This window comes from Prevotella sp. RM4, from assembly GCF_000701965.1.
GTDB lineage: Bacteria > Bacteroidota > Bacteroidia > Bacteroidales > Bacteroidaceae > Prevotella > Prevotella ruminicola.
This window is the reverse complement of the sequence record NZ_JNKG01000007.1, coordinates 288358-519043: the sequence shown is the minus strand read 5'-3', so window position 1 is coordinate 519043 and position 230686 is coordinate 288358. Positions and strand designations below refer to the sequence as shown.

Sequence of the window (230686 nt, the reverse complement as noted above, 5' to 3'; positions counted from 1 at the left end):
TATTTCACCCGGTCTCTAACCATTGCAACTAACGCATGCAACATCTTGTTTTTGATATTGTTGTGTATCAACAGAGGATGTTTGCCACGTTCTTTTAAACGCTGATAGTAGTTGTATACATTCACGTCAAACTTGATTGCGACTAATGCTGCTTGTGAGAGCATAGACTTCTGAAAGTTGTCCGTATAGACCATCAGGCATGTCGCATTCTGTATGCCAATGTCTGGCATGGAGGTGATGATGTCGAAGATCTCCTTGAGCTCGTCATCAGCAGCAATGATATCCTTTATCTTTTGGTCGCGTTTAGCAATGGCCTTGTTCACCTCCGTGATGACATGTCGTAAGCAGAGGCATAAAGGTAATTGCTTAGACCAATACTATAGCCTCCAGTATTCTCACCACAGAAGAGCCAGGAGTCAATGGGAGCAGACTCAGACTGAGCCTTTACCCAGGTTACCAAACGACGGAAGCCCGATGTCTTGTTGTTAAACACTTCGTGCACACTGGGGGCACATTCCTTCAGTGCCGCTGGCATTCTATCTGGACTTTGCAACTAAAACAGGAAGGACTAAGACGGGTCATAGACTCTAGGGCTGTTGTCCCTTGGCAGGGGTGGCACATTTATTCCGATATTATCACGTTACGTTTTTATGAGGGATTGCCTGTCGTAGGTGCTCTGCTGCTCTTTTGCGTTTAACTTCCCCGAAATACAACTTTGGCAGCGTTGCTACAATCCAAAAACAACGTTTCAGTTGCTTCTTGGGATCCTGGCAGATGCGATATACAAACTCTAGGTGGTGCTTCTGTATCCATTGGGGGCAGCGCTTTTCGTCTGTTCCACTATAGAATTTAAATGCAGCTCCTACAGCAATCATCACGCCACTTTTTAGATAAGGCAACAGTTTGTTCATAAACTTTTCCTGCTTGGGGGCTCCCAGTGCTACCCAGATTATCTTTGCGCCATCCTCTTCTATCATCTTAGCAATAGCAGGATAGTCAAAGTCCTCAACATCACGGAAAGGCAGTTCTACAAACTTCATATCCTTCACATCAGGATTCATAGCCATTATTTCTTTCTGAAGTCCATCAAGCGTTTTCTGGCTCGTACCCATAAATATCATACGATACTTACGCGACGATACAATATCCTTAAATATATCGGCACCGCAATACTGCTCATATTTGATACCATAGATAGATTTCAAATACAATGGCACCCAGCTACTATCGCAAATAGCAAACAGTCCGCCATTCACAACCTTCAGATATTCCTCATCACGATTGGCATTATTCAGAACCACACCATCAGCCACACAGATATATCCTTTCTGTGCAGCCTCTATCTGCCGATGTACTTCAGCCTTGTCAAACTCGTAGTTAATATTAAAATATGTATTCATTCAGTTACGCATTCTTATATATCCCAATCATGGCTGCAATCTTACTGTCCCACGACATTTCCTCGCTAGCTTTCAAGCAATTATCAGATAACTGTTTTAGCTTATTCCTGTCATTATACAAAGTCCGAATAGCATCAGCCATTTCTACTATCGATGTTTCTGGTTTAGATAAAGCGACCTTTACACCACATTTCTCAGTCACGCAATCTCCTTGTCCACAAGTATCCAAACATATTACTGGCAGATGATTGGCAATAGCCTCCTGAACCACATGGGGAGTACCCTCCATGATACTGGTAAACAAGAACAGATCAGATGTTCTCATCAATCGCTGCACCTCATCATGCGAAACCATCCCATGGTAATTCAGTTTAGCAGAAACACCTATGGTATCAGCCAAAGCTTTCATCTGCTGTACCTGCTCCTCTGTACCTCCGCCACATACATGCAGCACAATATCAAGGTCCTTCAGCTTCCCAAGAACACCTATCGCTAATGATATCTGCTTTCTGAAGTCCAATTTACCCACCCAAAGCAGATTCATTTCATCGGACTCATTAACCATGAATCGGGAATCATGAACAAAGTCATTTACCTCGCAGCCAGTTTCATTAATCAAATACACCTGCTTATGATAGTAATTCTGCAGTTTCTTCTGGCATCCACTCGTTGCTGCGATAATGGTATCAGCCCTTTTCACAGCGTAGCGCACATTGGGCTGATAGCGATACTGTAACGAATTGATAATGTTCTTTACAACATTAAAAGCAACCGTCTTAAAACCCGTTCCTTTCAAATAGGCAATTGGCATAGTTTCCATTCCTCCCACTGGCCCCCAAACAAACTTGGGCCCTTTTATCTTCCATAGCAGGCCTGGCTCTCGATAACCAATCATATTCAACTGATGTAGTATATCTATCTTTTGCTCAGCACAAATCTTTCGGGCAATCTCAAGTGTTCTCCATTGCCATTGCCTGTAATACTTATAAAAACGCCAGTCGCCTTGATTCCAGCACATCTGTCGCACTTCGGGTGTCACAGGGTTATAATAAAAATGCATATTCTTCCCCTGAGGAAGTGTTGGAATCATAGTCTCAATCTTATCACGGAATTCTTCTTCTGTGATAATAAATAGCTCGCAGTGCTTAGCCAGATTCACACACCAGTTCCACGCCATACCAGGCTCACTTCCCATATTGGGAGAACAAGCATAGGCGTTAACAAGTACTTTTTGCATAAATCTCTCCTTAAATATATTGCAAAAATAAGCTCTGAATCTGCACTGCAAGCCTCTTTAAAAGATATGCAGTAACTAACGAAACAGAGAATAATAAGATTAGAGATACTAAATAATTATTTGAAATCAAAACAGAAAATGCACCGTGACAAAAGCCATGGTGAACTAGATAAAGTTCAAAACTAATTCCTGATAACCAACCAACTACTTTATAGTGATGATTGAAATTCAATCTTAATAGTAATGCCATAATTGACAACCCCTCAACATTATACAGCAAGTAAGCAAGTGGTCTACTTATTTGGTAAATTTCAAATAATTGAAATACGATTACTATGAAAGTGGAAATAATTATGAATTGTATCACAACAAAACTCATACTCATGTTTGTTACCTTCTCCATGATTTCTTTGGCATTGATAAACGAAAAGGCCGTAATCAAAAGCATTGGAAATGCATGTCCTGGTAAATTGAAGTGTTCCACAAAGATTACACAAACCACAACTATTGTAAGCAGTGCAATCCATATCCAAAGTCTATTCCATTTTTCAAATCCGCATCTTGAAATAATGAAAAAAAGAAGGTAACATATAGCTAATACTGTTAGAAACCATAGATGCCCATTTCCAGGCAACTTTGCAATCCATCCCAGGAAAAGAAAGTTAAAAACAGCATCGACAAATCTGAATTGCACACCGAATAGGACAAAAGCACCTAATAGAATTATCAGGAAAGGATAAAGCGATGATACGATTTTAACGCCTCTTTTTCTTATCCACTATTTTTCAAACGGCCCTTTACCATCCTTGTCCCATTTTAGTCCAAAGAGCAATGCTGATAGTGTAAAGAACATCATATTACCCCCCCCAACAGACGTCCCACAGATGGGGTTAGCCCAGAAAACATCAGATAATGACTAAAAATTATCAAGATGATAGCCATTGCTCGAATGACTTCAAATCTATACACTTTCATACAATAAAAACCATATATTCCTCTAAACTCATTAGTATTTTACTTTCTTAGGAAAAACAGACCATCTCGCCTTGTTGTATGGGTATATATATTTTTTACCTTGTACATTGAAAAATACTATGATTTAAACAAATTCATATAAACAACTTCCAGACTCTTTGCGACATTTATCTCGTTAAATGCTCCATAAGTCCATTTGTCACTTTCTTCAACAATACGCTTCCTTAAGTCAGAATCGGATATTAACATCGTCAGTTTCTGAGCAAGTGACTCAACATCACCAACAGGAAAAATCAAGCCATTCTTACCATTTTCCACAATATCAGGGATTCCTCCAACAGGTGTCATTACACACGGGATACCATAAGCCCAAGCATCCAAAACCCCCATAGGAAATCCTTCACCTTCGCTGGCCAAACAATAAATAGCACTTTCTTGAAACACCTTCTCTTTTTCTGATCCAGAAATCCACCCCAGCCATTTTACCTGATTCATGATATCGTATTCTTCAGCTATTCTCATTCCTTCTGCAATCTCATCAATTCCATCTTGAAAATAGGCATTCCCAGCGAAGGCTAAAGTCCAATCAGGATATTTATGTGCAATCTTAGCAAATGCCTTCAATAGTACATCATAACCTTTACGTTTACATATTGTTCCTGCAAATAGAATCTGTTTTTTCTTATTAGAAGTATCACGTGTTACTAACGGGCATGGGTTCCAAAGAATTTCAACTGGATAATTGCGGTCAGGATAAGATTCATTAATAAGTCGCTCCCAGTATGGAGAGAGTACAATTACTTTATTTGCTAAATCAAACAGAGTCCTTACAATTTCATGAGATACAGGATCATATATATCCTGGGGGCCTGGTGGATGAAAATGAACAATTATAAGTTTACCTAATTTGCTAGCGACTTTTGCAAACGCAATTTTGCGTTTACCAGACGTTTTACCTGCACAATGAATATGCACAATGTCGTAAAAAGGTATCCTAATCAGAAAATCAACCCAAGCAGTAAAAAGATATAAAAGTTTTCGCCAGTTAGGCCCATCCCTATGTGTCTGAACCCAATGACAGTGGAATTTTTTCCACTGTTCCCCCTGTTCATGCGCTTTAATAACAGACGTGATACCTCCTCTTGTCTTGCGTGAAGTTGCTATAACCAATACTTTTGTCATAGTATGTATTTTTGAATTTTTATATTCACTTTATTCATTACCCATCCCATCAGAATGCTCATTACCAATGTGCAAATAAAAAATAATTCCCGTGAAGAAATCAAAGCATCACAAGCTATCATACATGCATTCTGAACTAGATATATCTCGTAGGACGCAGATATAAGACTTTTGATGTGTTTGTGTGTGGGGGGGGGGGGGGGGTATTTTCACAACTTAATGAATGCCCTATCAAATAGGCAATCGTCAAAACGAACAATATATTTACAAAGTAAAGAGAAGCATATTCATAAAGATAACGCGTCATAACACCCATATATGATGTGACATCCGACCAATGGAAAAAAAATACGAATAATACAATAACTAAGATTGCCACACCCTTACCGAACCAGCCATGTAGAAATCTTATTAACTTTGCCTCATAACGCTGATACCATAGACCTAAAATAAAACACGGCAAACCATTGATATACCATACAGGTTGTCTTGACATAAACAATCCCGTCGTCAATATTAATACAGCACCACTTAACAACACTATTAACAAGTCACCTCTCTTATGGCAATATACATCAACTTTAGCACAAATATAGAACAGCAGGTACAACACCACTATTTCAGTCACATACCACGAAAACCGCAAATAGGGGCCACCCCAATATAATGTGTCCCAAACTCCGCTCCAGTCTATCGGGCCCATGAAAAAAGCATAAATAGGTAACGATACCGCATAGGTGGTCATGAGAGGAAATAATACCCGCCCTACTCTGTGTAAGATAAAACCATGTAGATAATCATCCCCTTTTGTGCCATAAGCATTAATCAGGCCATAGGCAGACAGGAACAGGAAAACGCTCACGCACTCCGTCCCCAACATGAACTGGCCTTGCCACCATGATTCCGGCATATAGAACAGCCAGATATGACCATTGACTACCAGAATAGCCAAAACAAACCTAAGGACATCGGTTAAGGAACGAGAATTTGATATCGTCACTCCTGACTTAGAAAAGGCCATAATGAACAGCAACAGTACTATAGAAATTAGCATATCATCTCCTTCCGCATGGCCTCCCAGCAATTAGCCATCGTAAACTCATTATCAGCCGATTGCTTTAAATATTTTATCGCATCAATCCAATCATCCACAGTTTCAACTACTTATAATAATGAAGCACATCTTTGGGGTGTGTCGGGATACCAAACTCACAATGATTGAAACACGCTTTTAGTTTATGGAATTTGTTACAGAAATCTTGGTACCTCAATTTATAACTCTGGGCATAAAACGTTTTATTGGGCTGAAATAGTTTATAATTAGCCTCATTCATTAAATCTATATATGGCAGAAATGCATTAGGCGCCATAATAAACATGTCCGCAGGATTAGTGTTCACTTCCATTTTTCGTTTCTGAAAATGGACGTACATAGTTTCTTCCTTTACAAGATTATCTTGTTTTAGGTATATTCTAAACAACTTCCCATTTTCGTATGAGAATAATAGATTATCTCCCTGTCTTCTGTGTGAACGAAATGCCAAGTTCATACAATCCACATCATCATAATGGCTGACTTGGTAGAACAAATCATTCATATTTATGTCCCAATACCGACTAGTTCCATAGTACTCATCAAAAGCACAGCCATAGTCAAATGTAAATACCTGTTTGTATGACGGTTGGACTACATACCGATATATCGCGTTAATATCAGGTAAATTCCTGTAAAAACTAAGATGACCTTGACCAAAAATCCTATTATATTTACTCAGTATTTCATCTGTCAGGAATTTGCGCAAATCACCCCAAATAACATCCACATCACCATATCCCCAAAAATCATATCCTTTCAGATATTGCTTAAATACTTCACCATATGATGGTCTAAAGTCGCACAATTTATAAGGCTTTGACAATCTAATTTTGAAATCGAAATTTCTTTGGAACTGAGAAACAATTTCCTCAAAGGTCATCAAATAGACTTTTACATTGGGGCAATCACAGGGAAAATTATTATCTGTAAAGAACAAAACATCTATTGACGGGTTATTTTTTACGGATTGCAAGAAAAAAGGAAAGTCATCTTTCAATCTCCCAAAATACGGTATTATAACAGCAATTTTTTTCATTTACTTAATAGTTTCTTAATAGGAATAATGACTCTTACATAAACAAGCAATAGGAATGGGTGATTATGAACACACAGCCAATGAAATATATTTGCATAAAAAGGGTAATAAGACGGCTTAAACTCAGCTAATTCTATCCATACAGGGCTCTGTAAACTTTCTCTAACACATGTCAACTTATCATCATAACTAGACCCAATAAGACTTGATATATGTGCTCGATACTCTGATGAGATAAATCTATTGATTCTCAATCTATAAGTCTCGTCTTCACCAATCATTCTTAACAAACAGCTCCTCAGCACTACAAGTCTATCCCAATTCTCATATTTAAATGTATGGGTTAAAGAAGAGCAATTAACATAATAATAATAGAAACAGAATGGTGTGCACACCATTATTTCAGACATGAGCAAAAGTTCCGTCTTAAATAAAGTATCCTCTGAAGAAACCTCGCGTTCTGAACGGAATCGGATATTTTTATCTTCTAATAATCGGCGCCTTATAAACAAAAGGCAAGATGATACTGGGTATAATCTTTCTTGCTTTGCATAAGGAGCACAGCCCAACATATCCTTGATGTATTCTCTGATTGCTTCTTTATCCAACGCTTGTACATCTTGAAAAGGGCTATCTTTTACCCATGTTCCACACTCTGTTTCCTTGACAAAATTACCAGTAGCAATATCTGCCATGTACTGAATAGACAAATGATAGAAGTATTCACAAGAGTTAAGTTCTATCCTATCGTCACTGTCTACGAACATAACATATTCACCGGTTGCGACATCAAGTCCGGTATTACGAGCCTTTCCCAAACCTTCATTAATAGATTTGTGAACAACCTTTATACGATCATGTTGTGATGCATAATGATCACACATAGCGGGACAGCCATCAGGTGATTTATCATCTACAAGAATAATTTCAACATCTTTCAATGTCTGCCCCAATAGTGATTTCACACAGCGATCCAGATACCGCTCTACATTATAAACAGGAACTATTATACTAACTTTTGGATTCATATATTTTAAAATAATGCTACAATCTTCTTTATATCGTATGGTTCGTCTTTACAGGTCTGCGATAAAGTCCTAGCTAGACATCTAGTCACATAAGCAGAAATAACAATAACAAGAAATATCATTAGCAAATTCAATGGAAAAATCATGTTAAATAAATCTGTCAGAAAATAACCTTGAATCAGATAAATTTCAAGGCACAAACCTCCTATAAACCTTATTAAAAAATATATTTGGGGATGATTTAATAATTTATTCATCTTAGGGTTATTTCCCCAATGATATAGGTAATACACTGCTACTAAAAGAGGGATAAAACTGAACACTTCCAAGAACCTTAGAGATTCATTTTGGGGAAGAAAAATAAAAAACATATAGAAAATAATAATACCACCAAAAGCAAAAGCGAAATCCTTCACAAAATTGCGTTCTCGTTCTTTCATATTTTTTTCTTCTGAACCCATATAGGCACCTAAAAGCATGAAATTAAGGAATACTAACCAACGGAAATAACCCCATCCATATACACCGCCTGAGACATCTCCACCCATTAAGAAATACCAAATAAAACAGGCAAGAGATGTTAGTGAAATTATCCACAAAACTTTTTGCTTGAGATAATACCCTATGAAATACAATAAAATATAATATACCATAATACACTGAACGAACCATCCCCCACCTTCAACGATAATAGATATTATATCGAAATGATGGTCCCATATCAAACAACTTATGATGGCTACAGCAAACACAGTTGGATATATTCTGTTAATACGCCTTTTGTACCAGTTTAAAAAACCACCAGCACTGCTCATCGGTTTCATTAGCAGTGTGAATCCACTACAGAAAAAAAACAATGCATCACCAATAGCACCTCCTGTAGCTAATTTACTGTATTCACCATACAGAGGTTCCATATGCGAATTGGTTATCAACAATACGGCTAAAAACTTCAAGATGTCGATACCGGCATTTCTTCCATTAGCTATTATTTTCATTTCAATAATTGTCCCTTTGTTATAAATGTTTTATAAGTAGTCGATTCATAACTATTATTCATTCCCTTCATTATACCCCACACAATTGTTATCCATAACACTATAACTAGCAAGGGTAGGTTCCTAGAACTTTGGGGTTCTTTTTTATGAATATAAAAATCATAAATTAGCAATGATATGATAATCATTTGAAACAACTCAAAGTGCATAAGAGGGCGTAAAAACATATATTCAACATTACAGAAAAGGAAATATAAGCATCCATAAGCAAAACCTAATATATACCAAAGATTGAAATACTTAATTTTGCTACCATATTCCTTAAACAGCCTTGGCCCGAACCATATTAATGATAGAGCTGTTAGAAAAAAAGATAGCTGTATTGGGCCGAAGCTGCGTTCTTCATTCTCCGTTTGACCAGTAGCAAGATCTATGAAATGCTCCTCATACTCTTTATATCCAAATTGTTGGATAAAACCACTTATAAACGATACCATTCCACTAAATTGGGGTGTATTACCTAGGACGAAACAAACTATGAATATGGATAAACATAATGTTCTTTTTTCAGCTAGCCCCTTTGTTATAAATGGCACATAGCGTAGCATATATAATGGTATCAGCATCAAGGCCGAATGATGTATAAATGAAGCAAAATACAATAAAACCACATATGGAACAGGACGTTTATCTACTATCCACCGACTGGCATACAAGAACATACACGCCACTATCATCTGGCGTACAGCATTTTGCATCTCAAGATAATAATTTCCGCCAAAAAGTACAATGGGGATAGTAATCAATAAATAACGATAGTCCTTTACTGCTTTAATAATAAAAAAGATTTGAAGAAAAGCTGCAATGCCTAATCCTACAGATGAATGCAGGCCCAATCTATAAACAAATGAAACTAATAATGACCATATGTATTCATTGGATCTATTTTCACTGATTATTCCTTTCTCAAAAATATGGATATAAGAATTACAATCCGTACCCACATTCCACCTTATTGCACAAATCAATACATAAAAAATAATCCATAACCATGCCCCGCGATCTAACTTCTCCAACGAACCACCTTGTAATACATAACGGTTAGAACTAACGCCAAAGCGATTCATGACATAAGCAAAGAAAACGTATATAAAAACCTCTAATATAAACATAATTAATACTTCAATTTACAACCTGCCGCCTTAAGAAACTCGTCAAGGCTCCCGTATTTTGCTTTATGAGTGGTGACATACTCACGATATCTAGGGCCACACTGAAAACGGATGGGGATTTCTGGATACTCATCTACTTCATCTCCACCAACAAAGAAAGGGAATTCCTCACGAAAGTCTGCAGCGACAGGTTCGCGATGAAAACGTTCTACTATGCTACGGGCATAATCCATTGCTTCAGCTTCGCAGGCGGCCAATCTCTTCTGATAGAATTCTTCAAGGGAACTTACAACCCTACAAGGAGCTCCAACTGCTATTGAGTTTGCGGGTATATCCTTCGTCACAATACTACCCGCTCCTATAAAGCAGTTATCACCAATTGTAACACCTTTAAGCACCATCACATGACGACCAAAAGCCACATTATTTCCAATGGTAATACGGCCGCTACTGTTCACAAACTCCCTATCGGAACGTAGGAACACATGTGTTACCCAATCATGTGAATGGAGTTCAACATGATCATTGAAAAAGCAATCTTTACCTATGGTAATAAGCGATGGTCTTGTAACATCAATCTCTGTCGTCATTGGGTTCTGTATGTATGTGCCTTCTCCTATTACTACTCCTTTACTCTTGAGGTGGGCTATATAGCTCGCTGAGGACCTGCGCACATAATAGTACCCAAGTTTGTACATTATTCTTTTGATCATTATCATTTCTGTAATATTCTAAATGATTGTCCAACAACTACTGAATTGTCAGGTACATCCTTAACGACAACAGCACCTGCTCCAATTGTAACATTATTCCCAATATGAACGCCACCTACGATAATTGCGCCACAACATACGGTTACATTGTCACCTATCGTGCATTGTTTATCTTGATTCCATACAATATTAACACATTGGTTTACATGAAAATTCTTCCCTATACTCTTAGCAACAACAACGGTACTATAGCCATGTTGTACAATGAGCCCTGGTCCGATATCATGACACGCTAATGTGAGGTTTGTTTGACCTTTCCACAGCCAAGATACTAAAGCGTTAATAGGGCCAATTCTATTATAAACTATACTTCTGAATTCTTTCAGTTGTGCAAATAAGAAGCAGAATCCAAAAAACGAAAATGGTCTGTTCTGCCATTTCGACCATCTCTCATAGTCTTTCTTTAATGTACTCCTGGATTTAACTGACACAAATGGTATAAGAGGAGCTATGAAGAATAAAACTATTATTGTTTTAAAAAATACAGGAATGTCCTTCATCGCCTAAAACGTATGTTTATAACCATATAATCTCCACTTTATTATAGTAGACAACATCTGGTAGCGGGACTGGAGTTTCTTGTTTAAAGTATCCTTTCCCCAACCTCCAGCAAAATCATGGATCGCAAAAGTATCGCTATCATCGTATCGACCTTTTAACCAATCATTCGCGCAGAGATATGATTGAGGGAAAAGTGTAAAACCGTCGATTGTCTGCTCTGTGTTATCCATATAGAATCCGGCCTTTATCATGATAGACGTCAAATGGCTTACATTTGTAGTAATATCATATCGAGTACCATGAAAAAATGTTCTGTTTCGATACCCCTCTAAAAACATGTCAATGATTGAATGATGGGGTTTTGACGCAATAACTCCAGTCTGCACATATTTATCATGCTCAAAGCTTCCAAAGCCATCCAATTCAAACCAGGACTCAGGAAATGTTTTTTTTACTAATATATCTGTATCAAAATAGAGGCCACCTTCAATCGAAAGTGCTTTTAAGCGAGCCACATCGCTTACAAACGCATATTTTTTTGCATAATAGGCTTGTCTGGTGTATAACAATTCATTCACATCAAAATTAGTTTCGTCCCATTGCTTGATTTCAAACTCGGGAAGAAACTTCTTCCATGAATCAATATATAACTGAACTTCAGATGGTATGGGCTTTCTACCAAACCAACAATAATGGATAATCTTTGGTATCATATTGTTAATTGTCTTTCTATATTCTTCTTCCAATTAATATACTCAATAGTCTCGGGCTATAGCGCTTCATCAGATAATAAACTGCCACACTCTCTGCAATCCTAATAGTAAATTGGAATAAGTAGCATAAGGTTGGTCCTATGTACGGTATAGAGTCCAACAGATATGAGGGCTCCTTATTTATTGCCCAAATAAACAGCGTATTTGCAAAGGTATATATGAAAAAACTCGTTTCACCCCATTTTCTAATTTTTAAGATGGTTTTATCGTGTTTGTCTGCCAAATCATACGCCACCACAAAGACAAAAACGATACCTCCTATTAAGCAAATCAGGTTAAACCAATTACCTATTTTAATATCAAAAGACTTCAATAACATCTGCGTCACATATAATATTGGCCAAACTAGATATGCGCATTTTTGCCACACTTTCTTCAACCATGCGAAAACATCAATATCATGAATACTGAAGAACGCCCCCATATAGAAAAAAGAGACGGCAGCAAGGCTGAATCCTGGGAATGGTATACCTATTTTAAAAGCATTGAGGATGAATAGAACCAAGAATAGCCACCACTTCAACAACTTAACAACTCGATATGCTACAATGCTGCATACCATCATCACCATAAGATCGCGCATAAACCATAGCACGCCCGCAGCAGGGCTGACCAAGGCGGGATACTGGTATCCCAAATAAGACGTAGTTACTATTCCGTCACCATTGGCCCAGAAAATACGATGTAGTTCCCATGGCATCACGTCACCCATAGAGCGCGTTGTGTAGTACGATAAAGCAACAGATGAAAGGTAGGCCACAATGTTCCATATAAGGTATGGCATCAGTAAGCTTTTGGCCTTCTTCCTCATTGCAGTCTTGTATTCTGCTAATCCAAATTGATTCTTCCCTATAAAAAACAAATAGCCCGAGATAAAGAAGAATGAGGGGACAGCCAGTTGAACTATGGGGGCACAAATAATGTTAGGGAAATACCATATAAAGTTTTCCGGGCCACAGTTTACGCCCGTATGCAATAAGACTATTAGGCACGCTAGAGGAAACCGCATTAAGCCAATAGCACGACTCTCCCTGGTACTACGTAATAATAACATAAAAAATTATCTTTCAGTTTTGATGTATCTGTTTCCTTTATTGCTTACTTTTGTTGCAGGATAACCGGCAATTGAAATATGTTCCTCGTTGAAAGACGTTGAAACAACCGCATTTGCACCTATGGCACATCCATCTGCAATAGTAATCCTTCCAAATATCTTAGCTCCAGGGCCAATCCATACATTATCCCCTATTGTTGGTACGTCCCATTGATCATCTCCATGCTGCCCAATATTAACGCCTTGATGTATATCACAAAAGGCCCCAATGCGAGCGTTTGGGTTAACTACGATAAGTCCAAAATGATTAATCTTGAGTCCTGGACCAAAGGTATTGACGGGTATGTCCCAACCCATCTTAACACCATAATGCCGATGTACAATGTTCCAGACTTTATCCATAAACAAATGATATTTACCATGCTGGTTGTGATGGTACTCATGTTTTCGCAATGCAAATAAAAAACACCATGTTTCGTCATGGAAGAATCGTGGAAGTCTACGAGTTCTACCATAGACCTGCATGTCTAACTTTATGTAATGATTATAATCTGCTTTATTTAAAATCATACTCCAATTATTCGGTTTTTATCAAAAATGATTTTTCCATATTTTTCAAATTGCTCATCCAATTGATAGAATCCATTCATCCAATACTCTTTAGTATCTATCCATATGTTTTTTTTGAAACACATGAAATGCAGATATGGTAGAACTCGACCTTGGGGGTCAATTATTTTACCTGATTTGTTCTCATATGTCCAAATAGGAGATGTCCCTTCTGGAAGAGTGGGATTAGGCGTGGTGTAATACTCCTTCATGTATTTCTTTCTTAGAAGAAATCTATTAGAAACATCATAAAAATGATACAGAGAAACTGATAAGTGCTGAAATATATATCTATAAATCCTTCCTAGATTCCTTCCAAATGGATTGATTAAATCAGACCAATCCATTTCATCAAAGCCATGATGTTGATCTTCCACCAAGCCTTCCTTCCAATTCTTGATCTTGAAACATAGATTACGATAGCTTTCATTATTCCTTACTATGGTAAAATGACCTGCGACACGATAAGAGTGTGATGTTATCAAGTCGTATTTGCTCAATTTTTTATTATTTATCATCATGCATAAATCACCATATACCAAGTCCAAATCACCAAACCCCCAGAAATCATAGGACTTAAGTTCATACTTATGAACTGCCCCCAAAAATGGTTTCAAGTCTGTTAACTTATATGCTTTTTTTATTGAATAATCAATACCCAACCTTTCACCTACCAATTTTTTATATTCCTCAAAAGTGCATTGATGGAAAATTGTATTTTTATATTGATGTTTAGGCAATGGACAATCGGTGTAGAATATGAAATCTACCATTGGGTTTCTACCACATGAAAAGAAATATAATTCTATCCATTCTGGCCACTTACCGAAATATGGGACTATCTGGGCTACTTTATATTTCATTTGAAGATATCATATTTTCTATTTCTAAGTATTGGAATACATAAACCTGAGAGTATGCATACTATCATCGAGCATAGTGCATATAAATAAATCGACTCAACTAGTAACACCTTATTTACACACCATATTAGAGAGAACTGAACAAGCATAGGAACTATTGTATTCTGTCCATAATATGATAGGATATTTAATCGTATCAGTTTTGACAGTTCTATTACAGCAATACTGCCAGCAAATGCCTCAACATAAAATGCTAAATAGTTTTGTGTAACAAAGTTGATACTAACATTTTGGGAAGAATAAAACAGTAAGAAACACATTAGCCATGCTGTAGCGGATAATGCCCAAACCCTTGTGTTGATAGTGGTCTGCTTAAAGTATTCTTTAATTTCAGTAGCCTTGTCACATATTTCTTCCTATCAAATGTTGAAGACTCAAAGATTCCGGAAAGCAAGAAAAATAACGGCACATAGAACGAATTTAGGGCGTTATTCCAAGTCTGATAAATAAGACCATCCTGTACCGCTTGTGATGGAATAACATGGGATGCAATTATCAGCATCATTCCTATCGCCTTTGCATTATCTATATGATGCAGTCGATTTGCCATGTTACTTTGATTTTATTATCTCAGTAAGTTTCTTTTCCAATAAATTATAATACTCCCAAATCACATCCTCCGCACCTTCAACAAGGCGCTTCTGGCAAGCAAATTCCATGTAACGCTTCGCATCGGAATTGAGTTCCTGTACAAGTTTAATTGTATCAGGATTCTCCTTATTCATATCAAAAAAGATGATAGCATCCTGATTGAAGATCTCTGGATCAGGATGGTTATCGCCACCCCAATAGATAGGTATGCAGCCACTACTGATGGTATCCAACAGTTTCTCTGTTACATAACCAGGAGCATTGGAGTTCTCGGGAGTAAGGTTAAATCGGTAGTGCTTATTCCACTCTATCTTATCATCATTATACTTTGATTTCAGGCTGTCATCATTATGCATCCAACGGCCAGCACTATCTACCTTGTCTATCGTTGAGAGCTCATTCAAAATTCTCTCTCTACCTGCATCGCCATGACTGCACAAGAACGAGCAGAACTTGCGGTCTGCATAAGACTTTGAATCCGCAGAGTTCCACTGTTGCACCTTTGCCTTGATAGAGTCATAAGTCTCCATAGGATCGAGCGTCCACATTATCCAGAAAGGGATATGGATATACTTTGGATTATCATTGATATCGTCAAAACCAATAGATAGGTCTATACATGGTTCATTGAGCATGAAGTCATGCCACTTATGACGATGAGCCAGGTTCTCTCGAGCAAAGAAGATCTTTAGTTCACAAGGCTGCCTGCGTATTGCCCATTCCGGTCCACAGATTGTAAAAACACCTGCACGCATTTTATCCTTTTCTCTTAAAAGAGCTCTGCCTTCAACAAACTTTGATAACCAAAGATCCTGTGGGAAAAAAGGTGGAAACCAATTGTAAAGCTTCAGTTGATAGTCTTTTGAAAACTCTAATCCCTTTCGGTGTTTTTTATATAGATTCCAATAAAATTGGATTGTACTTAAACCTGCCATGCGATTAAAATTTTATGAACTTACGAGCAAGACCATATAGGTGACAACGCAAAAATATAAAACCTATCTTATAACGTAATCCTGGTTGCTCCCATACATAAGGCAACAATTGAATACAATACTGATCAATTTCTTTTTGGGACATTATATCCGCTTGTGGGTAGCATTGTACAAATTGCGATAATGCTACTTGATTCCTGATTCTTGAATAGGTTTCTTCCGGCAAAAGTTCGTAAATTATGTTTTTGAATGTTGTGAGTGCGTCAAACGTCTTTCGCGTTACATTGTGTGTGATTGACTCGTTATTCATCCAATAATGATAATAGGCATTATCAAAGAATGAAAGTTTCAGATTCTGATACTTCATTATCTGAATACAAATGAGAACATCCTCACAATAGTTCACTCCTGGAAAAAATCTGATATTGTAGTTTTCGTAGATAGAATGCCTAATTAACTTCATTGGTAATCCGGAAAAAATACCACCAAAGAATATATCATCTATCTGATCTGGAGTATTTAATCGAGTCGGATGTTGTTGCATTAAAATCTCACGGCCATCCGAATAGTTATGATAATAATTACAGATTACCATATCGGCATCTTCTACTTTTGCTTTGTCATACAGATCTACAAGCATAGATGGGTCCGCCCAATCATCGGAATCAAAATGAATGGAATACTCTCCGTTAGCCATATCAACACCTGTCTGACGAGCCATGGATACCCCTCCGTTCTCCTTATGGATAACATGAATACGTGAGTCTGACTTGGCATATTCATCAAGGATAGATGGAGAGTCGTCAGTTGAACCATCATCAACACAGATGAGTTCCCACTCCCTCATAGTCTGTGCAAGAATGCTATCCACAGCACGATGCAGATATTTCTCTGCATTGTACACCGGCATTATGATTGATACTTTCGGCACCATATGTTATCGGAAACTTTTAATAAATCGTCCAAGGACTTTCTGCCTAACCATCATACGAGTATCCTTATTCAAGCCTAATAGGTACATAAACATAACAGAACTCAGAACAGACACCGAACTAACAATAAAGAAGCGTATCCAGCCATCCCCCATTTGACATTGAACAAAATACGGAATTATACAGGCAGCTGCCAATATCGCCATATTCTTAGCAAATATATTGACGAAATAATATTCGGATGGGAAATCTGCATATTTTTTTAATATAGATAAATCAATAACAAATCGACTTAGACCAGGAATCATACTGACCCAATATACGGCAGTAGGAGGACATCCCAACCTAAGAACTACCCAAACAAGAGGCAAATGCAATATTCCGATAGGAGCCATAAACAAACTAATCTGTTTAACCCTACCAATAGCAACATTACCCTTGAGAATCATTGAATTAGAATATTGTATAAAACTACATAAAATCGTGATCTTTATAAACTCAGGCGTGTATTGAGGTACTGTTCCAAGCCACAGTGTCAAAACAAAATCTATTTCAAGAAAAATAGGTACAGCAATTATGGCAAGCATGAATAATGTTACCTGAGATATGTTGAATATCAACTTTTCAAATGCTTTTTTGTCCCCTTGAGCATGATATTTTACCAATTGAGGTTCTGCCGCAGCAATGAATCCAAACACAAACTGTGAAACAGTAGCTGTTACACTGTTTGCGATACCTCGAGCAGCATTGAGAGCAACATTAAAAAACATATTTAACAAAATGGAAATACCTTGGCCATTTAATATTGACGTAACATTACCGAAAGAATCCCATCCTGAAAATTTCAGCATCTCCTTCATTAAATCCTTATCTATGGCTACAGATATCCTACACTCTCGAAATCTCTGTCTACAATAAATCTGATAGAAAATGGTTCCTGTTACTGTAACAATCATCATTAATGCAGCATATACTATAAGCTTGTCACCAGGGATATATACCAGTAAAAAAAGTAACACGATTTTGGCAACTGCATCATAAATACTCATTATTGCGTAGATGTTGAAATGCTCATGTGCTGTAACAGCTGCAGAAAATGGGGTCTGCATGATAGAAACAAACACGCTTATCACTGAGAATTGGAAAACCCAGTTGGCTGCATTCAGTCTTTCTAATGGTATATTGAGTTTGTAATTAAGGAACCACAAGCCCAATGACTCCAATAAAAAAACAACAATTACACCTATGACTATGTGTAATACTATGGATGTAGAAAACGTATATTTAATTTTTTTATCGATTCTCTCTCCTATAGCCAATGCCATAAAGCGTCTGGTTGCGCTTTGTAAAACATTGTTGAGTATAGTAAATAATGCTACAAAACCTCCAACAACATTATAGATACCATAGTCATCAACACCAAGTTTATTCAACACGATACGAGTGGAGATAAACGCCAATGCCATGATGACAAACTGTCGTATGTACAGGTATATGGTATTTTTAAGTATTCGTTTATTATTGTCTTCCATTATTTCCAATATGCAATATAACTATGACTACCTTTTTGTTTGTCAATAGGAGGAAGCTGCATGTAGCTTCCGTAATGTTTTGTAAGGTAAGCATCATATGCAGCAATGCCCCGATAGGTTCGGTCTTCGAATGGCAAGTCTATATAATTGATAAAAGTTTCTTTTATCATGTGCTCTTTCTCTGCATAGGCTCCACAAATTGCACCTGCATAGGCAGAAGATTCAAAATCATACGAAAGATGAAGATTGTGAAGAATCGTCAGACTATTTTCACGGGAGTGATAGAACAGGTGGCGTATCCATGCTTTTAAACCAACAAACCATTTTGGCTTATTAGGCTCATATAGATAATATGCACCTGTCAGATAGTCGTGAAGATTATATAAGTTCTTGGTCTCTCTATCTTGAGTTTTAAGATACGAAGTAAGACCTTTTTCGTCAGGAAGTCCGTCTATTGGAAATAAATCAACAAATATTCCATTTTTGGCATAGAACTCCTCCAGTACTGTTCTATCATCATAAACCTTGGCAAATGTAAGGTATGTATTCTGATCATTACCTGGATGCTGTATTTTAATATAAGGATGCGTGAACTCCTTCAAGAACACTTCATAATCCGGTCTGGGCATCATGAGATCAACATCGTCATCCCAGGGGATAAACCCCTTATGTCTAATTGCACCCAATAATGTTCCACCACCAAGAGAATATCTTAGTCCTTTTTTTCTGCAGAATATATCTATTGCATCCAATACTCCGAGTTGAACTGCTCGAATTTCTTCAAAAGTTATATCCTTCATTTCAGTTTTTTCAATTATCAGACAATACTTTTTTGATTTCAGAAGCTAACATTTTTGTATATTCAGGAGCGACCACAGCATCTATGTGATCAGGATCGAAGAAATTTCTCTCATCATGGAGATAACGTTCATCAAAATGATGATTAAAATAGATAATGTTATTATCAGACAACATCTGCTCCAACTTTCTACCCTGTATCGTTTTCTCCAAATTTGTATCTTCAAACTGTGGGGAGGATATTACAATGAGATGAATACCTTTCTCCTTTATCCTATTGATAGTGTTCTGGAATGATTCTACTCTTGACAAATCTAAGTCATTTTCAAAATGTATTACACGCTTTTCCAATACTTTATCGTGTTTTGATTTCAAAGGAGCATAACCTTTATTTGCATCCTCAGTATTACGCGTACGTAGAATGTCGACAAATGCACTAGCTTTACCATTCCAACGATAGATTGAAGACAATAATTTTACGCATTCATATTGGGATCTCCTATTAACAAGATCCCTTGCATTAGAATCAGAGCCATAGAATGGAACTAAATCAGTCATACGGTCCATCTCGTCATCATACATATAATTTGACAGGCTTATTGCATCCCATTCCCATATTATCAACTTGGGAGAATAGCGATCCAACATCTTGTTGACAAGATAGTTCTGAACGAGAAATCCTGCGCCATCTTTTGATGCGTTAATACAAGACATGCGCAATGAATCTTCTATTATAGAGGGTATTATTCCATGAGTTGCCTTTGAATCTCCGAAGATTACAATATCTTCATCTATAGTATATGCTATCTTACCATATCCATTAAAAAAACCCATGGGATAATCTAATGTTTTGATAAAGATCTTATCCATCAAAAGGCCATAGGATTTATCTATGCCAACAAGCAAGATGCAAAATATGACAAACTTAATTGCTAACTGTTTCATTAGAATTGGAAATAAATAAACTGTCCACCATCAAATACTGCAAATAGAAGCAGACAAATGATTATAAATATGTAGGACGCAAAACGTACTACAATTTTGCTATTCTCAAAGCAACGGAAATGGTTTGGAAAAAACTCGTCGCGGAGATCTTTAAAAAATAGTATAGAGAGCATCAAACCACCTGTCAGGAAAGTACTACTATCAACAAACAAGCTACCAGGCTGTGTAAAGATCTTTACTACAATCTTGTTGGCTTCAGTAAAATTGCTGCTCATACCATATATCTCAGAGAACGCAAAGATCAAATAAACAAAAATGATGCAAGTGAGAGTATACCACCACTTACTTGTTAACCTGTATTGTGATTCAAACCTTGTTCTTCTTTGAAGCATCACTGATTCAATACTAAGGAGAACACCTTGCATAATTCCCCAAACAATACAAGTCATGGACGCACCATGCCAAATACCAGAAGCAAGGAAGGTCACCATAAGAGCACCTACAACACCCCATGTCTTATAGGAGCGAAGCGTGTATGCCATTGGAGTGTAAATATAATCCGTAAGCCACTGGATCAATGACATGTGCCACCTGCGCCAAAAAGCAGACACGGATGTAGCAAAGAATGGACGACGGAAGTTAGGAATGATATGGAAACCAATACAACGAGCAGAACCGATAGCAATCAAAGAATAGCCTGCTAAATCAGCATATTCCTGTAAAGGAAAGAGTAGTGACGCTAATGCAAGAGATGTACCATTGTGCATATCACTATTCCCAAATACCGTATTTACATATAACCCTAACCTATCGGCAACGCACAACTTCATAAAGTAACCCCAGAGCATCATTTTGGCACCAGAAGTCAAATCCAATGGAGTACTTCTGTTCATCTTTGAAATCTGAGGGAACATATTACCTGCTCTCTCGATAGGACCAGAGAATACGATGGGGAAGAATGACAGGAAGAGAGCCACAGAGAATGGATTCTTCTCAACCTCAACTTCCTCATTGTACAAATCAACCAAATACCCGATTGACATGAAGGTGTAGTAGGAGATTCCGAGAGGAAGCATCCAACGGATAGTCGGTAATGTAACATTAATGCCTACCGAGCTGAGCAATGACATAATGCTCTCATCGACAAAGTTGAAATACTTGAAGAGGAATAAAGACGCAAGTATGAGTACAATACCTCCTTGCATAATGCGATGCTTCTTGTCGTCATCCACTGTCTTATCCATCCACATGCCGAAGCCGTATGTCACCAGTGATGTAGCAATAAGCAACAGCAAGTAGGAAGGTTGCAGAAGGCCATATATCACATAGCTGGCTGCCAATATATAGAACAACCTTATCTTCTTTGGAACCAAGTTGTACAAGAGTACAATCAAGGGGAAGAAGATTAAAAATTCAAACGAAGTAAAAGTCATATTAAAAACATAAAAATGATAGTGTATCATATAGCCCGAATTAGGCTATACGATACATGCTATCTGATAATTAAGCCTTTGACTGGATACAAGCAATCAACTCTCCAACTTTATTCAGCTTCTTGAGTTCCTTAAGCTTGAATGAAATGCCAAATGCGTTCTCAACCTCTGCCATCATAGTCATGTGGGTAAGAGATCCCCAGTTATCCACATCATTAGCAGACAGTTCGTCTGTAAGTACGAGTTCAGGTGCAGAGAAAACTTTACGGAAGATAGGAGTGAGTTGCTCAATAATTTCGTTACGATCCATAATCTTTAAATTTTAATTAATGTTTTTAATATGTTCTTGTCAATTTTGCCATTATTGTTAAGAGCAAATTCCTTCTGGAAGATAATCTGAGAAGGAATCATATAGTTAGGCATCTTTGTGCGCATGTATTCTATAAGTTTCTCAGTATTGAATTCTTCTGACTCAATAAACATGGCAATTTCTGTAATGCTCTGCTTGTTATCAAATGCTATACACACGACATTTATGCTGTTTAAATATTCTTTGGCGTGAAACTCTATTTCGCCAAGTTCGACACGAAATCCCTGAATCTTAGCTTGATGATCTATTCGACCGGAATACATAATATCGCCATCTTTATCCTTGTAGCACAAATCTCCCGAGCGATACCATCTAATTCCATCTTTTTCAAAAAAAGCCTCTGAATTTTTCTCAGGATTATTATGGTAACCAGGTGTCAATTGTGATCCTGAGAGACAAAGTTCTCCCATCTCCTCATTCTGACAAACACACATATTCTCATCAAATATTTCCATTCCACAATTAAGCATCGGTTTTCCTATTGAGAGAACTCCATTATAAGCTTTATTTTCGCCATTACGCTTATAGCGATAGGTAGAACACCATATTGTATCTTCTGTTGGGCCATAGACATTATCTATTACTGCATTAGGTACACATTTTGCCCATTCATTGGTGATGTCTAAATGCAATGCCTCTCCACAAAATAATGAATAACGAATAGAAGTGCAGTCAATCTCATCAAAATATGGTTTCAATAATCTTATAGTTGATGGTGCCATAAGGGTGAAGGTAAGCTTTTCATCCTCGATCAAGCTACCCACTGTTACGTACTTAGCACCATTCGACGATACCGTGTATACACATGCTCCCTTTATTAATGGGATTAGATAGGATATTATCGATAAGTCAAAAGTCAGCTCAAAACACTGAAGACAGCGGTCGTTTTCATCTAAATTGTAAATCTCGAAGAAAGCCTCCACAAAGGAAGCAAGATTCTTTCTGGATAGTTGTACGCCTTTTGGTTTTCCAGTACTGCCAGAAGTGAATAGGATATAAGCTAAATTTTCGTCGGAGGTATTGGCAGGTTCGAATATGTGACCAACAGACTCGTCGGTTAAAGAATCTGTCTTTATCAATTGAATATCTTGATACCTTGTATTGGGTGAGGAATCAAGAATTAGGTCTAAATTTACTTGACTAATAATTTCCAAACAACGCTCAATAGGCCAACTTGGATGTAGTGGTACATAATTATACCCTTCTAGCCATAATGCGATTATAGATGCGTATGTCTCGATATCATTATTAGTAACAAGCCCGACACTCTTGTTGTTAAATGATTCGGTTTTTAACGCGTGACGTATCTTTGATATCGTCTGTCCAAAACACCTGTAGCTGTAAAACACTTCGTTAATGCAAAACGCATTGCGATCAGGAAAGTTCTGTATAGAAGACAGAACGTGATTAATGACGTTTTCGTAAAACATAATATTTAGTCTTTTTCTTTAAAATACTCAAATAAATTTTCAAAAATTCTGTATAAGGAATATCTCGGTTTCCACCCTAGACTCAATAATTTCTGGGTTGATAATCTCTGTTTTGTAACAGGAGCATACCCCAGACCATTTTTTATATCTAAAATAACTTCGATAGAAGAACTGAAATTATCACGCAAATATTCAGCCATAGAGCGAGCTGAGATATAGGTATCTTCATTAGCAACATTATAAGCTTCTCCATCAGAGCCTCGTAACAATATATACAAAACCGCTGAAACGCTATCCATAGTATAGCAATATGGTCTAGAGGATTCTCCTGTTGTGTGCAATACTATATTTTCTCCTTTAGCGGCCAGTCTGGCAAACTGTGCAATAACTCGATTGTCATCTTTTGCTATACCAGCTCCCGTAGTCTGTGTTAGTCTGGCAATCTTGACCGGAATATTATACTCCTTAGCGTAAAGATGACATAGATTCTCGGCTGCTCTCTTGGCCATGGGATATGAACTACGGACACTAATAGGATCAAGATAACCTTGTATATCTTCCGTTATCGAGATTGAATCATCGTTGATTTCTCCATAAACTTCCAATGACGACAAATAAACGATAGATTTGATTGAATGCTTAATTGCATAATTAAGGAACACTCTTGTACCTTCAATAATCGTTTCAAAAGTTTCAACTGGTTTTTCAATGAAAAATCTGCTTGAAGTTGGTGCAGCACAATGTATGATATAGTCAACACCCTCTATCTGATTATAATCATAAGATAATACATCACACTCTATCAATTTGATAAGATTTGCGTCCTGCTCAAATATTGACATAGCCTTTGACATACTTCGTACAGGTGCTATGATTCGGATGTGTTGGTCTAAGGCCAGCAAACATTTTATTAAGGTTGAACCTATAAGCCCTGTTGCGCCGGTAATCAAAAAACAAGAATCAGATAACGATTCACCTAATTCAAAATTCTCTACAAACTCGAGAATATCTTTTGTTTGTACTCTATCCATATCAATATCCAAATATCTGTTGATTCTCATGTACTTCAACCATAGCCCTAAAAATAAAGAAATCAGATGGTGTAGTAATCTTTATGTTCTCCATAGGACCAATAACCGTATGCAACTTACAGCCATAATGACTCATCAAAGTACACGAGTCTATAAAGTCATGCCTACCTTCTGCACGCGCACACTCGTGCTTATCAAGAATATCAGACAATTGAAAACTTTGAGGTGCACGAGCTATTAGCGAGTCCTTTCGTGAAGGTATCTGTAGTGATGAGTCTGGCTGTACGACAACAAAAGTCTCAGTGGCTGGAATACATGTGATACAGTTACCCTTTGAATGGACAATCTCTATATTATCAGAAATGGTCTGTTCGGTGATAAGTGGACGAACACCATCGTGAATGAGTACATAAGCATCGCTATCATTTTGGGTATCAGCATATCGTTTTGCAGCTATAAGTCCATTATAGATACTATCCTGTCCTGTATTACCACCAGGCACAATATCAACCACTTTGTTAATCTCAAATTTGCGAAGCTGCTTCTTGAGAAACGGGATCCATGGTTCAATGCACACAACACAAATTGCATCAATACCAGGATGATTGTCAAATAGTTCAAGAGTATATATAATGACCGGCTTTCCATGCAGTTCCAAAAACTGCTTTGGACGACTTGTCGTTTTCATTCTTGTACCGGATCCACCAGCAAATATTACAGCAATATTTTTCATTGTTTTTAAAATTTTCCCAATAGGAAAGGAAATTTTACATTAATCATTTTATTTAAACCTATACATAATATCATTATGATGGTTGAAATAACAAACGAGACAAAGTAATTTAGATTATATCCCAAAACAGTATCAGAAATATATACGAAGAAAATTTGAGTACAAAGGATTACTAGTAGAGAATTACCAGCAAGCAATGTGTATCTGTTATTTTTTCTAAACATACTTGATAAATAAAGAATCATAAAACTGCCTATAGTTCCTGTGATATAAAATAAAGGCATGCTTACATACCAAGAGTATGCGCCCCAGCGTATAGTCCACATGGAAACAGGCCCATTTATCTTCATTAAAACTACAGTAAAAAGAAAGCAGAATATAAATCCGACAATTGGATTTACTTTCTTTACAATAATATTAATCTTATCTTTTAGATAATAGCCACAAAGAAAGAATGGTATAGCCATAAGGCCATTGGCAAGCCAAAAATACCTGTTATATCGGATACAACATAGATAAAAAAGGATTGCGACAACTATATAAGCCCATTTGTACTTGTCTCCAATTACAATATCTGTTAATACCTTACAGTAAAACAATGCTATCAAGAACCAACAGGGGCCGTTGACCATTCCTTCCCCAAAGGCAAAATTTACAAATGTCACTTTCAGATAAGAAATCACCAAGGAACAGTAACTAGCATGATTAAGCATGGAGGACCAGCTAGATTTAAAATTGTCCCAACCGAGATAATAGGTGATACTTGAAAATATGAAGAACAATGCACAAAATGATAACACAGGCACAAGTAATAACCTTGTATATTTCTTTATCGATGGCATAGGTTCAGATTGTTTATGAAGCATACCGCTGACAAGAAAGAAAAAAGGAAGATGAAACTCATATATGAAAATTCTCACATCATTGTCATCAGAGTATGTATATAAATGACCAAATATGACTAGAAACGCAACAATTATTCGTGAGACATCAAGATACGCTATTCTTTCGGTTTTACCCATTGGTTTAGAGATTTGGAAGAATATATTTTTGTATATTCGAGTTAATACTGTTTCTGACTGTAGCTCTAAACTCTTCGCGTTGTTTTTGGTCATAACCTCTGCTTATCGATTCATTAAGCCTTTCAACAACAAGATTAGGGTCAAAGTCTTTGGGAGAAATAAAATTACCAGACTCATTGATATTCTTTCCAAACAATGACAACTTTTCATTCCAAACCAATCCAATGGCAGGTATGTTAAGTGAATAACTGATTATACAACTATGCAAACGTCCGGCAATAACTCCCTTGAATTGGGCAATTGTTTCAATCAATTCTGCAGCCGTTAAAGGTATATCCAACTGAACTTTTATCTGGTGTATCTTGTTCAGTTCTTCCTGTATTTCATGTGCAAATTCATTATCAGCCTTCGTGCCGTTCGAAAAAATATGAACTTCCTGACCTTTAGATAACAATTGCATGACAATATTGACGTATAATTGTTTCAATTGGCATGATGAGAATTTCAAACCATAGTTCTCAAATATGTCTTTTCTAACAATGCCTATTCCTACAACTTTACTATCTGTACATTTTGACACACCAAAAATCTCTGCGGCCCAAACTGCAGGATCTGCAACTTTTTCACAGATTATTGTTGGCTTTGAATTAAAATATTTATAGAATAAAGTATTGTAATCATCGCGTGTTGACACATATTTGACAGATGGCTGGTGTAACATTCTCTTTAATTTCATACAGCCTTTGTGGTTGTCATCATATCCCTCAACACCTACACTATTGATGATTACAGGAAAACCGTATTTGTTACCAGCAACAGTTATTGCATACATACCATCAGTAAAGCGATTGCCAGTAAACTCAATCAGCCCTCCACCTACAATCACAACAAGATCAACATCCTTTAACTGTTCATCCATAAAGCGAATGTAGTCGGTAGAGAATATCCAATCCGTCATCTTCTGACTTTTGATGCGAAGAAGGTTAGAAATACGTATCCACCATAGCATACGTGAAGAAAGCTGATTCTTCATATAGTGATTTAGAGATACATGTCTAATTTCAATATTATCTGATGGTAACGTTGACGTAAACATTGACTCTGTACATCGTGCAATTACTGGATCGCCAAGATTATCATCTTGATATAGACCAGCAAAAGCTATCCTAAATTTCCTCATTGTTTTTATTTAATTACATTGAACATTATATACAATTTAAAAAGGGATAGCCTATTATATACGCTTTGTATACATAGAGTCTTTCAGAATATTCATTTCGTTGAGGATATTTTTTATGAATTTATTAACACGTTGCCTTTTTGTTAATTTCTCCCAAAACGGAAATTGAGATTCTTTCCAAGCTGTTATTTTAAGATATTTCTTATATTTACCTCTGTATGGATGTGTACAATCACGGAACCAAGGCTTGATAGGACAAGCAAAGTGTATAATGCCGGGATTTTTTTTTGCATCTGCGAGATCTGGAAGATATTTGTCGAATATCTTTGGAACACGCATGAAATAGAATGTAGTCATATTCCATCGGATGGGAAGTAGTGTAAGAAATCCCTTAAAATACATTGCTATTACATCCTGTTCATTCATTATGATATTCGAAACCTGCTTCACATAATTGAAAATTGGAGTTTCGGATTCCTTCTTTCTCCATGATTTAAGGTCACATACCATAACACCAGAATTTATGTATAAATCCGATTGCAGCATGCCTAAACGGGGCTTGTGGGTCTCGTCGCAATCAGGAATGTCTTCTGCAGCTGCAATGATATTTCCTTGGAGATTCCAATTGTAAAGCGACTGAATATCATCGTTTATAACCATATCGACATCAAGGAATAGACAGCGCTCGCACTCTTTTGGAAGCATCACAGGTATAAAGAGTTTGTAGTACATCATAGTATTCCACTGACCTACAGGAAGTTCCTTTAGGTTGACACCAAGTGACATTCCAAGTTCTTTTTCAGGAAAGACTAAATTGAGTTTAGAATTGCACTTTCTACATAGATTACTAAGCCTGTCGTATGATGTACTTGTAATGCTATCGGTGAATAGATAAATGTGAAACTGCTTATTCTTGTTTGTTTCAAAAAGGGAACACAACATGACTGCTGCATGTTGCATGTAGTCCTCATTTGCAACTATCACTATGTTGTATATCATTGTTTTTTGTAAGCGCCACCTGAAGCGTCTAGAAGATATATATTGTAAAAAAATTAAAAAAGGGAGCACCGCTGGATATTGAACCTTTTCTATTTTTATGAGAGACCAGCGGGGTATTCACCCTTATTAAAAAACAATATGAATCTATAACTATTCTGTCACTTTTATAATACCAAGTCTATTCTACTTAACAATACCCTTTTCTAGGTACTCTGCAAGATTTGTTCTTACCTTCATTGCAGCATCCTCGGATGCTACTTTAGCCATGTCACTCTCGACCATCAACTTGACAAGTTCTTCAAAGCTTGTCTTGTTGGGATTCCATTTGAGCTTGGCCTTGGCCTTGGTAGGATCCCCCCAGAGGTTAACAACATCAGTAGGACGGTAGAAATCCTCGCTGACAGCGACAACAACTTTACCCTTCAACTTCTCAGGGCCTTTCACTACGATTCCTTTCTCATTGATTCCCTCACCCTCAAACTTCAGTTCTATTCCTGCATGTTTGAAAGCCAGTTCAGTGAACTCACGCACACTGTGTTGGACACCTGTGGCAATCACAAAGTCCTCGGGCTTGTCCTGCTGCAGAATGAGCCACATGCACTCAACATAGTCCTTAGCATATCCCCAGTCACGCAGAGAATCCATATTACCCAAATATAGGCAGTCCTGCAAGCCCTGGCTTATGCGTGCAGCTGCAAGGGTAATCTTCCTCGTTACGAAGGTCTCGCCTCGACGTTCAGACTCATGGTTAAAGAGAATACCAGAGCAGCAATACATATTATATGCCTCACGGTATTCTTTCACAATCCAAAAACCATACTGTTTGGCTACAGCGTATGGCGAATAAGGATGGAACGGCGTATTCTCGTTCTGAGGGACCTCTTCTACTTTACCATACAGCTCGCTGGTAGAGGCCTGATAAATACGACATGTCTCCGTCATGCCCAACTGGCGAACTGCCTCCAAAATGCGCAGCACGCCCACGGCATCGACATCGGCCGTGAACTCCGGTGAGTCGAAGCTTACCTGCACATGGCTCTGAGCTGCAAGATTATATATCTCATCAGGGCGTACCTTACCAATCACGCCCAGCACACTCATAGAGTCGCCCAAGTCTGCATAGTGCAAATGGAAATGGGGCGTGCCCTCCAAGTGGGCTATACGCTCACGGAAGTCTACAGAACTTCTACGAATCGTACCATGTACGTCGTACCCTTTTTCTAACAAGAGTTCGGCCAAGTAACTTCCATCCTGACCAGTAATACCAGTAATAAGTGCTGTTTTCATACAAAACTATGTTTAATTGTTCTGACTGGCAGTATCGAACTGCATCACCCTTGCGACCACCTGTGCAATCAGAAGATGTTTGATGTTTTATGGATGATGTTAATGAAACTTCATTATGTCAGACCAACTGACTTTCCTCTCTACGGAGGGAACTTGAGTTCGACCTTGATATCGAGGGCTTTGCAGAGTTTGGTTAGGAGTTCATTCTCCCATCGTTTGCGTTCCTGCGGCTGGGATTGGTAATGCTGGCAGATGTCGCGATGGATGGCGATCAACTGCGCCAGGTTAAGAACATCACTTGCCGCAAGATTGTGGTCTTAGGCTCGCTTAAAGATACCATTACGAAACTGGTACCTACTCTCCATTGAGCGGCGGCTGTGAGCAAAGACGTTATCGGCCTTTGCCAACACCAACTCTGATAAAAGCTTTTCAGCTGTCAGAGTTTCTAAGACTTTTTTCTTCATCTTTTAAGAAAAGTTTTGAAATTTAAAATTATTATAATTATGTCCCCGTGGGGACAGATATTTGCACAGCAACTAATTTTGTTGTACCTTTACAGCGTTATAATTAACAACCAATTAACGTTATATTTAAACTTAAAAAAGTAATGACAAATCAAGACCCCATTGAAAAGGAGATTGCGCTTTCGAGTGCAACTCCTTCGGTAGCACCCGCAGTGCTGAAGCTCGACAAGTGTAGAATCATGGCTGACACAGAAGTTAAGTCGGAAGACTTCCTACTGCGATGGTATGGTAAACCATGCTTTCCGCGACTCGACCTTTCGGCCATTACTGGTACCGAGAAGTGTGGTAAAACTTTCTTTACATCGATGCTGATGGCCTGCTGTGCTGCCAAGAACGTTTTAGAACTGGAACGTATCCGCGAAGAACCGCTGAAGGTGATGTGGTTTGACACGGAGCAAAGTCGCCAATCAACCAAAAGTATTCTTACCGATCGTGTCTATCAATTAGGCGATGCCGATGAAGCCAACTTCTTTGTGTTCAACGTGAGAGCTTGCAGCTGTCAGGAACGTATCGACTATCTGGTGGCAGGTATCGAAACCTATAAGCCTGATATGGTGATAATCGACAACGTGAGCGACCTGCTATCCAGCATTAACGATCCAGAGGCATCGGCCCAGCTTATCGACCTGCTGATGCAGCTATCTACCGAGAACGATTGTAACATCACGATTGTGATCCACCTGAATCGTACTGGTGAGAAGCGTGGATTGCGTGGCTGGTTGGGAACCGAGATCCTGCATAAGGCCTTCGATGTGTATTACTGCGAGCAGATTGAGAAAACGGATGTATTCTCAGTTGAACAGACATTTACCCGCAAGTACCGTATCAACGAACAGATGTATTACAAGATTGATGATAACGGACTTCCAGTGATTACTACTAAGCCTAACTATCAACCCCGCAACCAGAATGGACAGTATATGAGCAACAAGCCCGAAGCCTACCAGATTAGGAGCGATAAGGCCACGACCTTTAACCAGAAGTATATCATCCACAATGATGGCAATGCCCAGCGCCCTTGGGAATGGAACCTGCGCCCACTGTTCAGCGACGCCTTCGGTAGTATACCATCCTTACCATTAGAGAACCTGCAGAACCAGGTGATGAAACTGAGCGAGATTAAACAACCAAAGTACTACGAGAAGGTGTTCGACCTGGCGGTGGGCCAGCGGGTGATTAGTACTACCATGGACAAACACGGCCGCGTAGTGGCTGTTCTTATCCCCTCTTAACCCCCTCTTACTATAGCCCACCCTCTCTCATAGAGAGGTGGGGCTATAGTAAGAGGGGTGTAGAGGGATATATCACGCCATAAACGATTTTCGAAATTAAATGAAACTTAAAGATCTATTTAAAGACTCTCTGAAAAATCTCGGTCTGTATATGCCAGCGCCGCCATTATGGGCTCGGCCTTTATCGGCCAATAGCAGTTTTTGCCGGGCGGTGGTTGCCAACGGGATGCTTACCAAGCGGCAGATGGTGCATGCGGCACTGCGATACCGGTTAGGCCGATCGAAGGATGATGCCGTGATCTACTGGCAGATTGACCAGATGGGCCGTGTGCATGATGGCAAACTGATGTGGTATGGTGCCGACTGTCATCGGCTGAAGGACCGCCATGCGACGTGGGTGACGTATCTGTTGAAGAAGCACTTTGAACTGCCACAGGGCAGTTTTCAGAGCAATCACGTTTTCTTCGGTTTGCATCTGGTTCGTGAACCTTGCACGGTTTGTATCGTAGAGGCCGAGAAATCGGCGGTTATCTTATCGGAGCTGTATCCGCAGTATGTGTGGCTGGCGGCAGGCGGACTGTTTGAGTTGCAACCGCAGAAGTTCTGGGCCTTGCAGCACTGCCGAATTATCTTGCTGCCTGATACCGATGAGGAGCTGAAAGCTTACACACAGTGGTACGGAGTGGCGCAGCAGGTGATGCAATCGTTTTTATGGCCTAAACAGAACCGTATCTACGTATCCGACTTCTTAGAGCGCCATGCCTCGGCCGACCAGAAACGGCGGAAAATCGACCTTGTGGATTATATCCAGAAATCAACTTAGTTTTGCTCCGTAATCAATTTACTTTTTTTCTAAAATCAAGTTACTTTTCAACCACAATCAATATGGTAAATTACTACAATAAGCATCTATTTATCAGTAAGACCAAACTGGCCGAACTGGCTGGTGTATCAGACCGTACCTTTTCTCGTTATCTCAGTAGTCGCCAGCATATCCTCGAAGCAATGGGAGTAAGCCGTAAAGCTCAATTGCTACCACCACAGGCAGTAAAATATGTTTGTGAGGATTACTGCATCGATTTGCCTCCTGAGCTGCAAGATCAGCGTGTGCTGCAGAGTCATCAGCTTTATCAGAAGGTGGTGCGTGAGTTGCAACTGACTACCTTTTTTGACGGTAAGTGGACCAAAATCACTGAAATTCCACCTGATTTCTAATTATTTTTCTCGAAGTCCGCCAAAGTCCGCCAACGCACTTTCGCAATGTCGTACCTTTGCCATCGCAAACAAGTTGCGCTGGCGAGTGAAGGCTGCGGTTCAACATAGCTCGAGCAAGCTCAGCTCTGCACTCACCTTGCACTTCACTTGCACTGCTATTCCGGATGGCACAATGTTTAATCTTTAATGTTTAATCTAAATTATGGTACGTTACATTTTAAAGCAAATCAAAATCACTGGTAACAAGTGTTTCGGTAAGTGGTTCGCCAAGAACGTGGTTGAAGAGACTATCGACCTGGATGCTCTGGCTGAGCACATGAGTACTCACAACTCGCCCTACTCCAAGGGCGTTATCAAAGGCCTGCTCACCGACATGATCGGTTGTATCAAGGAACTCCTGCTGGAGGGTAAGAACGTGAAGATCGACGACCTGGCTATCTTCTCGCTTGGTATCAAGAACAAGGAGATGGCGGAGAAGGAAGAGGACTTCACTGTATCTAAGAATATCAGCGGTGTGAAGCTGAAGGCCCGTGCCACTGGCGACCTGATGAGTAAGAGTCTGAACCTGGAGGCTACCCTGAAGAAGGCTGCCTTCGTGAATGGCAAGTTGACTACTGAGCCAAGTAATGGCGGTGGTGGTAATACCAGCAGCGGTGGCTCAACCAGCGGTAGTGGTTCGGATACGCCAAGCGGCGGTGGAAACACCGGTGGAGGCGGTAACCATGAGCCTATCGGAGACTAAATTTTAGGCACGGGCTACACGGATTAATTTCCTATAGTCCTGTAGTCCGTTGCCAAAAACCAACTCTTAACCCTTAAAATTGTATTCTATATGGTGAAAGTAAATTGGACCAAAGTTGCTAAGGTCCTTAAATTTGTCGCAACAGTTATTACCTCAGTTCTCGGATCCATAGCCGTACAGTCATGCGCTCAGTAAACTTGATTGTTATTCACTGCAGCGCTACCCGCTGCAACAGGCGTTTCACTGTCGACATGCTCAAGGCTTGTCATAATGCCCGGTTCGGTAACAAGGGTATTGGTTACCACTATTACATTGAGCGTGACGGGCATTTGTATCAAACGCGTGATGAGAGCCTTGTGGGCATGCATGCCAGGCATTACAATACGCACTCTATTGGCATCTGCTATGAAGGGGGCCTTAATGAGCAGGGCCAGGCTGCTGATACTCGTACGCCGGAACAGCGTGCAGCGCTGATTGCCTTGCTACGAAGCCTTAAAGAGGATTATCCTCAGGCCGAGATCCTCGGGCATCGAGAACTCGAAGGGGTTCACAAAGAGTGCCCGTCTTTTGATTGTCAGGAGTACCGAGATTACTTCTCGGGCTCCAATGTCAGAGGGACAGTCTCTTGACATCTTCAGGGATTTGTTTCTGACACAGGGACAGGTCCCTGACACCTATTTAATATATATAGAAGGTTTTCAACACCTTCAAGTTTCCCTGATTGTCCTTTTCTCTGGCGCAGAGAAAAGAACTAAAAGAGACATTCACCCTTCCAAGGCCTCCCCTCAAGGGGAGGATGCAAAGTCGGGATTTGGGAAAACCGCAAATCCCTCCTACCCTTTTTGCAGGCCGGGACTTCGGCCTATATTGTTTATAGCTGCTCTATGAGCAGCGGCCCAAAGGGCCTACCCTAATACCATGCTAAAACACCGAGGGGTTTTGCCGCGCGGCTGGGGGCGAGAAGCCACCAAAGAGCACTTCTAACCGAGGGTGTAGACGAAGACTACTGCGAGGGCCATGAGGAGGGCTAGAATTATTAAGGTAATCTTTAGTACCTTCTCGAGGGTTTTCTTAAACTGGATCTGGGACAAGCTGCGCTGTTTGAACAGGCTGGCATCGTCCGGTTCGTGATGATGATGTTTATTCATGGTGTTCGGACATAAAAAATGTAAAGATGCAAAAATGCAAATTTATCTAAAGATATTGATAAGGAGCGAGGTTAAAGAAATCAGTACACTCGTACCTGTTACCCACAGGGAGGTGTTCTGACCGAACTTTGAGTTCTGAGCCTTTACCTTGTTGGGCTCTACATACACAATATCATTCTGCTGCAGATAATAATAAGGTGAATTGATGATGTTGGCATCATTCAGATTCAACGTTACAATCTGCTTTTTACCAGTGGCATCCTCACGAATGAGCTTTACCTTGTTGCGCACACCATAGATAGTGAGGTCACCTGCCTGGGCCAACGCCTCGAAGATAGAAATCTTTTCGCGCGACACCAGGAAACTACCTGGCTGATTCACCTCGCCTAATACCGATACTGAATAGCTCGACATGCGAACGGTGACAATGGGATTCTCGGTCTCGGCCATATAGGGGCGGATCTTCTCGGAAATGAGCTGCTCGCACTCCGACTTGGTGAGGCCGCTGACATGCAGCTTACCGATAATAGGATAATTGATGTAGCCATCGTTATCCACCAGACAAGGCATCAACGAACCACCGCCAGCCGAACCGGATGCACCGCCTTGCTGCACCAGATTGAAGGGTGCCGAAGCCTCGGGGGTTGTGGTGTTTACCGATATGGTGAGCTGATCCTTGGGCATAATGCGAGCATCGTACAAGAATCGTGACTTGTCGAAATTAATACTGTCGCTGTTCTGCAAATAAGCAACGTTTTTCACTGAGCCACAGCTTGCGAGCAGCAGTGCCAATGTAAGAATTAAAAAATTAAAAAATGTAAGTTTTTTCATATTCTACTTTTTTTAGGGTTAAAACTGCCACCAGTGCTTTTTCTTGGGGGGAAGGGAGTGGTGGATGGACGACTGGGCGGCCATATCATCAACCACATCGTGCCAGGATTGGTGGTGCTTAATCATACGATAGATGGTGCCCCAATCGGGCAGACCTCCTAGGTTGCGATCATCGATAAACAGATCTACCTTGAGCTTGCGCGAAAAATGGGGATTGCTCTCGGTGGTTTCCTCGGGGTAGTCGCGATTCACGGCATAGAACTCCAAGCCGCGCTGGCGACAATATTCGACAGCCTCCTTAAGCAAACGGCCCTCGCGCACCGACCACAGAATGAGTCGGTGGCCATCCTGGCGGAGCATCTTCAGGGTATCGATGGCGAAAGGTATCTCCTCGCCTATCTCAGGGTACTTATGGGTTACAATCGTACCGTCAAAATCTACTGCGATTAACATACATTCTTTTAGTCGCTAAAGCTTTGTAAAAGCGAGCAAGCTCGAGCGAAAGATTAAACATGAAACATTAATGCTTGATGGAGTCATCATTCTTGTTGGAATAATGACTCTCGGCGTAGTTGCCGTAAGAGCCGTAGTTGCCATAGTTGCCGTAAGAGGCATGGCCATAGCGGCCGTACTTGCCATACTTGCCGTAGCCATAGTAGTAGCCGTTCTTTTTCTTCGACATATCCACGCCGTTCAGGATGATACAGGTGTTGCTGAGCTTCTGCTCGGCTACCAGCGTGTTCACAATACCGATATTGCTCTTCGGGGTGTAGTCGTCGCGGCATACATAGCAGTTAACGTTACTATAACGAGCAATCTGCAGGGTATCGGTGACCAAACCTACTGGTGCGGTATCCATAATCACATAGTCGTACTCCTGCTTGAGCAGTTCAACCACATCGCGCATATTCTGGCGGGCTAGCAGCTCCGCTGGGTTTGGCGGTGTAGGACCGGCCAACAGCAGATGCAGATTCTCGTTCACGCCCGATGGGCAGATAGTATTCCGCAGATCGGCCATAGTAACCGCATCCTTTACCAACAGCTGACTGACACCAAGGGTACGGTCCTTCACACCGAACAAACGGCCTAAGGCTGGCTTGCGGATATCGAGACCGCAGAGCACAACCTTTTTACCCAGCAGGGCGAACGATACCGCCAAGTTGGCAGCGAGGAAGGTTTTACCCTCACCCGAAGTGCTGGAGGTGAAGAGAATCACTTTATCGTTCTCCTTCATCATAAACTGGATATTGGTACGCATAGAGCGGAATATCTCGTCAATCTGATCGTTCTTATTGGCTTTTACCACAATGCCGGCGGCAGTCTTGACCGAATCGCTGGCCACAGGCACATCGGCCACGATGGGCAGTTTCGTCAAGCGCTGCAGGTCGGTGTGGCCTTCCAGGCGGTAGCTGAGCAGCTGGATGAGCAGGATGATACCGAAAGGTATGCCTAAGCCCAACGCAACAGCTGCCAACATGATAACCGATTTTTTAGGGCTTACCTGGCCCAGGGCCATGGGCTCATCGATGAGTTTACCTTTATCGGCTGTGGCAGCCAATGAGATAGAGTTCTCCTCGCGCTTCTGCAACAGCAACAGATACAAACCGCTCTTTACCTCCTGCTGGCGACCAATCTGGGTGAGCACTCGCTCCTGCTCGGGGGTGCTACCAATACGACCGGCATACTTGGTCAATTGGCGCTGCAGGCCCTGGCGCTGGATATCAACCGAGCGGCGAGCCTGTAACAGGGCAGTACGGATAGAGGGCTGCAGATCGTCGAGGGTAGCCGTAAGCGTTTGTACCTGCGGGGCCTGCTCGCTCACGGTTTTGAGCAAGCGGTTGCGCTCCTGCACAGCCTGGTTATACGAGGCGATGAGCGCGGTAGAGGCGTTGTCCTGCATACCTACGTTCGAAGGGATAATCTTATACTGATTAGCGGGATTATCGACATACTCGCGCAGATAGTCCATCAGGTGCAACTGCGTATTCACCTCGGCCAGCTGCGACTCATACTGCGCACTCTGGGTGAGGGTCTGGGTGGCATCCATCTCGAGCTGAGTAACTGCATTACGTTTCTTATAGTTCTCGAGGGCACTCTCGGTGCTGCCCAGTTCGTCGTTAATCTTCTCCAAACGGGCATTGATAAACTCCTCGGTCTTCATGGCAATCTCGTTCTTATCGGCATTGGCCTGGCGGTTATAGCAGATAACCAGCTGGCGCAGGTAATCGAGACCGCGACGGGTATTCAGGTCGGTGAGTGTGAGTTCGACAATCGAGGTCTGCTTAGAGGTATTGGCCACAGCGAGTGAACTGGCATAACCCGTAGCCACCACCATCGGGGGCTGGATGGTGATATGATAACGCTCGCCTTCCTCCATGGATCTGGCACCGTTCTGGGTAAAGGCCAGCACACCATAGTCGGTACGGATGGTGGCAGGCAGTTTTTTGAGCTCCTGCGAGAAGCTGCCCGTACTCTGGCCATTATAGAGGGTTTCGCCCTTTACCTGATACTGGCCGTCGTTGCGCTCGAGGGTGAGCTGGATGGACTTCATGCCATCGAGCAGCTGCTTATCCCACTGGCTGAGCGACAGCGAATCGATATCCACGCTCACGGGTTGGGTGTTATACACGGGCTGCTTGGCCATGCGACCAGCCGTGACATACTGGGTGTAGAGCTTGAGGTCGATCACCGCATCGCGCGCTAAGATACGCGACTGCAGAATCTCCTTTTCGTTCTCGACACCAGCTGAATTACTCATAAAACCAAAATCCTGCATATTGGCCAGCATCTGTTCGCTTGAACCACGGCGATTATTCTTATCGTCCTTAATCAGCATTTTGGCCGACACCTGATAGGTGCGGGTGGCATAGCGCAGATAGATAAGCGCGCCACACAGGCAGATGAACAACGACAGCAGGAACCACTGCCAATTGAGCACCAGCATAGCATACAGGTTCTGGAAATTAAACACAGACTGTTCATCCTGAAGATCGGTCGAGCCTAAACCTTCATCATTCAATTTTGATTCGTCAATCATATACGGGATGTTTTAAATTATATTATGCAATTAAAAAGTGATATTCTCGTCGGGCAGCCAGTCGGTATTGAGCAGGAACGAGAAGTTGGAGGTTCCTGGTGTGAACACCGCACCGGTGGCCTTGGTGATTTGATTACGTTTGAAATGTACCTTAGGTAATGTTTTGCTGATAAGTACCGACTTGTCTGCATCGAGTGCCTCGATGGTTACCGGCATGATTTCTTCGTTATTAGCGAGGAACACGATGCTAAACACGGCGATGGTACCATCATCCTCATCGGGAACCACTGAATTGGTGACCGAAAAGCCATTATCGTCGGTGGCCAAACCTGTAGTTGGATTAAAGCTCTTGCTGCCTGCGCCGTAGGTGGTGCGAAGGGTGGTGGCAGCTGATGGTGCCTGATCGGTAGAAAGCAACTGGAACTGTGCCATCACACGATTCATCACCGGACTGATATCCACAGGTGCCTTGCCTGTTACGGTGATGCTCTGTGTGCAACAGAATGTTTCGCGTGCACGTTCGCTGGTATAGGCAGCCTGCGTAGGACTGGTAATGATGAACTTGTCGCCATCACTCCTATTTCGTGCCACGGCTACCATGGTATAGGTGCCTATGGGCAGACTGCACTCAAACTCGCCAAAGGTGGTGTAGGTGGTAGCATCGTCCTTTATCTGAGTGGCGGCATACACCTGCTTGTTGCTGGCGGCAAAGATGGCGATATCGATAGCCTTAACCGCCGTATAGTTGTTGGGATCGTCGCCAGCACGCGTTTGGGCATCAGGAAAATTCTCGTTGGAGAATGAAAAATCACTTATATGTACACGCACTGGGGTTTTCACCTCGTCTTGGTTGTTCTCTTCTGCAGCCTTCTGGCTACAACTTTGAGCCAACAGGAGTATTCCTGCCAGCATGATTGATTTAATTCTCATTTTTTAAGTTATAGGTTTATTTATAACGTTATTGAAATTCTATGGTCTGCTCACCTTCCCACTCGGCATTGATACCGATGATGAAGGTGATGGTTGAGCCATCGGAGCCCGAGAAGTACGGACCTGTGAGTTTGGTAATCATGCGCTGCTTGAGCGGCACTTCAAACTCGCGATCTTTCACGATGGTCTCGTTGTCGTTGTAGGCTGTAACCTGCAGATGCAGCGTACCCTCGGTGTCGTGAAGAAAGGTGTACAGATCAAAACTGCATGACTGTTCACCCGGCTCAACCGCGAAAAACTCGGTCTGCGTGCTGTTTACCGACCCCAGTCCAGTGGCTGCATCGAAAGCACCCGAGCCACCTTTATACTGGAACCGCATCTGCGTGACTCCCTCGGGGATGGCATCGGTAAACACTACCCTACAGAGCGACACGATACGGTGCAAATCGGCATCGATGGTGGTTTCGGCATCGTCGGTTACCTGGATAATGGCATTATGCAGAAAGGTGTCGGAATAGCCATCTTTGTTGTCGAACCGAATCTTCTGCGGATTGGTCATGGTGGGATTGCCACTACTGCTGTGTCCCACTACCACTAACTGATAGGTACCTGGATCAATCCGGAAGGCTACCGTGCCGTAACTGGCATCACCTACTTTCTGGTTGACTTGCTTAATGAGCTTGCCCGCCGTATCGTAGACAGCGAAATTGAGTCGCTGACAGTAATCGGTGATAGATGTGCGTGTGAATGGGACTGCAAACGACTGTTGCTCGATCTGGAATACTGAAACAACCAGATTGCCATCGGCGTCGCCACCTATAACGTCTTGTTCAGGGATGAGCGGATGCTCGCAAGATGTGAGGATTAATAAGATAAGGTAGAATGGAAGAATTAACCGTCTCATCTTAGCAATTTGCGTACTTTCCTCCTTCCGTGCTGACCAGCATAATATGTTTAAAGTCAGTACGTTATGATGTTTTTAAGTTTTGTTAAACCATTGGCATTCGGGATAGAATTGAAATCGATTTCCCTTTTCCGCGGACAAAGGTAAGCTTTTTATTTTAATTAACCAAATTTTTTAGAAGCAAATGTTGTTTTCCTCGACTTTTCTTGGCGTATTTGGATTTTTTATACCTTTATAGTTTGTTTTTCTGCTATTTTATTTGTACTTTTGTCCCCCGAAAAAGGAAAACGATGGCAGAAATACAAGAAGATATAGAGAAATGGTATGTGCTGGGATGCTTGAGTGTACACCACGAAGAGAAAGTGAGGGATGCACTGAGAAAGGCAGGATTCCGCAGTCACGTACCTATGAAATATGAGGTAAAAACCGTGCGCCGCCAGGAGCAGCGTACGATGGTGCCTGCCATCACGGGACTGATTTTTGTGCGTGCTACCGAGGAGGCGCTGAAGGAGTATATCCGACATAAGTCGCGCGAGAGCATCTACATGCGCAAATCTACCTTCTCGAACAAGCAGGACTATCTGACGGTACCTGATTATGCCATGGAGCGATTCATCGAATTCACCAATATCCGACAGGAAAAGATTACCTATTTTAAGCCTGAGGAGCTGAACCTGAAAGAGGGCGAGAAGATTCGTATCAAGGGTGGTATCTATGATGGCTACGAGGGAACCATCCTGCGCTTTAAAGGTAAGCGCAACAAGCATCTGGTGGTGCAGATACCAGGGGTGATTATCGCCGCCGTAGAGCTGGAGCCTGAACTGGTGGAGCCCCTGAACAACCCGATAGAACGAGAGATTAGGGAGCGCCCATCGAAAGATGTGGATGGGGATAAGAAATACCTATTGGAACTGGCCGAGTGGCTGTTGGAGAACCAGGCAGACAAGGATGTGCCCAAGGTGGAGTTCAACCTGAAGTTGTATGAGCTGAAGCGTACCCGCGCCCGCCTGCTGAAGTTTAAAGGTTTCACCCCCACCACCGAAGCAGAGCTGGCCCTGCCGATGTACTTAGCAGCGATCCTCTTAGATGAGGACGTAGAAGCGTATCGACAGCGATTGGTTAAGGCGACAGGAAAATTGAAGGATACAAGTAAATTGAAGGCGAAGTGCCAGAAGGCGATGGAGATTAAACATTCTTGCGACCCTTCGGTAGCAAGCGAGCATAGCTCGAGCGAAAGATTAAACATTAAAGATTAAACATTATAATATATAATTTTAACTGATTATGGAAATGATTAAGCTTGACATTACGAAGGCTGCATGCTTTTTGAAGGAGGGTGCAGTGGAGAGTTTTGAACCAAAGGTAGCTGAGGCACAGAAGGCTCTTGAGGCTGGTACTTGTCCTGGCAACGACTTCCTGGGGTGGTTGCACCTGCCCAGCAGCATCACACCAGCATTCCTGGACGAGCTGCAGGCTTGCGCCGACACCCTGCGCGCTAACTGCGACGCTATCGTAGTAGCTGGCATCGGTGGTTCGTACCTGGGTGCACGTGCCGTGATCGAGGCCCTGAGCAACGCATTCAGCTGGTTGGTTAACGATCCTAAGAACCCCACCATCCTGTTCGCAGGTAACAACATCGGTGAGGACTATCTGTTCGAACTCACAGAGTACCTGAAGGGTAAGAAGTTTGGTGTGATCAACATCTCGAAGAGTGGTACTACCACCGAGACTGCCCTCACCTTCCGTCTGCTGAAGAAGCAGTGCGAGGCCCAGCGTGGTAAGGAAGAGGCTAAGAAGGTGATCGTAGCCGTTACCGACGCCAAGAAGGGTGCTGCCCGTACCTGCGCCGACAAGGAGGGTTACAAGAGCTTTATCATCCCCGATAACGTGGGTGGTCGTTTCTCAGTACTCACTCCAGTAGGATTGCTGCCTATCGCCTGCGCTGGTTTCAGCATCAAGGATCTGGTGGCTGGTGCTCAGGATATGGAGAAGGCTTGTGCCCCATCAGTACCATTCGCCGAGAACCCCGCTGCACAGTATGCTGCCGTACGTAACGGACTGTACCAGAGCGGTAAGAAGATTGAGATTATGGTGAACTTCCAGCCTAAGCTGCACTTCTTCTCTGAGTGGTGGAAGCAGCTCTACGGCGAGAGCGAGGGTAAGGACGGTAAGGGTATCTTCCCTGCCAGCGTTGACTTCACTACCGACCTGCACTCAATGGGTCAGTGGATTCAGGAGGGTGAGCGCACTATCTTCGAGACTGTTATCTCTGTAGAGGAGCCCGAGAAGAAGCTGCTGTTCCCCAACGACGAGGAGAACCTGGACGGCCTGAACTTCCTGGCTGGCAAGCGTGTTGACGAGGTGAACAAGATGGCTGAGCTGGGTACACAGCTGGCTCACGTGGATGGTGGTGTGCCCAACATGCGCATCAGCGTTCCTAAGTTGAACGAGTACTACATCGGACAGCTCATCTACTTCTTCGAGATTGCCTGTGGTATCAGTGGTAATGTACTGGGTGTTAACCCATTCAACCAGCCTGGTGTAGAGGCTTACAAGAAGAATATGTTTGCGCTGCTGGATAAGCCTGGCTACGAGGCAGAGAGCGCCGCAATCAAAGCAAGACTGGGTTAAACATTAAAGATTAAACATTAAACATTGATTAAGGCAGTATTATTTGATATGGACGGGGTGCTGTATGATTCCATGGGGAATCATGCAGTGGCCTGGGTCCAGTCGATGAAGAAGTTCGGAATCAATATGACAGCCGATGATGCCTACGCCACTGAGGGAGCTCGTGGCGTAGACACCATTCGCTATATGGTAAAGCAACAGCAAGGTCGCGAGATTACCGAGGCAGAATCGCAGCTGATGTATGATGAGAAGACACGTATCTTTCACTCAATGCCAGAGGCGCCGATCATGCCGGGTATTTTATCGCTCATGGAGCAGATACATGCAGCTGGGATTACCATTGGCATCGTAACAGGCTCTGGACAGCGCCCCTTGATTAATCGCATCCTGCGCGATTTTGGCAAATACGTTACCATCGATAACATCACCACAGCCTACGATGTAAAACGAGGCAAACCCAATCCAGATCCCTATCTCATGGGATTGCAAAAGGCAGGCAATCTGCAACCGAGCGAAGCGATGGTAGTAGAAAACGCCCCCTTAGGTGTCCGCGCTGGTGTAGCTGCAAACATCTATACTATCGCTGTGAACACTGGTCCTCTTGAAGACCAGATTCTTCTCAATTCAGGAGCTAATATTCTTTTTCATACCATGAAAGAGTTGAGTGATTCTTGGAAAGAGGTTCTTTCCAAATTCTAAGTTTTTGCCCTTTAGGCAAATGGGGGATACCCCCATACCCCAGTGCAGAGTTCACTCTGCACTCGTCCCAACCACCTTAGTCCTCCTTATCTTAAGGAGGATCTCAAACCACTCCCCCAACCCCTCGCCATCTTGGCAAGGGGCTTCAAATTGATTCCGAGGGAAAACCCTCTCCTTCAAATTTTTGGTATGGCTCTCCAGCCTTTGCCCTAAATAAGGGTTGGCTTTGCCCACCCATATTTAGGGTTCGCCATTCTTTGCTTAATTATAGGGGCTGCTCGCCCCTATAACCCTCGGTGTTTTAGCATGGTATAGATTATCTGGGGTAACGGCCTTGCCGTTGCCTTTCTTTGGGGTGAGGAATATAGGGAGATAAAAAACATTCCGCACGAAGAGGTCGTTAGAGGAATGTAAATTCTTTGAATCATATTGAGTTTCGGATTGCGGTACGCAATCTGAACAACGAAATACGAAAAGCTGTTTGAGCGTAGCGAGTTCTTTGAGTGATTTGAAGAATTTATGTTCCGGCCTCTGAGCTCAGGACGTTTTTGTTCTCCCTATGTTCCTCAGCCCAGCAGGGAGACCCTGCTTTTACTCAAAGGTAAGGGTGATGGTTTTGTAGCCCAATTGGGTGAAGAGGTTGCGGAGTTGGGACTCGGCGTTGGATTGGGCGGTGGTGAGATTTTCGGGGGTGAGGCAATGGGTTAGCATCTGGCGGTGGGCCTTTTGATAGAGGGCCTGGTGGGCTTGTGGGGTCCATTTGCCACTCTCGTAGAACGACTTGGTTTTGGCTTCGTCGATGAAGTCTTTGTCCAGGAGGGTGACCTTGGGTAAGGTTACCTGGAGGGTGTCGCTTTGGACGCGTATCGCGTCCTCGCTTAGGTTTTGCATGTTGATGCCCAGGCGGAGGGTGCCGTAATAGATGCGGACCAACTCATCGTCGGAGAAGAACCCCTTTCGGACGGTGTCGACCATCTCTTCGGCAGAGATAGAGAGGAACTCCCACTCACCAATGTCCCTGATGCTCTGGATCTGCGTGGGGGTGGGCTCAATCTTGTCGTTAGAACCAATCTCGATATAGTTGCTCTTCAGGATACTCTTAACCCAGAAGAAAATCGCGATAACAGCGATGACTATAACTGCACCTATGATGATATTAATCTTCTTCATAACTCTAATCTTCAAAGCGTATTAAGCCTTGATACTTGTGACGGAAATCCAAGTCCTTACGGAAGGCGATGGTGATATTCTGCTCCTCGTAACCCAACTGGGTGAGCATGGGAACGAGGACCTTAGCGGCGTTGGCACGGGCGGTTTCTTCGATGCCCATGTCGGGGATGCTCTGCAGGATGGCCTCCCTACCCTGCTGCTGATAGTTGGCCAACTCCTCGTCGCTGAAGTGCGCACGCGTGAGACCAACATATTGCTTGACGTTCTGCTGATCAATCTTAGAGCTGGTCATCACCACCTGTGGATCGGGTAGGATGATGGTAATCTGATTACCGCTGCGCTCGATGTTCTGTTCGGAGAATTCCGAGAAATCGATATAGGCCTTGATCTTGGCATCCATCGGGATGGCAATCTTTCTGTCGGCCAGGGGCACCTTGAGGTTGAACTGCTTGCTCATCAACTGGCCCTTTAGGCGCAAGGCATCATCGTGGGTGACAATCTTATGTACGCGATACTCGGCGGTGTAGAGCTTGGAACATTTCTGGACTTGGAGAATGAGCATGGGGATGGTATCGTTTCTGCCAGGGGACAGGTTCCTGGCATCTGAATCAGCTGCCAGGAACCTGTCCCCTGGCAGAAGCTGGCAGCGTGTCAGCAAACCGAACAATACCAACACCAGCAGCGCGGCAGTTGCAATGAGAATGTTACGACGCTGTTTCATTACTCTAGATCCTGATCGCGGGAGATGCCTACCTCGCCGAAGTTGCTGACGGTGACGATTAATGGAATGTATTCATCGGTCTGGGGATGACAGACGCTGGCAGCGAAATACAGCTGGTTGCCCTCGGCCTTGTCGAACACAAAACCTTCGAGGATACCGGTCTTACGATAGTCGTCGTCGAGACAGCCCTCGAAAGCGGCCTTGGTAAAGGTCTTGGTGCAGAACACACTGCCATCGGTACGGATGACCTTGAGGGTGATGCGGTTATCGACGAACTTCTGTCCGTTCTCGTCCTTCACCATACGCAAAGAATCGTCGGCTGTTCGCGACACCTCAACCTGGTACTGCTTACCCAACCACTGCACATCCTTTACATCTTTATAATCCTGCATACGGATGGGAGCCTGAGGTTTGGGCGCCTCGGTATGCTGTACGATGATATCATCGTGCTGCTTTTTCTGACCGCAACTTGCTAACAAGCAAGGCACTGCTATAAGGGCTAAAATCAAATTCTTATTCATCTTGCTTTCTTTAATTCGCCTGCAAAGATAAGCATTTTTAGGCACGGATTACACGGATTACACGGATTTTTTTATTTTAACGGAAAAAAAATGCCATTTTATTTGGTAATTATAGAAAAGTTTGTACTTTTGCAGAAAAGAATACCGACTAACCTAAGATTTATGAATATAGGACGAATCCTTTTGGCTGCAGCGCTATTACTTGGAACGAGTGCCAGCCACGCAAATATAGATTATAAGAAAGACGCGAAATACATAGAGCTTCGCGACTCGATGAGTCATGCGTTTAACGATGGCGACAGTGCCCGATTCTATACGCATCTGACGAACCTGCAGAACTATCTGCTGGAAAATAATGACCTGCACGGCTACTACACGCAGCGGTGCAATGACATTATCTTTGAGATGAACCGCCAGAAGATTTTCGAGGCCTACACCAAAGCCCAGGAGCTGTCGAAGGAGTTGCGCGAAAAGAAGTTGACCAAGGAGATGTATATGGCCGTGAACATGATGGGCCATATCAACAAGTACTGTGGTAACAAGGAGGCTGCCAAGAAATGTTGGTACGAGGTGGTACAGATGATGGAGAAGAACGGCTACTACGAGAGTATCCCGCCCATCTACATGAATATCATCAATGTGGCCATAGACGATGACGCTCAGGAGGCATTAGACCTGATGGACAAGGCCAAGGAGATAGCCAAGAAATACTCGCCCGAACGTGTGTTCGACATCGAGACCCGAAAGACACTGACCTACTATAACGAAGGTAAGATAGACCAGTTCCTAAAGGGTTACAAGGTGTATAAGGAGGGCGAGCGGAAAGGTCTGTCGTCGGTTCACGGACGCAGCATGGAGGCCTACTACCTGGCTGCAACAGGTAAGGTTGACGAGGCCATCGAATATGCCAAACGCGAGTTGGGTGACGAGGGTGCCGATGCCATCCCGCTGATTTACGAGCGTGCCGGCAGATGGGAGGAGGCCTACAAATCGTTTAAGAAAGAATCGCTGGCCAGCGACTCGATAGATAATGTGGTGCTGACCAATAGTATGCAGGGTATCCAGGAACAGGTAGAGCTGTACGAAGCCGAGAAGAAAGCGGCTACCGTACGTACCACCGCCCTGATGGGTGCTATCCTGCTACTGACACTGCTGATTATCGCCCTGGTATATATCGTGCAGATACGCAAAAAGCACCTGAAGGAACTGCGCAAGGCGTATAAAAAGGCCATGGAGTCGGAGAAGATGAAGACGGCGTTTATCCAGAACGTGAGTCATGAGGTGCGCACACCACTGAACATCATCACGGGTTTTGCCCAGGTGATAGCCGATCCTGATTTGGCTGCTGATCCCGAAGAGCGCAAGCATATATCGACCATGATGCAGAAGAGTACCCGTCAGGTGACCATCCTCATCGACGAGATTATCGGTCTCTCGCTGATTGAGAGTACCGAAAAGATGAGCAAGGACGATGTGACGAACATCAACAACCTGTTGCGTGGATTACAGACAGAGTACAAGGAATACGTGACCGACGAGACCGACATCAAACTGGAGACAGAGTTGGCCGACGACCTTACGCTGAAGACCAACGAGAACATGCTGCGCCGTATATTTGCCTGCTTATTGGACAATGCCGTGAAATATACCGAGAAGGGCTGCATTACCATCCATGCCAAACAGGAGGGTGACCAGCTGCAGATGATGGTAACCGATACCGGCTATGGCATACCCGCTGAAGAGGCGGAGCATATCTTTGACCGCTTTGTGAAGTTGGATAACTTTAAGGAAGGTATCGGACTGGGACTGCCACTGAGCAGAAAACTGGCCGAACAGTTGGGTGGAAAAGTAGAACTGGACACCACCTATACAGATGGCGCCCAGTTTATTGTTACACTGCCAATAAGCGAATAAACCTATTAGCCGAGGTATTTCATCAAGATGCGTGCATAACCACTGTCGTGCAGTTTGGTGATGCTCTTTTCGCGAATCTGACGTACACGCTCACGCGTGAGTCCCATCTCGGCGCCAATCTCCTCGAGACCACGCTCCTGACAGCCAATACCGAAGCACTCCTTGACAATCTTGAGTTCACGATCCTTCAGTACGTTACGCAGTACATTGTCCAGATCGGATGTGAGCGACTCGTAATCCACCAGCTTGTCGGTACGGGTATCCTCGCCACTGCTCAGCATGTCGGCCATTGAGTTGTCGTCGTCCTCACCGAAAGGTGCGTCGATACTCATGTGATGACTATCGGCCTTGGCAGTCTGCTCAATCTTCGACTCCTCAATCTGTGTAAGCTCAGCCAGCTCGGTAACAGATGGGCGGCGCTGGTGCTGCTGCTCGAACTTATTGATTTCCTGATTAATCTTGCTCAGAGCGCCACTCTGGTTCAGGGGCAAGCGCACAATACGACTCTGCTCGGCAATGGCCTGCAGAATGCTCTGACGAATCCACCAAACGGCATAAGAAATAAACTTAAATCCGCGTGTCTCATCAAACTTCTCGGCTGCCTTTACCAGTCCTATATTTCCCTCGTCGATCAGGTCGGTGAGCGTCAAACCCTGATGCTGGTACTGTTTTGCCACAGACACCACAAAGCGCAGATTGGCTGTTACCAGGCGTTCCTTCGCCTTCTCGCCCTCAGGACCGCCACGACGGATGGCCTGAGCCAGCTCAATCTCTTCATCAATAGTGACAAGGGGTTGACGACCGATTTCTACAAGATACTTGTCGAGTGCCTCACTTGATCGGTTGGTAATACTTTTTTGAATCTTTAATTGCCTCATATTTATATCGTTACTCTGAAAAAGTCTGCAAAAGTACAAAAAAAAGCGATACGTTGCAACCAACATATCGCTTTTTTAGACTATTTTAACAAGATAACTTGCGTATTGCTATCTCACAGATTACAACTTGACGGTGATAGCCTTTCCGTTGTAAGAAACGAGCTTACCCGATGGGTTGTCGAGGTTGAGCGGCTGGGGATGCTCTTTTGATATCAGTACAATATTGAACTGACGATTCTTGAGCATGCCAGCGAACTGACCCTTGCGCGCACCAAACGAAACGGTACGGGTGGCATCGTCGTAGGTGATATCGATGGTGGCGTACTTACCCTTCTCGTAGTTGTAGTTGGTACCCTCGTCTTCGTAGAGTTGGAACGAGCCATCCTGACCGGCATAGACGTAGAGATGGATGAGCTCGGCGGGCTTCTCGTCGCTCCACTCCATCTCAGGACCGAAGGGGATGATGGCGCCAGCGCGCACGAACACCGGAATCCTCTCATATGGTGCGTCAACGATCAATCGTTGACCGCCATTGATCATCTCGCCGGTGTATAAGTCATACCAACTGCACTGGGCGGGGAAGTAGACACTGCGGTTGCGGGCTTTGTAGTAGCCTACGGGGCAGGCCATGAGGGCGGGACCGAACATCCACTGGTTGCCGATGTTCTCTACCTCGCGATCGCCATTAAAGTCCATCACCAAGGGGCGCATCAGGGTGTAATCCTTGAAGTGGGCCCAACCAGCCAGTGAATAGAGGTATGGCATGAGGCGGTAACGCAGTTTATCGTAGTAAACAAACGACTTGTAGGCGGGGTGCTCCTCAGGGGCAATGTTCCAGATTTCGCGCAATGGCCACTGACCATGCGAACGGAACAATGGAATAAAGGTGCCGAACTGGTTCCAGCGGGTCTGCAGCTCGCGCCACTCCTTCAGGTCCTCGTTCTCCACCTTGGTGCGATCGTACAACTGCTGGGCAGCCACATAACGGTTCTCGACACAGAAGCCACCCTGATCCATACCCCAGAAAGGAATACCAGAGATAGAATAGTTCAAACCAGCCGTCATCTGGGCACGCATATCCTCCCAACGGGTACCGATATCTCCACTCCATGTAGCGGTAGAATAACGCTGCTCGCCAGCAAATCCGCTACGTGTCAACAGGAATACTCTTGGCTCGTTAAGCTTACCCTTCCAAACAGAACGCTGACCATTGTAGATGGCATCGGCATTCACGGTTGAGTAGGCATTGAAATATTCGGTTGAGGTGCCTAATGCTGTGGGGCCACTCAGGGCTTTGCGGTACCACATGGGAGTGCAGTCGCGTACATTGGGCTCTGAGGCGTCCATCCACCAAGCGTCGACCATTGAACATTCTTGCGTCCCTTTTGGTAGCAAGCGCCCCTTCGGGTCGAGCGGACCATTCTTGCCTTGCAAGCCAGCAGAGCTGGAGCGGACCATTGAACTTTTGCTCAAGCCTGTGTACAGATTCTCGTCCATCTGGCGCCAGAACATTTTTCTTGCGCCGGGGTCGTAGGCGTCGTAGAAGCCATTGGTGTAGCCGGGGCCTACCCAGTCGTGGATATCGTCGGTGGGGCTCTGGGTGTACATCCACCCCTTGGCATCGAGCTCCTTGTAGTTGTCGGTATTGCAATAGAACTTAGGCCATACCGAAATCATAAAGCGACCATGCATCTGGTGTACGTTGTCGAGCATCTGCTGGGGATTGGGATAGCGCGATGCCTCGAACTGGTGACTTCCCCACTGGTCCTCGGGCCAATAGTTCCAGTCCTGTACGATATTATCGATGGGGATATGACGCTTACGGAACTCAGCGAGAGTTCCCTCAATCTCATCCTGTGTTTTGTAACGCTCACGACTCTGCCAGAAGCCTAACACCCACTTGGGATAGAGCGACGCCTTACCAGTGAGGGTGCGATAACCGCTGACCACCTGATCGAGGTTGTCGCCAGCAATGAAGTAATAGTCCATATCCTTGGCCATCTCGCTCCAGATGCTGAGCTGCTCACGCTCCTGCTTACTACGGGGCTCAGCCACACGCAGTCCACAGTAAGCCTCGCCACCATCGGGGCGCCACTCGATACGCAACTGCACACGCTTGCCCTGCTGCAATTCGGTTGAGAACTTATAGGCATTGGGGTTCCAAGCGGTACGCCAGCGCTCTGGGACAACCTCGTTGCCGTCGATGTAGACACGGACGTAACCGGAATAATACAGAATGAACTGGTACAATGGACTATTTGACAATTTACCATTTGACAATTGGGGTTCGATGAAGCCTTCGTAAGTGACGGTGGCACCCATGAGATTGATATCTTTGGGGAAGTTTTTGATGCCGCCATTATCGGTTTGCTGGGCAATGAGCGATTTCTCGGGCGTACCATATTCATAATAGATAGAGTCCTCGTCGCGGACCAGCTTTTTACCACGGGCATCGATATAGGTGCCTGTGAGATGACCCTCCTTACCACTCTTATCGTAGAGTTTGAAAGCACGATTGAGTTGCAGGTAATCGTTGGGATTACCAAAACGACAGTAGCTGTAAGAATCCCACAGCAGACCATAGTTCTTATTAGAGAGTACGAAAGGAATGCTGACCTTGGTGTTATACTGGAACAGATCCTCGTTCTTTCCCTTCATGTTAAACTCCTCGCTCTGGTGCTGACCCAGGCCATAGAAAGCCTCATCGTCGGGACTGTCGAACTTCATCTGCCACGACAGACCATGCTTCTGCTCCTCGGGAACGGTATAGCCCGTCTTCATACCCAACTCGCGCTCAGGTACGGTAAAGTCCCAGAACTTCTTGCCTTCCTGGGCCTCCTTGAGCAGCTGTTTGCCAGAGGCATCGAAGAAGGTAATCTGACCGGTGGCCTTCTGCACCACAGCCTTTACCTTCTGTGTTCTGACCACCACGTTGTCGCCCTCGTCGGTAATGGTGTAAGAGCCTTTGGCAGGTGCTGCCACAGGTACCCTGATGAGCGAGGTAGGCTTAACAGGCAACGCATCCTTACTGGTGGCACGCACACGGATAATCTGGTTGTTAATCACCTCAAGGTAAACTACCTTGGCCTGACCACCATCAGGCGTAATAGTCACATTGTTTCCATTGGTCTGCACCACAGCTGCCATCATGGTTGAGGATAGCAGCAAGCCAGACACTAAAATCTTAATTCGTTTCATTACTTAGTTATTGTTTGCTTAATAATGTTGATACTTCGTATCGAGCCCTCTCACGCTCGGCAAAGCTCAAGCAAGCTTGGCTGTGCACTCGCTTAATCGAGGCCTTTAATGTTTAATGTTTAATGTTTAATCATCATCCATCATGACCGCTTCTTCGGGCAGTTGCTCTACGGGCAGGGTGATGGTGAAGATAGAACCGCCACTGGGGTTGTTCTCGGCAGTGATGGTACCACCATGCATCTCGACAATGGCCTTGACGAAGAACAGACTGATGCCCGAGTCGTCGTCGCTCACCATTGGATCGAAGATGGTCTCCTCGCCACCCTCGGGGATACCCACGCCATTATCCGAGATACGGATAGAGCCGGAGGTAGAGGTTTTATCGACAAACACCTTGATGCGGCAGTCGGTTGGTGAGAACAGGGCACAGCTGTTGAGCAGCATCTGTACGGCCTGTGCCATCTGCTCGCGGTCGAAATCGACGGTGAGGTCGTTGGCCAACGGGAAGAACGAGAACTTGACATGCTTGCCAAGCGGTGCCTTGAACTGGGCGCACTGCTCTTTCATGAAGTGCTGCAGGTCGTGTGGTTTCTTCACCGTTTCCTCGATGCTCCATGCCTCGTTGTAGAGTTCCTCGGCCTGAGCCTTCTGATCGTTCTCCTGCTGCTGTTGCAGCTCGGCACGCATCTCGGCCATCCACTGTTTCTTCATCACCTCCATGCGCAGATAGTCGCGCTCGGTCTTCTCGGCCTGACGCTTGAGGAAGAACCTACGCCAGATGAACACACCTAAGAGTACCAGCCCCAGGAAGATGACCATAATCCAACGGTTACGCAACAGCGGCGGGGTGATGGTAATCTTGAGGGTGGCCTCGTTCTCGCCCATGGTGCCATCGGCATTGAGCATGCGCACATGCAGGATATAGTCGCCATGGTGCAACGACATATAGGTAATGTTAGGATCGTTCTCCTCGGTCTTAATCCACTTATCGCTGAAGCCTTCGAGCTGATAGACGAAGCGCGACTCGTTGTGCATCTCGCCCTTGTCGGTGGCCAACTGGATGGTGAACTGATTCTCGTAGTGGCGCAGGATGAGTTCCTTGCTCACGTTAAGATCCTCCTCGAGGATGACGCGACCATCGTAAGCCTCGCCAATACCCAACTGCTGTCCGAAGAGTTTCAGACCGCTGAAGATAGGTGTTTCGTTGTTGTCGATATTAGTAACCAGCTTGGGGTTGATGACATCCACGCCATTCACACCACCTACCAGCACCAGACCATCCTGGGTGATGCAGATAGAACGCTGGTTGTAAGGGCCCTGCTGCAGACCATCCTTGGTGCCGAAGCTGCGCACATTGAAGGTCCATTGGCCCTGGTCGTCCTTCTTAGCTACCACGTTGGATACGCCATACTCGGTAACCACCCACATGGTGTGCTGCTTATCCTCGGCAATACCCACCACGCTTGAGCCAATCAGTCCGCTGTTCATATCCAGCAAGGTCTGCGTATTGTTCTTCCAATCCACAATGCAGCAGCCTGAGGTAGAGCCCTGCCATACCAGGCCACGACTATCCTCGAAGACACAGGTAGAAGAAGGCATGGCAGCCTGCTGACCTTCGACGGTAGGAATCTTCATGTTGGCAACCTTACCACTCACGGGGTTGATGAGCGAGTAGTATTGCGAGTGACCCACCATGAGCCAGCCTTTGGCATTCCAGGTGGCTGTGGTCATAAAGTCCTCGGGCATGGTAGAGTTATGTGAGTTGATGGTGCGGAACTGTCCGGTTTTGGTAGAGAGGCGCTGCACACCACTACCCAGGGTACCCATCCAGATGTCGCCCCACTTATCCTCGGTAACCGACCAGATGTTGTTATTGATCAATTTTCCGCTGGTATTCGCCATGGTGTAGTTCCTGGCCTGTCCGTTGGAAAGGTGAATGAGTCCACCATTATAGGTTCCGAACCATACCGAGCCATCCTTGGCGCCATAGCTTGACACCATCACATCGCTGGCAAAGCCGCAGCGCGCCTTATCGTACACCTCGATTTCGCCAGTGGCTGGCAGGTATTTGATGATACCACGGTTGTCGGTACCAAACCACCAGTTGCCGGCAGCATCCACACAGGTGGTGTTCACGTCGCCCACCTCTAAGGTATTGAAGCCCAGGAGTTTCTCGATATACTGGTTCAAGCCGTTGCGATAGCAGCCAATCCACATGTTGCCCGAGCGGTCGAGCATCAACTTTTTCGCAGTGTTCTCGCTGATAGAGGTGGCGTCGTACTTGTTATGGACGAAGTTCTTGACCTCACCACGCTTCATGTCGATGACAAAGATACCCATGTGGTCGGTAGCCAGCCACATCCAACCGCGCTGGTCCATGCACACATCCCACACCTCGAGACCTGCTGGCAGAGGGGGTACGCCATACTGTGCCAGATAATCGTTGAGATGGGCGTACCATTTCTTATCCTTCTGGTCGTACACAAACACATGGCCCACGTTCAGCACCCAGTAGTTGCTATGCTTATCCACATAGCAGTTATAGGCCTGACTCGACTGTCCGCCATTCAGCTTCATAAAGTCGTCGCGCTGGATAATCTCGCCCTTCTCGCCATCGATAATCATCAGGTCGCCATCGGTTGAGGTGACCAGCAGCTTATCGTTCCACTCGGCAAAGTTAGAGAAGTTGTACTCCTTGGGTATCTCGTTCTGCTCGTAGCCATATTTGATGAGCTTATAGCTCTTTTTACGCGGGTTATAGCAATACAAACCCTCGTCGTAGGTCTTAACCCAGAAACGCTTTTGCGAATCGACAAAGAAACGGTCGATATTACCTTTGATACCCCATTGCGACAACACTGATTTAGGGTTGCGATTTACCTGCTCGGTAAAGGGGTTGAACAGACTGTAGTTCATGCCCTGCTTGAGCCACAGCATACCGTCGGCATCCTCCCATATCTGATCCACCAGGTCGTTACGCAGCGAGGTGGTATCGGTGGCATTGGAGTAATAAATGCGGAAACGGTAGCCATCGTAGCGGTTCAGACCGTACGAGGTGCCAATCCAGATAAAGCCACGCGAATCCTGGAACAGGTAGTTGATCTGTGAGTTTGACAGACCGTCGCGGGCATCCATACGACGGAACTTCATGTCGGGGATGACGGCTGTTGCCGCACTTGCAGTGAGGCAGAACAGACAGAGGATATAGGTAAGTAGACGTTTCATATATATACTATCAAAAGGAGTTTTTATTTCTTAGCCGATGTTTCGCGGATGACCAGTTTCTGCGGCACAATCTTCTTGTAGATATGGCTGTCGCCATTGATATTCTTCAACAGCAGTTTGCAGGTCTCGGTACCCATCTCGTAGCTCTGATCGACAATGGCCGAGAGGCGTGGGGTGACATAGCCCGCATGCACATCGTCGGTAAAGCCAATGAGTGCCACATCGTCGGGGATACGCAGGCCCAGCTGCTTGATCGCTGTAAAAGCTGCAAACGTGATGATATCGTTGAAGGCCAGGATGGCATCAGGACGGTTGGGCATCTGCAACAGACGGGTAGCCGCCTCCAGGGCCCAGTCGAAATCAATCTTTTCGCATACCACCAGGTCGCGCTCGATGGGGATACGGTTCTCGCGCAGAGCCTCTAAATAGCCATGCTTACGGCGCACCACCATATCCAGGTGGTTAGGACCGCCGATAAAGGCGATGCGCTTGCTACCGGTATCGATGAGGTGCTGGGTGGCCTGCTGGGCAGCGATGTCGCCATTGGCGGTGACACACGAGAATTTATCCGACAAACAGGTGCGCCCAAAGAACACCATGGGTATCTGCATGTTGTAGATCTCCTCGAAGTGACTGTAGTCGCGCGTATCCTGCGCCAGACAGGCAATGATGCCCTCGACATGCAGGTTGATGAAGTTATCGATGGCTTTTACCTCGAGCTCGCTATCCTCGTGGGTGTTGGCGCTGATGACCGAGTAACCAGCCTTGCGGGCCTCGTCCTCGATACCATCGAGCACAGCCGAATAGTAGTGCGTAACCAGGTTAGGCACTACCACACCGATGACTCTTGGCGCCTCTTTACGTAAACTCTGCGCAAAGGGGTTGGGACGGTAATTCATCTTACGTGCCAACTCCTTCACCTTCTCCTGCATGGCCGCACCAATCTCGGGCGAGCTACGCAAGGCACGACTGACAGTAGCTATACTTACGCCCAATTCCTGAGCGATATCCTTGAGTGAGGTTCTACGTTTATTTGTTACCATTTCTACATTCGTATCATGTGACGTTGCAAAGGTACACATTTTTTTGAAAATCGCAAACGTTTACGTGTGTTTTTTGCCTTAATGTATTGATTTCGAGCATTTTTCTTCGTACCTTTGCACCAGCAAAATCAGAAATGAGTAATGAATAGTTGATAATAAGTTAGTTAGAAAATGGAAAAGCAAGACTGTCGGGATGACACTCTTGCTTTTTATTTTTATACGTGTTTTAAACCGTTTTTAGAACGTGGCTCGCACCATGAAACGCACGCCATGCTTGTGGGCGGTGGGCAGTTCGTTGTAGTTCAAACGGCGGATATACTCCACATGAATTATCTTGAAGATATTGTGCAATCCTAAGCTCAGCTCCATATAGGGGCGCTTGGGGTCGATGACGTAGCTACCCTCGGGGAAGTACATCAGGATAGGATTGCCGATGTTGTGATCCTTGTAGGGATTGTTCTTATCACTAAGTTCGCCCCACAGTACACGGAAGCCAATCCACTCACGCCACTTGAGCTTACGCAACAGCGGGATGCGGTTGAGAATCTTACCGTTCATATCCCAGTTGACCTGTCCCGACAGGAAGCGGTCGGTGGGGAACTCCATGTTGTTGATGGCCTCGAAGGTGTAGTCCTGCACGATGTACGAGAGGTTGGTTTCGGGCATAATGAGCAAGGGAAATGGCACCTTTTCCCACTGGATACCACCTTTGATATTGAAGTCCATCTTTCCCCACGACTTGAGCCAGAAGCGCTTGTAGATAGAGCCCTCGGTGTAGTTATAACTGTACTGACCGCCCAGCACATCCTTCAAGCCCAGGGTATGACTGACGATAAACACAGGGGCATCGAGGTTGATAGGCAGGCGGCGCTGCTTGGTGTTGATAAAAGTCTCGCCGGGGGCAAAACGCAACTCGGCACGCAACTCGGTGGTGCGGATCTTCTGCGACTGCACTGGCAGTACTCCTGTGCTGAATCCCTCTACCGGGGGCAAGTTAGGATGGCTCCAGTTGGTCCACAGACTGCGATCAGACGACATCGACATAGGGATGAAATACAGGCTACCAGCAGCCTCGTTCTCCTCGAGTTTCATGGAGAGCGTGGTACGGAAGCCCCAGTCCTCCTCGCGCTCGAAGGTAACCGACTGGCGGTTGTAGAACATCATCTTATCTACCTTGCTCCACTTAAAGGCGGTAAACACATTATCCTTATCGGTGTGCATGAACTTATCGGATGGCGACATGACATCGTAGGTAGATGAGAAGGTGAGCGTGCGCTGCGGGAATTCGCGAGGCAGGTACTCCTTCTTATTGAACGACCAGATGACATCGCCCTTGTAATACCACTTCTTAGAGTCCCAACCACGGGCCACGTAGCCACGGAAGAACAGGTTGGAATCGAGGTTAGCGGTACTCTGGGCAGAGATACGCGTACGAATACCATCGATGATATTCTTGGTAATCATGGTGTTGATAGGACCGATATCCACCTTGCTGGGGTGCTTCTTGGTACCTGTCTCCACAAAGTTCTCGACCAGAGCCTTCAAACCGAACAGTACCCACTTAAAGCCCTTGACATTCTGCATGCCATTGACAAACTGGTCCATCTGACTCTCGGCCTTGGTGAGCTCTACCTGGCGATACTGGTTCCAGAACTCGTCGCTACGCATCATGGCGTTCACATCCTTCACCTCTTTCTTCGTACCCTTAAACAGCTGTTTGGGCAGTTCGTCGAAGGCATAATCGTTGATACGGGTGTTACGGATGACGGCAAACTTCTGCAGGAAGTTGGCCAGCTTGAGTTCGGTAAACATATCATCCACGCTCAGCACCCAGTCGCCATCGGGCAACTGCGTGAACTCCTGCACCACCTGCATATTCTCCACGAAATTTACATCGCTCTTCTTAGGGATGGTCATCTCGCAGCGCTTGACCTGCCAACTGCTGTCGGCCAGGATATACAGGTCGCCACGGAAACCAAAGTCCTGCTGGTTGTTGGGCAGGAAGTGCAGATGGTAGCACAGGTCCTTGTCAACCATGAGCGTGTCCTCGATATAATAGCGGTAGAAGCCGATGGCATCCTTGCCGATAGGCGAGGTGAAGGGGTACTGCAACAGACGGATCTGGTCGTCGTAGATGTTCACATCGGTAAACACATCCTTCATGATGGTGTTCAGGATATCACCCGTCTGGAACAGGTCGTTGATACCCTGGGTGTTGATACCCTTGATAATCGTCTTCTCGTCGTGTGGCTTCTTGCGATAGATTTTTTGCGAAACCGTCTCATCCACGCTGATGGGCAGGATGAGTTTGTTGTTATATGGGCATGCCTCAATCTGGTCGATAAGCCACTGTTTCTTCTTATACTTGGGCGAATCGAGCACCTCGGGCTTGAAATCGTTGAGTGCCAGCGTAATCTTCTGGTACTTGTTGTACTGATAATAATCGCGGTTGTCGAGATCGGTCTGCTTCTTGGCAGCTATCACCTTACGCATCATCTCAACAGCCGGGTTGTTCTTACGACTGTAGCGGCCACGCTTGGTTTTGATGGTGACCTCTTTCAGCATCTTATTATCGGTCTTGAGCGCTATCTTGATGACGTTCTTGATACCCGAGTTAATCTGTACCGTGTGGGATACGTAGCCTACCGACGTAAAGGTAAGCTGCCAGCCATTATGACGGACAATCGAAAAGTTGCCATCGATATCAGAGGCCACTCCTACCCCATGACCCAGATACTGGGCACTGGCAAAGGGGATGGGCTCGCCGGTCTTGGCATCCACAATCTGTCCGCTGATGGTGTGCTGCGCCAGCGCACCCAGCGTTAACAGCAGCATACAAACCAAAAGGTTTAATCGTTTGTTCATTTACTTTAAAATCTGTGTTAAGTCTGTTATTACTTTCCCGGCGGGGGACTCATCAACGGGATCGTTGGTCCAACCTTCGCCTTTGAACCATACAGTGTGGCATCCCGCCTTTCCGGCAGGGATGATGTCTTTATCCATACTATCGCCTACGACCACTACCTCATCGGGCTGCATGCCCAGGGCCTCAACGCCCAAAGTAAAAATCTGTGGGTCGGGCTTGCGAACGCCTACCACGGCGCTCTCGATAATCTTATCGAAAATACCATCCAACTTGAACTCCTGGAGCACAGTGGCGATGTTGCCATAGAAATTGCTGACCAGCACCATGGGGTACTGCTGTTTGAGTTGCAGCAACACCTCGCGACTTTTGGCAGTCTCTTTCACAGTTGCCTCGTACAAGCTGTCTGTGAGAGGTTTTAGATAAGAAGAGACAGAAGAAACATAGTTCTGTTCCTTTAAGAACTCCAGCTGGATGCGGATTTTGGTTTCTATCGTTTTGTAGAACGTAAAATCGGGCTGGATGATGGGATTTCTACCCAATGTGCGCTCGGCATGCACATAGGCTTCGCGAAAAGCCTCCTCGCTCACAGGCACCTGCTGGCGCTCGTAAGCATGCCAAATCACCTTTCCCCAGTGCTGTCCACCGGTATCCAAGGTCCCACCGTAATCAAATATATAACCCTTAATCATTTTAAAATGCAAAAATGTAAAAATTAAAAAATGTAAGAATTAAAAATACAATTGGGCACAGAGGGCCTCGTGCTTGTGGTGCATGTACATATACATGGCCTGGAAGACGGTAATCTCTACCAGGGGATATACCCAAGGGCAATTGAGCAGACAGGTGACATAGATGGTGATGGCACGCGCATTGAAGGTGAGCAGGTTGGTGTACTTCATCAAAGGACGACTACCTGCTAACAGGCGCTGACGAATATCCTCAGAGGGCTGCTGCTTCCAAGCGGCAAAGAACTTCTGGAAGTTAGGGGTGCGCTGCTCCTGACTCTTACAGTAGTTGGCATAATTATAATAGAACACGCGCGAGAGCACATCGCTCTTAGGCAACGACTCGTAGTACGCACGCTGCTGCTTGTAGTTATCCAACTCGCTACCATCCTTACCCAACAGGAAGAAGAGGTGGATCTGACGGTAGTAGTCGGCCAGAGAGCTCTGTTTGGCATGCAGACCGATGCCAGCAGCGGCACACAGCAGGAAGCCCCAGAAGCGCCACTCGATATCGGTGCCAGGGATGGTCTGATACCACAAGCGGGCCACAATACCCAAGTAGATAGAGGTGAACCACAAATCGCCCGAGAAACCATCGAGCATACGACCAATCAGGGTTTTCTTACCAGTGATACGTGCCATCTGACCGTCGGTAGAGTCGCAGAAGTTAGCGAACATCAGCAACAGTACGCCATAGACATTGTGCAGCAGGTCGGTGTAATGAAACATCCAACCAGCGCCCACGCCTAAGAAGATCGATACAATGGTAATGACATTGGGATGGATATCCAGTTTGTTCCACAACAATGCAAATACCAGTCCTATAGGACGTGTGAAATGCACATCCAACCACTCTTCAGTATCCTCCGATTTAAATGATAATTTCAGTAATTCCTTAAATGTTGCCATTATATTATTTGACTATTTTACTATTATACTATTTTGCAATTTTCAATTAGTGCGGCAATCGCAATTGCCGCATCTTGGCGGCAGCGCGAAAAGCTGGGCCAGTCGTTGAAATCGATGACACAGTAGCTGCCATCCTCGCGGATGATGCAGTCGCCACCATATACGCTGATGCCTACAGCCTGTGCCAGCTTCTCGGCATCGGCCTGCAGCGCCTCTACCACAAAGGGATAATGACGGGCGATACCATTACGCAGTTCGTCGTTGAACTTGGTGTCGCCATCATCTGTGGGATAGTAATAGCGGAAGAAGCCCGTACCAGCCACACCATAGAACTTAACCAGATCGCCAGGCACGTGGGCACTGACGGTATAGGCCGTGATGCCACGCTGCTGGAAGGCAGCTATCTTCTCGTTCAGCTCGGTCTGATTAGCCGCAAACTGCACATCACTCTTATCCTGTGCAGCGGTATCGCCACGCTTCAGCCAGTAGCCATAAGCCCCCTGGCGTGGTGGCATGGGCGTGCCAATCTGTTGCATGAGCGCCTCTAACTGGCAGCGCGCGCAGTTGGCAATACCTGTAGAGGAATTGATGGCAGGGAAATCGCGCAGTTTGTCGAGTGTCAGTGGCAGGCGTCCCATCGTAAAAATACGGTGGTAACCGGCAGGATTAAACGGCTGCTCCTCGCTCACCATCTCTACCTCGTAACCAGCCGCACAAAGCTTAGCGCCTACTGCCTCGAGTATCGCCTTATCTTTCTCAACCGAATTAGGTGAGAACACCTCCGCCCGCTGTACTAAAAGAATTTTCAATTCTTAATTTATAATTTACAATTCACAATTGTCAATTCTCAATTCTCAATTCTCAATTACAAAAAGTCTTCAGCTTTTTGTATGTCGCTCGCATGGTCGATATCCAGCACCTTTGAGAAGGGGTAAGCCTTGAGCAACAAACCATCGGCCACCAGGGCACGCTGGAAGTTGCGCATACGACTCTCGCCACGCTCGATACAACGCTGCAATACAGGAATGGCTTTAGGTGTTAAGCCATAGATGCCACCACTGATATACTTAGGCTGCTCACAGGTATCAAAGAAGCCTGTTATCTGCAGGGCATCGTTGGTACCCACATACAGGGGTTTCTCGTCGTCGATATAATCGGTAACGCCCATCAAGCCATCCACCTCGCCTGTCTGTGCCAGCAACTCAAAGGTCTTGGCATAGGTAGCAAACTCCTTTTCGCGGAAGATGGTATCTACGGTGGTGAGCACAAAGGGCTCGTCGGTGAGCCACTTGCTCAGCTCCCAGGCACTGTGCATAGAGCTGGGGGTACTCTTCACGATAAACTTCAGGGGCACTTGCTTTGCCTCTGCTATCTCCTTCAGATGCGCAGCCACAGCCGTCATCTGTTCATTACAAATCACACATATTTCGCTGGCGCCATTGGCCATAAACACACGTATCAAACGGTCGATCAGATGTTCGCCACCCACTTCTACCAGGGGCTTTGGCGCCTGTACGCCTTCTTGTGCCAATCGCGATCCCTCGCCAGCAGCTATAATTGCATATTTCATCCTGAATCGTCAAAAATTACTAGTTTTCGGCGGCAAAGGTACGCATTTTTACCGAATTACGAAAACTTTGGCTATATATTTAGGTTTTATTTACTATAAAACCGTAAAAAAAGGTGGGGTTTTAACGCCCCACCTTGAGATTATCGGTATCGATGTCGCCTGAGCCACTTTTATGTTTGTTCATGGATTGAGCCGTGCCCCGGAGGTCGATATCACCCGAGCCCATGAGCTGGGCATCGACTGAGCCACAGCCTTTTGCAAACTCAACATTCACATCGCCTGAGCCACGCAGGGTGATACGGGTAGAGGCAGCATTCTGCTGGCGCAAGTTGATATCACCCGAGCCAATCAATGTCACGTCAGTCTCGCGGGTATCGAGGTTGCGGATAGAGGCATCGCCTGAGCCTACCACCTCGAGATTGCAGCGATCGCACAGCAAAGACGAGAACTGGATGTCGCCAGAGCCCTTTAAGTTGATGGTGATATTATCGGTATCCACGGTTCTCTCGCTGATAAAATCGCCAGAGCCAGCCAAGGAAACCGACACAAGATCGGGTGAAGTAACGTACACAGCCAGCGTGTAATCGCCACCGAAATTGATGTTGAACATGCCTATCTTACCACGATTGCGGATGGTGAGTTTGCCATCAGACACTTCGGTGATGATGTTATCAACAATATCCTTAGGACCTTTAACCTTGACCGAGAACGAGTCGGCCTGCTGGTAGTAAACGGTGGGTGAGCCATACACCTCGATTCCCTCGAAACCACGTAATGAACGACTCTCGGTAACCTTCGGACCGAAATCACCAAACTTAAACGACATATTCTCGCGACTGCAGCTGCAAGAAGTCAGCAGAAACGCAATAAGGACGAACAGAAAATACTTTATTTTCATATTAAAAATTCTTTTAGTCGGCGTACCGCCTTTGTAAAAGCGGCAAAGCCGAGCGAAACATGAAACATTAAATTAACTTTCTCTGACTGTTAGACGTTGGAAACAGCAGAAAAGTTGCAAGGGGACGAAACTTTTTTTAGCTTAATGGCAGCTCGACCCAGAAACGCGAGCCATTATCAAGCACAGAATCGACACCAATGCTACCACCTAAGCTCTCGACATGACTCTTGGCTACCGACAGGCCTAAGCCTGTGCCAGGCACATACTCATCGACCTTGAAGAAACGTTCGAAGATGCGCTCCTGATGCTCCTCGGCAATACCCTTACCTGTATCGAGCACCCACAGCAGGAGCTTGTCGCCTTGCTGCAAGTCGAAGCCCAAGGTGATAGAACCCTGTGCGGTGAACTTGACGGCATTCTGCATGAGGTTGTTGACAATTTCCTTGAACTTGGTGATATCGGTGTTCATCAGAATCTCGGGATAAGGGAACTGGGTGGCCAGAACCACGGTGCTGCCATCTACCATGGTGCGGTAGTAATCGGCAATCTCCTGCAGCACAGGCACGATATTGGTCTGCGACTTGACCAGACTCTTGGCCTCGGCCTCGACCTTCGACATGCTGACCAGTCCATCGATAATATTAAGCAGCTTATAGTTATTTTTCTGGATTTCGGAGATGAGTTGGTTACGATCCTCCTCGCTCTCAACCACCGGCAGCAAGTCGGCAAAACCTACAATGGCATTGAGCGGCGTACGGATTTCGTGACCCATGTTTGCCAGGAAGGCGGTCTTCAAGCGGTCGCTCTCCTCGGCCTTGTTACGGGCAGCAATCAGGTCGGCCTCCATCTGCTTCTGGGCATCGATACGCATAGAGGTACCTACGATACGGGTAGGATTGCCATCCACATCGCGGGCTGCAATGGTACCATAACTCTCCTCCCAATAGTACAGGGCACCCTTACCCAGTTTTACACGATACACCTCGTGATAAGAAGGCGAGGCACCGGTACAGATTTTATCGATGGCCATCCACACACGCTGGGCATCGGCCCTATCGATGACATTGGTGAGATCTTCGATCGGGAATTCGGGCGGACCCACCAGGCCACCTTTGTTATCACGGAAATCGGCATCTACATAAAGCATCTTGGTAGGCACATCGATATGCCACGTACTGAGCTTCATGGCCTTGAGCACAAACTCGGACTCGACATTGTTCTGGCGCACCTTTTCGAGCTCGACCAACTCGGTCTGGAGCTTACGACCAGCGCGACGCTGAACAAAAATCATGATGAACAGCCACAAGAACAACAACGCACCGCCCAACCAAAGGGCCGGAACGAGGTACGGACTTTCCGATTGCGTGTATAGTAGCAAATTATACATCTTGGGTTTTGAATTAATGTGGCAAAAGTAAGGAAATTATTTGGAAAACGAGCATTTTTTGGCCGTTTTTTATAAAAAACGAAGATTTTTTGTTAGATTAACAGTAAAAAAGCGCATTTTTGGGCGAACTTTCATTACCTTTGCACGCTGTAAACTATTAGAAATGGAGCAAAAGTTTGAATTGATCGCCAAAACGTTTATGGGACTGGAACCTGTACTGGCGAAAGAGCTGACCCAAATGGGGGCTAACGATGTTGAAATCGGTAGACGAATGGTTTCGTTTACGGGTGATAAGGAAATGATGTATCGTGCCAACTTTCAGTTGCACACGGCTATCAGAATTCTGAAGCCAATACGCCATTTTAGAGCTAAGAGCGCAGACGATGTGTACGAAGAGATCAAGAAGATTGACTGGACTGAATATCTGGGTACCGACAAGACCTTTACGGTTGACTCGGTAGTCTTCTCTGAAGAATTCCGTCACTCAAAGTTTGTTTCGTATAAAGTAAAGGATGCGATTGTTGACCAATTCCGCGAGAAGACGGGCAAGCGCCCCAATATATCGGTGGCCAACCCTGACATCCGACTGAACATGCACATTGCTGAAGACAAATGTACGCTGAGTCTCGACTCGAGTGGTGAGAGTCTGCATCGTCGTGGCTACCGCCAGGAGAGTGTAGAGGCACCACTGAACGAGGTGCTGGCAGCTGGTATGATTCTGCTGAGCGGATGGCAGGCCGATACTGATTTTATCGACCCCATGTGTGGTAGCGGTACCCTGCTGATTGAGGCTGCCCTGATAGCCAAGAACATGGCACCAGGATTGTTCCGCAAGGAGTTTGCCTTTGAGAAATGGCCTGACTTTGATGCCGACCTGTTTGATGAGATCTACAACGACGAGAGCCAGGAGCGTGAGTTTAACCACAAGATTTACGGCTACGACATCGACATGAAGGCTGTGAACACCGCCCGCATGAATGTGAAGGCAGCCGGACTGAGCGATATCATCACCGTAGAGCAGCAGGACTTCAAGAACTTTACACAGCCTGCCAACAAGAGCATCATGATATCGAACCCACCTTATGGTGAGCGTATCTCGACACCCGACCTGTTGGGTACCTACAAGATGATTGGTGAGCGACTGAAGCACCAGTTCAAGGGCAACGACGCCTGGATACTGAGCTACCGCGAGGAGTGCTTCGACCAGATTGGTTTGAAGCCCAGCATCAAGATTCCTCTTTACAACGGCAGTCTGGAGTGCGAGTTCCGCAAGTACCAGATGTTCGACGGTAAGTTGAAGGACTTCCGCTCGGAAGGTGGCGTGGTGAAGACCGAAGAGGAGAAACGCCAGATGGCCGAGAAGCACCGCTTTAAGAAGGAGCGCGAGTTTAAGAAGCGCCTGGAAGAGAAAGAGGAGAACGAGGAGGCCGATATTCTGAACTTTACTTTCCACAAGCACGATCTGGGTAGAAACCGCGGCGGACATGAGAGCTTTGACCGCAGTGGCAAGGACCGCAAAGAGCGTAAGGAGTTTAGCAAAGGCGACCGCAAGGAGTTTGGTAAGGGCAAGGACCGCAAGGACTTTAAGCGTGGCGGCAAGCGCGACTTTAGCAAAGGCAAGGACTTTGGAAAGAAAAAGAGATTTGATGATGATGAAGATTAAACTGATGGTGGCCGCACTGGCCATGATGATGACTGCCACAACCATGAGCGCTCAGGATAAGAAACTGTTTACACTCGAAGACCTGAACTTCGGCGGTAACAACTATGCCAACCTGCGTCCACAGAACATGTGGCTGACATGGTGGGGCGAGCAGCTGATACAGCAGGATGTAGAGGCCTGCTACACCATCAACACCAAGACAGGTAAGAAAACCCTGCTGTTTACACTCGACGACATCAACAAGTGGGCAGGCAGTGATGATAGCAAGTACGTGCGCCACCTGATGAACGCCACATTCCCCTACCCCAACAAGCCTATCGTGAAGTTGGGTAACAGGAATGCGGTGATTCTGCTCGACTTCAAGGCCAAGCAGATTATCTGGCAGGACAGCATTGCCGGACAGCAGGCCTACGACTGGAACGCCACCTCGCGTGCCACAGCCTATGTGGAGAACCACCAGCTGTATGTGGTGGATGGTGCCGGTAAGAAGCACCAGCTGAGCACAGATGGCAGCCGAGAGATTGTGTACGGTCAGAGTGTGCATCGTAATGAGTTCGGTATCGACAAGGGTACCTTCTGGAGCCCTGATGGTAGCAAACTGGCTTTCTATCGCATGGACCAGAGCATGGTAACCGACTACCCACAGGTAGATATCTTCCCACGCAACGCCAGTTACGAGCCCGACAAGTACCCCATGGCTGGTATGACCAGTCATAAGGTGACCGTGGGTGTGTTTGACGTGAAGAGCGGTAAGACCGTATATCTGCAGGCTGGTGACCCAACCGACCGTTATTTCACCAACATCAGTTGGGCTCCCGATGCCCAAACTGTGTATATGCTGGAGCTGAACCGCAAGCAGAACGACTGTCGATTGGTATCGTACGATGCCAACACAGGCGCCAAGATAGCTGAGCTGTATCGTGAGACATCGGAGAAATATGTGGAGCCACAGCACCCCATCGAGTTCCTGCCTTGGGATGCCAGTAAGTTTGTGATGCAGAGTCAGAAGGATGGTTACAACCACCTGTACCTGATGGATAAGAACGGTAAGCAGCTGAAGCAGATTACCAGTGGCAAATGGGTAGTAATGGAGGTGTTAGGCTTTAACCTGAAGGACAAAACGGTAATTATCGCCTCGAACGAGTTGAGCCCCCTGCAGCGTAACCTCTGGGCTGTAAACATCAGCACTGGCAAACGCACCCTGCTGGATAACGGTAAGGGCGTGCATCGTGGTGAGCTGTCGGCAACAGGTGACCTGTTGTTCAACAAATATCAGGAACCCACCGTTCCTAATAACATTGAAGTAACCAACACCCACCACCCATCACCCATCACCTTATTGAAAGCCGCTGACCCCTGGGCAGCCTTCGAGCAGCCAATCTATGAGAACGGCAGCATCAAGGCCGCTGATGGCACTACCGATTTATATTATAGAATGGTGAAGCCACACGACTTTGACCCCCATAAGAAATACCCCACTGTGGTGTATGTGTATGGCGGTCCTCACGCCCACAACGTAGATGCCTCGTGGCACTGGGCCAGCAGATCGTGGGAGACCTACATGGCACAGAAAGGCTACATCTGCTTTATCATCGACAACCGTGGCTCGGAGAATCGCGGACGTGACTTTGAGCAGGCTACCTGGCATCAGTTAGGACAGGTAGAGATGCAGGACCAGATGAAGGGTGTAGAGTTCCTGAAGCAGCAGTCATACGTGGATACAAACCGACTGGGTGTACACGGCTGGAGCTTCGGTGGATTCATGACCATCAGTCTGATGACCAACTACCCCGACGTGTTTAAGGTAGGTGTAGCAGGCGGTCCGGTGATCGACTGGAAATGGTATGAGGTGATGTATGGCGAGCGCTATATGGGCACCCCACAGGATAACCCCGAGGGTTATGCCAAGAGCAGTCTGATCAGCAAGGCCAAGAACCTGAAGGGCAAGCTGCAGATTATCACGGGTTATAACGATAACACCGTGGTGCCACAGCACTGCCTGAGTTTCCTGGATGCCTGCATCAAGGCCGGCACACAGCCCGACTTCTTTGCCTACCCAGGCGAGGAGCATAACATGCGTGGTCATGCCTCAGTGCACCTGCACGAGCGCATCACACAATATTTTGAGGATTACTTGAAATAACAAATTGTCAAATCGTAAATAGTCAAATCGTCAAATATGAAAATCTTACTGTTAGGAAGTGGCGGACGTGAGCACGCCTTAGCTTGGAAAATTGCTCAGAGTGATAAATGCGAAAAGCTTTACATTGCCCCAGGTAATGCCGGAACCAGCAACTGCGGAGAAAACGTAAACATGAAGGCCGACGACTTTGAGGCCATCAAGCAGTTCGTAGTTGAAAAGGGCATTCATATGGTAGTGGTAGGTCCTGAGGATCCCCTGGTAAAGGGTATCTACGACGACCTGAAGGCCGATGAGCGCACCAAGAACGTACCAGTGATCGGTCCCTCAAAGGCAGGTGCCGTGCTCGAAGGCTCAAAGGATTTTGCCAAGGCCTTTATGGAGCGTCACCACATCCCCACAGCCCGCTATCAGACCTTTGATGGCGAACACCTGGAAGAGGGACTGAAGTTCCTGGAGACACTCGAGGCTCCCTATGTGCTGAAGGCTGATGGTCTGTGCGCTGGTAAGGGTGTGCTGATTCTGCCTACACTCGACGAGGCTAAGAAAGAGCTGAAGGAGATGCTGGGCGGTATGTTCGGTAATGCTTCGAGCCGCGTAGTGATCGAAGAGTTCATGAGCGGTATCGAGTGCTCGGTGTTCGTACTCACTGATGGCAAAAACTATAAGATTCTGCCCGAGGCCAAGGACTACAAGCGTATTGGCGAGCACGATACTGGTTTGAACACCGGTGGTATGGGTAGCGTTACCCCCGTGCCTTTTGCCACCAAGGAGTGGATGCAGAAGGTAGAGGACCGCATTATCCGTCCAACCGTAGAGGGTCTGGCTGCTGATGGCATCGACTACAAGGGCTTTATCTTCTTCGGACTGATTAACCGCACCAACACCCCTAGCAAGGAGGCTGAGCCATACGTGATTGAGTATAACTGCCGTATGGGCGACCCAGAGACTGAGAGCGTGATGCTGCGCCTGAAGAGCGACCTGGTTGACCTGTTGGAAGGTGTGGCCGAGGGGAACCTCGACCAGCGTGCCATCACCTTTGATGAGCGTGCTGCCGTGTGCGTGATGCTGGTATCGGGTGGTTATCCACAGGAATATAAGAAGGGCTACCCCATCACAGGCATCGAGGATATAGAGGGCAGCATTGTATTCCACGCTGGTACAGCCCTGAAGGATGGCGAGGTAGTGACCAATGGCGGACGCGTGATTGCCGTATCATCATATGGTAAGGACAAGGCCGAGGCCCTGCAGAAGTCGTTCGAGGAGGCACAGAAGATTCAGTTTACCGACAAATATTTCCGTCGTGACATCGGAGCGGACTTGTAGTGAAAAGTGAATAGTGAAAAGATTTCAGAATAAAATAGCTGAGAGCCGTCGCACGTTGCCGATTACCATCCTGTATGGTGTCGGCATCTGGCTTTTGGCGGGGTTGGTACATCAGGGTTGGTGGTTCCAGTTCCTGTGTTTCTTTGCATCGGTATATGCCATGATTCACCTGAACAACATCAACATGCTGATACGTATCTACAGTCGCTCGGTTTCGGTATTTTATATTCTGTTGGCTTGTTCGGCCACCTGGATGTTCGGATCCATCCTAGGTACGGTGCAGGTGCTCAGCATGGTAATAGGCTTGTTGCTGCTGTGCTCGTGCTATCAGGACCAGAAAAGCGTGGGGCGCACGTTCTACCTGTATATGCTCATCAGCATTGTGAGTCTGTTGGAGCCGCACTTCCTGTTGTATGTGCCCATCTTCCTGTTGCTGATGGCTACCACCATCTACTCGTTGAGCTGGCGAACCTTTTTCGCAGCACTCATCGGACTGGTAACACCCTATTGGCTCTATACCGGTTGGCGACTCTACATCTACAGATACCAACCTGAGATAGCTTTCGACAATCTGAACCGCTTTACCGAGGTACAGTGGAGCACCGACTATAGCGCTGTAAACACTCAGCAGTGGGCGTACCTGGCTTTGTTGGTGATACTGTTTATCGTGGGTACCATCCACTTCTGGATGAACAGTTACAAGGATAAGATACGTGTGCGCCAGATATACAACAGTATGATGATGCTCACCATCTACACCCTGCTACTGATGGCTGTGCAGCCTCAGCAGTACGACACGTTTATTGGTATGCTCACCATCGTGGTGTCGCCCATCGTGGCCCACTTCTTTACGCTTACCAATAGCCGACTGAGCAACCTGTTCTTTATCGTAACCATGGCCACAATCCTATTCCTAACAGGTATGAACCTATGGATTTCATCATCAGCTTTCTAACCCAATACGGCTACTGGGGCATGCTGTTGGCTGCCTTCCTGGCTGGCAGTTTCTTTCCATTCTCGAGCGAGGCTGTGATGGTGGGACTGATGGCCACAGGACTTGACCCATGGAGCCTGATGATATACGGTACCATCGGCAACGTTCTGGGCAGCGTGTTCAACTACGGTGTGGGACGCATGGGTAAGATAGAGTGGATAGAGAAATACCTGCATGTAAAGAAAGAAGACCTTGACAAAGCCCACCGTTTTCTGGCAGGACATGGTGCATGGATGGGGTTCTTTGCCTTTCTGCCTGTGTTAGGCAGTGCCATCACCATCGCTTTGGGACTGATGCGATCGAACGTGGTGATTACGTTCATAGCCATTACCCTAGGCAAATTATTCCGTTATGTGGTATTAATCTATGGTGCAGGATTGTTTATGTAAGTTAATTCTCAATTATCAATTGTAAATTATCAATTATATTTATTACCTTTGCACCACCAAACGCGAATTTTAACGTTAAAGTAAAAAAAATAATTTGTAATGAAACAATTTAGATTAGTAGACAACACGTTGGGCTGGCTGACATTCCTGATTGCGGCCTTTGTCTATTGTTCTACCATCGAGCCGACAGCCTCGTTCTGGGACTGTCCCGAATTTATTACCACTGGTTATAAACTGGAGATTGGTCATCCACCTGGGGCACCTTTCTTTATGTTGACAGCAAACCTGTTCTCGCATTTTGCCAGCGATGCCACCCAGGTGGCCCGTATGGTAAACACCATGAGCGCCCTGCTGTCGGCTACGTGTATCCTGTTCCTGTTCTGGACCATCACACACCTGACACGCCGACTGCTGATTAGCAACTGGAGCGAGCTCAGTATGCCCAAACTGATTGCCATCGAGGCATCAGGCATGGTAGGTGCCTTGATCTACACCTTCAGCGATACATTCTGGTTCTCGGCTGTTGAGGGTGAGGTTTATGCCTACTCATCGGCCTTTACCGCTGTGGTATTCTGGCTCATACTGAAATGGGAGGATCAGGCCGACGAGCCTCATAGTGATCGCTGGCTGATTCTGATTATGTATATGACAGGCCTCTCGATTGGTGTACACCTGCTGAACCTGCTGTGTGTGCCTGCCATTGTGCTGGTATATTACTACCGTCGTTTCCCCGATGCCAACCTGAAGGGTTCGCTCATCGCACTGGCAGTATCAGTAGTGATCCTGGCTGCTGTGCTATATGGCGTAGTACCTGGTATCATCACTGTGGGTGGCTGGTTTGAGCTGTTCTTTGTGAACACCCTGGGCATGCCATTCAATACGGGTGAGATTATCTACCTGATTCTGTTGGTAGCATGCGTCATATGGGCAGTTTACGAGACCCAGACACAGAAGCACTCGCTGACTATCCAGAACCTGGCATTCCTGCTGTCGGTAGGTATGTTGGGTATCCCCTTCTACGGTTGGGGCTGGTCGGCCTTCCTGATTGGCGTGGTAGTACTGGCAGTACTGTGGTTCCTGCTGAAGTACACCCGTGAAAAAGAGCTGCTCATCACAGCCCGCATGAAGAACACCATGCTGCTGTGTATGCTGATGCTGATGATTGGTTACTCGAGCTACGCGCTGATTGTCATCCGTTCGTCGGCTAACCCACCTATGGACCAGAACTCACCTGAGGACATCTTTACGCTGGGTGACTACCTGGGACGTGAGCAGTACGGACAGCGTCCGTTGTTCTACGGACCCGCCTACACCTCACAGGTAGCTCTGGAGCAGGACGGCAACTACTGCAAGCCTGTGATGACCAAGGGTAAGCCCGTGTATCAGCGTAAGGAGAAAGCTACTACTGATGAGAAGGACTCGTACTTTGTAGTACGCACCAAGGATGAATACAAGTATGCACAGAATATGCTGTTCCCACGTATGTACGATGCCGGTCATGCTGCCGCTTACGAATCGTGGATGGGTGGTGTTGATGGCTCGCAGGTACCTTACGACCGCTGTGGCGAACAGATGATGGTGAAGGTGCCCTCGCAGCTGGAGAACCTGCGTTTCTTCCTGAGCTATCAGTGTAACTTTATGTACTGGCGCTACTTTATGTGGAACTTTGCCGGACGACAGAATGATATCCAGGGCAACGGTGAGCTGGAGCATGGTAACTGGATTACCGGCTTCTCGTTTATCGATGATGCACGCCTGGGCGACCAGAGCATGCTGCCTACTGAGCTGAAGGAGAACAAGGGACATAACGTATTCTACTGCATGCCACTGATACTTGGTTTGCTGGGCTTGTTCTGGCAGGCTTGGTACACCCGCAAGCGTAAGACCGTGGTGAACGGCGTAGAGAAGACCGTTGAAGAGCCTATCGGCATTCAGCAGTTCTGGGTGGTATTCTTCCTGTTCTTTATGACAGGACTGGCCATCGTAATTTATCTGAACCAGACACCTATGCAGCCACGTGAGCGCGACTATGCCTACGCTGGTTCGTTCTATGCCTTTGCCATCTGGTGTGGTATGGGTGTAGCTGCCATCATCGACTGGCTGAACCGCAAGCTGAAGAAGGAAAACCTGGTAGTGGCCGCTGTGATTGGCGTTGCTTGTCTGCTGGTGCCCATCCAGATGGCCAGTCAGACTTGGGACGACCACGATCGCTCGGGTCGTTACTGCTGTCGCGACTTCGGTCAGAACTACCTCATGACCTTGCAGGAAGAGGGTAACCCCATTATCTTTACCAATGGTGATAACGACACCTTCCCATTGTGGTACAACCAGGATACTGAGGGATTCCGTACCGACGCACGTGTATGTAACCTGTCGTACCTGCAGACCGACTGGTATATCGACCAGATGCGTCGCCAGGCTTATGACTCACCTTCAGTGCCCATCACCTGGAGCCGACTGGAGTACTGTGCCGGTACCAACGAGTACGTACAGGTTGACCCATCGCTGAAGGCTGAAGTAGAGAAACTGTATCGTGAGAACCCAGAGGAGGCTAAACAGAACTTTGGTGAGAAGCCATTCGAGCTGAAGAATATCCTGGAGCGTTGGGTTCGTTCGAAGAATAAGGATCTGCATGTGATTCCTACAGATACCGTATATGTAACCATCGACAAGGAGGCTGTTCGTAAGAGTGGCATGATGATGGCTGCTGATACCATCCCCGATCAGATGGTGATCTCGCTGAAGGGTAAGAACGCCCTGTACAAGCAGGACCTGATGATGCTGGAGATGATTGCCCAGTGCAACTGGACACGTCCTATCTATGTAGCTACTACCGTAGGTTCGGAGAACTACATGAACCTGGGCGACAACTTTGTTCAGGAGGGCTTGGCTAACCGTATCACCCCATTCACCACCAACGCCCCTGGTGCCAAGAACTTTGATACTGAGAAGACGTATAACAACGTGATGAACAAGTTCAAGTTCGGTGGTGTGGACAAGGCTGGTATCTATCTTGATGAGACTGTGATGCGCATGTGCTATACCCACCGCCGACTGCTGTCGCTGTTGGCCATGAACCTGGTTCAGGAGGGTAAGGACAAGCAGGCTAAGGCTGTATTGGCCAAGGCAGAGAAGGCCCTGCCAAGCTACAATATCCCACACGACTACCAGAGTGGTTCGCTGGATCTGGCCAAGGCATACGCTCTGACAGGACAGCCTAAGAAGGCCCAACAGATTATCGATAACCTGTGGAAGAAGTCGACTGAGTACATGCTGTGGTACTGCTCGCTGAGCACCGACCGCTTCGCCATGTCGCAGCAGGAGTGCATGGTTCACATGTATATCCTGAACCAGATTCTGAATCTGGAGTCGGTTGTTGACGAGAAGCAGGCCAAGGAGAAGGAAGCACAGTTTAAAGCCATCGGCAATCTCTACGAGACCAAAGGTGGCACATACGGAGAGTAAATCATGTTTATAGAGCAACCCGCTATCTATCTGCGCTGGCTCTATCCAAGAGCATACTGGCGAATGGACCGTCGCGTGAAGGCAGTGTACCTGACCTTCGACGACGGTCCTATCCCAGAGGCTACCCCATTTATACTTGATACGCTGAAAGAATTCGGCGTGCGTGCCACCTTCTTTATGGTGGGCGATAACGTACGCAAATATCCGGAACTATACAAACGTATTCTGGCTGAGGGCCATCAGGTGGGCAACCATACCCACAACCACATAGGTGGTTTGCGCCATACCGTGAAGGAATACAGCTACAACGTGGAGAAGGCCAACGCCTATATACACAGTCACTATGTGCGTCCACCCCACGGTTGGATGCGTATGGCACAGTATGCCTGGCTGAGCAGAAAATACAAGATTGTGATGTGGGACCTGGTGACCCGCGACTACTCTAAATGGATGACTGCCGAAGATGTGGTTAATAATATAAAGAGGTACGCGCGTAATGGTTCGATCATCACCTTCCACGACTCGCTGAAGAGTATCGACAAACTGAAGACTGCCCTACCCGAGTCGCTGCAATGGCTGAAGGACCAAGGGTATGAGTTCCGTATCTTCCCATAACCTCCATGTAATTACGCAGATTAAAGGCATCAACAATATGAAAAGATTACTAACAACTTGCTTATTAGCAACAACATTCGCAATGACAACAAACGCTCAACCCCAACTCCGCGCCGATAATATCGACGAGGTAATCAAGGCAATGACCCTTGAAGAAAAGGCCAAACTTTTGGTTGGCGGTGCCAACAACTTTTTCAGTGACAATGCCGTCGTAGGTGGCGAAGCCGACCTGGTGGCTGGTGCTGCTGGTACATCGCCTGCCATACCACGTCTGGGCATTCCTGCCACTGTGCTTACCGATGGTCCTGCCGGCGTGCGTATCGACCCTACACGTAAGGGTACCGACAAGACCTATTATGCCACAGCCTTCCCTATCGGCTCGTGCCTGGCTTCGACCTGGAACACAGAGTTGGTAAACAAGGTAGGACAGGCTATTGGTAATGAGACCAAGGAGTATCGCTGCGACGTGATTCTGGGTCCTGGTATGAACCTGCATCGCAATCCCCTGTGCGGACGTAACTTTGAGTACTACTCGGAGGACCCTCTGCTGACAGGTAAGATTGCAGCAGCCTACATACAGGGTGTGCAGAGCCAAGGTGCCGGTGTGAGTGCCAAGCACTTTGCCATCAACTCGCAGGAGACCGACCGTACTGCTGTAGATGAGCGCGTGAGTCAGCGTGCTGCCCGCGAGCTGTATCTGCGTGGTTTCGAGATAGCCGTACGCGAGAGTAACCCTTGGACCGTGATGTCGTCGTACAACCAGATTAACGGTCAGTACTCGATGGGTAACCGCGACCTGCTGACCAAGATTCTGCGCGAGGACTGGGGCTTTAAGGGTATCGTGATGACCGACTGGATTGGTATTCGCGAAGGGCTGCCTACCATCACTGAGGTACAGGCCGGTAACGACCTGATGGAGCCAGGACAGCCTGCACAGGTGAACGAGATTATCGAGGGTGTGAAGAGCGGTAAGCTCGACATCGCCGATGTGGATCGTAACGTGCGTCGCATGCTGGAGTATATCGTGAAGACACCAAGCTTCAAGAAGTATCCTGCCTCTAACAATCCCGACTTTGTGGGCCATGCCGCCATCACCCGTCAGAGTGCCAACGAGGGTATCGTACTGCTGAAGAACAACGGTACACTGCCCTGGAAGAACGGCAACATTAAGACCGTGGCCCTGTTTGGTGAGAACTCATACGACTTCCTGAGCGGTGGTACCGGTTCGGGTTGTGTTCACCCACCTTATGTGGTTGACATGCTGGAGGGTTTGAAGAATGCCGGCATCAAATCGAGCGAGACTCTCACTGACATCTATCGCAAGTATATCGAGTTTGCAAGAGTAAAATTCCAGGCTGAGCGTCATCCTGCCAAGTGGTACCAGAACGAGTACTTCGGACAGCAGAAATATCCTGAGATCGGTCTGGATCCTATCTGTGTGAATAAAGAGGTGAATGGTGCCGATGCAGCTATCATCACCATCGGTCGTCAGGCTGGTGAGGGTGTAGATCGCGACATCAACACCGAGTTTAACCTGAACGCTGAGGAGCGTGCCCTGATTACAAATGTGTGCAACGCTTTCCACGCTGCAGGCAAACCTGTGATTGTAATCATCAACTCGGGTAGTGTGATTGAGACTGCCTCATGGAGTGGTTATCCCGATGCCATCCTGTGCGCTTGGCAGCCTGGTATGGAGGGTGGAAACTCGATTGCCGACCTGCTGACTGGTAAGGTGAATCCTTCGGGTAAGCTGACCATGACATGGCCTATTGCTGCAACTGATCATGCATCGACCAAGAACTTCCCTGGACAGATTGACGACTACTCGCTGCAGCAGATGATTGGTAACAAGACCCCAATCCCTGGACATGCCTACACCAACCATGAGGAGGATATCTACGTAGGTTATCGCTATTTCGACACCTTTGGTCGCGATGTGGCTTACCCATTCGGATTCGGACTGAGCTACACCACCTTCGCCTTCTCAAAGCCTGTAGTAAAGGCCAAGGGTAAGGATGCTGTTGAGGTGAGCATCACCGTTAAGAACACCGGTAGCGTTAGTGGTAAGGAGGTGGCTCAGGTATATGTGAAGGCTCCTAAGGGCAACCTGGAGAAGCCTGCACAGGAGCTGAAGGCCTTTGCCAAGAGTCGTGAGTTAAAGCCTGGCGAGAGCGAGGTGCTGACCATGACCATCCCTGTACACATGCTAGCCAGCTTTGACGAGGCTAACAGTCAGTGGTTGACCGAGGCTGGTACCTATACCTTCTGTATAGGAAATAGCAGCCGCAACATTGCTGCGACTGCTACACTTAAATTAGGTGAATATACCGAAAAGACTACGAATGCACTGGCACCTCAGCACAAGCTGAATCTGCTGAAGCAGTAAGTGCTGTTTTACGTCTTTTTAGAACGATATGGTTAAGGAACCGCCAATTACGAAAGTATGGCGGTTCTTTTTTATATGTGTGTTCACAGGCGACATCTCCGAAATCATGTCAGCAGCATATGCCGGATCTATCTCCTGCATCATCTCCGCAAAGTCGAAATATGTCGGGAGAGCCGAATGCATAAACTGTGTGGGATTATACTCCAACGTATAGGTCTTACGGGCCATATCATAATCTACAAACAGGCGCCAGGCATAATTCTCCTTGTAGGCATAGGTCAGCGAGATACCTGTTCCCCACTTAAAGGTGTTGTTGGCATTCAGCGTAAAGTAATCCCATTTGGTATCGTAGGTCTCATCTGTCTCGTAGAAAAAATTGGGATCATCATCCAAGATGGCCATGGGGTTGACATCCACCACCTTACCCTGGTAATGGGCAGAGAGATTCAGCTCCTGCATGATACTACGACCGGCCAGCAACTTGGCGCCCATAGCAAAACGCTTAGAGAGTGGCAGATTGAAATACACACCAAGGTCGGCAGCGAACTCTGTCAGGTGGTCGCTCTCAATCGTAAACTGAGGCTGTTTATCAGCTGTTCTGAAGACGATATTATTCAGTGGTCTCAGGTCCATGTCGGCATCAAGATCCTTAAACATCTCCTTCACATCCTGGTCGGCATAGTTCAACACGCGGTCCCAGCCATTGATAGGTGTGCTATTCACACGCAGACGACCACCCACACCAACATACTTATTGAAGAAATAGGCACCCTCGGCAGATACGGCAGTAGAAGCACCAAACTTCAGGTTAAAGTTGTCGTGGGCATCACTCATGGTCTCCGCACCGAAGTCGAGCGATTGCGAACCTAATCCTAATCCCATCGAGATAGAGAAGAACGATGGATGGTCGATGATGCTACGCTCGCTGATGGCATCGCCACGCAACAGACCCTTACCCTTGAAAATCAGGTCGCTCATGGCATAAGCCAACTCACCCGACATGATACCTACACCAGCACCTGAGAGCACATCGCTCACCCAGTGACGGTTGTTCAGCACACGCATCACACCAGTAGCTGTGGCCACACCATAACCAGCCACAGAGTACCAAGGCGAACGGGTTAAGCCATACTCCTTATGCAGAATGGTAGCACCCACAAAGGCTGTTGCTGTATGACCGCTGGGCCATGAGTTACGTGTAGAACCATCGGGGCGCATCTCCTTGGCGGTGTACTTAATACTGTTGACAAACAAGGCCATGAAACCATACGACATAGCAGTTGAGGCAAGATAACGGCCCCAATCGCTACGACCCTCTACACCAGCAATCTTCAAGCCAGTAGCCATCACCGGACCAAAGAACTGGGTGTAGTTATCAATCTCGGTCTTAAAGTCGGTCACCAGTGTGTGCTTGTTCTCACCGGTGTTCTGACGAAACGATTTCTTCTCGCCCTTGGCAATGATACCAGCCACAAACAGAGGGATACCAGCAAAGGTCAAATCGTCCATCACCTTATACGGTTTTACACCGGGATTGGTACGCATCCACGTGAGCTGATACTTCTCGCTGCTACCCATCAAAGGCGACATGGGCAGTTCCAATTCCGGACGATAATCGGGGGCTGCCTGACAATCAAGTTTCATCTCCATCACAGGCGTCTGCAACTTCAACGGTTCCAGATTGATATCAAGATCAGCGGCTTTTGCTACGTTGCCCATAGCAAGCATCATGAGTAATACAAAAAAAGTTTTCTTCACCGTTATAATTATTTAGATTAGAATGTTTACCTATTTATAATTGCAAAATTATGAAAAAATTGAGATAACCGGGTGGATTTCTGTTTTAATTTTTGTTAATTCTGCCAAAATTCCGAAAAATATCGTATCTTTGCAGACATAAAAGGGACGTTTTGTTATGAATGATTAAAAACTACGATTATGATGCATAAGTACGAAGAAGCGGTACGCTGCTTGTTATGCGAGGATGCTCCTTGCACCAAAGCGTGCGGTAAAGGTGACGTGGCCAGAGCCATCCGTGCCATCCGATTTGATAACGAAAAGAATGCCTGGCGCTGGGTAGCGGGTTGTACTGACGACGATCTGTTGCGTGCCGAACAGGCATGTATCCACTACGATCGACCCATCAGAATCAGGGAACTGCTGGCAGATTGCGCATCTGCCAAGGAACAGACGGTTGATGCCACGCAACAATCGCTGGGTATCACATTCTGCGGCATTGCCTGTGAGAATCCCTTCTTCCTGGCATCGTCGGCTGTGTGTACCAACTACGATATGGTGGCACGCGCCTTTGAGGCTGGTTGGGCAGGTGTGTTCTATAAGACCATCTGTAAGCAGGATATCCGTGAGGTATCGCCCCGTTTCGATGCAGTAAAGAAAGGCACTACCTTTGCGGGATTCCGTAACATGGAGCAGTTGTCGGAGAACCCCTATGAGGTAGATTTCGACATTCTGCGCCGCCTGAAGCAGAACTACCCCACCAAGGTGGTAATTGCCTCGATTATGGGACAGTTTGAGGAGGAGTGGATAGAGTTGGCCAAGTTGGCCGAGGAGGCTGGCTGCGATGCAATAGAGTTGAACTTCTCGTGCCCACAGATGCGACTGGCAGGTATGGGTAGCGACATCGGTCAGGATCCGGAGTTGGTGAACTTCTACACCAGCTATGTAAAACGTAGCGTAAAGATTCCTGTGATTCCCAAGATGACACCTAACATCACGCAGATGACACGTCCGGCTATGGGGGCTTACTTTGCTGGTGCCGATGCCATCTCGGCTATCAACACCATCAAGAGTGTGACCATGTCGAAAGAGGCCGAGGTAAGCGGTAAGCAAACCCTATCGGGCTACAGCGGACAGGCTGTAAAGCCCATTGCCTTGCGCTTTATCCTGGAGATGAGTATGGATCCTGTGATTAACGGTACACATGGCAGAGCCATAGAACTGAGTGGTATAGGTGGTATTGAGACATGGCGCGATGCCGTGGATTTCATACAGTTAGGTTGTAGGAACGTACAGGTTTGTACCGCCGTGATGCAGTATGGCTATCGGATTATAGACGACCTGATATCAGGTCTGCAGACCTACCTGACGGAACGAGGATTTGAGAAGTTAGACGACCTGGTAGGCGAACAGCTGCCCAACTTTGTGAGACCATCCGACCTGGATCGCGACACCATGGTATATCCCAAGGTGGACCGTGAGCGCTGTATCGGTTGCGGACGCTGTTATATCTCGTGTATGGATGGCGGGCACCAGGCCATTGCGTTCGAGGAGCGCCAGCCACGCATCATAGGCACCAAGTGCGTAGGCTGTCACCTATGTCGACTGGTATGTCCCACCGGGGCCATCGGACTTACCAAACGTATTCCCAAAAAGAGATGAACAGAATAATCGTTATACTTTGTCTGTTGCTTGGTACTATAACCATGCAGGCACAAAACGCATTTGTAGGTCAGCATCGCTATGATGGTGAGCATAAAAACGAGATATCGGGCTATGCAATAGCAGGTAACAACGTGGTTGTTAGTGGCTATGGCGGTTTCGGTCTCTCGTATAAACGGCATTTGACTGATCGTTGGCATGTGGGTGCCGATGTTCAACAACAGTGGGGCAAGCAGCTCTACTCGAACGACGTGCAGGGTGGTTACCGGTTGCCCGTCTGGTGGGGTGATATCTATATAGATGGCAAACTGATGTACAACCGCTACAATCGCTGGAATGCCAACGAAACTATCGGGAACCTCTCTCTGACTTGGGAGATGCCGTATTTCTATCTGCGAGTAGGTGAATCGTATATTCATTGGAAAACCGGTGACTTCGGCTATACCGAACCACTGACTCTTACCTTCGGATTCGGAGCCATGATTCGTCCACGTACCAACTCATGGAATATTGGACTCTTTTTCCGTAACTACGACGATTTCTATTATGAGAACTGGAACATCAACTGGGGACTGAATTTTTACGGGAGACTGACCAAACAGATGTACTTATTTGGCGAATTCAATATCCGTCCCGCTGGCAGTATGAGTCAGTTGGCCAGTAAATACGAGACATCGGGAAAATTAGGACTTAAATACGCATGGTGACAATGAAGACTACACATTATATATTATTAGGAGCGGTACTGCTGGTGCTTTCGGCTTGCGACAAAGTGAGTCCGATTGGAGTATTGGTAAGTGGCACGGGTGTTGAGGATCGTGTTAAGATGTCGAATGCCTATTATCAGGGTCATAAGGGTGAAGGTAGTATGCTCAGTGGTTATGAAGGGGATGAATACACATTCTTAGTGGGTGCTGACAGTCATCTGACAACCGATGATGGTCGTATGCGCGAAATGCTACAGATTGCACTCGATAACAACGATCTACTGATGGCGCATCTGGGTGATATCGCCGATACCAAAGCAGAATACTACATCATACTTGAAGACCTGATAGATGAGTATCGAGAGAAATACGCGAAGAAATACTACGCCGAACAGTATTTGTACGATGAAAAATTCTCGCTTGATCAGGTGAGCTATCCCTTTTATCCAGTGGTGGGCAATCATGATATCACACATAATGGATGGGCATTGTGGTCGAACATATTCCACTCATCGTTCTATGATGTCTATGTGCTGGTAAATCTCGATCCTCCTCAGTTAGATCATTTTATTTTCCTCGACTCGGCCAGTGGTACGTTGGGACGTGAACAGGTCAGACTATTAGAAGAAGGCGTATTGAATGATTATTATGATACAGGTGAGAAAATAATCCGTCATACCTTCGTATTCAGTCATACCAATATCTTCCGTCCACGATCAGTAGAGTTCGCCTCTACCTTCCCGCGTGAGGAGATGTTCTTCCTGTTGAACAAGTTTAGTGAGTGGGAAACGGATATGGTATTCCTAGGGCATGTGCATAAATGGGACTATCAGAAAGTAGGCGATACCGAATACCTGACGCTCGACTCGATGTGTGAGGCCAACAATCCCCAACCTGGCGATTATCTGGTTCGTGTGCATGTGAAGAAAGACGGCACTATCAGTTGGGAGAAGGTTAGAATGAATTATACCAAAAAATAAAAAAAGGGCGCGCATCAACTGCGGGCCCTTTTGTTGTTAACTATTCGTTTAACATCTACTAACAAAGTTTTTTAAAACCAACTACTAACTAAATTCGATTGCAAATATACAACATTGTATGACTGTTTGCAAGTATTTTAACAATATTTACCCGCAAAAATCAAAAAAGTACGCATCTTTGCAAAATGACGACTGCAAGTTATACAATTTTGCCTTAGGTATATGCGTATAAAAAATGTTAAAGTTTTAATTATAGTCCCGACTAATCGAAAAATATCGTATCTTTGCAGCGAGATTTTAAGACAATTTAAGCTATTATGCCAATTAAGAAATACATTCAGCCTGTTTATATACTTGCAATGTGCTTCGTGATTCTACTCACAAGCAGTTGCAAGCGCCAAGCAAATGCGACTGCCACAGTGGTTGCTCCTGATGATGCCAGTGGCTTTGTAACACTGACCGATGCTGTACCCGATGCCATCCTGGAGATACGTTACTTTGGTACCTACAACTTTGTGGGACAGCGTATTGATGGTTATCTGGAACCCACAGCCCTGCTCACCAAGCAAGCAGCAGACAGTCTGCGTGCAGTGAGCGACGACGTGAAGGCGCAGGGTTACCGACTAAAGATTTACGATGCTTATCGTCCACAAAAGGGTGTTGACCATTTTGTACGTTGGGCAGAGGATATACCTGATACACTGATGAAGCGCTACTTCTACCCCGACTTAGACAAGAGCGTACTGTTTGAGCAGGAGTATATCTATGAGAAGAGCGGACACACACGTGGCAGCACGGTTGATCTGACCCTGTTTGACATGAACACAGAGAAGGAACTCGACATGGGTGGCACCTTCGACTGGTTCGGACCAGAGAGTCATCCTGACTTCTGCGGTAATCCCGAAACAGGCGATTACACGGGTGACAACTCGAAGTCGCCCCAGGGCCGTAAGATTACCGAAAAACAGTTTAATAACCGCATGATACTGCGCAACGCCATGCTGGCACATGGTTTTAAACCACTCGACAGCGAATGGTGGCATTTTACACTTGAGAACGAACCATATCCTGATACCTATTTTACTTTTGAGGTGAAACAGCTAAAACAAAAATAAATAGGGAAGGAAAATCTAACGAATGAAAAAACAAAAGGGGGAGATGCTGTCGTCGCGACGGGGTCTCCCCCGAACTTATATAATAATACACGTATGATTGCCTCAACCACCCTTACATCGAGAGTGTTTCAGCAACAAAATCGCAGAAGGCTGGTCTTCAGACTTTCCTCCACTATCCGACGCCTTCTCGCCCAAAACGGGGCAATGGCCTATAGTCGGACAGCCATAATGGAGTTCACTGCTGCGGGACAGTCGGAGATTCTCACTCACATTCCCAATTAAGCACAGTTACGTGCACCTTCGCGGGTGATATTACGCAATATCACCAGTTATCCCTCGGCCGACGCTTCGGCTTCGGTATCTTGTGTCAGCAGATCGGCAATAGGCAGCTGACGATCGATAGCCGTATGGAACGATATCAGCGTCTCACTGCTTGAAAGGCCGAGTGGCTGCAGCTTATCATGGATAATAGTAAGCAGATGGTGGTTGTTGCGGGCATAGATCTTGATAAACATATCAAAGTTACCCGTGGTAAAGTGGCACTCCACCACCTCAGGAATCTGCTTCAGTTGTTCAAGTACCTCGTCGAACTTAGCGGGGTCTTTCAGGTTCAGACCAATAAAGGCACAGGTCTCATAGCCCACGCTTTCGGGCTCAATCAGGTACTGGGTGCCCTTCAGTACACCCATGTTGTTCATCTTCTGGATGTGCTGGTGAATAGCAGCACCACTTACATTACAAGCACGAGCCACCTCCAGGAATGGAATACGGGCATCGGCGGCTATCAGACTCAGAATCTGCTTGTCGAGTTCGTCAATTTTTACCATAGCAGTAGTTATTTTTTGATTTCTGTTGCACTATAATTAATCTTCAAGGCATAGGCCTGTTGCAGCTGGCGTTTCACCTCGCTGACCAAACCCATGGGGGCCTTTTTATCAACACGCAGACTAACGGTGAGTCGCTGTTGATTCTCTTGAGAGAGCCCACTACGAATCTCTTCGATACGGGCTGGAATATCGCCTGGCTGTACGATGTCGTTGTTGAGCTGTACATGCCAAGCCTCACCTTTATGGCCAATATAGATGTTTACCACAGCCTGCTTATTGGCTAACTTCTGCACCTCGCTGCCCTGAGGCACCTGCAGGCGCACCTTTACCTCGTCGCTACGCATGTGGGTGACAATCATAAAGAAGAAGAGCACCGTGAAAATCAGGTCGGGCATCGAGGCCACATTGAGCGATGGCACACTGCGACGAGTCTGACTGAACTTGCTACGCATAGGTCTCATTGGGCACCTCCTTCCTGGGCTATCTGCCCTTCGCTGATGCGTTGTGGATAGTACTCGTTGATCATCTCGCGCTGTTCGGCATTACAGGTCTCGTAGGTACAGCCATAGTGCTTCTGCGCATACTCTTGGCGCAGAGTATGATAGGCGCCCACAATGGCATCCTGCATACTGAAATAGGCCTCATAGGTGGTCTTGGCATCGGCTTCGATCTGCACTACATGACCAGTGCGGTTCACCATGGCCAACGTACGTACCTCGGCTGCCAGTTGTTGCAGTGTCACAGGTTTGCCATCACACGAGAGTTGGTTCTGTGCATCCAGCTTAACCTGCATCACATTGTTGCGATTGATATCCTTAGGTGTCTCGTGTTCCAATGGCGGTGGTGCCATCTGACGCACCAATCCCTTCTCCGTGTCCATCGATGAGGTCACGAGGAAGAAAATCAACAACATAAACGATATGTCGGCTGTTGATGTGGTGTTCAGCTCCGGAATTTGCTGACGATAGCGCTTACGAAACATCCGATAATCAATATAATAGAGGTATATATAAACATATCAGCGGCACGCAACCAGAAGCCATCGGTAAGCCACGTGCCATTAGTAAGGATGGGCTTGGCAGAACCTAAGGCAAAGGTAACCACCATGATGAGCACAAAGCCCACAGCCACCAGCCATCCAATGCGCCCTGCAGGCACACCGTTAACCACATCGCTGCCCTTACGACGGTTGCGCAAACCATGCCATACCGAATAGGCAGTTACACCTATGGCAGCAGCTAATATTATATACATCAGCCACAGCATCACATCGGCAATAGCAGGCGAAATAAAACTATTCATCACTATTCACTCTTCACTATTCACTCTTCACTCTTTGTCTTCCACTCAGCAATCAGGTCGAGCAGTGTAATGGCAGCTTCTTCCATCTGTGCGGTCAAACGTTCAATCTTTGAGAGGATGTAGCTGTAGAACAGCTGCAATACCAACGCTACTACGATACCAAAAATAGTGGTAATCAGCGCCACCTTCATACCCTGAGCCACGATGGTTGGACCGATATCGCCTACCTGCTGAATCTGGTCGAAGGCCATCACCATACCAATCACAGTGCCCAGGAATCCGAGCGATGGTGCCATGGCAATAAAGAGCTTAATCCACGAGCAACCTTTCTCGAGGTTAGCAGTTTGCAGACCACCAAAGTTGGTGATGCTACGCTCGATGGCATCCATGGGCTGTTTGATATGCAGCAATCCCTGATAGCACACTGAGGCTACAGGACCACGGGTGTTACGACAGAGTGTTTTGGCACCCTCTACATCATTGGCCTTCAGGCGCTGTTCGATATCTGCCATCAGCTGATGACTCTTAATCTCGCTCAGTGTCAGATAGATAATACGCTCAATGCAGAATGCCAGACCCAGCACTAAGGCCAGGGCCACCAGCGACATGAAGGCTACGTTGCCATCAACAAACTTGGTCTTCAGCTGTTTGTGCAGACCACCACCCTCTTCAGCCTCATCGCCTGTAAGAGCTTCCAACTCGCCATCCATCACGGTCATGGAGTCGGTAGCAGCCACAGAATCGGCAGGCACCACAGCTGCAGCGCTCTTAACACTATCAGCTGCAACTGCGGACTGAGCGAAACAGGTTTGCGAAAAACTAAGCAGACCTATCAGTGTAAATAGAAAAACCAATCGTTTCATATATATTTCTTAATCCGCGGAGAGAACAGGATTCGAACCTGCGAGCCGGTTTTGCCGGCTACACGCTTTCCAGGCGTGCCTCTTCAACCACTCGAGCACCTCTCCTTATTTCAAACATTTAAATTTAATACTCTTCTACAATTCTCATTTGTTGCTGTCTCAACCTCTTCCACGCTTACCTGATAGGCCTCGGCCAACTTCTTCAGCACGTAGGCCACAAAGGCGGGCTCGTTCCTCTCGCCACGCTTAGGCACAGGGGCCATATAAGGGGCGTCGGTCTCGAGTACCAATCGATTCAAAGGCACCACAGCAGGCAGCACCTCAGGCAGATGCGACTTCTTGAAGGTTGACACGCCACCAATGCCCAGCACAAACCTGTCGAACTGCAACAGTTCCTTGGCCTCGAGTTCATTACCCGTAAAGCAGTGGAACACGCCACCTGGCAACTGGTCCTTATAGCGTTTCAAGATGGCTACCATCTCATTCTGGGCCTTGCGACAGTGAATCATCAGCGGCAACTGCAACTCAACCGACCATTTTACCTGCTTCTCGAAAGCTAACAGCTGCTCCTGCTCAAACTCACGACTCCAGTAAAAGTCCAGGCCCACCTCGCCAACAGCAATGGGTTTTACACCATCCTGCTGGAAGTAGGGTTTTATCTGATCCAGCACCTCCTGCCAGTCGGCCTTCACATCCTCGGGATGCAAGCCCAGCATGGGATAGCAGTAGTTGGGATAGCGCTTGCAAACGCTGATAACAGTATCGAGCGACTGCAGATTGATGCCTGGCACACCGATGGCTTGCACGCCAGCCTCGCGAGCACGTGCAATCACTTCGTCGATATCCTCAACGAACTCTTCACCATCAATATGACAATGCGTATCTATCATTAGCTCTGACGTTTCATCATTTCGGCAGCGTAAGCCTTGATCTCAGCCTTGCGCTCTTCGCTAGCGCTCACCTTTGTCAGGTAAACCATACTCTCCTGGTAGTACTGCTCAATCTTCTGCTCACACAGCTTACGGATACCAATCTCGTTGTACAGGTTGGTTACTGCAGCCACCTTTTCGTTGCGGTCGAACTCCTTGGCCTCAACCCACTTGGTGAGCTCTTCACGCTGGGCAGGAGTAGCACGGTTAAAGGCATTGATGAGCATATAGGTCTTCTTGTTCGAAGTGATGTCGCCACCAATATTCTTGCCAAACACAGCGGGATCGCCATAAACATCCAGCAAATCGTCCTGCAACTGGAAGGCCAGACCTAACTTCTCGCCGAACTTATACATATTCTCGATATCCTCGGCTGGGGCATCAGCCATAATAGCACCCACCTTACAAGCACAGGCCAGCAGCACGCTGGTCTTCAGACGGATCATCTCAATATACTCATCCTCGGTAACATCGTTACGCTGTTCGAACTCTACATCCAACTGCTGTCCCTCACCAATCTCGAGTGTGGTCTGGATAAACACCTTGAATACAGCAGGCAGCTTAGCAGGATCGCAATCCTCTACACGCTCAAAAGCCTGAAGCAACATGGTATCGCCCGACAAGATAGCACGGTTGGCATCCCACTTCTTGTGTACAGTCTCATGTCCACGACGCATATCAGCGTGGTCCATCAGGTCGTCGTGCAGCAGAGTAAAGTTGTGGTAGGTCTCCAGTCCGAGGGCCTGAGACATAATGCTCAGTGGATCGTCTTTATAGAGATTGTACGCCAGCATGGTGAGTACTGGACGTACACGTTTTCCGCCGATAGACAGTACGTACTTAATGGGGTCGTACAACGAGGCAGGCTGGCGATCGTAAACCAGATTATCGAGGGCCTCATTCACTTTCTTCAGTAGATCTTCTGATTTATACATATCTTTTATAAATTAAAAACAATAGGAATACACACCATCGTGCGACAGGGCTTGGCATTCATCATACCGGCCTTCCACTGTGGCATGGTCTTGAGCACACGCATCACTTCGGCATCGCAGGCAGGCTCCAGGGGCTGTACCACCTGCAGGTCGCTCAACGAGCCATCCTTGTTAACCACAAACTGTGCCACCACTCTGCCCTTGATTTTTTTCTGTTGGGCCGAGGGGGGATATTTCAGGTTCTGCGTGAGCCACTTCATAAACTCGACGGCACCACCAGGGAACTGCGGCAGGTCTTCAACCACGCGGAAGTCGATGGGTTCGTCGTACATATCCACCACCTGAGGCTTCTCTTCGGCAGCCTTCTCGGTGGGTTCTTCTTGTTCGGTCTCGTCCTGCAGGATGGGTTCGGGGGGTAGCTCCACATCATTATCCACCAAGTGTAGCTGCTCGCTCTCCTGTTTTTCAACTTTCTTTTCCTGAGGCATCATCATCGGCACTTCGTCCTTATCGCGCTTCAGGGGCGAGAGTTCCACCTCGGCTTCCAGACTGTCGTCGTCATCAAACAACGCCCAGCCAGTATCGCCACTGTTCCACTCGAGTAGCACAAACAGCGTGGCCAGCACCACAATCAGTCCCAGCAGGAACCCCTGTGTGCGTTTCTGTTCCAAATCCGCTTCTCTACTCTTCTTGATGTCCATCTACAGTTTTCATTAAACCGAGTGCAAAGATAGTATTTTTTTCCGTATAAATAGATATATATTAAGTTTTTTTGCTAACTTTGCGACCAAATTAGGAGAAATGAACATCAGAAACGGCGTTATCACCACCCTACTCACGTTTTGGGCCTGTACCAGCATGGCGCAGGAGAGCAAAACCGTGTACAATTTCCTGCGACTGCCCGTGAGTGCGCATGCTGCAGCATTGGGTGGCGAGAACATCACACTGACCGACGACGACGCCACACAACTGTTCCACAACCCTGCCCTTATCAGCGGTGTAAGCGATAAGACACTGAACCTGAATTACATGACGTATATGGAGGGTGCCAAGACAGTGAGTGCCTCGTTTGTTCGTCTTTCGGGCGAACGTGCCTCGTGGGGTGTATCGGCACAACTAATGGACTATGGGCGCATAAAGCAGACCTCGTTTATGAACGAGGACCTAGGCGATTTCTCGGCCCGAGATATTGCCATTGGCGGTACGTTTGCCTACGAGCTGACCGAGCGTATCAGTGGTGGTATCACCGCCAAGTTCATTACCTCAACCATTGCTGGCTACAACTCCTTAGGCGTGGGCGTGGATTTAGGTTTGAACTATCTCGACGTGGAGCGTGGCTGGAGTGTTTCGACTGTGGCACGCAACTTAGGTGGACAAATCAAAGCATATGACGATGAGTTTGAACGCATTCCCTTTGACTTGCAGGTGGGTGCCAGCAAGCGTCTGCTTAACTCGCCCCTGCGTTTCCACGCCACTATGAGCCGACTTACCGACTGGAGCGAGGGCATCGGGCGCCATTTAGCCATCGGTGCCGATGTACTGCTTGGCGAGAATATCTACGTAGCAGCCGGTTATAACTTCCGCAAAGCCAGCGAGATGAAGATTACCGACAGCGAAGGATCGTCGGCCCACGGCGCAGGACTCACCTTAGGTGCAGGACTCTCGCTGCAACGCTTCAAGCTCCACTTAGGCTGGGGCAAATATCATATCAGCACATCATCGCTAATTATTAATATATCATACACATTATGAAGAAGATAACAATTGCAATCGATGGCCACAGCTCATGCGGTAAAAGCACAATGGCCAAGGACCTGGCCCGCGAAGTGGGCTATGTATATGTAGATACAGGCGCCATGTATCGCAGCGTAACACTCTACGCCCTGCGCCACAACCTGTTTAATGCCGATGGTAGCGTAAAGACAGCCGAACTGGAGCAGCAGATGCCCCAGATACAGATTTCGTTCAAGTTCAATGCCGAGACTGGCCGCCCCGACACCTATCTTAATGGAGAGTGTGTTGAGAAGGAGATCCGCAGCTTGGAGGTGAGCAATCATGTAAGTCCCATTGCAGCCGTAGGTTTTGTGCGTACCGCCATGGTTGCCCAGCAGCAACAGATGGGTAAGGACAAGGGTGTGGTAATGGACGGTCGTGATATCGGTACCACCGTGTTCCCCGATGCCGAACTGAAGGTTTTTGTAACTGCATCGGCCGAGGTACGTGCCCAGCGCCGTTTTGACGAGCTGAAAGCCAAGGGCATGCCTGCCGATTTCGATGATATCCTGAAGAACGTACAGGAGCGCGATTATATCGATTCGCACCGCGAGGTAAGTCCACTGCGCAAGGCCGATGATGCCATCGAATTGGACAACAGTTACATGACCATTCCTGAACAGAAACAGTGGTTAATGGACCGTTTTAAGGAGAAAATAGAGCAATAATTGTTCTATTTATGTATTTTTCTCGTCATTTTTTCGCTTCTTTTGTTATTTTTTGCTACCTTTGCAGCCGAATTTCATTAAGATCTAAAAAAATGACGAGAAAATTAATTGTTTCAGGCCTGCTGGCAATAGCCTCGACAGCCACTGTCCACGCCGGTGGACTGATGACCAACACGAATTATCACATAGCATTCGACCGTATGTTTGCACGTGGTGCAACGACCGAAATCGACGCAGCCTACAGTAACCCCGCCGGACTGGCCTGGGGTCACGAGGGATTCCAGTTTTCATTGAACTTTCAAAAGCCTTGGCAGAATCGTGACATCGAGACAACTGTACCAGGTTTCTTAGGCACAAGTTTCCAGCAGAAGTATAATGGTAAGGCTTCGGCACCCATCGTACCTGCCCTTTTTGCTTCTTACAAGAAGGATCGTGTGGCCCTGTCGGCCATGATTGGCATTGTAGGCAGCGGCGGTTTCGTAAAGTACGAAGAAGGCATCCCCATGTTCGAGGTACCCCTCAAGGCCATGCTGGCACAGGCTGGCATGATGCCCAACAGCTACGGCTTCGACTCAGAGATGAAGGGTAAGCAGTATATCTATGGCGGCCAGGTGAACCTGACCTACAAGGTGAACGACAATTTCTCGGCTGCCATTGGTATGCGTGCCAACTACTACGATGGTTACAACCGTGGCCATGTAGTAGCCGACATCCCCAACTATACCTCTTCGACAGCACCTGCAGCCAACATCGACCTGATTAACCTGCAGCTCGACTGCATTCAGCGTGGTTGGGGCTTTGCACCTATCGTAAGCTTCGACTACCATGACGGTCCACTCACCATCGCTGCACGATACGAGTTCCGCACAAAAATCAAGACTGAGAATGATACCCAAACACTTTCGGCTCGTATCAAGAACACTGATCCTACCACTGCGACTGTAATGCCTTACATCGAGGGCGACCTGGCATTGGCACAGTTCGGCGATAAGGTGGCTGCCTATAAGGATGGTGCCGAGACACGTTACGACATGCCATCGCTGTTTGTGGCAGCCGTAGGCTACGAGTTCACCAACAAGTTGCGCGCCACCTTGGAGTATCACTTCTTCGACGACAAGCACGCCAAGATGGCAGGCGACCGCCAGAAGGAGCTCACCCACGGCACACACGAAATCCTGGCCGGTGTAGAGTACGACATCAACAAAAAGTTTACTGTTAGCTGTGGTGGTCAGCGTACCGACTACGGACTGGCCGACGGCTACCAGCAGAACACCTCGTTTGCCTGCGACAGCTACTCAGTAGGTTTGGGTGGTGCCTGGAACATCAACGACAAGATGCGCCTGAACGTGAGCTACTTCTGCTCGCTCTACAGCGACTTCACCAAGAATCAGCAGCAGTATCAGGGCCTGCCATACGCTGGTAGTAACACATACAGCCGCACCAACCACGTGATTGGTGTAGGTTTGGATTACAAATTCTAAATACCAAATTCAATCTCTTATTTCACCGAGCGGGATCATCACAAAATCGCGCTCAAGCATCAGAGGGTGGGGAATCTGCAAGTCGGGTTCATCCACCCTCAGATCGTCATATAGCAGAATGTCTATATCTATCAGGCGATCGGCATAATGACCTCCTACCGACTTGTGTGTACGCCCTAACTCGCGCTCAATCTTCTGGGTGGCAAGCAGCACCTGGCGGGGCGTTAGTGTGGTTTCGCATAGCACGCAGGCATTTACGAACTGGTTATCCGACTCGAACCCCCAGGGCTCGGTCGAAATAAGAGAGGACTGGCGCACAACCAGTCCTACTCTTTCGCCGATAAGCGATATAGCGTTGCGGATATTCGCTTCCTTATCGCCAAGATTACTTCCCAGCCCAAGGAATACCCGATGTAACTTTTCACTATTCACTTTTCACTATTCACTCATTAATCGTCCAACATCAACAGGGCATCGCCGTAGCAGCCGAACTTATACCCCTCTTTCAGCGCACGCTGATAACCCTCGTACAGCAGGTCGTAGCCTGCAAACGAAGCCTCGGTCATCATCATGGGTGATTCAGGGTGATAGAAATTACCAATCAGTGCATTACACAGTCCGAACTCGTATGGAGGGAAGATAAACTTGTTGGTCCATCCCTCAAACTCCTTCAGCATACCATCGGTACCTACGGCACTCTCGGTAGCACGGGCGGTGCTCACACCTACGCAGCACACACGGTGTCCTTCCTCCTTGGCCTTGTTTACAATCTCACAAGCCTCGGCAGGAATAAACATCTGCTCGCTCGACATCTTGTGCTTGGTCAGGTCCTCAACCTCGATAGCATCGAAGTTACCCAGACCGCAGTGCAGGGTGATAAAGGCAAAGTTGATACCCTTAATCTCCATACGCTTCATCAGCTCACGACTGAAGTGCAAGCCAGTGGCAGGTGCAGTAACAGCACCCTCGTTCTTAGCGTAGATGGTCTGGAAATTAGTCATATCCTCCTCGGTAGCAGGACGACGGTCGATAATGTAGCGTGGCAGTGGAGCCTCGCCCAAACCGAACAGCATCTGCTTGAATTCATCGTGTGGACAGTCGTAGAGGAAACGCAGCGTACGGCCACGGCTGGTGGTGTTATCAATCACCTCAGCCACCATAGGACCATCTTCCTCGAAAAAGAGTTTGTTGCCGATACGAATCTTACGGGCTGGCTCTACAAGCACATCCCACAAGCGCTGGTCGGCATTAAGCTCGCGCAGCAAGAACACCTCAATCTTGGCATCGGTCTTCTCCTTGGTACCGTACAAACGGGCAGGGAACACCTTAGTGTCGTTGAAGATGAATGCATCGTCCTCGTCAAAGTAGTCGAGGATGTTACGGAAGTCGAGACCACTCTCGATTCGCTTACTCTTACGATGCAACACCATCAGCTTGCACTCGTCGCGATGGAAAGGTGGCTCAAGTGCAATCTGCTCTTCAGGTAACTTAAACTTAAACTGTGATAACTTCATATTTTAATTTTACGAATTTACAATTTCACTATTTGACAATTTCTCTTCAAGCCAGGCTGGGAACTCATCGAATGTGAGACAGTCCTCCAGTCTGACATCACCCACGCGTGTACGGCACAGGGCAGTAAGATGTGCGCCGCTGCCAAGGGCCTCGCCAATGTCGCGGGCCAGCGAGCGGATGTAGGTACCCTTACCACAACCCACACGTATCTGCAGCTGCATCTTTTCGGGATCGAAATCTATGATTTCTATTTCATCGATATGCACGGGCTTCTCGGCCAACTGGTGGTCGCTACCCTTGCGTGCCAGTTCATAGGCACGGTCGCCACCTACTTTACAGGCCGAAAACAGCGGTGGACGCTGCATGATGTCACCCACAAACCTGGGCAGTGTCTGCTCAATCAGCTCACGGGTGATATGCGCTGTGGGATAAGTTGCGTCCACCTCATGCTCCAAATCGTAGCTGGGAGTGGTGGCACCCAACTGCAGGGTGGCCGTGTACTCCTTTGAGTGCAGCTGCAAAGCCTCAATCTGCTTGGTGGCCTTACCGGTACACAGCACCAGCACACCTGTTGCCAAGGGGTCTAAGGTGCCAGCATGTCCCATTTTCACACGTTTCACATGCAGTCGTTTGCTCAGCACATAACGGATATGTGCCAGCGCCCCGAAACTGCTCATACGATAGGGCTTGTTGATATAGATATATGCGCCTTCCTGAAAGTTCATCGAGTGAGCTGATAAATGAGCACTGTTACACCGATGATGGCGCAATAAATTCCAAAGTAAACAAGCTTACCCTTCTTAACCAGGTTAATCATCAGCTTGCAGGCAAAGCAACCCGACAGGAATGCAGCCACAAAACCAACAATCATGGGGAACAAGCCGATGCTATCGCTTACTACCTCATCGCCCTTCATGGCCTTCAGCACATCCAGCAGGGCCTCGCCCAGGATGGGAGGAATCACCATCAGGAATGAGAACTGAGCCAGCTTCTCCTTCTTATCGCCCAGCATCAAACCGGTAGCGATGGTAGAACCCGAACGCGACAGTCCTGGCAGCACAGCACATGCCTGAGCCAAACCGATTACAAAAGCATCCTTCAGTGAGATATGCTCCTTTACACGGGGCTTGGCATAGTACGAGAAGATAAGCAGTACCGAGGTAACGCACAGCATCACGCCTACAATCAGCAAGCCAGCGCCAAATGCCTCTTCTACCTTATCCTTAAAAAATACACCTACGATGCCTACGGGAATCATCGACACCACAATGTTCAGGGCATATTTTGTTTCGTCGTTCATCTTAAACTTAAACAGTCCCTTCAGTATCCAGTCGATCTCCTTCCACAGGATAACCAGCGTACTCAGCACGGTAGCCACGTGTACAGCAACAGTAAACTGCAGGTTGTCGGCACCATCGATACCGAAAAAGTTTGAGAGGATAGTCAGGTGTCCGCTCGAACTAACAGGCAGATACTCTGTGAGTCCCTGCACCAAACCAAGAATCAAAGCTTGAATCCAATCCATATTTCAATTTTTACATTTTCTAATTATTACATTTACCCTACTAGTCTTTTGGTTTACGAACTACGGCATAAATCATCGACACGAAACCGAACAGACATATCACGGGTGCCACCTTGGTACGGCGCACACTAAAGATATCGGGTTCGAATGCGGTATCGGTAGAATTAGGACCTACCATCAGCAAAAAGCCTATCACCACGATGGCCATGCCGATTGCCAACAATATAAAGTTGGTCTTATCGAATGCAAAATTCTTCTTATCCATATTTCAATTTTTACATTTTCTAATTCTTACATTTTTAAATCTTGTACAGTTCTCCTGCCGACATACGCAGGAACTTGTTTACCGAGATATACGAGCAAGCAGCGGTAATAATAATACCAAACAGCAGCACAGCCACAGCCGTAATCGTAAGCTCGCGCCAGGTAATAATGCTGATAATGTTGGGCTCGTAGTAGTAGAGCGCATACATGCAGCCACCCAACACAGCAATGGCTATCAAGGCAGCTATCACACCCACCAACAGCGCCTGCTTCATAAACGGCTTACGGATAAAGCCCCACGAGGCACCCACCAGCTTCATCGTATGAATGATGAAACGGCGCGAGTACACACTCAGTCGTACGGTGTTGTTAATCAGCGAGAACGATACAAACGTCAACAGCACGGCCAGCGCCAGGAGCACCAGATTAACCTTAGTGAGATTGCGGTTCACGCTGTCCATCAGGTCAACCTGATAAGCCACATCCGTAATCTTCGGATTCTTCTGCAGCTCACGGGCAATCCACTTCAACGAGTCGCGGTTGGCATAATCCGAATGCAACTGCAGCTCGAGTGTGGCTGGGAACGGGTTAACGCCTAAGAACTCCGAAGGATCGGAGCCCATAGCCTCGCTCTGTTCCTTCAGTGCCTGCTCTTTGCTAATGTAGTCGATGTTACGCGAATAGGGACGATGATACAGGTCGCGACACAACAGTTTTGCGCCGTTCACCGATACATCATCGCTCAGCATCACCGTCACTGTAAGGTTCTCTTTCACCCATTGTGACAGATTACGAGAGGTTTGGACTGAAAATACCACCAGTCCAAGCAAAACCAGAACCATCGCTGTACTAATGCAAAGTGTTACCAACTGCACACCTCGACGGTTGCCAGCATCTTTTTTTCGTTTTTTCATTAATTTACGTACGTAAAAATTCGAATTCGGCTGCAAAGATACTATTTTTTTTCTTTATCACAAAAAAAAAGTGTAATTTTGCACCCGTTATGAGTACAATTATCTATCCATCGCCCATTTTTGGGCCTGTTCACAGTCGCCGACTGGGCATTTCGCTCGGTATCAACCTGTTGCCAGCCGACGGTAAGGTATGCAGTTTCGACTGCATTTATTGCGAGTGTGGTTTCAACGAGGACCATCGCCCCACCCTGCCCATGCCAACACGCCAGGAGGTGATTGAGAAGCTCGAGGCCAAGTTGCAGCAGATGGTGACCGACGGTCAGTTGCCTGATGTGCTGACCTTTGCCGGTAATGGCGAGCCCACCTGCCATCCGCATTTTGCCGAGATTATCGATGATGTCATCCGCCTGCGCAATCAGTATTGCCCCCAGGCCAAGGTGTCGGTACTCAGCAACTCTACCATGATTCACCGTCAGCAGGTACACGACGCCCTGATGAAGGTGGACAACAACATTTTAAAACTCGATACCGTTGATCCTTTATATATTAATAAGGTAGATCATCCTAACGGCACCTACGATGTGGCCCAGATTATCGACCGTTTGAAAGCCTTTAACGGTCATGTGATTATCCAGACGATGTTTATGCGCGGCCAATGCCAGGGCGAGAGCGTAGATAACACCGGCGAGGAATACGTAGCCCCCTGGCTAGAAGCCGTTAAGACCATCAAGCCCCAGCAGGTGATGATTTACACCATCGACCGCGAAACGCCCGCCCAAGGTTTAGAGAAAGCCACCCACGAGCAACTCGACACCATCCGCGACCGCGTGATCGCCGCCGGCATCCCCTGCACCGCGTCGTATTGAATCCACTTAGCCTTGATGGTCAGCCAGACTCTGACGCGTCTGATAGGAATCCCACAAATGGTCGACAATATCAATATCAAGAATACTATCATCTTGTTTTTAGGTTTAGTATAAGTCTGCCAAGTGACTGTCCCCTGGCAGGCTCAATCTGTGCCAACTACGCCCGCAAAACTCTTTGCCAGTACCCAAAGTGGCGCAAACATCAAGAGGGGCAATATCAATTTTACCTTGTTCATTATATATTATGTCACTCAGGTAAAGAGAGATTGAGAGATTCTTTCCATGATTCCTAATAATTAAAACAATTGTTCCTACCTGTTACAAATTTTAATCTATTAGTATCAACATAGAAACCGTATTTTTTATTTCCATATGGCATTTCGTTGGATTGTTTATAAATTGTTATCGAGTTATTGTTCTTATCCCAAAATCCAATACCTATATATACCGAATCTTCGGAAAGGGGGCGATCCAAGACTACAAATTCTCCATATTTCCCTATAATATTAGTATTGTCGTTTCTATAACAACAAATACGATCAATGTGTATAACACTTTCAAAATTTCCTGATGATATTGTGATACAATTATCCCAGCCAAAGTCAACAGTTACTTTTCCACCTTTATATGGTATGTCTTTAAACGACATTCCTTTGGTAAGAAACAAGGCTTTTCTATATGTTTTAATACGTTCTTCATATGACAAAATAGTTTCATTAATGGTAGCATTTCCATAATCAGACTCTATCTGATCAAGTTGGCAGAATGGATAATATGCAAATCGAAACCATAAGATACCAAACGCAAGCAAAAACAATAACAATGCCTGCCAGGGGACAGTCCCGTGGCAGACTCCATCAAAGATATATTTTACAAGATGGTACTGTTTCATAATTTGGTATTTTAAGTTATTGTGGCGTTATAAAAACATCCGATGCAAAAATATAAAAAGCAAATTTAAATATGATATGTTTTAACAAAGAATAACATAACTTTAAGTTATTATAACACACATCAAAGCCACACATTTTAGGTTAGAGGATAATATATTGTTTTGCATCATCTTGCAAGCCATTTTTATTGTTTTGAGGTGTATTTGTGTTAAAAAGCGCACAACAATAGTTAAATATTTTAAGAATGATGATTCATATATAAGTCATCATGGTTTCAGCGATTTGTATTATCTTTGAGGCACAAACGCGTACAAAACGCATAAATATTTTAATCATTATCAACACTGTATGAAATTCTACAAAACACCCACTCCCCCCATGCAAGAGGGATTTGAGAAAGAGATGATGACGCTTATCCTTGAACAAGTTAAACGTACAAAAGGACTAACAAGCGTCATCGATCATGTAGCAGGTATCAATGGCAAATGGATTAAACCGGAAGCCCCTCGCAACATCTCGATAACGCTTTTTATTCGAATGATGATTCTCAAAGTTCAACAACAGACTTACGACGAACTGATGAGAGATCTAAAGGAGACAGGAGATTTCGCCCTATTTCTCATAAAAAAATATGGTATCGACACTGATAGCACACGTAAGCAGCGTCCACCCTGGCTTAGGCGCAAAATATGGCGCCGCTATCACAGTCAACAACAATAACAATAATTACCTAAACTCAAACTCACAAAATGAACCTCGAAAGCATTAAACTCAGTATTTTCAAAGATCTTCAATCGTACGACAGTAAACCTGTTGGCCTCGATACAGTACTATGGTGGATAAAGAACGACCAGAGCGTAAAAAACAAAACCGAACTATACCGCAATCTGGTAAAGACCATCTCACGTGAGGAAGCCAATAAGAAAGTTAAGGACTCTATAATGCCCGCCTTCTCGGTGGCACTGCTATTTAATGGAAATGGCAAGCAGACCATTCATGCCACACGTGTAACTGGCCTTGCCATCTGCGACATCGACCATGTGGCCCCCGACATGATGGAGGCAGTAAGACAAAAGATTGCCAGCGATCCGCATACGCTACTTTATTACATCACCATCAGTGGTGAGGGCTTTCGCGTAATCTATGCTTATACCGACAGCGAAGGGAATCTACCCGAAAATGGCATTCTATATAGAGCGGCCTACAAAAAAGGAAATAGTTATTATGCACAACTTTGCGGCGTAGAATACGACGGACAATGCGGCAATCTAACCCGACTGAGCGGCATAGCACACGACCCAAATGCCCATATCAACTACAAAGCCGAGCCATTCATCATTACCGACGATGAGGCTGCGGCAGCCAACACGGCTGCTGATACAGAATCGGGAAAACGCCGCAAGGAGGATCCTGTAGGAACTCACCACACCGATGCAGAATCGGCCTGGGTAGTTATCGAACAGATGCTTAGTAAACGTAACATCAGCTATGGACAAGGCACTCACCACCATTATATTATGCATGCCACCCACTTGTTTAACCATTTCGGAACACCACTTGATGATGTATTGGAATGGGCAGCCCAAAACTGGAGCGATTACGACAAGAAACAACGCGAAAGTATTATCCGTTGGGTTTATCAGAATCGTAATAACGAACACGGACGTTGGCGACTTTACAAAGCAGGCCGAAAGCGCGAGGTAGCCATGATAACCCTACCCGACATTGTAAAATGGCTTATCAGTAACAGAACAGAGATTATCTACAACCAGATTACCGACCAAACCTCTTATCGGGATAACAATGGCGAGTGGCAACCTATGGAGGATACCGTGCTTTGTACGCTACGTAAGCAGATAGCCCACGACACAGGGAAACGCGTATTAAAACAGGATGTGCGCGATATCATCAACAGCGACTATGCCCATCGCATACACCCCATACGCGACTATATTCACCAACTGCCCAGGTGGGATAAAACAGACCGTGTGGCACAGCTGGCAGCTTATATACACGTAGATCCGGTACAGGAGGGACAATCTGTAGAAGCAGCCCAAGAACTTATTACGTGGGCGTTACACAAATGGCTGGTAGCAACGATAGCCGACTGGCTTTGTGATGATGTATGCAACGAAACCATTTTTACGCTTATTGGTCCGCAAGGCATCTATAAAACCACCTTTTTCCGTTTCTTATTGCCTCCTCAACTCAGAGCATACTATCACGAAAACTCGAGCAACTCTTTTACGATGAAGGACGACCAGATTGCCCTGGTTGAAAACAGTTTGGTTGAGATTGAAGAGATAGACATGTTCAAGGATCGTGATAATGCCGAACTCAAATCACTATCCACCAAAGTAACGCTAAAAATCAGGCGACCATACGATAAATACGTTATGGCCAGGCATCGACTGGCATCGCTTTGTGCTACAGGCAATCAGGAACGTTTCCTTACAGACGAAACAGGAAACCGCCGCTGGTTATGTTTCCGTGTGGCCAACATCGACAATCCACGCGAATGGGAACTGGATTACGAGCAACTATATGCCCAACTGCGCGACGAATATTACGAAGGTTTTGCTTACTGGTTCGATAAAGCCGAAGAAGAACGTATGAGGCAGCAGAACGAATACTTCCGCATCATCAGCGACGAGGAACAGCTCATCACCCAACGTTTCCGTACTCCCAAACCAGGTGAGCCATTCAAGCACTACAGCGCAGCTGCCATTGCTCAGATGATTTCGTACGGACGATCAGGTATCAGTTCACGTCGTGTCAGTCTTGTCATGAAGAAGCTTGGATACAAATCGGCACGTAACAGTAAAGGCTGTTTCTATAAGCTTTTCGAGATGGACAACAACGAGAGTCAACGCGTTATTTCGAACATGATTCATGGTCAGGAGTGTAACGAGTGTAGCGAGATTTACTAACTTTCTCTATACAAATATATTCACCTCGAACCAAATGTATTTCTATAACAAAAGTTTGATATTCTCATTACACTCGTTACACAAATATAATATATTATATTTGAATTTTCAACTTATTTTCGAATTATAATCAAGTTACTTTTCACTCAAAATCAACTTACTTTTCAACCACAATCAATATGGTAAATTTCTACAATAAACATCTATTTATCAGCAAGAAAGAACTGGCTAAGCTGGCTGGTGTATCGTATCGTACTTTCAACAGGTATCTGAAAACCCGCCGGCACATTCTTGATGCCCTGGGTGTGAAGCGCTATGCCAGACTATTGCCGCCTCAAGCCGTGAAGTATGTTTGTGAGGATTACTGCATCGATCTGCCACCAGAGCTGCAGGATCAACGTGTGCTACAGAGTCATCAGCTTTATCAAAAGGTGGTGCGTGAGTTGCAACTGACCACCTTTTTTGAAGGTAAATGGACCAAAATCACTGAAATCCCACCCGATTTCTAATTATTTTCACGCTAACTTGCCATAACTGGACAATTGCCTCTTGTGAAGTTGTACCTTTGCATTGTCATTCCGGATGGCAATAATGTTTAATCTTTAATGTTTAATCTAAATTATGGTACGTTACATTTTAAAGCAAATCAAAATCACTGGTAACAAGTGTTTCGGTAAGTGGTTCGCCAAGAACGTGGTGGAGGAGACTATCGACCTGGATGCTTTGGCCGAGCACATGAGTACTCACAACTCACCCTACTCCAAGGGCGTTATCAAGGGTCTGCTCACCGACATGATCGGTTGTATCAAGGAACTCCTGCTGGAGGGCAAGAACGTGAAGATCGACGACCTGGCCATTTTCTCGCTTGGTATCAAGAACAAGGAGATGGCAGAGAAGGAAGAGGACTTCACTGTATCTAAGAACATCAGCGGTGTGAAGCTGAAGGCCCGTGCCACTGGCGACCTGATGAGTAAGAGTCTGAACCTGGAGGCTACCCTGAAGAAGGCTACCTTTGTGAATGGTAAGCTGGCTACTGAGCCAAGCAATGGCGGTGGTGGTTCTACCAGCGGTAGTGGTTCGAATACGCCAAGCGGCGGTGGTAACACCGGTGGAGGCGGTAACCATGAGCCTATCGGAGATTAATCTCTTTTAAGCACGGGCTACACGGATTAATATCTTTTAGTCCTGTAGTCCGTTGCTAAAAACCAACTCTTAACCCTTAAAATTGTATTCTATATGGTGAAAGTAAATTGGACCAATGTTGCTAAAGTCCTTAAATTCATCGCAACAGTTATTACTGCAGTCCTGGGAACTATAGCTGTACAGTCATGCGCACAGTAAACCTAATTATCATCCATTGCAGTGCCACTCGCAGCAACCGACGCTTCACCGTCAAGGACCTCGAGAGCTGTCACAACGCCCGATTCCACAACAAGGGCATAGGCTATCACTACTACATTGAACGCGACGGACAACTCTATGCCACCCGCGACGAAGACGAGATTGGCATGCACGCCCGGCACTACAATGCCCACAGCATAGGCATCTGCTACGAAGGTGGATTAAACGAGAAAGGCCAGGAGGCCGACACCCGCACCCAAGCCCAGAAACAAACGCTCATAGCATTGCTACGTAGTCTGAAGGTCGACTACCCTAATGCCGAGATTATAGGTCACCGCGACCTTCCCTGGGTAACAAAGGCCTGTCCCTGTTTCGACGCCCGCACCGAGTACCAGCACCTACAGCCATTAGCCTTAGAGCAGTAGTAACCATAAAAAAATCCCTCAGCTTGTGATGAGCTGAGGGATTTGTTTATTTACACATGATACCTCGTTTGGAGTTCTCGAGGAATGTGATGATGTTGCGGATTTCGGGGCCGTCGGGCACCTGTTCCTTAATCTGATTAATCACATCGAACACACTCGTCTTACCGTGGAACAACAAACGGTAGGCATTGGCAATATGCTTCTGAACCTTTGGGTCGATCTCGGCGTAGTTCATCACAGTGGTGTTAGGACCGCCATATTCCATGGGCGAACCACCGGCAATTACGTAAGGAGGCACATCGTGAGAGAAGGTGCAACCAGCCTGGATGAGCGAGAGGTCGCCAGCACGGGTGTTGGCATTCTGGATGGCACCCGACGAGAAGATAACACCGTTACCAATCTCGCAGTCGCCTGCTATCTTAGTACCATAGCCAAACACGCAGTTATCGCCCACCACGGTATCGTGGCTGATGTGGGTACCCTCGAGCAGGAAGTTGTGATTACCAATCTTGGTAACACCATCCTTGTTGGTACCGCGGTTGATAACCACGTTCTCGCGGATGACATTGTTATCGCCTATCTCAACATACGACTTGGCACCACGGAAGTTAAAATCCTGTGGCAGAGCAGCAATCACCGAGCCCTGATGGATTTTATTGTTCTTACCGATGCGCGAGCCGTCGCAGATGCTTACGAAGGGGAAGATGATACAGTTGTCACCAATCACCACATCGTCCTCGATATACACAAAGGGGAATATCTTACAGTTGTCGCCAATCTTGGCCTTTGGGCTAATCTCGGCTTTTGGACTTATTTCGTTCATATCATTCACAATTTAAAAATTAAACAATTTAAAAATGTAACAATTAGATTTTACCATTTTTGCATTCTTACATTTTTTAATTTTTACATTTTTAATTGGCGCCGCCACCGAGGGCTTGGTAGAGACTTACTACAGCCTGCATTTTTGAGAGCTGGTCGGTAACCTCGCTAATCTCGGCATTCAGCAGATTGCTCTGAGCAGTAATCACCTCGAGATAGGTGGTGTTTGACGACGACTCCATCAAACGTTTGGTGTCCTCGACATTCTTCTTGAGCACCTCTACACGCTTGCCATCGAGCTCGGCCTTCTGACTGTAAGAGTTGTAGGCTACGAGGGCATTCGACACCTCGTTACCAGCTTTGTAGATAGCGTTCTGCCACTTGTTGTAAGCCTGCTCGTACTGCATCTTGGCCACCTTCAGGCCAGCCACAATCTGTCCGTGCTGGAAGATGGGCTGAGTGAGCGAACCAACAGCCGAGAGCAACCATTTACCAGGATTGATTGAACCACTATTGTTGGTAAAGGCAGCTGTACCAGTGATGCTAATGCTGGGATAGAAACGGCTACGGGCCGTCTCCACATCGTAGAAGCACTGAGCAAGCGACATCTCGTACTGGTGCACATCGGCACGGTTAGCCAGCATCTGGATACCTACACCTGTCGAGAGGTCGGTAGGCAGCGACTGACCAGCGAACTTGCCACGGGCGATGGCCTGACCAGGCTGACCCAGCAACAGCGAGAGCGAATTCTCGGTCTCACGCATCTGACGCTCCAGATCTACACGCTGACTCTGTACCTGATAGTAGGCAGCCTCGGCACTCTGAACGGCTGTAGAGCGATAGCCTGCGCGGTTCTCGTGCATAAACTGCATCTTCTCCCAAGTCTCCTTGGTGAGCTGCTCCATATCGGTAACAATCTCCATCTGGCGATCGATCATGAGCAGGGTGTAATACAGGTTGGCGATGGTAGAGATGACGTTGGTCTTTACTACCGTCTGATAATCCTTAGTAGCGATGAGCTGCATCTGAGCCGAGCGCTTGGCACTGAGCAGATTGCCGAAAAGATCGACATTCCAACTGGCTGAGATGGGCAGCGAGTACGACTTGGTAGCTGCAGCACCATCGAACGAGGTGAGTGAACCCTGTGGACTTACTGCTACTGAGGGCAGGAAGGCCAGCTTGGCCACCTTGAGTGCCTCGTTAACCATCTGCACGTTGAGGGCGGCATTCAGCAGGTCGGGATTGTTATCGAGACCTTGCTGGATGAGTGCCTGCAACTGTGGATCGGTAAACACCGAGCGCCAAGGCATATTACCAAAGGTGATGGTGTCCTGTACAGCCAGGGTATCGGTAAGCGACTGAGTGTCGCGAATCAATCCCTTGGTATCCACCTCGGGGCGCTCGTATTTATTATAGAGTCCGCAGCTTGACAGCAGCAATGCTGCAGACATGCATATCATGAGTTTCTTCATATTACTTCTCCAATTCATAATCTTCTGATTTTTTATGTGCATACTGAGCCAGCTCGGCTGCAACCTCAGGATTCTCCTCGTCCTCGAACTTAATCGGACTAATCTTCTCCTGTAGCGTCTGGAAGATAACGAACAGTGTGGGCACCACAAACAGCTGCAGGATAGTACCAATGAGCATACCACCCACGGCAGCAGCACCCAGCGTCTGGTTACCATTCTTACCAACACCGCTGGCAAACATCATTGGCAGCAGACCGATAACCATGGCCAGTGAGGTCATGAGGATAGGACGCAGACGAGCAGCAGCACCAAGAACTGCCGACCAAGAGATGGCCATACCCGTCTGACGACGCTCAAGGGCGAACTGTACGATCAGAATGGCGTTCTTAGCCAACAGACCTATCAGCATGATGAGTGAGATCTGCATGTAGATATCGTTGGCATGACCAAAGATATTGGTGAACAGGAAACAGCCTGCCAATCCGAATGGAACAGAGAGTACTACCGACAGTGGCAGGATGTACGACTCGTACTGTGCCGACAGAATGAGGTAGATGAAGATGAAGCACAACAGGAAGATGATACCTGTGGTGTCGGAAGCCTTAGCCTCCTCACGGGTCAGACCTGAGTAGTCGTAGGTATAACCACTTGGCAGCATCTGAGCAGCCACCTCGTCGATAGCCTTCAGCGCCTCACCGGTAGAATAGCCATCAGCCACAGTACCTGTTACGTTGATAGAGGTGAACAGGTTGAAGCGGTTGATGTTCAATGGGCCATATACACGCTCCAAGTTACAGAACTCCTTAACAGGCGACATGCCCGCAGGTGTGCGTACATATATACTATTAAGCGACTCAGGCGTCATACGTGTCTCAGGTGAACCTTGAATCATCACACGATAGAGTTTACCGAATGAGTTAAAGTTTGAGCCATACAGTCCGCCATAGTATCCCTGCAGTGTGCTGAGCACAGCTGTTGGCGAGATGCCCGACTGCTTACACTTAGCCACATCCACATGAACCATGTACTGAGGATAGCCAGGGTTGTAAGAGGTTTGTGCCGACTGGAACTCAGGACGCTTGTTCAGCTCGGCCAGGAACTCCTTAACCACACCGAAGAATCGGTTCAGATCGCCACCAGTACGGTCCTGCATAACCAGCGAGATACCCGAGTTAGCAGAGAAGCCAGGAATCATTGGGGGCGAGAATGCCAGAATCTGTGCATCCTTGATATGAGCTGTCTTGATAAAGATCTGGGCAATCACACCGGTCGCATCGTAAGGATTGATGAAGAAGCGATAGATACCATCGCCCTGCCACAAACCAGAGAGTTTCCACCAGAATCCTTTCTGACGCTCCTCGAAGGGCTTCAGCTTGATGATAAACGTACCCTGGTCGGAACCGGCACCTGCGATAAAGTTATAACCCTGAACCATCTCACGGTTCTTGATAGCAGGAATCTGCGACAGGATAGAATCAACCTGCAGCACAACCTCTTTGGTACGAGCCTCGGAAGTGGCAGGAGGCATAGAGATGGTACAGAACAGTGTACCAGTATCCTCATCAGGCACCAGACCTGTCTTGGTAGTCACGAAGGTAACAGCCAGCACGACGATACCCACAACGACTGTACCGATAATGGCCAATGGCTTGCGCACCAGTTTCTCGAGAATACCACGGTATTTAGCGGTTGTGGTTTCGAAAGCCACGTTGAACGACTGGTGGAAACGATCCACGCGCGACATCCTCTTTTCGTGACCATCCTTATCGTGAGGTTTCAGGAACACAGCACACAAGGCTGGCGACAATGTCAAGGCGTTAACAGCCGAGATAATAATGCTGATAGCCATGGTTACACCGAACTCGCGATAGAAGGTACCCGAAGTACCGCCAATGAATGATACAGGCACGAACACAGCTGCCATTACCAGTGTAATAGAGATGATAGCGCCCGAGATTTCATTCATGGCATCGATAGAGGCAGTCAGCGAACTCTTATAACCCTGATCGAGCTTAGCATGCACAGCCTCGACCACCACGATGGCATCATCCACCACAATGGCGATGGCCAGCAGCAAGGCCGACAGTACCAGCAGGTTGATTGAGAATCCCATCACATTCAGGAAGAAGAATGTACCTACCAGTGATACTGGCACGGCAATCAATGGGATGAGTGTAGAACGCATATCCTGCAGGAAGATATATACCACGAAGAATACCAGTGCCAATGTCATGAAGAGGGTGAATACTACCTCCTCGATTGACGCATAGAGGAACTCGGTTACATCGTAGTTGATCTTAACCTCCATGCCTGGGGGCATCAGCTTCTGCTGCGATTCAAGCTCGGCCTTTACCTGCTTGGCAATCTCGTTAGCATTCGAACCAGCCACCTGCTGTACCATGGTCATTACCGAAGGTACACCATTGTTCTTCATCGATACCGAGTAGCCTTCACCACCCAGCTCGATCTTAGCCAGATCCTTCAGCTTCAGTGTCTGTCCGTTAGCATCACTCTTAATAATAATGTTACCAAACTCCTCGGCAGTACGGAAACGACCGGTATAACGCATCGAATACTCGTAAGCCACATTGGGAGCCTGCTCACCAAACTTACCAGGAGCAGCCTCGATATTCTGCTCGGCCAGTGCGGCTGTGATATCCGAAGGAATCAAGCTGTGCTGCTTCATCACATCGGGCTTCAGCCATATACGCATAGCGTAGGTCTTCGAACTGAATCCAGAAGCATCACCCACACCCTCGATACGCTTCAGCGCAGGCACGATGTTGATGGCGTTATAGTTGGTCAGGAACTCATCGTCGTAACGACCGTCGGATGTTAGTGAATACATCAGTACCTGTGACGACTGACGCTTTACCACGCGCACACCAATCTGGTTAACCTCGGAAGGCAGCAGAGCAGTGGCCTGACTCACACGGTTCTGTACGTTTACGGCACACATATCCGGATTCATACCCTGACGGAACATCACCTGAATCATAGCCGAACCAGGCGATGCTGTTGAGGTGATATAATCCATTCCCTCAACACCGTTGATACTCTCCTCAAGTGGCGTAACCACGGCATTCTTCACCGTCTCGGCATCGGCACCTGGGTAGCTACCCATGACCACGATGTTAGGCGGCGCAATATTCGGATACTGCTCGATAGGAAGCGAGACCAGTCCGATGAAACCCAGCAGCACGATGAGGATAGAGATCACCGTTGACAGTACCGGGCGTTTTATAAAATTCGTAAATGTCATAATTGTCAATTATAAATTTTCAATTATCAATTATTTCTTCATCGCACCAACGATGTCGCCGGCAGTCATAGCCTTAGCCTGCTCGTCAATCTTCTGCTGATAGCGCTCTGGGGTGATGGGCACAATCTCCATACCGTCGGACAGTTTGGTGATACCATTGGTCACATACTTGTCGCCAGCCTTCAATCCACCTGTTACCATGTAGTTCATACCATCGTTCTGTGGAGCAACCTGAATCTCGCTATACTTCACCTTGTTGTCGGCACCCAGCAGGTAAACAAACTTCTTGTTCTGAACCTCGGATACAGCCGACTGTGGGATGATGATGGCCGACGAATTGCTGTGAGGAATCACGATAGCACCTGAGCCACCACTCTTGAGCACGCGCTGTGGGTTCTGGAACAGGGCAATCATCTGTACCGAACCAGTAGCAGCGTCGATCACACCGCTCATCTTGGTTACAGTACCATCCAGATTATACAAAGTACCATCGGCCAACTTCAGCTTAACTGGTGGGAACTTTGATACGGCAGCATTCTGACCCCCCTCGCCCTTGCTCATCTCGAGGGCATCCTTCTCGGTTACCGAGAAATAAACCTCCATCGACGAGTTGTTTGATACGGTAGTGAGCACATTACCAGTGCTTACCAGAGCACCTACTTTATAAGGCAGAGTACCAACTACACCTGCAGCGGGACTCTTCACATAGCAGTAGCTCAGCATCTCCTTATTCGATGCCAACAGAGCCTCAGCCTGAGCTACTGTGGCCTTGGCCTGCTCGTACTGATTGGTGGCCTGCTGCAACTCAAAGTCACCAATCACGCCATTCTCGTGCAATTTCTGTGCGTTCTCATAACTCAACTTGGCAGTATTGAGCGAAGCCTTTGCTGTATTTACGCTAGCCTGTGCCTGGCGCACCTGAGCCTGATAAGTGACGTTATCAATCACAAACAGCACCTGTCCAGCGCTCACAGTCTGACCTTCCTTCACGTTAACCTGAGTAATGAATCCAGCCACCTTAGGACTAATCTGCACATCCTGTACACCCTTGATGGTTGCAGGATAAGTGGTCTGTGTTTCAGAACTCTGAGTACCTACAGTTGTTACAGGATACTCATTGTCGCCAAACTGGGGGCGACCACCGCCACCACCGCATGATGACAAAATCAGCGATGCAACGGTCATTACCAAAAACATTCTTTTCTTCATACTAACTATCATGTATCTAATTTAATCCAAACACAATTCAACCCGAAAACTTTGCGTATTACGCGCGGTTTTCGGGTTGCAAAGATACGAAAATTATATCTTACGATATATTCTTCTGAATAAACTTTTAACGTTTATTGCCTATAGCCTATAGAGCAACGCATTTTTTAACATTTAGAATGGAAATACCAAACCAACATTCAGTGTGCTATGACCATCGTACTGAGTTTTGTAGCAGTACTCGCACTTAAACGTGAGATTAGGGTTGAGAGGGTACTCCATACCGCAACCGATGTTCAGGCCCAGCTTAGAATCGCTACCCTCATCGTAGCTCCAACCCATCACGTTCAAACCTGCCAGAGGATAAACGGTGAACTTGCTGTTAGAAATATGGAACAGGTACTCTACGTTGATGTTGGGGTTCCACATGCTCACGTGATCCTTGTTGAAGTAGTAGTCGAACTGAGCGACACCACGAACATTCTCAGCAAACTCATAGCCAATGTTGGCACCGATACCACAATTGTTAGGTGAGTCGAGCAAGTAATTGAAATGACCGCTGATAGTGGTCTTACCAACTTGTGCATACGATGCCACACTAAGCATCAAAGCACAGATTCCCATTACAATCTTTTTCATAACTTTTGTCTTTTAAGAATTAAATTAATAATACAAAATACACATATATCAAAGTTTGATATAGATCTTCTTTCGATACAACACGTAACCGATGGCAAAATTCAGTAGTACAAAGTAAACTGCATAAGCAAACGATGCCCACTTGAGGGGCGCGATCACCGCATGAATGCCATTATATACCATTTCGGATACTTCGATATTTTTCAACAGAATAGCCAACAGTTCGCTCGACACATACAAGGCCAGCGCATTCACACCGAACACGTGGAAGAAGGTGGTCCAACCGCTCTTCTTCTGTATGTCGATCACATACATCAGCAGGGCCTGCAGCAGCGAAGCCAAACCGCACGTCATGAGCACGTAGCTGGGACTCCAGATGCGCTTGTTAAGAGGCAGACCATAGCTGAGCAGGTAGCCGCCAATCACACATACTGCACCAACCACAAACAGGGCAATCACCTTCTGTTCAACCGTTTCACGCTTGCGAATCAGCATGCCACAATAGAAGCCCAACAATACATGGGCTACCGATGAGATGGTACCCATCAAGCCCTCGGGGTCAACCGGACTTTTATGATAGATATGATCGTAGCCAAACAACTTTAAGTCGGCTTGCGCCAAAAAGTTCACGTTAGCATCCTCGGCATAGCCGTTACCCAGAATCAGGATGGCGGTATAGATGGCTAACAAACCACCAATCACAGACAGGGTGTACTTGTGATTACAGAACAGCGCAAACAGCGACACGATACCATAGCACAAAGCTATACGCTGCATCACCGCCCAGATGCGCAGATGACCGAAGCACAGTAGGTCGCCCTCGATGGCATGGTCGAACCAGTTGATAAACAAGCCGATAGCAAACAGCAGCACCGTACGCTTAACAATGCGACGGATGACCTGTGGGGTTGGCTTGAACTCCGACTTTACCAGCGAGAGATAGCACGAGATACCCATGATAAACAGGAAGAAGGGGAACACCAGGTCGCAGGGGGTCATGCCGTTCCACTTAGAGTGACGCAGCATCTCGAAGCTCTCGCCCCAACCGTTGTTCACCAGTATCATGCCTGCCACGGTGATACCGCGCAGTATGTCGAGACTTAATAATCGCTTACTTTCCATTGACCATTGAACATTGACCATTGAACATAAAATCTATCACCTCCTTGGCTACATCTACGGGTGAGCCTTCGGGGGCAGCTGAGTATGGTGTCTGGTCCAGCGTCCAGGGCTCTTCCATAGCGTAGTAGTCGAGCTTTACCTCCTGAGGCAATGCCATAGCAAACAGCTCGGCAGCTGTCTTAGTAGCATTCGGACCACCACCCAACAACTCAGGCTGTGGGGCTGTCTGCGCCTTCATCTGTGCAGCCAGAGCATCAAAATACGCTTTCCAGCGCACATAGTAAAAGTCTTTCAACAATCCCTGCCACTCCTTGTGGGCATAGTCGCGCAAACCACCTGTATCGGCACAGTAACGGTTACCCCAGGTAGTGATCTGTACGCGCGCGTTCCATTCATATAGTTTCTTCTCCTCGGCAGTGTTTCCGGCATTCACAGCATCCTGAGTCCAATGACCTACACGGAACTCGGTGCGGGTACCCAGCAGCTTATCCTGCAGAAGCAACATTTTTAAGAAATGCTCGGCATCGCAATCGAACTGCTTACGACTGAAAGCCTTGTAATCGGCAATAGTCTTCTGGTACTGCAAACGTGCCTGATCGGCCAGAGCCTGACGGGTGATATCCACCAGATCGTATTCAAAATTCTCTCTTCCTGAGAGCGGCATAGCCGAGCGGTCATTACCACAATACTTCTCGGCCACACTATTCATCAGCTTGGCTGCCTTCTTGGTCATTGCAGGATCGTAGTAGTTCTTCATCTTCGACCAGCTTGATGCCTGGAAGTTATTGAGTGTGGGGCGACCGCAGAAGATACTCTCGTGAGGGCCCTGCTGGTTGTTGCCTGCAGGACAGTTGTAGATGCTCTTGGCCAGAGTAAGCCAAGCCTTCTCGATAGCCTCATCCTCTACACCATAGCGTGCCTTCACATAATTCTTAACCCACTGTTCCTTGGTAAACTTCTCGGGGCGCCAAGGCAGCTCGCTCATCAGCTCGAACATCACAGGATTGTTCTCTGAACCCTCCATGGTGAAGCCGATGCCCTTTAACTTTGAGCTTTGAGCTTGGAACTTTGAACTTTGCAACATATAGAAGTTGTCGAGCAACTGATCCATACGTCCGTGCAGACCTACGTTAGCACCGAAGTTCTCAAGCAGACAGAACAGCCACTGGTGCTGCTTGTAACCCTGCTCACGCTTCCAGATGCTGGGTATACCGAACATGGGGCGACACTCCGAGAAGAGATCGAGCACCAGCAGGTCGCCAGTCTTCATGCCGTCCACCATGGCCTCGCGAGGATTCTCGGTCCAACCCTGAATCACCCATACAGCCTTAGGATTCACACGTTTCATGGCCTGCATCATGGCCTGACCGGCTTTAGCATAATCGATATTTGGATCGTCATTACTCTCATGGAAGGGATCCATCGAATAGTAATCGGCCTTACCAAACAGCTTGGTGAGCTCATTATAATATAAGGTGGCAATTTCGGAGAATCGCGCATCGGTAGGCAACAGGTTGGCAGGGCGCTGGAAACCATTCCACAGACCTGCGTCGGCCACGTTCAAGCCTAACTTCTCCTTTGCGTCGTGGGGCACCATACCGCAATAGCCTGGCAGTACGGGGTGCATGCCCAACTGCTTCATGCGAGCCAGAATCTGCTTCTGCAGCTTTTCCTGACGGGCATACCACGATGTGGGCAGTGGTCCACCCCACCCTTCGAGGTTGTTCATTTCCCACCAAGCCAAGAAGGCAGGACCGGCGATAAACTCGCCCACCTCTTTCTCGGTGTAGCCTAACTTCAGCAGCATATTACGCCACACGCACTCCTCGCCAACAATAGCCAGTGGCATGTTGATGCCGTGAAGTGCCATCCAGTCGATCTCCTTTTCCCAGCGTTTCCAATCCCAGAAAGCCATCGAATAGCTGAAGGTGCAGTAGTTGAAATCGTAACGCAGCGACAAATCGGTTTCGCGGCGCTCTTTCTTGGTTACTGCAGGCAGCTTGGCAGGCAGTTTGGCCTGCATCTGGTTCCAAGAGAGGTGGATGCCCGCATAATATTTCAGATACCAGTTCAGTCCCGAAGCGATGTTTACCCACGAGTTACCGCGGATAACCACCTTATTGCCAGCCTGGTCGAGTTCAAAGAAATCCTTGTCGCTCTTTACCAGCTGTGTTTTAAATTTGGCCGAAGCGCCCTTGTCGATTCTTTCCAGCAAATCATCTACAGGATTTGCCCACATCTGTATAGACAGCAGAATTCCGATAATAGTTAGTAGTTTCCTCATATCACTTAATTAGTTTCATTTCCTTTGCTTTTGCCATTAACAATGCCATGAGCGGTTCGCGCTCATTCTCCACCTTATTATCTAATACAGCATCCTTCAGGTACTGCTTGAGCACACCTACCTCGCGGCAGGGCTGCAGATGGAACATCTCCATAATCTCGTTACCATCAATCACAGGCTGCAACAGGCGCACGTAGTCCTTCTCCTTCAGGTCGGTCAACTTTTCGCGCACCATGCGGAAGTTCTCAAGGAACATTTTTTTGCGCACCTCGTTCTTCGAGGTGATATCAGCCTCGCACAGGGTCATCAGGTCCTCGATATCCTCACCCGCATCGTTCATCAGTCGACGTACGGCCGAATCGGTCACAATCTCATCGGCAATCACGATGGGACGCATGTGCATATCTACCAACTTCTGCACGTACTTCATCTTCATGTCGAGTGGCAACATGAGGCGACGGAATATCTGAGGCACCATCTTGGCACCTATCATATTATGATTGTGGAAGGTCCAGCCGATGGCTGCATCCCAACGTTTCGACTTGGTTTTACCCACATCGTGCAACAGGGCTGCCCAGCGCAACCACTGGTTGTCGGAGTGCATAGCCACATTATCCAGCACCTCGAGGGTGTGGTAGAAGTTATTCTTGTGCGCACGACCGTTCTTCTGCTCTACGATATCGAGTGCCGACAGTTCGGGCAGGATGATATTGAGCAGACCGCAACGCTGCAAATCTACAAAACCACGCGATGGTGTCTTAGAAAGAATAATCTTGTTAAGCTCGTCCTTGATACGCTCGCCGCTCACAATCTTGATTCTGTCGGCCATGCGTTCCAGGGCCACAAAGGTTTCCTCCTCAATCTGGAAGTTAAGCTGTGTGGCAAAACGGATGCATCGCATCATGCGCAAGGGATCGTCGCTAAAGGTGATGCCTGGCTCCAGCGGGGTAGCAATGATACCATCCTCCAAGTCGGCCAAGCCATTAAACGGGTCGACCAGCTCGCCAAAACGCTCCTTGTTCAAGCAGATGGCCATGGCATTGATAGTAAAGTCGCGACGGTTCTGATCGTCCTCCAACGTTCCGTTTTCGACAATAGGTTTACGGGAGTCGTGACTGTAGCTCTCCTTGCGAGCCCCCACAAACTCCACCTCGTATTCGGTACCCTTCTGCCAGAATTTCACCTGGGCAGTACCAAAGTTCTTAAATACGCTAAGATGTGCTTTCTTGCCTACGATGCGCTTGAGTTCCTCGGCCACCTTGATGCCGCTGCCAACTACCACCACATCGATATCGTTAGACGGACGTTCCAGGAATATGTCGCGTACATATCCGCCCACCACATAGCACTCCAGACCCAATCGATCTGCAGCCTCGCTTATTTGGTGGAAGATGTCCTGATTTAATATCTCTGCTAATTCCTCGTCGCTATATAAATTCATTATATATACCTTTTTAGTTTGCAAAGATACGGATTTTTTTCCTTTCCACCAATTATTTTAGCATTAATAAATAAAATAATCCTTGTTTGTCTTCTTTTTAATATTTTCTTTAATACTGCTGTATAACGGATCGTATTTGGCATTAGGCTTATTAATGGTAAAGCCCTTTACCTTTATAATATAGTTCTCAACACTATCGGCCGACATCTGATCGAGATGCAACGACTCATTATAAAACGCCTCCATTTCCGGCAACGAGTTTTGCGTCAACAGAGGTTTCTCTCCGTAGTAAGCAAGTCCAAGAAGCAGGACCGCAGCAACTATCAACAACAGTTTCTTCATTTGCGTATAGTTTTTTAAGTGGTGCAAAGATAAGTATTAAATTTTAAACCGCCAAACATTTTTTTGCAAAATTACGTATTTTGATATCAATTTGCCACTTTTATTTTGTCATATCAGTCAAAAACACTACCTTTGCGCCAAGAAATCAGTTACATTGCCAATGGAACCAATTAACGACTTTTTTTCGCTGATGAGTTCATTCCTCTGGGGATGGCCTATGATAGTGCTGCTACTTGGTACGCACCTGTTCCTGACGTTCAGGTTACGCATACCTCAGCGCAAACTGTTCACAGGCATCAAGCTATCCGTAAAGAAGGACTCCAAGGCCGAAGGCGACGTGAGTCAGTTCGGAGCCTTAGCCACCGCACTGGCTGCCACCATTGGTACAGGTAACATTGTAGGTGTGGCCACAGCCGTAGCCTTGGGCGGACCAGGTGCAGTACTGTGGTGCTGGTTGACAGGTATCTTCGGTATATCGACGAAATATGCCGAGGGACTGTTAGCCGTGAAATACCGCGTAAAAACAGCCGATGGCAGAATGCTTGGCGGTCCGATGTACGCCTTGGAGCGTGGTTTGGGCATGAAGTGGTTAGGTATTCTGTTTGCCATTTTTACGGCTTTGGCCTCGTTTGGTATCGGCTGTACGGTGCAGGCCAACTCGATAGCCCTGCTGGCACACGAAACTTTCGGAGTACCTGCCTGGATTATCGGTTTAACCGTTTGTCTGCTCACCGCTCTGGTTATCTTAGGCGGTGTAAAAGCCATTGCCAAGGTGTGTACGGTGCTGGTACCTTTCATGGCACTGCTGTATGTACTGGGGTGCATCGCCATACTTTGCATTAATAACAGTTACGTATGGCCAGCCATCCAACTGATTATCAATTCGGCTTTCAACCCATCGGCTGCAGGTGGCGGATTTGTAGGCGCCACAGTGATGATGGCCGCCCGTTATGGTATTGCCCGTGGCTTGTTCAGTAACGAGAGCGGACTGGGTAGTGCCCCCATCGTGGCAGCTGCCGCCCAGACACGTAACCCTGTGCGCCAGGCCTTGGTGTCGAGCACAGCCACCTTCTGGGATACCGTCGTAATCTGTGCACTTACAGGATTGGTATTGGTAAGCAGCATCCTGGCCTATCCCGACATTACCTATGCCGATGGCGCAGCACTTACCAAAGTGGCCTTCTCGAAAATTCCCTACGTAGGTGCACCCTTGTTGGCATTCGGTATTCTGACGTTTGCTTTCAGCACCATCATTGGCTGGAGTTACTATGGCGAGAGTGCTGTAAACTATCTTGAAGGCAGAAGAACCAACCGTTTCTACCGCATTCTGTTTATCGTGTCGCTCTTCTTCGGATCTATCATTAATCTGGACATTATCTGGAATATTGCCGACTGTATGAACGCACTGATGGCGATACCTAACTTGATAGCCCTGCTACTGCTGAGCGGTGTGGCTGCCCAGGAAACCAAGAAATACCTGTGGAGCAACCGCTTGGACGACGAGATGGAAGAAGTGAAAGATGAAATATAAGGTGACAATCTATTAATAATTAAACCAAGGTATGAGAAAAAACATTTTAATGCTGGCCGTAGCTATGATTGCGGCAATGTGCGTAACCACGTCGTGCGGAAACAAAGCCCAGAAACAGGACGAAACGCAGGCTGGACAAGTGAACAACTTCCGCATTAAGCGCGGAACCAACATCAGTCACTGGCTGTCGCAGAGCGAGCAGCGTGGCGAGGCCCGTCGCCTGCATATCCAGGAGGACGACTTTGCACGTCTGGAGGAGTTAGGATTCGACTTTGTACGTATTCCCATCGACGAGGTACAGTTCTGGGATGAGGACGGCAAGCAGCTGCCCGAGGCTTGGGGATTGCTGAACAACGCACTCGATTGGGCTAAGAAGCACAACCTGCGCGCTATTGTGGATCTGCACATTATCCGCTCACACTACTTTAACGCAGCAAACGAGGACGATAAAGCTGCTAACACCCTGTTTACTTCAGAGGAGTCGCAGCAGGGACTGATTAACCTATGGAAGCAGCTGTCGGACACCTTGAAGAACCGCAGCAACGACTGGGTAGCTTACGAGTTTATGAACGAGCCTGTAGCACCCGAGCACGAGCAGTGGAACCAGCTGGTAGCCAAGGTACACAAGGCCCTGCGCGAACTGGAGCCACAGCGTACACTGGTGATTGGTAGTAACATGTGGCAGGGACACGAGACCATGAAGTACCTGAAGGTGCCCGAGGGCGACAAGAATATCATCCTGAGTTTCCACTACTACAACCCTATGATTCTGACACACTATGGTGCTTGGTGGACACCACTGGGCAAGTATCAGGGCAAGGTGAACTATCCTGGTGTGCTGGTATCGAAGGAGGATTACGAGGCTGCTCCTGCTGAGATTAAGGATCAGCTGAAGCCTTACACCGAGCAGGTTTGGGACATCAACACCATCCGTGCCCAGTTTAAGGATGCCATCGAGGCCGCCAAGAAGTACGACCTGCAGCTGTTCTGCGGTGAGTGGGGTGTTTACGAGCCAGTGGACCGCGAGTTGGCTTACAACTGGACACGCGACATGCTGACCGTATTCGACGAGTACAACATTGCCTGGACTACCTGGTGCTACGATGCCGACTTTGGTTTCTGGGATCAGCAGCGCCACACCTTCAAGGACCGTCCATTGGTTGAGTTGCTGATGAGTGGCAAAAAACTGGGAGACGAGTAAAGATTAAACATTAAACATTAAACATTAAACATTGAAGAAAGTAATACTGCCAATATTGGCGATACTGATATTAACGGCTTGTGGCGAGACGAAGACCCGACAGGAAATCAATCGCCGCAAGGCCGCTTTGGTTGAGAAACAGGAAACAGAGTTGAAGAAAGCACAGGCCGAATTATGGAAGACCGACAGCCTGTTGCAGTTAACCAATCAAAAATTTGATTCATTGACCAAGGAGGTAGAATTGCACAAGCAGTCACTGAAGGCTACACCCGAAGAATTGACTGCCCTGACACAACTGCGCATAAAACGCGATTCCATTCGTACTCAATACGAAGCTTTGGGGCTGAAAATCCGCTATATACACAAAAAGCAGAAAGAAAAGTAGCAGTTCGCAGACATGCTAACTTCAAAAAAAGTGAAAAGTGGCTAAAAAGTTTTCCACTTTTCACTATTTTTTGTACCTTTGCACCCGATATGACCCAATTTGAAAAGACAAACGCTCAGTTTGAGCAGGCTCTGGCAGAATGCAGAGCACTGTTCGAGAAGAAGCTGCACGACTACAAAGCGTCGTGGCGCATCCTGCGTCCCACGGCATTAACCGATCAGTTGTTTATCAAAGCCAAGCGCATCCGCTCGCTCGAGATTAAGAAAGAATCGCTGGTGGGCGAAGGCATACGTCCGGAGTTTATCGCACTGATTAACTACGGCATTGTAGGTCTTATCCAGCTGGCTAAGGGATTTGCTGATACGGTTGACATCAGCAACAGCGAGGCCATGGCACTCTACGACGAGCATGCCAAGGAGGCCCTGGAACTGATGAAGCGTAAGAACCACGACTACGACGAGGCGTGGCGCGGCATGAGGGTTAGTAGCTATACCGACCTGATTCTGACAAAAATTGAACGTATCAAGGAGATCGAGAACTTGCAGGGCGAGACACTCGTGAGCGAGGGTATCGATGCCAACTATATGGATATCATTAACTACGCGGTCTTTGGAGTAATTAAATTATCGGAGGACGACGATAACGCCACAGCATGAAGAAAGCTGCCGTTAACATCTGCCGAATAGTGCTGGCACTGACGTTTATCTTCTCAGGATTCGTCAAAGCCGTTGACCCACTGGGAACACAGTACAAAATACAGGACTATCTGGTGGCAATCGGATTAGGGCGCATGATGCCCGACTTTACCACGCTGGCCTCATCGGTACTGTTGGCAGCCACCGAATTCTTCTTAGGCATCTGCTTGCTGTTTGCCATCAGGCGTCGCATTGTGTCGAAGCTGGTGCTGGCCATCATGGTCGTAATGACACCGCTCACACTCTGGCTGGCCTTGAGCAACCCTATCAGCGATTGCGGTTGTTTTGGCGACGCGCTGGTGCTTACCAACTGGCAAACGCTGTGGAAGAACGTGATACTGCTGGGCGCAGCCATCGTGGTATGGAAATGGCCATTGGAGCAGGCACGACTCATCAGTCAGAGCAATCAGTGGATAGTGATGAACTACAGCTTGGTGTTCATTCTGCTGTTTATCTCGGGCAAGAGTCTGTACACCCTACCCCAGTTCGATTTCCGTCCCTACCACATTGGAACCGACATACGCGAGGGTTGGACAAAGATGATGGAAGGCGAGGATTCGCCCTACACCGATTTGTTTATCGAGCAGGTGAGCGATGGCGAGGACCTGACGGAGCAGATACTTACCGACGAGGGATACACCTTCCTGTTGGTTGCCCCGCATCTGGAACAGGCCGACGACTCACGATTGGACGAGATTAACCAGATGTACGAGTACAGTCTGGATAACGGATATCCGTTCTACTGTCTGACAGCCAGTGGCGAGAAAGCCATCGAGAGCTGGCGCGACCTGACAGGTGCCGAATACGCCTTCTGCCAGACCGACGACATCACACTGAAAACGATGATTCGCTCGAACCCTGGACTACTGTTGCTCAAGGATGGTAAGGTGATACGCAAGTGGAGCCACAACAACCTGCCCACCGAGGAGGAGTTGACCACCAAGCTTGAAGACAGCGAATTAGGCCAGTTGCCCACCGAGACCGCAACCACCAAGATACTGTGGGTATTAACGTGGTTTGTACTACCGCTGGTACTCCTGACGATTGCCGACCGCCTCTGGGCTTGGACCAAGTGGGTGAGACGAGAGAAGACAGTGAATAGTGAATAGTGAAGGCCTCGATTGAGTGAGAGCAGAGTCAAGCTTGCTTGAGCTATGCCGAACGTGAGAGGACTAGATACGAAGTATCAATAGTGATTAGTTTTTTTACATTATAAAATTTAGTAGAATTATGAGAAAGAAAATTGTAGCAGGAAACTGGAAGATGAACATGAATCTCCAGGATGGTATCGCTCTTGCAAAGGAGCTGAACGAGACTCTGAAGGCTGACAAGCCAAACTGTGGTGTAGTAATCTGCACTCCATTCATCCACCTCGCATCTATCGCACAGTTCCTCGACCAGGACATCATCGGTCTGGGTGCTGAGAACTGCGCCGACAAGGAGAAGGGTGCTTTCACTGGTGAGGTTAGTGCCGAGATGGTAAAGAGCACAGGTGCTCAGTACGTTATCCTGGGTCACTCAGAGCGTCGTGAGTACTACAAGGAGACTCCAGAGATCCTGAAGGAGAAGGTGCTTCTGGCTCAGAAGAACGATCTGAAGGTTATCTTCTGTATCGGTGAGAGCCTGGAGGAGCGCGAGGCTGGCAAGCAGAACGAGGTAGTAAAGGCCGAGCTCGAGGGTTCAGTATTCAACCTCTCTGAGGAGGACTTCCGTAAGATCGTTATCGCCTACGAGCCAATCTGGGCTATCGGTACCGGTAAGACCGCTACTGCTGAGCAGGCTGAGGAGATCCACGCTTACATCCGTTCAATCATCGCCGAGAAGTATGGTCAGGCTGTAGCTGACGACACTACTATCCTTTACGGTGGTAGCTGCAAGGCTAGCAACGCTCCTGAGCTGTTTGCTAAGCCCGACATCGATGGTGGTCTGATTGGTGGTGCTTCATTGAAGGCTGCCGACTTCAAGGGTATTATCGACGCTTGGAAGAAGTAATCGCAGTGAAACGATTAATGACTATAATGACGCTTTGCATCGGCTGCTTTATGGTGGCCGATGCTCAGTCGTCGTTTACCCAGAGGCTGCAACAGAGCAAGAACGGCGAGGGCAAGATAACCCTTACGCAGACTAAGGCCATCGACGAGCTGGTTAACGGTCCGGCTACTACTGCGGCTACCACAGGTACTACACCTGTACACCCCAAGAACACTCAGAAACAAACAGAGAAGAAAGAAAACAATACTGCTACAAACACAAATCAGGATAAGGAAACAAAGCCGAAGGTACAGCCCGTAGTGGTTGAACACAACGACACCGTGAGTCTTGACAACCCCGAGGAAATCCAGAAAAAGATTATGAAGGGTACCAAGGTGCCAGGCTATCGCGTACAGGTGTATGCAGGCGGCAACTCACGTAACGACCGTATCAAGGCCGAAAGAATAGGCAGTGAGATCAAGGGCTTGTTCCCTGGCGTACCTGTCTATGTACATTTCTACTCACCACGATGGATTTGCCGCATGGGCAACTATCGTACCTACGAGGAGGCACACGAGGTGCTGGAGCGTGTAAAGCGAAACGGCTACCAGTCGGCCATCATCGTAAAAGGTAAAATCACCGTACAATATCAATAATGAATATAGAGATTAAGGAATACGACAACGAGAAATATCGCGAGGGAATCGAGGAATTAGCCGATCACTACGAGAAGATACTCGGCCTTTTGGGCGAGGATCCTACCCGTGAGGGTTTGAAAAAGACCCCTATGCGCGTGGCCAAAGCCATGCAGGTGCTTACCAAAGGCTACACAATGGATGCCCACAAGATTCTGACCGATGCCCTGTTTAAGGAGGACTACAACCAGATGGTGATTGTAAAGGACATCGACTTTTTCTCGCTGTGCGAACACCACATGCTGCCATTCTACGGTAAGGCACACGTGGCTTATATCCCTAACGGCTACATCACCGGTCTGTCGAAGATAGCCCGCGTGGTGGATATCTTTGCCCACCGTCTGCAGGTTCAGGAGCGCATGACGCAGCAGATTAAGGACTGCATTGAGCAAACCCTGCACCCCTTAGGTGTGATGGTGGTGATCGAGGCCAAGCACATGTGCATGCAGATGCGCGGTGTGGAGAAACAGAATAGCATTACTACAACAAGCGACTTCAGCGGTGCCTTTAATCAGGCTAAGACCCGTCAGGAGTTTATGAACCTCATACACAATAATCAAATCTAAAACAAAAAAGGTATGTATCAAGCTGACATTGACAACAACACAAACTACAGAACCAACGAGTCGTTTACACAGGAGTTTACCCGCAGCTGTCTGGGCCGCATACTCATCTTCGGCGTCATTATCCTGGTAGGTATGCTGGTAGCTTACTTTACCGCTCCTAAAGAGGAAGACATGAACGAGGAGATGACCGATAACCTGATGCAGTGCCTGGAGGTTAACGACGGCATCAAGGGCGATGTGGTGGATGACTATGTACACAACTTGACATTTATCTTTACCACCGCAGATACCACAGTGATAGCACAGGACGACTTGGAGATTTTCCACAAGTACAACCGTCTGGTATCCTATCGTCATACGTTCTACTCCACCTCTTACATCTACAACAACATGCACCCCGAGGGCACTCGCGTAGGTGTAGGTATGTTCGGCATCATCATCCCAACGGTATTCTTCGAGGATATCCTGCTCGAGGTGGGCACCATCCATAAAGGCTACGAGCAGCGCCTGAATCAGCCTGAAGTTAAAGAGCCCGAGGAGGTAGATCTGGGACAGACACCCGAAATCCGCGAGTTCCACTACAAGGGCAACGAGGACGACTAACCGCAAACTTATTGCGAACTAATTATTATCAATTATATGAAGACCAGGACTTTACTGAGCATCGCCCTGATGCTCTGTGCCTCAACGAATATGCAGGCACAAAACCATGCTGCAAGCAAGCATGAGAACATAGTTACAAACATGATCGACAACCCCATGCTGTGGGCCGATGTACCCGACCCCGACATCATCCGCGTGGGCGATACCTTCTATCTGGTATCCACCACCATGCACCTGATGCCTGGCGCACCCATCATGAAGTCGAAAGACCTGAAGAACTGGGAGACCGTGGGTTACATCTTCGACAAGCTGACCGACTCGCCCAAGTACGACCTCTCGCCTACCGAGGGTACCGTTTACGGACGCGGACAGTGGGCCACATCGCTCAAATACCACAAGGGTAAGTTCTATGCCCTGCTGGCTCCCAACGAGCGTGGTGCCATGGGCGATACCTATATTTTTACTGCCGACAAGGCCGAGGGTCCATGGAAGATTGTGTCGCGCATGCGCCACTTCCACGACTGCTCGCTGTTCTTCGACGATGACGATCGCGTGTACGTAGTATATGGTACAGGCGAGATGATGGAGCTGAAGCAGGACCTCTCGGATGTGATTGAAGGCACCCACCGACAGATTTTTAAGCGCGAAGCCGACGAGACCGGACTGCTTGAGGGTTCGCGTATGATTAAGCATAACGGCAAGTATTACCTGCTGATGATTTCGCATGTGTATGCCCCTGGCCGCCATCGCCGCGAGGTGTGCTACCGTGCCGATAATATCCAGGGCCCTTACGAGAAGGCTACCATCCTGCAGTCGGAGTTCGGTGGCTTTTCTTACGAGGCACAGGGAACCATTGTTGATACTCAGGATGGCGACTGGTATGGTGTGATTTTCCAGGACCGTGGCGGTGTGGGCCGTGTGCTCACCTTGATGCCCTGCCGCTGGATTGACGGTTGGCCTATGCTGGGCGACGAGGAAGGCCGTGTGCCCGACCGCGTTCGTGCACTGAAGAATGGCGAACCCGAGGCATCTATCGTAAAGGCCGACGACTTTTCATCAGATAAGTTAGGTTTGCACTGGCAGTGGAATCACAACCCCGTAGATAAGGCCTGGAGCCTGACCGAACGCCCAGGTTACTTGCGACTGAAGACCAGTCGTGTGGTGCCCAACCTGTATCTGGCCCCCAATACACTTACCCAGCGCATGGAAGGCCCACAGTGTTCAGGTGCTATCGTGATGGATCTCTCGAAGATGAAGGATGGCGACTGCGCCGGACTTTCTGCTTTCAACAGCGATTCAGGCACCCTCACCGTTAAGAAGAACGGCAAGAAGTACACCCTCGAGATGAGCGAGACCAAGGTGACGCTGAGTCCGCGCGAGAAGAAGGTGGAGAAGGTGGAGGAAAAGGTTGTAGCAACTGTAGCACTGCAACAACTGCAGCAAAAGAAACTGTGGCTGCGCATCGATGCCGATTTCCGTCCGCAGGGCGGTCAGGGTATCGACACCGCCAAGTTCTACTACAGCCTCGACGGCCAGGAGTGGCAGCAGATTGGCAGCGACTACCGTCTGAAGTTCGACTGGCAGCGCTTCTTCATGGGTTCAAAATTCGGTATCTTCAACTACGCCACCAAGAAAGCGGGCGGCTACGTGGATATCGACGAGTTTGCATATAACAAAATCCAATAATCATTATGAACAGAATTTCAATAGCCATTCTTGCCTTGCTGGCACCAATAGCTATGTGTGCACAAGGTGTAAAGATCGAGTTTTTTACACCTTCTGTTGTACATGTGGTAAAGTACCCAGGGCAGCCAGTAACACCCGAGAGCAAGGTGATTATAGCCAAGCCTCAGGAAGTAAAGCTTACCCGCAAGGGCAGCACCACATCGAGTAGCGAGCTAACAGTGAAGCTCGACGAGAAAACGGGCTGCATCACATTCCTTGATGCCAAAGGAAAAGTGCTGCTACGCGAAAAGTCGCACACGTTTACCCCACTCAACCAGACCTTTACGCTTGATAAAGGCGAGGCTATCTACGGTCTGGGCACCATTCAGAACGGCAAGATGAACCGTCGTGGCGAGCATAAGCGCATGGAGCAGAGCAATCTGGAGGACTTCCAGAACGTGATCCAGAGCATCAAGGGTTGGGGCCTGTATTGGGATAACTACGCCCCCACCCAGTTCGACGATGATGCACGCGGCATGTCGCTTACCTCTGAGGCTGGTGATGTGATCGACTATTACTTTATGTATGGTGGTTCGGCCGATGGTGTGATTGCACAGATGCGCTTCCTGAGTGGCGATGTACCTATGTTCCCACTGTGGACGTATGGTTTCTGGCAGTCGAAGGAACGTTACAAGACCGCAGCCGAAACCGAGAGCATTGTTGATAAATACCGCGAGCTGCAGGTGCCCCTGGATGGTATTATCCAGGACTGGCAGTACTGGGGTTCCAACTACCTGTGGAACGCCATGGACTTCCTGGCGGAAGACTTTGCCAACGGCAAGCAGCTGATTAAGAACGTACATCAGAAGCATGCCCACTTCATGATCAGTATCTGGGCCAGCTTCGGACCTATGACACAGCAGTTCCGCGAGCTGGATGCCAAGGGCCTGCTGCTGCCCATCGAGACATGGCCGCAGAGCGGTATCTCGCACATCTGGCCTCCACGCATGGACTATCCTTCGGGTGTAAAGGTGTACGATGCCTTCAGTCCCGAGGCCCGCGCCATCTATTGGAAATACCTGAAGAAGCTGTACGATTACGGCACCGATGCCTGGTGGATGGACTCTACCGATCCCGACTTCTTCAACCCCAAGGAGAGCGACTACCAGCACCCTGTTACCGGCGGTACTTGGCGCTCGCTGCGTAATGCCTTCCCACTCGAAACCGTACGCGGTATCTATCAGGCACAGCGCAAGGACGATCGCGGCAAGCGTATCTTCATCATGACACGCTCGTCGTTTGCAGGACAGCAGCACTATGGCTCAAACATGTGGAGTGGCGACGTAGCCTCGTCGTGGGAGATGCTGCGCAATCAGATTCCCGCAGGCTTGAGCTTCACCCTCACCGGTAACCCCAACTTCAACACTGATATCGGCGGTTTCTTCTGTGGTTCGTACAACACCAAGGGCTCTGGCTCAGCACCTAAGAACCCACAGTTCCAGGAGCTGTATGTACGCTGGATGCAGTACGGACTGTTCTGCCCCGTGTTCCGCAGTCATGGTGCCGATGCCCCTCGCGAGATATGGCAATTCGGCGAGCCCGGCACCCCCGTTTATCAATCTATCAAAAATTTGATTGATTTCCGTTACCGCCTTATACCTTACTTATATAGTACCGCCTCGCAGGTTACCAACAACAACTTTAGCTACATGCGCCCGCTGTTCAGCGACTTTGCCGCCGACAAGAAGGTGTGGGACATGACCGATGAGTTTATGTTCGGTCGTAGCATCCTGGCCTGCCCCATTGTAGAGGCCCAGTACACCCAGGAAAAGATTATCAAGGAAGATGCCATGACCGGCTGGGACCGTAAGGAGGTTACGGGCGAGCCTGCCGCACAGGCAGACTGGACCGAAACCAAGACCGCAACCAAGTACCTGCCAAAGGGTGCCAACTGGTACGACTTCTGGACAGGCAAGCTATATAAGGGCGGACAGAACGTGGTGCTTACTACCCGATTCGACCAGGTACCGATGTTTGTACGTGCCGGTAGCATTGTGCCATTGGGTCCTGTGATGCAGTACGTAGGCGAGAAGCCTTGGGACAACCTCGAGATACACATCTACCCAGGTGCCGATGCCGAGTTCTCGCTGTACGAGGACGAGGGTGATGGTTACAATTACGAGCAGGGTTACTACTCTAACATCATCTTTACCTGGACCGACCGCACCCGCACGCTGCACATCAGTGCCCGCCAAGGCGGTTACAAGGGCATGATACTTGAACGCAAATTTACACTGATGTTACCCGATGGCACTACCAAGACCATCGATTACAACGGCAATCAAGTAACAGTCAAGTTATAAATCGAGAACACGAAACGGAAAAAACAAAGAGAGAGACCCGAAAGTCTCTCTCTTTTCTGTGATCCGCTTGGGGCTCGCGCTCGGCGACGAAGGAGACGCTTTGACCTTGGTCAAAGAACCCTTGGGTGAGAGCCCCCAACGGTGAAACAAAAAAGAGAGGCTAAAAAACCTCTCTTTTCTGTGATCCGTTTGGGATTCGAAATCTGAAATGCTTTGAAATAATTATGAAACGCTTTGCTTTGTAAATCAGCGACTTGCAAAGTTAAATATATTAAAGCGTTTCAAAAATGTGGTGCAATATTTTGGTTTTGTGGTGCAAAAATACTACCTTTGCACCACATTAATAACACGCTTTAATAATAAAATAGGTATGAAAGGACTAACAATAGTAAAGAGAACAAGCAAGCAAGAAGGAACCATTCGGCTTCGTTTTCGTCTGCGCGATGGCAGAGGTGTTGACTTGTATCATAAGAGCGACATTGACGCAGACCTAAAGGATTTGGATAAGTTTACTGCTACTGGAGAATTGAAACCCCGTATGAGCATCTATAACAAGCAACTGAAACTTGACATTGATACGGAGATAGATGCTATGGAAACCGCATATCGCCAATTATGCGAGGTTAAGGACAAAACTCGTATTACGGCAGAAGACTTTGAAAAAGCTATATCAGAAGTGTTGCATCCTCAAAAGAATGTGAAAGCCCTAACAGAACTAACTCTGATTGACAGATTCTCAAAGTATATTGAGGATGGCTTGCGGGATGGCAACTTTGGCGAGGGCAGACAAAAGCATTATAAGGTCTCATTAGGTGAACTCACCAGATTCCTCACTATCCAACATAGGTTAAAGGTTACTCCCTCAGAATTTGATGCGGATGACCTAATGGATTTCCGCCAATTTCTTTTCGATGAATACAAGTATGTTGATAAGCACAAGAGCTTATACGATATGTTTTCTGCAAGGAATGTTCCTACAGCTCGCCGTGACCAGAATACGGTTGCTACCAAAATGAAGAAGATTCAGGCTTTCTTCAATGAACTTATTGAGAAAGGAGAACTTAGTATTTCACCTTTTATTCATCTGGGAAGGAATAAGAAGCGTACAATGATGCGTGAATCATACGATCCTCCTATTTTCCTTCTGCAAGAAGAGTTCTTAAGGGTTATGAATACCATAGTGCCAGAGTATTTACAGGAAACAAAGGACGCTTTCATATTGCAATGCGCTTTTGGCTGCCGTATAAGCGAGTTCAAAAGATTGTCTATGGATAATGTTGCCGTCTCAGACGACGGTATCATGTATATACACTATCTTCCAGAAAAAACGCTAAGGGAGAATGTTGGACGTATAGAGATTCAAACTCCTGTAATGCGATTCGCCTATGACATCATCATGAAATACAAATTCAACTTCCATATACTTAAGTATGTCAGTGGCAAAAGTGGCTATAACGTGAAAATTAAGGAACTCATGAAGCATTGTGGTATAGACCGCAAGTGTGCAGTATTTGATGAGGAGCTGGGTAATAACAAGTATCAGCCTCTTTACGAGTTGGCAAGTAGTAAGACATGTCGCAAGACGCATGTAGATATTCTGACCAAGGCCCAAATCAACATGTATGCAGCAGGGCTGCATCAAGAAGGCAGCGATGCCGTTAATCACTATACTCATATGGATATGAAGGACAGGTTTATGCTGATGTGCTATGCATACAAGCAGCCAGTATATTATACTAATAAGGATTTAAAGATTGTAAAGTAAGGTATGGCAAACAATAGTTTAGACGAATTTTATAAGGACTTGGACAAGGAATATGGGAAATCTATCGAGGACAGAAACGTTGATTATATAAAATCATTACTCAAATTGCGCGAACAGCCAGACGGAAAAATTGACGATAATATCCAGCCACCTTCTTTACAGTCTACGGCAGAGGTGATTATCCTGATTATGACGAGACACGATATTCCATTCGAGCAGTTCTGTGAGAAAGATAGGGGTCATAAACGCGTAATCGAGTATATCTTCATACGTGGTGTCAAGCATCGCAGTGAGATTATAGGATTCCTCAAACAGCTGCTGAGTAAGTCTATTCCTGGCCTTGGCCCGAAATTAGTATTGGGTTTTATAAGGCTGTTAGACCAGTTTATCCCTAAAGACAAGCCCACGTCGTTCCTGAATGTGATACAATTCCCTGAAAAGGCGAAGGAAATTATGGACACTCTCCACTTTATGACAAACGGTTATGTCGGCAAAGACGCAGCATTGGTAATGGTTGTTGCACAGGAAGAAGGGTTAATCAAAAGCTGCAGGTATGAGGACATCAAGGAGGAATTCCCGTCCATTCATCAGAAAGCATACAACAAAGATCTCTCATCTCTGCACGATAAGACCTATGAGGACTTGAAAGTTCCAATAAGAGCAGCGTTGAGAACGAGAATCGGCTACACCAAGAAAGAGGATGGCCGAATAGTATTTAAAAAGACCTCTATGTCACCACGAAATATGTTGTTTCAGTTCTGGCGATGGATAATGTCGTTCTTCTATTAAGCACGAAGCAAAACCTGTTTATACCAAGGTCTGTAATCTCCCGGTTACAGGCCTTTTTTAATACCTTTTTGCGTTAAATCTGATTAACAGAAGTAGCTTTCGGTAGTCGGCTACCACGAGCTACTCAAAATAAATCAATCGTATTTCAAAAAGTCGTACCTTCGCACCGTGAAATCGCTGCAAGCCTCATTGCAGAGGATGGATCCCAACAGGTGCGAGGCCAGCGTTTGGCCGTGAGGATCGCTAAAAGAACCTGTTACAATTTGAGATGAAATCTATTTCAATGTTTGAATCCTCAGATTCAAATACAGTAGTCATAACCACTGTAGATGTCCTGAAATCGGCATTCTTTGCTTGGGCTGACGAAATGGCCCAGGCTCGAAAAGAAGCTGAGAAGGATGTGATGATTGACGAGGCTGCTGTGATAAAACGACTGCATAAGAGCAGGGCTACTCTCTGGCGCTGGAATGCCAGCGGCTACCTTCCTTGTTTCAAATTGGGAGGGAAGAATCAGTATAAGTTGTCTGATGTGGAACGTATAGAGAAAGGATTGAAGCAATGAGCATCTTTGACTACATGAACCATTTCTGGGACGCAAATGAGAACGACCCATGTTCCTTGAGTGAGAACTCACTCTTCTTCTATCTACTCTATGAAGCCAACCGCCAGCACTGGGTGATGCCCTTTAAATGCAACACCCAGCTGCTGCTGGCACGGCTGAACACTTCAAAGCAGAACATTATGAAGGCAAGGGAAGGACTTCGCAAGCGAGGGCTTATTAACTTTAGCAAAGGAGAGGGGAAAGGCAGACCGGCACTATACACTCTCAATTTTGATGTTAAAGTTTGTAAGGATGTGCCATCGCAATCGTTGCCACCGCAGTTGTCCGAGATGTTGACCCCGGGATTGACTCAACAGTTGACTACTGAGTTGACCCAAACGTTGCCCCCTTCTAAGATAGAAGAGAAAGATATAAACATTGAAGAAGTGAAAGAAGAAAATCCTTCCTCTCTCTCGAAATCGAAGAAAGCGTTGTCTCTTTCTGAACTGAAGGAACTGCTTCTCAACGACCATCCTTGGCAACAAGATTTGATAGTCCGACTGGCCAAGAATGGAATAACTCTCGACGAAGAGGCTCTAAAAAAGCTGATAAGTGACTTCTTCCTGGCCCAAGAACAGAAAGGCTGTAAGGGAAAGGAAGAAGCTGACTGCCGTACTTACGTGTATAATTGGATATGCTATCAATACAGGAATAACAATCATGGCAAGATATCAAAGTACAATGGAAAAACTGGCTCTGCTGAGATCTCAGCTAACAAGCCAGAGGACTACACAGGGGTTTGCTAAGTTCCCAATGTCAACAGAAGAAGCGTTCGTTTTTATCGAGACTGCTCTGCGATTAGAGGTGGCAAATCGTGGCAAGACGTTTATAAACAGTGACGAACTGCGAGGCCACATATACCAGATAGCAGAACTATTCACCAAGCCCACGTCAAAATTCGGCATACTGTTGTGCGGCGGTGTTGGAAATGGCAAGAGTTCTATGATGTATGCGCTGCGAAATCTTATCAGCAGGCTGGAAATACCCAATAATGGTACCACCTCAGTTGGCAACTACACTCTGAGGGTAGAGAGCGCAAAGTATCTTTGTGACGAGATCATGGTCAGGCGAGACAATCTTTTGACTTTTCGAGACCTTTCTATGCTTGGCATAGATGACTTGGGTGAAGAAGAAACCGTCATACAGAATTACGGTAACCGTCAGACTCCCGTGATAGATCTGCTTTCATATCGATATTGCAGAATGCTTTTCACGATGGTTACGACCAATCTAACGCCAGCTCAGATACGTACAACCTATGGTGACAGAATAGCAGACCGCTTCAACGAGATGATGCTTATTCTTCCCTATCGTTTTCCATCGTTCAGGACACCGCAACCTTCTGGAAGTAACGTGACTTGACGGTCAGGGGCAACTATTTGCAAAAATGGTGTAGCTTACTATACCAAAATTTGTGGTTTGTGTATTGCATACACCACCGCCGCGAACAGTGTCGCTAAATTTAGGTAAGTAAGCCACGGGGCTTTGCCCCTTTGGATTCCCCAGCAGGAAGTGGCCTCTCCCTGCACCCACCGTCCAAGGCGCTGCCCTGGAAACCTGCCAAGGGCTGCTTGCCCTTTGGAAACCTCACAAGGGGGTGACCCTCCCCCTTGACCGCCCCGCTCAGAGGTCTCAACCTCTAAGAACTCCGACCAAGGAGCTTCCCTGGACCCTGCAATATTCAGACAATTAAAATTGACAAACTATGGCTAAAGGTGATAGATATGTTGTCCTGACTATGGACAAGCAAACTGGTAACGCGGGAGGATTGTCTGCCCACATCGACCGCGAAGTATATGATGCCAAGACGGACAGGATGGTTCCGTTCCGTCCGAAAAGCGTCCGTGACGATTCACGTACTGCACTCAACCGCGAATGTATTGAGAGCGCAAAGAAGACAGGTCGTACACAAGCCATCTGGAACCGCCTCCGTGAAGAGGGCTTTTCAAGATCGACTTCTGAAAAGGATAAAACGGAAGGGAAAAAGAAAACCCGCAAGGTCAAGGATGATGCCGTCATTGCCTTGTGTTTCGTTTGCAGTTCCGATGAGGACACCATGAAGCAACTTGAAGAAGAAGGTAAGCTCGACGAATGGATAGACTCAACTATTGACTGGTTTCGTAAGGAGTTCGGTAGCGAGAATGTGGTGTCGGCTGTCCTGCACATGGACGAGACGACTCCGCATCTGCACGTTACGGTAGTCCCTATTACCCATGAAGCGCCCAAGCCCCGTAAGGAGAAACCCAAGTTCGACGAGAACGGCAGTCCCATCCGAAAGTATGAGACCGACAAGGATGGCAACATCATCCTTGACGAGAAAGGCAAGGCAATCATCAAGAAGCGCTCCTACAAGAAACAGGAAGTAACTGCCCGACTCTCTGCCAAGGACATCTGCAATCCTGTAGCAATGGAGCGTTGGCAGACGGACTATGCACTTGCTATGGCTCCTTTTGGCTTACGCCGGGGCATTGCTGGAAGCAAACAAAAGAGAGTGCCGCCCGCAGAATGGAATCTTCAACAAGTCAACGGTAAGCTCATGGCCGTTGAGAAGGAAGTGGAAAAACAGAATGCCGTCATGAAGGCCAATGAAGCAAAGATAGAAGGTCAGAAAGCTGAGATAGAGCAGATGGCAAAGGCTTCCATGTTCGACAAACTCCTGAACAGTGGTCTTAGTTCAGCAGTCAGGAAGGCAATGGAAGACGAGAAAGCAGCCCACGAAGCGGAACTGCTCCAAGCCACGATAGCCCATGACAAGCAAGGCTACAAGTACTACTGGGAATCGGGCGACAAGAAAGGCCAGGTCCTGACATGGGAAGAGTTGGCAAGATGCCTTGAAGAAGAGAAGCGTGAACAAGCTCTCCTTGCTGAAGGTGACAAGGAAGCTGCCGTTGAGAAAGCGAAGAACGAGGCTATACGAGAACATGAAGCAGCAATGGCCGAAATGAAGGAGGACTATGACCAAAAACTCAAGAGAGCCAGTCTGGCCTTTGATAAGAACGGCAATCCTATCATGAAGGACTTTGGTTTGGGAAATCGCCAGCAGATCACTAAGGTCGAACGAATCGAGATGCTTGAAAAAGAACTGTCTGATGCCAAGAAAGCCAACGATGACCTGTTGGACAGACTGAAAGTCTTGCGCGACCTTATCTTTGCGTTCTGCTCATTGAACTTCAAAAAGGTGGTCAAAATCGTATTTGACCAGTGGAGGAAAGGTTTCAAAGAGTTCACCAAGGACTTGAAAGACATCCTTCAGGAAGCCATGAGTGGAGAGAAAACGGAGAAAGGACGACAGGGCTACGTTGAAGATACATTCCATTTTGCCAAGATGATGGCCAAGACTGATCCTGACTGCAAACTTGACTTCGAAGATTTGGAGCCCCTCCATGAGGATGCCATGCGTATCGCTGATGGCACCTGGGACTCGTACCACGAGAAAATTGAGAAGCGCAATCAGCTCTTTGATGCAGCAGTCAAGGCTGTAATAGAGATGGGCAACTGTTCATCCCAGCGTCGCCTGAACCAAGATCAGGCCAATAAGATAGAAGCCTTCCTTGCCTTCGATGGTGGTGACAGGGATGAACTATGCAAAGAGATATGGGCAAAAGCAGGCCCCAAAATCGAGCGATTTTGGCGGGATATAACCCAAAGTGCGCTTGAAGACCTGCGCACAGGTGAAATTTATGTCCGGAGTCACAAGGCATCTCTATCACGTTAATATATGAACTTCTTGCAGCAAGATGGTACGATTACTAAGTTAATTCACACTAAATCCAGTAGTACTGACAAAGTTTGGCCTTTTATCGCACTGACATCAAAGCTGTAAGCCTGATAGCCTTTTTGATTAAGCATCGGGATGTAGTCGTTGATAGTTGTCTCGTTCATTTTAATCTCTTGTCCCTGCCCCGTCAAAGCAACGAGGGCGAGCAATACGGTGATGATGGTTTTCTTGTTCATTTCTTTTTCTTTTGTGATAGTTTTCTGCTTAATGACTTTATCCAGTCCTCAGCACTCTTGATCATCTGCTGGAGTTCGTCTGTCGGCTTCCATCGGGGCGATGGGCTGGCGGAGAAGGACGAGGTAGAAGCGGGGGAAGGTCTTGACGGGGGATGGTCGGCGATGTGGCGGTCTATCTTCTGTCGGGCCTCGGTGCGGAGTACATCATCTTGACATTGCACGAGGCAGTCCTCATCCACAAAGGCGATGTGCCAAAAGGCCATATAGCCGATGACGTAATGCTCTACGGCTGCGGCCTTATCCTCCTCGATGCTGGGGATGCAGGACGAAAGGGGCTGGTGGGGATTCTCACAAATGCCCACCACAGCCCAAGAGAGATTTCAGTTGAGTTTTGCTATGCTATGAGTCTTATAATACCAGTATGTCCACATGATGGAAGGCCAGATCGTAGAAACCTCGGATGACATAATGGAACTCCCTGCCTGGTGCAATGTTTCCAAGACTGTCAAACAGGTTCGACTCTGTTTCAAAGATTTCCTTCATCTGCCGGGCTTTCTCCAACTCTCCACGCTCCAGGTAGAGATATATGGAAGAGCCGAGCCAATCCGCTGCATCGTGACGGTTGCCGAGTCGTAGCAGAGACTGATAGGTGTCTTTGATGATTTGTAGTATGGTGTCTTTCTCACCAAGCAGATAGTAAGGCCTTATCAATTGGCTCCGTGCCTCGATGACCTCCGTCTCATCTCCGAAATGCCTGATGCAATCGATGTAATGGTTTACTGCACGTATCTCGTCGTGGGGCAGGTTCTGCTGGTGGAAAATCTGTGCCATCTGTCCATAAACGCCCATCAGTGTGTTGTAGTCGCAGTCGGTAGCTGTGGTGTCTGCCTGTTCTATGGCATCAAGGTAGGTCTGCAAGGCCATCGGTGCGTCGCCCATGTTCTGATAGGCTCGCCCGAGCAGATAACGGGTAAGCAGTCGGTCATTGTGCGAGCCGTTGCGGTCGAAATGGTCGGCGAGTGACTTGGCAAGCGAGTCGGAAGAAAAGAGTATGCCAGCCTTGTTCTGCGCCTTTAACCGCAGAAGGTCATAGCGCATATGAGTGTCCTTATTCCAGATAGCCTTTTTAACCTCCATGCTGTCAAGCAATAGAAGGGCAGAGTCAGGATTATCGTTGATAATCTCGCTGACTGCCTGTAATTCCTTCGGCATCTGCCCGCCTCCGCATCCCGCAAGCAAAGCTACGGCACATGTTATATAAATGTATATCGTTTTTCGCATCCACAACGCGTTTTATTGGGTGCAAAGGTACAAAAATCTATCTATTTAGGCTGCGTTTTTACGTTTATTAAGTTCTCAATTACTATAGAAGGCAAGAAATCATATATTCAGTGGATCATTTATGAAAGCCATTTGTATTCCTTAGGTGAAACCCCAAATTCTTTGATGAAACTCTTGGTAAAGTAAGAGGCACTGCTAAAGCCAACTTGATACATGACTTCAGAAACAGTGAATCTCTCTTGTTTCAAAAGAACCGCAGCTCTTTGTAACCGCTGCTTGCGAATAAAACTGACGGGGGTTTCACCTGTAAGCTGTTTAAGTTTACGATAAAGCTGTTTTTGATCCATGCATAGTAGGTCACACAACTTCGTAACGTTGAATTCCTCGGAATGCATGTTTGAGTTAATCAGGCTAATAATCCGTTCCATCAGTTCCTCGTCATTGGATAATGCTGGCGAAACTACATTGACAACCTGCATACTTTTTATCCTTGTGTTCTGTTCTATGGCTTTTCTTTTGGTCAGTAACTGAACTATATGGAGCTGTAGCTTACGAAGGTCGAAGGGCTTGGGCATAAACACATCAGCACCACTACGTATGCTTTTCAACTCGGTATTGGAGTCGTCTTTTGCCGTCAACATAATAATGGGAATCAACTCCGTGGAGTGATTATGACGAATGCGGTGACACAACTCGGTTCCATCGATTCCAGGCATCATCTGGTCTGTTATGATGATGTCTGGAATGCGTTCTTCGACGGTTTTCAAGGCTTGTTCGCCACTTAATGCAGTGATGCACTGATATGAGGTTTCCAAAGCTGTGGTCAGGAAATCAAGTATTTCGTGGTTATCGTCGACTATCAATACTATCGGCTTTTCTGAAGTACCGTCTTTAATGTTTTTTTCCGTCACGACAGAAGTAAGAACATTCAAAGGTATTGAGAAAGTCACCTTCAGACCATTGTTATTCTCTGCCTTGACTTCTCCACCATGCAGTTCCACATACTTCTTGACTACTGATAAGCCAATGCCCGATCCATCACGGGAATTCTGTCCCATATAATATCGGTTGAACAGTTTTGGCAAATCACTATCAGACACCCCAGGGCCATTATCTTGCACCGACACAAGAACTTCGGATGCTCTTTTTTCCAATGAAACGAGTATCTTTCCTTTCTCATCGTCTGCATATTTCAGAGCATTTGACAAGATATTACGCATAACCATCTGTATCTTAACCACATCAACATCCATCAAAACAGACGTTTCTGTAGGCTGAAACACCATGCTTATATTGCGTTCCTTTGCCGATGTCTCAAATTCGCTAATACATCCTGAGATCAAGCTACACAAGTCGATATAGGAACTAAGAATCTGAGTTTCACCCTCAGCTTCAAGTTGCTTGAAGTCTAAGATGTGATGAATCAGGTCATTGAGCCGTGAGGCATTGTTCTGGATAGACTTCAGGCTATCCCTTAACTTCGCATTTGAGGTTTCTGAAAGCAGTTTGTTTAGGGGAGCAATTATCAAGCTCAATGGAGTTTTCAGTTCATGTGACATGTTTACAAAGAAATCCATTTTCTCTTGCGTCAATGCCATTACACGTTCGCGCTCACGTTGCTCAAACAGCGCATTCTCACGTCTTTTGTAGTAGTTTATCAAGTAATAAACAACAGATAAGGCGATTAGTGTATAGACTACCCAAGCCCACCATCTGAAAAACCACGGATAAGGAACCTTTATAGTATATTTGCTAACAGATTCTTCTTTAAAGTCTGAATCCGTAGATAGATATATTTCATAACTTCCTCCTGATAGATGCGATAACAAAATACGGTTTGTTCCATTTGGCAGAGAATGCCATTCCCCATCTTCATTTATTTTATACCAAAACACTTCGGAACCCTTTCGGTTGTATGCAAAAGTGGACAAATCAAGCGCAATGTCCTCCCTGCCGTCCAGTGAAATATTATTTTCAAATCGGGGGACACAATCACTTATTGGAATTCCGCCAACCATGATGGAAGAAATGAACACCTTCGAAGGTTTGTCGCCAGAAGACGTTGTATTAAGGAATTGTTTACATATGAAATCCTCTCCACCCCATAAGATAGTATTATCTGAGGGGACATAAGAACCTGCAGTAAAATTGTAATTCGGTCTTACGTAGAAATGTATGGTATTACCTGCTGTTTCAATATAGAATAGCCCATGGGAGGTAGACATCCATACTCTATTGTTATCATGAACAAAAGATTGAATCATGCCGTCTTTTACTTGGAAATCGGTTTCTTCCAGCCTGTCTGTCTGAGTGTCGTATTTGTAAAGTTTCCCCTGTACATCAATCCAAATAACATCATTTACAAGAATCATGTTGTCAATATACATCCGTTTTTTCAGAGTAACCTTACCCGAATTAGTATTGATGGAGGCCAACCCTTTACTGGTATTTGCCCACAACACGCCACTTTTATCGGGAATGAATCTGTAAATCGTGTTGACGATACTGTCCACATCATCAAACTGGTTATCTTTTAAGATGAACGATCCATTACCTGACAACAATGCAGTCTTGTCAACGACATATAGACCACCCATATAGGTCGCTATCCATAACCGGTTCTTATTATCTTCATAGATGTCGTAGGCCCAATTAGCATTTCTGCCCTTCTGGTCGGACAAGGAGAAATAGTCGAAGACATCACGCTGCCTGTTATACCTTGCTATGCTGGCATCTGTGGCAATCCATATCTCATGTTCACGATCCTCATAAATGCTCCTGATATTACTCTTTTTCAAGCCATTTCCCACTTTGAACCATTTATTGCCGTGGTCAGACAGGTGTAGTAAACCATTATCACCACCCATCCATCGTCCTCCGCTTGAATCAACAAGAATCCGGCTAAAGACATTTCCGTCGTTTGAATGTGTTATGGAAGGAAGGGTCGTTGTCTCGAAAACGCTTTCCGACTGAGTGATGGCAACTCCCCTGTCTGTGGCAATCCAAATAATATCATCATCGCAATAAATTTGATGGATAGAATTGCTGGGCAGTCCCTGTGGCGATGAAGCGTCATGGCCGATAGTCTGGATAATGCCTGATTGGGGATTGAGTATCTTCAAGCCAAATTCAGAAGCTAACAGGATGTCGCCAGAAGGAGAAGGAACTATCTGATTGAATGTACTACCAGATGCCACAACCTTTGTAGTCGAGTCCTTTACATTCTGGCAAAGCAAATGATGTTCCGTACCAATCCACAGATTACCATTTGGTCGATCATACCACAATGCATAAACATTATCATCTATCCCTAAATCAAATATACCCCCTTTGTTATCCAAACAAGCAAGTCCTCCATAATGTGCAACATACAACCTGTCATTAACAGGTTCAATTGAATAGATAATATCATCCTTCCCGCTTGGAAGGGTGTACCGTTGCCATATTCTTTTATCTAAATCAAGACAGAACAAACCATTTGACTTCGTTCCTACATATAAAACACCATTATCACATTTAAGTGAACGAACCTCTCCAATTTCTGGAACATCTCCAAATGGCGTAACAAACTGTTCTGTCCTCAGGTTTAGCCACCTAAGACCAGCATCTCCTCCAAGGCATAGGGTCTCTTCATCAACTATCAGAACAGCATAATACCTTCCTTCATATAGCCGTCGGATATTGTAGCCGTCATAAGAGAACAAACCACGTCTTGTAGCAAACCACATCATGCCCAGGCTGTCCTTGCAAACGCTCTCCACGACATTAGCATCGTATGGCAGCACTATCTTATCAAACTGCATCTGTTTGGTGTCAGACGCCGTTGATGCAGATGCCGACAAGAGGACAAATAATGCCATCATGCATCTGTTCAAATATAGTTTTACGCCATTCATGCTGCAAAAATACAAAAAAAATCAGAAACCCCAGTCTTTATGCCAAATGATTTTTGGTTTGTCGCCTTCAAAAGTCAATGGAAGCCATATATAGCGTGAATCTGGCAAATCTGTCTTCTTCCATCGATCAAACATGGCAACATATGTGTCTGGGCGACCAATGACAGGCTGAACGTAAGTACTTTGACCATAGAAGGTTTTGTCTGCTTCTTCACCTATACATGGATTCCCCAGTGATTTCCATTCTCCAAGCATAGAGTCTGCAACAGCTATATCAGCAACATTGGGATCCCATCCAGAGCAGCCAGATGTAAGCAGATAGTATTTCCCATGATGTTTGAATACAGCAGGAGCCTCACGATATTTCTTCTCGAAGTTCCGTGTGAAGGTCTTAGTAGGCTTCAGATAGTCGTCAGTCAATAAATGAATATACATTGTTGCATTGTCTTCTGACGAACATATCTGATATGCTTTTCCGTCGTCATCGACAAAAAGTGTCTGGTCGCGGCTCATTTCTCCGTTAGGTCTAAAACTATCCAAATAGGTGAATGGCCCCGTAGGAGTGTCTGATACTGCCACCCCTGCACTGGCCTTGGAATAGTCGGCACTGTCGATGTGCATCCACATGACAAACTTCTTAGTTTTAGAATTATATATAACTTTAGGACGTTCCACAACCTTTGAGGTGTGCAGGTCATGAAGCGAGTCAGTTTTTTCAGCTCCGAGGACAATTCCTTCGAAATGCCAATTAAGGAGGTCTTTTGAGGAGTAGCAACTTACACCTGTTACTTCAGTACGGTAACACTCCCATGTTGCCCACTCCGGCAAGACGGTCTTGCCCTGTTTGTATTCTCCATACCAGTAATAGGTGCTGCCGTGGTAGAGCATTCCCCCGCCATGGGCGTTAATGACATTGTGTTCATCATCAAGCCAGACCTTTCCAGGGTTGAACCTAAAGTTTCTTTCCTGAGCAAAGCAAGGCTCAGCGATTATCAGTATGAATAACATAACAAGTTTTGTTTTCATAGATTTCATTGTATTGTTTTCAATGTAACTGTTTCTGATATCTTCCGCTGCGAATCTCTTACCTTTAGTGTGAGGTTACCAGCCTTCTTGTCACTACGCACAACGACCACAAGCTGACCGCTGAACAACCTCATGGTAGGTTTCGTGAACGATTCCAGACTGGTGGCATCGCCATTACAGACTGCCTCGAAACGACCTGCTCCAGACACCTCAAAGGTCAGACGGTCGTTGGCATCGGGTATAACAGTTCCCTTTGCATCGGTTAGTGAGACTGTAATAAAAGCGAGGTCTTCTCCATCTGCCTTCAGCCATTCGGCATCATGCTGTGTCCACACGTCAAGTTTCAACTTGGATGGTTTCCCTGCTGTGCTGACAACCTGTTCGCCTGCTTGCTTTCCCTGCTCATCATAGACGACTACCTTCAGCTGGCCCGGCTCATACTTGACATCATTCCACCGCAAGCGGTAACGGTCAAGGCGCTCTTTCGGATTCTTACTGATTTTACCCTGACTCTTGCCATTGACAAACAGCTCGGCTGTAGGATAATCGGTATAGCAATAGACAGGCGTCACCTGTCCACGGCGTTGTTTACCCCAAGTCCAGTGAGGCAGCAAGTGGATGGTGTGGTCTTCCTTCTGCCACTTTGAACGATACAGATAATATCTGTCCTTAGGCAGTCCGGCCAGATCGCATATACCAAAGTACGAACTGCGCGACGGCCAGTACTCATCGTAGGGCGAAGGCTCACCAAGATAGTCATATCCTGTCCATACAAACTCGCCAATGACCCAGTCCTTGTCATCCTGCCATACCCAATCGTCATCGGGCAAATTAGACCAAGAACAATACTGCACGTCATAACTGGAGCACTGCCCGTTGTAATGGTGCTTGCGGAGTTCTGACGATTCCGTGTCAACGGCTTCAGCGACAACAGGGAACTGATATACGCCACGACTGCTGACGGTAGATGCCGTCTCGGAACCCAAGAGGAATCCTTGCGGAAGTTTCTCGATATTATTCTGATACTTATGAACACGGTAGTTGAATCCAGGTACTTCCATAGTCTGGGCGAAGCCACTGCTCAAAGCTGCATCGGCCCTGTCCATACCCTGGGTAACAGGTCGGGAGGGGTCCAGCGCATGGCAGAGGCCTTGCAGACGGACGGCTATTTGCCGACCCTCCTCGCTCCATTGTTCAGGAATCTCATTGCCTATAGACCACATGACAATACTCGGATGGTTGCGATTGGCTAACACCAAGTTGGTTATGTCCTTGTCGCTCCATTCTCTGAAAAAGCGTGCATAGCCGTTCTTGCACTTTGGATATATCCACATATCGAAGCTTTCTGCCATCACCATCATACCCAAAGAGTCACAAATATCCATCTGCCACTGACTCGGCATATTGTGCGCTGTGCGAATAGCATCACAGCCCATCTGCTTCATCATCTTTATCTGACGGATAAGTGCGGCCTTATTGACAGCAGCACCCAAAGGTCCCAAGTCATGATGCAGGCAAACACCTTTCAGTTTGCGTGTCTGTCCATTCAGCTGGAAACCCTTTTCACGGGTTACCCGTATGGTGCGGATGCCCGTTTTGATGCACTTCTCATCGACAACCTTACCTTTCCTGTCAGTAATAGTGGTTATCAGGTTATAAAGATATGGAGTCTCTGGTGTCCACAATTTAGCATCTTCCACATTGAGAGTCGTGTGGAAACTTCCATCATCATTGATATGAATTTCTCTGTTTGTAACAGCAGAATGATCATCAGGAGAGACTAAAGCCACATTTGCAAATACGTTATGATCTGGTTTTAACACCCTGCCTTCTACCTCCAAGATAGCATTGCCATTTTTCTGGCTAACAGTTCGTATATAAATGCTCCAATCGTCGAGATGTGTTTGCTGTGTCAATAAAAGCGTAACAGGACGGTAGATTCCTGCTCCTGGGTACCACCGGCTACTCTCCTCTACATTTTTAAGGTCTACTTCAAGCAGGTTATCACCTTTCTTGACGAATGGTGTTATATCCACTCGGAAGGCGTTATATCCATAAGCCCAGTAACCCGCTTGCTGTCCATTGACGGACACAACAGGTTCTGCCATTGCCCCGTCGAAAATCAATTCTGCATGCTCGTAGCTAGATGGTATAGTCAGCATACGGCGATAATGCCCATCTCCGATCCATGGCAAAGCACCTGAACGCCCACTTTTCTCGGTAGCCTCAGTCTCTCCGTTCTGTTCAATAGCGACCTCCTGAAGGTCCCATTTCTTGTCGAAGGGACCAGCTATGGCCCAGTCGTGTGGAATACTCACATTCTGCCAGGTCTTCTTGTCCTGAGAGAATTGCCAGTCATCGGTCAGCGTTATCTCTTGTCTTACCTGAGCCGATGCGATAACCGTTACCGTTGCCGTAAGAAAAGCGACTAATAGTCCTTTCTTCATATGTCAAAACAGTTTGTTAGGATATACCCCGTCGTCAACGAGTTTCTGGATGCGAGCAACAGTAGCGTCGCGATCAGCTGCATAGGTAACTCCGAACCATTTGCTGGTGGTGTCGAGGACCTCACAGGTGGCTGTACCCTCGGTAATGAGCTTGTTGACCATCAGTGGGATAAAGAACTCGGCTTTCAGGTTCTCCATGTTTTTGGGGTCGCTGAGGAACTCGCGGAAATAAGCCTCGCTATGCTCGAAGTAGTCGGGTGTGAAGCCCCACATGTTCATTGAGACGGGAACGTTCTCCTCCAGTGGTTGCCACTCGCCCTGCTCGTCCTTATAAGAAATAACACCATCAATGCGAAGAATCTCTGTACGCTCCACAACATCCGTCAGGTGTCGCTTGTCGTTATAGGCACAAACACCACGGGCCACAGAGCCGTTTTCCGACAGCGTATTGCACACGCGGAAGCCCACCATCGCATACTGGTTCTTGGCTCCCTCAGGCAGGTTGCTCAGGAACTTGCCAATCTGCATAAAGGCATCACGACCGTAGAAGTCGTCGCAGTTGATAACACAAAACGGCTCCTTAATCACTTCCTTACCCATCAGTACAGCGTGGTTTGTTCCCCAGGGTTTCACACGACCTTCTGGAACAGAGAATCCTGCTGGCAGTGCGTCGAGTGCCTGGAAACAGAGTTCACACTGCACCTTACCCTCGTACTTCGAGAGAATCTGCGTGCGGAACTGCTCCTCGAAATCCTTACGGATGACCCATATGATTTTGCCAAATCCTGCCTGGATGGCATCGTAGATACTATAGTCCATAATGGTCTCACCGTTGGGTCCCAGACCGTCGAGCTGCTTGAGGCCGCCATAACGGCTGCCCATGCCTGCTGCTAAAAGAAATAATGTCGGTTTCATATTTTGTCTAATCTTTAATGTTACGTACTCGTTTTTCCCATTTCCATGCGGCTGCAAGTGTCTCTTCGAGTGTGCGCTCTGCCTTCCAGCCCAGTTCCTCGTTAGCCAACTTAACATCGGCCCAGACGGCAGGAACATCACCAGGGCGACGACCTACAATCTTGTAGTTCAACTTCAGATTGTTCACCTTTTCGAACTTCGTCACCAGTTCCAAGACGGAGACAGGACAGCCTGTGCCGACATTGAATATCTCGTAGTCCTGGCGCATCTTACCCTGAGTCATACGGTTGATGGTAGCCACATGAGCCTTGGCCAAATCCACCACGTCGATATAGTCGCGCAGACAAGTGCCGTCTGGCGTATCATAGTCATTGCCAAATACAGACAGGCATTCACGGATGCCAGCAGCTGTCTGGGTGACAAAGGGCAGCAGATTGTTGGGTACGCCACGGGGCAGTTCACCAATCAATGCTGATGGATGGGCTCCTACAGGATTGAAATAGCGCAGAGCAACACCGTGAAGTACAGGATAAGCCCTGCAACTGTCGCGCAGAATGTCCTCGGCCATCTGCTTCGTATTGCCGTAGGGTGATGTAGCAGGCTGTCGCTCAGTTTGCTCGGTCACGGGCAGATGTTCTGCATCGCCATAGACGGTAGCCGATGATGAGAACAGGATGTTCGGACGATTGTACACTACCATCAACTGGCAGATGTTCATAAACGAGGTCAGGTTGTTCTGGTAGTACATCAGCGGCTTCTCCATCGACTCGCCCACAGCCTTGTAGGCAGCGAAGTGAATGACCGAGTTGAACTTATACTTGTCAAAGACCTTCTTCAGTGCTTCTATATCACAGGTATTCACCAGTTCAAATGGCACATCCACACCTGTTATCTGACGGACACCCTCCACGGCAGCAATCTCCGAGTTCGACAGGTTGTCGACAATCACCACATCATAGCCAGCCTCAATCAGTTCGACGGCAGTGTGCGAGCCGATATAGCCCGCACCGCCTGAAATTAATACACACTCTCTCATTTTATAACAGTTTTCTTGCACCGTCACCAATGACCACATCATACACCAATGGCTCCTTGCCGTAGGCTTCCTGATATTTCTCCTTTGCCGTAGCGATAAAAGCATCATAGAGGTTATCCTTTACCAGGTTGATGGTACAACCACCGAAACCACCGCCCATCATGCGAGAACCTGTAACACCGCACTCACGGGCAATCTCGTTCAGATAGTCAAGCTCTGGACACGAAACCTTATAGTCCTGGCTCAAACCTACATGGGTCTGATACATCTTCTCACCTACCACTGCATAGTCGCCTTTGGTCAGTGCCTCAGAAACTGCCAATACACGTTCACGTTCCTCAATCACATACTTAGCGCAATGGTAATCTTCGTCAGATACTTGATTTCTCACCTCCTCCAACATATCTAAGGTAGCATAGCTCAGTGCCTCGACTTCGGAATGATTCTTCTTAATGAGTTCGAATACGGTCTCACAACTGCGACGGCGGTCGTTATAAGCCGAAGAAGCTAATTCATGCTTCACACAAGAGTTCAACAACACCAGTCGATAACCTTGTGGATCGAATGGGAAATAGTCATATTCCATTGTATGGCAGTTCAGGCGAATCAGATAGCCCTTGCGCCCAAAGACCGAAGCAAACTGGTCCATGATGCCGCAGTTCACACCGATGTACTTGTGTTCCGTGGCTTGTCCAGCCTTGGCCAGTTCTACCTTTTCTACTTTATTGTCACCAAACAAATCGTTGATGGCAAATGCATAGCAACTCTCAAGAGCTGCCGATGAAGACATGCCAGAACCAAGAGGTACATCACCCGAGAAAGCCGTATCGAAGCCCTTCACGTCCACACCTCGCTCCTGCATTTCGCGACAGACACCGTAGATATAGCGTGCCCAACTTGCTTTCGGCCCTTCCTGATCGTTCAAGTCGAACTCCGCATCTTCATATAAATCGATAGCAAAGGCTCTGACCTTATTGGTGCCGTTTGGCTTTACCTCGGCAACCATGCCTTTATCCACTGCCCCTGGAAACACATAGCCGCCATTATAGTCGGTGTGTTCACCAATGAGATTGATACGACCTGGTGCGGCATAGACATTACCCTCTACATCACCGAATTTTGTTTTAAACTGGTTGCGGACAGCTTCAACCATCTGTTTGTTTTGTTGCATCGCTTTTAATTTTATAACTTTATAATATGAAAGGCACGGCACATTATCCGTACCTTCCTCTGTTAACTAACCAAAAACTACTTATATGCGTCTAAAGCAACTGTAGGCGTGCCGTTTTCAAAGCAGCCCTTGTTGTAACCTCCGTTGTAGCCTGCGGGTGCCTGTGGCTCCCAATAGAAGATGCCTGCAAGATGGTCAGTAGCCTTACCCTTGCTCATGAGTGTCGAGATACACTGCTTACAGGTCTCGGCCAGATTGTAGTCCATACCTATCTCGCAAACCATCACAGGAACATTATACTTCTGATAAAGTGAGTTGATGTTGCTCACACAGGCATCTACCATTGAGGACCAGGAATCTTCGCCCGGATAGAGTGACATACCTATCATGTCAAACTTGCCGCCATTGGCTTTCAGGTTGTCGAAGATATTGGTGTAATACCAGAGGTTGTCTCCGCTGTCCAGATGCACGATGACCTTGGCATCAGAGAAGATAGCCTTCACGGCATCATATCCGGCATTCACCAGCTCTGCGAAATTGCTGCCATTGTCAAGATTGCCCAACGGCCACATCATACCCCAGCGCGTCTCATTACCAATCTGTACCCACTCAGGTTCGATACTGTACTGTTTCAGCAGCGACAGCATCTCTTTGACATGGACTGCAACAGCAGTTTTGGCTTCACTGAGTGAATAGTTGGCCCAAGCAGCGGGAATATCCTGATGCCCTGGGTCTGCCCAGGTATCGCTGAAATGGAAATCTATCATCAGTCTCAGTCCAAGCGCATTGGCACGGCGTGCCTTTACCAGCACATCACTGATATTGTTCCATCCCTCGGCAGGATTCACCCAGACACGAAGACGGATGGAGTTAACGCCACAGTCTTCCTTCAGGAGTTTCATACACTCAGTGGCCACGCCTTTTTTGTTGTTGAAAGTCAGACCTTCGCTCTCCATTTGTGTGAGCCAGCTGACATCTGCACCCTTGGCAAACGTTCCACGCTCTATCTCTATGGTATTATCTGTCTGACGTGGGTTGGTGATGGGACTTTCCTGTGTGCAGGAAGCCTGCACACAAGAGAGAGTCAACAAAGATACTATTATCCCCAAATATTTTCGAATCATAATCTTCTATATTTTTATTCCGTTATTGAATAGGTACACTTACACAAATCAACCGTGAGGGTATAGGTCTTTCCTGCCTCCCAGCCGACAGGGTTGCCGTCGTTCTTCTTCGTCCAACGGAGAGAGCCGTCACTGCAGGTACCGAACCAGTAGTCCCAAGAGCCGTTAAGCAGTATCTGTGCGCCCCATGGCGTGTCACCCGTAGCGGTTACTTGAGCAGTATATACACCGGGTTGACCTTCTACGGCGGTCATGTCGGTCAGACTCCAGTCATCGTTGAAGCCCGTATAAGATACCTGTGTGATAGGATCGGCCATGCCGTACCAATAGGACATCCACCCCAGAGAGGCTATCGTAACATACAAGCCCTTGCCAGGTGCCTGGATGTTGTTGTCATCAGTGCCACCTATAATCAGCTTCCATTCAGAAGTGCTTGGATCCTGATTGACATGTGTCCAGTCATCCTTGGCCTGTGAAAAGTAGTAACCCCAAGAGCAGTTGAAGTTAACGGCAGCTGCATAGCAGAGGTTATCCTCATCGTAAAGGGTCAGATACTGGTCGAAGTTCCATGTATCGTCGTTACCCAGGATATAGAGAATCTGCGGAATCTCTGTCGGAGTATCACTACCTTCGGTCACCTTACACTTCCATTCCTTCGGGTTAGAGAGGTCGATTGACAAGGTTACCTCACCTGCGGAAGGTACATTTACGGTGATATTAGAAGGTGTCTGTCCGAATGTCAGCGCACCATTCTCAATGCCGAATGCAACCGGAGTGTCAATGGCTGCTGCATCATCCGTACCAGTGCTGGAGTTGTATTGCTTACCTGTGCCAGCTATCTGTATAGTGGCGGAACCTGCCTGAGAGGCCTGATAGGCAAGCGTCCACTTGTTGGCTTTACGGTCATAAATCATCTCACCTGTTATATCACCGCTTACAGTCAGTGATGGGATATAGAGGGCCGACCACTCCTGACGTACTGTATTGACAATGGTATAGTAACAGCCAGACTGTCCCGGATACCAGAAGTTCCAGTGCTGGTCATTGCTGCTGATAACGAAAGGTTTGCCACCACCGTCATCACCGATATTACCCCACAGTACACCGTTGCCTTCCTGTAACCACCAGTTATACCAGCCGCCTACACCAAGGAATCCGCTGTAGATTCCATCGGAATTAGGAGATGCCAGTGTGTTACCCGTATCATTGCGACCTGCATCAAGTACAAAGCCAAGAGTCATGTCGATGCTATACGGTGTTACCTGAATCTGATAAACATTACTGTACTGAGGCTCCACATTGTTGGCCAATACAGAACGCATTCGTATATATAAGGTGGAAGCAATGTCGCTCTCCAGACCTACACGTCCCACGAGTGAGTTCAGACTCTCGGCTGTGAACTGCATAGAGGTCGTGCCTGCCTCAGTCAGAATCTCAATAGGAGCATCGAATGAGTTCGTATTAGCGAACTGGAGCGTGTTGACTGTCGTTCCGATAGGAGTCTGCACACGTTCGTTATTGGTTGTCAGACGGCTATTGTCTGTCCAGTTCAGTGTCAGGGCAAGTCCGCTGGCGTAGTCTTTGTTGATAACGACATCACCGGAACCACTGAGCTCTACGGGCTGTGCACCGCTGGTAGTGATGGTGTCACCGTCTCTGTCGCAGGCTGTCAGGGTTATGGCAGCCAAAAGCGACACAAGGATATATTTCATCTGTTTCATACGCTTATCAATAGTTTTCGTTCTTCAGATTTGGATTAGCGGAAAGTTCTGCAGTAGGAATTGGATAGACATTGTACTTGCTCTCCGTAGAGCGACCGTCAACCACGCCACCTTTCCACTGCCACTTATAGGAACCACCCGTGAACTGACCATAACGGATCAGGTCAGTACGGCGGCAGCTCTCCCAATAGAGTTCGCGGGCACGCTCATCGAGGATGAACTGAAGAGTCAACTGTGCCTCGTTGATATTACCATCAGTGTTTCCAAAGGCACGCTCACGTAACTTGTTCACCACCTGCAAAGCTTCATCACGGCTGGAACCATTACCACCGCGGAGCACACTCTCCGCAAGCATCAGATAGACATCTGCCAGACGGAAAACGGGATAATCGATATCGGCTCCGACGGCACCCGTATTGGAAGCAGCCTCTCCGGCATCTGTCAGGTTGGAGAACTTCTCTCCGAAGTAGCCTTGACTCTGGTCGTCAATGGCCTTTGTCAGCCACTGCTCCTGACCGTCTGTATAGAACATATAGCGGCAGTCGCCAGCTTCGTTGCCAGAGAACAACTCAGGCAGCTCACCACGGACACGGAACATGCCCCAACCGCCTGTCAGGCCATATTTGGCAGGATCCTGAGAACTGGAGTTTCCGCACTCGCCACAGACAATATAGGTAGTAGCACCCCAAGTAACTGTGTTCACTGCATCCACGACAAACGGGAAGATAATCTCATTGGTTCTCTTGTCATTGTCGGCATTGAACAGCTTGCTGTAGTCTGACTCCAGTGAATAGCCTGCATTCATAATCTGCTTGCAGTAGGTGATACAGTCCGTATAGTGATTACCTGCATTGTAAACCTCTGCATTGAGGTACAGCTTTGCAAGCAGTGCCCAGGCTGCTGCCTGAGAGGCACGACCGTATTCAACTGCATTAGGAGCTAACAAACCGTTTGAGGCAACATCTTTCAGTTCGCTTTCAACAAAGTTGAATAACTGGGTGTTGCTATAGCGTTCGGGGGTATAAGCACCTACTCCCATCGTCTCATCAACGAACGGACCTTGTCCGAACAGGTCGAGAACATAATAGTATGCCAAAGCACGAAGGAAACGGGCTTCCGCACGATATGCCGTGAGGTTGGCATTGCCGGATGTAGCACTTTCCGTTGCATGACTCAAGAATTCATTGCAGAGTGCAATGGTATAATAGGCACGATAATAGGTATCGGCAATCCAGGGGTCATTGGCATCCCAGGTCATATAGGTAAGCCCCTCAATCTTATCACCAGACAGCCATGTACCGGCTACCTCGTCAGTGGGGCACTCCTGAAGGTTGAAATAACCGCGCAGGAAATCATGGCCGTTGTTGCTCGAAATATCGGCATTGCCGCCTCCCTGTTCCTGGCCTACGATGACGTATGAGGCATACAGCTTGGCCAAAGCCATCTTATATCCCTGCTCAGAGCCATAGACCACATCTGCCGTTGTCTGGCTGTCGGTCTGGGGCTGCTGGTCCAGGTCGCCTGTGCATGCCATCAGTCCACAGGCGGCAAACAATATCATATATATCTTTTTCATATGGGTCATTTGTTTAGAAATCAAGTCCAACGGTGAGTGAATAGATTCTCGGACGCGGATAAACGGTCATGTCGATACCGCCCTGATTCTCTGGATCCACACCTTTGTAATTGGTAATCGTAAAGACATTCTGTACCATCAGTGATGCATTCAGCGAGAACCACTTGCATACCTGTCCGAAGTTATAAGAGAGTTGGATGTTATCCATCTTCAGGAATGAGGCATTCTCCACATAGTGGTCGCTTTCATGCTGACGCTTCTGGAAACGTGTTGTCATATAGCTGCTGTTCAAGCGGTTCAACTGATAGTCGTTGTACGACATGGTTTCCCATGCGCCTGTATTCATAGCCATTCCATTATAGAGGTAGTTGCCCACGTTGGCACGGAGTGAAGTGCTCAGTGTCAGTTTCTTCCAACGAAGAGAGGTAGAGAAACCGAAAATCCAGTCAGGAGCAGGAGAATGATAGTGGTAGAGGTCATTGGAATCGACCACGCCATCACCATTGAGGTCTGCATAAAGGCCCTCGATGGGCATACCCTTTTCATCGTAGATCTGCTTATATACGTAGTAGCTGTAAGGTGCATAGCCCTCTGACAGCACCTGTACATAGTGTGACTCGATGGCACCAGCAGGTGTATTAGGTGACTCTGCCAGGTCGTTCAGTCGAAGGTTGGTAATCTTTGTTTCCTGATAGGTGGCATTGGCACTTACGTTCCACTCCCATTCTTTAGTCTGTATAGGAGTTGCGCTGATAGACATCTCAAAGCCATTGCTCTTGATGTTACCTACATTATTCAGCATCTGCTTGTTGAAGTTCGTACCTGCTGCTACAGGAACGGTTGCCAGCAGATCCTCCGTCTTGCGGTTATAGTAGTCGAACGAGCCTGTCACTCTGTCACCGAGAATTCCGAAGTCAAATCCGAAGTTCCAGGCCTTAGTGGTCTCCCACTTCAGGTCGCTGTTATAGGCAGAGGGGCGATAGGTGTGGATGGGCGTGCCACCGAACATATAGTATGCACCGCTCTGGCTTTCCGTATATAGTGGAAGGTAGCTATAGTTGGCAATACCGTCCTGCTGGCCTGTTATACCATAGCTGGCACGAAGCTTCAAGTTGCTGAAGGCAGGCTTCAGACTCTTGAAGAAACCTTCCTCTGACACTCTCCAGCCCAAGGCTACAGAGGGGAATGCACCCCAACGGTTGTCCTCGCTGAAACGTGAGGAACCATCCCGGCGGATGCTGGCAGACAGCAGATACTTGCCGTCATAGCTATAGTTCAGACGTCCGTAGTAAGAAAGCAGTACATGGCGCTGGTCATCAGCTGCCGATGCAGCCTGCTGTTCTGCGGGTGTCATGTCGTTCAACTCCAGGTAAGCAGCATTGGTGTACTTCCAGAACTGGTAGTCGTAACCTGCCGTTACCTCAATATTACTCTTGATACTCTCGATATACTTACTATAATTAAGGTAGAAGGTCAACAGACGGTTATTGTTCTTCTGCGGACCATAGGTATAGTTACGTCCACCTGTATTATAGTACTGATATGCCTCTTTGGGTACGTAAATCTTGCCTTCGCCCTTTGAGTAGTCATAACCTAATGTAAGGTGGGCATGCAGGTCAGGCAGGAAGTGCATGCTATAGTCTGCATCGAAGCTGCCAACCACGCGATACACATCACTTGTCGAACTGTAGTTGTTCAGCAGTCCCACAGGGTTGCCAGTAGCACCAGTGATAGGTACACCATTGGCATCTGCTGCCTCATAATAGCCAATGAAGGCATCAGTTCCGGAATAAATAGGAGAACAAGGATTGTGAGTTGCACCGCCCCAGATGGCATTCGTATTGGCAAAACGGGTGTCGCTGTATGTTCCCTTCAGGTTGATGTTTAGCTTCAGGTGATTGTCCAGCAGAGTTGGAGTCAGCGAGAGGCTACCTGTATAACGAGTCATATTGTCTGTTTTCAAGATACCATTCTGGTTGCTGTAACCGAAAGACAGACGATAAGGAAGGTAGTTTGACAGTTTGCCAGAAATGCCAAGATTGTTGTCCGTTCCAAAAGCTGTTCTGAAAATCTCGTCGTTCCAATCAGTATTCACATTATCGTTCAGAAGTGACTTCTGGCGGTCTGTGCCATAGGTATTCACCAGACTATACATCTCATCACGACTGATCATGTCTGCCGTCTTCGTGCGGGTCTGCAAAGAGTTGGTCGTAGAGAAACTGATCTTTGGCCTTTTCGAGTCAGTTCCTTTCTTAGTCGTAATGATGATGACACCGTTTGACGCGCGCGAACCATAGATAGCTGTAGAAGAAGCATCCTTCAGGATGGTCATGCTCTCAATGTCGTTCGGGTTAATCAGGCTAAGGAAGTTGCCACTACCACTGACACTGCCACCCACTTCCATGGGAACACCGTCAAGGACTATCAACGGGTCATTGGAGGCATTCAGCGAAGCACCGCCACGGATACGGATGGTGCTGCCTGCTGATGGAGAACCACCGCCATTGACAATCTGTACACCGCTCACCTTACCATTAATAAGTTGCTCGGGTGAATTGATGACTCCCTGGTTGAAGTCCTTACTGCTCACGTTAGAGACAGAACCTGTCAGGTCGCTCTTTCGCTGCACACCATAGCCGATGACAACAGTTTCTTGCAACACGGTTTCATCAGCCTCCATACGAATAGTCAGCTTTCCCGTTGCAGGGATGTTGACGGTCTTCGTCTTGTAACCCACATACGAAACTTGAATAGCCGTTGCCCCGCTGCTTACTTCCAGCGAGAAGTTGCCGTCAAAGTCCGTAATCACTCCTTTTGCGCTACCAGATTCGGTGACTGTCGCACCAATCAGAGCCTCACCTGTCTCGTCAACGACCGTTCCCATTACTTTCTTGGCATTCTGAGCCAGAACTGTTGCTGGAAGGAACATCAACAAGAACATCAGGCACCATGAGCGCATCAATGCTTTTTTTGATTTGAACTCCATATATTTTAGGTTTAAAAATAAATTCTGCCGCAAAGTTAAAGACTATTTTTTACCCTAAAAAGAACAAATCAGACAAAAGGTTGCTCATTTTGGACAAACGCAATATCTCAGTAAAATATTGTAAATATAGTCAAACAAAATAGGTCTATAGTGCTCTTCATCTTATGAACTCAATTATGATGTAAAATTGTGGTTTATGAAATAGTTATTAACCACTTTAAACCGAAAAATAGTCGAAAGTGCCATTTTTTCGCTAAACTTTTGTACCTTTGCATCCAAAATTGTAATGGTAATGAGGAGATATACGATAGCACAGTTGCAACAGATGCGTGAGTCGGAAGACCATGTTGAGTTCAAGAAGGGTGAATACGGTAACGTGTCTTATAATGGTGCTGGCAAAGAGAAACCTAAAGACCGACGGAAGTGCATCCTAGGCTATGTCACTGCACTTTGTAACGAGGGTGGTGGCAGGATGGTTATTGGTATGCACGACAGCTTTCCTCATCAAGTAATTGGCACAAAGCAAAACGAGAATTCTCTTGGCGACTTGGAGAGTAACATCTACCGTGACGCAGGCATTAGGCCTGAAGTGTATGAGTTGTTTGAGGACGAAGCAAACAGGACTGGTCGTGTGGTCGTTATCGAAGTCCCGTCAAGACCAGTGGGCAAGGTCTTTAAGTTTGAGGATGTACCCCTGATGCGAGTTGGCGAGGATCTGCTGCCAATGGACGATAAAACCTACCTCTCTATCATACAAGAGCAGGAACCGGACTTCTCTGAGCAGTTCTGCGATGATGCAGCCTTTGAGGATCTTGACCCGGAAGCCATCAAAGTGATGAAGGAGAAATATGCCAAGAAGCAGGAGAATCCATCTTTTGTCTCATTAGACGACAGGCAGGCTTTGAGCGACTTACACCTTATCGTTGGGGAAAAGATTACTAATGCTGCTGTTCTGCTCGTTGGTAAGGAGGCATTTATTAATAAGATGTTCCCGCAAGCCAAGGTTATGTTGGAGTATCGCAACACAGAACCTCAGATTCATTTCGATAATCGGATGCAGCTTGGTCAGCCATTTTTTATCCTGATTGACAAGCTCTGGGATGCCATCAACCTGCGCAACGGCTCTGTACCCATAAGAGAGGGTGCTTATATCTTTGGAATACCATTCTTTAATGAGGACGTAATCAGAGAAGTGGCTAATAATGCTTTTGCCCATCGCAATTATCGGGTAAACAGCGAAATCATTGTCAAGCAGTACCCGACGAAATTGACGGTTATCAATGCAGGAGGGTTCCCAAAAGGTGTAACGGTTGATAATCTGCTGACTACTCCAAGTATGCCCCGCAACAGACTCCTGGCAGACATATTAGCAAAAACTGGTATCGTAGAGCGTTCAGGACAAGGTATGGACAAGATATTCCTGAACACGCTATCGGAAGGTAAGTCAGAGCCAGACTATACGGAAAGCGACGATTTCAACGTATCCGTCACATTCTCTGCCATTGTAAAAGACAAGGCTTTTGCCATTTACGTGCAAAGCATACAGCAGTCGTTGCCCGAGGATAAGAGACTGACGGTCTTTGACGTGATGGCACTTTGCGAAGTCCGTGACGGCAAAAAAGTTCCCAAAAATAAGCAGATTGCCCAGAAACTGGAGCAAATGGGATTCTTGGAGAAGCACGGAAAGACTAACGCCATCTATTATATCTTGCCTCGCCGTTATTACGAGTTAGCAGGAGATATGGCAGCATATTCGTTGGCTACAGACTGGGACATTGATCAAGTTTGGGCTGTTATAAAACCATTCTTGAAGAAGTATGGCAAGGCAAAGAGAGCTGATATAGACAAAATCGTAGGCAGCCATCTTTCAAATAAACAGTTAAGAAGGATTCTTGATGAACTGCGAGATGAGGGAAAGATAAAGACGCAAGGTCTGAGAAACTATATGTATTATTTGTTAGGTGATACTCCAGATGAAGCACCAAATGAGTAACTGAGAACGAAAGGGCATAACAAAGGGCGAAGAAAAGGGCGAAGAAAACGTTAGAAATGAAACTTTTGGAGGGCTTATTTTAATGTAACTTCTTGATTCTCAGGATAAATGAAAGGGCGAAGAAAAGGGCGAATAAAGGGCAGAACTATTTAACAGCTAAAGCCCCTGTCCATATGCCTTAGTGGTGCAAATGTGGTGCAATTGAAGAAGTGAAAAATCCGCAAGTCGTTGATATTCAACTTCTTGCGGGTTTTCTTCAGTGATCCGCTTGGGGCTCGAACCCAAGACCCCAACATTAAAAGTGTTGTGCTCTACCAACTGAGCTAGCGGATCAACCTTGTATGACGTATGCTTTCTTACGAAAGCGGGTGCAAAGGTACGAAGTTTTTCCGAATTAACCAAATTTATTCGGAAGATTTTTCGTTATCACCCTCATTTTCTGTATCTTTTGTAACATATTGTTCGTAATACGCAATCAAAAGTGTGGTTAACGGCAGGGCTATAATCAGTCCGATAAAGCCCAGCAGCGCGCCCCAAACCGAGAGCGAAAGCAGCAGGATGGCAGGGTTCAGTCCCATGGCCTTACCCATCACCTTAGGCGTTACTATCATATCGCATATCAGCTGCACCACGATGAACACCAGCAGGGCCAACGCCAGGATACCCCAGAAGTTCTGCCCCGTATCGGCCGACTTGAGCAGTGCCAGCAGCACCGTAGGTATCAGTGCAAAGGTGTGCAGATAAGGCACCAGGTCCATAATACCTATCATGATACCCAGACCGATGGCCATGGGGAAATCGATAATCGTAAAGCCTATGCAGAACAGGATACCCATGATGAGTGCCACTGTGCCCTGACCGCGCACGTAGTTGTTAAGCGCCTGTCCGGCATCCTTACCCAAGCCCTGCCAGAAGGGACGACTCTTCTTGGGGAAGATACGAATCCAGTTGTCCGTGAGGTACTCGTAATCCAGCAGAATAAAGAACATATATAATAAGGTAATAAGCGATGCCACGATACCGATAACCACGGTAGCCGTCTGTCCCAGCACGTTAAACAGTCCGGGCAGCACCGTCTTGACACTATCGGTAAACGTAGCGCTCTTAAAGAACTTTTCAATCTCGCGGCTGTTCTGGTTTATCCACAGCTGTATGGCACCAGGAATATCCTTGATGTGCGCCTCCTTCCGTATGTAGTCGGTTGCCAGGCTGCCCAACTTCTCAAACTGCTCAATCATAGGCGGTATGATCAGGTAGATAACACCAGCCATCACGGCAATCAACAGCACCAGCGTAATCACAATGCTCAGTGCCCTGTTGCCCACATGCAGCTTATACTGCACAAATTTTACAGCAGGATAAAGCAGATAGGCCAGGAGCCAGGCCACAAAAAACGGCAGCAGCACACTGCTCAGGTAGTTTACCAGCAGCAATATGCCTATCACCAACAGGCCGGCACCCAGCCAGCGTACCAGCTGATCAAGCGTGATTGTCTTTTCTTTCATTTTCCTCTCTTATTGCTTTTTGATAACACTCGCGGCACAGGGGCTCGTACTCGGTAGTCTCGCCCAGCAGCACGCGCTGCTCGCTCTGCACCTTACGATGACTCACGTAAGCCAGATTGCCGCACTTTACACAGATGGCATGCACCTTGGTTACATCGTCGGCAATGGCACACAGGGCAGGCATGGGTCCGAAGGGCACACCCTTGTAGTCCATGTCCAATCCGGCCACAATCACACGTACACCGCGGTTGGCCAGCTCGTTACACACATCTACGATACCCATGTCGAAGAACTGGGCCTCGTCGATGCCCACCACATCGATATCGCTCGACAGCAGCAGGATACTTCCCGGCGAGTCGATGGGTGTACTCTGGATGTGCTTCTGATCATGACTCACCACATCCTCTTCCGAGTATCTCACGTCGATAGCCGGTTTAAAAATCTCCACTTTCTGACGGGCAAACTGCGCTCTGCGCATTCGCCTGATCAGCTCCTCAGTCTTGCCCGAGAACATCGAGCCGCACACCACTTCAATTCTTCCAGGTCGGTGTGCCTCACCTGTTAAGTTTTCTATCATATGGTTGCAAAATTACAAAATACCTTTTAAAAATTGCAAAGATTTGCGTGTTTTTTTGTCTATTCCGTCAATTTGCCTTATATTTGCCCCTTGTTATGGGTATATTATACATCGTACCGACTCCAGTTGGGAATATGGAGGACATGACTTTCCGAGCCATCCGTATCCTGAAAGAAGTGGATCTGGTGCTGGCAGAAGACACTCGCACATCGAGCAAACTGCTGAAGCATTACGAGATTCACAACCAGCTGATGTCGCACCACAAGTTTAACGAACACGGAACGTCGGCCTCGGTCGTAGCCCGATTGCAGGCAGGCGAGAACGTAGCACTGATAAGCGATGCAGGCACACCAGGCATTAGCGACCCGGGATTCTTCCTGGTGCGCGAGGCCGTGCGCGCAGGCATCGAAGTACAATGTTTGCCAGGTGCCACAGCCTTTGTGCCCGCCCTGGTGGCCAGCGGATTGCCATGCGACCGCTTTGCATTCGAGGGATTCCTGCCGCAGAAGAAGGGGCGCCAAACCAAGATAGAATCGCTGAAGGGCGAGCAGCGCACCATGATATTCTACGAGAGTCCCTACCGCGTGGTAAAAACGCTGCAGCAGTTTGCCGAGGCCTACGGTGGCGATCGCCAGGTAAGCGTGTGCCGCGAGATATCCAAGATACACGAGGAGAGTGTACGTGGCTCGCTGGAAGAGGTGATAGCCCATTTCAAGGAGCACGAGCCCAAGGGTGAGATTGTAATCATCCTGGCTGGAAACGATCATAAAGAACAATCAAATAAACAAAAGTAATTATGAAAAAATTATTTATCTTCGCCCTGTGCCTTACCGCACTGGCAAGTTGTAATGAGGGCGCCAAGAAAACGGAGAACGCAGCCCGCGCCGAGCGCGACTCGCTGAACCAGGTGATTGCCCAGAAGGATGACGAGATTAACGACATGATGACTACCTTAATCGACATTGAGGACGGATTCCGTGAGATTACCGACGCTCAGAATCGTGTTACCCTGGCCAAGCAGGGCGAGGGTACCAACAGTAAGCAGCGTATAGCCGAGAACTTCCAGTACATCCAGTCGATGATGCAGCAGAACAAGGATCTGATTGCCAAGTTGCAGCAGCAGGCCCGCGAGAGCTCGATCAAGGGCGACAAGCTGAAGAAGATCATCGCCAGCCTGCAGGAGCAGATGGAGAAGAAGGACTTGCAGATTGCCGAGATGCAGGCACAGCTTGACCTGAAGGATATACACATCAACGAGCTTAACAACGAGATTAACACCATGCAGGACGACGCTCGCGCCATGAAGAGCGAGAACGATGCTCAGGCTCAGAAACTGCAGGAGCAGGACAAGCAGCTTAACACTGCCTGGTTTGTTTACGGTACTAAGGACGAGCTGAAGAAGCAGCAGATTCTGACCAAGGACGGTCTGTTCAGCAAGAGCAAGATTCTGCAGGGCAACTTCAACCGCGAGTACTTCACCAAGATTGATATCCGCGTGGATCGCGACATCAAGCTCTACAGCAAGGATGCCAAGGTACTCACCTCGCACCCCGCCAGCTCGTACCGCTTGACCGCCGATGCCAACAAGCAGCTCATCCTGCGCATCAACGATCCAATCGCTTTCTGGAGCACCAGCAAGTATCTGGTTATCCAGGTTAAGTAAAAACTAACTGTAGCACTGTAGCGCTGTAGCGCCCGCTCACGCGCACGTGTATATATAATGTATACAAGGTGGATATTTATACAGCATCCACCTTTTTTTGTTGCCTTAAAACTCACAAACCAAGTAAGGATTTAAGCCATTAAAAACACATTTCGAAAGCAAATGTTGCGTTTTGCTTACAAAGTGTAATTAAAAAGTATTTTTGCACTTTTACATTGACATAAATCAAGCCACCAAGAATAAAAATGCAAAATATTGCCCGAAAGTGTGATTTTTTTATAATTTTATTTGTTTTTTAGACTTATATACCATAATTTTGCACCTCATCAGACTTAATATTACAAACGTATAATTAATCAAAGAGAGTGAATTTATGAAAAAAAGTCTAACATTGTTAATGGTCAGCCTTTTCCTGTTTGTAGGAACAGCGCTGGCACAGACTAAGATTACTGGTACGGTGCTCTCACAAGAGGACGGTCAGCCCATCATCGGTGCTGCCGTTAAGGTAGATGGCACCAATACTGGTATGTTGACAGATGTAAACGGTAAGTTCTCACTGACACTGCCCGAAGGCAAGAAGAGCCTTACGATTTCGTATCTGGGCTTCCAGCCAAAGACAGTAACAGCCAAGAACGGTATGCGAGTTTTCCTGAAGGCCGATGCAACTGCACTCGAGGAGGTAGTTGTAACCGCCATGGGTATCAGCCGCCAGCAGAAAACGCTGGGATACTCTGCACAGACTCTGAAAGATGAAGAGCTTACAGTAGGTAAGCTTACCGATGTTACCTCGGCCTTGGCCGGTAAGGTAGCCGGTGTGCAGATTAGCGCCAGTTCGGCTAACCCCGGTACAGCCAACTCGGTTATTATCCGTGGTTTCAGCTCAATCAATGGTAACAACCAGCCACTGTATGTTATCGACGGTGTGCCCATGCAGCAGACATCATCGCTGGCACAGGGTAGCCAGGAGGCATTCGGTGGTATCTCGAACGTTAACCCTAACGATATCGAGAGCATGACCGTGCTGAAGGGTGCTGCCGCTACCGCACTTTATGGTAGCCGCGCTGCCAACGGTGTGATCGTGATCACCACCAAGGGCGGTAAGAAGAATGGCGAGCGTAACTTCCAGATTACTTACGACGGAAGCGTACAGTGGCGCCAGGTAAGCACACTGCCTAAGATGCAGAACCAGTTCGGACAGGGTTGGAACGGTAAGCAGACTTATATCGAGAACGGTTCATGGGGTCCTGAGTTCGACGGCTCTATGCAGGTTTACGGTCCAATCTGGAACCACCAGCAGCTCATCCACAAGTACGAGGCTGTTGAGAGCAACATCAAGGACTTCTTCGAGACCGGTCTTAGCACCAGCCACAGCGTAGCCCTGAGCGGTGTCAGCGACGATAACAAGATGACCTACTACCTGAGCTACTCATTCAGCAAGGACGATGGTATCATCCCAAGCAATAAGGATACTTACACACGTAACACTATCGCTTATCGCGGCAGCTACGAGGCCACCAAGTGGCTCAAGCTCTCGAGCAGCGTAAACTTTGCCAAAACCAGCACCGATATCGTTGGTTCGTACCAGGGTACCTCAATGATTGATGGTATCATGGAGTTCCCACGCGACATCTCACTGGTTGACCGTAAGAACCTGAGCACGGCTTTCGATACACCTGAGGCTTGGTACACACCTTATGGTATTACCAACCCATACTGGGCTATCGAGAACAACTATAACCACAACGACGCTAAACAGCTGTATGGTAAGATTCAGGCCGACATCAAGCCTATCAAGCAGCTCACTCTGTCGTACCGCTTCGGTTTCGACTATACCGACTACGATCTGAAGATGGGTTACCCACAGATTGCACTCGACGACGCACTGATTAACGAGGACTATGGTTATGCTCCTTCGAACATGAACCAGGCCGGTTGGGTATTCAGCCGCTACCAGCGCAAGTACGAGTTGAACCACGACTTCCTGGCAAACTTTGCCGACAAGTATCTCGACGATAAGCTCGACGTGAATGTGAACGTAGGTGTTAACATGAACGAGCGCAACTCTACTGTAATGACCGGTCAGACCGACGACCTGACATTCGAGACTGGTTTCTGGGATCTGAGCAACGGTGCTACCAAGAGCGAACTGAGCGAAGGCCAGTCAAAGCGCCGCCTGGTTGGTTTGTTCGGTGATGTGACACTGGGTTGGGACGAGATGCTGTACCTGAACCTTACAGCACGTAACGACTGGTCGTCAACACTGCCTATCAATGCTAACAGCTACTTCTATCCCGGTGCTACACTGAGCTGGATTTTCACACGACTGATTCCAAAGAACGATATTCTGGAGTTTGGAAAGCTGCGTTTGGCTTACGGTAAGACCGGTAACGATGCCGATCCTTATCAGACAGCCGTACGCTTTATCCAGGGTACATCACGCGCCTACTACGGCACCGATGTAGCTAAGTTCCCAATGAACGGCGTTAACTCATTCCAGGCATCATCTACCATCGGTAGCTCTGACCTGAAGCCTGAGATGACTACTGAGTACGAGGTTGGTTTGAACCTGGCTCTGCTTAAGAACCGCATCAACATCGATTTCTCGTTCTACAACCGCGAAACCAAGGACCAGATCTTTACGCTGCCCGTTGACCCCGCTACCGGTTACTCGTACATGGTAACCAACTTTGGTAACGTTCGCAACCGTGGTATCGAGTTGCTGGTTAACACCACTCCTATCCAGACCAAGGACTTCCGCTGGGATCTGGGCTTCAACTTCTCGAAGAACCAGAACAAGGTACTCTCAATGCCCGCCAGCGTTGAGGGTGGTAAGACCACTATCTATAACTTCTCGGCTGGTAACGATGCCGTTTACTTCTACGCCGAGGAGGGTAACCCCATGGGTGAGTTCTACACCTACATGCCTCAGTACACCGAGGATGGCAAGCTGATTGTTGGTAGCGATGGCCAGCCTATACTTACCACCGAGCTGCAGGATACCGGCAAGAACATGAACCCCGACTGGATTGGCGGTGTAACCACAGCCTTCTACTACAAGGGCTTCAGCCTGAGCGGTGCGCTCGATATCCGTAAGGGTGGTTACATGTTCTCACGTTCTAAGAACCTGATGCAGTTCACCGGTAACGGTTCGATCACCACTTACAACCAGCGCCGCCCATTCATCATTCCTAACTCTGTTTACGAGGATGGCACCGAGAACACCACACCTATCATGCTTGGTGGTGGCGACTACGAGGTGGGCGACTATCAGGCATACTACAACGACTACGGCTGGGGCCTGGGCGGCGAAGCCTACCTGGTTAACAAGTCGTACGTTAAGCTGCGTAACATCACCCTGGCTTATCAGTTGCCAAAGAGCATTGTTAACCAGCTGTACCTGAGCGACGTAACCCTGTCACTCTTCTGCAACAACGTGTTCACCTGGACCCACAAGAGCAACACCTTCATCGATCCTGAGAGCAGCACCCGTGGTAACGACCTCGAGGGACAGTTCGGTGAGCTTTATGTGAACCCCAGCTGCCGTACGTTCGGTTTCAACGTAGGTATCAAATTCTAAACAAAGGAGGACATAATTTATGAAGAAAATAGCAATTATATCAACAATTGTCCTGGGTCTTGCTGCTACATCATGTAACAACTACTTAGACATTAACCAGGACCCCAACTCTCCTGCCGAGGGTAACATGACTACCAGCATTCTGATGCCTGCAGCCGAAATGGGTATTGCTGCCACATACGGTAACCTGCTGCGCATTCCTGGTGGATATTTCTCACAGCACTACGCTCACATGTTCGGTACCAGCAACTACGTAGACTACAGCCAGTTTACCATGTCGCCAGTACGTTCGGGTTCAGCTTACTCGCAGATTAACCGCGTAGGACTGAAGAACCTGCAGACCATCCGCGAACTGGCCGAGAAGAACGAGGAGTGGGGAACCTATCTGGCTGCCACCACCCTGCGCTGCTTTGCCATCCAGGCACTGGTTGACTGCTACGGCAGCATACCTTACAGCGAGGCACTCGATATCAGCAACCCATCGCCAAAGTACGATGAGGGCGAGGTAGTTTATGCCGGCCTGCTTTCTGAACTCGACGAGGCTCTGAGCAAGGCCAATGCCACCGACCCTGTAGCCACAAACTTCCTGTTTGCAGGCGCACGTGCCGATAAGTGGATTAAGTTTGCCAACGCCCTGAAGCTGAAGATTATGAGCCGCGAGGTTGGCGCAGTAAGCAGTGTCGACAGCCAGATTGGCGCACTGATTGCTCAGAACAACTTCCCCACCGAGGACGTGGCTTACACCGACTGCTGGGGCAACGAAACCGGACAGATGAACCCTTACTACTCTGAGGAGTTTGCTACCTCATTCGGTTCAACACAAATTAACGTTACTGCCAACATGGCCATCATCGGAACCATGCTGCAGACCGATGCCGAGGGTGTAGTGGTTTACGAAGACCCACGCCTGCCAGCATTCTTCGAGAAGAACAACTCGGGCAACTACGTAGGTGGTATCTCAGGTACCAACTTCAGCACATCAGGTAGCTACAAGGCTGCTTACTGGTGCCGTCCTGTTATGGCTTACAACTCACCTGTTTACTACATTCAGGTAGCCGAGACCGAGTTCTTCATTGCCGAGTACTATGCTCGCCAGAACAACGCCGCCAAGGCCGAGGAGCACTACAATGCCGCTATCGAGGCATCGTGCGCATCAGCCGGTGTTAGCGGTGCCGAGAAAGTTATCGCACAGTTCCCATACTCTCAGGCCAACTACAAGCAGTGCATCGGTATCAGCAAGTGGGTAGCCCTGGCAGGTACCAACAACTTCGAGTCGTGGTGCGAGCTGCGCCGCCTGAAGTACCCCGCATTCGGTAGCGCCACCGGTAACGACCTGTACGATGCTACTTCGGACAAGCTGCATAGCGAGAAGTACGTGCCTGGCACACTCTACACACCTATCTCGGTATTCGACAAGGTAGGCAGCAACAAGATTCTTGAGCGCTGGCCTTATCCATCGGCCTCTACTTCAAGTAACGCCAATGCGCCTAAGTTCAGCGACAGCGATTACACTACACCTCTGTTCTGGGCAAAGTAAAAAAAGTAACTCAACATTAAAATGAAGAGAAACATGAAAAAGAATATATTATTCGCAATGATGCTCGCCGTATTCGGCCTGGTGCTCACCAGCTGCGGCGACAAGGACTCGGAAGGTTTGAGCCGATTCACCTACTACCCCACTATCGAGCTGGAGGGCGACTCTTACCTGGTATGGGAGAAGGGCGTGGCTTTCGAGGATCCTGGCTACTCATCTACCATGAACGGCGAGGATGTAACCAGTCAGGTAACCGTAAATGGTAGCGTAGATGTAACCAAGAGCGGTATCTACACCCTCACTTACAATACCGTTAAGAACGAGGATGGTTTCGGCGCATCGGCCACACGTACCGTTGTTGTGCTCGACTCAAAGAGCGCTGTTGAGGGTTTCTACCTTACACAGGCCGACAGCTATCGCGATCGTTCGGGTACGGTAGTAGCCTACGGTGACCAGTACGAGATTCTGATTATTGATAATGGCGACGGCACAGTATTTGTTGACGACCTGCTGGGTGGCTGGTACAGCCAGCGCGCCGGATATGGCGACAACTACAAGCTGTATGGCACACTTGCCATTGCAGCCGACGGTACCCTTAGCTGCTTGGAGAGTTACCTTAACGGATGGGGCGACAGTCACGACGACCTTACTGGTACTTTCGATGCCGCAACTGCAACATTTAAGCTCGACGCCGCTTATGCCGGCATGCATTTTGTACAAACCTGGATTAAAGAGTAAACAGTTATGAAGAAAATATTATATTTCGCAGCCCTGCTGCTCACAATGACTTTTGCCACATCGTGCGAGAAAGAGAAAATTGGCGGCACAGCCACCGAGGCCCTTGCTGGCGACTGGTATGTTACCATTGATGCTGCCGACGAGAATGGCAATGTAGTTGAAGGATTGGAAGATCCCTTTGGTTTGGGTCGTATCCACGTGGCTACCTTTAACACCGCAGCCAACACAGCCGATAAGCTTTACGTAACCGACTTTGGTGATTTCTGGGGTTTCAAGGTTAGAACAAATAGCGATGTTAACGCGCTTACATTCTCAACCGCTGGTGCAGTAGCTAACGAGTCGTACGATTGCAACGTTACTATCACCGATGGTAAGATTCTGCCCAAGGCAGGTAAGCAGAACAATGGTTCGGCTGCCGATTCTATCGTATTCTACGTAAGTTTCGACGACGACCCTTATCCCGCAGCCTATGGCTATGCCAAGTATAAGGTAAGCGGTGTTCGCTACTCAGGCCTTGAAGAGAACGATTAATCCCCTTGCAGAGAATCAATCTCTCTTTTTAATAATTGTCCCCCCGCAAAACCATGTGAATGGCCCGCGGGGGGATTTCTTTTTTTCTAACTGTAGCACTGTAGCGGTGTAGCAAAAGTGTTGCGCACAGGCAACATAATTTTATAAAAAGTGTTGCGCGCAAGCAACATTTTTATCAAAAAGTGTTGGTTGTATGCAACATTTTTATTATCTTTGCCCCAAAAATGATAGCTTATGGATGCATTATTTAGAAAAAGCGACCGTTTACTGGCCAATACCAGCACAGAGATTGTACGCGAAATAGCAAATACAATCCATTGGAACGCCCAGCTAATTAGCATTATCGGTGCAAAAGGTGTGGGCAAGTCAACGCTCATTAAGCAGTATATCAAACAGAACTACGAACCTGGCGACAGGAGGGTTTTATACTGCTCAGCTGATACTGTCGACTTTTCAACGCGCACACTGGTGGAACTAGCCGAAGAGTTTACCGTAAGAGGCGGCGAGCTGCTAGCCATCGACGAAATCCACAAGTACAAATCGGGCAATACCGACTGGAGTCGTGAAATAAAGGAAATATACGAACTCTATCCCGACCTGAAGTTGATAGTAAGCGGATCATCACTACTTAAACTAAAAGAAGGCGATGCTGACCTGTCACGACGAGCCGTAAAATATACACTGGCAGGATTGTCGTTTCGCGAAGCTTTACGTTTTTATCATGGATTGGAGTTCGAAAAATGGACGTTAGACGACATTCTGAAGCACCCTTACGATTTATGGCAAACGGTGTCGACTAAGTGCAAGCCCAACGCACTGTTTAAGGAATATCTGAAAAAAGGCTACTACCCCTTTCTACTTGAAGGCGAGGGCGAGTATCACACAAAAATAGAGCAGGTGGTAAACTATATTATTGAAACAGAATTACCCCAGATATGCAAGGTTGACGTGGCCAATGTAAGAAAACTGCAGGCACTTGTGGCGATGATATGCAGCGAGATACCTTTTGAACTAAATGCCAACCGAATTGCCGCAGCCCTTGAAATTGGTCGCGACACGGTGGTGGAATACCTGAAATACCTGGGAGATGCCAAAGTATTAAATCTGCTTTACTCTGAAAAAAAGAAAATAGGCAAGCTCTCGAAACCCGATAAGGTATATCTCGAAAACCCCAATATCATGTATGCCCTAGCCCCTACCAAGGTTGAAATAGGAACACTACGCGAAACCTTTGCCGTGGGCAGTCTCACAGAGTCGCATAATGTTGAATACGGAAAAGCGCAAGGTGATTTTCTTGTTGACTCGAAGTACACATTCGAGATTGGCGGTCGCAGCAAGGATTTCTCGCAGATAGCAGGTATAAAGGATTCGTATATTTTTGCCGACGACTGGGATATGCCCGATGGTGCAAAACTCCCACTCTGGATGCTAGGTTTCTTATATTAATGATAATACAATAAAATCCCCTCGCTGATGATTCAGCGGGGGATTCTTTTCTACATGCCCATGCAGCTGGTGGCGCCCAGGGCGGTTACTATCGCCGTTGCGATACTTGCAATCATCTGTACGATGAACTTCAGGGTTTCTTTCTTACTCATAATGTTTAATGTTTAATCTTTAATGTTTAATGCTTAATGTTTAATGTTTAATGCTTAATGTTTAATGGTGGGGCTTGCGCCCCAACCATCAATCGCCGATTGGCTCGTGGCTGCCGCCACCCTGGTTGCCGCCGGTGTTCTGACCGTTGCCACCGGTATTACCGTTGTCGGTGGTGTTGCCGCTCTCAGGGTCCTCGATGTCGCCGCTGTCGCCACTGGTTACGCGCTTCAGTACGGTGCCGTCCTCGTCAAGGCAGGTAATCTGAATGCTGGTGTTCTTCAGCTCGTCCTTCACATCCACCGATGGGGTGAACACAATGCGACGGGTGGTAATTAGTCCGGTCTTCACCTCGTCAAGGTTCTCAACGGCCTTGGCGCGCACGCCGAATCGCATGGTTCCCAGTCCGGGCACGGGTACCGAATGGCCCTCGGTGGCCCAGGTACGGATAACGGCGCCTGCTGCCTCCCATGCAGCCTTGATAACACCTGCGCTAATGCCCGAGTGGGTGGCTGCCTCGGTAAACACCTTCTTCTCGGCGATGGCGCTGTACAGGTCGGGGCGCATCACGAAACGCTTGGCCCCAGGGTTCTTGCCGATCTTAAGCTCTCGGCGCTGTGCAATAACTTTGATACTCATAGTTTAATATAATTAAAAAATTAAAGAATTAAAAAATGTAATAATTAAAGAATAAAAAAATGTAATAATTATAGGATTGTAAATAATTTTTAAATTTTATCATTTTTACATTTTTACATTGTTCTGAGTTCGGGTTCGGGCGGGTATTAATCCTGCAGGGTGCTACGATTAAAGGTAACAATTGTTACTATTAATCTTCGCCGCTCGAGCTTCGCTCGCTTGGCTTGTCCAAGAAATCCAGGGATTAATGTCGCCCTCAAGCCTCCCTCATTTTAACGTTACAAAGGTACAACTTTTTCATTGCGGTTCACGAATAGCGAACCTACTTTTTTGCGAAAAATCACTGCGCGCGCCGCCACCATCCGCTGTCCGCTACGCGCTACAGCGCTACAGTTGTTTTCCATCCCATCGCACACCATTATTTACTTCTATATTTATATATATAAATATAGGCACTAAAGTTAGCATGCACTACCCACCATTTCTAACTGTAGCACTGCAACGCGTAGCACACGTTTTTTTCCAAAATATTTGGAAAATTGGAAATTAGTACGTATATTTGCACCATACAAAGCAATTAGTTATGAACAATAGTAAAGTTATCGACAGTATTAAGCAGGTGGCCGAAAGGGTCTTACCCAAGGGTAGTCTGTTGTATCTCTATGGGTCGCGTGCACGTGGAGACTGGCACGACGGTTCTGATTGGGATCTTCTGCTGATACTTGATAAGCCACGTCTTGAGCATGAGGATTTTAATAAGTATTCCTATCCGTTTGTTGAAATGGGATGGGATATAGGCGAGGATATTCGTCCCCATGCATATACTAAGCAAGAGTGGTTTGATGGTCCACATGCTATGTTCTATTATAATGTAGAAGAAGACAAACAAGTATTGTATGGAACTAAGTGATAACGAGAGATCAACCATCGTACGCATGGAAATGGAGAAGGCACGCAAAACTTTTGCCGATATGGAATTTTGTGCCAAAGAGCAGAAATGGGAGGCTGCTGCCAATCGCCTGTACTATGCTTTGTTTCATGCGGTATCAGCCTTACTTATCAGTGGCGGTCAGAATGTAAAAAGTCATCGTGGCATCATGTCTCTTTTCGGACAGCATTATGTTCGTACAGGACTATTTACGAGCGAAGATGGTTCACTCCTCTCTGACCTTGTGATTATGCGCGATAACGCAGACTATAACCTATTCTTTGAGGCGAACGAGGAGAAAATCACTCCCTATATTGAGCCCACAAGACTGCTGATTGATAAGATAGCAGAATTTGTTATTCCTAAAAACTCTTAATTATAACCTGCAGTTTTTGGTGGGTGCGAAGGTTTTTATTATCTTTGCAGCCGTTTGGCGACCTGTGGAACGGCGCCGACTATGGATTATATTGTGAAATAAAACTTTTTAAAGAATTAATCGACATGAGAAATTTTAGTAGCATCGGTCAGTGGCCGATGGGATTGGTGTGCGACACACCCGTGCCCTACTACGAGGTAGGAGTAAGTTGCGGTTTGCCTAACGAGATGGGACAACTGCCACCCGAGATGATTTTATTGCCCAGCGAGATTACACGCGGGCGCAGCGTGTTTATCGTGGATGCCGATGGCGACTCGATGACTGGCGTGGGCATTTACAGTGGCGACCAGATACTGATTGAGGGCACGCAACGGGTAAACAGCGGCGAGGTGGTGATGGCAAGCATCGACGGCGAGGAGCTGTTGAAGGTGTATTACGTTGACGACTGCGGGCGCCACTGGCTGTTGCCCGCCAACGACAAGTACCAGCCATGCGAACTAACGGCCGACATGAATGTACGCATCTGCGGGCGCATGGTGTGCAACCTGAGTGCGCCGCACGTATCGGTAAAGCACTGTGGCGAGGTGGTACGCCAGTTTAAAGCCAAGCAGAAGCAGCACCAGCCCGACATGTATGAGCGCCTGACCGAAGCCGTTACCCAGTGTAGTCATCTGTTTTGGGCAGCATCGGCCTGGGCAGTGGTGTATTGCGTGATGCGCGATAAATACAGTTACGACAAGCCAGTTGCCGAGTTTGAGCGTATGGCCCAGGCCTTAAAGCTCCCCGCTACGTTTAGGTTTGTATGTGGCGAAGGCAGTGTGCAGCGCACCATCAGTAATCATGAGTACATGCGAAAGAATATCGACAAGTGGGAGGAGCAGGGTGCTGCCGACCGCGAACTGAAGCTGATGACGGTTTTAATTAAAGAATTGGCTTAGTTTTACCGAACCTGTTACCGAACTTCGGTAAGTATTAGTACCAAAGTTACCGAAACCTACAACACTTACCGAAAACTGTTACCGAATGCGTTCCAAGAAATTGGAGCGCATTATTTTTTGCCATACTTTTGCCACCGCAAACAAGTTGCGATGGCGAGTGAAGCGTCAATCAACGACAACGCGATCTCAATCTTACTGCCACACCAACCCGACTCGGAATCGGCCGAGCGGATTTATTCTTAGGCACGGATTTACACGGCTTTATAAATAAAGACACAGCTGTTATCAATGAAAAGAAAGCAGCGTTTCTCTAAAAGAGAGCCGTGTCATCCGTGCCCCCCCAAAAATATTATTAACAATTTAAAATACACACAATTATGGAAACAATGATTATTAAAACAGTAAACGAGAACCAACACATGATGACTTCGCTGGAAATAGCTGAAGTAACCGGTAAGCAGCACTGTCACGTAATGGAGGCCATCCGAAAAATGGAACCCGCGTGGCAGAAAGTTAATCAATCAAATTTTCGATTGATTGAATATACCGACAGTCGAGGTCGACTGATGCCCTGCTACCAGCTAACCAAGACCGAGACGCTCTACATCGCTACCAAGTTTAACGACGAGGCCCGCGCCCGATTGGTACTGCGCTGGGAAGAACTCGAGCTGGAGAGATTGGATTTTGGCTCGTCCAAGAATCCGTGCCAAAATAAACTCCCGACATTGCAGGTTCAGAAAAAGATACTGGCGATGGCGGATGAGATTGTGGGTACGGGACTGCGCATGCTGAACGAACCTGCCGAGGATACACTCACCGCCACGCAGGTGGCCAAGACGTTTAACATGAACACCCGCGACTTTAATGCCGTGCTGGCCGACATGAACATTCAGTACCGCGCCCACGGCCGATGGCACCTGGCCGAACACCTGCTGGGTAGGGGCTACACCGCCGAACGTACACACATCGACTACTCGCTGAAAGGCAAGCGCAAAATCAAAGTGTACATGACGTGGACCATGGCCGGACTGAAGTACCTTAACTCGCAATTGGGATACCCTAACCTTTAGGACATTAAACATTAAACATTAAAGATTAAACATTAAAGGCCTCGATTAAGCGAGAGCAGAGCCAAGCTTGCTTGAGCTTTGCCGAGTGTGAGAGGGCTCGATACGAAGTATCAACATTTTACTATGCAGATTACAGACACACTTTTACAGAAATTGATGGAGATGGAGGGATGCCGACTAAGCGCTTATCGCGACGAGGGCGGCGTGCCTACCATCGGCTACGGACACACACGCGGTGTGCGCATGGGCGACCGCATCAGCCCCCAGCAGGCTCGCGACTGGCTGCTACAGGATGCCACCGAGGTGATGCGACAGGTGCGACGCCTGCACGTGGCACGCACCGAGGCGCAACTAGAGGCACTCACATCGTTTGCCTTTAACGTGGGCATCGGACGGCTGAAGCAGTCAACCCTGCTCAAAACCATCCGCCAAGGCGGCAGCAAGGCTGCCATCCAGCGCCAGTTTAAACGATGGGTGTATGCCGGCGGTAGCAAGTTGCCCGGTTTGGTAGCCCGTCGCCAATGGGAGGCCGAACACTTCTTCGAACCCAGCTATGCCACCGACGATGAGATCATCGACCGGGTGTAACATTAAACATTAAAGATTAAACATTAAAGATTGGCTATGAGCACACACATTATTTATTTAAAGGACGGGGTGAAAATGATGCGCCCCGTAACCACCCGCGCAGAGTATATGGCCCTGCGCGGCAGTAACGAACAGCAGCAACTGATGGCCGCCATCCGCAGCGGCAACGAGACGTTGAAGCACCGACTGGTGCAGATGAACTACAGTTGTCTGCCCAATGCCGACGGCACACTGCGCGGCAGCACCCGTATGAGCAATACCGTGGGTATGGATATCGACCACCTTTCGGCCGAAGAGATGCCCGCCGTTCGCGATCGCATCCTGGACAAGAAGGATGAGCTGGGCTTAGGGATGCTTGAGGAGAGTGCCCGCGGCTGTGGCTACCACCTGGTGTTTACCCGACGGCCGCACATGTCGCAGGTAGAGAACCTGCAGTGGGCCGCCCAGCTGCTATGCGTGGACTACGATGCCCAGGCCAAGGACATCACCCGCGTGTTCTTCACCACCAGCACCGAGCAGCTTATCTATCTGGATGACGCCATCTTTGAACTCCCGTCCTCGGAAAGTTGTGACAAGGGACAGGGCCCAGTCACATTCTGTGACAGGTACCAGTCCCCAGTCACAAAGACTGATTCCGTGGACAATTTCCAAGAAGGAAAAATCCTAAAGTCCTGTATTCCGTTGCAAAAAAATTACAACGGCATGGCGTATAGCGATATCATCGCCAAGTATTGGGAGCTGTTTAACGGTGGCAAGCTGCCGGTGGTGGGCGATAGGAACGCACTCACCTTCGAGTTGGCCGTTACCCTGCGCTCTATCTGCGGCTACAGTCTGGAGGGCCTGCAGGCCATCGTACCCAACTACTGGGCTGCACCCGATGGCACCTGCACCGATGCCGACCGCACCGAATATCTGCACACACTGGAAAACGCCCTGAAAGAACCTCGCCGCGGCATGCCCCTGCGCCTGAAACAGGTATTGCAGGCACTCAAGGAGCAGCAAGGTGTAAAGGCCTGCGGGGGTACCGTAAGCACGCCTCCACCCATGCCCAAGCGGTTGCCGCCATTGATAAAACTACTAACCCGCAACGTGCCGTGGTACTACAAGCCCGCTGTGGCCAGTGCCGTGTTTCCTGCCCTGGGCGCCCATCTGCATGGCGTACACTTCCGCTATTGGGACAACGTGGACCACGAGGCCACGTTTATGAACCTGCTGGTGGGCCGACAGAGCGTGGGTAAGGGCTCGATCAAAAAGCCCATCGAGTATATCATGGAGGACATACGCCAGCGCGACCTGCTCAGTCGCCAGCGCGAGGCCGAGTGGAAACAGAAGAACCCCACGGGCAAGCAGAAGAAGGACCCACGCCCCGCCGACATCTGCATTCAGATGCTGATAGACAACCTGACCGATGCCGTGTTTAACCAGCGCGTGGTGGATGCCAACAACAACGGAGAGCGCTATATCTACACCATCGTAGACGAGGTAGAGGCGCTGAAGAAGGTGACATCGAGCCATAAGGCCGACGAGGTGGGACTGCTGATACGAAAGGCTTTCGACAACTCGATGGCCGGTCAGGAGCGTGTGGGTGCCGACAGCGTATCGGGCATAGCACCGCTGCGCTGGAACTTCAACGCCAGCACCACCCCACCCAACGCGCGCAAGTTCTTTTATAAGATGGTGAACGATGGCACGGTGAGCCGACTGGATGTGGCCACCATCATCCGTCCCATCGAAGACGACGACGAGGCACCCATCCTGGGCATCTACGACGACCGTTTTGCCGCCGAGCTCAAACCCTATATCGACCGTCTGGATGCTGCCAACGGACTGATAGAGTGCCCGCAAGCCCGGAAGCTGGCACTTGACCTGAAGCAGGAGAATGCCGACACCGCCCGCTTGTACGAGAGCGAGGCCTACCGTGTGCTGTCGTATCGTGCCAACGTGATAGCCTGGCTTAAGGGTATGGTGCTGTATGTGGCCCATGGCTACCGGTGGGACAAATCGATAGCCGAGTTTGTGCGCTGGAGCGAGCAGTATAACCTATGGTGCAAGATGCTGTACTTTGGAACCCAGCTTGAGAAGGAACTGAACGACGAGCAGGAACTGCAGCGCCACTCGGGTCCCCAGAACCTGCTGGAGCTGCTACCCGATGAGTTTACCCGCGAGCAGTATCTACAGATGCGCCAACAAGCCGGCCGCCCCGGTCCCGGCGACAGCACCCTGCGTACCTGGCAAACCCGCGGCCACATCGCCTACGACGAAACCTCAGCCCACTACGTTAAGATTAAAGGCCTCGATTAAGCGAGAGCAGAGCCAAGCTTGCTTGAGCTTTGCCGAGCGTGAGAGGGCTCGATACGAAGTATCAACATTAAACATTAAACATTAAAGATTAAAATGGAACACATTGATAACACACAAGAAACGTTTGTGGCACTGTGGCGGCTGTTGCGCCGCACGCGCCGCTACTGCCATCTGCACTGCAAGCGCTTTTGCATCCGCAGGGTACTGCAACTATGGTTTGGTGGCGAGGCCACCCCCGAGTTTATCTGGCAAGTATGCCACCTTTGCTGTCAGGCCGGTTGGGACCAGCTCCCACCGCCTGGCCTCTACCCGCGCCCCCATCGCGAACTGCTGCGCGCCATCGTGGCCGTACGCACAGGCATCAGCTACTACCAGATAGACCTGCGCGCCCTCGACACCGCCTACACCATCGCCTACCCCAAAAGCACACCACTGAACGTGAACAAAAAGAAGAAATCTTAACAAAGCGTATATTTTATGCATAACAATTTATCATCAAAACCAAACCTGCAGTTTACAAAGTGTAAGTTAACCACTTAATTCTACTTTCACATTGATTTTAGTCAAGTAACACTCGTTAACAGTTAAAATATGTTATAGAACACCCCCTTTTTAATAAAATTATTTGTTTATTTAGAGATTATACACTATTTTTGCAACCCGAAAGTGGCAAAAACGTGCAAAATTAATAGTTATTGCATAAATAACCAGCTACTACCAGTATTTGAAAGAGAGAATTTTAAAGTTATAAACATTATTAATTAACAAAAGAGAGAATTTATGAAACAAAGACTAACGTTGTTTTTCGTCAGCATGTTCCTGTTTGTAGGAGCTGCGCTGGCACAGACAAAAGTTACTGGTACAGTACTCTCACAGGAAGACGGACAGCCCATCATCGGTGCTGCCGTTAAGGTGGTTGGTACCAGCACTGGTATGTTGACCGACGTAAATGGTCGATTCACCGTAGCCCTCCCCGAGGGTAAGGATCAGCTGGAGATCAGCTACCTGGGCTTCGAAAGCAAGACCGTTAAGGCTAAGCCTGGTATGCGCGTATTCCTGAAGACCGACGCTCAGGTGGTTGACGAGGTTATCGTTGTAGCCTACGGTACACAGAAGAAGTCATCATTCACCGGTTCGGCCGCTACTGTAAAGGGCGAGAAGCTGGAGAAGATGCAGGTATCTAACCTTGGTAAGGCACTCGAGGGTGCTGCAGCCGGTGTACAGATCACATCAACCAACGGTACTCCTGGTGCCGACGCTCAGATTCGTATCCGTGGTATCGGTTCAATCAGCGCCAGCCAGCAGCCTCTGATCGTTGTTGACGGTGTACCTTACGAAATGTCGCTGAACTCTATCCCCACACAGGATATCGAGACCATGACCATCCTGAAGGATGCTGCCGCTAACTCTATGTACGGTGCTCGTGGTTCTAACGGTGTAATCATGATTACTACCAAGAGTGGTAAGGCTGGTAAGGTAAACATCAACTTCGACGCTCGTTACGGTTTCAACACCCGTGGCGTTCCTACCTACGACGTGATTACCGACGCTGGTCAGTACTACGAGATGATGTACGAGTCATATCGTAACAGCTTGGTTGAGCAGATGGGTATGGCCGACGCATCAAAGTATGCTGCCGAGCACCTGATCGACGGAAACCTGAAGTACAACGTATTCAAGGGTGTGGCCGACAACCAGCTCATCGATCCTACAACCGGTAAGATCAACCCTGCCGCTACACAGCGCAAGTGGACCGACGACTGGAGCAAGGATCCATTCAAGCACGGTGCTCGTCAGGAGTACACAGCAACCATCACCTCTGGTAGCGATGCAACAAAGGTATTCGCATCACTGGGTTACCTGAAGGACGAGGGTTACATGAAGGGTTCTGGTTTCGACCGTTACAACGGCCGTGTTAAGATCGACCAGAACATTGGTAAGAACATCCGCGTAGGTGGTAACATCGCATACGCACACACCGATTACAAGACTTTCGGTGACACTCAGAGCAACTACTCTAACATCTTCATGTTCTCACAGAACATCGCTCCTATCTATCCAATCTACCTGTACAACAACGACGGTAGCCTGTGGCTGGATGAGAACGGTAACCGCCAGTACGACTGGGGTACAGAGTATGTACGTCCATACGCTTCAGAGCAGAACCCATTGGCTGCTGCCGAGGCTAACATCCAGCGCAACGAGCGCGATAACATCAGCTCACGTGGCTACTTCGAGTGGTCGTTCCTGAACGACTTCAAGTTCACTGCCAACGTAGCTTACGACGTTTACAACGGCTGGTACACCGAGCTGATGACTCCAATTGGTGGTGACGCCAAGAACGTAGGTGGCCGTGGTTACAAGGAGGTTTACCGTAAGGGTGCCCTGAACGTTAACCAGCTGCTGGATTGGAACCACACATTTGGTAAGGACCACAACGTACACGTTCTGCTCGGTCATGAGAACAAGAACGATAAGTACCGTTACTTCTACGGTCAGATGACTCAGTTCTCTGATCCTACAAACCCAGAGTTTGCTAACGCAGCTCAGTATCAGGATATGACCAGCTACTCTTGGGAGTATGCACTCGAGGGTTACTTCCTGAAGGGCGAGTACAACTACGCTGACAAGTACTACCTCACAGCCAGCATCCGTCGCGATGGTAGCTCACGTTTCCACAAGGACAACCGTTGGGGTACATTCTGGGCCGTTGGTGGTTCATGGCGTTTGAACGAGGAGGCATTCCTGAAGGATGTCGACTGGCTCTCTAGCTTGAAGCTGAAGGTAAGCTACGGTACACAGGGTAACGACCACCTTCTGGACGAGAACGGTGCCGACCTGATCCACGTTTACAGCGACCTGTACACAGTAAACCGTGTTGACGGTGCTGCTGCATTCAGCAAGTGGCTGCGTGGTAACCCCGATGTAACATGGGAGAAGAGCCGTAACTTCAACGCTGGTGTCGAGGCTTCGTTCTGGGGTCGTTTGAATGTTGGTTTCGACTTCTTCATCAAGGAGACACGCGACATGCTTTATCAGAGCCCACTCGCTGCCTCTGAGGGTAAGCCTAACTACATCTGGCGCAACGAGATGAACATGAAGAACACTGGTTTCGAAATCGAGATTAGCGGTGATATCATCAAGAACAAGAACATTACTTGGAATGCATCTCTGAACCTTACTCACTATAAGAACGAGCTCACCAAGCTGCCCGACAGCAAGCCCGCTTCTGAATTCCCCAACGGTTATCAGGCCGGACGCTACTGGCGTAAGCTCGGTGGCAGCCTGTACGACTGGTACCGCTACGAGTACGTAGGTGTTGACGCTACTACTGGTAAGCCACAGTACAACCACTACACTTACAAGACCGACGCTGAGGGCAACGTAATGCGCGACGCTAACGGCGACGAGATTGTAGAGAGCATCGAGCTCGTAAACACCACATCTGAGGCTACTCTGCGTCAGACTGGTAAGAGCGCTATCCCCGACCTCACTGGTGGTTTCTCAACAACTGTAACTGCTTACGGTTTCGACCTCTCAGTATCTACAGCCTTCCAGCTGGGTGGCTGGGCATGGGATGCACAGTATGCTACACTGATGAACGCTGGCGACAACGGTGAGAACTTCCACAAGGATATGCTGAACCGTTGGACTTCTACCAACACCACAAGCAACATTCCTGCTCTGAACTTCGGCGACCAGAACGCTGGTATCGATAGCTCATCAGATTACTTCCTTACTAAGGGCAACTACTTCAGCCTGCGTAACGTAACACTGGGTTACACACTGCCTAAGAAGTGGCTCACACGTGCAGGTATCAGCAACGTACGCGTTTACCTCACAGGTGACAACATCTGGCTCAAGTCAAAGCGTAAGGGCTTCGACCCACGTTACAGCTTCAGCGGTTACAACCAGTACGCTGGTTACTCAGCCCTCAGCTCTTACTCTGTAGGTTTGAACGTTGCATTCTAATCATCAACAATTAAAAAAGAAAGTAAATATGAAAGTATTAAAATATATGTCAATGGGTCTGCTTACCCTGGCACTCGCCTCTTGCGGTAGCGACTATCTTGATACAGAATATACACGTCATCTCGACGCTGAGACTGCTGGTGAGGCAGCCGGACGCAATCCAGATGTATTCCTTAACGGTATGTGGTCATGGCAGGTTGAGTACCAGGGAAATCACGACTCTTTCGGACTCATGTCATCACTGCTGGCTAAGGATATGATGAGTGAGGATATCGCCGTAAACGGTTTCCACTGGTTCTGCTACGACTACGATTTCGACAACCGCATGTACACCTACCGTCGTACACGTGAGGAGTGGGGTTTCCACTACACCGATATCGCAAAGGCTAACGAAATTATCGGCCTCTATCCCGAGGGCGGTAAGACAGCCGACGAGAAGGGTCTGCTGGGTCAGGCACTCGCCATCCGTGGTAATGCCTACGCTTACCTGGTACAGATTTTCCAGACCTATATGAACGCTGATGGTAGCATCAACCGCTCTGCTGCTGGTGTACCTCTGATTCTTACTACTTCTGACGGTTACACACTCGACGAGCTCGACGCGCTGAAGGGTCGTAACACCGTGGGTGCTGTGCTCGACCAGGCAGAGAAAGACCTCACAGCTGCTGTTGAGAACCTGAGCGAAGGTTACAAGCGCCCATCAGGTGAGAGCGGTAAGGCTTACATCGACCTGAGCGTGGCTCAGGGTCTGCTGGCCCGTTACTACCTGCTCACACAGCAGTGGGACAAGGCTGCAGCTGCAGCTAAATCAGCACGCGCCGGTTACAGCCAGCGCACACAGAAGGGCTTGATGGATGGATTTATGGACGTAACTGCCAGCGACGTAATGTGGGGCTTCAACCACACTAGCGAAACTCAGACAGCTTATGCTTCATACTTCTCACACATCTCTAACCTGGCTCCTGGTTATGCTGGTTTGAGCTACTGCTCTAAGCTGATCGACGCTCGTTTGTACAGCAAGATTGCCGACGACGACTATCGTAAGGCACTCTTCAACGGTCCAGAGGGCGACAAGACTCAGCCTACAGCTGGTGCACGTCTGCCATACGCTAACCTGAAGTTCGGTAACGATGGTAGCTGGACAATGGACTACATCTACATGCGTGCTGCCGAGATGGTACTGATTGAGGCCGAGGCACTGGCTCGCCTGGGTAAGAACACCGAGGCTGCCGCTGTGATGAAAGAGCTCATGCAGAACCGTCAGCCAAGCTGGAACGAGGCATCAGTTACTGTCGACGATGTACTGCTGCAGCGCCGCATCGAGCTCTGGGGCGAAGGCTTTGCTTACTTCGACCTGAAGCGTAACAACAAAGGTATCGATCGTAACTACGAGGGTAGCAACCACCTGGCTGGTAGTCTGCACACCATCCCCGCACTCGACCCACGTTGGACCTACCAGATCCCACAGTCGGAGATGCAGGAGAACTCACACATCAAGGATAGCGAGCAGAACCCATAATCTCTCGTAATTCCCGAATAACAAATAACCACTTCGCGGGGTTTGCCATCCAAAGCAACCCCGCGATTTTTTGTGCCCGCCTGCTACGCGCTACAGTGCTACAGTTGAAAATAATCCCTTCGCTAACCGGTGAGGGGATTTGTTATTATTGCATATTTTATGCATAACAATTTAATATCAAAAACCAACCTTAGCTGAGCAAAGTGTAAGTTAACCGCGAAAAACTGCTTTCAGATTGATTTTTTGAATACCATTTGTATTAAAATGGTTAAAATATGTTAGAAAACAACCCTCTTTTAATAAAATTATTTGCCTATTATAATAATATACAGTAATTTTGCAGCCCCGAAACGGGACCTTATGTCCAAAAAAAGGAAGAGATTGAGACTACAGGTATAACATATAATTATTAAAAAGAGAGATTTTTATGAAACAACGACTAACGATGTTCATCGTCAGCCTGTTCCTTTTTGTGGGAACAGCGCTGGCACAGACAAAAGTTACAGGTACAGTACTCTCACAGGAGGATGGTGAGCCCATTATCGGCGCTACCATCAAGATTGTGGGTGCAGGTACTGGCGCCATCACAGACTATGACGGACAGTTTACTGTAACCATGCCCGAGGGTAAGGACATGATTGAGATTACCTACCTGGGCTGCAAGACCGAGACCTTGAAGGCCGTTAACGGTATGCGCGTAATGATGAAGCCCGACACCGAGACACTCGAGGAGGTGGTAGTTGTGGCTTACGGTACTGCCAAGAAGCAGAGTATTACCGGTTCGGTTTCGACCGTTGACCAGAAGGTGATCGAGAAGCGTATTACCTCGAACGTTACCAGTGCACTTGAGGGTGCTGCCCCTGGTGTACAGGTTAACAACACATACGGTGAGCCTGGTGCCGAGCCTACCATCCGCATTCGTGGTATCGGTTCGCTCAACGGCTCGAACACCCCACTCTACGTAGTAGATGGTATTATCTATAACGGTAACATTGCCGATCTGAACCCCGAGGATATCAAGACCATGTCGGTACTGAAGGATGCTGCATCTGCAGCTCTGTACGGTAACCGTGCATCGGCTGGTGTGGTTATCATCACCACCAAGAGCGGTGTTTCGCACGAGGGTAACTCATCTATCGACCTGAAGATTAACCATGGTTTCTACAACCGTGGTATCAAGGAGTACGACCGATTGGGTGTGAACGACTACATGGAGACATCGTGGAAGGCCATGAAGAACTGGGCTATGACCGGTTCGATGGCCTTGAGCGAGGACGAGGCTAAGGCTTATGCCAGCGCCCACCTGGCTAGCGACGTGATGCACCAGAACATCTGGGACCGTGCCAGCGACCAGCTGTTCGACGAGAACGGTAAGATGGTGGCTAACGTACTGGATGGCTACACCGACCTGGACTGGGAGGACAACATTGAGCGTACCGGTCAGCGTCAGGAGTACATCCTGAGCGGTAACTTTACTAACGATAAGACCAACGTTTACGCATCGTTAGGTTACCTGAACGAGAAGGGTTACATTATCAGCAGCGACTACGAGCGCTACACAGCCCGCGTAAACTCTACCTTTACACCTAACAAGTATTTTACTGCTGGTGTAAACCTGAATGGTACCATCTCAACCCGCCACTTTAACGACAATGCTAAGGGTAGCGCTTATAGCAACCCATTCAGCACAGCCCGTTACATGGCACCTATCTATCCTATCTACAGCCACAATGCCGATGGCAGCATTGCCACCGACCAGAATGGCGAGTATGTATATGATACTAAATCTGACTATCTTGACAACCGTAACATTGCTTACGAGCTGCGCAAGGACCAGGATACACGTAAGCGTAACGTACTGAACGGTACTGCTTACCTGACACTGAACCTGCCATACGACTTCTCGGTAACCGTTAAGGGTAACCTGTCGCACCGTTCATCTACACGTCAGCAGTACAACAACCCCGAGATTGGTGATGGTGCTGCAAACGGCGGACGACTAAGCAACTACAGCAACGAGTACGAGGACTACACCATGCAGGAGCTGCTGAACTGGGGTCACGAGTACGGCAATCACCACATCGATGCCATGGTAGGTCACGAGAACACTCACTACCAGACCGAGAACTTCATGGGTATGAACACCAATATGGCTGTTGACGGTATCTACGTACTGAACAACTTCCTTACCAACTCATACCTGAATGGTTACAACGACGAGTATGCTACCGAGTCGTACCTGGCTCGCGTACGTTATAACTACGATCAGCGCTACTATGTAGATGCATCGCTGCGCCGCGATGGTTCGTCGCGTTTCCACAAGAACAACCGCTGGGGTAACTTCTTCTCGTTCGGTGCTACATGGAATGCCAAGAAAGAGGAGTTCCTGCGCACTGTAAAGTGTGTTAACCAGTTGCGTGTTCGTGCCTCGTATGGTGAGGTGGGTAACGATGCCGGTGTAGACTACTATGGCTACCAGGCGCTTTACTACATTGAGAAGAACGGTGGTAACAGCGCCCTGATGAAGCAGAGCCTGAGCGCCGATGACATTAAGTGGGAGACTGCTCAGACTGTAGATGCAGCCATCGAGGGTCGCCTGTTCGGTCGCATGAACTTCAGCATCGGCTACTTCGACAAGCGTAACAAGGACCTGCTCTTTGCTGTTCGTCTGCCTCTGTCGGCCGGTTCGTACTCGTACGGCGAATACTTCAACATGACCGTTAACAAGAACATCGGTACCATCGCCAACCGCGGTATCGAGCTCTCAGTTGATGCCGACGTGCTGCAGAAGAAGGACTGGAATGTTAACGTAGGTTTGGACGCTACATTCATCAAGAACAAGATTATCAAGCTGCCTAACGGCGACAACATCCTGTCGGGTGTACACAACTACACCGAGGGTCGTTCGCTGTACGACTTCTACACCTATCACTTCGAGGGTGTCGATCAGATGACCGGTCGTTCACTTTACACACTCGATCCTGAGAAGAAGGAAACTGCTGCCCAGCAGGGCGAGTTGGTAACCATCAACGGTGTTGACTATACTACCGATACAGCTTACGGCAAGCGCGACTTCCACGGCACTGCTGCTCCTACCGTTTACGGTTCGGTTCACGGCAACGTAAGCTGGAAGGACCTGACACTGAGCCTCCTGGCTACCTACAGTCTGGGTGGTAAGACTATCGACTATACTTATCAGACCCTGATGAGCACCAACGCCATGTCGAGCGGTTCGGCTCTGCACAAGGATGCTCTGAAGGCCTGGAACGGTGTTCCCGAGGGTATGACCGAGACATCGGCCAACCGCATTGATCCCAACGGTGTGCCTGCCATGGATTACAACCTGAGTTCGAAGAACAACGCTACCTGCGACCGCTGGCTCACAAGCGCATCGTACCTGGTAATGAAGAACATCAGTCTGTCGTACAGTCTGCCTAAGAAGTGGCTTACCAGCCTGAACGCAGGTGTCAACGGTGCCACACTTACCGCTGGTGTTGAGAACCTCTTCACTCTGACTGGTCGCAAGGGTATGAACCCACAGTACAACTTTACTGGTGGTTCGGACGATACCTACGTAACAGCCCGCGTTTGGAACTTCTCACTCAATTTTAATTTCTAATGATTATTAAAGGAATATTGAAGTATGAAAAAATATATTAGCAACATCATGGCGGGTTTCATGCTGGTTAGCGCTCCCGCATTGGTATCATGTGGCGAGGACTATCTGAACACCGCTCCTACCGAGTCGATTTCGGCTGATGACGCTGTAGCCACAACCGAGAACGCCTACAAGGCTCTGAATGGTATTGCCAAGAGCATGAGCACCCAGCAGGCCGCCTGGGATCAGGGTTGTGCCGGCGAGAACCGCATCATCGCCCTGTACGAGAACTACGCCAGTCAGGACTACTTCTACAACTACTACGCACAGGGTTGGGCTCCTATCATGAACCTGCAGTACTCTCTGCGTAACAACACATCGTACGATGCTTACCCCTGGTTCTACTATTATACTTTGGTAGGACAGGCTAACACCATCATCGCTCGTATCGACGACGCCACTGGCGAAGAGTCGATGAAGAAATTCGAGAAGGCTTCGGCACTCACATTCCGTGCTTACAGCTTCGAGAAGCTGCTGCACTACTATGCTCCACGCTGGCAGGACAGCGACAACGGCAGTGCCAAGGGTATCTGTCTGCGCCTTGATGAGTCAACAGGCGAGCTGCCACAGGCTACTATGGCTGAGTGCTATGCCCAGATTTACAAGGATCTCGACGAGGCTATCACTCTGTTCCAGCAGAGCGGTATGAACCGTGCTGCAAACGAGATCTGGATTGCTAACGAGAACGTAGCACACGCTGTTTACGCACGTGCTGCCCTGGCAAAGCAGGACTATCAGACAGCGCTTACACACGCACCTCTGGCTCGCAAGGGTTATGCCCTGATGAGCAATGCCGATTACTATGCCGGTTTCTGCAAGCCAACCAGCGAGTGGATTTTCGGTAGCTACGGCGATGCTCAGGAGAACATGTGGTACTGGAGCTACGGTACACAGTACTCTTGTAACGGCTACTATGCCAACAACACCGCTAACGGTGCTGGTTCAATCGACATCGAGCTGACCAACCAGATTCCCGACAACGACGCTCGTAAGGGATTGTTCCTCACACCTGATAAGTTCGAGAACTTCGACCTGAGCGATCCAACCGTTACAGATAACTACTATCTGAGCTATGGTATCATGGGATTCAGCAACGACGATCTTTGGAACGAGGTTGACGCCTGGGTTGAGAACCGTCACAACTCATCGGCTGCCAGCAGCATGGACCGCCCATACCAGCCTGGTTACTACTACGTAGGTGGACAGACAAAGTTCTACGTATTCGACACTCCAGGTGTAGGCTACCTGCCATTCATCCGCTCATCTGAGATGGTACTGATCGAGGCCGAGGCCAACTACTTCCTGGGTAACGAGGCTGCCGCACAGGCTGCACTGGTTGAGCTGAATGCCAAGACCGGACGTGATGCCAACTACACCTGCGAGAAGACTGGCGAGGAGCTCTTCGACGAGATTGTGAACTACCGTCGCCTGGAGCTTTGGGGCGAGGGCTTCGGTTTCAGCGACTACAAGCGTTGGAACAAGGAGATTTCGCGTAAGGCTCTTAACAAGGGTGGTAGCGCATCTGTTGCCATCGCTGTAACCGTTAAGACCAGCGATCCTAACTGGACATGGGCCATCCCACAGTGGGAGACCGACTACAACGATGCCTTCAGAGACCCAACTAAGGATGCAAAATAACTTTTTAATATCAATACCATAAAAAGAAGTGCGGGATTTGCCATAAAAAGCAAGTCCCGCTATTTTTTTTCAGTGCGCTACAGCGCTACAGTGCTACAGTTAGAATCTTAGCGTTTGGCCTTGAAGAAGTTCTGCATCAGCTCGCGGCATTCGTCCTCTAACACCCCTTGGGTTACCTGGGCCTTGGGATGGAATGCATGGGGAGCCAGCAGATGGTAGCCACGCTTATCGTCGGGGGCACCATACACAATACGGGGTATCTGCGCCCAACCGATGGCACCAGCACACATGGTGCAGGGCTCAACGGTAACATACAGTGTACACTCGGTAAGATACTTGCCACCCAGCGTGTTGGCAGCGGCAGTAATGGCCTGCATCTCGGCATGGGCGGTAACATCGCACAGCGTTTCGGTGAGGTTGTGCGCACGCGACACTACCCTATCCTTACACACCACCACGGCACCAATGGGTATCTCGCCCGCCTCGAGTGCCAAATGGGCCTCGTCTAACGCCATCTGCATGTAGCGTTCGTCTTTTTTTTGTTGTTCTTCGTTAATCATGGTGCAAAGTTACAAAAAATTTTGTATCTTTGCACTCGGAATATGATGGAATTTAAGATAGTGCACGTTGATGAGACCGATTCTACCAACCGTTGGATGAAGGAAAACGGCGAGGGTGTGATGGTGGTTGTGGCTGATTTTCAGACTGCTGGAAAGGGTTGCGGCTCCAACACATGGGAGAGCGAGCGGGGCCAGAACCTGCTTTTCTCGGTGCTTATCCACCCCCAGAAGGTATCGGCACGCACACAGTTCATCATTACCCAGATGGTATCGGTAGCCCTGTGCAACACCTTGCAGCGCTACATACCGCAAACACCCGAAATAAAATGGCCTAACGACATTTACGTTGGCAACAAGAAGATATGCGGCGTGCTGATTGAGAACCGACTGGAAGGCCGTCGTATCAAGGATTGCATTATCGGCATCGGACTGGATGTGAACCAGACGGTGTTTGTGAGCGATGCCCCCAACCCTGTATCAATCAAACAACTGACTGGCCGCGACACCGATCGCGACGAGCTGTTGGCGGCTTTCCTCGACGAACTGCAACGCGCCATCGAAAACAAGGGCATACACCAGGCGTACATGAATCGTCTGTACCGTCGCGAGGGTCTGCACCCGTTCGAAGCCAACGGCAAGCGCTTTATGGCCACCGTGGTTGGCACTACCGACGACGGCCGCCTGATGCTGCAGGATGCCAACGGCATAGCACATCTGTACCGATTTAAAGAAGTGGTTTTTGTCATTGAACATTGACCATTCTTTTAGTCGGCGTACCGCCTTTGTAAAAGCGGCAAAGCCGAGCGGACCATTGAACATTAAATGGTAAAATAGTAAATAGTGAAATAGTAAAATTAAAGAGATGGCAAGATTTAAGAGAATTCTGTTAAAGCTTTCGGGCGAGAGCCTGATGGGCAAGCAGGGCTACGGTATCGACCCTGAGAGATTGAGCGACTACGCCAATCAGATTAAGGAAATAGCAGGCATGGGCGTGCAGATTGGTATCGTGATTGGTGGTGGTAACATCTTCCGTGGACTCTCGGGCTCACAGAAGGGTTTCGACCGTGTAAAGGGCGACCAGATGGGTATGTGCGCCACCGTTATCAACTCGCTGGCACTGAGCTCGGCTCTGGGTGCTGTGGGTGTTAAGAACAAGGTGCTTACCGCTATCCGCATGGAGCCTATCGGTGAGTTCTACACCAAGTGGAAGGCCATCGAGGCAATGGAGGCTGGCTACGTGTGCATCTTCTCAGCCGGTACAGGTTCGCCCTACTTCACCACCGATACTGGCAGCAGCCTGCGCGGTATTGAGATTGAGGCCGACGTGATGCTGAAGGGCACCCGCGTGGATGGTATCTACACTGCCGACCCCGAGAAGGATCCTACAGCTACCAAGTTCGAGGATATTACCTACAAAGAGGTGCTGGCACGCGGACTGAAGGTGATGGACCTTACAGCTATCTGCATGTGTCAGGACAATAACCTGCCCATCTACGTATTCAACATGGACGTAGTAGGCAATCTTAAAAAGGTAATGGATGGCGAACAGATTGGTACCTTAGTTCACAACTAAGGTACTATTTCACCTCTTCAAACTCAACGTATTCGTCGTCGCCCTTTTCAAAAATCTTCTTTTCATCGGGGCGCTCGTCTACAATAGTTACACCACCACTCGTAGTTGTTCTACGGGTGGTTTTATATTGTGGTCCACCTTGTGCATTGGCACCGCCCTTACCAGCGCTCTGCGAGCCTGGCTTGCGACTGCTCTTGAAATAATCCTCGCCAAAGGGGTTACGCTCCTTTGCCTCCTGTCGACGACCGCGGCGGTACATATAATCCTCAACATTCTCGCGCATACGCTTCATGTTGCGATACAACACGTTAATAACGATGATAGCGATAACAGCCAGGGCAATGAAGCCAAACACAATAAAGGCCACAAAAGTCTTCATAAAGACCATCTTTTTTCTACTTTTTAGTTACATTAGCAATCTTAGACAGCAGAACGTACCACGCAATGATGGCCGCAAAGCCGCTAACACCAAGGAAAAGCAACAGGGGGATGCAAGAGATTACGAAGATGTACTTGATTTCGTTGCCCTTAAAGCCCCAGTGCTTGAATTTCAGTGCAAACATAGGTATCTCGGCAATCAGCAGATAACAACTGCAATACACACAGCCAAGGATAGAAGGATTCAGCCAGTCGTAATAGATGCAGTGCTGCTGCAAGCCAACAATAGCCGAACCCCAGAACAATGCATTGGCAGGGGTTGGCAGGCCGATAAATCCTGTGGCCTGACGTTCGTCGAGATTAAATTTGGCTAGACGGAGTGCCGAAAAAGCAGCCATCAGGAATACGGTGTACTCCAGATATGGCAATGGCAACTCCTGTGTTTTCAGGTAACTGAACACGATAGCCGACGGTGCAAAACCGAAAGTGATGTCATCGGCCAGTGAATCGAGCTCCTTGCCAATGGGCGATGAAACACCCAACAAACGGGCACTCATACCATCAAAGAAATCGAATACTGCACCAATGATGATAAACAGCAACGCCATCTCGAAATCGCTCAGGAAAGCGAAATAGGTTGCGATACAACCAGAAATAAGGTTGCAGCAGGTTATCGTGTTAGGGATATGCTTCTTAATCATTGAACATTGAACATTGACCATTGGACATTAAGCCAATTTGGCGATGACTGTCTGATCGCCAGTGGTTGGCTGATTCATTGTAACGGTAGCCTTGGCAGTAAGTGGCAGGTACACATCTACGCGCGAACCTAACTTAATAAAACCCAGGTGCTCGTCGATATAGCACTCCTCGCCATCCTTGGCGTAAGTAACGATACGGCGAGCCATGGCACCAGCAATCTGGCGCACCAGGATATCCTGACCGTCGGCAGTGGTAATCATAATGTCGGCATGCTCGTTCTCCTCGCTGGCCTTGGGCAGCCAAGCCTTGTGATAGTTGCCGTTAAAGTGCTTCACAAACTTTACCTTACCATCAACCGGATACCAGTTGGCATGCACGTTAAGCGGACTCATAAAAATCGAAATCATCAGTCGCTTATCGTGAAAATAGGTATTCTCTTCGGCCTCCTCAACCACTACAATCTTTCCGTCGGCAGGAGCCACCACCAACTTATCGGTATCGCCATTAAAATAGCGGATTGGGCAACGATAAAAGTTAAGTGCAATAAACCATGCGGTAACAAACACAGCCACAAAAATCCAGAACGGAATGGTTGTTTCCAGTCCGTACCACAGTAATGAGCCTATGCCGACAATTGCCAAGGCACTGAGCGTCAACTCGTTAGTACCCTCGCGATGTATTCTAATCTTCTTGAGTTTCTTTATTCTTTCTCCCATCAGTTACTTTCGATTGTTTCAATTCTGGGTGCAAAGGTACATCTTTTATACGAGAATTACAAACTTTTCACGTTTTTCTTTTGGTAATCTCGAAAAATCGGCGTAACTTTGGACCACAAAAATAAGCATTTCAAGAGAAAACGATGGAAGATTTCGTACATCTGCACGTACATACATATTACTCGATACTCGACGGACAGTCGAGTATCAAAAAGCTTGTAGACAAAGCTATCGGCGATGGCATGAAGGGTATGGCCATTACCGACCACGGCGACATGTTCGGCATTAAGGAATTTCACGACATATGCAACGGTGTGAACAAACAGCGTAAAAAAGACGGACTTGAACCTTTTAAGCCCATTTTTGGTTGCGAGATGTATGTGGCACGCCGAGGCGACATGATGCTGAAAGAAGGCAAGGAAGACCTGGGTGGATACCACCTGATAGTGCTGGCCAAGAACGAGCATGGCTACAAGAACCTGATTAAGCTGGTAAGTAACTCGTGGGTGGATGGTTTCTACAACCGTCCGCGTACCGACCACAAGCAGCTGGAGAAGTATCACGAAGATCTGATTGTGTGCTCGGCCTGTATTGCCGGCGAGGTGCCTGCCAAAATCCTGAAAGGCGACATCGAGGGTGCCCGTAAGGCCATAGAATGGCACAAGAACCTGTGGGGCGACGACTACTATCTGGAGCTGCAGCGCCACGAGGTGACCGACCCGAACATTCGCGCCAACCGCGAAACCTTCCCCCTGCAGCAGCAGGCCAACAAGGTGCTGATTGAACTGGCTAAGGAGTACGGCGTAAAGCTGGTGTGTACCAACGATAGCCACTTTGTGGACAAGGAGAATGCCGAGGCCCACGACCACCTGCTGTGTCTGGCCACGGGTAAGGACCTGGACGACCCCACACGTATGCTGTACTCGAAGCAGGAGTGGTTCAAGACCCAGCAGGAGATGAACGACATCTTCAGCGATGTGCCCGAAGCGCTGGCCAACACCGTGGAGATATTAAATAAGGTGGAAACCTACAGTCTGGATGCCGACCCGATTATGCCCTTCTTCCCTATCCCCGAGAGTTTCGGTACCGAGGAGGAGTGGCGACAGAAGTTTACCGAGCAGCAGCTGTTTGAGGAGTTTACCACCGACGAGAACGGACAGAACCCGCTGGACCCTGAGGCTGCCGAGAAGAAAATCAAGAAGCTGGGCGGCTACGACAAGATATACCGTATTAAGTTCGAGGCCGACTACCTGGCCAAACTGGCCTACGAAGGAGCCGAGAAACGCTACGGCAACCCCATACCAAAGGATGTTGAGGAGCGCGTAAAATTCGAGCTGCACATTATGAAGACGATGGGTTTCCCGGGCTACTTCCTGATTGTGCAGGACTTTATCAACTCGGCCCGCGACGAGCTGGGTGTGATGGTAGGTCCCGGTCGTGGATCGGCTGCCGGTAGTGTGGTAGCCTACTGCCTGGGTATCACCAAGATCGACCCTCTGAAATACGACCTGCTGTTTGAGCGTTTCCTGAACCCCGACCGTATCTCGCTGCCTGATATCGATACCGACTTCGACGATGACGGCCGCGGAAAAGTGCTGAAGTGGGTAATGGATAAGTACGGGCACGAGAACTGTGCACATATCATTACCTACGCATCGATGGCTACCAAGAACTCGATCAAGGACGTAGCCCGTGTAGAGAATGTGCCGCTGGCTATATCAAACGCCCTGTGTAAGGCCATCCCCGACCGACTGCCCGAAGTAGATGGCAAGACGCCGAAGATGAACCTGACCAACGCCATCAAGGCTGTTCCCGAGTTGCAGGAGGCCGAAGCATCTACCGACCCGCATATTGCCAACACCATGAAGTATGCCAAGATGCTGGAGGGCACCGTGCGCGGTACTGGTATCCACGCCTGCGGATTCATCATCTGTCGCGACCCTATCAGCGACCACGTGCCAGTGTCAACGGCCGATGACCCCGACTTTAAGGGCACCAAGACCAACTGTACGCAGTACGACGGACACGTAATTGAATCTACCGGATTGATCAAGATGGACTTCCTGGGTCTGAAAACCCTGTCGGAGTTGAAGGAGGCCTGCGCCAACATCAAGCGAACACGCGGCATCGATGTGGATCTGGACACCATCCCCATCGACGACCCTAAGACATACGAACTTTATCAGCAAGGCCGCACCGTAGGTACGTTCCAGTTCGAGTCGCAAGGTATGCAGAAGTACCTGCGCGAGCTGCACCCCACGGTGTTCGAAGACCTGATTGCCATGAACGCCCTGTATCGCCCGGGACCTATGGACTATATCCCATCGTTCATCGCCCGTAAGAACGGCCGTGAGCCCATTACTTACGATATCGACTGCATGGAGAAGTACCTGAAGGATACCTACGGTATTACGGTATATCAGGAGCAGGTGATGCTGCTTTCACGTCAGTTGGCCGACTTTACCCGAGGCGAGAGTGATGCCCTGCGTAAGGCCATGGGTAAGAAGAAAAAGGATATTGTTGACGCCATGAAGCCTAAGTTTATCGAGGGCGGTAAGAAGAACGGTCACGACCCGAAGGTGCTGGAGAAGATCTGGGCCGACTGGGAGAAGTTTGCATCGTATGCGTTCAACAAATCGCACGCTGCCTGCTACTCGTGGGTGGCCTATCAAACGGCTTATCTCAAGGCCAACTACCCTGCCGAATACATGGCGGCCATCATGAGCCGCCGCCGCGACCAGATTACCGAAATCACCAAGCTGATGGATGAGTGCAAGCAGATGGGTATAGCCACGCTGGGCCCTGATGTGAACGAGTCGTACGAGAAGTTCGGTGTGAACCATCATGGCGAAATCCGTTTCGGTCTGGGTGCCATCAAGGGTATGGGCGATTCGGCTGCACTCTCGATTATCGACGAGCGCGAGAAAAACGGTCCGTACAAGGATATCTACGATTTTGCCCAGCGCGTAAACTTCTCGGCTGTGAACCGTAAGGCCTTCGAATCGCTGGCACTGAGCGGTGGTTTCGACAGCTTCGGTATCCGTCGCGAGGATTACTTTGCCAAGAACCCCAAGGGCGAGACATTTATTGAGATGCTGTGCCGTTACGGACAGCTGTACCAGCAGGAGCAGGCCGAGATGAAGAACTCGCTGTTCGGCATGTTTGGCGAGGGTGTGGAGATAGCTCAGCCTCAGCCACCCAAGAACGACATCCGCTGGAGCGACATCGAACGACTGAACAAGGAGCGCGAGCTGGTAGGTATCTATCTGTCGGCCCATCCGCTCGACGAATATAAGATTATCCTCGACAACCTGTGCAACACCAAATGTACAGAATTGGCAGACATCGCCAAATTGGCAGACCGCGAGGATGTGATACTGGGCGGTATTGTAACGGCCCAGAAAACAGGCTTTACCAAAACGGGCAAACCCTACGGTGTGGTTACCATCGAGGACTTCGACGGTTCGGGCGAAATCTTCATGATGGGCGAGGAATGGGGGCAACGCGCAGGTATGTTCTCAATCGGTGCTTCGGTGTATGTAACGGGTAAGGTTAAGAGCCGATTTATGTACAACGAAAATGGCCCGAAAGACCTGAAAATAGGCGGTGTAGAGTTCCTGCAGACCATTAAGGAGCGCGCCATCGACCGCATCACCATCTCGCTGATGACCGACCATGTGAACGACGAGTTGGTGAACGACCTGACGGAGCTGATAAACGAGAACCCGGGTAAGACCAAACTGTTCTTCCAGTTGCGCGACTCGAGTGGTAAGCATCACGTGCTACTGCGTAGCAAACGCGAGGGTATCGACGTGAAGAATAAGCTCATCGATTACATTAACACCCACGACGGTTTGGCATACAGTATTAATTAATGGCACGCAATTTGCTGGTAACGAGATAGTTCACATAGTATTCACATAATTAAACAAGATTAAGATGGAAGTAACAATCACAAAAGAAAACTTTGCAGAGTTGAAGGCCGGTAACCTGCCTTTGGTAGTTGATTTCTGGGCTACTTGGTGCGGTCCCTGCCGTATGGTGGCTCCCATTATCGAAGAATTGGCAGCTAAGTACGACGGTAAGATCGTGGTTGGCAAGTGCGACGTTGAGGACAACGAAGACCTCGCCGCCGAGTTTGGAATCCGAAACATTCCTACCATTCTGTTCTTCAAGAATGGTGAGGTTGTAGATAAACTGATTGGTGCCCAGTCGAAGGGTAAGTTCGAAGAGAAGTTCGAAGCTCTGGTGTAACTCCGACCTGCACCAAACATATCACTTAATTAGCCGACGGTAACCACACGGTTGCCGTCGGTTTTTTCTTCAATAGTCACCTTAACGGCATCCTCGGGCAGAACCTCCTCAATCAGCTCGGGCCACTCTATCAGGCACAGGCAACCGCTGTAGAAATAATCCTCGTAGCCCATGTCGTAAACCTCCTCCAACTTCTTAATACGGTAGAAATCAAAGTGATAGATACTCTCACCCTCGCCCGATGTGTACTCGTTGATGATGGCAAAGGTGGGCGATGTAATCACATCCTCTACCCCCAAAGCCTCGCAAACGGCCTTGATAAACGTGGTTTTTCCGGCACCCATCTTACCATAAAAGGCAAACACACGACGGTCGCCCATCTGGGCAATAAACTCTCGGGCGGCATCCCCGATCTGCTCTAAACTGTTAATCTTAATCTCCATAATATTTTTACATTTTTTCATTTTTACATTCTACCTTCTTACCTTTTTACCCTTAAGCGTAATCAGCGGCACAATCATCTCCTCCATCGAGATGCCTCCGTGCTGGAACGTGTCGCGATAGTACGATACGTAGTAATTATAGTTGTTGGGATAGGCAAAGAACGAGTCGCCCGTGGCAAACACGTAGCTGGTTGAGAGGTTGGGCTGTGGCAACATGGCCTTGCGCGGATCCTTGATAACCAGCAGGCTCTTATCATCATCGTAACTCAGGTTCTTACCCAACTTGTAGCGCAGGTTGGTGTTGGTGTTGCGATCGCCCACAATCTTTACGGGCTGGGTACAACGTATACTTCCGTGGTCGGTGGTCACAATCACCTTGCAATCCATTTGTGCCAGCTGGCGGAAGAAATCGCTGATGACAGAATGGCGGAACCACGACAGGGTTATCGAACGGTAGGCACTCTCGTTGTTGGCCAGCTCGCGCACCATCTTCGACTCGGTACGGGCGTGGCTCAGCATGTCGATAAAGTTAAACACCACCACATTCAGCGGGTGCTTCTCTATCTGCTGCATCTGCTGCATCAGCTTGTCGGCATCGGCCTGGGTGTTTATCTTGTGATAAGAAAAAGTCTCCTTACGGCGATAGCGCTCCAGCTGGGTACGAATCAGCGGTTCCTCGTTCAGGTTCTTACCCTCCTCCTCGTCTTCATCCACCCAGAGGTCGGGGGACATCTCCTGTATCTTGTTAGGCATCAAACCACTGAAGATGGCGTTGCGCGCATACTGCGTGGCGGTGGGCAGAATGCTGTAATACATGTCCTCGTCGATATCAAAGTAGGCACTCAGTTCGCCCGACAGCACGCGCCACTGGTCGTAACGGAAGTTATCGAGCACCACCAGGAACACCTTCTCGCCCGCATTCAGCAACGGGAACACCTTGGTTTTAAATATCTCGGGCGAAAGAACGGGCTTCTCTCCCCCACCTGCTATCCAATCCAGATAATTCTTCTTGATAAACTTGGCAAAGCCGTTGTTGGCCTCCTCCTTCTGCATCTGCAGCATCTCGGTCATAGTGCTTTCGGTGGCACTCAGCTCCAGCTCCCAGTGTACCAGGCGCTTGTACACCTGCACCCAATCATTCCACGTTTTGCAGTCCATTATCTGCATGGCTATCTGCTGAAAGTTCTGCTGATACTGGCTCTGTGTGATTTCTGTTTCGATGGCACGGCGGTGGATATTCTTCTTGAGCGTCAACAATATCTGATTGGGGTTTACGGGCTTTATCAGGTAGTCGGCAATCTTCTGTCCGATGGCCTGCTCCATAATGTTCTCCTCCTCGCTCTTGGTAACCATCACCACAGTGATCGAGGGATTAATCTCCTTGAGTTTGCGCAGGGTTTCGAGTCCGCTGATACCAGGCATCTGCTCATCCAGCAGCACCAGGTCGAAGTTGCGCTGACGGCACAGATCGAGAGCATCGGTACCGTTGCTAACGGTCACGATTTCATAGCCTTTCTTCTCGAGGAACATGATGTGGCCCTTGAGTTGCTCAATCTCATCATCTACCCAAAGTAGTAATCCGTTTGTCATATATCTCTATCTGTTGTTTACCAAAAATCATCATCAAAATCCAGCACCTTCTGCTGCTTTTTCTGCGTGGCAGGTGCGGGCTGCTCGGCGGGCTTGGCTGGTAGCTCGTCTTCGATATCGGGCGCATCCACCGCCTCGGGGTTTATCAGCAGGTTATCCTTGCTAACCTGCATGGGTGCCAGCTCGCGCTCGTAGAACTGCTGGTACTCGTCGTAGGTATACTGGGTGCCCAGCAGGGGCAGATTCTGCTCGCTAACTATCAGGCGCATGGTGCGGGCCGTGTATCGGCGCAGGGTTTCGTTGTCGTACAGCATACGGGCATACTGCAGGGCCTCGTCGTAACTCAGGAATCCGCTTACCAGCATGCGGTTCAGCTCGCCGTCCTGATCTATCTGAATCTCGAAATTACGCACCAGGAAGTTGGTAAAGTTATAGCGTGCCAACTCGAACAGCAGCTGATTCTGGTTTACCGAATCGGGCTGATACACCAGCATAAACAGGTAGTGCGAGCCACGGTCGGTGCTCAGGGTATCGGTGGTGGTAGAATCACGCTTCAGCACAATGTCGCGCTGGGTCCACACGTCGCCGATATCAAACTTACCACCACGCAGCTTGCGACCATCTTGTACACCTTTGATAATCATACCTGCCAGCGCACTCACTTCGCTGTCGGGGTATTTCTCTACCACCTGCTGCAACTGCTCCAGACAGCCATCGCCATCGCCTTCGTTCAGCAGGCTCAAGCCACTGATAAACACAAATTTATCGCGGTGGGCGCCCTGGGCAAAGCGGGTGGCCGACAGTTCTGTGTTCTGCTTTACCACCTGGAATTCATCGTGCTTAAAGGCATCGTAGGTGGCGGCATAGAGCGAATCCTCTATCTGCTCGCCAAAGCGGGCATTCTCGGCATAGTACGGGTCGGCTATCAGCAATGTATATTCGTTGTCGGGGTAGTCGGCCTTCAGTCGGGCCAGGCACTCGGCAGCCTCGGCTGTGCGACCTTGGCGCGAGTACAGCAGCCATAGGTGGTACCACGCCTCAGGGTTGTGCTCGTAGTCGGGATAATCGGTAGTCAGTCGGCGCAGGTATCGCTCGCTGATGTTCAGGCGCTCCATCTTATCCTTCAGGATGATACCGGCATGGAACAACCCATCCTTGATGATATCGTGACAGGCGGCCTGCTGCTCATCGCTGAATGGGATTTGCGCCAGATAGTAGGCACGGTTGTGCGGATCGAGAGCGGTGCTATCAACGGGGGCAGTGGATTTGGTGCTGTCATTCGTCACGATGGTCACGCTGTCAACTACAGCCAGGCTATCAGCTTCGCTCGATGGCTGGCGGAGTACGGTTTGGTTACTGCGGCGCCAGTTGTCAATATTCTCTCGGCGGCCCCATTCGCGCTGGAAGGTAGCCTTACCCTGACTCACAGCCGTGGGGTTATAGAAGTACCATGCGCCACCTGTCTGCTGGGCACCAACTGACTGAGGCACAGCGCGTTGGTTAATCGATCCAAAATTTGATTGATTAAATGTCTGCTGGGTATTAGCGGTATTTTCCAGCTCTGCATCGCGGGCCTCCTTTTCCTTTTTCTTCAGTTCTACTATCACGCGGTCGATGGCTTGCAGGCGCTCTTTCTCGCCCATCCTGGCCAGTTGCAAGAGCGAATCCTGCAGATGCACAGCCTCGGTATAAGGTACCAGTTCGTCGAGCACCTTTGAGCGGCGCGAGAGTTCGTCGTAATCCTTGCGGTCCTTATCCAGAAGTCCGATAGCCTCGCCATAACAGCGCTGGGCATCGGCAAATTTCTCCTTTTCCCAATACAGATTGCCAAGGGTAAGCAGCAGCACACCCTTCTCGATACCATTGCGGATAGATTTCTGGTTACCCTTTTCGTAGGCGCCGATGGCCTGCAGGGTATCGCCTTGTGCCAGATAGATGTTGCCGATGGCATAGTACACCTGGTCAAGATATTCGGCATTGTTATCGTTGGCGGCCATGCGCTTCAGCTTACCTATCATCTGCTTACCGTTGTTCTTGGCCAGCACTTCGGTCTGGGCTATACGGGCGTTAAACTGCAACTCGTAAGGCGGACTGCAGCGTATCACCCGGGCAAAAGCCTTGTAAGCCTCTTGCTGGTTGCCCATCAGGTTCTGTATCTGTCCCATCAGGTACCACTCGCGGGCACGCTGGGTTTTACGGCGTTCGTGCTTGATGGCCTTACGCAGATAAGGCACAGCCTTGGGGTAATCAGCCACGCTGATGTAATAGTTGGCGTAGGTGTAATCCCAATCCTTAACGGCACGGAAATCCATCGAGTCGCGACTCATGTTACGAATCACGTCCTCGGCATCGTATCGCCAGCCCAACATAGTGTAGCTTTTGGCCAGCCACGCACGGGCCAGTCCGCTGCGGGCAGGATCGCCCAAGTACAGGCGTGCCATATACGAGAAGGTAGCGGCGGCCTCTTCAAACTGTCCCATCTGGAACTGTGCCTTACCAAGCATCAGCCATGCTTTCCACAGAAACGGGTTCTGCTCGCGCCCCTTCACCTTGATGGTGTGGCGCTGGATGGCTTTCTCCATCTTCTCAACCGTTCGCTCGTAATGTGCTTTGCCTATGTCGCGACTCAGTTTGTTGCCAACGGGGTAAAGCGGCAACAGTTCGGTAAAGTTATCCTTGTGGCCTTTCTCTTTCTCCAAATTTCCATCCAGAAAGGCCATGTGACCATTATAATAGGTATTATAGCGGGCGTTGAAGGCGTGCCAGAACCAGCTCTTGGCGGTGTTTTTGTTTTGCGCAAAGCCCATGGTTGCCACCAACGCGACAACCAACACCATGCCCATATATCGCCCATTCCATCTCACTATTCACTCTTCACTAATCACTATTCACTAATACTCTTCTGTTTCTTCTCCTCAAGCAGGCAGTGTATCTTGCACGAGCCCTCGTCGGCAGCTGTGCAGGTAGAGCAGTCGTGACCTTGCTCAATCACATCATCGCTCTTATCAAACCAGTTGGCTACCAAGGCTATCAGGCCCAGCGCCAACAACATGCCTATACATACTAATGCAAACGTCATCGTCTAAAATAATTGTGTTAGTTTTTATTCTTCAATGTTGAATCCTACCAGTTTCAGGTCGTCCCAGAACTTCGGGTACGACTTGCTGACAACCTGCGGATTATTGATAATCAGTCCGTCTTGGCGCAAAGCATAGGGTGCAAAAGCCAATGCCATGCGATGGTCTTCGTAAGTGTCGATACCAGCCTGCAGGTCGGGTTCGCAGCGCTCACCATCCCAGTACAGCTCGCTGTCGTTGGCATCGTGAATCACGTAGCCCAACTTCAGCATCTCTTTCTTCAGGGCTGCAATACGGTCGGTCTCCTTGATTTTCAGGGTTGAGAGGCCCTTGAAGTGGAAAGGAATATCGAGTGCGGCACAGGTAACCACAAAGGTCTGCGCCAAGTCGGGGGCATTCACAAAGTCGTACTCCAACTTACCCACGCCACGACCGTTCTTCTTCAGTGTCACCATCTGCGGGATACCCTTTTTCTGGGTTTCGAAGGTGGTCTTCACACCCAGCAGGCTGAAGATGTAGCGGGTGGTAGAATCGCCCTGCATCGAACCGTCCATCAGTCCCGTCAGCTTTACTTCGGCATCGCGATCCTTGCTCAGTGCCACCATCTCATACCAGTAGCTGGCACCGCTCCAGTCGCTCTCGATAAAGTAATCGCGACTCTTATAAGGCTTGTGGGCCACGGTGATGGTATCGGCCGAACTCCACCTGGCTTCGGCGCCGAACTCGCCCATCATCCACAGCGTAAGGTCGATATAAGGGCGCGAGATGATATCGCCTGTAAGTTGCAGCGTAAGTCCATCCTCCAGCATCGGACCAATCATCAGCAGCGCCGAAATGTACTGCGAACTCACATTGCCAGGGATAGAAAGCTCGCCACCCTGCAGCTTATGACCAGTGATCTTAAGGGGTGGGAATCCCTCCTGCCCTACGTACTCTATCTGTGCACCCAACTTGCGCAGGGCATCAACCAGGATAGCTATGGGACGGTGCTGCATGCGCTCGGTACCAGTAATCACATGGGTGCCGCGCATCACGCTCAGGTAGGCCGTCATAAATCGCATGGCGGTACCGGCAGCTTTGATATTAATTTCGTCGGGCATGTATCGCAGCGCCTCGATAATCACCTCGGTATCGTCGCAATCACTCAGGTTCTGAGGCAGATTACGACCTCTGCTAAGGGCATAGATAATGAGCGCACGGTTGGATATGCTTTTTGATGCTGGCAACTGGATGGTCTGAGCCAAACGTTCAGGTGCCGTAAGTTTATATTGCTTCATTTCTTGTATATGTCGTTCTAATTGCATGCAAAGATACGCATTTTCGGGCACTAAGCGCTCATTTTTACACATTTTATTACTATTATCCTCTTAATGTGTGTTAATCCTTGTGCGGTTTCGTAATCTTTTTGTACTTTTGCACCCACGAACAAAACAATTTAAAATAGTATGAACTACATTAAGACTACTCTACTGGCAGCCATCATTGGCCTCATGCCTATCGTACCAGCTAACGCACAAAGTGACAAGGTACTGAAAGAAAAGAATCCCGAGTTTTTCAAAACCGAAGAAGCTCGCCGTATCGGCGACCAGCTACTGATTTGGCAGCGCAACACGGGCGGCTGGCCCAAGAACGTCGACATGGTGACACCACTCTCCAACCAGCAGCGCGAGGTGATCATCAAGGATAAGCAGGTGACCGACGACTCGACAATCGACAACGGTGCTACCACCATGCAGATGAACTTCCTGGCACGATTGTATCAGCAGACCAAGGATGAGCACTATCGCGAGGCTTTCAAGAGGGGTGTAAACTACATTCTGGATGGACAGTACGAAAACGGCGGATGGCCACAGTTCTGGCCAACCCAGCGCGACTATCAGGTGCAGATAACCTACAACGACGATGCTATTGTGAATATTCTGACCATGATGCGCGACATACTGAATGGTAAAGAGCAGTATGCCGGATTAAGCGACGAGAAGCTGAACGCACAGATCGAAAAGTCGTTTAAGAAAGGTATTGAATGCATTCTGAACACGCAGATAAAGGTTGACGACACGCTGACCGTTTGGTGCCAGCAGCACGACCGCAAGACACTCTACCCTACTTATGCCCGCGCCTACGAGCTGCCATCATACTGCTCGATGGAGAGTGCCGCCATCGTACGATTCCTGATGAGCCTGCCCCACCCCGACGAGCGAGTACGCCGCTCGATCAACAGCGCTATGGCTTGGTTTGAGAAGAATAAGATTACAGGCTACCGACTTGTGAAGATTGGTAAGAAGGGGGAACCAGGAGCCGACACCCGACTGGTACCCGACCCCAAAGCCGGTCCACTATGGGCACGATTCTACGACTTGCTGAACTGCCAGCCGTTTGTATGCGACCGCGATGGCATGCCCCGCAAGCACCTTTCGGACATCGGCCCAGAGCGCCGCAATGGCTACAGCTGGTACAACGACCGCCCAGCAACGCTGTATGAAAAGTACGAAAAATGGAAAAATAAGTGGGAAAAGAGTAAAAAATAGGCCGAAAATTTGGTCAGTTCAAAAAAACTGCGTACCTTTGCACCCGCATTCGGCGATAACGGCTGGGTGCAAGTCGAAAACGGATCGGGATTTAGCGCAGTTGGTAGCGCACACGTCTGGGGGGCGCGAGGTCGCTGGTTCGAGTCCAGTAATCCCGACACAAAGAGCGAGAGAATCGAAAGATTCCCTCGCTTTTTTGTTTTGTATTCCTTTCGCAATTAGTACTTCTTGTTGTTGTCAATCAGGAAGTGGAAGTTCTCACCATCCACGGGGATATCAAGAATCAGGTACTGCGTATGAACGGATTTAATGGCAATAAAGCCCTCGTGCTCCGAGTAGTTGAAGATGGTATTGGCCCGCCAATAGCCTTCACTGATGCGAGCCTTCTCCAACTGACGTGCATCTTCGGCATCCTGTATGCGACGATCGCGACGTACATCATTCCAGTATTCGGTTCGCTTATCATTTGTACCAATACTCTCTACGCCAGCCACAACCAACTCGCCAATAAAATCACTCCACCACATCGTTTTGGTTCGCTTCTTGCTGTATTTTTCAGGAGTGTAAACAACCAGCTCATCTTTGTCGAAACCTAAGGTATCGCCCTTAGCTAAGAAGCGCTCTGTACGATAGCGAGCCGACTTCGAGTTAATGCCAGGGATAGCATAGGCATATGCCTTAATCTTCTTAGGTTCGAACACAAAGTCGTGACCACTCTCGTTGATAACAGTAATGTTTGGTTCAAAGATGCCGCCTTCGGTTGGATCCACCACCACAAGTATACCATTGTGCGTGCAATAAAACACATGGTGATCGTTCTTAACGAAAGTCTTGTACTCCTTCGTATCCTGCTCGGCCATAGCGCCTACACATACAAAAGCCATCAACAGGCTTGATATCAGTTTCTTCATCATTGTAAGTTAGTTTTAATTTGTAATTTCTGCCGCAAAGGTAATCATTGTTTGGAAAAAAGATACAAGAAATCCCCTACCCGTTAGTAGGGGAATCCCTATAGTTTTCACCGCTACTAACGCAAGTGAGCGTTAAGTTCGTTCAACAGCTCATCCTCCGCCATTTCCAGATGGTCGGTACGGATGGCATGGGTACAAAAGGCAAACAGCCATACATACCACTTAGGATTGCGCCAACTCTCCTTTAATACAGGCTGGATGGTACTATACATTCTGCTATGAGCATACTTAAAGCATTCGATTTCGTCCCAACGATAGCACTTATACTCGTCGGTTGACGAATAAAACTGCAACTTATCGTCGCCGATGATTACTGCTGGGCGCCTGGCTATACACAAATCAATGTAGCGGCTGTATCGTGTCCATATATTACGAGGTGCCAATATCAGCACAATTACACCCAGTAATTCCATCACAACAATTAATGCGATGCGAATCCACTCCGACTCGAAAGCGGAATTCTTGAACGTAGGCATCATAATCATCATGAACAATACAAACCCAAAGCCTACCAGCATGTACACCGCATCGATCGCAGCGGCGAACAGATGTTTCTTTTCGTAGATTTCTTTTGTCATCCTTTGTAAAATTCAGTTTCATTAAGCGCTGCAAAGATAACACATTCCCTCAACCCCACCAAATATTTCGCCAAAAAACTTATGCGAACTCAAAAATACGTCCAAAAACAAACATGGGTGCAAAATTGCACCCATGCCCAATCAATCAAAAATTTGATTGGTTATTTCAGCACATCATCATTTCTTTGACTCTGCCTGGGCTTTAAAGTAGAAGAAATAGAAGCAGGCGGCAAGGAGGGTTTTGTTTGAGGTACCCTTGATGCGACCGATGGTACGGAACGAATCATCCTCGACGGTACTACCGCTCATACGTCCTACGGTACGGAAGCTACCATCCTCGAACAGACGACCATCAAAGCGGCCAATGGTACGGAACGAACCATCCTCGATGGTACCATTGCTTCTGATATGACCAATGGTGCGGTACGAGCCATCCTCAACAGTACCATCCAGACGAACACGACCGATAGTACGGAATGAACCGTCCTCGATAGTGCCATTGCTCTTAATGCGGCCGATGGTACGGAATGAGCCATCCTCGATGGTAACGTTCAGCTCGGCCCACTCTTTCTTGGCGGCTTCCTGGCGGGCAGCGCGCTCCTCTTTCTCCTTGGCGGCACGGGCCTTAGCCTCTTCGGTACGCTTAACCTCGGCTTCCTTCCAGCCCTGCACCTGATTCTTAGATATCAGCGCACCATGGAAGATATAGGCCACCAACAGCGGACTTACATGGCCTTCGAGCTGTCCGAAATCGGTACCATAGCACGAGGCGCGTAGTTTGGTTACGCGACCTATCACCTCGCCATCCATCGATACCTCGTTGGTCTTGGTATCAAGCTTAATCGTACCCAAGTTAGGACTCTCGATGGTACCATCGTTGCTGATAGAGCCCTTGGGGGTACCGTTCAGGCTGGTAAACTTACCTGTGGCGGGGTCGAGGATATACTTAACCTTCTGACCGGCGAACTCGCCCTCATCGTAAGTCTGATTAAAAGTAATCTCGAGTTTAACGGGGTCCCATGTACCGATGGTAGAGTTACCCCACTTGATAGCGATAGGGGCACCGCTCTCGGCTGCCTGCGGAATGGTGGTAGTAATGGCTGCTGCAGCCTTTGCTACAGAGTCCTTACGCTGCTGTTCGGCCTCTACGGCTTTCTCCTGCTTGGTTTTAATACCTGCGGCTTTGCGCGCCTTGTTAAGCAGTCCGCCCCACTGAGCCTGAGCTGGCGTGCTGCATGCAAACATGGCCACTAAGGCCAGTGCAATGAATGAAGTTTTACGGTTCATAAGTAAATAATAATAGTAATGGGTTATAGATTAAATAATAAAATTAATAGCACTTGATGCGATACATAAAGCCCAGCTCTATGCGGTTGGAATGCTTGCCACCAAGGGCCGAGTCCTTGCTGTAGTTGATGTTCTGTCCCTGATAGGCCAGGAACACACGCAAATCCTGCGTTTTATCGGGATAGTACTCAATCGCACCTGCCCATCCGATGCTTTTGCGATAGTTCTTATAGCGCTCAACCTGCTGCATCGAGGCAGTTTCGTAAGTACCCTTCAGCATCAGGTTCCACTGGGGTGCAAACTGCCAGTTAAGCTTTGAAATCCATGTATGGTAGTGTACCTTGCCACAGTGCAGGTTCATTGGTTCATAAGGATGATATACAAAATCATTGATAGGATAACCATACTCATAGTAATATATCTGGGGCTGAAATCTGTCAGCCAAATCTTCGGTGGCGATACCAAGGCGGTCGAGATCGTCGAACTCGGCCATATAATCCACATACCACTGTACTTGGGGCAGATTAAGCTTCTGACCAAGGGTAATCATACGCGAGTACTTGCCCTGGGCCTCCTTCTGAATACCCCACGCCCAGCGCGTTTGCAACTGGTTATCGAAGAAACTACCATTCCAGTTGGCAATAAACGTGAGCGGATGGTTGGCCCGCTCAAGGAGGCGGTAATCACCATTATCGGTAACCACTATCGCATCGTTGCCATAGTAATCCTCGAGCGAACCGTTGTGGGCATCGCTCACCATCAGCGCAAACTCCTGCGTTGGCACAGGTTTCAGCGAGAGTGTTACACCCGTTTGGAATATCTCCATGTGGTCCAGCATATCAGAGTACTGATATACAAACATCGGGTTGGCATCGTACTCGTATCCACCCCATATCTGACTCATTTTTCCCGCCATCAGCGTTACCTTATCGCTGAAACTATAGCCCACCATCGCAATATCGGTGGCTTTCGAGAAGTTGTCGGAGCCCTGCGCATCGTTCCTGCGGTTTAAACGGTGGCGCAAACGATAAAACAGTTTATCAGTAAGGTTGCCCTTCAGTTCCAGGCGCAACTCCTTGTTTGCAAAGCGGGTTTGCCACGAGCTACCCGTGGCCTCACGAGCCTGAGCGCTGGCGGCATAGTTGATGTAAACATCCAGCATATCGTGCTTTTTCTCGACCTTTGCCAGGCGTTCCATCAGGCTCTGGTAGTCGCCATCCTCGCCGCCCATACCTGTGTTTCCGCCTTGTGCGTGGCCCGTTAAAGCCACGCATAACAAGGCAAATGATAATAGTGCTTTGTTCATGATATATCGTAATAGTTATTCATTGATGTTCAAATCCCATTGATTTCGAACGGCGTTGCTACCCACGGTAATCATCAGAATCACCTTGCCCTGTGCCTGGATAGAATCGAGGGGTAATACCACCTCGCCCAGCTGCGGAAGGGTATCGAGCGGCACATCGCCATTAGCCACCAATCCGCCAGCCAGCACCTTACCCGACTCGTCGGCCAGATAATAGCTGGTACGCACACCCTGCAGATTGCCATACATGGCGTTATACACATAAACGGGCACACGCAGCGTATCGGTTGCAGCTACCGATTGCGGGAGTTTGGCCAAAGGCACAATGGCACGACAGAACTGGTTGAACTGGCGCAAGGGCGCCTTGTCGGTATCGTCCCAACGGCCATGCAGCACACCACTGAAATCATTCTGGCGATCGCAGATACCCGTCAGCAGGTAGTGTACGCTATCGCCACTAAGCAGCACACGCTCGATGCCCTGCTTGTAAGCCATCATATCGGGCCCCACAATGGTACACTGATTAAGCGTAACAGGGGTAAGCACACGATCGTTATACACATAGGTATCCTGCCCCAGCGTTACCAGCACCAACGACGGGTGATGACCATAAGTATCGGTCAATCGGTTCATATCAGCCACACTGGTAGCCTCGGGTTGCAGATACATGCCCACCTTATCGGCCGCCTTAAAAGCAGCATCGGGCGGACAATAGCCACGAAAACGCACATGGTTTAGTCCGTAGTCGCTCAGGCGCTGCATAATATGCATCCACGTAGCCTCGTCCATCGGCATGCTGCCCCAAAGGGGGAAATAATCATCCATCACACAGCCACGCAGATAAACAGGATGGCGGTTCAGGTACAGTTTACCATCTACCACACCTGCCTCGCGCATACCAAAGGTGTACTCCTGATAATCGGAACCCACGCCAAGGGCCAGACGGAAGATATTAGGATGGAACTCGTCCCACAGGCGATTATCATCCATCACCAGCGCATCGTACTGCATGTAGCTTCCACGCACCTCGCGCTCATCCACAAAAATCTTAGCAGTATCAACGCCCTCGCGCTGAATCATCGTCTGCACATTGTAGAAGCCAAAATCGGGCGACTGTCCGCTTAAGGCGATCTCGATACCCACCGTACCCATAAAGGGGCGAGGATGCGTACGCACCTTATTAATATATAACCTTCGTGGTTGCGAGCGCAGTTCGATGTTACCCATTACGCCATGGGCATCGTGCCCAGCCACGCTCACCTCGACGGTGTTGCGCTGCCCAGCTACAATCTGTTCGGTAATATCTAACTGATGGGGATAATTAACCAAGGTATCACTGCCTGCCTCTACCCCGTTAACCTTAACGGCGGTAGCGCCTAACGGACGTTCGAGGAAAAGCACCACCCGGCACTTATCCCACTTCTGCGGTACATACACACTCTGACGATACACGGCACCACTGTCGGCATACGCAGGTTGGAGCAACCTGACCACATCCTGCGCCGCGGCCTGTAAAGCAAGCACCAAGAACGCTATGGTAGATATAATCTGTTTCATGGGCGCAAATATACGGCTTTTTTCTGTACCAACAAAGAAAAAACAAAGAAAAAAGGCAATTAGACTTGAAATCTAACTGCCTTCTTTGTAGCGGGACCCAGGATTGAACTGGGGACCTCATGATTATGAATCATGCGCTCTAACCAGCTGAGCTATCCCGCCTCATTGCTGATTTGCGGGTGCAAAGGTACACATTTTTTTGGAACCACCAAAATTTTTCGGCAAAAAGTTTTGTATTTCGCAGAAAATTTGTAATTTTGCCGCATAAAACAAGACTAAAATCAGTAATTCTAACCCAAAAACATATGGGAAAGCAGAAAATAGACATCGAATATCCACTGGCCACAACTTCGCCAGCAATCATCTGGGAACAGATTAGTAGCGCTCACGGTTTGGAGCGCTGGTTTGCCGACCACGTGAACGAAGAGGATGGAGTTTTTACCTTTACCTGGGGAGAGCCTTGGACAGAACAGGATGTGCGACAGGCACACGTAGTTGACGCTATCAAGCACGACCACATCCGTTTAAAATGGGACTACGAGGACGAGGAAGACGACGAATCATACTGGGAAATGAGCATACAGAAGAGCGATCTGACCCACAACCTGAATCTGGTGATTACAGATTTTGCCGACGATGATGATATCGATGGACTGAAAATTCTGTGGGAGAGCAGCCTCGACCGTCTGCACCGTGCCAGCGGACTGTGAAAAGGTGAAAAAGATAAAAATATTATAAATAAGGTGTGATTCTTAATTTTTATTTGTAATTTTGCAGCCAAAATTGCAAAATAGCAAATGTTTCGAATCAAGAAGCTAGATATATTTATAGCCAAACAATTCGGCTTACTGTTCGTAGGAACGTTCTTCATCTGCCAGTTTGTGCTGATGATGCAGTTCCTGTGGCGCTACGTCGATGAGCTGATTGGTAAAGGTCTTTCGCTTGAGGTGATGGCCCAGTTCTTCTGGTACATGGGCTTGATGCTGATGCCTCAGGCATTCCCCCTGGCCATACTGTTGTCGTCGCTCATTGCCTTTGGTAACTTAGGTGAGAGCTCGGAGCTTACAGCCATCAAGGCTGCAGGCATATCACTTATGCAGGCATTCCGCTCGCTCATCATCATATCGGTGCTGATGGCAGGCATATCGTTCTACTTCCAGAACGTGGTAGGTCCACGAGCCAATCAGGACTTCTACCGCTTGTTGCTGGGTATGAAGCAAAAGAGCCCTGAACTTGAAATCCCCGAGGGCGTGTTCTACGACGGTATCCCAGGCTCGAACATCTACGTACAGAAGAAAGACCTGAACACAGGTATGCTGTACGGCATTATGATTTACCGCATGACGGGCAGCTACGAGGATCAGGCCATCATCCTGGCCGACTCGGGTATGATGCAGAGTACAGCCGAAAAGAAGCACCTGCTGCTTACACTGTATAACGGCGTGTGGAACGAGAACATGCGCTCGCAGGACCTGGCAGGTACAGCCGATGTACCCTACCGCCGCGAGACTTTTGTTACCAAGCGCATTGTACTCGACTTTGACAACAACTTCAGCATGGCCGATATCAACGATATTGCCGGCGATGCGCGTGCAAAGAGCTTAGGAAAGATTATGCACGATAAGGATTCGCTGCAGGAGTTTAACGACAGCGTGGGCCGATCGTACTACATAGATGGTAAGCGGTTCTACTTCAGAACCAACGAGGTATCGGCCAGCGACTCTGTCAAGATATCAAAGCTGGTAGCCGAGAACAACGAATCGCTCGACTCGATGTTCACGAAGCTGAACGATGGCAAGAAAAAATCGGTTCTGCAGACAGCTCTCAACAGTGCACAGTCGTGTGCTACCGATCTGGAGATGAAGGGCGCTTATGCCAACAGTCTGCATCGCTATTTCCGTACGCACCAGATTCAGGCCATCCTTAAGTTCACGCTGGCACTCACCTGTATCATATTCTTCTTTATCGGAGCTCCATTGGGTGCTATCATCCGCAAAGGTGGATTGGGCGTACCAGTTATTATTTCGGTATTGGTATTCATTGTGTACTACATTCTGGACAGTACCGGACAGAAGATGGCACGCGACGACCAGTGGACCGTGTGGTACGGTATGACGATATCAACCGTGGTACTGGCCCCTATCGCCTGCTTCTTTACCTACAAGGCTAACAACGACTCGGTGGTATTCAACATCGATATGTACAAGCAGGTGTTTATGCGCATTCTGGGATTGCGCACCCATCGCCACATCTATCGCAAGGAGGTGATTATCGAGGATCCTATCTACGCACTCGACTCGTACCACCTGCTGCAGATCAGCGAGCAGATCAAGCAGTACAGCGAGGAGCACAAGCTGCTGCATCTGCCTAACCCCATCCACGTATTCTTCCGTCCTGGCGACGACCAGACCATCGAGAAGATTGTGGGTCAGCTGGAAGATGTTATCGACGACTTGGCCAACACCAAGGACGCACAGATACTGGGCTACCTGAACCACTACCCCGTAGTGGCCACCCATGCCCACACCCGTCCGTTCCGCCGCAAGTGGCTCAACATTATTTCGGGTTTGATTCTGCCATTAGGCATATTCTTCTACTGTCGCATGTGCCGTTTCCGCCTGCGTTTGCGCAAGGATCTGAACCGCATTCTCGAAACCAACCAGTGGGTACTTGAGCGCGTGGCCGTATATGCGGCACCCGCCCCCAAAACCATGGAAGATTTGGAGAACATGCCATTTATAGCCGAACTGGTGCGTGATTCTGAGACAAGAAAACATAAGGATTAACTACTATATATATAAATAAGGTGTAAGAAAATGGAAGAGATGAAGTTGAACAGCATAGAAGAGGCCGTAAAGGACTTCGAGCAGGGTGAGTTCGTAATTGTAGTGGATGATGAAGACCGCGAGAACGAGGGCGACCTGATTATCGCTGCCGAGAAGATTACAGCAGAGAAAGTGAACTTCATGTTGAAACATGCACGTGGCGTGCTCTGCGCTCCCATCACCATTGAGCGATGCAAGGAGCTCGACCTGCCACATCAGGTGCAGGACAACACCTCGGTTCTGGGTACACCCTTTACCGTTACAGTCGACAAACTGGAGGGTTGCACCACAGGTGTAAGTGCCCACGACCGTGCCGAAACCATCAAGGCACTGGCCGACCCAACATCAAAAGCCGAGACATTCGGACGCCCAGGACATGTAAATCCTCTTTACGCCCAGGACAACGGTGTGCTGCGTCGTAGTGGACATACCGAAGCCGCCATCGATCTGTGTCGTATGGCAGGACTCTATCCTGCAGGTGCACTGATGGAGATTATGAACGAGGATGGTACCATGGCCCGTATGCCCGAGCTCATGGCCTTTGCCAAGGAGTGGAATCTGAAGATTATCAGCATTAAAGATATGATTGCCTACCGACTGAAGAAGGAATCGCTGATTGAGGTGGGCGAAGAGGTGGACATGCCAACCGAATACGGTCACTTCCGCCTGATTCCCTTCCGTCAGAAGAGCAACGGTCTGGAGCACATGGCGCTGATTAAGGGCGAATGGAAGGAGGACGAGCCCATCCTGGTACGCGTACACTCATCGTGTATGACTGGCGACATCCTGGGCAGCAAGCGTTGCGACTGTGGTGAGCAGCTGCACAAGGCCATGCAGGCCATCGAGAAAGAGGGCAAGGGCGTGGTGATCTACATGCAGCAGGAAGGTCGTGGTATCGGCTTGATGAACAAGATTGCCGCCTACAAGCTTCAGGAAGAGGGACTGGACACCGTGGATGCCAACGTGCACTTAGGCTTTAAGCCCGACGAGCGCGACTATGGTTGCGGTGCCCAGATGCTGCGCCACATCGGTGTGCACAAGATGCGCCTGCTTACCAACAACCCCGTGAAACGCGTGGGATTGGAGGCTTACGGCCTTGAGATTATCGAGAACGTACCCATCGAGGTTACTCCCAACCAGTACAATCTGCGTTATCTGGAGACCAAGAAGAACCGTATGGGACATACGCTCCACCTGAAATAACTCACAATTTGTCGCAAATTCACCTTAGGAAAGTGAAAAAGTGGCACATTTATTTCGTATTCAAAAATAAAATGCGTAATTTTGCACAAAATTTTTAATCATATGGCACAATTATCTAATCGTCTGCAGCGTCTGGCTCCATCGGCCACGCTGGCAATGTCTCAGAAAAGCTCCGAAATGAAGGCGCAAGGTATCGATGTTATTAACATGAGTGTTGGAGAACCCGACTTCAATACCCCCGACGCTATTAAGGAAGCTGCTAAGAAGGCAATAGACGACAATTTTTCACGTTACTCACCAGTACCAGGTTATCCCGATCTGCGCAAGGCCATCGTAGCTAAGCTCAAAAACGAGAACCAGCTCGACTATACTGTAAACGAGATTCTGGTAAGCAACGGTGCCAAACAGAGCGTGTGCAACGCCGTAATGGCTCTTGTTAACGACGGCGAAGAGGTGATCATCCCCACCCCATACTGGGTAAGCTATCCCCAGATGGTACTGCTGGCTGGTGGTACACCAAAGTTCGTAGAGGCCGGTTTCGACCAGAACTTCAAGATGACTCCCGAGCAGCTCGAGGCAGCCATCACCCCCAAAACACGCATGATTATCCTCTGCTCGCCCAGCAACCCTACAGGCAGCGTGTACAGCAAGGCTGAACTGAAGGCGCTGGCAGATGTAATCCTGAAGCACGACGACCTGTTTGTGCTGGCAGATGAGATCTACGAGCACATCAACTATATCGGCAAGCACGAGAGTATCGCCCAGTTCCCAGGCATGAAGGAGCGCGCCATCATCGTAAACGGTGTATCAAAGGCGTATGCTATGACAGGATGGCGTATTGGCTACATTGCCGCCCCAGAGTGGATTGTAAAGGGCTGTAACAAGCTGCAGGGCCAGTATACCAGTGGTCCATGCTCAGTAAGCCAGAAGGCCGCTGAGTTTGCTTACGTAGCCGACCAGCAGTGCGTAGAGGATATGCGCCAGGCATTTGAGCGCCGCCGTAACCTCATTGTCAAGCTGGCTAAGGACATCCCCGGACTGGAGGTAAACGTGCCCGAGGGCGCCTTCTATCTGTTCCCCAAGTGCAGCAGTTTCTTTGGCAAGAGCGATGGTGAGACAACCATCAATAACTCTACCGATTTTGCTATGTATTTGTTGGAAAAAGGTCACGTAGCAACCGTTGGTGGTGATGCGTTTGGCGACCCTGAATGCTTCAGAATGAGCTATGCTTTGAGCGATGAAAACATCGTAGAAGCAATGAAGCGCATCAAAGAAGTGGTAGCAAAACTAAAATAATTCGGAAATTCATAGTTAAAATGTATTAATTAGGCTTGTATTCCGCTTTATTTTGCTACTTTTGCGAGGTGAAACAAATCTTTATTTATTTATAATAACTAAAAAATTAATTATTTTATGGCAACAACAACAAAGGCTGCAGCCCCAGCCAAAAAGAATTCGGGCTTTGGTGGTATTAAGGCAGCATGGATTATCCTGGTAATTTGTGCATTAGCTGGTTATGGTGTATGGTACTTCGTAATGGGTAACCCCGACAACTTCGTTGGTGGCGATCGCAGCGGTCATCCTGCAAACCTGCTGGGTACTGTTTATAAGGGAGGTTTCGTAGTAGGTCTGATCCTGACTCTTCTCTTCACCGTTATCTGCCTGGGTATTGAGCGTTTCTTCGCTATCAAGACCGCTTCTGGTAAGATCAACCTCGCTAAGTTCACTGCACAGGTTAAGGAGCTCATCAAGGCTCAGAAGTTCGACGAGGCTGACAAGCTTTGCGACAAGATGCAGGGTTCTGTAGCTAACGTAGTTAAGGCTTCTATCGCCGCTTATAAGGACGTTGAGGGTAACGACACTCTGAAGAAGGCTGCTAAGGTTGCTAAGATCCAGCAGGCTCACGAGGAGGCTACTCAGCTTGAGATGCCTACTCTGCAGATGAACCTCCCAATGGTTGCTACCATCGTATCTCTGGGTACTCTGACCGCTCTGTTCGGTACCGTACTTGGTATGATCGGTTCGTTCCAGGCTCTGTCTGCTGGTGGTGGTGCTGACTCTATGGCTCTGTCTGCAGGTATTTCTGAGGCTCTGGTTAACACAGCTTCTGGTATCTTGACATCATGGGTAGCTACCGTAGTTTACAACTTCTTCTCAAACAAGATCGACAAGCTGACATACGCTCTCGATGAGATTGGTTACACAATCGCCGCTACATACGATTCTAACCACAACGAGGCTTAATTTTTTACCATTCATTTATTAACGCATTAAAGCAATTAGAGAATGGCAAAAATTAAGATACAGAAAAAAGACATCTGGATTGACATGACGCCAATGTCAGACGTGATGACGCTGCTTCTGTGTTTCTTTATGTTGACTTCAACATTCTTGACACCAGAACCAGTTCAAGTCACAGCGCCTAATTCTGTGTCTGAGGTTAAGATACCAGAGCAGGATGTGCTCAACATTCTGGTAACTCCAGAGGGACGCATCTTCTGTGGTACCGAAAACAAGAACAACATGCAGGCCATGTTGGAGACCATGACAGACAAGTTTGGTATCCAGCTGAACGCCAACCAGATCAAGCACTTCCGCGAGGATGCTATGGTTGGAGCTCCAATGGCTCAGCTTGGTAACTATCTGAACCTCGATACAGAAAAGATGGGTGAGGCAATCCAGAAGCTCGGTCTGCCGCTTGATAGTATCAACGGTGGTAAGAGCGAGTTCCAGGAGTGGGTTACAGCAGCCCGCGAGGCTAACCCCGACATCAAACTCGCCATCAAGTGCGATTCTAAGACTCCTTATGCTTCAATTAAGAAGTTGATGTCAGAGCTCCAGGATATGAGCGAGAACCGTTTCCAGCTGATCACGAATCTCGATGTTAAACGTTTAAACGACTAGTAGTATTATGGCAAAAAAGAATCTATCAAAGCAGAAAAAGATGGATACCCGCGTGAACTTCACGCCAATGGTAGACATGATGATGCTTCTTATCACCTTCTTCATGCTGTGTACTACACTGGCTAAGCCGCAGGCTATGCAGCTTACCATGCCGTCAAACGACGACACCAAGCAGATGAACGAAGAGGATAAGCAGGTAACAAAAGCTTCTCACACTATCACACTCTATCTGGGTGCTAACGATAAGGTTTGGTATGTAGCTGGTCTGCCCAACTACGACGATCCTTCATGCGTAAAGCCAACCAGCTATGGTAAGGATGGTATCGAGAAAGTTCTTAACGAGCACACTACTGAAGAGGGTGTTAACCCTGTAGCCAAGATTAAGATGGCTAAGAAGGAGCTCGATGCTAAGAAGAATGAGTATAACTCAAAGATGACCGACGAGCAGTATCAGGAGGCTCTGAAGAAGCTGAAGAAGGGTGAACTGCCCTCAGGCGAGAAGGTGCCTACTATGACCGTCATCATCCGTCCTCTCAACTCAGCTACCTATGAAAATATGGTTGCTGCGCTCGACGAGATGCTCATTAGCAATATTGATAAGTATGTGATTGACAATGTCGACAAGATGAGTGACGACGATAAGGCTCTCATCGAGAAGGCAGGCGTCAAGTAACCCCTAAAATGTAGAATAGACTATGGCAAAAATAGATCTTATTGACAACAGCTGGGTTGACCTCGTATTCGAAGGTAAGAACCAGGCATACGGAGCTTATCAATTGCGCAAGAGCACAGGTACACGTAACCTGAAGGCACTGATCACAATGTTCGTTGGTTTTGCTATCATCGCAGCCATCGTCATCGCTAAGGTGTCTATCGATAATTACATTGCCTCTCGTAACGCTGCTATCGAAACCGACGTAGAGCTCGCCAGTCTGGCTGAGAAGAAGGAGGCTAAGGTAGAGCGCAAAGATGAGCCCGAAGTTGAGAAAATTGAGGTAGAGAAGGTAAAGAGCTCAGTAGCCTTCACCGTTCCTGAGATTAAGAAAGACTCTGAGGTTAAGGAAGACCAGGAGATGAAGTCACAGGAAGAACTTCAGGAAACTAACACTGCAATCGGTGCATTCGATGTAAAGGGTGACGACGATGCAGCTGGTGAGGTACTGAAGGTTAAGGAAACTATCGCAGAACCCGAGCCACCAAAGGTTGAAGAGACCAAGGTATTCGACGTGGTAGAGGAGATGCCTCAGTTCCCTGGTGGTAGCTCAGCTCTGTTCGAGTATCTGTCTAAGAATATCAAGTATCCAGTAGTAGCCGAGGAGAACGGTGTACAGGGTCGTGTAGTTGTAACCTTCGTTGTAGAACGTGATGGTTCTATCACCGACGTTAAGGTTGTAAAGAGCGTTGACCCATCACTCGACAAGGAGGCACAGCGCGTTGTTAAGTCAATGCCACACTGGATTCCTGGTAAGCAGAACGGTAGCGCAGTACGTGTAAAGTACACCGTACCTGTAACATTCCGCCTGCAGTAATTGCTCAACAAATTTTGAAATGAACGCATTCAACAAAATATATCATTTAGTTGGATTAACACTGATATTAGGCTTGTTCCCTGGATGTGGGAACAAGCCTAATCCTGAAAAGGAGCAAGCATATCAGAAGGCTGCCAGCATACTGACGGCCGACGAAAGTTTCTTCCCCATCATCGATGAGGAACTATATTATTTTACTAATCAGACCCTCGACTCTATCACACCCGTTTACATCAACGAGCAGGATGCAGTTAAGAAGCTGATGAAACAGGAAACATGGTTGGCATTCACCACACGCGACTTTACAAAGAAAGAGCGCCAGGACCTGATTGCCCAGAAGTTCCTGCCAAGAGCCATCCCCATCGCTTACGACGGACTGGCCATTATCGTAAACAACTCAAACCCCGACTCGTGCATTACCATCAAGGATTTTGCACGTATCCTGAAGGGCGAGATTACCAAGTGGGACGAGATTTACCCACAGAACAAGCTGGGAGTCATCGACGTGGTATTCGACAATCCACTCTCGAGCACCGTTCGCTGGTGTGTTGACTCTATCCTTGGTGGCAAACAGTTTAAGGCTCCAAACATTGGAGCTGCCAAAACAAGTGCTGCCGTTATCGACTATGTTGAGAACCACCCCAACTCACTGGGTATCATCGGTTCGAACTGGCTGAACGACAAGCGCGACACCACCAACGTTACCTTTAAGAAGAATATAACAGTGATGGGCGTTTCAAAGCTCGACTCGGCAACGAAGCATAACAGCTGGAAGCCCTATCAGTACTATTTATATAATGGCAACTATCCCCTGCGCCGCACTATCTACGCCCTGCTGAACGATACCCGCAACGGTGTACCAAGCAGCTTTACACACTTTGTGCAGCTACCCAAGGGACAAAAGATTATTCTGCGCTACGGATTACTGCCACGCACAGCCAATATGAACGTTAGAGATGTAATAGTAAATAATAAATAATTTAAACCAAATTCTAATCAAAACGTCATAAAAGAGAGAACAATAAACAGAATGTAGAACTTAAAAACAGAAATTATGAAAGCAATTAAATATCTAGTTATGGGTGCGTTGCTGACAGGTTTCAGCGCCACCGCTAATGCACAGGAAGCAGAGCTCAATGCAGCTCTCGACGGTATTAAGTCAAAGGCTCCCAATGTAGCCGAGTTAGCAAAAACTGCCTACAAGAAGAACAAGAAGGACGCTGCTGCGCTGATTAAGATTGGTCAGGCCTTCTATGCTCAGAAGGACACAGCAAATGCCCGCTTGTTTGCCAACTACGCTAACGAAGCTGGTAAGCCTAAGTATCAGTTTGCTCCTGCCTATCTGCTGTTAGGCGACATCGAGTCGGCTTACGGAACAGATGGTGGTAAGGCTGCAGGTTACTACAACCAGGCTATCACTTTCGACCCAAAGAATCCTGAGGGTTACAAGAAGTGGGCTATGGTATATCGTAAGATCAGCCCAAGTCAGGCTGCCAAGAAGCTGCAGGAAATGAAGGCTCAGTGCCCCAACGAGGATGTTGACGCTATCACAGCTCACATCTACATGCTGGCAGGTGATGAGAAGCAGGCTTACGAGAACTATGCCAAGGCTAACATCGGCAAGCTGGATAAGTTGGGACTGAACGAGTTTGTACGCGCCAGCTACTTCACTGGTCACTTCCAGGATGCACTCCGTGCTGCCGAGGCAGGTATCAAGCTCGAGCCACGTAACCCAACATTCAACCGTTTGGCTATGTTCTCAAACTACGAGCTGAAGAACTACGAGGCTGCTAAGGCTTACATCCACAAGTACTTCTTCGAGACCGATAGCGCCAAGGTATCTGAGTACGACCACTTCTACACAGCTCTGATTTATCAGGCTCTGGAGGATAAGGCTAACATGTACACGCACTATGACAAGGCTCTTGAGCTGGTTAACGATCAGTCAATGATCAAGCGCTGGGCTATCCTGAAGAGCGTATCTGACTCATATCTGAAGGACAAGGAGTTCGACAATGCCATCAAGTACTACGATCAGTACCTGGCTTGCAAGCCCGATGTAAACTCTGACGATATGGAAGGTGTTGCTAAGATCTACTCTAAGTATGCTGACGAGGACGAAGCTCGCAAGGCAGAGTTCATCAAGAAAGCTATCGAAGCTTATCGCGCTATGGCCGAGAAGTTCCCTGTACAGAGCACATACGCTGCTTACCAGTGCGCTACAATGAACAACAAGCTGGATAAGAACGGTGAGAAGGGTCTTGCTAAGCCCGACTACCAGAAGGTTGTAGAGCTGCTCGAGGCTAAGGCTGATCGCACTAAGGGTGAGGACATCATGCTGAAGTATAGCTTACACTACCTGATGTCGAACGCTTTCCTGTATGGTAAGAATAAGGCTTTGGCTAAGGAGTATGCAAACAAAATTCTGGCTATCGACCCAGAGTATCCTGCTGCTAAGCAGATTCGTGATCTGAAGTAATTCAAGCATTACAATACAAAGAAAGAGGTGTTCAGCAATGAACATCTCTTTTTTTTGTGATTATTTTCCAATAAAGAAAACAGGTGTTTCCTTATTGGAAACACCTGCTATACTTTCAATATGTCCTATCTTATTAGGGAAGGCTGATAGCCTCAGAGGGACAAACAGAAGCACAAGTACCACACTCTGTGCAGAGATCGGGGTTGATAGAATACTTCTCACCCTCAGAAATAGCCTCTACTGGGCACTCACCCTGACATGTACCGCAAGCGATGCAGTCGTCACCAATTACATATGCCATAATTCTTAATCAATTAAATTGTTAATACTGTTAATACTCACTTTTAATGATGCAAAGGTACGATAAAATTTTGTTCATACCAAACTTTAGGTAGAAAATTTAAGTAATTTATACAATGTCGAAATAAGATTTTATATAATAAGATGACCATTTTTGCGTTATTATATATGTATGAGACTTAGAATTCTATCCATCATAGCAGCACTCTGCATCGCCACAAGCTGTGTAGCCCAACGACGATACGTGATACAGCACAAGCCATATATCGACTTGCGCCCTATGCACTTTGGTATTGCAGTAGGCATGAACCTGCAAGATATTGAGTTTGAAACCGAAGCTCCAATCGTGTCCGATGCCGACCGCTGGAATACCGGATTCTCGGTAGGTGTACTGGCCGACATGCGCCTATCCAGCAATCTGAACCTGCGCATCGTACCCACCATGCACTTTGGTGCCAAGCACCTGACCTTGCACAAGTTGGACGAGACAGACACGCATGGTAACCCAAGAACTGAGACACAGGACCTGAAGAATACCTATCTTTCGGTACCCGTCGACCTGAAGTTCTCAGCCCAGCGATGGAACAATATCCGCCCTTACATGCTGGCAGGTGTTAACGGCATGGTGAATCTTACCAACAAGAGTCAGGAGATAGTGCAACTGCAGCGTACCGACCTGATGCTGGAAGTTGGCTTGGGATGCGATCTGTATCTGCCCTTCTTCAAACTGGCACCCGAATTGAAGTTCTGCTATGGATTAGGCAACAGGATCGACAAAAGTCACGTAGCCGATATCAAAGACGACTATAAAAAAACGTATGCCAACTCGATTAAGAGTGGGCATACGAAGATGATTGTATTAACGTTCTACTTTGAATAAACTTACTTCTCGAACGTAAGCACCATTTTGCCGATAAACACGCCGTGCTTACCATTCTGGTCGTCAGGAATCTGCTTGCCTGTCTTATCTGGTGCGTACTCCAGTGTGGGCATGTAAGTGTGCGTATGTCCACCCAGCACCAAGTCGAGTCCCTGCACCTCGCTCATAAACTTATGATCGGGATACTCAGAAATCGCCCAACCTAAGTGTGAGAGACAGATAACCACATCGCACTTCTCGCGACGGCGCAGGATATCGATATACTTCTTAGATGTCTCAATAGGATCGAGAAACTTTACGCCCTCGCAGTTCTTATTAGCCACCAGGCCCTTCATAGGAGCACCCAGGGCATAAACACCAATCCTCAAGCCATTACGCTTCAGGATGACATAATCCTTTACCAGACCTTCGCAAGGTGTACCTGTAAAGTCATAGTTTGAACAAACTACAGGGAAATTAGCCATACGGAACAGCTTGGCCATATTCTCCAATCCAAAATCAAACTCATGATTACCGATGGTAACAGCATCGTAGCCCATCTGATTCATCAAGCCAATCTCAACCTCACCCTTGAAGAGGGTATAGAAACCAGAGCCCTGCGAGAAATCGCCTGAGTCGAAGAACAACAGATCAGGATTCTGACGGCGCTCTTCCTTAATCATATTAATACGACGTATAAAGCCACCGCGACCTGCCAGATCCTTATTATCAAGATTCTCGTTAAGCGGCATAATGCACGAGTGGGTATCGTTGGTGTGCAGCACTACAAGCTGCTTCTTGGTTTTAGCGCTGGCAGAAACAACAGCCAGGAGCGCAACCATTATAATAAGATGAAATTTACGCATAGCTTACTGGATTTTAATACGTCCTTCAACTTTAGAATCTACTTCAACACCACGAGCCTGATGATCCTTGAAATAGTTCATAATCAGGAATCGGGTGTTATTGCTCTTTGCATCGGGGGCGATAATATCCCTACCCTCTTTAAGTACAGGCATACCATCATTGCCCTCAATCAGGTAATTGATAGTAGCAATACGATAATCGGCCTTGGGGTCGATTTCCTTACCATGCAGCTTACCCGACAGCAGTTTGCCATCCTCAGTGGCCACAATCTCTACGCCATGACTTACACCCTCGCCACCACGATGAGCAATCTGGGCATACAGCGTAAGAACCTGCTCGCCTGTAAGTGTAATAAAGCAAATCTTGTTCTCGAAAGGTGCCACATCAAGCACATCGCCATAGGTTACCTTACCCTTTGTCAGGTCGGCACGTATTCCACCCATATTGTAAATACCCAATACAGGATCCTCGCCATAATCCTTACCCGACCATACCAGAATATCAGCCAGGAGATTAGAAAGATCACTCTCAGGACGTGTGGCATGCATGTTACGTGCCACGGTACCAACAATGGGCCCCATAATACTGTCGTTTACATGCTTGTAAGGCTCAAGAAACTTCACAGCAGCCTCATCAGGATTCTGATCGTAACGACTGTCTACAATCACGCGAGTGCGCTCAATACCAGTAAGTTGGAATTGTTTGGGTGCACACGAAAACAATAATAAAGAGGCTAATGAAGCATAAAAAATATGTCTTTTATCCATCTCAACTTAATTTAATGGTGCAAAAATACAAAAAATATCCGAAATATTTCTTTGATTCCAAAAAAAGTTGTACCTTTGCACCCGCTTTTCGGCGTAATCGCTGGCAGGAAGTTTCGTGAGGCCTGTTATGTTGCGTTGGAACGATACAACAATTTTATTAGTTATAAAGTACAATGGATTTAATTAAAGTTGCTGAAGAAGCATTTGCAACCGGCAAGAAGTTCCCAGAGTTCAAGGCTGGTGACACAATCACTGTCGCTTACAAAATTATCGAGGGTTCAAAGGAGCGTATCCAGCTCTATCGTGGTGTAGTAATTAAGATTGCTGGTCACGGTGACAAGAAGCGCTTCACTGTACGTAAGATGTCAGGCACCGTTGGTGTAGAGCGTATCTTCCCAATCGAGTCTCCCAACATTGAGAGCATCGAGGTTAACAAGGTAGGTAAGGTTCGCCGCGCTAAGCTTTACTATCTGCGCAAGCTCACTGGTAAGGCTGCTCGTATTAAGGAGAAGCGCCACAACGTTGGTGAATAAAAAAGAAAAAGAGGCTGCACCTAAGTGTGCGAGCCTCTTTTTTTATTCCCCATGCAAGGCATGTTGAAAATCATCCCAACTCTGAAATCCTGCCAACAGCGCCAAACGGTCGAGTGTTTTCTTATCAGGTTTCTTCAGAATCTCCTTCTCTACTGCCTCCAGCAGCTTTCGAAGCGCCAATCGTTTCTTCTCCATGTTAATAATTTAAGTTTGGTGCAAAATTACAAAATTATTTTGTACCTTTGCACACAGAAATAAAAAAAATATCGCAAAAATGAAAGAATTAGCACTCAAGTACGGATGTAATCCCAATCAGAAGCCCTCGCGCATTTTCATGACCGAGGGTGAGCTACCTATCGAAGTCATCAACGGTCGTCCTGGATATATCAATTTCCTCGACGCTTTCAATGCCTGGCAGCTTGTTAAGGAGCTGAAGGCTGCTACCGGTCTGCCTGCAGCAGCTTCGTTCAAGCACGTTAGCCCTGCCGGTGCTGCAGTTGGTCTGCCTCTGAGCGACACACTGAAGAAGATCTACTTTGTAGATGACGTGAAGGACCTTGATGAGAGCCCCATCGCTTGTGCTTATGCACGTGCCCGTGGTGCCGACCGCATGTCGAGCTATGGCGACTTTGTAGCTCTGAGCGACACCTGCGATGCTACCACCGCCAAACTGCTGAAGCGTGAGGTGAGCGATGGTGTGATTGCACCCGATTTTACTCCTGAGGCTATCGAGATACTGAAAGATAAGCGTAAGGGTACCTACAACGTAATTAAGATTGATCCTAACTACGTACCCGAGCCTATCGAGCGTAAGCAGGTATTCGGCATCACCTTCGAGCAGGGTCGTAACGAGATTAAACTCGACGACGATGCACTCTTCGAGAACATGCCTACACAGAACAAGACCTTTACTGACGAGGCTAAGCGCGACCTGATTATCGCACTTATCACTCTGAAGTACACTCAGAGTAACTCTGTATGCTACGTAAAGGATGGTCAGGCCATTGGTATCGGTGCTGGTCAGCAGAGCCGTATCCACTGTACACGTCTGGCTGGTAACAAGGCAGATATCTGGTGGCTGCGCCAGCATCCAAAAGTGATGAATCTGCCTTTCATCGACAATATCCGCCGTGCTGATCGCGATAACACCATCGACGTATATATCTCAGAGGACCACGATGATGTACTGCGTGATGGCACCTGGCAGCAGTTCTTCAAGGAGAAGCCCGAGGTGCTGACGATGGAAGAAAAGAAGGCTTGGATTGCACAGAACACCAAGGTGGCTCTGGGTAGCGACGCTTTCTTCCCCTTTGGTGACAATATCGAGCGTGCTCATAAGAGCGGCGTAGAGTTTATTGCTCAGGCTGGTGGCTCAGTTCGCGACGACAATGTAATTGAGACTTGCGATAAGTATGGCATCGCAATGGCATTTACTGGCGTTCGTCTGTTCCATCATTAAACATTAAAGATTAAACATTAAACATTTTAATGGACGATTTTCAGAACATTCTTGAGAACGGCATCAACTTCGGACGTGGAGGTGACAAGCCGAAAGACGATGGCAAGGTAAAAACCAAGGCCAAAAAGAAAAAGTATATCACTGGTGCTCATGGTAGTGGCTCTGCAAGGCAGAAAGCCAAATACCGTGAGCAACGGGCAAACAGACATAAGAAATAACTTTCTCTAAATAAGGAACTAATGAAACTACTAAAACTACTATTCGCAGCAACCCTACCACTTCTGAGCACGAGCAATACTTTTGCTCAGAAGTACGTAGGTGGCGATATCTCCATGCTACCCAAATACGAAGAGGCTGGCGTGGCATATAAGGATCAAGCAGGTAATACAGTAACTGATGTACTGGCATTCTTTAAGCAAGAAGGCCTGAATGCTATGCGTGTGCGCTTGTTTGTCGACCCGAGCAAGGACAACGACAAGGCCGTATGTCAGGATCTGGAGTATGTAAAAACCTTAGGCAAGCGCATTAAGAACGCGGGCTTAAAACTAATACTCGACTTTCATTATAGCGACACCTGGGCCGATCCTGGCAAACAGTGGACACCCGATGCGTGGAAATCGCTTACTGACGAGCAACTGAACACCAAGATTTACGAGTACACCAAAGATTGCTTGGAGCAGTTGACAGCCGCAGGGGCAACACCCGACTTTATCCAAACAGGCAATGAGATTTCGTTCGGCATGCTATGGGGCACCAAAGCTGTAGCTGATGGCAATAACACCAATCGCTGTTATACCAACTCGCCCGCAGCCAACTGGACGCGCTTTATCAGCCTATTGAAACAGGCAGGCAAGGCTTGTCGCGAGGTGTGTCCTGAGGCCAGAATCATTATCCATAGTGAACGTACCCCAGATACCGATGTGCTTGCAGATTTCTTCGACCGCATGAAGACAGCCTCGCTCGATTTCGATATCATCGGTCTGAGCTACTACCCTGCCTATCATGGCGATCTGAACCAACTCGAAACGGCCATCACAACCTTGGAGAACAAGAATTATGGCAAGGACATCATGGTGGTAGAAACTGGCTACAGCTATGCATGGGCATTAAGCGAGACCACATTCGATTATAGAGCCACCTACCCTTACAGCGAAGAGGGCCAGCGACAGTTTACCGCCGACCTTGTGACGATGCTGAACAAGCACGAATCAGTAAAGGGCCTGTTCTGGTGGTGGATGGAAGATAACGGAGAAAAAGGTGTTACTGATGGTTGGTGGAACGCAGCCTTATACAATCACAAAACAGGGCAACCCTACGCAGCCTTCTACGAGCTGAAGAACTTTGCCAACAGCAGTACCGGCATACAAGGTGTTAAGAATGGTAGATGCGAGGATTGTGCATGGTACTCGATGGATGGGAGGCGATTAGCCAGCACGCCATCCAAAAACGGCATATACATCAAGAACAAACAAAAAGTAGCTTTTCGCAAATAGAAAAGCTACTTTCTGTTTTGATGCCTTAGAAATTCAACTCCTTACCTCGATAGAACTCTAACAGGGCTTGCTGGTAGAGATTCTCGTAACGGGCCTGAACCAGATCCGACTCTGATTTCATATAATTATTCTTAGCCTCGTTAAACTCCGTGATAGTAGCTTTACCATTCTCGTACTTAGCCTGTACCAGATCGAAGGCATCCTTCGAACTCTTAACAGCCTCAGCAGAGCTCTGAGTCTTGGTCTGCGCATTCAGGGCATTATAGTACACCTGCTGAATCTCCTTATACAGGGTTTTCTTGGTGTTGTCGAGCTGCAGCTGTTGATTAGCCTGATCTACACGTGCACTACGAATGCGATTCCGGGTAGAGAAACGATTGAAGATAGGCACACTCAGATTTAAGCCGATATACTGACTGAAGTTGTTCTCCAACTGCTTACCCAAACCATCTGACTTGAGACCTGAAGTGGTGTAGTAGTTAGTACCCAAACCGCCACTGAGCGAGAGTGTAGGATAGTAACCTGCCTGAGCAATCTTAATGCTATGAGCAGCACCCTTCAGTTTTAACTGCTGTGAGAGAATCTCTGGTTTGATACCAAGCGCCTCTGCATAAACCTGATCAGGAGTAACAATATTAACCAGATTGGCAATCATATCCAAATCTTCTTTGGTTGGACGATTAATTGCAAAGCCCTCAGGTGTATCAAGTTCCAGCAGTTGGGTTAGCGTCAGGACGGCCAGACGCATATTGTTATCTGCCTGAGTAGCAGTCAGCTTACTGTTGGCCAGAGTAGCTTTCTGCTGTGAGAGTTCAACACCACTGGCCTTACCATTATCAACAAAAGCCTGAAGTCGAGCCACCTGAGCAGAGTCGATGGCTATCTGGCGATGAGCCACATCAGCCATTTCCATATCGTACAGAATCTGCACATAAGCCTGAGCCACCTGCATACGGATATCGTTCTTAGCCTTCTCCAGATCAGCAGTAGCTGCTTCGAGATTCAACTGATTCAGTTTAATCTGGTTGGGGATCTCGAAACCTGTGAACAAAGGCATACTGGCACCCAACTGTAGCGATGTGCTACTGGTATTCTTGTTGGTATAGGTATTATCCATTGTCAAACCACGTCCGAACGAGAAGTTCTGACTTACACTACCGCTCAAATCAGGCAAACGCGAGTTCTTGGCAGTAGAGAGTTGAATCTCCTGCTGTCGGCACTGGTTCTGCTGCTGCTTAATGCCAATGTTATGCTCCACAGCATATTCACAGCATTCACGCAAGCCCCATGCCTTCTGGGCACTAGCAGTACCAAGGCCCAGCGAACCAATCATCAATGCAAAAACATATCTTTTCATAATCGCTTATTTTTCATTATCGTCTGTAACAATCTCTGGGCCACGTACCTTATCCTTGGCAGTTATACCCTTCTTAATCTCAATGTTCACACCGTCAGAGAGACCTGTTTCAACAAAAGTGCGATCGTAGGTTTTATTTTTGCCTTTACCTTTGATCACGTAAACAAAGGTGCTGTCGCCACTAAACTCGATGGCACTTTCTGGGATGCAGAGCACCTTGTCGGCCTTGTCCAACACGATTTCGGCATTAGCACTGTAGCCAGAACGGATTTTTCCACCCTCTACAAGTTTTACAGCGGCCTTAATCTCAAACTGGTTGGTACCGTTGCTCTCGATAGCCTTTGGCGAGATGTATTCCAATGCAGCATCAAACTTCAGGTCCTGCAGGGCACCAATCGTAATCTTCATATTCATGCCGTTAACCAACTGTCCTACCTCAGTCTCATCGATATTACCACGGAAAATCAAATCCTTCATATTAGCCACTGTGGCAATCGTGGTACCATCGTTAAAGGTATTCGACAGGATAACCGAATTACCCACCTTAACAGGGATATCGAGAATGACACCGCTAATGGTAGAACGGATGAGAGTTGAAGAAGCTTTAGCATTCGACTTCGACACACCATCGCGCACCACTTCGAGAGCATCCTGTGCAGCCAGCTTTTCGTGCTTGGCCTGATTCAGGCTAATCTTAACCTTATCAAACTCATCAGCACTCACCAGTTTCTGGTTAAAGAGGTTCTCCTCGCGCTGGAAATCGGTCTGAGCCTGCTTCAGGTTGATCTCAGCCAGACGGACACGCATCTCAGCACTCGACAGCTGGGCCATATCAGGAATCACCTTAACCTTAGCTATCACATCGCCAGCGTTCACATAGTCGCCAGGCTCTTTCAACAATTCTGAGATGATACCAGAGATCTGGGGTTTGATATTCACCTCGTTACGGGGTTCAATCTTACCTGTAATAATGGTGGTTTTCTGGATGCTGTCGAGCTTTGGAGTAAACTCGTTGTAAACAACTTCCTTGGGCTGGCTCTTCTGCCACAGGAACACGAATGTTCCGATGAAAATCAACGCGATAATAGCGGCGATAATCAGTTTGCTGTACTTTTTCATACTTTTATAGTTTTTATTATTTATATTCTATTTTTTTGCTAATTTTACTCATCTCGCATGGCATCAACGGGCTTGATGCTCATGGCTCGAGCGGCAGGGGCTAATCCAGCTAACAAGCCAAGCGAGCTTACGATAAAGGCGCAGAATATAGCCGTCCAGAAGGTCACCTGGAAGTGAATACTCACGATGCCATCCTCTGTATTGGCCATTTCGAGCATCTGCAGTATCATGACGGCAAACAGGATGCCGCTCATACCTGCCACAAGCGTTAGCACAATGCTCTCGCTGATAATCTGCGATAGGATCATCTTAGGGGTAGCACCGATGGCACGACGGATACCGATCTCTGTGGTACGTTCCTTAACCGTTACCATCATGATGTTCGACACGCCTATGGCACCAGCCAAAAGGGTTCCAAGACCAACCAACCAGATGAGGATATTCACACCCTTAAACAGATTATTAATCAACTGGAACATCAGTTCGGTATTAAATACAAACACCCCTTGCTCGTCAGTAGGATCCACATAGTGCGCTCTGGCCACCGTCTCACGGATACGTGGTGTGATTTTACTCATCAGCACACCTGGGCGACCAATAGCAGCAATGACGTCAACGGCGTTACCACGATTAAAGGCAGCCTTCATCATCGTGATGGGAATGGTGACTCTCTCTTCTGATCGACCACCAATAGAAATACCGCCTGCACTATAATCGACACCCACTACCTCGTAATAGGTGGAATCCACACGTATTTTCTTTCCGCAAGGGTCGCCACCTTCCTTAAACAGGTCTTTGTATATCTTCTTACCAATCACGCACACCTTGCGCTGTTCCTGTATGTCCATCTCGTTGATGAAACGTCCATAGTACATCTTTGGTGCGATGATTTTCACCATCTCAGGCACGGCACCCTGCATATTAGGTGTGGTCTTCTGGTCGCCATAGTAGGCCGTCGAGCCACGTCCCATCAGGATAGGAGCCACAGCTTCCAGTTCAGGAATCTGCTGTTTCAGGCGTTCCACATCCTTATAATCCATATACCAGCTGCGCCCTTTACGGAACCCTTTATAGGGTTTCGAGGTCTGCTCGGCACCAACAATCACGGTATTCTGCGCAAAGCCTTCGAAATTGCTATACAACTTCTCCTTCACGCCCTTTCCGCCTCCCATCAGGGCAACAAGCATAAACACGCCCCAGAACACACCGAAACCGGTGAGGAACGAACGCGACTTGTTTCGCGTCAGCGTGTCGATGATTTCTCTGTATGAATCTATATCTATTCTCATAATCAGTCAGCTCTTAATGCCTCAATAGGGCGAATTCTACTTGCTTTATAGGCAGGAATAAGTCCTGCGATAGTACCTGCAATCACCATCACCAGTGTGGCCTCGATACAAACATCCAGTCCCACGGTAGGGTTAACAAACAGTGTAAGCTTCTCAACTCCCAGGTCGGTAACCTCATGCCCCAGCGTTGCGTCCATATACTCATTAGCAAACACACCACACAACATGCCAACATAGCCAAACAGGGTGGTGATAATAACACTCTCGACAATAATCAGTCGCAGGATACTCCAAGGCTTTGCACCAATAGCCTTACGGATACCAAACTCGTGGGTGCGCTCCTTAACGGTGATGAGCATGATATTACTTACGCCCACGATACCAGAGAGCAGTGTGAAGAGTCCGATGACCCAAAGGAAAGTATGGATGATATCTATTCCTTTCTCCATCTGCTGGCTTTGAGCATAGTTATTCCATATCCAGATGCCGCGATCATCCTCAGGGTGAATCTGGTGCATACCATTCAGTCGGCGACGATAGTCCTTCTCAAAGGCCTCGTTGGCATCCTCAGAGGTCAATCCCTTGAACGTGAACTCGATGCTGCCCAGACTAGGTGTATCGGCGCCATAAATACTCTTGATAGCAGTGTAAGAAGAATAGGCTCTGCCATTACCTTCGCCACGGCTCTTGTAGATGCCAACAACCTTGAACGAGATATCGCCCACCTTGATATACTTGCCCAACAACGTTTTATAGTCCTTAGGTTCCAACTCCTTAGCCTGGTTATCACCGAGCACAATCACCTTACGGCGCTCCTTCAGGTCGATATCATTAATGAATCGGCCGCATAGCATGTGCTCTTTGACAATCTTGGTATGAATAGGATGTACACCTGCGATACGGAGATTCATATAGTTCTCGCCATAGCTGGCAGTGCCACTGGTGAAATAGTTGGCTCCCACCTCATCAATATTCTCAGTAAACTCTGTCCGAGTGGCTTCCAGGTCCTTCACGTTCAACTGTATATCGCGCCCTTCCTTCAAACCTTTATAGGGCATCGAAGTCCAACCGCCATCAACCTCCATCGAGTTGGTCAGGAAGTCGCCGTTCATCTTCATCGTGGCATTGATGAGACCGTTTCCGGCTCCCAGCAGCACGATGATCATAAAGATGCCCCACGCCACAGCAAATCCCGTGAGCGTAGTACGAAGTTTATTCCTTCGCGCTGTCTGCCATATTTCAGTTATTATATCGTGCATAATCTTTATTCTTTTGCAACGGACTACAGGACTTTACGATTTTTCCTTAGTCATTAAGTCGTGTTGTCCGTTGCTAAAAATACTACTTCATTAAACCTCCGCTGCCAAAAGGACTAGCGTTATGATCGAGATTCTCTTCTATCTGTCCGATGATGCCATCCTTGATGTGAACGATCTTATTAGTCTCGTTAGCCACACCGCTCTCATGAGTTACCACTACGATGGTCATGCCATCCTCCTGGTTCAGCTTCTTCAGCAACTGCATCACCTCCACAGATGTCTTCGAGTCGAGAGCTCCTGTAGGCTCATCGGCCAGGATAATCTGTGGACGGGTGATGAGTGCTCTGGCTATTGCCACGCGCTGTTTCTGTCCTCCCGACAGCTCATTGGGGTAGTGCTCGGCCCAATCGGCCAAGCCCAGCTTATCCAGATATTCCATCGCCATCTGGTGACGCTTTTTTCTGGATACCCCTTGGTAGAATAATGGCAACTCAACGTTTTCCACGGCGGTCTTGAAAGAGATGAGATTAAAGCTCTGGAAAATAAAACCTATCATCTTGTTACGATACTCAGCGGCCTTACGCTCCGAGAGGTTCCAGATGGGAGTTCCGGCGAGCTCGTAGCTCCCTGAGTCGTAGTTATCCAGAATACCTAAGATATTCAGCAGCGTACTCTTACCTGAGCCCGAAGCACCCATGATGCTGACGAACTCACCCTTTTCAATATCGAGCGAGATACCCTTCAGCACATGTAGTGGCTGGGCACCCTGATAGGTTTTGTTGATGTCTTTTAAATGTATCATTGTTATTTTTACCTTAGTTGATTTTTACAGTTTGACGTAGCTTACTCGCCAAAAGTTGCATTATATGCATTTTTAACATCTTCTAACGTGATGCCTAACAGCTGCATTTGGCGGAACAATTCTGGCAGTCGCTCTTTCACGAACTCCTGCTTGCGCGCCTTCAGAATCTGCTGTTTGGCACCTGGAGTAACAAAGTATCCCAGTCCACGCTTGTTGTAGATGATTTCCTCGCGCGCCAACTGTTCGTAGGCTTTTACAGCGGTATTAGTATTCACCTCGAGCAGCACGGCATACTCACGTACGCTGGGGATGCGATCATCGTCTTTATATACACCCGAGAGGATTTCCTCACACAGTCGGTCGGCCATCTGGATGTAAATCGGTTTATCATTTGTAAAAGTCATAATTCATCCACTTATTAGTAATTAACTCAAATCCCTTGAAGATATGGAACGATAACCAGTAATTCACAAAAGAGAAGACAGCGAAGAATGCTGTAAGTACATAGGTCATGGCGCCAACCCCCTCTTCCATCACATCAGCTGTATAGTAAGTATAAAACATGCTTCCGCCATGATGACGCTTAAACCATACAAATGCTGTAATGCCTGCCACAAGTACAATGCTACTGATTACGAATGCATACTTGCGGAACAGCGTGCCACCAAGGGTATAGAAAGAGTGCAGCCATACGAGTCCACT

Annotated in this window: 203 protein-coding genes, 4 tRNA genes, 2 pseudogenes and 1 riboswitch (2 of these 210 running past the window's edge); of the genes and pseudogenes, 87 read left to right on the top strand and 122 right to left on the bottom strand. The window is 47.7% G+C overall.

Features of this window, described 5'->3' with window-relative positions; all coding sequences use genetic code 11:
* The 33 genes from T499_RS0103400 to T499_RS14595 all read right to left on the bottom strand — a co-directional run.
* Positions 1–323, bottom strand: the 5' portion of a protein-coding gene (locus T499_RS0103400) for a hypothetical protein (RefSeq protein ID WP_033149741.1). The gene continues 58 nt to the left of window position 1, outside the view; the window shows 323 of its 381 coding nt (coding positions 1–323); its start codon is at positions 321–323; its stop codon lies beyond the left edge, outside the window.
* On the bottom strand, positions 320–535 hold the full coding sequence (locus T499_RS14600; RefSeq protein WP_157054495.1) for a hypothetical protein: 216 nt from the start codon (positions 533–535) through the stop codon (positions 320–322). Before T499_RS14600 ends, T499_RS0103400 begins: the two co-directional genes overlap by 4 nt.
* A 100-nt stretch (positions 536–635) precedes the next feature.
* Positions 636–1400, bottom strand: coding sequence for a WecB/TagA/CpsF family glycosyltransferase (locus T499_RS0103395; protein ID WP_033149740.1), 765 nt, complete (start codon positions 1398–1400; stop codon positions 636–638).
* Between the two features lie 4 nt (positions 1401–1404).
* The gene (locus T499_RS0103390) at positions 1405–2637 is read right to left on the bottom strand and encodes a glycosyltransferase family 4 protein (RefSeq protein WP_033149739.1); all 1233 of its coding nucleotides are present in this window, start codon (positions 2635–2637) and stop codon (positions 1405–1407) included.
* 10 nt (positions 2638–2647) lie between these two features.
* The gene (locus T499_RS0103385) at positions 2648–3412 is read right to left on the bottom strand and encodes an acyltransferase family protein (RefSeq protein WP_084162873.1); all 765 of its coding nucleotides are present in this window, start codon (positions 3410–3412) and stop codon (positions 2648–2650) included.
* Between the two features lie 317 nt (positions 3413–3729).
* Positions 3730–4794 (bottom strand): glycosyltransferase family 4 protein, encoded by a 1065-nt coding sequence (locus tag T499_RS0103380; RefSeq protein ID WP_033149737.1) that lies wholly within the window; start codon positions 4792–4794, stop codon positions 3730–3732.
* A 136-nt stretch (positions 4795–4930) separates the two neighbouring features.
* Positions 4931–5848: an acyltransferase family protein gene (locus tag T499_RS0103375; RefSeq protein WP_033149736.1), complete on the bottom strand. Its 918-nt coding sequence runs from the start codon at positions 5846–5848 to the stop codon at positions 4931–4933.
* Positions 5849–5954: 106 nt separating this feature from the next.
* Complete coding sequence (locus tag T499_RS0103370; protein ID WP_052173346.1) at positions 5955–6926, bottom strand: DUF6625 family protein; 972 nt, start codon at positions 6924–6926, stop codon at positions 5955–5957.
* Complete coding sequence (locus tag T499_RS0103365; protein ID WP_052173345.1) at positions 6923–7954, bottom strand: glycosyltransferase family 2 protein; 1032 nt, start codon at positions 7952–7954, stop codon at positions 6923–6925. The genes T499_RS0103370 and T499_RS0103365 overlap by 4 nt, the downstream gene beginning before the upstream one ends.
* Positions 7955–7959: 5 nt before the next feature.
* Positions 7960–8952: an acyltransferase family protein gene (locus tag T499_RS0103360; protein ID WP_052173344.1), complete on the bottom strand. Its 993-nt coding sequence runs from the start codon at positions 8950–8952 to the stop codon at positions 7960–7962.
* Entirely contained in the window at positions 8949–10124 is a 1176-nt protein-coding gene (locus T499_RS0103355; protein ID WP_084162872.1) for an EpsG family protein, read from the bottom strand. The genes T499_RS0103360 and T499_RS0103355 overlap by 4 nt, the downstream gene beginning before the upstream one ends.
* Positions 10125–10126: 2 nt before the next feature.
* Entirely contained in the window at positions 10127–10843 is a 717-nt protein-coding gene (locus tag T499_RS0103350) for an acyltransferase (RefSeq protein ID WP_033149734.1), read from the bottom strand.
* A complete protein-coding gene (locus tag T499_RS0103345; RefSeq protein WP_033149733.1) occupies positions 10840–11397 on the bottom strand; it encodes an LbetaH domain-containing protein in 558 nt (185 codons plus the stop codon). The genes T499_RS0103350 and T499_RS0103345 overlap by 4 nt, the downstream gene beginning before the upstream one ends.
* A gap of 3 nt (positions 11398–11400) precedes the next feature.
* Entirely contained in the window at positions 11401–12111 is a 711-nt protein-coding gene (locus T499_RS0103340) for a glycosyltransferase family 32 protein (RefSeq protein ID WP_033150160.1), read from the bottom strand.
* Between the two features lie 16 nt (positions 12112–12127).
* Entirely contained in the window at positions 12128–13180 is a 1053-nt protein-coding gene (locus tag T499_RS0103335; protein WP_033149732.1) for an acyltransferase family protein, read from the bottom strand.
* Positions 13181–13231: 51 nt separating this feature from the next.
* Entirely contained in the window at positions 13232–13795 is a 564-nt protein-coding gene (locus T499_RS0103330) for a serine O-acetyltransferase (RefSeq protein ID WP_033149731.1), read from the bottom strand.
* The gene (locus tag T499_RS14030) at positions 13792–14697 is read right to left on the bottom strand and encodes a DUF6625 family protein (protein ID WP_157054494.1); all 906 of its coding nucleotides are present in this window, start codon (positions 14695–14697) and stop codon (positions 13792–13794) included. The genes T499_RS0103330 and T499_RS14030 overlap by 4 nt, the downstream gene beginning before the upstream one ends.
* Positions 14698–15016: 319 nt before the next feature.
* Positions 15017–15307: an acyltransferase family protein gene (locus T499_RS14390; protein ID WP_084162870.1), complete on the bottom strand. Its 291-nt coding sequence runs from the start codon at positions 15305–15307 to the stop codon at positions 15017–15019.
* Position 15308: 1 nt separating this feature from the next.
* Entirely contained in the window at positions 15309–16103 is a 795-nt protein-coding gene (locus T499_RS14025; RefSeq protein WP_157054493.1) for a glycosyltransferase family 10 domain-containing protein, read from the bottom strand.
* A 184-nt stretch (positions 16104–16287) separates the two neighbouring features.
* Positions 16288–17217 carry a glycosyltransferase family 2 protein gene (locus T499_RS0103315; RefSeq protein WP_052173340.1) on the bottom strand — a complete coding sequence of 310 codons (930 nt, stop codon included), beginning with the start codon at positions 17215–17217 and terminating at the stop codon, positions 16288–16290.
* A gap of 3 nt (positions 17218–17220) precedes the next feature.
* Positions 17221–18747, bottom strand: coding sequence for an oligosaccharide flippase family protein (locus T499_RS0103310; protein ID WP_052173339.1), 1527 nt, complete (start codon positions 18745–18747; stop codon positions 17221–17223).
* Entirely contained in the window at positions 18747–19547 is an 801-nt protein-coding gene (locus tag T499_RS0103305; protein WP_033149730.1) for a LicD family protein, read from the bottom strand. Before T499_RS0103305 ends, T499_RS0103310 begins: the two co-directional genes overlap by 1 nt.
* Before the next feature lie 10 nt (positions 19548–19557).
* Positions 19558–20490: a hypothetical protein gene (locus T499_RS0103300; protein ID WP_033149729.1), complete on the bottom strand. Its 933-nt coding sequence runs from the start codon at positions 20488–20490 to the stop codon at positions 19558–19560.
* Complete coding sequence (locus T499_RS0103295) at positions 20490–21953, bottom strand: MBOAT family O-acyltransferase (protein ID WP_084162869.1); 1464 nt, start codon at positions 21951–21953, stop codon at positions 20490–20492. Before T499_RS0103295 ends, T499_RS0103300 begins: the two co-directional genes overlap by 1 nt.
* A 40-nt stretch (positions 21954–21993) precedes the next feature.
* Positions 21994–22233, bottom strand: coding sequence for an acyl carrier protein (locus tag T499_RS0103290; protein WP_033149727.1), 240 nt, complete (start codon positions 22231–22233; stop codon positions 21994–21996).
* A 5-nt stretch (positions 22234–22238) separates the two neighbouring features.
* Positions 22239–23723, bottom strand: a complete 1485-nt coding sequence (locus tag T499_RS0103285) for an AMP-binding protein (protein WP_052173338.1) — start codon at positions 23721–23723, stop codon at positions 22239–22241.
* A gap of 5 nt (positions 23724–23728) precedes the next feature.
* Complete coding sequence (locus T499_RS0103280) at positions 23729–24754, bottom strand: NAD-dependent epimerase/dehydratase family protein (protein WP_033149725.1); 1026 nt, start codon at positions 24752–24754, stop codon at positions 23729–23731.
* A 1-nt stretch (position 24755) separates the two neighbouring features.
* Entirely contained in the window at positions 24756–25487 is a 732-nt protein-coding gene (locus T499_RS0103275; RefSeq protein ID WP_033149724.1) for an IspD/TarI family cytidylyltransferase, read from the bottom strand.
* A 5-nt stretch (positions 25488–25492) separates the two neighbouring features.
* Positions 25493–26509: an acyltransferase family protein gene (locus T499_RS15095; RefSeq protein ID WP_033149723.1), complete on the bottom strand. Its 1017-nt coding sequence runs from the start codon at positions 26507–26509 to the stop codon at positions 25493–25495.
* Positions 26510–26513: 4 nt separating this feature from the next.
* Positions 26514–27689, bottom strand: coding sequence for a polysaccharide pyruvyl transferase family protein (locus tag T499_RS14020; protein WP_052173337.1), 1176 nt, complete (start codon positions 27687–27689; stop codon positions 26514–26516).
* A gap of 54 nt (positions 27690–27743) precedes the next feature.
* The gene (locus T499_RS0103260; protein ID WP_033149722.1) at positions 27744–28688 is read right to left on the bottom strand and encodes a glycosyltransferase family 8 protein; all 945 of its coding nucleotides are present in this window, start codon (positions 28686–28688) and stop codon (positions 27744–27746) included.
* Positions 28689–28871: 183 nt separating this feature from the next.
* A complete protein-coding gene (gene gmd / locus T499_RS0103255; protein WP_052173336.1) occupies positions 28872–29975 on the bottom strand; it encodes a GDP-mannose 4,6-dehydratase in 1104 nt (367 codons plus the stop codon).
* Positions 29976–30292: 317 nt separating this feature from the next.
* Positions 30293–30439 carry a hypothetical protein gene (locus tag T499_RS14595; protein ID WP_157054492.1) on the bottom strand — a complete coding sequence of 49 codons (147 nt, stop codon included), beginning with the start codon at positions 30437–30439 and terminating at the stop codon, positions 30293–30295.
* A 143-nt stretch (positions 30440–30582) separates the two neighbouring features.
* On the opposite strand from T499_RS14595, the gene T499_RS0103250 reads away from it, so the two are divergent.
* The 5 genes from T499_RS0103250 to T499_RS0103230 all read left to right on the top strand — a co-directional run bounded on the left by T499_RS0103250 (position 30583) and on the right by T499_RS0103230 (position 34317).
* Positions 30583–31731, top strand: coding sequence for an AAA family ATPase (locus T499_RS0103250; protein WP_033149721.1), 1149 nt, complete (start codon positions 30583–30585; stop codon positions 31729–31731).
* 226 nt (positions 31732–31957) lie between these two features.
* Complete coding sequence (locus T499_RS0103245) at positions 31958–32554, top strand: DUF6371 domain-containing protein (protein WP_033149720.1); 597 nt, start codon at positions 31958–31960, stop codon at positions 32552–32554.
* A gap of 62 nt (positions 32555–32616) precedes the next feature.
* On the top strand, positions 32617–32946 hold the full coding sequence (locus T499_RS0103240; protein ID WP_013063763.1) for a hypothetical protein: 330 nt from the start codon (positions 32617–32619) through the stop codon (positions 32944–32946).
* Positions 32947–33148: 202 nt separating this feature from the next.
* Entirely contained in the window at positions 33149–33688 is a 540-nt protein-coding gene (locus T499_RS0103235) for an HU family DNA-binding protein (RefSeq protein WP_033149719.1), read from the top strand.
* Positions 33689–33870: 182 nt separating this feature from the next.
* Positions 33871–34317 (top strand): N-acetylmuramoyl-L-alanine amidase, encoded by a 447-nt coding sequence (locus T499_RS0103230; protein ID WP_033149718.1) that lies wholly within the window; start codon positions 33871–33873, stop codon positions 34315–34317.
* 561 nt (positions 34318–34878) lie between these two features.
* Here T499_RS0103230 and T499_RS0103220 read toward each other — a convergent pair.
* From T499_RS0103220 to T499_RS0103200, 5 genes are all read right to left on the bottom strand, one after another.
* Positions 34879–35667 carry a polysaccharide biosynthesis/export family protein gene (locus tag T499_RS0103220; protein ID WP_033149716.1) on the bottom strand — a complete coding sequence of 263 codons (789 nt, stop codon included), beginning with the start codon at positions 35665–35667 and terminating at the stop codon, positions 34879–34881.
* Between the two features lie 18 nt (positions 35668–35685).
* Positions 35686–36120 carry a BT0820 family HAD-type phosphatase gene (locus T499_RS0103215; protein WP_033149715.1) on the bottom strand — a complete coding sequence of 145 codons (435 nt, stop codon included), beginning with the start codon at positions 36118–36120 and terminating at the stop codon, positions 35686–35688.
* 67 nt (positions 36121–36187) lie between these two features.
* On the bottom strand, positions 36188–38704 hold the full coding sequence (locus T499_RS0103210) for a GumC family protein (RefSeq protein ID WP_052173335.1): 2517 nt from the start codon (positions 38702–38704) through the stop codon (positions 36188–36190).
* A 30-nt stretch (positions 38705–38734) separates the two neighbouring features.
* A complete protein-coding gene (locus tag T499_RS0103205; RefSeq protein WP_157054491.1) occupies positions 38735–39634 on the bottom strand; it encodes a FimB/Mfa2 family fimbrial subunit in 900 nt (299 codons plus the stop codon).
* Between the two features lie 28 nt (positions 39635–39662).
* A complete protein-coding gene (locus T499_RS0103200) occupies positions 39663–40538 on the bottom strand; it encodes a FimB/Mfa2 family fimbrial subunit (protein WP_033149713.1) in 876 nt (291 codons plus the stop codon).
* A gap of 290 nt (positions 40539–40828) precedes the next feature.
* On the opposite strand from T499_RS0103200, the gene T499_RS14015 reads away from it, so the two are divergent.
* From T499_RS14015 to T499_RS0103185, 3 genes are read left to right on the top strand one after another with little or no spacing between them, the layout of a single operon-like run.
* Positions 40829–41794 carry a UpxY family transcription antiterminator gene (locus tag T499_RS14015; RefSeq protein WP_052173334.1) on the top strand — a complete coding sequence of 322 codons (966 nt, stop codon included), beginning with the start codon at positions 40829–40831 and terminating at the stop codon, positions 41792–41794.
* Between the two features lie 28 nt (positions 41795–41822).
* Entirely contained in the window at positions 41823–43169 is a 1347-nt protein-coding gene (locus T499_RS0103190; protein WP_033149712.1) for a glucose-6-phosphate isomerase, read from the top strand.
* Between the two features lie 24 nt (positions 43170–43193).
* Positions 43194–43868, top strand: coding sequence for an HAD family hydrolase (locus tag T499_RS0103185; RefSeq protein ID WP_033149711.1), 675 nt, complete (start codon positions 43194–43196; stop codon positions 43866–43868).
* A 591-nt stretch (positions 43869–44459) separates the two neighbouring features.
* Here the strand turns inward: T499_RS0103185 and T499_RS0103175 are convergent.
* From T499_RS0103175 to T499_RS0103165, 3 genes are read right to left on the bottom strand one after another with little or no spacing between them, the layout of a single operon-like run.
* Positions 44460–45038 (bottom strand): DUF4230 domain-containing protein, encoded by a 579-nt coding sequence (locus tag T499_RS0103175; RefSeq protein ID WP_033149709.1) that lies wholly within the window; start codon positions 45036–45038, stop codon positions 44460–44462.
* 4 nt (positions 45039–45042) lie between these two features.
* Positions 45043–45759 (bottom strand): DUF4230 domain-containing protein, encoded by a 717-nt coding sequence (locus T499_RS0103170; protein WP_052173332.1) that lies wholly within the window; start codon positions 45757–45759, stop codon positions 45043–45045.
* Positions 45759–46280 (bottom strand): DUF4738 domain-containing protein, encoded by a 522-nt coding sequence (locus T499_RS0103165; RefSeq protein ID WP_033150150.1) that lies wholly within the window; start codon positions 46278–46280, stop codon positions 45759–45761. Before T499_RS0103165 ends, T499_RS0103170 begins: the two co-directional genes overlap by 1 nt.
* 162 nt (positions 46281–46442) lie before the next feature.
* Here T499_RS0103165 and T499_RS0103160 point away from each other — a divergent pair, with 162 nt between their 5' ends.
* Positions 46443–48194 (top strand): ATP-binding protein, encoded by a 1752-nt coding sequence (locus T499_RS0103160; protein ID WP_198021232.1) that lies wholly within the window; start codon positions 46443–46445, stop codon positions 48192–48194.
* A gap of 5 nt (positions 48195–48199) precedes the next feature.
* Here T499_RS0103160 and T499_RS0103155 read toward each other — a convergent pair whose 3' ends face one another.
* The 11 genes from T499_RS0103155 to T499_RS0103105 all read right to left on the bottom strand — a co-directional run bounded on the left by T499_RS0103155 (position 48200) and on the right by T499_RS0103105 (position 64893).
* The gene (locus T499_RS0103155) at positions 48200–49072 is read right to left on the bottom strand and encodes a sigma-70 family RNA polymerase sigma factor (RefSeq protein WP_013064420.1); all 873 of its coding nucleotides are present in this window, start codon (positions 49070–49072) and stop codon (positions 48200–48202) included.
* 120 nt (positions 49073–49192) lie between these two features.
* The gene (locus tag T499_RS0103150; protein WP_033149707.1) at positions 49193–52270 is read right to left on the bottom strand and encodes a TIM-barrel domain-containing protein; all 3078 of its coding nucleotides are present in this window, start codon (positions 52268–52270) and stop codon (positions 49193–49195) included.
* A gap of 126 nt (positions 52271–52396) precedes the next feature.
* Positions 52397–55495 carry a ligand-binding sensor domain-containing protein gene (locus tag T499_RS0103145; protein WP_033149706.1) on the bottom strand — a complete coding sequence of 1033 codons (3099 nt, stop codon included), beginning with the start codon at positions 55493–55495 and terminating at the stop codon, positions 52397–52399.
* Between the two features lie 23 nt (positions 55496–55518).
* Entirely contained in the window at positions 55519–56538 is a 1020-nt protein-coding gene (locus tag T499_RS0103140) for a LacI family DNA-binding transcriptional regulator (RefSeq protein ID WP_013065421.1), read from the bottom strand.
* Between the two features lie 237 nt (positions 56539–56775).
* Complete coding sequence (locus tag T499_RS0103135) at positions 56776–59403, bottom strand: DUF5686 and carboxypeptidase-like regulatory domain-containing protein (RefSeq protein WP_033149705.1); 2628 nt, start codon at positions 59401–59403, stop codon at positions 56776–56778.
* Positions 59404–60093 (bottom strand): HAD family hydrolase, encoded by a 690-nt coding sequence (locus T499_RS0103130; protein WP_033149704.1) that lies wholly within the window; start codon positions 60091–60093, stop codon positions 59404–59406.
* Between the two features lie 39 nt (positions 60094–60132).
* Positions 60133–61038, bottom strand: a complete 906-nt coding sequence (locus T499_RS0103125; RefSeq protein ID WP_033149703.1) for a CDP-alcohol phosphatidyltransferase family protein — start codon at positions 61036–61038, stop codon at positions 60133–60135.
* 23 nt (positions 61039–61061) lie between these two features.
* Positions 61062–61847, bottom strand: a complete 786-nt coding sequence (locus tag T499_RS0103120) for a hypothetical protein (protein WP_033149702.1) — start codon at positions 61845–61847, stop codon at positions 61062–61064.
* A 56-nt stretch (positions 61848–61903) separates the two neighbouring features.
* On the bottom strand, positions 61904–62608 hold the full coding sequence (locus T499_RS0103115; RefSeq protein ID WP_033149701.1) for a sugar phosphate nucleotidyltransferase: 705 nt from the start codon (positions 62606–62608) through the stop codon (positions 61904–61906).
* A gap of 121 nt (positions 62609–62729) precedes the next feature.
* A complete protein-coding gene (locus tag T499_RS0103110) occupies positions 62730–63506 on the bottom strand; it encodes a head GIN domain-containing protein (protein ID WP_084162866.1) in 777 nt (258 codons plus the stop codon).
* A gap of 136 nt (positions 63507–63642) precedes the next feature.
* Complete coding sequence (locus tag T499_RS0103105) at positions 63643–64893, bottom strand: sensor histidine kinase (RefSeq protein ID WP_080517193.1); 1251 nt, start codon at positions 64891–64893, stop codon at positions 63643–63645.
* Positions 64894–65056: 163 nt separating this feature from the next.
* Between T499_RS0103105 and T499_RS0103100 the strand changes: the two genes are divergently transcribed.
* From T499_RS0103100 to T499_RS0103065, 8 genes are all read left to right on the top strand, one after another.
* Entirely contained in the window at positions 65057–66556 is a 1500-nt protein-coding gene (locus tag T499_RS0103100) for a THUMP domain-containing class I SAM-dependent RNA methyltransferase (protein ID WP_033149700.1), read from the top strand.
* Positions 66546–68699, top strand: coding sequence for a S9 family peptidase (locus T499_RS0103095; RefSeq protein ID WP_033150147.1), 2154 nt, complete (start codon positions 66546–66548; stop codon positions 68697–68699). The genes T499_RS0103100 and T499_RS0103095 overlap by 11 nt, the downstream gene beginning before the upstream one ends.
* 36 nt (positions 68700–68735) lie before the next feature.
* On the top strand, positions 68736–70022 hold the full coding sequence (gene purD, locus T499_RS0103090; RefSeq protein WP_033149699.1) for a phosphoribosylamine--glycine ligase: 1287 nt from the start codon (positions 68736–68738) through the stop codon (positions 70020–70022).
* Between the two features lie 13 nt (positions 70023–70035).
* Positions 70036–70977 carry a hypothetical protein gene (locus T499_RS0103085; RefSeq protein ID WP_157054490.1) on the top strand — a complete coding sequence of 314 codons (942 nt, stop codon included), beginning with the start codon at positions 70036–70038 and terminating at the stop codon, positions 70975–70977.
* Positions 70953–71405 (top strand): YqaA family protein, encoded by a 453-nt coding sequence (locus T499_RS0103080; protein WP_013064215.1) that lies wholly within the window; start codon positions 70953–70955, stop codon positions 71403–71405. The genes T499_RS0103085 and T499_RS0103080 overlap by 25 nt, the downstream gene beginning before the upstream one ends.
* A gap of 99 nt (positions 71406–71504) precedes the next feature.
* Positions 71505–74870: a DUF2723 domain-containing protein gene (locus T499_RS0103075; RefSeq protein ID WP_033149697.1), complete on the top strand. Its 3366-nt coding sequence runs from the start codon at positions 71505–71507 to the stop codon at positions 74868–74870.
* A gap of 3 nt (positions 74871–74873) precedes the next feature.
* Positions 74874–75485, top strand: a complete 612-nt coding sequence (locus T499_RS0103070) for a polysaccharide deacetylase family protein (protein ID WP_033149696.1) — start codon at positions 74874–74876, stop codon at positions 75483–75485.
* Between the two features lie 82 nt (positions 75486–75567).
* Positions 75568–77871 carry a glycoside hydrolase family 3 C-terminal domain-containing protein gene (locus tag T499_RS0103065; protein ID WP_157054489.1) on the top strand — a complete coding sequence of 768 codons (2304 nt, stop codon included), beginning with the start codon at positions 75568–75570 and terminating at the stop codon, positions 77869–77871.
* An 18-nt stretch (positions 77872–77889) separates the two neighbouring features.
* Here the strand turns inward: T499_RS0103065 and T499_RS0103060 are convergent, their stop codons facing one another.
* On the bottom strand, positions 77890–79629 hold the full coding sequence (locus tag T499_RS0103060; protein ID WP_157054488.1) for a phosphatase PAP2 family protein: 1740 nt from the start codon (positions 79627–79629) through the stop codon (positions 77890–77892).
* Positions 79630–79809: 180 nt separating this feature from the next.
* Here T499_RS0103060 and preA point away from each other — a divergent pair, with 180 nt between their 5' ends.
* From preA to T499_RS0103040, 4 genes are all read left to right on the top strand, one after another.
* Positions 79810–81270: an NAD-dependent dihydropyrimidine dehydrogenase subunit PreA gene (gene preA / locus T499_RS0103055; RefSeq protein ID WP_033149694.1), complete on the top strand. Its 1461-nt coding sequence runs from the start codon at positions 79810–79812 to the stop codon at positions 81268–81270.
* Positions 81267–81977 carry a hypothetical protein gene (locus T499_RS0103050; RefSeq protein WP_157054487.1) on the top strand — a complete coding sequence of 237 codons (711 nt, stop codon included), beginning with the start codon at positions 81267–81269 and terminating at the stop codon, positions 81975–81977. Before preA ends, T499_RS0103050 begins: the two co-directional genes overlap by 4 nt.
* 2 nt (positions 81978–81979) lie before the next feature.
* Positions 81980–82957, top strand: coding sequence for a metallophosphoesterase family protein (locus T499_RS0103045; protein ID WP_033149692.1), 978 nt, complete (start codon positions 81980–81982; stop codon positions 82955–82957).
* A gap of 317 nt (positions 82958–83274) precedes the next feature.
* On the top strand, positions 83275–84072 hold the full coding sequence (locus T499_RS0103040; protein WP_013064601.1) for a M15 family metallopeptidase: 798 nt from the start codon (positions 83275–83277) through the stop codon (positions 84070–84072).
* 130 nt (positions 84073–84202) lie between these two features.
* A riboswitch (cobalamin riboswitch) is annotated at positions 84203–84389 on the bottom strand.
* Positions 84390–84401: 12 nt separating this feature from the next.
* Here the strand turns inward: T499_RS0103040 and T499_RS0103035 are convergent.
* The 9 genes from T499_RS0103035 to T499_RS0102995 all read right to left on the bottom strand — a co-directional run bounded on the left by T499_RS0103035 (position 84402) and on the right by T499_RS0102995 (position 89629).
* Positions 84402–84899, bottom strand: coding sequence for an Lrp/AsnC family transcriptional regulator (locus T499_RS0103035; RefSeq protein WP_013065330.1), 498 nt, complete (start codon positions 84897–84899; stop codon positions 84402–84404).
* Between the two features lie 8 nt (positions 84900–84907).
* Entirely contained in the window at positions 84908–85360 is a 453-nt protein-coding gene (locus T499_RS0103030; RefSeq protein WP_013063011.1) for an ExbD/TolR family protein, read from the bottom strand.
* On the bottom strand, positions 85357–85881 hold the full coding sequence (locus T499_RS0103025; RefSeq protein WP_033149691.1) for an ExbD/TolR family protein: 525 nt from the start codon (positions 85879–85881) through the stop codon (positions 85357–85359). The genes T499_RS0103030 and T499_RS0103025 overlap by 4 nt, the downstream gene beginning before the upstream one ends.
* Positions 85842–86201: a hypothetical protein gene (locus T499_RS0103020; protein ID WP_052173328.1), complete on the bottom strand. Its 360-nt coding sequence runs from the start codon at positions 86199–86201 to the stop codon at positions 85842–85844. The genes T499_RS0103025 and T499_RS0103020 overlap by 40 nt, the downstream gene beginning before the upstream one ends.
* Before the next feature lie 20 nt (positions 86202–86221).
* A complete protein-coding gene (locus T499_RS0103015) occupies positions 86222–87064 on the bottom strand; it encodes a MotA/TolQ/ExbB proton channel family protein (protein ID WP_033149690.1) in 843 nt (280 codons plus the stop codon).
* Between the two features lie 17 nt (positions 87065–87081).
* Positions 87082–87169: transfer RNA gene (locus T499_RS0103010), tRNA-Ser, on the bottom strand.
* Positions 87170–87174: 5 nt separating this feature from the next.
* Positions 87175–87954: a TatD family hydrolase gene (locus tag T499_RS0103005; RefSeq protein WP_033149689.1), complete on the bottom strand. Its 780-nt coding sequence runs from the start codon at positions 87952–87954 to the stop codon at positions 87175–87177.
* Positions 87954–88928 (bottom strand): polyprenyl synthetase family protein, encoded by a 975-nt coding sequence (locus T499_RS0103000; RefSeq protein WP_033149688.1) that lies wholly within the window; start codon positions 88926–88928, stop codon positions 87954–87956. Before T499_RS0103000 ends, T499_RS0103005 begins: the two co-directional genes overlap by 1 nt.
* 5 nt (positions 88929–88933) lie before the next feature.
* Complete coding sequence (locus tag T499_RS0102995) at positions 88934–89629, bottom strand: energy transducer TonB (RefSeq protein WP_033149687.1); 696 nt, start codon at positions 89627–89629, stop codon at positions 88934–88936.
* Positions 89630–89729: 100 nt separating this feature from the next.
* Between T499_RS0102995 and porQ the strand changes: the two genes are divergently transcribed.
* The 3 genes from porQ to T499_RS0102980 all read left to right on the top strand — a co-directional run bounded on the left by porQ (position 89730) and on the right by T499_RS0102980 (position 92850).
* Positions 89730–90680, top strand: a complete 951-nt coding sequence (gene porQ, locus T499_RS0102990; RefSeq protein ID WP_084162864.1) for a type IX secretion system protein PorQ — start codon at positions 89730–89732, stop codon at positions 90678–90680.
* Positions 90677–91369 (top strand): (d)CMP kinase, encoded by a 693-nt coding sequence (gene cmk / locus T499_RS0102985; protein WP_033149686.1) that lies wholly within the window; start codon positions 90677–90679, stop codon positions 91367–91369. The genes porQ and cmk overlap by 4 nt, the downstream gene beginning before the upstream one ends.
* A gap of 92 nt (positions 91370–91461) precedes the next feature.
* Complete coding sequence (locus tag T499_RS0102980; protein WP_033149685.1) at positions 91462–92850, top strand: OmpP1/FadL family transporter; 1389 nt, start codon at positions 91462–91464, stop codon at positions 92848–92850.
* A gap of 9 nt (positions 92851–92859) precedes the next feature.
* Here T499_RS0102980 and folK read toward each other — a convergent pair whose 3' ends face one another.
* Genes folK through T499_RS0102950 form a run of 6 tightly spaced genes read right to left on the bottom strand, consistent with a single transcriptional unit; the run spans position 92860 to position 97068 of the window.
* Complete coding sequence (folK, locus tag T499_RS0102975; protein ID WP_033149684.1) at positions 92860–93282, bottom strand: 2-amino-4-hydroxy-6-hydroxymethyldihydropteridine diphosphokinase; 423 nt, start codon at positions 93280–93282, stop codon at positions 92860–92862.
* Between the two features lie 17 nt (positions 93283–93299).
* Entirely contained in the window at positions 93300–94364 is a 1065-nt protein-coding gene (gene queA / locus T499_RS0102970; RefSeq protein ID WP_013063116.1) for a tRNA preQ1(34) S-adenosylmethionine ribosyltransferase-isomerase QueA, read from the bottom strand.
* A gap of 9 nt (positions 94365–94373) precedes the next feature.
* A complete protein-coding gene (truB, locus tag T499_RS0102965) occupies positions 94374–95090 on the bottom strand; it encodes a tRNA pseudouridine(55) synthase TruB (protein ID WP_033149683.1) in 717 nt (238 codons plus the stop codon).
* Positions 95087–95890: an undecaprenyl-diphosphate phosphatase gene (locus T499_RS0102960; RefSeq protein WP_033149682.1), complete on the bottom strand. Its 804-nt coding sequence runs from the start codon at positions 95888–95890 to the stop codon at positions 95087–95089. The genes truB and T499_RS0102960 overlap by 4 nt, the downstream gene beginning before the upstream one ends.
* A 40-nt stretch (positions 95891–95930) precedes the next feature.
* Positions 95931–96155 (bottom strand): DUF3098 domain-containing protein, encoded by a 225-nt coding sequence (locus tag T499_RS0102955; protein ID WP_028907675.1) that lies wholly within the window; start codon positions 96153–96155, stop codon positions 95931–95933.
* Positions 96156–96189: 34 nt separating this feature from the next.
* Positions 96190–97068, bottom strand: a complete 879-nt coding sequence (locus tag T499_RS0102950; protein WP_033149681.1) for a cell division protein FtsX — start codon at positions 97066–97068, stop codon at positions 96190–96192.
* 89 nt (positions 97069–97157) lie between these two features.
* On the opposite strand from T499_RS0102950, the gene T499_RS0102945 reads away from it, so the two are divergent.
* Positions 97158–97934, top strand: a complete 777-nt coding sequence (locus T499_RS0102945) for a radical SAM protein (RefSeq protein WP_033149680.1) — start codon at positions 97158–97160, stop codon at positions 97932–97934.
* 289 nt (positions 97935–98223) lie between these two features.
* Here T499_RS0102945 and T499_RS0102940 read toward each other — a convergent pair whose 3' ends face one another.
* Positions 98224–98826, bottom strand: coding sequence for a hypothetical protein (locus T499_RS0102940; protein WP_033149679.1), 603 nt, complete (start codon positions 98824–98826; stop codon positions 98224–98226).
* Between the two features lie 349 nt (positions 98827–99175).
* Here T499_RS0102940 and T499_RS0102935 point away from each other — a divergent pair, with 349 nt between their 5' ends.
* The 6 genes from T499_RS0102935 (at position 99176) to T499_RS0102915 (ending at position 103523) form a co-directional block, all read left to right on the top strand.
* Positions 99176–99547: a hypothetical protein gene (locus T499_RS0102935; RefSeq protein WP_033149678.1), complete on the top strand. Its 372-nt coding sequence runs from the start codon at positions 99176–99178 to the stop codon at positions 99545–99547.
* 29 nt (positions 99548–99576) lie between these two features.
* On the top strand, positions 99577–101757 hold the full coding sequence (locus T499_RS0102930) for a VapE domain-containing protein (protein WP_033149677.1): 2181 nt from the start codon (positions 99577–99579) through the stop codon (positions 101755–101757).
* Between the two features lie 179 nt (positions 101758–101936).
* Positions 101937–102266 (top strand): hypothetical protein, encoded by a 330-nt coding sequence (locus tag T499_RS0102925; RefSeq protein WP_033149676.1) that lies wholly within the window; start codon positions 101937–101939, stop codon positions 102264–102266.
* Positions 102267–102378: 112 nt separating this feature from the next.
* Positions 102379–102900 carry an HU family DNA-binding protein gene (locus T499_RS0102920; RefSeq protein WP_033149675.1) on the top strand — a complete coding sequence of 174 codons (522 nt, stop codon included), beginning with the start codon at positions 102379–102381 and terminating at the stop codon, positions 102898–102900.
* 93 nt (positions 102901–102993) lie between these two features.
* On the top strand, positions 102994–103098 hold the full coding sequence (locus T499_RS15090) for a smalltalk protein (RefSeq protein WP_157054486.1): 105 nt from the start codon (positions 102994–102996) through the stop codon (positions 103096–103098).
* Entirely contained in the window at positions 103086–103523 is a 438-nt protein-coding gene (locus T499_RS0102915; RefSeq protein WP_033149674.1) for an N-acetylmuramoyl-L-alanine amidase, read from the top strand. Before T499_RS15090 ends, T499_RS0102915 begins: the two co-directional genes overlap by 13 nt.
* A gap of 46 nt (positions 103524–103569) precedes the next feature.
* On the opposite strand, the gene lpxA is transcribed toward T499_RS0102915, so the two are convergent.
* From lpxA to T499_RS0102870, 10 genes and pseudogenes are all read right to left on the bottom strand, one after another.
* The gene (gene lpxA, locus T499_RS0102910; RefSeq protein ID WP_033149673.1) at positions 103570–104346 is read right to left on the bottom strand and encodes an acyl-ACP--UDP-N-acetylglucosamine O-acyltransferase; all 777 of its coding nucleotides are present in this window, start codon (positions 104344–104346) and stop codon (positions 103570–103572) included.
* A gap of 91 nt (positions 104347–104437) precedes the next feature.
* Positions 104438–105817 (bottom strand): efflux transporter outer membrane subunit, encoded by a 1380-nt coding sequence (locus T499_RS0102905; RefSeq protein WP_033149672.1) that lies wholly within the window; start codon positions 105815–105817, stop codon positions 104438–104440.
* A 1-nt stretch (position 105818) separates the two neighbouring features.
* Positions 105819–109079: an efflux RND transporter permease subunit gene (locus T499_RS0102900; RefSeq protein WP_033149671.1), complete on the bottom strand. Its 3261-nt coding sequence runs from the start codon at positions 109077–109079 to the stop codon at positions 105819–105821.
* Between the two features lie 30 nt (positions 109080–109109).
* Positions 109110–110288 (bottom strand): efflux RND transporter periplasmic adaptor subunit, encoded by a 1179-nt coding sequence (locus T499_RS0102895; protein ID WP_033149670.1) that lies wholly within the window; start codon positions 110286–110288, stop codon positions 109110–109112.
* A 174-nt stretch (positions 110289–110462) separates the two neighbouring features.
* Positions 110463–110927 carry an outer membrane protein gene (locus T499_RS0102890; protein WP_033149669.1) on the bottom strand — a complete coding sequence of 155 codons (465 nt, stop codon included), beginning with the start codon at positions 110925–110927 and terminating at the stop codon, positions 110463–110465.
* 48 nt (positions 110928–110975) lie between these two features.
* Entirely contained in the window at positions 110976–112049 is a 1074-nt protein-coding gene (locus tag T499_RS0102885; RefSeq protein ID WP_033149668.1) for an acyltransferase family protein, read from the bottom strand.
* The gene (locus tag T499_RS0102880) at positions 112039–114009 is read right to left on the bottom strand and encodes an alpha-N-acetylglucosaminidase (RefSeq protein WP_369793363.1); all 1971 of its coding nucleotides are present in this window, start codon (positions 114007–114009) and stop codon (positions 112039–112041) included. The genes T499_RS0102885 and T499_RS0102880 overlap by 11 nt, the downstream gene beginning before the upstream one ends.
* 42 nt (positions 114010–114051) lie before the next feature.
* Positions 114052–114288 (bottom strand): annotated as a pseudogene (locus T499_RS15085) (alpha-N-acetylglucosaminidase N-terminal domain-containing protein); the annotation flags it as partial.
* A 46-nt stretch (positions 114289–114334) separates the two neighbouring features.
* On the bottom strand, positions 114335–115774 hold the full coding sequence (locus tag T499_RS0102875; RefSeq protein ID WP_033149666.1) for an HD domain-containing protein: 1440 nt from the start codon (positions 115772–115774) through the stop codon (positions 114335–114337).
* A 63-nt stretch (positions 115775–115837) separates the two neighbouring features.
* Positions 115838–116116, bottom strand: a complete 279-nt coding sequence (locus tag T499_RS0102870) for a hypothetical protein (protein ID WP_013063461.1) — start codon at positions 116114–116116, stop codon at positions 115838–115840.
* A gap of 160 nt (positions 116117–116276) precedes the next feature.
* On the opposite strand from T499_RS0102870, the gene T499_RS0102865 reads away from it, so the two are divergent.
* From T499_RS0102865 to mobV, 16 genes and pseudogenes are all read left to right on the top strand, one after another.
* Positions 116277–117647 carry an alanine/glycine:cation symporter family protein gene (locus T499_RS0102865; protein ID WP_033149665.1) on the top strand — a complete coding sequence of 457 codons (1371 nt, stop codon included), beginning with the start codon at positions 116277–116279 and terminating at the stop codon, positions 117645–117647.
* Between the two features lie 31 nt (positions 117648–117678).
* A complete protein-coding gene (locus tag T499_RS0102860) occupies positions 117679–118848 on the top strand; it encodes a glycoside hydrolase family 5 protein (RefSeq protein WP_084162863.1) in 1170 nt (389 codons plus the stop codon).
* A gap of 31 nt (positions 118849–118879) precedes the next feature.
* Positions 118880–119233: a lipoprotein gene (locus T499_RS0102855; protein WP_157054485.1), complete on the top strand. Its 354-nt coding sequence runs from the start codon at positions 118880–118882 to the stop codon at positions 119231–119233.
* A gap of 89 nt (positions 119234–119322) precedes the next feature.
* Positions 119323–119889 carry a DUF1599 domain-containing protein gene (locus tag T499_RS0102850; protein ID WP_013063675.1) on the top strand — a complete coding sequence of 189 codons (567 nt, stop codon included), beginning with the start codon at positions 119323–119325 and terminating at the stop codon, positions 119887–119889.
* Positions 119886–121920, top strand: a pseudogene (gene tpiA, locus T499_RS14905) (triose-phosphate isomerase). Before T499_RS0102850 ends, tpiA begins: the two are co-directional and overlap by 4 nt.
* Positions 121921–121937: 17 nt before the next feature.
* Positions 121938–122555, top strand: coding sequence for an SPOR domain-containing protein (locus T499_RS0102835; RefSeq protein ID WP_081372942.1), 618 nt, complete (start codon positions 121938–121940; stop codon positions 122553–122555).
* Positions 122555–123160: a GTP cyclohydrolase I FolE gene (folE, locus tag T499_RS0102830; protein ID WP_033149662.1), complete on the top strand. Its 606-nt coding sequence runs from the start codon at positions 122555–122557 to the stop codon at positions 123158–123160. The genes T499_RS0102835 and folE overlap by 1 nt, the downstream gene beginning before the upstream one ends.
* A 12-nt stretch (positions 123161–123172) precedes the next feature.
* Positions 123173–123763, top strand: a complete 591-nt coding sequence (locus T499_RS0102825; RefSeq protein ID WP_033149661.1) for a hypothetical protein — start codon at positions 123173–123175, stop codon at positions 123761–123763.
* Positions 123764–123799: 36 nt separating this feature from the next.
* The gene (locus T499_RS0102820) at positions 123800–125449 is read left to right on the top strand and encodes a glycoside hydrolase family 43 protein (protein WP_033149660.1); all 1650 of its coding nucleotides are present in this window, start codon (positions 123800–123802) and stop codon (positions 125447–125449) included.
* A gap of 5 nt (positions 125450–125454) precedes the next feature.
* Entirely contained in the window at positions 125455–127791 is a 2337-nt protein-coding gene (locus tag T499_RS0102815; RefSeq protein ID WP_033149659.1) for a glycoside hydrolase family 31 protein, read from the top strand.
* A gap of 370 nt (positions 127792–128161) precedes the next feature.
* Positions 128162–129556: a phage integrase SAM-like domain-containing protein gene (locus T499_RS0102810; RefSeq protein ID WP_033149658.1), complete on the top strand. Its 1395-nt coding sequence runs from the start codon at positions 128162–128164 to the stop codon at positions 129554–129556.
* Positions 129557–129559: 3 nt separating this feature from the next.
* Positions 129560–130345 (top strand): hypothetical protein, encoded by a 786-nt coding sequence (locus tag T499_RS0102805; protein WP_033149657.1) that lies wholly within the window; start codon positions 129560–129562, stop codon positions 130343–130345.
* Positions 130346–130628: 283 nt separating this feature from the next.
* A complete protein-coding gene (locus tag T499_RS0102800) occupies positions 130629–130907 on the top strand; it encodes a MerR family transcriptional regulator (RefSeq protein ID WP_232221040.1) in 279 nt (92 codons plus the stop codon).
* Positions 130904–131692, top strand: a complete 789-nt coding sequence (locus tag T499_RS0102795) for a hypothetical protein (RefSeq protein WP_157054484.1) — start codon at positions 130904–130906, stop codon at positions 131690–131692. Before T499_RS0102800 ends, T499_RS0102795 begins: the two co-directional genes overlap by 4 nt.
* Positions 131628–132308 (top strand): P-loop NTPase family protein, encoded by a 681-nt coding sequence (locus tag T499_RS0102790; RefSeq protein ID WP_198021231.1) that lies wholly within the window; start codon positions 131628–131630, stop codon positions 132306–132308. Before T499_RS0102795 ends, T499_RS0102790 begins: the two co-directional genes overlap by 65 nt.
* A gap of 343 nt (positions 132309–132651) precedes the next feature.
* Positions 132652–134661: a MobV family relaxase gene (gene mobV, locus T499_RS0102785; protein WP_033149653.1), complete on the top strand. Its 2010-nt coding sequence runs from the start codon at positions 132652–132654 to the stop codon at positions 134659–134661.
* Between the two features lie 44 nt (positions 134662–134705).
* Here mobV and T499_RS0102780 read toward each other — a convergent pair whose 3' ends face one another.
* From T499_RS0102780 to T499_RS0102720, 12 genes are all read right to left on the bottom strand, one after another.
* A complete protein-coding gene (locus T499_RS0102780) occupies positions 134706–134900 on the bottom strand; it encodes a hypothetical protein (protein WP_033149652.1) in 195 nt (64 codons plus the stop codon).
* Positions 134901–135308: 408 nt separating this feature from the next.
* Positions 135309–136112, bottom strand: coding sequence for a hypothetical protein (locus T499_RS0102770; RefSeq protein WP_157054482.1), 804 nt, complete (start codon positions 136110–136112; stop codon positions 135309–135311).
* A gap of 188 nt (positions 136113–136300) precedes the next feature.
* Positions 136301–140044: a hybrid sensor histidine kinase/response regulator transcription factor gene (locus T499_RS0102765; protein WP_232221039.1), complete on the bottom strand. Its 3744-nt coding sequence runs from the start codon at positions 140042–140044 to the stop codon at positions 136301–136303.
* A gap of 54 nt (positions 140045–140098) precedes the next feature.
* Positions 140099–141103, bottom strand: a complete 1005-nt coding sequence (locus tag T499_RS0102760) for a glycoside hydrolase family 43 protein (protein ID WP_033150139.1) — start codon at positions 141101–141103, stop codon at positions 140099–140101.
* Between the two features lie 5 nt (positions 141104–141108).
* On the bottom strand, positions 141109–143550 hold the full coding sequence (locus T499_RS0102755) for a glycoside hydrolase family 2 TIM barrel-domain containing protein (RefSeq protein WP_033149649.1): 2442 nt from the start codon (positions 143548–143550) through the stop codon (positions 141109–141111).
* A 3-nt stretch (positions 143551–143553) separates the two neighbouring features.
* Complete coding sequence (locus tag T499_RS0102750; RefSeq protein ID WP_033149648.1) at positions 143554–144465, bottom strand: sugar phosphate nucleotidyltransferase; 912 nt, start codon at positions 144463–144465, stop codon at positions 143554–143556.
* A gap of 7 nt (positions 144466–144472) precedes the next feature.
* Positions 144473–145501: a UDP-glucose 4-epimerase GalE gene (galE, locus tag T499_RS0102745; protein ID WP_033149647.1), complete on the bottom strand. Its 1029-nt coding sequence runs from the start codon at positions 145499–145501 to the stop codon at positions 144473–144475.
* A 1-nt stretch (position 145502) separates the two neighbouring features.
* Positions 145503–146672 carry a galactokinase gene (galK, locus tag T499_RS0102740; protein WP_369793345.1) on the bottom strand — a complete coding sequence of 390 codons (1170 nt, stop codon included), beginning with the start codon at positions 146670–146672 and terminating at the stop codon, positions 145503–145505.
* A 77-nt stretch (positions 146673–146749) separates the two neighbouring features.
* Entirely contained in the window at positions 146750–147796 is a 1047-nt protein-coding gene (locus T499_RS0102735) for a glycoside hydrolase family 53 protein (protein WP_033149646.1), read from the bottom strand.
* A gap of 14 nt (positions 147797–147810) precedes the next feature.
* Positions 147811–149517 carry a DUF5114 domain-containing protein gene (locus T499_RS0102730; protein ID WP_033149645.1) on the bottom strand — a complete coding sequence of 569 codons (1707 nt, stop codon included), beginning with the start codon at positions 149515–149517 and terminating at the stop codon, positions 147811–147813.
* Positions 149518–149524: 7 nt separating this feature from the next.
* Positions 149525–151093 carry a RagB/SusD family nutrient uptake outer membrane protein gene (locus T499_RS0102725; RefSeq protein WP_033150137.1) on the bottom strand — a complete coding sequence of 523 codons (1569 nt, stop codon included), beginning with the start codon at positions 151091–151093 and terminating at the stop codon, positions 149525–149527.
* A 13-nt stretch (positions 151094–151106) separates the two neighbouring features.
* On the bottom strand, positions 151107–154079 hold the full coding sequence (locus tag T499_RS0102720) for a SusC/RagA family TonB-linked outer membrane protein (RefSeq protein WP_033149644.1): 2973 nt from the start codon (positions 154077–154079) through the stop codon (positions 151107–151109).
* 292 nt (positions 154080–154371) lie between these two features.
* Between T499_RS0102720 and T499_RS0102715 the strand changes: the two genes are divergently transcribed.
* Positions 154372–156072 (top strand): ATP-binding protein, encoded by a 1701-nt coding sequence (locus T499_RS0102715; protein WP_033149643.1) that lies wholly within the window; start codon positions 154372–154374, stop codon positions 156070–156072.
* Positions 156073–156332: 260 nt separating this feature from the next.
* Here T499_RS0102715 and T499_RS0102710 read toward each other — a convergent pair.
* The 3 genes from T499_RS0102710 to T499_RS0102700 form a co-directional block, all read right to left on the bottom strand.
* Positions 156333–156405, bottom strand: a tRNA-Lys gene (locus tag T499_RS0102710).
* 71 nt (positions 156406–156476) lie between these two features.
* A complete protein-coding gene (locus T499_RS0102705; protein ID WP_033149642.1) occupies positions 156477–157577 on the bottom strand; it encodes an AI-2E family transporter in 1101 nt (366 codons plus the stop codon).
* Positions 157552–158154 carry a thymidine kinase gene (locus tag T499_RS0102700; protein WP_013063875.1) on the bottom strand — a complete coding sequence of 201 codons (603 nt, stop codon included), beginning with the start codon at positions 158152–158154 and terminating at the stop codon, positions 157552–157554. Before T499_RS0102700 ends, T499_RS0102705 begins: the two co-directional genes overlap by 26 nt.
* Before the next feature lie 95 nt (positions 158155–158249).
* Here T499_RS0102700 and rsmI point away from each other — a divergent pair, with 95 nt between their 5' ends.
* From rsmI to T499_RS0102665, 7 genes are all read left to right on the top strand, one after another.
* Complete coding sequence (gene rsmI, locus T499_RS0102695) at positions 158250–158948, top strand: 16S rRNA (cytidine(1402)-2'-O)-methyltransferase (RefSeq protein ID WP_013065482.1); 699 nt, start codon at positions 158250–158252, stop codon at positions 158946–158948.
* 2 nt (positions 158949–158950) lie between these two features.
* Positions 158951–159817: a Cbp1 family collagen-binding glycoprotein adhesin gene (locus T499_RS0102690; RefSeq protein WP_013064364.1), complete on the top strand. Its 867-nt coding sequence runs from the start codon at positions 158951–158953 to the stop codon at positions 159815–159817.
* Positions 159818–160190: 373 nt separating this feature from the next.
* The gene (locus T499_RS0102685; protein ID WP_033149641.1) at positions 160191–163394 is read left to right on the top strand and encodes a SusC/RagA family TonB-linked outer membrane protein; all 3204 of its coding nucleotides are present in this window, start codon (positions 160191–160193) and stop codon (positions 163392–163394) included.
* Positions 163395–163413: 19 nt separating this feature from the next.
* Positions 163414–164931, top strand: coding sequence for a SusD/RagB family nutrient-binding outer membrane lipoprotein (locus T499_RS0102680; RefSeq protein WP_033149640.1), 1518 nt, complete (start codon positions 163414–163416; stop codon positions 164929–164931).
* A 33-nt stretch (positions 164932–164964) separates the two neighbouring features.
* Positions 164965–165666 carry a BT_2262 family domain-containing protein gene (locus T499_RS0102675; RefSeq protein WP_033150136.1) on the top strand — a complete coding sequence of 234 codons (702 nt, stop codon included), beginning with the start codon at positions 164965–164967 and terminating at the stop codon, positions 165664–165666.
* A 6-nt stretch (positions 165667–165672) separates the two neighbouring features.
* Entirely contained in the window at positions 165673–166197 is a 525-nt protein-coding gene (locus T499_RS0102670; protein ID WP_033149639.1) for a lipid-binding protein, read from the top strand.
* A gap of 234 nt (positions 166198–166431) precedes the next feature.
* On the top strand, positions 166432–167643 hold the full coding sequence (locus tag T499_RS0102665; protein WP_033149638.1) for an ATP-binding protein: 1212 nt from the start codon (positions 166432–166434) through the stop codon (positions 167641–167643).
* A 50-nt stretch (positions 167644–167693) separates the two neighbouring features.
* Here T499_RS0102665 and T499_RS14585 read toward each other — a convergent pair whose 3' ends face one another.
* Positions 167694–167795 carry a smalltalk protein gene (locus T499_RS14585; RefSeq protein ID WP_155949436.1) on the bottom strand — a complete coding sequence of 34 codons (102 nt, stop codon included), beginning with the start codon at positions 167793–167795 and terminating at the stop codon, positions 167694–167696.
* A gap of 88 nt (positions 167796–167883) precedes the next feature.
* Positions 167884–168432 (bottom strand): HU family DNA-binding protein, encoded by a 549-nt coding sequence (locus T499_RS0102660; protein ID WP_033149637.1) that lies wholly within the window; start codon positions 168430–168432, stop codon positions 167884–167886.
* 619 nt (positions 168433–169051) lie between these two features.
* On the opposite strand from T499_RS0102660, the gene T499_RS0102655 reads away from it, so the two are divergent.
* The 11 genes from T499_RS0102655 (at position 169052) to T499_RS0102605 (ending at position 185420) form a co-directional block, all read left to right on the top strand.
* Positions 169052–169342, top strand: a complete 291-nt coding sequence (locus tag T499_RS0102655; RefSeq protein WP_170857883.1) for a nucleotidyltransferase domain-containing protein — start codon at positions 169052–169054, stop codon at positions 169340–169342.
* On the top strand, positions 169329–169736 hold the full coding sequence (locus tag T499_RS0102650) for a HEPN domain-containing protein (protein ID WP_013063025.1): 408 nt from the start codon (positions 169329–169331) through the stop codon (positions 169734–169736). Before T499_RS0102655 ends, T499_RS0102650 begins: the two co-directional genes overlap by 14 nt.
* Positions 169737–169861: 125 nt before the next feature.
* Positions 169862–170674, top strand: a complete 813-nt coding sequence (locus T499_RS0102645; RefSeq protein ID WP_084162860.1) for a LexA family protein — start codon at positions 169862–169864, stop codon at positions 170672–170674.
* A gap of 377 nt (positions 170675–171051) precedes the next feature.
* The gene (locus T499_RS14010; RefSeq protein WP_084162859.1) at positions 171052–171744 is read left to right on the top strand and encodes a Rha family transcriptional regulator; all 693 of its coding nucleotides are present in this window, start codon (positions 171052–171054) and stop codon (positions 171742–171744) included.
* A 123-nt stretch (positions 171745–171867) separates the two neighbouring features.
* Positions 171868–172332, top strand: coding sequence for a lysozyme (locus tag T499_RS0102635; RefSeq protein WP_052173320.1), 465 nt, complete (start codon positions 171868–171870; stop codon positions 172330–172332).
* A gap of 36 nt (positions 172333–172368) precedes the next feature.
* Entirely contained in the window at positions 172369–174633 is a 2265-nt protein-coding gene (locus T499_RS0102630; RefSeq protein WP_232221038.1) for a hypothetical protein, read from the top strand.
* 93 nt (positions 174634–174726) lie between these two features.
* Positions 174727–175095: a hypothetical protein gene (locus tag T499_RS0102625; protein ID WP_033149635.1), complete on the top strand. Its 369-nt coding sequence runs from the start codon at positions 174727–174729 to the stop codon at positions 175093–175095.
* 318 nt (positions 175096–175413) lie between these two features.
* Positions 175414–178605: a SusC/RagA family TonB-linked outer membrane protein gene (locus tag T499_RS0102620; RefSeq protein WP_033149634.1), complete on the top strand. Its 3192-nt coding sequence runs from the start codon at positions 175414–175416 to the stop codon at positions 178603–178605.
* Positions 178606–178633: 28 nt separating this feature from the next.
* Positions 178634–180124 carry a RagB/SusD family nutrient uptake outer membrane protein gene (locus T499_RS0102615; RefSeq protein WP_033149633.1) on the top strand — a complete coding sequence of 497 codons (1491 nt, stop codon included), beginning with the start codon at positions 178634–178636 and terminating at the stop codon, positions 180122–180124.
* Between the two features lie 427 nt (positions 180125–180551).
* Positions 180552–183743 (top strand): SusC/RagA family TonB-linked outer membrane protein, encoded by a 3192-nt coding sequence (locus tag T499_RS0102610; RefSeq protein WP_033149632.1) that lies wholly within the window; start codon positions 180552–180554, stop codon positions 183741–183743.
* Between the two features lie 24 nt (positions 183744–183767).
* Positions 183768–185420 carry a RagB/SusD family nutrient uptake outer membrane protein gene (locus tag T499_RS0102605; RefSeq protein ID WP_033149631.1) on the top strand — a complete coding sequence of 551 codons (1653 nt, stop codon included), beginning with the start codon at positions 183768–183770 and terminating at the stop codon, positions 185418–185420.
* A gap of 107 nt (positions 185421–185527) precedes the next feature.
* Here T499_RS0102605 and T499_RS0102600 read toward each other — a convergent pair whose 3' ends face one another.
* Entirely contained in the window at positions 185528–185980 is a 453-nt protein-coding gene (locus T499_RS0102600) for a nucleoside deaminase (protein ID WP_013064046.1), read from the bottom strand.
* Positions 185981–186022: 42 nt separating this feature from the next.
* Here T499_RS0102600 and T499_RS0102595 point away from each other — a divergent pair, with 42 nt between their 5' ends.
* Both T499_RS0102595 and pyrH read left to right on the top strand, forming a co-directional pair.
* A complete protein-coding gene (locus T499_RS0102595) occupies positions 186023–186736 on the top strand; it encodes a biotin--[acetyl-CoA-carboxylase] ligase (protein ID WP_033149630.1) in 714 nt (237 codons plus the stop codon).
* Between the two features lie 106 nt (positions 186737–186842).
* Positions 186843–187553, top strand: a complete 711-nt coding sequence (pyrH, locus tag T499_RS0102590; protein WP_013065609.1) for a UMP kinase — start codon at positions 186843–186845, stop codon at positions 187551–187553.
* A 4-nt stretch (positions 187554–187557) separates the two neighbouring features.
* Here pyrH and T499_RS0102585 read toward each other — a convergent pair whose 3' ends face one another.
* Genes T499_RS0102585 through T499_RS0102575 form a run of 3 tightly spaced genes read right to left on the bottom strand, consistent with a single transcriptional unit; the run spans position 187558 to position 189349 of the window.
* Complete coding sequence (locus T499_RS0102585) at positions 187558–187941, bottom strand: DUF4834 family protein (protein WP_033149629.1); 384 nt, start codon at positions 187939–187941, stop codon at positions 187558–187560.
* A gap of 7 nt (positions 187942–187948) precedes the next feature.
* Positions 187949–188632, bottom strand: a complete 684-nt coding sequence (locus T499_RS0102580) for a CDP-alcohol phosphatidyltransferase family protein (protein ID WP_033149628.1) — start codon at positions 188630–188632, stop codon at positions 187949–187951.
* 27 nt (positions 188633–188659) lie between these two features.
* Complete coding sequence (locus T499_RS0102575) at positions 188660–189349, bottom strand: phosphatidylserine decarboxylase family protein (RefSeq protein WP_033149627.1); 690 nt, start codon at positions 189347–189349, stop codon at positions 188660–188662.
* A 143-nt stretch (positions 189350–189492) separates the two neighbouring features.
* Between T499_RS0102575 and dnaE the strand changes: the two genes are divergently transcribed.
* Entirely contained in the window at positions 189493–193224 is a 3732-nt protein-coding gene (dnaE, locus tag T499_RS0102570; protein WP_033149626.1) for a DNA polymerase III subunit alpha, read from the top strand.
* A 64-nt stretch (positions 193225–193288) separates the two neighbouring features.
* A complete protein-coding gene (trxA, locus tag T499_RS0102565) occupies positions 193289–193603 on the top strand; it encodes a thioredoxin (protein WP_033149625.1) in 315 nt (104 codons plus the stop codon).
* Positions 193604–193632: 29 nt separating this feature from the next.
* On the opposite strand, the gene tsaE is transcribed toward trxA, so the two are convergent.
* Genes tsaE through T499_RS0102545 form a run of 5 tightly spaced genes read right to left on the bottom strand, consistent with a single transcriptional unit; the run spans position 193633 to position 199990 of the window.
* A complete protein-coding gene (gene tsaE / locus T499_RS0102560) occupies positions 193633–194046 on the bottom strand; it encodes a tRNA (adenosine(37)-N6)-threonylcarbamoyltransferase complex ATPase subunit type 1 TsaE (RefSeq protein WP_033149624.1) in 414 nt (137 codons plus the stop codon).
* 30 nt (positions 194047–194076) lie between these two features.
* Positions 194077–195636 carry a T9SS response regulator signal transducer PorX gene (locus T499_RS0102555; RefSeq protein WP_033149623.1) on the bottom strand — a complete coding sequence of 520 codons (1560 nt, stop codon included), beginning with the start codon at positions 195634–195636 and terminating at the stop codon, positions 194077–194079.
* A 17-nt stretch (positions 195637–195653) separates the two neighbouring features.
* Positions 195654–198473 (bottom strand): type IX secretion system periplasmic lipoprotein PorW/SprE, encoded by a 2820-nt coding sequence (locus T499_RS0102550; RefSeq protein ID WP_033150132.1) that lies wholly within the window; start codon positions 198471–198473, stop codon positions 195654–195656.
* A gap of 47 nt (positions 198474–198520) precedes the next feature.
* Positions 198521–198715 carry a hypothetical protein gene (locus tag T499_RS14580; protein ID WP_157054481.1) on the bottom strand — a complete coding sequence of 65 codons (195 nt, stop codon included), beginning with the start codon at positions 198713–198715 and terminating at the stop codon, positions 198521–198523.
* 24 nt (positions 198716–198739) lie between these two features.
* Entirely contained in the window at positions 198740–199990 is a 1251-nt protein-coding gene (locus tag T499_RS0102545) for a 3-phosphoshikimate 1-carboxyvinyltransferase (RefSeq protein WP_033149622.1), read from the bottom strand.
* A 168-nt stretch (positions 199991–200158) separates the two neighbouring features.
* Here T499_RS0102545 and pelA point away from each other — a divergent pair, with 168 nt between their 5' ends.
* Both pelA and T499_RS0102535 read left to right on the top strand, forming a co-directional pair.
* Positions 200159–201241, top strand: a complete 1083-nt coding sequence (pelA, locus tag T499_RS0102540) for a pectate lyase (protein WP_033149621.1) — start codon at positions 200159–200161, stop codon at positions 201239–201241.
* A gap of 85 nt (positions 201242–201326) precedes the next feature.
* A tRNA-Pro gene (locus T499_RS0102535) sits at positions 201327–201399 on the top strand.
* A 60-nt stretch (positions 201400–201459) separates the two neighbouring features.
* Here the strand turns inward: T499_RS0102535 and T499_RS0102530 are convergent.
* The 6 genes from T499_RS0102530 to T499_RS0102505 form a co-directional block, all read right to left on the bottom strand.
* Positions 201460–202152 (bottom strand): hypothetical protein, encoded by a 693-nt coding sequence (locus T499_RS0102530; protein ID WP_157054480.1) that lies wholly within the window; start codon positions 202150–202152, stop codon positions 201460–201462.
* Positions 202153–202268: 116 nt separating this feature from the next.
* Positions 202269–202790, bottom strand: a complete 522-nt coding sequence (locus T499_RS0102525; protein ID WP_033149619.1) for a hypothetical protein — start codon at positions 202788–202790, stop codon at positions 202269–202271.
* Between the two features lie 177 nt (positions 202791–202967).
* Entirely contained in the window at positions 202968–204077 is a 1110-nt protein-coding gene (locus tag T499_RS14005; RefSeq protein WP_052173316.1) for a 5-fold beta-flower protein, read from the bottom strand.
* A gap of 43 nt (positions 204078–204120) precedes the next feature.
* Entirely contained in the window at positions 204121–205383 is a 1263-nt protein-coding gene (locus T499_RS0102515; protein WP_033149618.1) for a porin, read from the bottom strand.
* A gap of 15 nt (positions 205384–205398) precedes the next feature.
* On the bottom strand, positions 205399–206940 hold the full coding sequence (locus T499_RS0102510) for a glycoside hydrolase family 2 protein (RefSeq protein WP_033149617.1): 1542 nt from the start codon (positions 206938–206940) through the stop codon (positions 205399–205401).
* An 88-nt stretch (positions 206941–207028) separates the two neighbouring features.
* Positions 207029–207102 (bottom strand) — tRNA-Met (locus T499_RS0102505).
* 143 nt (positions 207103–207245) lie between these two features.
* On the opposite strand from T499_RS0102505, the gene T499_RS0102500 reads away from it, so the two are divergent.
* The 10 genes from T499_RS0102500 to T499_RS0102455 all read left to right on the top strand — a co-directional run bounded on the left by T499_RS0102500 (position 207246) and on the right by T499_RS0102455 (position 217880).
* Entirely contained in the window at positions 207246–207650 is a 405-nt protein-coding gene (locus T499_RS0102500) for an START-like domain-containing protein (protein WP_013063194.1), read from the top strand.
* Between the two features lie 87 nt (positions 207651–207737).
* Complete coding sequence (locus tag T499_RS0102495; RefSeq protein WP_013065150.1) at positions 207738–209726, top strand: LptF/LptG family permease; 1989 nt, start codon at positions 207738–207740, stop codon at positions 209724–209726.
* Positions 209727–209756: 30 nt separating this feature from the next.
* Positions 209757–210968 carry a bifunctional 3,4-dihydroxy-2-butanone-4-phosphate synthase/GTP cyclohydrolase II gene (locus T499_RS0102490; protein WP_033149616.1) on the top strand — a complete coding sequence of 404 codons (1212 nt, stop codon included), beginning with the start codon at positions 209757–209759 and terminating at the stop codon, positions 210966–210968.
* A gap of 102 nt (positions 210969–211070) precedes the next feature.
* Positions 211071–212264 carry a pyridoxal phosphate-dependent aminotransferase gene (locus T499_RS0102485; protein ID WP_013063435.1) on the top strand — a complete coding sequence of 398 codons (1194 nt, stop codon included), beginning with the start codon at positions 211071–211073 and terminating at the stop codon, positions 212262–212264.
* A 117-nt stretch (positions 212265–212381) separates the two neighbouring features.
* Positions 212382–213212 (top strand): MotA/TolQ/ExbB proton channel family protein, encoded by an 831-nt coding sequence (locus T499_RS0102480; RefSeq protein WP_033149615.1) that lies wholly within the window; start codon positions 212382–212384, stop codon positions 213210–213212.
* Between the two features lie 42 nt (positions 213213–213254).
* Positions 213255–213872, top strand: coding sequence for an ExbD/TolR family protein (locus T499_RS0102475; RefSeq protein ID WP_013065030.1), 618 nt, complete (start codon positions 213255–213257; stop codon positions 213870–213872).
* A gap of 7 nt (positions 213873–213879) precedes the next feature.
* Positions 213880–214545: an ExbD/TolR family protein gene (locus T499_RS0102470; protein ID WP_013064302.1), complete on the top strand. Its 666-nt coding sequence runs from the start codon at positions 213880–213882 to the stop codon at positions 214543–214545.
* Between the two features lie 22 nt (positions 214546–214567).
* Positions 214568–215401, top strand: a complete 834-nt coding sequence (locus T499_RS0102465) for an energy transducer TonB (RefSeq protein WP_033149614.1) — start codon at positions 214568–214570, stop codon at positions 215399–215401.
* 19 nt (positions 215402–215420) lie between these two features.
* A complete protein-coding gene (locus T499_RS0102460; protein ID WP_033149613.1) occupies positions 215421–216380 on the top strand; it encodes a PstS family phosphate ABC transporter substrate-binding protein in 960 nt (319 codons plus the stop codon).
* A 75-nt stretch (positions 216381–216455) separates the two neighbouring features.
* The gene (locus T499_RS0102455) at positions 216456–217880 is read left to right on the top strand and encodes a tetratricopeptide repeat protein (protein ID WP_157054479.1); all 1425 of its coding nucleotides are present in this window, start codon (positions 216456–216458) and stop codon (positions 217878–217880) included.
* 133 nt (positions 217881–218013) lie between these two features.
* Here T499_RS0102455 and T499_RS14385 read toward each other — a convergent pair whose 3' ends face one another.
* On the bottom strand, positions 218014–218181 hold the full coding sequence (locus T499_RS14385) for a 4Fe-4S binding protein (RefSeq protein WP_013065171.1): 168 nt from the start codon (positions 218179–218181) through the stop codon (positions 218014–218016).
* Positions 218182–218352: 171 nt separating this feature from the next.
* Here T499_RS14385 and T499_RS0102450 point away from each other — a divergent pair, with 171 nt between their 5' ends.
* Positions 218353–219060 (top strand): type IX secretion/gliding motility protein PorT/SprT, encoded by a 708-nt coding sequence (locus T499_RS0102450; protein WP_052173313.1) that lies wholly within the window; start codon positions 218353–218355, stop codon positions 219058–219060.
* A 2-nt stretch (positions 219061–219062) separates the two neighbouring features.
* On the opposite strand, the gene T499_RS0102445 is transcribed toward T499_RS0102450, so the two are convergent.
* Positions 219063–219905, bottom strand: coding sequence for a bifunctional metallophosphatase/5'-nucleotidase (locus T499_RS0102445; protein ID WP_033149611.1), 843 nt, complete (start codon positions 219903–219905; stop codon positions 219063–219065).
* Between the two features lie 3 nt (positions 219906–219908).
* Complete coding sequence (locus T499_RS0102440; RefSeq protein WP_033149610.1) at positions 219909–220673, bottom strand: 5'-nucleotidase C-terminal domain-containing protein; 765 nt, start codon at positions 220671–220673, stop codon at positions 219909–219911.
* Positions 220674–220846: 173 nt separating this feature from the next.
* On the opposite strand from T499_RS0102440, the gene rplS reads away from it, so the two are divergent.
* On the top strand, positions 220847–221206 hold the full coding sequence (rplS, locus tag T499_RS0102435; RefSeq protein WP_028907484.1) for a 50S ribosomal protein L19: 360 nt from the start codon (positions 220847–220849) through the stop codon (positions 221204–221206).
* Positions 221207–221248: 42 nt separating this feature from the next.
* On the opposite strand, the gene T499_RS14575 is transcribed toward rplS, so the two are convergent.
* Positions 221249–221401 (bottom strand): hypothetical protein, encoded by a 153-nt coding sequence (locus T499_RS14575; protein WP_155267466.1) that lies wholly within the window; start codon positions 221399–221401, stop codon positions 221249–221251.
* 70 nt (positions 221402–221471) lie between these two features.
* On the opposite strand from T499_RS14575, the gene T499_RS0102430 reads away from it, so the two are divergent.
* Genes T499_RS0102430 through T499_RS0102420 form a run of 3 tightly spaced genes read left to right on the top strand, consistent with a single transcriptional unit; the run spans position 221472 to position 224158 of the window.
* Positions 221472–222665, top strand: a complete 1194-nt coding sequence (locus tag T499_RS0102430; protein WP_255327358.1) for a phosphoribosylaminoimidazolecarboxamide formyltransferase — start codon at positions 221472–221474, stop codon at positions 222663–222665.
* A gap of 29 nt (positions 222666–222694) precedes the next feature.
* Complete coding sequence (locus T499_RS0102425; RefSeq protein WP_013064993.1) at positions 222695–222883, top strand: hypothetical protein; 189 nt, start codon at positions 222695–222697, stop codon at positions 222881–222883.
* A gap of 21 nt (positions 222884–222904) precedes the next feature.
* Complete coding sequence (locus T499_RS0102420) at positions 222905–224158, top strand: glycosyl hydrolase 53 family protein (protein WP_033149608.1); 1254 nt, start codon at positions 222905–222907, stop codon at positions 224156–224158.
* A gap of 25 nt (positions 224159–224183) precedes the next feature.
* On the opposite strand, the gene T499_RS0102415 is transcribed toward T499_RS0102420, so the two are convergent.
* From T499_RS0102415 to T499_RS0102385, 7 genes are all read right to left on the bottom strand, one after another.
* Positions 224184–225515, bottom strand: a complete 1332-nt coding sequence (locus T499_RS0102415; protein WP_033149607.1) for a TolC family protein — start codon at positions 225513–225515, stop codon at positions 224184–224186.
* Between the two features lie 6 nt (positions 225516–225521).
* On the bottom strand, positions 225522–226634 hold the full coding sequence (locus tag T499_RS0102410) for an efflux RND transporter periplasmic adaptor subunit (RefSeq protein ID WP_033149606.1): 1113 nt from the start codon (positions 226632–226634) through the stop codon (positions 225522–225524).
* Positions 226635–226678: 44 nt separating this feature from the next.
* Complete coding sequence (locus T499_RS0102405) at positions 226679–227923, bottom strand: ABC transporter permease (RefSeq protein ID WP_033149605.1); 1245 nt, start codon at positions 227921–227923, stop codon at positions 226679–226681.
* Between the two features lie 2 nt (positions 227924–227925).
* On the bottom strand, positions 227926–229182 hold the full coding sequence (locus tag T499_RS0102400; RefSeq protein ID WP_033149604.1) for an ABC transporter permease: 1257 nt from the start codon (positions 229180–229182) through the stop codon (positions 227926–227928).
* 82 nt (positions 229183–229264) lie between these two features.
* Positions 229265–229984, bottom strand: coding sequence for an ABC transporter ATP-binding protein (locus T499_RS0102395; protein WP_033149603.1), 720 nt, complete (start codon positions 229982–229984; stop codon positions 229265–229267).
* Positions 229985–230025: 41 nt separating this feature from the next.
* Entirely contained in the window at positions 230026–230388 is a 363-nt protein-coding gene (locus tag T499_RS0102390; RefSeq protein ID WP_013065157.1) for a GntR family transcriptional regulator, read from the bottom strand.
* Positions 230372–230686, bottom strand: the final stretch of a protein-coding gene (locus tag T499_RS0102385) for a hypothetical protein (protein ID WP_157054478.1). Its footprint extends 525 nt past the window's final position; 315 of the gene's 840 nt are visible here — the last part of the coding sequence; the start codon falls outside the window, past its right edge — the gene reads right to left on this strand; the stop codon is at positions 230372–230374. The genes T499_RS0102390 and T499_RS0102385 overlap by 17 nt, the downstream gene beginning before the upstream one ends.

Excerpts from the sequence above, each read along its gene's own strand:
- T499_RS14600 (WP_157054495.1), bottom strand. The coding sequence starts at position 535 with ATGCCAGCGGCACTGAAGGAATGTGCCCCCAGTGTGCACGAAGTGTTT.
- T499_RS0103395 (WP_033149740.1), bottom strand. The coding sequence starts at position 1,400 with ATGAATACATATTTTAATATTAACTACGAGTTTGACAAGGCTGAAGTA.
- T499_RS0103390 (WP_033149739.1), bottom strand. The coding sequence starts at position 2,637 with ATGCAAAAAGTACTTGTTAACGCCTATGCTTGTTCTCCCAATATGGGA.
- T499_RS0103380 (WP_033149737.1), bottom strand. The coding sequence starts at position 4,794 with ATGACAAAAGTATTGGTTATAGCAACTTCACGCAAGACAAGAGGAGGT.
- T499_RS0103375 (WP_033149736.1), bottom strand. The coding sequence starts at position 5,848 with ATGCTAATTTCTATAGTACTGTTGCTGTTCATTATGGCCTTTTCTAAG.
- T499_RS0103370 (WP_052173346.1), bottom strand. The coding sequence starts at position 6,926 with ATGAAAAAAATTGCTGTTATAATACCGTATTTTGGGAGATTGAAAGAT.
- T499_RS0103365 (WP_052173345.1), bottom strand. The coding sequence starts at position 7,954 with ATGAATCCAAAAGTTAGTATAATAGTTCCTGTTTATAATGTAGAGCGG.
- T499_RS0103360 (WP_052173344.1), bottom strand. The coding sequence starts at position 8,952 with ATGAAAATAATAGCTAATGGAAGAAATGCCGGTATCGACATCTTGAAG.
- T499_RS0103355 (WP_084162872.1), bottom strand. The coding sequence starts at position 10,124 with ATGTTTATATTAGAGGTTTTTATATACGTTTTCTTTGCTTATGTCATG.
- T499_RS0103350 (WP_033149734.1), bottom strand. The coding sequence starts at position 10,843 with ATGATAATGATCAAAAGAATAATGTACAAACTTGGGTACTATTATGTG.
- T499_RS0103345 (WP_033149733.1), bottom strand. The coding sequence starts at position 11,397 with ATGAAGGACATTCCTGTATTTTTTAAAACAATAATAGTTTTATTCTTC.
- T499_RS0103340 (WP_033150160.1), bottom strand. The coding sequence starts at position 12,111 with ATGATACCAAAGATTATCCATTATTGTTGGTTTGGTAGAAAGCCCATA.
- T499_RS0103335 (WP_033149732.1), bottom strand. The coding sequence starts at position 13,180 with ATGCGGTTTCCTCTAGCGTGCCTAATAGTCTTATTGCATACGGGCGTA.
- T499_RS0103330 (WP_033149731.1), bottom strand. The coding sequence starts at position 13,795 with ATGATTTTAAATAAAGCAGATTATAATCATTACATAAAGTTAGACATG.
- T499_RS14030 (WP_157054494.1), bottom strand. The coding sequence starts at position 14,697 with ATGAAATATAAAGTAGCCCAGATAGTCCCATATTTCGGTAAGTGGCCA.
- T499_RS14390 (WP_084162870.1), bottom strand. The coding sequence starts at position 15,307 with ATGGCAAATCGACTGCATCATATAGATAATGCAAAGGCGATAGGAATG.
- T499_RS14025 (WP_157054493.1), bottom strand. The coding sequence starts at position 16,103 with ATGCGTGCAGGTGTTTTTACAATCTGTGGACCGGAATGGGCAATACGC.
- T499_RS0103315 (WP_052173340.1), bottom strand. The coding sequence starts at position 17,217 with ATGGTGCCGAAAGTATCAATCATAATGCCGGTGTACAATGCAGAGAAA.
- T499_RS0103310 (WP_052173339.1), bottom strand. The coding sequence starts at position 18,747 with ATGGAAGACAATAATAAACGAATACTTAAAAATACCATATACCTGTAC.
- T499_RS0103305 (WP_033149730.1), bottom strand. The coding sequence starts at position 19,547 with ATGAAGGATATAACTTTTGAAGAAATTCGAGCAGTTCAACTCGGAGTA.
- T499_RS0103300 (WP_033149729.1), bottom strand. The coding sequence starts at position 20,490 with ATGAAACAGTTAGCAATTAAGTTTGTCATATTTTGCATCTTGCTTGTT.
- T499_RS0103295 (WP_084162869.1), bottom strand. The coding sequence starts at position 21,953 with ATGATACACTATCATTTTTATGTTTTTAATATGACTTTTACTTCGTTT.
- T499_RS0103290 (WP_033149727.1), bottom strand. The coding sequence starts at position 22,233 with ATGGATCGTAACGAAATTATTGAGCAACTCACTCCTATCTTCCGTAAA.
- T499_RS0103285 (WP_052173338.1), bottom strand. The coding sequence starts at position 23,723 with ATGTTTTACGAAAACGTCATTAATCACGTTCTGTCTTCTATACAGAAC.
- T499_RS0103280 (WP_033149725.1), bottom strand. The coding sequence starts at position 24,754 with ATGGATAGAGTACAAACAAAAGATATTCTCGAGTTTGTAGAGAATTTT.
- T499_RS0103275 (WP_033149724.1), bottom strand. The coding sequence starts at position 25,487 with ATGAAAAATATTGCTGTAATATTTGCTGGTGGATCCGGTACAAGAATG.
- T499_RS15095 (WP_033149723.1), bottom strand. The coding sequence starts at position 26,509 with ATGGGTAAAACCGAAAGAATAGCGTATCTTGATGTCTCACGAATAATT.
- T499_RS14020 (WP_052173337.1), bottom strand. The coding sequence starts at position 27,689 with ATGAGGAAATTTAGGATAGCTTTTGCTGGTCTATATCAAGATGATAAT.
- T499_RS0103260 (WP_033149722.1), bottom strand. The coding sequence starts at position 28,688 with ATGATATACAACATAGTGATAGTTGCAAATGAGGACTACATGCAACAT.
- gmd (WP_052173336.1), bottom strand. The coding sequence starts at position 29,975 with ATGAAAACAGCACTTATTACTGGTATTACTGGTCAGGATGGAAGTTAC.
- T499_RS14595 (WP_157054492.1), bottom strand. The coding sequence starts at position 30,439 with ATGAAGAAAAAAGTCTTAGAAACTCTGACAGCTGAAAAGCTTTTATCA.
- T499_RS0103250 (WP_033149721.1), top strand. The coding sequence starts at position 30,583 with ATGACAAATCAAGACCCCATTGAAAAGGAGATTGCGCTTTCGAGTGCA.
- T499_RS0103245 (WP_033149720.1), top strand. The coding sequence starts at position 31,958 with ATGCTTACCAAGCGGCAGATGGTGCATGCGGCACTGCGATACCGGTTA.
- T499_RS0103240 (WP_013063763.1), top strand. The coding sequence starts at position 32,617 with ATGGTAAATTACTACAATAAGCATCTATTTATCAGTAAGACCAAACTG.
- T499_RS0103235 (WP_033149719.1), top strand. The coding sequence starts at position 33,149 with ATGGTACGTTACATTTTAAAGCAAATCAAAATCACTGGTAACAAGTGT.
- T499_RS0103230 (WP_033149718.1), top strand. The coding sequence starts at position 33,871 with ATGCGCTCAGTAAACTTGATTGTTATTCACTGCAGCGCTACCCGCTGC.
- T499_RS0103220 (WP_033149716.1), bottom strand. The coding sequence starts at position 35,667 with ATGAAAAAACTTACATTTTTTAATTTTTTAATTCTTACATTGGCACTG.
- T499_RS0103215 (WP_033149715.1), bottom strand. The coding sequence starts at position 36,120 with ATGTTAATCGCAGTAGATTTTGACGGTACGATTGTAACCCATAAGTAC.
- T499_RS0103210 (WP_052173335.1), bottom strand. The coding sequence starts at position 38,704 with ATGATTGACGAATCAAAATTGAATGATGAAGGTTTAGGCTCGACCGAT.
- T499_RS0103205 (WP_157054491.1), bottom strand. The coding sequence starts at position 39,634 with ATGAGAATTAAATCAATCATGCTGGCAGGAATACTCCTGTTGGCTCAA.
- T499_RS0103200 (WP_033149713.1), bottom strand. The coding sequence starts at position 40,538 with ATGAGACGGTTAATTCTTCCATTCTACCTTATCTTATTAATCCTCACA.
- T499_RS14015 (WP_052173334.1), top strand. The coding sequence starts at position 40,829 with ATGGCAGAAATACAAGAAGATATAGAGAAATGGTATGTGCTGGGATGC.
- T499_RS0103190 (WP_033149712.1), top strand. The coding sequence starts at position 41,823 with ATGGAAATGATTAAGCTTGACATTACGAAGGCTGCATGCTTTTTGAAG.
- T499_RS0103175 (WP_033149709.1), bottom strand. The coding sequence starts at position 45,038 with ATGAAGAAGATTAATATCATCATAGGTGCAGTTATAGTCATCGCTGTT.
- T499_RS0103170 (WP_052173332.1), bottom strand. The coding sequence starts at position 45,759 with ATGAAACAGCGTCGTAACATTCTCATTGCAACTGCCGCGCTGCTGGTG.
- T499_RS0103165 (WP_033150150.1), bottom strand. The coding sequence starts at position 46,280 with ATGAATAAGAATTTGATTTTAGCCCTTATAGCAGTGCCTTGCTTGTTA.
- T499_RS0103160 (WP_198021232.1), top strand. The coding sequence starts at position 46,443 with ATGAATATAGGACGAATCCTTTTGGCTGCAGCGCTATTACTTGGAACG.
- T499_RS0103155 (WP_013064420.1), bottom strand. The coding sequence starts at position 49,072 with ATGAGGCAATTAAAGATTCAAAAAAGTATTACCAACCGATCAAGTGAG.
- T499_RS0103150 (WP_033149707.1), bottom strand. The coding sequence starts at position 52,270 with ATGAAACGAATTAAGATTTTAGTGTCTGGCTTGCTGCTATCCTCAACC.
- T499_RS0103145 (WP_033149706.1), bottom strand. The coding sequence starts at position 55,495 with ATGAAACGTCTACTTACCTATATCCTCTGTCTGTTCTGCCTCACTGCA.
- T499_RS0103140 (WP_013065421.1), bottom strand. The coding sequence starts at position 56,538 with ATGGTAACAAATAAACGTAGAACCTCACTCAAGGATATCGCTCAGGAA.
- T499_RS0103135 (WP_033149705.1), bottom strand. The coding sequence starts at position 59,403 with ATGAACAAACGATTAAACCTTTTGGTTTGTATGCTGCTGTTAACGCTG.
- T499_RS0103130 (WP_033149704.1), bottom strand. The coding sequence starts at position 60,093 with ATGATTAAGGGTTATATATTTGATTACGGTGGGACCTTGGATACCGGT.
- T499_RS0103125 (WP_033149703.1), bottom strand. The coding sequence starts at position 61,038 with ATGGCAACATTTAAGGAATTACTGAAATTATCATTTAAATCGGAGGAT.
- T499_RS0103115 (WP_033149701.1), bottom strand. The coding sequence starts at position 62,608 with ATGAAATATGCAATTATAGCTGCTGGCGAGGGATCGCGATTGGCACAA.
- T499_RS0103110 (WP_084162866.1), bottom strand. The coding sequence starts at position 63,506 with ATGAAAATAAAGTATTTTCTGTTCGTCCTTATTGCGTTTCTGCTGACT.
- T499_RS0103105 (WP_080517193.1), bottom strand. The coding sequence starts at position 64,893 with ATGTATAATTTGCTACTATACACGCAATCGGAAAGTCCGTACCTCGTT.
- T499_RS0103100 (WP_033149700.1), top strand. The coding sequence starts at position 65,057 with ATGGAGCAAAAGTTTGAATTGATCGCCAAAACGTTTATGGGACTGGAA.
- T499_RS0103095 (WP_033150147.1), top strand. The coding sequence starts at position 66,546 with ATGAAGATTAAACTGATGGTGGCCGCACTGGCCATGATGATGACTGCC.
- purD (WP_033149699.1), top strand. The coding sequence starts at position 68,736 with ATGAAAATCTTACTGTTAGGAAGTGGCGGACGTGAGCACGCCTTAGCT.
- T499_RS0103080 (WP_013064215.1), top strand. The coding sequence starts at position 70,953 with ATGGATTTCATCATCAGCTTTCTAACCCAATACGGCTACTGGGGCATG.
- T499_RS0103075 (WP_033149697.1), top strand. The coding sequence starts at position 71,505 with ATGAAACAATTTAGATTAGTAGACAACACGTTGGGCTGGCTGACATTC.
- T499_RS0103070 (WP_033149696.1), top strand. The coding sequence starts at position 74,874 with ATGTTTATAGAGCAACCCGCTATCTATCTGCGCTGGCTCTATCCAAGA.
- T499_RS0103065 (WP_157054489.1), top strand. The coding sequence starts at position 75,568 with ATGACAACAAACGCTCAACCCCAACTCCGCGCCGATAATATCGACGAG.
- preA (WP_033149694.1), top strand. The coding sequence starts at position 79,810 with ATGATGCATAAGTACGAAGAAGCGGTACGCTGCTTGTTATGCGAGGAT.
- T499_RS0103050 (WP_157054487.1), top strand. The coding sequence starts at position 81,267 with ATGAACAGAATAATCGTTATACTTTGTCTGTTGCTTGGTACTATAACC.
- T499_RS0103045 (WP_033149692.1), top strand. The coding sequence starts at position 81,980 with ATGAAGACTACACATTATATATTATTAGGAGCGGTACTGCTGGTGCTT.
- T499_RS0103040 (WP_013064601.1), top strand. The coding sequence starts at position 83,275 with ATGCCAATTAAGAAATACATTCAGCCTGTTTATATACTTGCAATGTGC.
- T499_RS0103035 (WP_013065330.1), bottom strand. The coding sequence starts at position 84,899 with ATGGTAAAAATTGACGAACTCGACAAGCAGATTCTGAGTCTGATAGCC.
- T499_RS0103030 (WP_013063011.1), bottom strand. The coding sequence starts at position 85,360 with ATGAGACCTATGCGTAGCAAGTTCAGTCAGACTCGTCGCAGTGTGCCA.
- T499_RS0103025 (WP_033149691.1), bottom strand. The coding sequence starts at position 85,881 with ATGTTTCGTAAGCGCTATCGTCAGCAAATTCCGGAGCTGAACACCACA.
- T499_RS0103020 (WP_052173328.1), bottom strand. The coding sequence starts at position 86,201 with ATGAATAGTTTTATTTCGCCTGCTATTGCCGATGTGATGCTGTGGCTG.
- T499_RS0103015 (WP_033149690.1), bottom strand. The coding sequence starts at position 87,064 with ATGAAACGATTGGTTTTTCTATTTACACTGATAGGTCTGCTTAGTTTT.
- T499_RS0103005 (WP_033149689.1), bottom strand. The coding sequence starts at position 87,954 with ATGATAGATACGCATTGTCATATTGATGGTGAAGAGTTCGTTGAGGAT.
- T499_RS0103000 (WP_033149688.1), bottom strand. The coding sequence starts at position 88,928 with ATGTATAAATCAGAAGATCTACTGAAGAAAGTGAATGAGGCCCTCGAT.
- T499_RS0102995 (WP_033149687.1), bottom strand. The coding sequence starts at position 89,629 with ATGGACATCAAGAAGAGTAGAGAAGCGGATTTGGAACAGAAACGCACA.
- porQ (WP_084162864.1), top strand. The coding sequence starts at position 89,730 with ATGAACATCAGAAACGGCGTTATCACCACCCTACTCACGTTTTGGGCC.
- cmk (WP_033149686.1), top strand. The coding sequence starts at position 90,677 with ATGAAGAAGATAACAATTGCAATCGATGGCCACAGCTCATGCGGTAAA.
- T499_RS0102980 (WP_033149685.1), top strand. The coding sequence starts at position 91,462 with ATGACGAGAAAATTAATTGTTTCAGGCCTGCTGGCAATAGCCTCGACA.
- queA (WP_013063116.1), bottom strand. The coding sequence starts at position 94,364 with ATGAAGTTATCACAGTTTAAGTTTAAGTTACCTGAAGAGCAGATTGCA.
- truB (WP_033149683.1), bottom strand. The coding sequence starts at position 95,090 with ATGAACTTTCAGGAAGGCGCATATATCTATATCAACAAGCCCTATCGT.
- T499_RS0102960 (WP_033149682.1), bottom strand. The coding sequence starts at position 95,890 with ATGGATTGGATTCAAGCTTTGATTCTTGGTTTGGTGCAGGGACTCACA.
- T499_RS0102955 (WP_028907675.1), bottom strand. The coding sequence starts at position 96,155 with ATGGATAAGAAGAATTTTGCATTCGATAAGACCAACTTTATATTGTTG.
- T499_RS0102950 (WP_033149681.1), bottom strand. The coding sequence starts at position 97,068 with ATGAAAAAACGAAAAAAAGATGCTGGCAACCGTCGAGGTGTGCAGTTG.
- T499_RS0102945 (WP_033149680.1), top strand. The coding sequence starts at position 97,158 with ATGAGTACAATTATCTATCCATCGCCCATTTTTGGGCCTGTTCACAGT.
- T499_RS0102940 (WP_033149679.1), bottom strand. The coding sequence starts at position 98,826 with ATGAAACAGTACCATCTTGTAAAATATATCTTTGATGGAGTCTGCCAC.
- T499_RS0102935 (WP_033149678.1), top strand. The coding sequence starts at position 99,176 with ATGAAATTCTACAAAACACCCACTCCCCCCATGCAAGAGGGATTTGAG.
- T499_RS0102930 (WP_033149677.1), top strand. The coding sequence starts at position 99,577 with ATGAACCTCGAAAGCATTAAACTCAGTATTTTCAAAGATCTTCAATCG.
- T499_RS0102925 (WP_033149676.1), top strand. The coding sequence starts at position 101,937 with ATGGTAAATTTCTACAATAAACATCTATTTATCAGCAAGAAAGAACTG.
- T499_RS0102920 (WP_033149675.1), top strand. The coding sequence starts at position 102,379 with ATGGTACGTTACATTTTAAAGCAAATCAAAATCACTGGTAACAAGTGT.
- T499_RS15090 (WP_157054486.1), top strand. The coding sequence starts at position 102,994 with ATGGTGAAAGTAAATTGGACCAATGTTGCTAAAGTCCTTAAATTCATC.
- T499_RS0102915 (WP_033149674.1), top strand. The coding sequence starts at position 103,086 with ATGCGCACAGTAAACCTAATTATCATCCATTGCAGTGCCACTCGCAGC.
- lpxA (WP_033149673.1), bottom strand. The coding sequence starts at position 104,346 with ATGAACGAAATAAGTCCAAAAGCCGAGATTAGCCCAAAGGCCAAGATT.
- T499_RS0102905 (WP_033149672.1), bottom strand. The coding sequence starts at position 105,817 with ATGAAGAAACTCATGATATGCATGTCTGCAGCATTGCTGCTGTCAAGC.
- T499_RS0102900 (WP_033149671.1), bottom strand. The coding sequence starts at position 109,079 with ATGACATTTACGAATTTTATAAAACGCCCGGTACTGTCAACGGTGATC.
- T499_RS0102895 (WP_033149670.1), bottom strand. The coding sequence starts at position 110,288 with ATGAAGAAAAGAATGTTTTTGGTAATGACCGTTGCATCGCTGATTTTG.
- T499_RS0102890 (WP_033149669.1), bottom strand. The coding sequence starts at position 110,927 with ATGAAAAAGATTGTAATGGGAATCTGTGCTTTGATGCTTAGTGTGGCA.
- T499_RS0102885 (WP_033149668.1), bottom strand. The coding sequence starts at position 112,049 with ATGGAAAGTAAGCGATTATTAAGTCTCGACATACTGCGCGGTATCACC.
- T499_RS0102875 (WP_033149666.1), bottom strand. The coding sequence starts at position 115,774 with ATGAATTTATATAGCGACGAGGAATTAGCAGAGATATTAAATCAGGAC.
- T499_RS0102870 (WP_013063461.1), bottom strand. The coding sequence starts at position 116,116 with ATGAAGAAACTGTTGTTGATAGTTGCTGCGGTCCTGCTTCTTGGACTT.
- T499_RS0102865 (WP_033149665.1), top strand. The coding sequence starts at position 116,277 with ATGGAACCAATTAACGACTTTTTTTCGCTGATGAGTTCATTCCTCTGG.
- T499_RS0102860 (WP_084162863.1), top strand. The coding sequence starts at position 117,679 with ATGAGAAAAAACATTTTAATGCTGGCCGTAGCTATGATTGCGGCAATG.
- T499_RS0102850 (WP_013063675.1), top strand. The coding sequence starts at position 119,323 with ATGACCCAATTTGAAAAGACAAACGCTCAGTTTGAGCAGGCTCTGGCA.
- T499_RS0102835 (WP_081372942.1), top strand. The coding sequence starts at position 121,938 with ATGACTATAATGACGCTTTGCATCGGCTGCTTTATGGTGGCCGATGCT.
- folE (WP_033149662.1), top strand. The coding sequence starts at position 122,555 with ATGAATATAGAGATTAAGGAATACGACAACGAGAAATATCGCGAGGGA.
- T499_RS0102825 (WP_033149661.1), top strand. The coding sequence starts at position 123,173 with ATGTATCAAGCTGACATTGACAACAACACAAACTACAGAACCAACGAG.
- T499_RS0102820 (WP_033149660.1), top strand. The coding sequence starts at position 123,800 with ATGAAGACCAGGACTTTACTGAGCATCGCCCTGATGCTCTGTGCCTCA.
- T499_RS0102815 (WP_033149659.1), top strand. The coding sequence starts at position 125,455 with ATGAACAGAATTTCAATAGCCATTCTTGCCTTGCTGGCACCAATAGCT.
- T499_RS0102810 (WP_033149658.1), top strand. The coding sequence starts at position 128,162 with ATGAAAGGACTAACAATAGTAAAGAGAACAAGCAAGCAAGAAGGAACC.
- T499_RS0102805 (WP_033149657.1), top strand. The coding sequence starts at position 129,560 with ATGGCAAACAATAGTTTAGACGAATTTTATAAGGACTTGGACAAGGAA.
- T499_RS0102800 (WP_232221040.1), top strand. The coding sequence starts at position 130,629 with ATGTTTGAATCCTCAGATTCAAATACAGTAGTCATAACCACTGTAGAT.
- T499_RS0102795 (WP_157054484.1), top strand. The coding sequence starts at position 130,904 with ATGAGCATCTTTGACTACATGAACCATTTCTGGGACGCAAATGAGAAC.
- T499_RS0102790 (WP_198021231.1), top strand. The coding sequence starts at position 131,628 with ATGGAAAAACTGGCTCTGCTGAGATCTCAGCTAACAAGCCAGAGGACT.
- mobV (WP_033149653.1), top strand. The coding sequence starts at position 132,652 with ATGGCTAAAGGTGATAGATATGTTGTCCTGACTATGGACAAGCAAACT.
- T499_RS0102780 (WP_033149652.1), bottom strand. The coding sequence starts at position 134,900 with ATGAACAAGAAAACCATCATCACCGTATTGCTCGCCCTCGTTGCTTTG.
- T499_RS0102770 (WP_157054482.1), bottom strand. The coding sequence starts at position 136,112 with ATGCCGAAGGAATTACAGGCAGTCAGCGAGATTATCAACGATAATCCT.
- T499_RS0102765 (WP_232221039.1), bottom strand. The coding sequence starts at position 140,044 with ATGATGGCATTATTTGTCCTCTTGTCGGCATCTGCATCAACGGCGTCT.
- T499_RS0102760 (WP_033150139.1), bottom strand. The coding sequence starts at position 141,103 with ATGAAAACAAAACTTGTTATGTTATTCATACTGATAATCGCTGAGCCT.
- T499_RS0102755 (WP_033149649.1), bottom strand. The coding sequence starts at position 143,550 with ATGAAGAAAGGACTATTAGTCGCTTTTCTTACGGCAACGGTAACGGTT.
- T499_RS0102750 (WP_033149648.1), bottom strand. The coding sequence starts at position 144,465 with ATGAAACCGACATTATTTCTTTTAGCAGCAGGCATGGGCAGCCGTTAT.
- galE (WP_033149647.1), bottom strand. The coding sequence starts at position 145,501 with ATGAGAGAGTGTGTATTAATTTCAGGCGGTGCGGGCTATATCGGCTCG.
- galK (WP_369793345.1), bottom strand. The coding sequence starts at position 146,672 with ATGCAACAAAACAAACAGATGGTTGAAGCTGTCCGCAACCAGTTTAAA.
- T499_RS0102735 (WP_033149646.1), bottom strand. The coding sequence starts at position 147,796 with ATGATTCGAAAATATTTGGGGATAATAGTATCTTTGTTGACTCTCTCT.
- T499_RS0102730 (WP_033149645.1), bottom strand. The coding sequence starts at position 149,517 with ATGAAACAGATGAAATATATCCTTGTGTCGCTTTTGGCTGCCATAACC.
- T499_RS0102725 (WP_033150137.1), bottom strand. The coding sequence starts at position 151,093 with ATGAAAAAGATATATATGATATTGTTTGCCGCCTGTGGACTGATGGCA.
- T499_RS0102720 (WP_033149644.1), bottom strand. The coding sequence starts at position 154,079 with ATGGAGTTCAAATCAAAAAAAGCATTGATGCGCTCATGGTGCCTGATG.
- T499_RS0102715 (WP_033149643.1), top strand. The coding sequence starts at position 154,372 with ATGAGGAGATATACGATAGCACAGTTGCAACAGATGCGTGAGTCGGAA.
- T499_RS0102705 (WP_033149642.1), bottom strand. The coding sequence starts at position 157,577 with ATGAAAGAAAAGACAATCACGCTTGATCAGCTGGTACGCTGGCTGGGT.
- T499_RS0102700 (WP_013063875.1), bottom strand. The coding sequence starts at position 158,154 with ATGATAGAAAACTTAACAGGTGAGGCACACCGACCTGGAAGAATTGAA.
- rsmI (WP_013065482.1), top strand. The coding sequence starts at position 158,250 with ATGGGTATATTATACATCGTACCGACTCCAGTTGGGAATATGGAGGAC.
- T499_RS0102690 (WP_013064364.1), top strand. The coding sequence starts at position 158,951 with ATGAAAAAATTATTTATCTTCGCCCTGTGCCTTACCGCACTGGCAAGT.
- T499_RS0102685 (WP_033149641.1), top strand. The coding sequence starts at position 160,191 with ATGAAAAAAAGTCTAACATTGTTAATGGTCAGCCTTTTCCTGTTTGTA.
- T499_RS0102680 (WP_033149640.1), top strand. The coding sequence starts at position 163,414 with ATGAAGAAAATAGCAATTATATCAACAATTGTCCTGGGTCTTGCTGCT.
- T499_RS0102675 (WP_033150136.1), top strand. The coding sequence starts at position 164,965 with ATGAAAAAGAATATATTATTCGCAATGATGCTCGCCGTATTCGGCCTG.
- T499_RS0102670 (WP_033149639.1), top strand. The coding sequence starts at position 165,673 with ATGAAGAAAATATTATATTTCGCAGCCCTGCTGCTCACAATGACTTTT.
- T499_RS0102665 (WP_033149638.1), top strand. The coding sequence starts at position 166,432 with ATGGATGCATTATTTAGAAAAAGCGACCGTTTACTGGCCAATACCAGC.
- T499_RS14585 (WP_155949436.1), bottom strand. The coding sequence starts at position 167,795 with ATGAGTAAGAAAGAAACCCTGAAGTTCATCGTACAGATGATTGCAAGT.
- T499_RS0102660 (WP_033149637.1), bottom strand. The coding sequence starts at position 168,432 with ATGAGTATCAAAGTTATTGCACAGCGCCGAGAGCTTAAGATCGGCAAG.
- T499_RS0102650 (WP_013063025.1), top strand. The coding sequence starts at position 169,329 with ATGGAACTAAGTGATAACGAGAGATCAACCATCGTACGCATGGAAATG.
- T499_RS0102645 (WP_084162860.1), top strand. The coding sequence starts at position 169,862 with ATGAGAAATTTTAGTAGCATCGGTCAGTGGCCGATGGGATTGGTGTGC.
- T499_RS14010 (WP_084162859.1), top strand. The coding sequence starts at position 171,052 with ATGGAAACAATGATTATTAAAACAGTAAACGAGAACCAACACATGATG.
- T499_RS0102635 (WP_052173320.1), top strand. The coding sequence starts at position 171,868 with ATGCAGATTACAGACACACTTTTACAGAAATTGATGGAGATGGAGGGA.
- T499_RS0102630 (WP_232221038.1), top strand. The coding sequence starts at position 172,369 with ATGAGCACACACATTATTTATTTAAAGGACGGGGTGAAAATGATGCGC.
- T499_RS0102625 (WP_033149635.1), top strand. The coding sequence starts at position 174,727 with ATGGAACACATTGATAACACACAAGAAACGTTTGTGGCACTGTGGCGG.
- T499_RS0102620 (WP_033149634.1), top strand. The coding sequence starts at position 175,414 with ATGAAACAAAGACTAACGTTGTTTTTCGTCAGCATGTTCCTGTTTGTA.
- T499_RS0102615 (WP_033149633.1), top strand. The coding sequence starts at position 178,634 with ATGAAAGTATTAAAATATATGTCAATGGGTCTGCTTACCCTGGCACTC.
- T499_RS0102610 (WP_033149632.1), top strand. The coding sequence starts at position 180,552 with ATGAAACAACGACTAACGATGTTCATCGTCAGCCTGTTCCTTTTTGTG.
- T499_RS0102605 (WP_033149631.1), top strand. The coding sequence starts at position 183,768 with ATGAAAAAATATATTAGCAACATCATGGCGGGTTTCATGCTGGTTAGC.
- T499_RS0102600 (WP_013064046.1), bottom strand. The coding sequence starts at position 185,980 with ATGATTAACGAAGAACAACAAAAAAAAGACGAACGCTACATGCAGATG.
- T499_RS0102595 (WP_033149630.1), top strand. The coding sequence starts at position 186,023 with ATGATGGAATTTAAGATAGTGCACGTTGATGAGACCGATTCTACCAAC.
- pyrH (WP_013065609.1), top strand. The coding sequence starts at position 186,843 with ATGGCAAGATTTAAGAGAATTCTGTTAAAGCTTTCGGGCGAGAGCCTG.
- T499_RS0102585 (WP_033149629.1), bottom strand. The coding sequence starts at position 187,941 with ATGGTCTTTATGAAGACTTTTGTGGCCTTTATTGTGTTTGGCTTCATT.
- T499_RS0102580 (WP_033149628.1), bottom strand. The coding sequence starts at position 188,632 with ATGATTAAGAAGCATATCCCTAACACGATAACCTGCTGCAACCTTATT.
- T499_RS0102575 (WP_033149627.1), bottom strand. The coding sequence starts at position 189,349 with ATGGGAGAAAGAATAAAGAAACTCAAGAAGATTAGAATACATCGCGAG.
- dnaE (WP_033149626.1), top strand. The coding sequence starts at position 189,493 with ATGGAAGATTTCGTACATCTGCACGTACATACATATTACTCGATACTC.
- trxA (WP_033149625.1), top strand. The coding sequence starts at position 193,289 with ATGGAAGTAACAATCACAAAAGAAAACTTTGCAGAGTTGAAGGCCGGT.
- tsaE (WP_033149624.1), bottom strand. The coding sequence starts at position 194,046 with ATGGAGATTAAGATTAACAGTTTAGAGCAGATCGGGGATGCCGCCCGA.
- T499_RS0102555 (WP_033149623.1), bottom strand. The coding sequence starts at position 195,636 with ATGACAAACGGATTACTACTTTGGGTAGATGATGAGATTGAGCAACTC.
- T499_RS0102550 (WP_033150132.1), bottom strand. The coding sequence starts at position 198,473 with ATGGTGTTGGTTGTCGCGTTGGTGGCAACCATGGGCTTTGCGCAAAAC.
- T499_RS14580 (WP_157054481.1), bottom strand. The coding sequence starts at position 198,715 with ATGACGTTTGCATTAGTATGTATAGGCATGTTGTTGGCGCTGGGCCTG.
- T499_RS0102545 (WP_033149622.1), bottom strand. The coding sequence starts at position 199,990 with ATGAAGCAATATAAACTTACGGCACCTGAACGTTTGGCTCAGACCATC.
- pelA (WP_033149621.1), top strand. The coding sequence starts at position 200,159 with ATGAACTACATTAAGACTACTCTACTGGCAGCCATCATTGGCCTCATG.
- T499_RS0102530 (WP_157054480.1), bottom strand. The coding sequence starts at position 202,152 with ATGAAGAAACTGATATCAAGCCTGTTGATGGCTTTTGTATGTGTAGGC.
- T499_RS0102525 (WP_033149619.1), bottom strand. The coding sequence starts at position 202,790 with ATGACAAAAGAAATCTACGAAAAGAAACATCTGTTCGCCGCTGCGATC.
- T499_RS14005 (WP_052173316.1), bottom strand. The coding sequence starts at position 204,077 with ATGAACCGTAAAACTTCATTCATTGCACTGGCCTTAGTGGCCATGTTT.
- T499_RS0102515 (WP_033149618.1), bottom strand. The coding sequence starts at position 205,383 with ATGAACAAAGCACTATTATCATTTGCCTTGTTATGCGTGGCTTTAACG.
- T499_RS0102510 (WP_033149617.1), bottom strand. The coding sequence starts at position 206,940 with ATGAAACAGATTATATCTACCATAGCGTTCTTGGTGCTTGCTTTACAG.
- T499_RS0102500 (WP_013063194.1), top strand. The coding sequence starts at position 207,246 with ATGGGAAAGCAGAAAATAGACATCGAATATCCACTGGCCACAACTTCG.
- T499_RS0102495 (WP_013065150.1), top strand. The coding sequence starts at position 207,738 with ATGTTTCGAATCAAGAAGCTAGATATATTTATAGCCAAACAATTCGGC.
- T499_RS0102490 (WP_033149616.1), top strand. The coding sequence starts at position 209,757 with ATGGAAGAGATGAAGTTGAACAGCATAGAAGAGGCCGTAAAGGACTTC.
- T499_RS0102485 (WP_013063435.1), top strand. The coding sequence starts at position 211,071 with ATGGCACAATTATCTAATCGTCTGCAGCGTCTGGCTCCATCGGCCACG.
- T499_RS0102480 (WP_033149615.1), top strand. The coding sequence starts at position 212,382 with ATGGCAACAACAACAAAGGCTGCAGCCCCAGCCAAAAAGAATTCGGGC.
- T499_RS0102475 (WP_013065030.1), top strand. The coding sequence starts at position 213,255 with ATGGCAAAAATTAAGATACAGAAAAAAGACATCTGGATTGACATGACG.
- T499_RS0102470 (WP_013064302.1), top strand. The coding sequence starts at position 213,880 with ATGGCAAAAAAGAATCTATCAAAGCAGAAAAAGATGGATACCCGCGTG.
- T499_RS0102465 (WP_033149614.1), top strand. The coding sequence starts at position 214,568 with ATGGCAAAAATAGATCTTATTGACAACAGCTGGGTTGACCTCGTATTC.
- T499_RS0102460 (WP_033149613.1), top strand. The coding sequence starts at position 215,421 with ATGAACGCATTCAACAAAATATATCATTTAGTTGGATTAACACTGATA.
- T499_RS0102455 (WP_157054479.1), top strand. The coding sequence starts at position 216,456 with ATGAAAGCAATTAAATATCTAGTTATGGGTGCGTTGCTGACAGGTTTC.
- T499_RS14385 (WP_013065171.1), bottom strand. The coding sequence starts at position 218,181 with ATGGCATATGTAATTGGTGACGACTGCATCGCTTGCGGTACATGTCAG.
- T499_RS0102450 (WP_052173313.1), top strand. The coding sequence starts at position 218,353 with ATGAGACTTAGAATTCTATCCATCATAGCAGCACTCTGCATCGCCACA.
- T499_RS0102445 (WP_033149611.1), bottom strand. The coding sequence starts at position 219,905 with ATGCGTAAATTTCATCTTATTATAATGGTTGCGCTCCTGGCTGTTGTT.
- T499_RS0102440 (WP_033149610.1), bottom strand. The coding sequence starts at position 220,673 with ATGGATAAAAGACATATTTTTTATGCTTCATTAGCCTCTTTATTATTG.
- rplS (WP_028907484.1), top strand. The coding sequence starts at position 220,847 with ATGGATTTAATTAAAGTTGCTGAAGAAGCATTTGCAACCGGCAAGAAG.
- T499_RS14575 (WP_155267466.1), bottom strand. The coding sequence starts at position 221,401 with ATGGAGAAGAAACGATTGGCGCTTCGAAAGCTGCTGGAGGCAGTAGAG.
- T499_RS0102425 (WP_013064993.1), top strand. The coding sequence starts at position 222,695 with ATGGACGATTTTCAGAACATTCTTGAGAACGGCATCAACTTCGGACGT.
- T499_RS0102420 (WP_033149608.1), top strand. The coding sequence starts at position 222,905 with ATGAAACTACTAAAACTACTATTCGCAGCAACCCTACCACTTCTGAGC.
- T499_RS0102415 (WP_033149607.1), bottom strand. The coding sequence starts at position 225,515 with ATGAAAAGATATGTTTTTGCATTGATGATTGGTTCGCTGGGCCTTGGT.
- T499_RS0102410 (WP_033149606.1), bottom strand. The coding sequence starts at position 226,634 with ATGAAAAAGTACAGCAAACTGATTATCGCCGCTATTATCGCGTTGATT.
- T499_RS0102405 (WP_033149605.1), bottom strand. The coding sequence starts at position 227,923 with ATGAGAATAGATATAGATTCATACAGAGAAATCATCGACACGCTGACG.
- T499_RS0102400 (WP_033149604.1), bottom strand. The coding sequence starts at position 229,182 with ATGCACGATATAATAACTGAAATATGGCAGACAGCGCGAAGGAATAAA.
- T499_RS0102395 (WP_033149603.1), bottom strand. The coding sequence starts at position 229,984 with ATGATACATTTAAAAGACATCAACAAAACCTATCAGGGTGCCCAGCCA.
- T499_RS0102390 (WP_013065157.1), bottom strand. The coding sequence starts at position 230,388 with ATGACTTTTACAAATGATAAACCGATTTACATCCAGATGGCCGACCGA.